General features: G+C 72.1%; 221 protein-coding genes (1 of these 221 running past the window's edge). 137 read left to right on the top strand and 84 right to left on the bottom strand.

Features of this window, described 5'->3' with window-relative positions; translation table 11 throughout:
• The 4 genes from EUA93_RS01350 to EUA93_RS01335 form a co-directional block, all read right to left on the bottom strand.
• On the bottom strand, window positions 1–1208 hold the 5' portion of the coding sequence (locus EUA93_RS01350) for an FAD-binding dehydrogenase (RefSeq protein ID WP_129398068.1). Its footprint begins 481 nt before the window's first position; the window shows 1208 of its 1689 coding nt (coding positions 1–1208); the start codon lies at window positions 1206–1208; its stop codon lies off the left edge, out of view.
• Window positions 1205–1849 (bottom strand): TetR/AcrR family transcriptional regulator, encoded by a 645-nt coding sequence (locus tag EUA93_RS01345; protein WP_165355016.1) that lies wholly within the window; start codon window positions 1847–1849, stop codon window positions 1205–1207. Before EUA93_RS01345 ends, EUA93_RS01350 begins: the two co-directional genes overlap by 4 nt.
• 71 nt (window positions 1850–1920) lie before the next feature.
• Window positions 1921–3705 carry an acetyl/propionyl/methylcrotonyl-CoA carboxylase subunit alpha gene (locus EUA93_RS01340; protein ID WP_242497195.1) on the bottom strand — a complete coding sequence of 595 codons (1785 nt, stop codon included), beginning with the start codon at window positions 3703–3705 and terminating at the stop codon, window positions 1921–1923.
• A gap of 181 nt (window positions 3706–3886) precedes the next feature.
• The gene (locus tag EUA93_RS01335) at window positions 3887–5614 is read right to left on the bottom strand and encodes an alkaline phosphatase (protein WP_207208577.1); all 1728 of its coding nucleotides are present in this window, start codon (window positions 5612–5614) and stop codon (window positions 3887–3889) included.
• Between the two features lie 161 nt (window positions 5615–5775).
• Here EUA93_RS01335 and EUA93_RS01330 point away from each other — a divergent pair, with 161 nt between their 5' ends.
• Window positions 5776–6975, top strand: coding sequence for an acyl-CoA dehydrogenase family protein (locus tag EUA93_RS01330; protein WP_129398064.1), 1200 nt, complete (start codon window positions 5776–5778; stop codon window positions 6973–6975).
• Between the two features lie 25 nt (window positions 6976–7000).
• On the opposite strand, the gene EUA93_RS01325 is transcribed toward EUA93_RS01330, so the two are convergent.
• From EUA93_RS01325 to EUA93_RS01315, 3 genes are all read right to left on the bottom strand, one after another.
• Window positions 7001–7336 carry a YnfA family protein gene (locus EUA93_RS01325; RefSeq protein WP_129398062.1) on the bottom strand — a complete coding sequence of 112 codons (336 nt, stop codon included), beginning with the start codon at window positions 7334–7336 and terminating at the stop codon, window positions 7001–7003.
• A gap of 34 nt (window positions 7337–7370) precedes the next feature.
• Complete coding sequence (locus tag EUA93_RS01320; RefSeq protein ID WP_129398061.1) at window positions 7371–8732, bottom strand: HNH endonuclease; 1362 nt, start codon at window positions 8730–8732, stop codon at window positions 7371–7373.
• A 112-nt stretch (window positions 8733–8844) separates the two neighbouring features.
• Window positions 8845–9348 carry a nucleoside kinase gene (locus EUA93_RS01315; RefSeq protein WP_129398059.1) on the bottom strand — a complete coding sequence of 168 codons (504 nt, stop codon included), beginning with the start codon at window positions 9346–9348 and terminating at the stop codon, window positions 8845–8847.
• 62 nt (window positions 9349–9410) lie between these two features.
• On the opposite strand from EUA93_RS01315, the gene EUA93_RS01310 reads away from it, so the two are divergent.
• From EUA93_RS01310 to EUA93_RS01295, 4 genes are all read left to right on the top strand, one after another.
• Entirely contained in the window at window positions 9411–10733 is a 1323-nt protein-coding gene (locus EUA93_RS01310) for a sensor histidine kinase (protein WP_129398057.1), read from the top strand.
• Window positions 10730–11398, top strand: coding sequence for a response regulator (locus EUA93_RS01305; RefSeq protein WP_129398055.1), 669 nt, complete (start codon window positions 10730–10732; stop codon window positions 11396–11398). The genes EUA93_RS01310 and EUA93_RS01305 overlap by 4 nt, the downstream gene beginning before the upstream one ends.
• An 81-nt stretch (window positions 11399–11479) precedes the next feature.
• The gene (locus EUA93_RS01300; RefSeq protein WP_129398053.1) at window positions 11480–12361 is read left to right on the top strand and encodes an ABC transporter ATP-binding protein; all 882 of its coding nucleotides are present in this window, start codon (window positions 11480–11482) and stop codon (window positions 12359–12361) included.
• On the top strand, window positions 12358–13569 hold the full coding sequence (locus EUA93_RS01295) for an ABC transporter permease (RefSeq protein ID WP_129398051.1): 1212 nt from the start codon (window positions 12358–12360) through the stop codon (window positions 13567–13569). Before EUA93_RS01300 ends, EUA93_RS01295 begins: the two co-directional genes overlap by 4 nt.
• A gap of 76 nt (window positions 13570–13645) precedes the next feature.
• On the opposite strand, the gene EUA93_RS01290 is transcribed toward EUA93_RS01295, so the two are convergent.
• From EUA93_RS01290 to EUA93_RS01265, 6 genes are read right to left on the bottom strand one after another with little or no spacing between them, the layout of a single operon-like run.
• Window positions 13646–14110, bottom strand: a complete 465-nt coding sequence (locus tag EUA93_RS01290; protein WP_129398049.1) for a VTT domain-containing protein — start codon at window positions 14108–14110, stop codon at window positions 13646–13648.
• Window positions 14110–14724: a CDP-alcohol phosphatidyltransferase family protein gene (locus tag EUA93_RS01285; protein WP_129398048.1), complete on the bottom strand. Its 615-nt coding sequence runs from the start codon at window positions 14722–14724 to the stop codon at window positions 14110–14112. Before EUA93_RS01285 ends, EUA93_RS01290 begins: the two co-directional genes overlap by 1 nt.
• 55 nt (window positions 14725–14779) lie before the next feature.
• Window positions 14780–15376 (bottom strand): Maf family protein, encoded by a 597-nt coding sequence (locus EUA93_RS01280; protein ID WP_129398046.1) that lies wholly within the window; start codon window positions 15374–15376, stop codon window positions 14780–14782.
• The gene (locus EUA93_RS01275; protein ID WP_129398044.1) at window positions 15373–17079 is read right to left on the bottom strand and encodes a DUF885 domain-containing protein; all 1707 of its coding nucleotides are present in this window, start codon (window positions 17077–17079) and stop codon (window positions 15373–15375) included. The genes EUA93_RS01280 and EUA93_RS01275 overlap by 4 nt, the downstream gene beginning before the upstream one ends.
• Window positions 17080–17112: 33 nt before the next feature.
• Window positions 17113–17343, bottom strand: a complete 231-nt coding sequence (locus EUA93_RS01270; protein ID WP_129398042.1) for an acyl-CoA carboxylase subunit epsilon — start codon at window positions 17341–17343, stop codon at window positions 17113–17115.
• The gene (locus EUA93_RS01265; RefSeq protein WP_242497194.1) at window positions 17343–18971 is read right to left on the bottom strand and encodes an acyl-CoA carboxylase subunit beta; all 1629 of its coding nucleotides are present in this window, start codon (window positions 18969–18971) and stop codon (window positions 17343–17345) included. The genes EUA93_RS01270 and EUA93_RS01265 overlap by 1 nt, the downstream gene beginning before the upstream one ends.
• A 67-nt stretch (window positions 18972–19038) precedes the next feature.
• On the opposite strand from EUA93_RS01265, the gene EUA93_RS01260 reads away from it, so the two are divergent.
• The 7 genes from EUA93_RS01260 (at window position 19039) to purE (ending at window position 25192) form a co-directional block, all read left to right on the top strand.
• Entirely contained in the window at window positions 19039–19836 is a 798-nt protein-coding gene (locus EUA93_RS01260; RefSeq protein WP_129398038.1) for a biotin--[acetyl-CoA-carboxylase] ligase, read from the top strand.
• Between the two features lie 15 nt (window positions 19837–19851).
• Window positions 19852–20361: a PH domain-containing protein gene (locus tag EUA93_RS01255; RefSeq protein ID WP_129398036.1), complete on the top strand. Its 510-nt coding sequence runs from the start codon at window positions 19852–19854 to the stop codon at window positions 20359–20361.
• Entirely contained in the window at window positions 20351–21364 is a 1014-nt protein-coding gene (locus tag EUA93_RS01250; RefSeq protein ID WP_129398034.1) for an adenylate/guanylate cyclase domain-containing protein, read from the top strand. Before EUA93_RS01255 ends, EUA93_RS01250 begins: the two co-directional genes overlap by 11 nt.
• 139 nt (window positions 21365–21503) lie before the next feature.
• Window positions 21504–21821, top strand: coding sequence for a winged helix-turn-helix domain-containing protein (locus EUA93_RS01245; protein ID WP_129398032.1), 318 nt, complete (start codon window positions 21504–21506; stop codon window positions 21819–21821).
• Window positions 21822–21937: 116 nt separating this feature from the next.
• Window positions 21938–23425, top strand: a complete 1488-nt coding sequence (locus tag EUA93_RS01240) for a serine hydrolase domain-containing protein (RefSeq protein WP_129398030.1) — start codon at window positions 21938–21940, stop codon at window positions 23423–23425.
• A 42-nt stretch (window positions 23426–23467) separates the two neighbouring features.
• Window positions 23468–24637, top strand: coding sequence for a 5-(carboxyamino)imidazole ribonucleotide synthase (locus tag EUA93_RS01235; protein ID WP_129398028.1), 1170 nt, complete (start codon window positions 23468–23470; stop codon window positions 24635–24637).
• A gap of 18 nt (window positions 24638–24655) precedes the next feature.
• Window positions 24656–25192, top strand: coding sequence for a 5-(carboxyamino)imidazole ribonucleotide mutase (purE, locus tag EUA93_RS01230; RefSeq protein ID WP_129398027.1), 537 nt, complete (start codon window positions 24656–24658; stop codon window positions 25190–25192).
• A 4-nt stretch (window positions 25193–25196) separates the two neighbouring features.
• Here purE and arfB read toward each other — a convergent pair whose 3' ends face one another.
• The gene (arfB, locus tag EUA93_RS01225) at window positions 25197–25628 is read right to left on the bottom strand and encodes an alternative ribosome rescue aminoacyl-tRNA hydrolase ArfB (protein WP_129398025.1); all 432 of its coding nucleotides are present in this window, start codon (window positions 25626–25628) and stop codon (window positions 25197–25199) included.
• A gap of 79 nt (window positions 25629–25707) precedes the next feature.
• Here arfB and lhgO point away from each other — a divergent pair, with 79 nt between their 5' ends.
• Window positions 25708–26913 carry an L-2-hydroxyglutarate oxidase gene (gene lhgO, locus EUA93_RS01220; protein WP_129398023.1) on the top strand — a complete coding sequence of 402 codons (1206 nt, stop codon included), beginning with the start codon at window positions 25708–25710 and terminating at the stop codon, window positions 26911–26913.
• A 25-nt stretch (window positions 26914–26938) separates the two neighbouring features.
• A complete protein-coding gene (locus tag EUA93_RS01215; RefSeq protein ID WP_129398021.1) occupies window positions 26939–27934 on the top strand; it encodes a Gfo/Idh/MocA family protein in 996 nt (331 codons plus the stop codon).
• Window positions 27935–27965: 31 nt separating this feature from the next.
• Here the strand turns inward: EUA93_RS01215 and EUA93_RS01210 are convergent, their stop codons facing one another.
• Window positions 27966–28394: a CoA-binding protein gene (locus EUA93_RS01210; RefSeq protein ID WP_242497193.1), complete on the bottom strand. Its 429-nt coding sequence runs from the start codon at window positions 28392–28394 to the stop codon at window positions 27966–27968.
• Window positions 28391–29071, bottom strand: a complete 681-nt coding sequence (locus EUA93_RS01205; RefSeq protein ID WP_129398019.1) for a TetR family transcriptional regulator — start codon at window positions 29069–29071, stop codon at window positions 28391–28393. The genes EUA93_RS01210 and EUA93_RS01205 overlap by 4 nt, the downstream gene beginning before the upstream one ends.
• A gap of 44 nt (window positions 29072–29115) precedes the next feature.
• Between EUA93_RS01205 and EUA93_RS01200 the strand changes: the two genes are divergently transcribed.
• The 3 genes from EUA93_RS01200 to EUA93_RS01190 all read left to right on the top strand — a co-directional run bounded on the left by EUA93_RS01200 (window position 29116) and on the right by EUA93_RS01190 (window position 32124).
• Window positions 29116–29970, top strand: a complete 855-nt coding sequence (locus EUA93_RS01200) for a 3-hydroxybutyryl-CoA dehydrogenase (RefSeq protein WP_129398017.1) — start codon at window positions 29116–29118, stop codon at window positions 29968–29970.
• 19 nt (window positions 29971–29989) lie between these two features.
• The gene (locus EUA93_RS01195) at window positions 29990–31162 is read left to right on the top strand and encodes an acyl-CoA dehydrogenase family protein (protein WP_129398015.1); all 1173 of its coding nucleotides are present in this window, start codon (window positions 29990–29992) and stop codon (window positions 31160–31162) included.
• Window positions 31163–31257: 95 nt separating this feature from the next.
• Window positions 31258–32124, top strand: a complete 867-nt coding sequence (locus EUA93_RS01190; protein ID WP_129398012.1) for an HAD-IIB family hydrolase — start codon at window positions 31258–31260, stop codon at window positions 32122–32124.
• A gap of 8 nt (window positions 32125–32132) precedes the next feature.
• Here EUA93_RS01190 and EUA93_RS01185 read toward each other — a convergent pair whose 3' ends face one another.
• A complete protein-coding gene (locus EUA93_RS01185) occupies window positions 32133–32693 on the bottom strand; it encodes a DUF6636 domain-containing protein (RefSeq protein WP_129398010.1) in 561 nt (186 codons plus the stop codon).
• Window positions 32694–32774: 81 nt separating this feature from the next.
• Here EUA93_RS01185 and EUA93_RS01180 point away from each other — a divergent pair, with 81 nt between their 5' ends.
• The gene (locus tag EUA93_RS01180) at window positions 32775–33467 is read left to right on the top strand and encodes an NADPH-dependent F420 reductase (protein ID WP_129398008.1); all 693 of its coding nucleotides are present in this window, start codon (window positions 32775–32777) and stop codon (window positions 33465–33467) included.
• 15 nt (window positions 33468–33482) lie between these two features.
• Here EUA93_RS01180 and EUA93_RS01175 read toward each other — a convergent pair whose 3' ends face one another.
• Window positions 33483–34115: a cysteine hydrolase family protein gene (locus tag EUA93_RS01175; protein ID WP_207208574.1), complete on the bottom strand. Its 633-nt coding sequence runs from the start codon at window positions 34113–34115 to the stop codon at window positions 33483–33485.
• 136 nt (window positions 34116–34251) lie between these two features.
• Here EUA93_RS01175 and EUA93_RS01170 point away from each other — a divergent pair, with 136 nt between their 5' ends.
• Window positions 34252–34995: a dienelactone hydrolase family protein gene (locus EUA93_RS01170; RefSeq protein ID WP_242497192.1), complete on the top strand. Its 744-nt coding sequence runs from the start codon at window positions 34252–34254 to the stop codon at window positions 34993–34995.
• A gap of 8 nt (window positions 34996–35003) precedes the next feature.
• Here EUA93_RS01170 and EUA93_RS01165 read toward each other — a convergent pair whose 3' ends face one another.
• Window positions 35004–35423: a hypothetical protein gene (locus EUA93_RS01165; protein ID WP_129398005.1), complete on the bottom strand. Its 420-nt coding sequence runs from the start codon at window positions 35421–35423 to the stop codon at window positions 35004–35006.
• Between the two features lie 181 nt (window positions 35424–35604).
• Entirely contained in the window at window positions 35605–36645 is a 1041-nt protein-coding gene (locus EUA93_RS01160) for a YeiH family protein (RefSeq protein ID WP_129398003.1), read from the bottom strand.
• Window positions 36646–36716: 71 nt separating this feature from the next.
• Here EUA93_RS01160 and EUA93_RS01155 point away from each other — a divergent pair, with 71 nt between their 5' ends.
• Window positions 36717–37628: a LysR family transcriptional regulator gene (locus EUA93_RS01155; RefSeq protein ID WP_129398001.1), complete on the top strand. Its 912-nt coding sequence runs from the start codon at window positions 36717–36719 to the stop codon at window positions 37626–37628.
• 82 nt (window positions 37629–37710) lie between these two features.
• Here the strand turns inward: EUA93_RS01155 and EUA93_RS01150 are convergent, their stop codons facing one another.
• From EUA93_RS01150 to EUA93_RS01130, 5 genes are all read right to left on the bottom strand, one after another.
• Complete coding sequence (locus tag EUA93_RS01150) at window positions 37711–39132, bottom strand: FAD-binding oxidoreductase (protein WP_129397999.1); 1422 nt, start codon at window positions 39130–39132, stop codon at window positions 37711–37713.
• A gap of 91 nt (window positions 39133–39223) precedes the next feature.
• Window positions 39224–40351 carry an ABC transporter substrate-binding protein gene (locus EUA93_RS01145; RefSeq protein WP_129397997.1) on the bottom strand — a complete coding sequence of 376 codons (1128 nt, stop codon included), beginning with the start codon at window positions 40349–40351 and terminating at the stop codon, window positions 39224–39226.
• A gap of 173 nt (window positions 40352–40524) precedes the next feature.
• Window positions 40525–41388 carry an ABC transporter permease gene (locus EUA93_RS01140; protein WP_129397996.1) on the bottom strand — a complete coding sequence of 288 codons (864 nt, stop codon included), beginning with the start codon at window positions 41386–41388 and terminating at the stop codon, window positions 40525–40527.
• Window positions 41385–42218 (bottom strand): ABC transporter ATP-binding protein, encoded by an 834-nt coding sequence (locus tag EUA93_RS01135; RefSeq protein ID WP_129397994.1) that lies wholly within the window; start codon window positions 42216–42218, stop codon window positions 41385–41387. The genes EUA93_RS01140 and EUA93_RS01135 overlap by 4 nt, the downstream gene beginning before the upstream one ends.
• Before the next feature lie 138 nt (window positions 42219–42356).
• On the bottom strand, window positions 42357–43964 hold the full coding sequence (locus tag EUA93_RS01130) for a thiamine pyrophosphate-binding protein (protein WP_129397992.1): 1608 nt from the start codon (window positions 43962–43964) through the stop codon (window positions 42357–42359).
• 274 nt (window positions 43965–44238) lie between these two features.
• Here EUA93_RS01130 and EUA93_RS01125 point away from each other — a divergent pair, with 274 nt between their 5' ends.
• From EUA93_RS01125 to EUA93_RS01045, 17 genes are all read left to right on the top strand, one after another.
• Window positions 44239–45006, top strand: coding sequence for an SDR family NAD(P)-dependent oxidoreductase (locus EUA93_RS01125; RefSeq protein ID WP_129397990.1), 768 nt, complete (start codon window positions 44239–44241; stop codon window positions 45004–45006).
• Between the two features lie 107 nt (window positions 45007–45113).
• Window positions 45114–46367, top strand: coding sequence for an acetyl-CoA C-acetyltransferase (locus EUA93_RS01120; protein ID WP_129397988.1), 1254 nt, complete (start codon window positions 45114–45116; stop codon window positions 46365–46367).
• Window positions 46368–46409: 42 nt separating this feature from the next.
• A complete protein-coding gene (locus EUA93_RS01115; RefSeq protein WP_242497191.1) occupies window positions 46410–48404 on the top strand; it encodes an acetoacetate--CoA ligase in 1995 nt (664 codons plus the stop codon).
• A gap of 35 nt (window positions 48405–48439) precedes the next feature.
• The gene (locus EUA93_RS01110) at window positions 48440–48955 is read left to right on the top strand and encodes a MaoC family dehydratase (RefSeq protein ID WP_129397986.1); all 516 of its coding nucleotides are present in this window, start codon (window positions 48440–48442) and stop codon (window positions 48953–48955) included.
• 7 nt (window positions 48956–48962) lie between these two features.
• Entirely contained in the window at window positions 48963–50120 is a 1158-nt protein-coding gene (locus EUA93_RS01105; RefSeq protein WP_129397984.1) for a thiolase family protein, read from the top strand.
• Window positions 50117–50560: a Zn-ribbon domain-containing OB-fold protein gene (locus EUA93_RS01100; RefSeq protein WP_207208573.1), complete on the top strand. Its 444-nt coding sequence runs from the start codon at window positions 50117–50119 to the stop codon at window positions 50558–50560. The genes EUA93_RS01105 and EUA93_RS01100 overlap by 4 nt, the downstream gene beginning before the upstream one ends.
• Before the next feature lie 31 nt (window positions 50561–50591).
• Window positions 50592–51386, top strand: coding sequence for an MBL fold metallo-hydrolase (locus tag EUA93_RS01095; protein ID WP_129397983.1), 795 nt, complete (start codon window positions 50592–50594; stop codon window positions 51384–51386).
• A gap of 166 nt (window positions 51387–51552) precedes the next feature.
• Window positions 51553–52077 (top strand): acetyl-CoA carboxylase biotin carboxyl carrier protein, encoded by a 525-nt coding sequence (gene accB / locus EUA93_RS01090; protein WP_129397981.1) that lies wholly within the window; start codon window positions 51553–51555, stop codon window positions 52075–52077.
• Window positions 52074–53555, top strand: a complete 1482-nt coding sequence (locus EUA93_RS01085) for a hypothetical protein (RefSeq protein ID WP_129397980.1) — start codon at window positions 52074–52076, stop codon at window positions 53553–53555. The genes accB and EUA93_RS01085 overlap by 4 nt, the downstream gene beginning before the upstream one ends.
• A 44-nt stretch (window positions 53556–53599) precedes the next feature.
• A complete protein-coding gene (locus EUA93_RS01080; RefSeq protein WP_165355015.1) occupies window positions 53600–54802 on the top strand; it encodes a CaiB/BaiF CoA transferase family protein in 1203 nt (400 codons plus the stop codon).
• 14 nt (window positions 54803–54816) lie between these two features.
• Window positions 54817–55191, top strand: a complete 375-nt coding sequence (locus tag EUA93_RS01075) for a Zn-ribbon domain-containing OB-fold protein (RefSeq protein WP_165355014.1) — start codon at window positions 54817–54819, stop codon at window positions 55189–55191.
• Between the two features lie 3 nt (window positions 55192–55194).
• Window positions 55195–56349 (top strand): thiolase family protein, encoded by a 1155-nt coding sequence (locus EUA93_RS01070; RefSeq protein WP_129397978.1) that lies wholly within the window; start codon window positions 55195–55197, stop codon window positions 56347–56349.
• The gene (locus tag EUA93_RS01065; protein ID WP_129397977.1) at window positions 56346–57740 is read left to right on the top strand and encodes an acetyl-CoA carboxylase biotin carboxylase subunit; all 1395 of its coding nucleotides are present in this window, start codon (window positions 56346–56348) and stop codon (window positions 57738–57740) included. The genes EUA93_RS01070 and EUA93_RS01065 overlap by 4 nt, the downstream gene beginning before the upstream one ends.
• Window positions 57737–58882, top strand: a complete 1146-nt coding sequence (locus EUA93_RS01060; RefSeq protein WP_129397976.1) for an acyl-CoA dehydrogenase family protein — start codon at window positions 57737–57739, stop codon at window positions 58880–58882. The genes EUA93_RS01065 and EUA93_RS01060 overlap by 4 nt, the downstream gene beginning before the upstream one ends.
• A complete protein-coding gene (locus tag EUA93_RS01055) occupies window positions 58879–59691 on the top strand; it encodes an SDR family NAD(P)-dependent oxidoreductase (protein WP_129397975.1) in 813 nt (270 codons plus the stop codon). Before EUA93_RS01060 ends, EUA93_RS01055 begins: the two co-directional genes overlap by 4 nt.
• Before the next feature lie 90 nt (window positions 59692–59781).
• Window positions 59782–60384, top strand: coding sequence for a TetR/AcrR family transcriptional regulator (locus EUA93_RS01050; RefSeq protein ID WP_165355013.1), 603 nt, complete (start codon window positions 59782–59784; stop codon window positions 60382–60384).
• Between the two features lie 70 nt (window positions 60385–60454).
• A complete protein-coding gene (locus tag EUA93_RS01045; RefSeq protein ID WP_129397973.1) occupies window positions 60455–61291 on the top strand; it encodes a hypothetical protein in 837 nt (278 codons plus the stop codon).
• On the opposite strand, the gene EUA93_RS01040 is transcribed toward EUA93_RS01045, so the two are convergent.
• From EUA93_RS01040 to EUA93_RS01020, 6 genes are all read right to left on the bottom strand, one after another.
• Window positions 61269–62960 carry a copper resistance CopC/CopD family protein gene (locus EUA93_RS01040; RefSeq protein ID WP_165355012.1) on the bottom strand — a complete coding sequence of 564 codons (1692 nt, stop codon included), beginning with the start codon at window positions 62958–62960 and terminating at the stop codon, window positions 61269–61271. The genes EUA93_RS01045 and EUA93_RS01040 overlap by 23 nt on opposite strands.
• Window positions 62961–62967: 7 nt before the next feature.
• The gene (locus tag EUA93_RS21450; protein ID WP_165355011.1) at window positions 62968–63735 is read right to left on the bottom strand and encodes a YcnI family copper-binding membrane protein; all 768 of its coding nucleotides are present in this window, start codon (window positions 63733–63735) and stop codon (window positions 62968–62970) included.
• 62 nt (window positions 63736–63797) lie between these two features.
• Window positions 63798–64376, bottom strand: a complete 579-nt coding sequence (locus EUA93_RS21445) for a hypothetical protein (protein ID WP_165355010.1) — start codon at window positions 64374–64376, stop codon at window positions 63798–63800.
• A 47-nt stretch (window positions 64377–64423) separates the two neighbouring features.
• The gene (locus EUA93_RS01030; RefSeq protein WP_129397970.1) at window positions 64424–64867 is read right to left on the bottom strand and encodes a DUF1707 SHOCT-like domain-containing protein; all 444 of its coding nucleotides are present in this window, start codon (window positions 64865–64867) and stop codon (window positions 64424–64426) included.
• Window positions 64864–65604 carry a PadR family transcriptional regulator gene (locus EUA93_RS01025; RefSeq protein ID WP_129397969.1) on the bottom strand — a complete coding sequence of 247 codons (741 nt, stop codon included), beginning with the start codon at window positions 65602–65604 and terminating at the stop codon, window positions 64864–64866. The genes EUA93_RS01030 and EUA93_RS01025 overlap by 4 nt, the downstream gene beginning before the upstream one ends.
• Window positions 65605–65813: 209 nt before the next feature.
• Window positions 65814–66746, bottom strand: coding sequence for an LCP family protein (locus EUA93_RS01020; protein ID WP_165355009.1), 933 nt, complete (start codon window positions 66744–66746; stop codon window positions 65814–65816).
• Here EUA93_RS01020 and EUA93_RS21440 point away from each other — a divergent pair.
• The 11 genes from EUA93_RS21440 (at window position 66745) to EUA93_RS00970 (ending at window position 79715) form a co-directional block, all read left to right on the top strand.
• Complete coding sequence (locus EUA93_RS21440; RefSeq protein ID WP_165355008.1) at window positions 66745–66987, top strand: hypothetical protein; 243 nt, start codon at window positions 66745–66747, stop codon at window positions 66985–66987. The genes EUA93_RS01020 and EUA93_RS21440 overlap by 2 nt on opposite strands.
• An 87-nt stretch (window positions 66988–67074) precedes the next feature.
• Window positions 67075–67572: an acyl-CoA thioesterase gene (locus EUA93_RS01015; RefSeq protein WP_129397967.1), complete on the top strand. Its 498-nt coding sequence runs from the start codon at window positions 67075–67077 to the stop codon at window positions 67570–67572.
• An 8-nt stretch (window positions 67573–67580) separates the two neighbouring features.
• Entirely contained in the window at window positions 67581–68183 is a 603-nt protein-coding gene (locus EUA93_RS01010) for a GNAT family N-acetyltransferase (protein ID WP_129397966.1), read from the top strand.
• Window positions 68184–68265: 82 nt separating this feature from the next.
• Entirely contained in the window at window positions 68266–69813 is a 1548-nt protein-coding gene (locus tag EUA93_RS01005) for an LCP family protein (RefSeq protein ID WP_129397965.1), read from the top strand.
• A 31-nt stretch (window positions 69814–69844) separates the two neighbouring features.
• Window positions 69845–70774 (top strand): glycosyltransferase family 2 protein, encoded by a 930-nt coding sequence (locus tag EUA93_RS01000; RefSeq protein WP_242497190.1) that lies wholly within the window; start codon window positions 69845–69847, stop codon window positions 70772–70774.
• A complete protein-coding gene (locus EUA93_RS00995; RefSeq protein ID WP_129397964.1) occupies window positions 70771–71691 on the top strand; it encodes a glycosyltransferase family 2 protein in 921 nt (306 codons plus the stop codon). The genes EUA93_RS01000 and EUA93_RS00995 overlap by 4 nt, the downstream gene beginning before the upstream one ends.
• 49 nt (window positions 71692–71740) lie before the next feature.
• Window positions 71741–72949, top strand: a complete 1209-nt coding sequence (gene glf / locus EUA93_RS00990; protein ID WP_129397963.1) for a UDP-galactopyranose mutase — start codon at window positions 71741–71743, stop codon at window positions 72947–72949.
• The gene (locus EUA93_RS00985) at window positions 72946–74952 is read left to right on the top strand and encodes a glycosyltransferase (protein ID WP_129397962.1); all 2007 of its coding nucleotides are present in this window, start codon (window positions 72946–72948) and stop codon (window positions 74950–74952) included. Before glf ends, EUA93_RS00985 begins: the two co-directional genes overlap by 4 nt.
• Window positions 74949–75917, top strand: coding sequence for an ABC transporter permease (locus tag EUA93_RS00980; RefSeq protein ID WP_242497189.1), 969 nt, complete (start codon window positions 74949–74951; stop codon window positions 75915–75917). Before EUA93_RS00985 ends, EUA93_RS00980 begins: the two co-directional genes overlap by 4 nt.
• Complete coding sequence (locus EUA93_RS00975) at window positions 75917–76723, top strand: ABC transporter ATP-binding protein (protein ID WP_129397961.1); 807 nt, start codon at window positions 75917–75919, stop codon at window positions 76721–76723. The genes EUA93_RS00980 and EUA93_RS00975 overlap by 1 nt, the downstream gene beginning before the upstream one ends.
• Window positions 76724–76985: 262 nt before the next feature.
• Window positions 76986–79715 carry an FG-GAP-like repeat-containing protein gene (locus EUA93_RS00970; protein WP_129397960.1) on the top strand — a complete coding sequence of 910 codons (2730 nt, stop codon included), beginning with the start codon at window positions 76986–76988 and terminating at the stop codon, window positions 79713–79715.
• A 15-nt stretch (window positions 79716–79730) separates the two neighbouring features.
• Here the strand turns inward: EUA93_RS00970 and EUA93_RS00965 are convergent, their stop codons facing one another.
• The 4 genes from EUA93_RS00965 to cofD all read right to left on the bottom strand — a co-directional run bounded on the left by EUA93_RS00965 (window position 79731) and on the right by cofD (window position 83231).
• Window positions 79731–80462, bottom strand: coding sequence for a TIGR03089 family protein (locus EUA93_RS00965; RefSeq protein WP_129397959.1), 732 nt, complete (start codon window positions 80460–80462; stop codon window positions 79731–79733).
• A 19-nt stretch (window positions 80463–80481) separates the two neighbouring features.
• On the bottom strand, window positions 80482–81222 hold the full coding sequence (locus tag EUA93_RS00960; protein WP_129397958.1) for a DUF3105 domain-containing protein: 741 nt from the start codon (window positions 81220–81222) through the stop codon (window positions 80482–80484).
• Window positions 81223–81303: 81 nt separating this feature from the next.
• On the bottom strand, window positions 81304–82212 hold the full coding sequence (cofE, locus tag EUA93_RS00955) for a coenzyme F420-0:L-glutamate ligase (RefSeq protein ID WP_129397957.1): 909 nt from the start codon (window positions 82210–82212) through the stop codon (window positions 81304–81306).
• Window positions 82209–83231, bottom strand: a complete 1023-nt coding sequence (gene cofD, locus EUA93_RS00950) for a 2-phospho-L-lactate transferase (RefSeq protein ID WP_129397956.1) — start codon at window positions 83229–83231, stop codon at window positions 82209–82211. The genes cofE and cofD overlap by 4 nt, the downstream gene beginning before the upstream one ends.
• Window positions 83232–83390: 159 nt before the next feature.
• Between cofD and EUA93_RS00945 the strand changes: the two genes are divergently transcribed.
• Genes EUA93_RS00945 through EUA93_RS00935 form a run of 3 tightly spaced genes read left to right on the top strand, consistent with a single transcriptional unit; the run spans window position 83391 to window position 88040 of the window.
• Window positions 83391–83651, top strand: coding sequence for a WhiB family transcriptional regulator (locus EUA93_RS00945; RefSeq protein ID WP_129397955.1), 261 nt, complete (start codon window positions 83391–83393; stop codon window positions 83649–83651).
• Window positions 83652–83698: 47 nt separating this feature from the next.
• Window positions 83699–86650: a glycosyltransferase family 2 protein gene (locus EUA93_RS00940; protein ID WP_129397954.1), complete on the top strand. Its 2952-nt coding sequence runs from the start codon at window positions 83699–83701 to the stop codon at window positions 86648–86650.
• Window positions 86643–88040, top strand: coding sequence for a DUF5719 family protein (locus EUA93_RS00935; protein WP_129397953.1), 1398 nt, complete (start codon window positions 86643–86645; stop codon window positions 88038–88040). Before EUA93_RS00940 ends, EUA93_RS00935 begins: the two co-directional genes overlap by 8 nt.
• Before the next feature lie 6 nt (window positions 88041–88046).
• Here the strand turns inward: EUA93_RS00935 and EUA93_RS00930 are convergent, their stop codons facing one another.
• The gene (locus EUA93_RS00930; protein WP_242497188.1) at window positions 88047–88472 is read right to left on the bottom strand and encodes a metallopeptidase family protein; all 426 of its coding nucleotides are present in this window, start codon (window positions 88470–88472) and stop codon (window positions 88047–88049) included.
• A 49-nt stretch (window positions 88473–88521) separates the two neighbouring features.
• Between EUA93_RS00930 and EUA93_RS00925 the strand changes: the two genes are divergently transcribed.
• From EUA93_RS00925 to EUA93_RS00910, 4 genes are all read left to right on the top strand, one after another.
• Window positions 88522–88884 (top strand): DUF3499 domain-containing protein, encoded by a 363-nt coding sequence (locus EUA93_RS00925; protein WP_129397952.1) that lies wholly within the window; start codon window positions 88522–88524, stop codon window positions 88882–88884.
• Window positions 88885–88905: 21 nt separating this feature from the next.
• Window positions 88906–89076 (top strand): Trm112 family protein, encoded by a 171-nt coding sequence (locus EUA93_RS00920; protein WP_129397951.1) that lies wholly within the window; start codon window positions 88906–88908, stop codon window positions 89074–89076.
• 31 nt (window positions 89077–89107) lie between these two features.
• On the top strand, window positions 89108–90139 hold the full coding sequence (locus EUA93_RS00915) for an SIS domain-containing protein (protein ID WP_129397950.1): 1032 nt from the start codon (window positions 89108–89110) through the stop codon (window positions 90137–90139).
• Between the two features lie 98 nt (window positions 90140–90237).
• The gene (locus EUA93_RS00910) at window positions 90238–90837 is read left to right on the top strand and encodes a hypothetical protein (protein ID WP_129397949.1); all 600 of its coding nucleotides are present in this window, start codon (window positions 90238–90240) and stop codon (window positions 90835–90837) included.
• A 12-nt stretch (window positions 90838–90849) separates the two neighbouring features.
• On the opposite strand, the gene EUA93_RS00905 is transcribed toward EUA93_RS00910, so the two are convergent.
• From EUA93_RS00905 to EUA93_RS00880, 6 genes are all read right to left on the bottom strand, one after another.
• A complete protein-coding gene (locus tag EUA93_RS00905) occupies window positions 90850–91356 on the bottom strand; it encodes a GNAT family N-acetyltransferase (RefSeq protein WP_129397948.1) in 507 nt (168 codons plus the stop codon).
• A gap of 4 nt (window positions 91357–91360) precedes the next feature.
• Entirely contained in the window at window positions 91361–91732 is a 372-nt protein-coding gene (locus tag EUA93_RS00900) for a nuclear transport factor 2 family protein (protein ID WP_129397947.1), read from the bottom strand.
• Between the two features lie 41 nt (window positions 91733–91773).
• Complete coding sequence (locus tag EUA93_RS00895) at window positions 91774–92115, bottom strand: VOC family protein (protein WP_129397946.1); 342 nt, start codon at window positions 92113–92115, stop codon at window positions 91774–91776.
• On the bottom strand, window positions 92112–92825 hold the full coding sequence (gene uppS / locus EUA93_RS00890; RefSeq protein ID WP_165355007.1) for a polyprenyl diphosphate synthase: 714 nt from the start codon (window positions 92823–92825) through the stop codon (window positions 92112–92114). Before uppS ends, EUA93_RS00895 begins: the two co-directional genes overlap by 4 nt.
• A 577-nt stretch (window positions 92826–93402) precedes the next feature.
• Window positions 93403–94788 carry an HNH endonuclease signature motif containing protein gene (locus EUA93_RS00885; RefSeq protein WP_165355006.1) on the bottom strand — a complete coding sequence of 462 codons (1386 nt, stop codon included), beginning with the start codon at window positions 94786–94788 and terminating at the stop codon, window positions 93403–93405.
• Between the two features lie 209 nt (window positions 94789–94997).
• Entirely contained in the window at window positions 94998–95657 is a 660-nt protein-coding gene (locus EUA93_RS00880) for a cysteine hydrolase family protein (protein WP_129397943.1), read from the bottom strand.
• A 53-nt stretch (window positions 95658–95710) separates the two neighbouring features.
• Between EUA93_RS00880 and EUA93_RS00875 the strand changes: the two genes are divergently transcribed.
• The 11 genes from EUA93_RS00875 to secA all read left to right on the top strand — a co-directional run bounded on the left by EUA93_RS00875 (window position 95711) and on the right by secA (window position 109820).
• On the top strand, window positions 95711–96298 hold the full coding sequence (locus tag EUA93_RS00875; RefSeq protein WP_129397942.1) for a GNAT family N-acetyltransferase: 588 nt from the start codon (window positions 95711–95713) through the stop codon (window positions 96296–96298).
• Window positions 96299–96337: 39 nt separating this feature from the next.
• Entirely contained in the window at window positions 96338–97396 is a 1059-nt protein-coding gene (locus EUA93_RS00870; RefSeq protein ID WP_129397941.1) for a DUF808 domain-containing protein, read from the top strand.
• A 93-nt stretch (window positions 97397–97489) separates the two neighbouring features.
• Entirely contained in the window at window positions 97490–98941 is a 1452-nt protein-coding gene (ahcY, locus tag EUA93_RS00865) for an adenosylhomocysteinase (protein ID WP_129397940.1), read from the top strand.
• Between the two features lie 71 nt (window positions 98942–99012).
• Window positions 99013–99711: an MtrAB system response regulator MtrA gene (gene mtrA, locus EUA93_RS00860; RefSeq protein WP_129397939.1), complete on the top strand. Its 699-nt coding sequence runs from the start codon at window positions 99013–99015 to the stop codon at window positions 99709–99711.
• 27 nt (window positions 99712–99738) lie between these two features.
• Window positions 99739–101406 carry an MtrAB system histidine kinase MtrB gene (gene mtrB, locus EUA93_RS00855; RefSeq protein WP_129397938.1) on the top strand — a complete coding sequence of 556 codons (1668 nt, stop codon included), beginning with the start codon at window positions 99739–99741 and terminating at the stop codon, window positions 101404–101406.
• Entirely contained in the window at window positions 101403–103139 is a 1737-nt protein-coding gene (locus EUA93_RS00850) for an LpqB family beta-propeller domain-containing protein (protein WP_129397937.1), read from the top strand. The genes mtrB and EUA93_RS00850 overlap by 4 nt, the downstream gene beginning before the upstream one ends.
• Before the next feature lie 57 nt (window positions 103140–103196).
• On the top strand, window positions 103197–103931 hold the full coding sequence (locus EUA93_RS00845; RefSeq protein ID WP_242497187.1) for a ComF family protein: 735 nt from the start codon (window positions 103197–103199) through the stop codon (window positions 103929–103931).
• A gap of 394 nt (window positions 103932–104325) precedes the next feature.
• Window positions 104326–104940, top strand: a complete 615-nt coding sequence (hpf, locus tag EUA93_RS00840) for a ribosome hibernation-promoting factor, HPF/YfiA family (protein ID WP_129397936.1) — start codon at window positions 104326–104328, stop codon at window positions 104938–104940.
• A gap of 50 nt (window positions 104941–104990) precedes the next feature.
• Complete coding sequence (locus EUA93_RS00835; RefSeq protein ID WP_242497186.1) at window positions 104991–105665, top strand: response regulator; 675 nt, start codon at window positions 104991–104993, stop codon at window positions 105663–105665.
• Window positions 105666–105716: 51 nt separating this feature from the next.
• Window positions 105717–106943 (top strand): winged helix-turn-helix domain-containing protein, encoded by a 1227-nt coding sequence (locus EUA93_RS00830; RefSeq protein WP_129397935.1) that lies wholly within the window; start codon window positions 105717–105719, stop codon window positions 106941–106943.
• A gap of 15 nt (window positions 106944–106958) precedes the next feature.
• On the top strand, window positions 106959–109820 hold the full coding sequence (secA, locus tag EUA93_RS00825; protein WP_129397934.1) for a preprotein translocase subunit SecA: 2862 nt from the start codon (window positions 106959–106961) through the stop codon (window positions 109818–109820).
• 19 nt (window positions 109821–109839) lie between these two features.
• Here secA and EUA93_RS00820 read toward each other — a convergent pair whose 3' ends face one another.
• The gene (locus EUA93_RS00820; RefSeq protein ID WP_129397933.1) at window positions 109840–110367 is read right to left on the bottom strand and encodes an Rv3235 family protein; all 528 of its coding nucleotides are present in this window, start codon (window positions 110365–110367) and stop codon (window positions 109840–109842) included.
• A complete protein-coding gene (locus tag EUA93_RS00815; RefSeq protein WP_165355005.1) occupies window positions 110364–111056 on the bottom strand; it encodes a LysM peptidoglycan-binding domain-containing protein in 693 nt (230 codons plus the stop codon). The genes EUA93_RS00820 and EUA93_RS00815 overlap by 4 nt, the downstream gene beginning before the upstream one ends.
• 99 nt (window positions 111057–111155) lie before the next feature.
• Between EUA93_RS00815 and EUA93_RS00810 the strand changes: the two genes are divergently transcribed.
• Window positions 111156–111692 (top strand): hypothetical protein, encoded by a 537-nt coding sequence (locus tag EUA93_RS00810; protein WP_129397931.1) that lies wholly within the window; start codon window positions 111156–111158, stop codon window positions 111690–111692.
• A gap of 23 nt (window positions 111693–111715) precedes the next feature.
• On the opposite strand, the gene EUA93_RS00805 is transcribed toward EUA93_RS00810, so the two are convergent.
• From EUA93_RS00805 to EUA93_RS00790, 4 genes are read right to left on the bottom strand one after another with little or no spacing between them, the layout of a single operon-like run.
• On the bottom strand, window positions 111716–112045 hold the full coding sequence (locus EUA93_RS00805) for a sec-independent translocase (RefSeq protein WP_129397930.1): 330 nt from the start codon (window positions 112043–112045) through the stop codon (window positions 111716–111718).
• A 17-nt stretch (window positions 112046–112062) separates the two neighbouring features.
• On the bottom strand, window positions 112063–113223 hold the full coding sequence (locus tag EUA93_RS00800; RefSeq protein ID WP_129397929.1) for an Mrp/NBP35 family ATP-binding protein: 1161 nt from the start codon (window positions 113221–113223) through the stop codon (window positions 112063–112065).
• A 31-nt stretch (window positions 113224–113254) separates the two neighbouring features.
• Entirely contained in the window at window positions 113255–113797 is a 543-nt protein-coding gene (locus EUA93_RS00795) for a DUF1003 domain-containing protein (RefSeq protein WP_129397928.1), read from the bottom strand.
• Window positions 113794–115089 (bottom strand): magnesium transporter MgtE N-terminal domain-containing protein, encoded by a 1296-nt coding sequence (locus tag EUA93_RS00790; RefSeq protein WP_129397927.1) that lies wholly within the window; start codon window positions 115087–115089, stop codon window positions 113794–113796. Before EUA93_RS00790 ends, EUA93_RS00795 begins: the two co-directional genes overlap by 4 nt.
• A gap of 198 nt (window positions 115090–115287) precedes the next feature.
• Between EUA93_RS00790 and EUA93_RS00785 the strand changes: the two genes are divergently transcribed.
• From EUA93_RS00785 to EUA93_RS00740, 10 genes are all read left to right on the top strand, one after another.
• Entirely contained in the window at window positions 115288–116439 is a 1152-nt protein-coding gene (locus EUA93_RS00785) for an exonuclease/endonuclease/phosphatase family protein (protein WP_129397926.1), read from the top strand.
• Window positions 116436–116888, top strand: a complete 453-nt coding sequence (locus EUA93_RS00780; protein WP_129397925.1) for a hypothetical protein — start codon at window positions 116436–116438, stop codon at window positions 116886–116888. Before EUA93_RS00785 ends, EUA93_RS00780 begins: the two co-directional genes overlap by 4 nt.
• Window positions 116889–117100: 212 nt before the next feature.
• Window positions 117101–118507, top strand: coding sequence for a phospholipase D-like domain-containing protein (locus EUA93_RS00775; RefSeq protein ID WP_242497404.1), 1407 nt, complete (start codon window positions 117101–117103; stop codon window positions 118505–118507).
• 1 nt (window position 118508) lies between these two features.
• Window positions 118509–121556, top strand: a complete 3048-nt coding sequence (locus EUA93_RS00770; RefSeq protein WP_129397923.1) for a cutinase family protein — start codon at window positions 118509–118511, stop codon at window positions 121554–121556.
• Between the two features lie 68 nt (window positions 121557–121624).
• The gene (locus EUA93_RS00765) at window positions 121625–123214 is read left to right on the top strand and encodes a class I SAM-dependent methyltransferase (protein ID WP_129397922.1); all 1590 of its coding nucleotides are present in this window, start codon (window positions 121625–121627) and stop codon (window positions 123212–123214) included.
• The gene (locus tag EUA93_RS21890; protein WP_129397921.1) at window positions 123211–124515 is read left to right on the top strand and encodes a DUF6752 domain-containing protein; all 1305 of its coding nucleotides are present in this window, start codon (window positions 123211–123213) and stop codon (window positions 124513–124515) included. Before EUA93_RS00765 ends, EUA93_RS21890 begins: the two co-directional genes overlap by 4 nt.
• Complete coding sequence (locus EUA93_RS00755) at window positions 124512–124748, top strand: hypothetical protein (RefSeq protein WP_129397920.1); 237 nt, start codon at window positions 124512–124514, stop codon at window positions 124746–124748. Before EUA93_RS21890 ends, EUA93_RS00755 begins: the two co-directional genes overlap by 4 nt.
• Window positions 124745–125764, top strand: a complete 1020-nt coding sequence (locus EUA93_RS00750; protein ID WP_207208571.1) for a glycosyltransferase family 2 protein — start codon at window positions 124745–124747, stop codon at window positions 125762–125764. The genes EUA93_RS00755 and EUA93_RS00750 overlap by 4 nt, the downstream gene beginning before the upstream one ends.
• Window positions 125761–128118: a YfhO family protein gene (locus tag EUA93_RS00745; RefSeq protein ID WP_129397919.1), complete on the top strand. Its 2358-nt coding sequence runs from the start codon at window positions 125761–125763 to the stop codon at window positions 128116–128118. Before EUA93_RS00750 ends, EUA93_RS00745 begins: the two co-directional genes overlap by 4 nt.
• A gap of 14 nt (window positions 128119–128132) precedes the next feature.
• Window positions 128133–129329 carry an acyl-CoA dehydrogenase family protein gene (locus tag EUA93_RS00740; protein WP_129397918.1) on the top strand — a complete coding sequence of 399 codons (1197 nt, stop codon included), beginning with the start codon at window positions 128133–128135 and terminating at the stop codon, window positions 129327–129329.
• A 166-nt stretch (window positions 129330–129495) separates the two neighbouring features.
• Here the strand turns inward: EUA93_RS00740 and EUA93_RS00735 are convergent, their stop codons facing one another.
• Window positions 129496–130686 (bottom strand): ROK family transcriptional regulator, encoded by a 1191-nt coding sequence (locus tag EUA93_RS00735; protein ID WP_242497185.1) that lies wholly within the window; start codon window positions 130684–130686, stop codon window positions 129496–129498.
• Window positions 130687–130781: 95 nt separating this feature from the next.
• On the opposite strand from EUA93_RS00735, the gene EUA93_RS00730 reads away from it, so the two are divergent.
• The 9 genes from EUA93_RS00730 to EUA93_RS00690 all read left to right on the top strand — a co-directional run bounded on the left by EUA93_RS00730 (window position 130782) and on the right by EUA93_RS00690 (window position 140881).
• Window positions 130782–132305, top strand: a complete 1524-nt coding sequence (locus tag EUA93_RS00730) for a sugar ABC transporter ATP-binding protein (RefSeq protein WP_207208570.1) — start codon at window positions 130782–130784, stop codon at window positions 132303–132305.
• A complete protein-coding gene (locus EUA93_RS00725; protein WP_129397916.1) occupies window positions 132302–133396 on the top strand; it encodes an ABC transporter permease in 1095 nt (364 codons plus the stop codon). Before EUA93_RS00730 ends, EUA93_RS00725 begins: the two co-directional genes overlap by 4 nt.
• Entirely contained in the window at window positions 133393–134505 is a 1113-nt protein-coding gene (locus tag EUA93_RS00720) for an ABC transporter permease (RefSeq protein ID WP_129397915.1), read from the top strand. The genes EUA93_RS00725 and EUA93_RS00720 overlap by 4 nt, the downstream gene beginning before the upstream one ends.
• Window positions 134505–135758, top strand: a complete 1254-nt coding sequence (locus tag EUA93_RS00715; RefSeq protein ID WP_129397914.1) for a substrate-binding domain-containing protein — start codon at window positions 134505–134507, stop codon at window positions 135756–135758. Before EUA93_RS00720 ends, EUA93_RS00715 begins: the two co-directional genes overlap by 1 nt.
• Window positions 135759–135875: 117 nt before the next feature.
• A complete protein-coding gene (locus tag EUA93_RS00710) occupies window positions 135876–136733 on the top strand; it encodes a sugar phosphate isomerase/epimerase family protein (protein WP_129397913.1) in 858 nt (285 codons plus the stop codon).
• Window positions 136730–137881 carry a Gfo/Idh/MocA family protein gene (locus EUA93_RS00705; protein WP_129397912.1) on the top strand — a complete coding sequence of 384 codons (1152 nt, stop codon included), beginning with the start codon at window positions 136730–136732 and terminating at the stop codon, window positions 137879–137881. The genes EUA93_RS00710 and EUA93_RS00705 overlap by 4 nt, the downstream gene beginning before the upstream one ends.
• A complete protein-coding gene (locus tag EUA93_RS00700; RefSeq protein ID WP_129397911.1) occupies window positions 137881–138891 on the top strand; it encodes a sugar phosphate isomerase/epimerase family protein in 1011 nt (336 codons plus the stop codon). The genes EUA93_RS00705 and EUA93_RS00700 overlap by 1 nt, the downstream gene beginning before the upstream one ends.
• 33 nt (window positions 138892–138924) lie before the next feature.
• Window positions 138925–139797: a DUF1707 SHOCT-like domain-containing protein gene (locus tag EUA93_RS00695; protein WP_129397910.1), complete on the top strand. Its 873-nt coding sequence runs from the start codon at window positions 138925–138927 to the stop codon at window positions 139795–139797.
• 52 nt (window positions 139798–139849) lie between these two features.
• Window positions 139850–140881 carry a MaoC family dehydratase gene (locus EUA93_RS00690; protein WP_242497184.1) on the top strand — a complete coding sequence of 344 codons (1032 nt, stop codon included), beginning with the start codon at window positions 139850–139852 and terminating at the stop codon, window positions 140879–140881.
• Between the two features lie 55 nt (window positions 140882–140936).
• Here the strand turns inward: EUA93_RS00690 and EUA93_RS00685 are convergent, their stop codons facing one another.
• Both EUA93_RS00685 and EUA93_RS00680 read right to left on the bottom strand, forming a co-directional pair.
• The gene (locus tag EUA93_RS00685; protein WP_129397908.1) at window positions 140937–142064 is read right to left on the bottom strand and encodes a hypothetical protein; all 1128 of its coding nucleotides are present in this window, start codon (window positions 142062–142064) and stop codon (window positions 140937–140939) included.
• Window positions 142064–143077, bottom strand: coding sequence for a hypothetical protein (locus EUA93_RS00680; RefSeq protein ID WP_129397907.1), 1014 nt, complete (start codon window positions 143075–143077; stop codon window positions 142064–142066). The genes EUA93_RS00685 and EUA93_RS00680 overlap by 1 nt, the downstream gene beginning before the upstream one ends.
• Before the next feature lie 33 nt (window positions 143078–143110).
• Between EUA93_RS00680 and EUA93_RS00675 the strand changes: the two genes are divergently transcribed.
• Both EUA93_RS00675 and EUA93_RS00670 read left to right on the top strand, forming a co-directional pair.
• On the top strand, window positions 143111–143923 hold the full coding sequence (locus tag EUA93_RS00675; RefSeq protein WP_129397906.1) for a class I SAM-dependent methyltransferase: 813 nt from the start codon (window positions 143111–143113) through the stop codon (window positions 143921–143923).
• Between the two features lie 79 nt (window positions 143924–144002).
• Window positions 144003–144188 (top strand): DUF5302 domain-containing protein, encoded by a 186-nt coding sequence (locus EUA93_RS00670; RefSeq protein WP_129397905.1) that lies wholly within the window; start codon window positions 144003–144005, stop codon window positions 144186–144188.
• Between the two features lie 27 nt (window positions 144189–144215).
• Here EUA93_RS00670 and EUA93_RS00665 read toward each other — a convergent pair whose 3' ends face one another.
• On the bottom strand, window positions 144216–145391 hold the full coding sequence (locus EUA93_RS00665; protein ID WP_129397904.1) for an MFS transporter: 1176 nt from the start codon (window positions 145389–145391) through the stop codon (window positions 144216–144218).
• A gap of 48 nt (window positions 145392–145439) precedes the next feature.
• Here EUA93_RS00665 and EUA93_RS00660 point away from each other — a divergent pair, with 48 nt between their 5' ends.
• From EUA93_RS00660 to EUA93_RS00650, 3 genes are read left to right on the top strand one after another with little or no spacing between them, the layout of a single operon-like run.
• Window positions 145440–146009, top strand: coding sequence for a histidine phosphatase family protein (locus tag EUA93_RS00660; protein ID WP_129397903.1), 570 nt, complete (start codon window positions 145440–145442; stop codon window positions 146007–146009).
• 1 nt (window position 146010) lies between these two features.
• Window positions 146011–146838, top strand: coding sequence for a PHP domain-containing protein (locus EUA93_RS00655; protein WP_129397902.1), 828 nt, complete (start codon window positions 146011–146013; stop codon window positions 146836–146838).
• Window positions 146835–147368, top strand: a complete 534-nt coding sequence (locus tag EUA93_RS00650) for a P-loop NTPase family protein (protein WP_129397901.1) — start codon at window positions 146835–146837, stop codon at window positions 147366–147368. The genes EUA93_RS00655 and EUA93_RS00650 overlap by 4 nt, the downstream gene beginning before the upstream one ends.
• 30 nt (window positions 147369–147398) lie before the next feature.
• Here EUA93_RS00650 and EUA93_RS00645 read toward each other — a convergent pair whose 3' ends face one another.
• A complete protein-coding gene (locus EUA93_RS00645; protein WP_129397900.1) occupies window positions 147399–148322 on the bottom strand; it encodes a methylenetetrahydrofolate reductase in 924 nt (307 codons plus the stop codon).
• 23 nt (window positions 148323–148345) lie between these two features.
• The gene (locus EUA93_RS00640; RefSeq protein WP_129397899.1) at window positions 148346–149098 is read right to left on the bottom strand and encodes an SDR family NAD(P)-dependent oxidoreductase; all 753 of its coding nucleotides are present in this window, start codon (window positions 149096–149098) and stop codon (window positions 148346–148348) included.
• 60 nt (window positions 149099–149158) lie between these two features.
• Between EUA93_RS00640 and EUA93_RS00635 the strand changes: the two genes are divergently transcribed.
• On the top strand, window positions 149159–149995 hold the full coding sequence (locus tag EUA93_RS00635; RefSeq protein WP_129397898.1) for a ParA family protein: 837 nt from the start codon (window positions 149159–149161) through the stop codon (window positions 149993–149995).
• A gap of 115 nt (window positions 149996–150110) precedes the next feature.
• Here EUA93_RS00635 and EUA93_RS00630 read toward each other — a convergent pair whose 3' ends face one another.
• Complete coding sequence (locus tag EUA93_RS00630; RefSeq protein WP_165355175.1) at window positions 150111–151502, bottom strand: DEAD/DEAH box helicase; 1392 nt, start codon at window positions 151500–151502, stop codon at window positions 150111–150113.
• Between the two features lie 181 nt (window positions 151503–151683).
• Between EUA93_RS00630 and EUA93_RS00625 the strand changes: the two genes are divergently transcribed.
• On the top strand, window positions 151684–152370 hold the full coding sequence (locus tag EUA93_RS00625) for a ferritin-like fold-containing protein (protein ID WP_129397897.1): 687 nt from the start codon (window positions 151684–151686) through the stop codon (window positions 152368–152370).
• Window positions 152371–152418: 48 nt separating this feature from the next.
• Here EUA93_RS00625 and EUA93_RS00620 read toward each other — a convergent pair whose 3' ends face one another.
• The 3 genes from EUA93_RS00620 to EUA93_RS00610 all read right to left on the bottom strand — a co-directional run bounded on the left by EUA93_RS00620 (window position 152419) and on the right by EUA93_RS00610 (window position 153635).
• Window positions 152419–152733, bottom strand: coding sequence for a GlsB/YeaQ/YmgE family stress response membrane protein (locus tag EUA93_RS00620; protein ID WP_129397896.1), 315 nt, complete (start codon window positions 152731–152733; stop codon window positions 152419–152421).
• 31 nt (window positions 152734–152764) lie between these two features.
• A complete protein-coding gene (locus tag EUA93_RS00615; protein WP_129397895.1) occupies window positions 152765–152983 on the bottom strand; it encodes a DUF3107 domain-containing protein in 219 nt (72 codons plus the stop codon).
• A gap of 64 nt (window positions 152984–153047) precedes the next feature.
• Window positions 153048–153635 (bottom strand): TetR/AcrR family transcriptional regulator, encoded by a 588-nt coding sequence (locus tag EUA93_RS00610; RefSeq protein WP_129401010.1) that lies wholly within the window; start codon window positions 153633–153635, stop codon window positions 153048–153050.
• Between the two features lie 210 nt (window positions 153636–153845).
• On the opposite strand from EUA93_RS00610, the gene moeZ reads away from it, so the two are divergent.
• The 9 genes from moeZ to EUA93_RS00565 all read left to right on the top strand — a co-directional run bounded on the left by moeZ (window position 153846) and on the right by EUA93_RS00565 (window position 161289).
• Window positions 153846–155045 (top strand): adenylyltransferase/sulfurtransferase MoeZ, encoded by a 1200-nt coding sequence (gene moeZ / locus EUA93_RS00605; RefSeq protein WP_129397894.1) that lies wholly within the window; start codon window positions 153846–153848, stop codon window positions 155043–155045.
• Between the two features lie 281 nt (window positions 155046–155326).
• Window positions 155327–156193: a trypsin-like peptidase domain-containing protein gene (locus EUA93_RS00600; RefSeq protein ID WP_129397893.1), complete on the top strand. Its 867-nt coding sequence runs from the start codon at window positions 155327–155329 to the stop codon at window positions 156191–156193.
• Between the two features lie 118 nt (window positions 156194–156311).
• Window positions 156312–157109, top strand: coding sequence for a DUF4129 domain-containing protein (locus EUA93_RS00595; RefSeq protein WP_129397892.1), 798 nt, complete (start codon window positions 156312–156314; stop codon window positions 157107–157109).
• Window positions 157106–157549, top strand: a complete 444-nt coding sequence (locus tag EUA93_RS00590) for a hypothetical protein (RefSeq protein ID WP_129397891.1) — start codon at window positions 157106–157108, stop codon at window positions 157547–157549. The genes EUA93_RS00595 and EUA93_RS00590 overlap by 4 nt, the downstream gene beginning before the upstream one ends.
• Entirely contained in the window at window positions 157536–158522 is a 987-nt protein-coding gene (locus tag EUA93_RS00585) for an AAA family ATPase (RefSeq protein WP_129397890.1), read from the top strand. The genes EUA93_RS00590 and EUA93_RS00585 overlap by 14 nt, the downstream gene beginning before the upstream one ends.
• Window positions 158519–159790, top strand: coding sequence for a DUF58 domain-containing protein (locus EUA93_RS00580; protein WP_129397889.1), 1272 nt, complete (start codon window positions 158519–158521; stop codon window positions 159788–159790). The genes EUA93_RS00585 and EUA93_RS00580 overlap by 4 nt, the downstream gene beginning before the upstream one ends.
• Window positions 159790–160275 carry a hypothetical protein gene (locus tag EUA93_RS00575; RefSeq protein ID WP_129397888.1) on the top strand — a complete coding sequence of 162 codons (486 nt, stop codon included), beginning with the start codon at window positions 159790–159792 and terminating at the stop codon, window positions 160273–160275. Before EUA93_RS00580 ends, EUA93_RS00575 begins: the two co-directional genes overlap by 1 nt.
• A 7-nt stretch (window positions 160276–160282) precedes the next feature.
• Window positions 160283–160615: an MGMT family protein gene (locus EUA93_RS00570; protein WP_129397887.1), complete on the top strand. Its 333-nt coding sequence runs from the start codon at window positions 160283–160285 to the stop codon at window positions 160613–160615.
• Window positions 160616–160620: 5 nt separating this feature from the next.
• A complete protein-coding gene (locus tag EUA93_RS00565; RefSeq protein WP_129397886.1) occupies window positions 160621–161289 on the top strand; it encodes a lysophospholipid acyltransferase family protein in 669 nt (222 codons plus the stop codon).
• Window positions 161290–161434: 145 nt separating this feature from the next.
• On the opposite strand, the gene EUA93_RS00560 is transcribed toward EUA93_RS00565, so the two are convergent.
• The 3 genes from EUA93_RS00560 to EUA93_RS00550 all read right to left on the bottom strand — a co-directional run bounded on the left by EUA93_RS00560 (window position 161435) and on the right by EUA93_RS00550 (window position 165115).
• Window positions 161435–162820 (bottom strand): YlbE family protein, encoded by a 1386-nt coding sequence (locus EUA93_RS00560; RefSeq protein ID WP_129397885.1) that lies wholly within the window; start codon window positions 162818–162820, stop codon window positions 161435–161437.
• A complete protein-coding gene (locus EUA93_RS00555) occupies window positions 162817–164301 on the bottom strand; it encodes an FdrA family protein (RefSeq protein WP_129397884.1) in 1485 nt (494 codons plus the stop codon). Before EUA93_RS00555 ends, EUA93_RS00560 begins: the two co-directional genes overlap by 4 nt.
• Window positions 164302–164362: 61 nt before the next feature.
• Window positions 164363–165115, bottom strand: a complete 753-nt coding sequence (locus EUA93_RS00550; RefSeq protein WP_165355004.1) for an oxamate carbamoyltransferase subunit AllH family protein — start codon at window positions 165113–165115, stop codon at window positions 164363–164365.
• A 77-nt stretch (window positions 165116–165192) separates the two neighbouring features.
• Between EUA93_RS00550 and EUA93_RS00545 the strand changes: the two genes are divergently transcribed.
• Genes EUA93_RS00545 through EUA93_RS00535 form a run of 3 tightly spaced genes read left to right on the top strand, consistent with a single transcriptional unit; the run spans window position 165193 to window position 168418 of the window.
• Window positions 165193–166452 carry a PucR family transcriptional regulator gene (locus tag EUA93_RS00545; protein WP_129397882.1) on the top strand — a complete coding sequence of 420 codons (1260 nt, stop codon included), beginning with the start codon at window positions 165193–165195 and terminating at the stop codon, window positions 166450–166452.
• A gap of 41 nt (window positions 166453–166493) precedes the next feature.
• On the top strand, window positions 166494–167951 hold the full coding sequence (locus EUA93_RS00540; RefSeq protein WP_129397881.1) for a hypothetical protein: 1458 nt from the start codon (window positions 166494–166496) through the stop codon (window positions 167949–167951).
• A complete protein-coding gene (locus EUA93_RS00535) occupies window positions 167948–168418 on the top strand; it encodes a GNAT family N-acetyltransferase (protein ID WP_129397880.1) in 471 nt (156 codons plus the stop codon). The genes EUA93_RS00540 and EUA93_RS00535 overlap by 4 nt, the downstream gene beginning before the upstream one ends.
• 3 nt (window positions 168419–168421) lie before the next feature.
• Here EUA93_RS00535 and EUA93_RS00530 read toward each other — a convergent pair whose 3' ends face one another.
• The gene (locus EUA93_RS00530) at window positions 168422–168886 is read right to left on the bottom strand and encodes an acyl-CoA thioesterase (RefSeq protein WP_165355003.1); all 465 of its coding nucleotides are present in this window, start codon (window positions 168884–168886) and stop codon (window positions 168422–168424) included.
• Window positions 168887–169029: 143 nt separating this feature from the next.
• Here EUA93_RS00530 and EUA93_RS00525 point away from each other — a divergent pair, with 143 nt between their 5' ends.
• Entirely contained in the window at window positions 169030–169329 is a 300-nt protein-coding gene (locus EUA93_RS00525) for a hypothetical protein (RefSeq protein WP_129397878.1), read from the top strand.
• Here EUA93_RS00525 and EUA93_RS00520 read toward each other — a convergent pair.
• The gene (locus tag EUA93_RS00520) at window positions 169326–169793 is read right to left on the bottom strand and encodes a GNAT family N-acetyltransferase (protein WP_129397877.1); all 468 of its coding nucleotides are present in this window, start codon (window positions 169791–169793) and stop codon (window positions 169326–169328) included. The genes EUA93_RS00525 and EUA93_RS00520 overlap by 4 nt on opposite strands.
• Window positions 169794–169944: 151 nt before the next feature.
• Between EUA93_RS00520 and EUA93_RS00515 the strand changes: the two genes are divergently transcribed.
• Genes EUA93_RS00515 through EUA93_RS00490 form a run of 6 tightly spaced genes read left to right on the top strand, consistent with a single transcriptional unit; the run spans window position 169945 to window position 177217 of the window.
• On the top strand, window positions 169945–171342 hold the full coding sequence (locus tag EUA93_RS00515) for a uracil-xanthine permease family protein (RefSeq protein WP_207208568.1): 1398 nt from the start codon (window positions 169945–169947) through the stop codon (window positions 171340–171342).
• A 4-nt stretch (window positions 171343–171346) separates the two neighbouring features.
• Entirely contained in the window at window positions 171347–172201 is an 855-nt protein-coding gene (locus EUA93_RS00510; protein WP_129397876.1) for an FAD binding domain-containing protein, read from the top strand.
• Window positions 172198–172731: a (2Fe-2S)-binding protein gene (locus EUA93_RS00505; protein WP_129397875.1), complete on the top strand. Its 534-nt coding sequence runs from the start codon at window positions 172198–172200 to the stop codon at window positions 172729–172731. The genes EUA93_RS00510 and EUA93_RS00505 overlap by 4 nt, the downstream gene beginning before the upstream one ends.
• Window positions 172728–175124 (top strand): aerobic carbon-monoxide dehydrogenase large subunit, encoded by a 2397-nt coding sequence (gene cutA, locus EUA93_RS00500; protein ID WP_129397874.1) that lies wholly within the window; start codon window positions 172728–172730, stop codon window positions 175122–175124. The genes EUA93_RS00505 and cutA overlap by 4 nt, the downstream gene beginning before the upstream one ends.
• A 48-nt stretch (window positions 175125–175172) precedes the next feature.
• Window positions 175173–175820: an SRPBCC family protein gene (locus tag EUA93_RS00495; RefSeq protein WP_129397873.1), complete on the top strand. Its 648-nt coding sequence runs from the start codon at window positions 175173–175175 to the stop codon at window positions 175818–175820.
• A complete protein-coding gene (locus tag EUA93_RS00490) occupies window positions 175817–177217 on the top strand; it encodes an amidase (protein WP_129397872.1) in 1401 nt (466 codons plus the stop codon). Before EUA93_RS00495 ends, EUA93_RS00490 begins: the two co-directional genes overlap by 4 nt.
• Here the strand turns inward: EUA93_RS00490 and EUA93_RS00485 are convergent, their stop codons facing one another.
• Window positions 177218–177934, bottom strand: coding sequence for an SDR family oxidoreductase (locus tag EUA93_RS00485; RefSeq protein ID WP_129397871.1), 717 nt, complete (start codon window positions 177932–177934; stop codon window positions 177218–177220).
• 85 nt (window positions 177935–178019) lie between these two features.
• On the opposite strand from EUA93_RS00485, the gene EUA93_RS00480 reads away from it, so the two are divergent.
• Complete coding sequence (locus EUA93_RS00480) at window positions 178020–178571, top strand: TetR/AcrR family transcriptional regulator (RefSeq protein WP_129397870.1); 552 nt, start codon at window positions 178020–178022, stop codon at window positions 178569–178571.
• 26 nt (window positions 178572–178597) lie between these two features.
• Window positions 178598–179470: a DUF2262 domain-containing protein gene (locus tag EUA93_RS00475; protein WP_129397869.1), complete on the top strand. Its 873-nt coding sequence runs from the start codon at window positions 178598–178600 to the stop codon at window positions 179468–179470.
• Window positions 179471–179882: 412 nt separating this feature from the next.
• Here EUA93_RS00475 and EUA93_RS00470 read toward each other — a convergent pair whose 3' ends face one another.
• Window positions 179883–181181: a FlgD immunoglobulin-like domain containing protein gene (locus EUA93_RS00470; RefSeq protein ID WP_165355001.1), complete on the bottom strand. Its 1299-nt coding sequence runs from the start codon at window positions 181179–181181 to the stop codon at window positions 179883–179885.
• Window positions 181182–181300: 119 nt separating this feature from the next.
• Between EUA93_RS00470 and EUA93_RS00465 the strand changes: the two genes are divergently transcribed.
• From EUA93_RS00465 to EUA93_RS00455, 3 genes are read left to right on the top strand one after another with little or no spacing between them, the layout of a single operon-like run.
• Window positions 181301–183385: a hydantoinase/oxoprolinase family protein gene (locus EUA93_RS00465; protein WP_129397867.1), complete on the top strand. Its 2085-nt coding sequence runs from the start codon at window positions 181301–181303 to the stop codon at window positions 183383–183385.
• Window positions 183385–185382: a hydantoinase B/oxoprolinase family protein gene (locus tag EUA93_RS00460; protein ID WP_129397866.1), complete on the top strand. Its 1998-nt coding sequence runs from the start codon at window positions 183385–183387 to the stop codon at window positions 185380–185382. The genes EUA93_RS00465 and EUA93_RS00460 overlap by 1 nt, the downstream gene beginning before the upstream one ends.
• Window positions 185382–186056, top strand: a complete 675-nt coding sequence (locus tag EUA93_RS00455) for an SDR family oxidoreductase (RefSeq protein WP_129397865.1) — start codon at window positions 185382–185384, stop codon at window positions 186054–186056. The genes EUA93_RS00460 and EUA93_RS00455 overlap by 1 nt, the downstream gene beginning before the upstream one ends.
• 38 nt (window positions 186057–186094) lie before the next feature.
• Here EUA93_RS00455 and EUA93_RS00450 read toward each other — a convergent pair whose 3' ends face one another.
• From EUA93_RS00450 to EUA93_RS00440, 3 genes are all read right to left on the bottom strand, one after another.
• Window positions 186095–186424: a hypothetical protein gene (locus EUA93_RS00450; protein ID WP_207208567.1), complete on the bottom strand. Its 330-nt coding sequence runs from the start codon at window positions 186422–186424 to the stop codon at window positions 186095–186097.
• A 208-nt stretch (window positions 186425–186632) separates the two neighbouring features.
• Window positions 186633–187277, bottom strand: a complete 645-nt coding sequence (locus tag EUA93_RS00445; protein WP_129397864.1) for a response regulator — start codon at window positions 187275–187277, stop codon at window positions 186633–186635.
• Window positions 187274–188230 carry a sensor histidine kinase gene (locus tag EUA93_RS00440; protein ID WP_129397863.1) on the bottom strand — a complete coding sequence of 319 codons (957 nt, stop codon included), beginning with the start codon at window positions 188228–188230 and terminating at the stop codon, window positions 187274–187276. The genes EUA93_RS00445 and EUA93_RS00440 overlap by 4 nt, the downstream gene beginning before the upstream one ends.
• Before the next feature lie 97 nt (window positions 188231–188327).
• Here EUA93_RS00440 and EUA93_RS00435 point away from each other — a divergent pair, with 97 nt between their 5' ends.
• The 7 genes from EUA93_RS00435 to EUA93_RS00405 all read left to right on the top strand — a co-directional run bounded on the left by EUA93_RS00435 (window position 188328) and on the right by EUA93_RS00405 (window position 199359).
• Entirely contained in the window at window positions 188328–188876 is a 549-nt protein-coding gene (locus tag EUA93_RS00435; protein ID WP_129397862.1) for a hypothetical protein, read from the top strand.
• Entirely contained in the window at window positions 188873–189370 is a 498-nt protein-coding gene (locus EUA93_RS00430) for a TrkA C-terminal domain-containing protein (RefSeq protein ID WP_129397861.1), read from the top strand. Before EUA93_RS00435 ends, EUA93_RS00430 begins: the two co-directional genes overlap by 4 nt.
• Complete coding sequence (locus tag EUA93_RS00425) at window positions 189367–190659, top strand: ArsB/NhaD family transporter (RefSeq protein ID WP_338036336.1); 1293 nt, start codon at window positions 189367–189369, stop codon at window positions 190657–190659. The genes EUA93_RS00430 and EUA93_RS00425 overlap by 4 nt, the downstream gene beginning before the upstream one ends.
• 101 nt (window positions 190660–190760) lie before the next feature.
• A complete protein-coding gene (locus EUA93_RS00420; protein WP_129397860.1) occupies window positions 190761–191696 on the top strand; it encodes a carbamate kinase in 936 nt (311 codons plus the stop codon).
• A 19-nt stretch (window positions 191697–191715) separates the two neighbouring features.
• Window positions 191716–192822, top strand: coding sequence for a barbiturase (gene bar, locus EUA93_RS00415; RefSeq protein ID WP_129397859.1), 1107 nt, complete (start codon window positions 191716–191718; stop codon window positions 192820–192822).
• A gap of 82 nt (window positions 192823–192904) precedes the next feature.
• Window positions 192905–196126: an ATP-dependent helicase gene (locus EUA93_RS00410; protein WP_129397858.1), complete on the top strand. Its 3222-nt coding sequence runs from the start codon at window positions 192905–192907 to the stop codon at window positions 196124–196126.
• Window positions 196123–199359, top strand: a complete 3237-nt coding sequence (locus EUA93_RS00405; RefSeq protein ID WP_242497183.1) for an ATP-dependent DNA helicase — start codon at window positions 196123–196125, stop codon at window positions 199357–199359. The genes EUA93_RS00410 and EUA93_RS00405 overlap by 4 nt, the downstream gene beginning before the upstream one ends.
• A gap of 224 nt (window positions 199360–199583) precedes the next feature.
• Here EUA93_RS00405 and deoD read toward each other — a convergent pair whose 3' ends face one another.
• Window positions 199584–200294: a purine-nucleoside phosphorylase gene (deoD, locus tag EUA93_RS00400; protein WP_129397857.1), complete on the bottom strand. Its 711-nt coding sequence runs from the start codon at window positions 200292–200294 to the stop codon at window positions 199584–199586.
• A 40-nt stretch (window positions 200295–200334) separates the two neighbouring features.
• Window positions 200335–201618, bottom strand: a complete 1284-nt coding sequence (gene aztD, locus EUA93_RS00395; protein WP_129397856.1) for a zinc metallochaperone AztD — start codon at window positions 201616–201618, stop codon at window positions 200335–200337.
• A gap of 63 nt (window positions 201619–201681) precedes the next feature.
• Here aztD and nudC point away from each other — a divergent pair, with 63 nt between their 5' ends.
• The gene (gene nudC, locus EUA93_RS00390) at window positions 201682–202605 is read left to right on the top strand and encodes an NAD(+) diphosphatase (RefSeq protein WP_242497182.1); all 924 of its coding nucleotides are present in this window, start codon (window positions 201682–201684) and stop codon (window positions 202603–202605) included.
• A 7-nt stretch (window positions 202606–202612) separates the two neighbouring features.
• Here nudC and EUA93_RS00385 read toward each other — a convergent pair whose 3' ends face one another.
• Complete coding sequence (locus tag EUA93_RS00385) at window positions 202613–203080, bottom strand: ScoMcrA-related endonuclease (protein ID WP_129397855.1); 468 nt, start codon at window positions 203078–203080, stop codon at window positions 202613–202615.
• A gap of 32 nt (window positions 203081–203112) precedes the next feature.
• A complete protein-coding gene (locus tag EUA93_RS00380; protein WP_129397854.1) occupies window positions 203113–203355 on the bottom strand; it encodes a mycoredoxin in 243 nt (80 codons plus the stop codon).
• Between the two features lie 85 nt (window positions 203356–203440).
• On the opposite strand from EUA93_RS00380, the gene EUA93_RS00375 reads away from it, so the two are divergent.
• The 5 genes from EUA93_RS00375 to EUA93_RS21435 all read left to right on the top strand — a co-directional run bounded on the left by EUA93_RS00375 (window position 203441) and on the right by EUA93_RS21435 (window position 206929).
• Window positions 203441–205492: an ATP-dependent DNA helicase UvrD2 gene (locus EUA93_RS00375; protein ID WP_129397853.1), complete on the top strand. Its 2052-nt coding sequence runs from the start codon at window positions 203441–203443 to the stop codon at window positions 205490–205492.
• Between the two features lie 168 nt (window positions 205493–205660).
• The gene (locus EUA93_RS00370; RefSeq protein ID WP_129397852.1) at window positions 205661–205846 is read left to right on the top strand and encodes a hypothetical protein; all 186 of its coding nucleotides are present in this window, start codon (window positions 205661–205663) and stop codon (window positions 205844–205846) included.
• A gap of 127 nt (window positions 205847–205973) precedes the next feature.
• A complete protein-coding gene (locus EUA93_RS00365) occupies window positions 205974–206318 on the top strand; it encodes a WhiB family transcriptional regulator (RefSeq protein ID WP_129397851.1) in 345 nt (114 codons plus the stop codon).
• Between the two features lie 81 nt (window positions 206319–206399).
• Complete coding sequence (locus tag EUA93_RS00360; RefSeq protein ID WP_129397850.1) at window positions 206400–206594, top strand: hypothetical protein; 195 nt, start codon at window positions 206400–206402, stop codon at window positions 206592–206594.
• Window positions 206595–206761: 167 nt separating this feature from the next.
• The gene (locus tag EUA93_RS21435; protein ID WP_165354996.1) at window positions 206762–206929 is read left to right on the top strand and encodes a hypothetical protein; all 168 of its coding nucleotides are present in this window, start codon (window positions 206762–206764) and stop codon (window positions 206927–206929) included.
• A gap of 10 nt (window positions 206930–206939) precedes the next feature.
• Here EUA93_RS21435 and EUA93_RS00355 read toward each other — a convergent pair whose 3' ends face one another.
• The 9 genes from EUA93_RS00355 to EUA93_RS00315 form a co-directional block, all read right to left on the bottom strand.
• Window positions 206940–207455, bottom strand: a complete 516-nt coding sequence (locus tag EUA93_RS00355) for a hypothetical protein (RefSeq protein ID WP_129397849.1) — start codon at window positions 207453–207455, stop codon at window positions 206940–206942.
• Window positions 207456–207523: 68 nt separating this feature from the next.
• Window positions 207524–207973, bottom strand: coding sequence for a thioesterase family protein (locus tag EUA93_RS00350; protein ID WP_129397848.1), 450 nt, complete (start codon window positions 207971–207973; stop codon window positions 207524–207526).
• 7 nt (window positions 207974–207980) lie between these two features.
• Window positions 207981–208931, bottom strand: a complete 951-nt coding sequence (locus EUA93_RS00345) for a 3-hydroxyacyl-CoA dehydrogenase NAD-binding domain-containing protein (RefSeq protein WP_129397847.1) — start codon at window positions 208929–208931, stop codon at window positions 207981–207983.
• Between the two features lies 1 nt (window position 208932).
• Window positions 208933–209820, bottom strand: a complete 888-nt coding sequence (locus EUA93_RS00340) for a beta-keto acid cleavage family enzyme (protein WP_129397846.1) — start codon at window positions 209818–209820, stop codon at window positions 208933–208935.
• Window positions 209817–210977, bottom strand: a complete 1161-nt coding sequence (locus EUA93_RS00335; protein WP_165355000.1) for a serine hydrolase domain-containing protein — start codon at window positions 210975–210977, stop codon at window positions 209817–209819. The genes EUA93_RS00340 and EUA93_RS00335 overlap by 4 nt, the downstream gene beginning before the upstream one ends.
• A 15-nt stretch (window positions 210978–210992) precedes the next feature.
• Window positions 210993–212795 (bottom strand): ABC transporter ATP-binding protein, encoded by a 1803-nt coding sequence (locus EUA93_RS00330; protein ID WP_129397844.1) that lies wholly within the window; start codon window positions 212793–212795, stop codon window positions 210993–210995.
• A gap of 1 nt (window position 212796) precedes the next feature.
• Window positions 212797–213672, bottom strand: a complete 876-nt coding sequence (locus EUA93_RS00325; protein ID WP_129397843.1) for an ABC transporter permease — start codon at window positions 213670–213672, stop codon at window positions 212797–212799.
• Window positions 213669–214703 carry an ABC transporter permease gene (locus tag EUA93_RS00320; protein ID WP_129397842.1) on the bottom strand — a complete coding sequence of 345 codons (1035 nt, stop codon included), beginning with the start codon at window positions 214701–214703 and terminating at the stop codon, window positions 213669–213671. Before EUA93_RS00320 ends, EUA93_RS00325 begins: the two co-directional genes overlap by 4 nt.
• Window position 214704: 1 nt before the next feature.
• On the bottom strand, window positions 214705–216249 hold the full coding sequence (locus EUA93_RS00315) for an ABC transporter substrate-binding protein (RefSeq protein WP_129397841.1): 1545 nt from the start codon (window positions 216247–216249) through the stop codon (window positions 214705–214707).
• A 146-nt stretch (window positions 216250–216395) separates the two neighbouring features.
• Here EUA93_RS00315 and EUA93_RS00310 point away from each other — a divergent pair, with 146 nt between their 5' ends.
• Genes EUA93_RS00310 through EUA93_RS00300 form a run of 3 tightly spaced genes read left to right on the top strand, consistent with a single transcriptional unit; the run spans window position 216396 to window position 220514 of the window.
• A complete protein-coding gene (locus EUA93_RS00310; protein WP_129397840.1) occupies window positions 216396–217301 on the top strand; it encodes an IclR family transcriptional regulator in 906 nt (301 codons plus the stop codon).
• A complete protein-coding gene (locus EUA93_RS00305) occupies window positions 217294–219615 on the top strand; it encodes a sulfatase-like hydrolase/transferase (RefSeq protein WP_129397839.1) in 2322 nt (773 codons plus the stop codon). The genes EUA93_RS00310 and EUA93_RS00305 overlap by 8 nt, the downstream gene beginning before the upstream one ends.
• The gene (locus EUA93_RS00300) at window positions 219612–220514 is read left to right on the top strand and encodes a formylglycine-generating enzyme family protein (protein ID WP_129397838.1); all 903 of its coding nucleotides are present in this window, start codon (window positions 219612–219614) and stop codon (window positions 220512–220514) included. Before EUA93_RS00305 ends, EUA93_RS00300 begins: the two co-directional genes overlap by 4 nt.
• Window positions 220515–220626: 112 nt before the next feature.
• Here EUA93_RS00300 and EUA93_RS21430 read toward each other — a convergent pair whose 3' ends face one another.
• Window positions 220627–220785 carry a DUF5679 domain-containing protein gene (locus EUA93_RS21430; RefSeq protein ID WP_090969683.1) on the bottom strand — a complete coding sequence of 53 codons (159 nt, stop codon included), beginning with the start codon at window positions 220783–220785 and terminating at the stop codon, window positions 220627–220629.
• Between the two features lie 193 nt (window positions 220786–220978).
• Between EUA93_RS21430 and EUA93_RS00295 the strand changes: the two genes are divergently transcribed.
• The 3 genes from EUA93_RS00295 (at window position 220979) to EUA93_RS00285 (ending at window position 223822) form a co-directional block, all read left to right on the top strand.
• Window positions 220979–221821 carry an enoyl-CoA hydratase/isomerase family protein gene (locus tag EUA93_RS00295; RefSeq protein ID WP_129397837.1) on the top strand — a complete coding sequence of 281 codons (843 nt, stop codon included), beginning with the start codon at window positions 220979–220981 and terminating at the stop codon, window positions 221819–221821.
• 301 nt (window positions 221822–222122) lie between these two features.
• Window positions 222123–223157 (top strand): PHP domain-containing protein, encoded by a 1035-nt coding sequence (locus tag EUA93_RS00290; protein WP_242497181.1) that lies wholly within the window; start codon window positions 222123–222125, stop codon window positions 223155–223157.
• A 101-nt stretch (window positions 223158–223258) separates the two neighbouring features.
• On the top strand, window positions 223259–223822 hold the full coding sequence (locus EUA93_RS00285; protein ID WP_129397835.1) for a M48 metallopeptidase family protein: 564 nt from the start codon (window positions 223259–223261) through the stop codon (window positions 223820–223822).
• Here the strand turns inward: EUA93_RS00285 and EUA93_RS00280 are convergent.
• Window positions 223771–224406 (bottom strand): NUDIX hydrolase, encoded by a 636-nt coding sequence (locus EUA93_RS00280; RefSeq protein ID WP_242497180.1) that lies wholly within the window; start codon window positions 224404–224406, stop codon window positions 223771–223773. The genes EUA93_RS00285 and EUA93_RS00280 overlap by 52 nt on opposite strands.
• Entirely contained in the window at window positions 224403–225746 is a 1344-nt protein-coding gene (locus tag EUA93_RS00275) for a zinc-dependent metalloprotease (RefSeq protein ID WP_129397834.1), read from the bottom strand. Before EUA93_RS00275 ends, EUA93_RS00280 begins: the two co-directional genes overlap by 4 nt.
• Before the next feature lie 49 nt (window positions 225747–225795).
• Here EUA93_RS00275 and EUA93_RS00270 point away from each other — a divergent pair, with 49 nt between their 5' ends.
• Window positions 225796–226233, top strand: coding sequence for a molybdenum cofactor biosynthesis protein MoaE (locus tag EUA93_RS00270; protein ID WP_242497179.1), 438 nt, complete (start codon window positions 225796–225798; stop codon window positions 226231–226233).
• Window positions 226234–226271 lie beyond the last annotated feature (38 nt).

The following is a 226271-nucleotide window of genomic DNA, read 5'->3' as shown; positions in this document are numbered from 1 at the left end:
TGCTCCTTGAAGGCCTCGACCGGGCCGGGCGCGCCCTTGGCGAGCCGGCTCTGGGCGAGGAACTTGAGGTCCTTGCCGGTGATGTCGGGGTTCTGCTCGGAGCCGGAGAGGGCGAACTCCTTCTCGATCATCGACTGGGTGAGGACGAACCACGAGTAGTCGTGGCCGGCCGCCAGGATCTGCTTCATCGCGCCGATCGAGTCGGCGCCGGGGACGCCGGACATGCCCTCGAGCCGCCTGCCGGTCGCGTCGAACCACATCGACGACGGCCCGGGCAGGATCCGGATCGCGTGGTCGGGCCAGACCGGGTCCCAGTTGTGGATGCCCTCGACGTAGGCCCACATCCGGTCCTTGTTGACCATCGTGGCGCCGGCGGTCTCGGCGATGCCCTGCATCCGCCCGTCGACGTGGGCGGGGACGCCCGAGATCATGTGCTCGGGAGCCGCGCCCACGCGCTCGGTCGGCCAGTTGCGGCGCATCAGCTCGTGGTTGTGCCCGATGCCGCCGCTCGTCACCGCGACGGCCGCGGCGCGCAGCTCGAAGGCGCCCGCCGTGTCGCGGCTCGACCTCACGCCGCGGGCGCTGTCGTCGTCGGCCAGGATCGTCCCACGCACGCCGACGACCGCGCCGTCCTCGACGACCAGCTCGTCGACCTGGTGGCGGAACGCGAAGCGTACGAGCCCGGCTGCCTCTGCCCGCTCGACCGGCTCGGCGAAGATCCGGACGACCTCCGGGCCGGTGCCCCAGGTGAGGTGGAAGCGCGGCACGGAGTTGCCGTGGCCCAGGGCCCGGCCGTCGCCGCGCTCGGCCCAGCCGACGAACGGCAGCGACTTGAGGCCGAGGGCGTGGAGGTAGTCGCGCTTCTCGCGGTGCGCGAAGTCGACGTACGCCCTGGCCCACTGCTGCGGCCAGAAGTCCTCCCCGCGACCCGGACCGTCGGTGCCGTCGCCGAGCCGGTCGAACTGCGCGGAGCCCTGCCAGTCCTGCCAGGCGAGCTCGGGGGAGTCGATGATGCCCATCCGGCGCTGCTCGGGGCTGTCGACGAAGAGGAGGCCGCCGAGCGACCACCAGGCCTGGCCGCCGAGGTTGGCGCGGTTCTCCTGGTCGAGGACGAGCACCTTCTTGCCCGCTAGGGCCAGCTCGTGGGTCGCGACGAGGCCGGCGAGGCCGGCGCCGACGACGATGACGTCGGGGTGGAAGGTGCTCATGCGTGCTGCTCCATCGGGGCGGGGTCGGGGTAGAGGCGGACGATCATCTCGGCGAGCAGGCGCAGCGCCCGCTCGACGGTGCGGCCGGGCGGGGCCGTCGGGTCGGGGTCGAGGGCGGAGAACGCCAGCCCGTCGAGCATGTTGACGACGATGCTCAGCACGGCCGCGAGGTCGTCGGGTGCCAGGCGGCCGTCCCACAGGTCCGCCGCGGCGGCGAGCATCTGCCCCTGCAGCGACTCGCGTGCGGGGCGGAGCGCCTCGCGGAGGTCGGCGTCCGCGCGGGCGGCGACGAGGAGCTCGCGCCAGGTCTGGTTCGTGGGGGAGAGGACCGCGCGGCGCAGGTGGCCGAGCACGGCGGCGACGTCGTCGGCGGTCGCGACGGGTGCGCCTCCGACCGTCGTGCGGAAGGCCTCGACGTTGCGGGTGGCGACGTGCTCCGCGGTCGCGACCAGCAGCGCCTGCCGGGTCGGGAAGTAGCGGAAGAGCGCGCCCTGGCTCACGCCCGCCGCCGCGCAGACCGCGGCGGTCGAGGTGGCGGCGTACCCCCGCTCGGTCAGGCACGCCACCGTCGCGTCGAGGAGGGCGGTGGTCGTGCCCTCGCGGCGCTCGGCCTGAGTGCGCCGTTCGCGAGTCGTGGTCACGCGGCAAGTGTCACATAAAAAGTGAGCACTTGCTATCTATCGCACGCGATCGGGCGCCAGCTGAGGCGCCCTCAGTCCTTGATCTCGCAGATCACGGCGCCGTTGGTGACCGTGGCGCCGACCTCCGCGGCGAGGCCGGTGACGGTGCCGGCCTTGTGGGCCTTGAGGGGCTGCTCCATCTTCATCGCCTCCATCACGACGATGACGTCGCCCTCGGCGACCGTCTGGCCGTCGGTGACGGAGACCTTCACGATGGTGCCCTGCATGGGCGAGGTGACGGCGTCGCCGGACGCCGCGGCGCCGGCCTTCTTGGCGGTGCGCTTGGTCTTCTTCGACCCTCCTGCGCCGCCGGCCGACCCTCCTGCCGACAGCCCGCCGAGCCCGGCCGGGAGGACGACCTCGAGGCGCTTGCCGCCGACCTCGACGGTGACCTTCTGCCGCTCGCCGGCCTCCTCGGCCTCGGCCGTGTCACCGGCGTACGCCTCGATCTGGTTGTCGAACTCGGTCTCGATCCACTGCGTGTAGACGGTGAACTCGCCCTCGCCCGACGGCGTCGACGGACCGACGTAGGCCGGGTCGGAGACGACCGCGCGGTGGAACGGGATGACGGTCGGCATGCCGTCGACGACGAACTCGTCGAGGGCGCGGCGCGAGCGCTCGAGGGCCTGGGTGCGCGTCGTACCGGTGACGATGAGCTTGGCGATGAGGGAGTCGAACGAGCCCGGGATGGTCTCGCCGTTCTCGTAGCCCCCGTCGAGTCGTACGCCGGGACCCGACGGCGGTGCCCAGGCGGACAGGGTGCCGGGGGCGGGCATGAAGTTGCGGCCGCCGTCCTCGGCGTTGATGCGGAACTCGATGGAGTGGCCGCGGATCTCGGGGTCGCCGTAGCCGAGCTCCTCTCCGGCGGCGATGCGGAACATCTCGCGGACCAGGTCGATGCCGGTGACCTCCTCCGAGACGCAGTGCTCGACCTGGAGGCGGGTGTTGACCTCGAGGAAGGAGATCGTGCCGTCCTGGGCGACGAGGAACTCGCACGTGCCGGCGCCGTAGTAGCCGGCCTCGGTGAGGATCCGCTTCGACGACTCGTAGAGCTCGTCGAGCTGCTCCTGCGACAGGAACGGCGCGGGGGCCTCCTCGACGAGCTTCTGGTTGCGGCGCTGCAGCGAGCAGTCGCGGGTGGAGACCACGACGACGTTGCCGTGCTGGTCGGCCAGGCACTGGGTCTCGACGTGGCGCGGCTTGTCGAGGAACTTCTCGACCAGGCACTCGCCGCGGCCGAAGGCGGTGACGGCCTCGCGGACGGCGGACTCGTAGGCGTCGGGGATCTCCTCGAGCGTGCGGGCGACCTTGAGGCCGCGTCCGCCGCCGCCGAAGACGGCCTTGATCGCGACCGGGAGGCCGTTGGCCCTCGCGAACTCGACGACCTCGTCGGCGTCCTTCACGGGGTCCTTGGTGCCGGGGGCGAGCGGGGCGTTGGCACGGTCGGCGATGTGCTTGGCCTTGGCCTTGTCGCCGAGGGCCTCGATCGCAGCCGGCGGGGGGCCGATCCAGATCAGCCCGGCGTCGATCACGGCCTGGGCGAAGTCGGCGTTCTCGGCGAGGAAGCCGTAGCCGGGGTGGACCGAGTCGGCGCCGGTGTCGGCGGCGACCTTGATGATCTTGGCGATGTCGAGGTACGACTCGGCCGGGGTCGCGCCGCCGAGGGAGTGGGCCTCGTCGGCGAGCCGGACGAACAGCGCGTCGCGGTCCGGGTCGGCGTACACCGCCACCGAGCCGATGCCGGCGTCCTTGCAGGCGCGGATGACGCGGACGGCGATCTCGCCGCGGTTGGCGATGAGGACCTTCTTCAAGCTCACGCGAGAACTCCTGACGGTGACACGGGGGCTGTGACGTGCGGCGGCCGCGAGGCGTGCCGCTCGGCAGGTTACCGCGCTCGGGCGGCGGCGCCACCGGTGCCCGTTGTGACGGACAACACCCTGTCGAGGCAACTGCGGCCGCGACTCCCCGGGAGGGGTCGCGGCCGCAGCAGTGGTCGGGTCAGCGGACCGTGATGGTGCGCTTCTCCTGGGTGCGCCCGCCCTCGCCGACCGCGATGACCTTGATCTGGGCGGGGCCGCGGTCGAGCCTGGGCAGCTTCAGCGAGCCGCCCTTCCTCGACAGCTCGCGGACGACGACGCCCTTGCCCTGCTTGACCTTGACCTTCACCGAGGTCGCGCCGTCGACGGTCACCGAGATCCAGGTCTCGGACCCACGGGCGACCTTCTTCGGCGACGCCAGCCAGATCGTCGGCTCCTCGGCCGGGGTGCTCGTCGGCGTGCCGGTCGGGGCCGGGGTGGTCGGCGACGGCGTGGCGGTGACCGTCGTGGTGGTGGTCGCGGTGGGCTGCGTCGGCAGCGTGCTCGGCGTACGACCCATCATCGTGTTGAACAGGTCGGTCTGGTCGATCACGCCGGTGACGTTGGCTGCCTGCGGTCCGATCGCCGCGACGCGGATCTGCGAGCCGGTGTGCGTGGCCTGCTGCGGCGGCGTGCCGGCGTACGACGACGAGTACGCGACCGTCATGGGGTCGCCGTCGACGGTGGTGACCGTGGCCGTCGCGCTGCCACCGAAGTTGTCCATCACGATCTGCGTCGAGTGGGCGTGGTCGCCGGTGACGATGACGAGGGTGTCGGGGTGCGCCTTCTGGTAGTCCAGGGCGGTCTTCACGGCCTGGTCGAGCTCCTCGAGCTCGCCGATGGCACCGCAGATGTCGCGCTCGTGCTCGGCCTTGTCGACGCTCGCGCCCTCGACCTGGAGGAAGAAGCCGTCGGGGTTGTCGAGCAGCGTGATGGCCTTGGAGGTCATCGCGGCCAGCGTGGGCTGCGTGCCACGGCTCTGCTCGACGCACGGACCGGTGTCGGTCGTGCCGCCGTTCACCGCGAGGCGCGGGGCGTACTTGCGGGTCATGTTGCCCGGGCTGAAGAGGCCGATGACCGGGCCGCCGGCGAGGCTGGACACGTTGCCCAGCTCGGCGGCTGTGGTGACGGAGCGGTAGCCCTTCTTGGTCTGCGCGTAGCCCAGGACCGTCTCCGAGCCGTTCTCGAGGGTCTTGGCGTAGCGGTTCTGGCCGCCGCCGAGGAGGACGTCGACCTTGTTGTCGACGAGCTGCTCGGCGATCGAGCCGAGGCCGCCGTTCGACTTCAGCGCGGCCGGGCAGCCGGCCATCGCGCTCGGATCCTGGCAGGCGCGCAAGTTGATGTGCGAGGCCGCAGCGGCCGGCGTGGCGTCGGTGATCTCGGCGGTGGAGACGTCGCCGGTGCGCTTGCCCATCGCCTTGAACTTCTCGAGCACGGTCTGGTAGTTCTCACCCGGCACGGTGTCCGCGGTCGAGGGGCCCTGCGAGATGCGGCCGTCGACGGTCTTCTTGCCGGTCGACCAGCCGCTGGCGGTCGGGGCGGAGTCGGAGACGTAGGCGATCGGGTAGTCGTTCGCCGGGCCGACCTTGAGGCCGTACGTCGTCATCGCGCCCGTGAAGGGGAGCTCGTCGAGCACGAGGCGGCCGGAGGCGCCCTTGGAGTAGTTGCGGGCTGCGGTGATCATCGAGTCGTCCATGCCGTCACCGATGAGCAGGATCACGCTCTTGGGCTTGGCGGGGTTGATCTGCTGGGCAAGGTCCGCGGAGCGGTCCTGGGTGAATCCCATGGGTACCGCGCTGGCGGCGGCGATGCCGAGGGCGACGACAGCAGCGGTGCCGGCGGCGATGGCGGGAACGGAAAGACGCTTCACGTCCGGGTGTCCTTTCGGGGTGGTCAACGACCCGACACTGGTGGTCCGCGGCGACCGTGGGGCGGCCTTCCGGTGACGGGCGGGTGGCCGTCGTACGTCGCGCGTGCGACCCTCGTGCGCAGGGTTAGCGATCGTTAACCTTTCGGGCTAAGGTGCCGGGCATGACCTTCGAGCTGTCCCCCGAGCACGAGCAGTTCCGTCGCAGCGTCCGCGACTTCGCCGAGGCCGAGATCGCGCCGCACGCAGCGCAGTGGGACCGCGACCACCACTTCCCGACCGACGTCGTGCAGAAGATGGGCGCGCTCGGGCTGATGGGGCTGACCGCGCCCGAGGAGTTCGGCGGCGCGGGGATGGCGGGGGAGGACGGCGGCTTCACCTCGCTGTGCCTGGCGATCGAGGAGATCGGCCGCGTCGACCAGTCGATGGGCATCACCCTCGAGGCCGCGGTCGGCCTCGGCATCAACCCGATCCTGACCTACGGCACGCAGGCGCAGAAGCAGGAGTGGCTTCCGACCCTCGTGGCCGGGGAGCAGGTCGCGGGATTCGGTCTGACCGAGCCCGGCGCCGGCTCCGACGCCGGCGCGACCAGGACGAAGGCCGTCCTCGACGGCGGCGAGTGGGTCGTCAACGGCGCCAAGCAGTTCATCACCAACTCCGGCTCGTCGATCACGTCGCTGGTGACCGTCACCGCGCGGACCGGTGACCGGGGGGACGGCCGTCCGGAGATCTCGACCATCGTGGTCCCGTCCGGCACTCCTGGCTTCGTCGCCGAGAAGGCGTACGACAAGCTCGGCTGGCACGCGTCCGACACCCACCCGCTCTCCTTCGCGGACGCCCGCGTGCCCGAGGCAAACCTCCTCGGCGAGCGAGGTCGGGGTTACGCGCAGTTCCTCGCCACCCTCGACGACGGCCGCGTCGCGATCGCCGCGCTCGCGGTCGGCTGCATCCAGGCGTGCCTCGACATGTCGCTGCAGTACGCCGGTGAGCGGCAGACCTTCGGCGGGCCGATTGGCCGCAAGCAGGGGGTCGCGTTCCAGGTCTCCGACCTCCAGGTGATGCTCGACGCCTCGCGCCTGCTGACCTACAAGGCGGCTGCGATGAAGGACGCGATGGACGCCGGCTCGAGCTCGGTGTCCACGGCCGCGTTCAAGCAGGCCGCCGCGGTCGCCAAGCTCTACGCCACCGAGTCCGCGGTCACCGCGACCCGGATCGCGACGCAGGTCTTCGGCGGCTACGGCTTCATGGAGGAGTACCCGGTGGTGCGGTTCTACCGTGACGCCAAGGTGCTCGAGATCGGCGAGGGGACCTCCGAGGTCCAGCGCATGCTGATCGCGCGGGGTCTCGGCCTGCCGGTCGAGTGACCCAGGAGGGTCGTGCCAGACCCTCCTACGCCGACCGCGGGCCGTACATGATGACGGCGACGCCGACGAGGCAGATCAGTGCGCCGGTGACGTCGTACCTGTCCGGGCGGAAGCCGTCGACAGCCATGCCCCAGGCAAGCGAACCCGCGACGAACACGCCGCCGTAGGCCGCAAGGATCCGGCCGAAGTTCGCGTCCGGCTGGAGCGTCGCGACCAGTCCGTAGACCCCGAGCGCCACGAAGCCGGCACCGATCCACACCCAGCCGCGGTGCTCGCGCACGCCTTGCCACACGAGCCACGCTCCGCCGATCTCCGCGACCGCGGCGAGGGCGAAGAGGATGAGCGACTTGGCGATCGTCATGGCGGAAGTGTCTCAGCGCTCGCGTGGCCGCCGATCAGCCCGTCAGGATGTAGTCGATGACCAGCGGGGGCAGTCGTCGGCGCGTGATCGTCGCGACCGGTGGTGGTCGCGAGCTGGTCGTGTGCCCGGTCGGGAGGGTCGTCGTCACGCTGCCGTCTCGCTCGGCCCGGGCTCGCCAGCGGAGTGCGGTCTTGGCGTAGTTGCAGGCCTCGCACAGGCCCGCGCCGTTGGCAGCGGAGGTCGTGCCGCCGCCGGCGTGGTCCTCGACGTGGTCGATGTGACGCACCGGCGCATCGCACCAGGGTGTGCGGCAGGTGCGGTCCCGCAAGCGGATGAAACGCGCAAGGCTTCCTCGGAAGGTTCTCCTGCGCGAGTCCATCGACATCAGCTCGCCCGTCGTCGGCGAGGCGTAGAGGCGCCGGATGCTCAGCTCCTCCTCGTCGGTCAGCGCACCACAGACGATCTCGCGCGCCAGCTCAGCCGGGATGGGTCCGAAGCCTTCGAGGTGTGCGTCGTCATCGGCGCCGCCGAAGAGAGCAGCGTCCGACATCACCAGGCCGAGCTCGACCGGTTGGCGGGGCACCGTCGGCGGGTCACCGCCGGTTTCGTCGGCGTACTCCCGGTGCTCGCGCGCGGGACGCTCCCGAACGGCCGCCACGAGCCCGTCCGCCATCACCTGGCCGCGGGTGCGCGAGTCTCCAGCCGCACGCGAGATGTCGGCCTCCTTGGTGAGGGTGGCGTAGACCGCGACGCCGTCCTTGACCGGCAGCAGTGCCGTCAGCCACGTCATCGAGTCCGGCGCCGGCCGTAGCGTGACGCGCCGCTCTCCCTCAGCGAGACGGCGACGTGCCACGCACGCTGCCGGGTCCAGCCGCTCCGCCTCCGAACGCAGGCGGGCGAGCAGCTGTCGCGGGCTCAGCCGCTCGAGCGCCTCGGGGTCCTCGGCGACCGCCTCGTCCACGGCACGGCGGTGCTCGAGGGGCAGGCAGGCGGTCTCGCGGGCGATGACGGTCGCTGTCCACTCGTCGACGCGCCCGCCCTGCCAGGCCGCCCACGTGTGCGGGAGCTCGGTCGGGACGATCCGCGCGAGGCCGAGGTGGCGACGACCGCGGTGCGGGGACTCGCGCCGAGCAGCGGCGACGACGTTGCCGATGCCGCGGCCGATCTCCTCGGGTCGGGCGCCGGCGGCGGCCTGTTGTTCCGCCAGCAGCTCGGCGAGCCGTGAGGTCAGCGCTGCCTGCGCCGCGCTCACCATGCGCCCGAGCGTCTCCAGCTCGCTGATCGCGTCGACCAGCGCTGCATCGTCGTACGCATCGATCGCGCCCGTGGCTGCCTGCAGCTCCGCGCGCAGCGCCGCGACGGCGGGTGCGAGGGGAGGCGGAGCACTGGTGGGCATGCGGTCACCGAAGCACGGGGCACCCTCGTCGACACACCTCGTCGAACCGCGGCTGTGGACAAGTCGCCGTTCCGGGTGCCTGTGGATGGTTGGTGGCCCGGTGCCAGCGGGTTCAGCGCCGATCCGCGAAGGCCTTCGCCGCCGTCAGGAGCTCGTCCACGACCGTCTCGAGCGGCGCGGTCGCGTCGATCGCCATGCCGGGAGGTACGTCGTCGCCGGTCGCGTGGAGGCGCAGCACCAGGTCGCGCTGCTCCGGCGTCGATCCCCAGTCGTCGTCAGCCCGGGCGTCGAGCCGGCGCAGGAGGGTCGCGCGGTCGATCTCCAGCACGAACACCGCGTCGAACACGTCGAGGAAGCTCGCCGAGTTGCGGGAGCCGCCGCAGAAGAACGTGAACCGCGCGGCCCGGTCGGCGGCGAGCGATCGCACGAGGGTCGCATCCCAGCCGTGGTTGCCGTGCACGTCCTCGGCCGAGGTGGGCACGAGCCCGGGGGAGAGGCGGATCGCGAGGTCGGTGTCGCCGTTGACGGCGTCGTACCCGCGCCGACGCAGCTCGTGGCACACCGACGTCTTGCCCGTGCCGGTCACGCCTTCGACGAGGAAGTTCAGCGCACCCATGCCTGCATGATCTCCCCCTCCCGACGGATCCGCGGTCGGGCGGGGCGATCTAGTCTCGGCCCATGCCCCGCCCGACCACGCGCCTGCTCGACTGGTTCGGCGTGGACGACGCCTTCGAGCGTCCTCGGCCCGCGATCGGCCGGAGCGACGTCGTGCTCGCCGCGGTCGTCGGGGCGGTGAGCCTGCTGGCGCTCGAGCTGGTCAGGAGCGCCGGAGGGTTCTCGCACACCGACGTCCCGGTCTGGCTGCAGTGGCTCGCCGTGTCGAGCGGTGCGGTCCTGCTGCTCGGACGCCGCCGCTGGCCGCTGACGGTCGCGCTCGTGGCCTCGCTCCACATGTTCGTCGCCGGCGTCACGATGCCCGAGGTGATGGGCCAGATGTCGCTGCAGATCATCTACTTCACCGCCATCCTCAGCGGCGTCGCGTGGGCCCGCGACCGGCGCGCGATGGTCCTCGTGATGGGCCTGATCGTGCTGTTCATGTTCGCCTGGATCACCTGGCAGTTCGCCCTCGGCTCGTCCGTGCAGGACTGGCTCGACGACGAGGAGCTCTCGGAGCACATCGGCCTCTTCCCGCCGATCCCGGCGGCGATCGCGATCACCCTGCTCGTGAACATCATCTACTTCGGCGGCGCGATCATCGGCGGTGGCGTCTCCTGGCGGGCCGCCCGGCAGCGGGGCAGGCTCGAGGAGCAGGCCGCCACGATCACGGCGCAAGCCGGGCGGCTGCGCGACCAGGCCGTCGTCGACGAGCGCCTCCGCATCGCGCGCGACCTCCACGACGTCGTCGCGCACGGGGTCTCGGCCATGGGCATCCAGGCAGGAGCCGCGCGCCGGGTGCTCGACCGCGACCCCGACGCCGCGCGCACCGCCCTGTCCAACGTCGAGGACGCCTCGCGCGAGGCGGTCACCCAGATGCGCCACCTCCTCGGCACGCTGCGGGAGGGCACGGCGGAGCGCACCGAGCGGACGACCGACGCCGGCGTGCGCGACCTCCCCGACCTCGTCGCCGAGATCGGCGGGCAGGGCCTGGCGGTGAACCTCGACGTCGTCGAGGCTCAGCCCGATGCGGCGTGCCGGCTCTCGCGCGGGGTCGGGCTGGCGGTCTACCGCACGGTCCAGGAGGCGCTGACCAACGTCCGCCGGCACTCGACCGCCGACACCGTCTCGGTCGTCGTACGCATCGACGAGTCGCCGGCGGGGGCGTACGCCGAGGTGGAGGTCGTCGACAACGGTCGCCCGCGCCACGGCACCTCCGGCAGCGGGCTCGGCCAGCTCGGCATCCGGGAGCGTGCCGCGACGCACGGCGGCCAGGTCGACATCGGGCCGCGGGTGACGGGTGGCTACCGGGTACGCGTGCGCTACCCGCTGGTGGTGAACGCATGAGCGACGTGCTGAGGGTCCTCCTGGTCGACGACCACGCGATGGTCCGCTCGGGCTTCGCGATGGTGCTGTCCGTCGAGGACGACATCGAGGTCGTCGGCGAGGCCGCCGACGGGCTGGCGGCGATCGAGCAGGCCCGCGCGACGCGGCCCGACGTGGTGCTGATGGACGTCCAGATGCCGCGCATGGACGGCATCGAGGCCACCCGCCACCTCGTGGCCGACGACCTCGGGCACGTCGTGATCGTGACGACCTTCGACCGCGACGACTACCTTTTCGACGCGCTGCAGGCAGGTGCGAGCGGCTTCTTGCTGAAGAACGCCGGCCCGGAGCAGCTCCTCGACGCCGTACGCGCGGCCGGGCGCGGGCACGCGCTCCTGGCTCCGGAGGTCACCCGCCGGGTCATCGGACGGATGGCCGGCGAGGACGTCACGACGGACCGGCCCGAACCCGCCGAGCTGGCGCACCTGACCGCCCGCGAGCGAGAGGTGCTGGTGCTGCTCGCGCGCGGGCTGTCCAACGGCGAGATCGCCGCCGAGCTGGTCCTCGGCGAGGCGACCGTGAAGACCCACGTCTCCAACGTGCTCGCCAAGCTCCACCTGCGCGACCGGGTGCAGGCCGTGATCTACGCCTACGAGGCCGGACTCATCCTCCCGACGGAGGACTGACCCAGGAGGGTCGCACCTCCCCCCGGAGGTTCCGTCTCACGGGGGATCCCACGAGGGTCGCACCGGCCTAGCGTCGGAGCCATGTTGGAGATCCGAGAGCTGACCAGGCGGTTCGGCGAGAACACCGCCGTCGACCACGTGTCCTTCGAGGTGCCGTCGGGGCTGATGACGGGCTTCGTCGGCGGCAACGGTGCGGGCAAGACCACGACCATGCGGATGGTCATGGGCGTGCTCGGCATCGACGAGGGCGAGGTGCTGTGGCAGGGCCGGCCGATCACCCGGCTGGACCGTCGCTCGTTCGGCTACATGCCGGAGGAGCGGGGCCTGTACCCGAAGCAGCCGATCCTCGACCAGCTGGTGTACGTCGCCCAGCTCAAGGGCATGGGGCGCACCGAGGCACGGGCCGCGGTGCAGGAGCTGCTCGAGCGGTTCGGCCTCGGCGAGCGGACCAAGGACCACCTCGAGAAGCTGTCGCTGGGCAACCAGCAGCGGGTGCAGATCATCGCCTCCGTGCTGCCGAAGCCGGTCGCGCTGATCCTCGACGAGCCGTTCTCCGGCCTCGACCCGATCGCCGTCGACTCGATGGTCGACCTGCTGCGGGAGTACACCCGCGACGACGTCCCGGTCCTCTTCTCCAGCCACCAGCTCGACCTCGTCGAGCGACTGTGCGACCGCCTGGTCGTGCTGTCCCAGGGCCGCCGGGTCGCCGCCGGGTCGGTGTCGGAGCTGCGCGACGCGGGGGTGCCGCGCTTCCGACTCGTCCTCGGCGGCGACGCCGGTTGGGTCCGCGACCTGCGCGGGCTCGACGTGCTCGACCTCGACGGCACCACCGCCCTCGTCGAGGTGCAGGAGGACGGGGCCGAGCAGCACCTCATCGCCGAGGCCACCAGCCGCGGCGCAGTCCACGAGTTCGTCCGGGTGCGCCCGGCGCTCAGCGAGATCTACCGGGAGGCCACGGCATGAGCACCGCAGGCAACGACCACACCCAGCGCAGCGACCGACAGGGCGGCGAGCCCGGCTGGCTCCTCGTGACCCGCCGCGAGGTCGTCTCGCGGATCACCGACAAGTCGTTCCTCATCGGCACCGTGCTGATGGTGGTGATGCTCGTCGGGTTCATCGGCTTCACCGCCTGGCAGGACGGGCGCACCAGCGACTACGACCTGGCCGCCACGCCGGACGCCGTCGCGATGGCCACGCTCGTCGCCGACAACGCCTCGGCCGTCGACGACAAGGTCAACGTCACGCTCGTCGAGGTCGACGACGAGGACGCCGCGAAGGCCGCGCTGGGCGACGAGGACGTCGACGCCTGGCTGCACCCGACGGACGACGGCTGGCAGCTGACCTCCGACTCCAGCGAGCAGGGCTCGCTGACCACGGTCGTCGAGAGCGTCGTACGCCAGCAGGTGCTGGCCGACAACGCCTCCGCCGTCGGCTCGTCGGTCGAGGCGCTCGAGGAGGGCTCCACCGTCTCGACGGACTTCCTGCGCGGCGACGCCGAGAAGGCGAACGTGGCCGAGGCGGTCGGCTTCGTCTTCGTCTTCCTGTTCTACTTCGCCGCACTCATCTTCGGCATGCAGCTCGCGTCGTCGGTGATCGAGGAGAAGCAGAGCCGCATCGTCGAGATCATCGCCGCCGCCATCCCGCTGCGGCACCTGCTCGCCGGCAAGGTCCTCGGCAACACGGCTCTGGCCGTGGTGCAGCTCCTGGTCTACGTCGCGGTGGGTCTCATCGGGCTGACCTTCACGCCGTACAAGTCCTACGTCCCGGCCCTGTCGGGGCCGACCGTGTGGTTCATCGGGTTCTTCCTCGCCGGGTTCATCGCGCTGGCCTGCCTCTGGGCGGTCGCCGGGTCGCTCGCCTCGCGCACCGAGGACCTCCAGGCCACGTCCACGCCGTTGACCATGCTGATGCTGGCGATGTTCTTCGGTGGGCTCTCGCTCGACGGCCGCGGCCAGGTCATCGCCTCCTTCATCCCGCCGGTGTCGGCGGTCGTGATGCCCAAGCGGATCCTCGCCGGCGGCGTCGACTGGTGGGAGCCGCTGGTCGCGCTGGGCCTGCTGGCCGTCTTCGCCGCGGTCACGGTGATGGTCGGCGAGCGGCTCTACCGCCGCGCGCTGCTCCAGACCGGCGGCCGGGTCTCGCTGCGCCAGGCCTGGTCGAGCGCCGAGTAGCCAGGGCGGTCGCACCGACGCAGGACCCGACGCAGGACCCGACGCAGGACCGACGCAGGAGGGTCGGACCGGAGCCTCAGGAGAAGAGCCCCAGGATCGACGAGGCGCCGTAGACGACCACCCAGAACCGCAGCCCGCGTCCGAGGGTGCCGGTGACCAGGAAGATCCACATCGGCACCCGGAGGACGCCGGCGAGCACGGCGGTGACGGCGTACGGCGGGAAACCGCTGAACGCCGACGCGAAGAGGAGGCCGGCCGTGAACCACGGCCGGCCTTCGGCGCGCTCGTGCCACGTGTCGAGCGACGCCTTGGCCTTGGGCTTCTGCAGCTGCCGGTTGACCCAGGGGGCGCGCTCGACGTGCATGCCGCCCCAGTACCAGAGGACCTTGCCGAGCATCTGGCCCACGGTCGCGGCGACGACCAGGCCCCACGCGTGGCTGGGTGCCTGGCTGACGGCCACGGCGAGGATCGCCTCGATGTTGATGAGGGGGAGGAGGGCCGAGCCGATCGACGCGCCGAGCACGCTCCAGAACAGGACCATCAGGCGCGGTGTCCCGGCACCGGCAGCCCGATCCGCACCAGCCGGTGCAGCGAGACGCACTTCAGCACCAGGAGCGCAGTCGCGATCACCAGGCCGACCCACATCCAGCCGGTCACGAGCAGCAGCACCGCGAAGAGCGCGCTGTTGACCGCCTTGGCGGGCTTCGACCAGTTCCACAGCCAGATCGGGCGGTCGATGACGAAGAAGTAGTTGGGGCTGCGCACCGGCCAGGCCAGGAACGCGATCGACAGGAAGCAGTCGATCACCATGAACTCGGCGAGGTAGACGAAGATCGCCGGCGACAGGTCGGGCTGCAGCCAGGCGAGCCCGATGTAGAAGGCGGCGGCGTTGAGCCGGTCGCACATGATGTCGAGCACCGCGCCGATCCGGGTCTCGCAGTCGCGCACCCGCGCGTAGAACCCGTCGAGCATGTCGCCGACCCAGTAGACGCCGAGCGCGACCACCAGCAGGGTCAGGCTCTCCTGGTGGGCCGCGGTGGCCGCGAGGACGACCGAGGCGATCGTGCGGACCGCCGTGATGACGGTCGCGCCGGTCAGGAGCCGCTCGTCGCGAACGCCATAGCGGTCGTCGGGATCCGGGTCCGGCTGTGCCACGACCTGCTTCGACGCCACTCCCGACCCGCTCCCCACGGTCCGGAATGCTAGCCGGTCACGTCCACAGATCCGGCCACCCGTGCCCGAGTTCGACCACGAGCTCGCGGAGGAGGGGCAGGCTGACGCCGACGACGTTGTGGTGGTCGCCCTCGATCCCGCTGACGAACGCACCCCCGATCCCGTCGATCGTGAACGCTCCGGCGACCTCCAGCGGCTCGCCGGTGGCGACGTAGGCGTCGATCTCGTCGTCGGTCACGTCGGCGAAGTGCACGAGGGTCGAACCCGTCGCCGCGGCCACCCGCCCGGTCGCCACGTCGCGCAGGCAGTGCCCGCTGTGCAGCACCCCGGACCGACCCCGCATGGATCGCCAGCGACGCCTCGCCTCCTCGGGGTCGTGCGGCTTGCCGTGCGCCTCGCCGTCGAGCTCGAGCACCGAGTCGCAGCCGAGGACGAGGGCGTCGGACGGCAGGTCGTCACGCGCCGCGACCGCCGCGCACTTGAGCTCGGCGAGCTGGAGCGCGAGCTCGGCCGGGGGCAGGCCGGCCAGCTGGGACTCGTCGACCCCGCTCACGACGACGGTCGGCTCGATGCCGGCGCTGCGGAGGGTGGCGAGGCGCGCCGGCGAGGCCGACGCGAGGACCAGCACCGTCACAGGCGCTCCAGTGCCGCACGCAGCGGGTCGAGCCCGAGCGAGCCGAGGTCCAGCGCCTCGCGGTGGAAGGCCTTGAGGTCGAAGGCGTCGCCCTGGCGCTCCTGCACGCCGGCGCGCGCCTCGAGCCAGATCCGCTCGCCGACCTTGTAGGACGGCGCCTGACCAGGGAGGCCGAGATAGCGCTTGACCTCGAACTGGATGAACTCGTCGTCCATCCGGCAGTGCAGCCGCATGAACTCCAGGCCGAGCTCGGGCGTCCAGGTCTCGCCGGGGTGGAACGCGGTGCCGCCCGCACCGAGCCGGTTGTCCTCGGGGATGGTGAGCTCGAGGTGCATGCCGATGTCGACGATCACGCGGGCCGCGCGCAGCGACTGGCCGTCGAGCATGCCGAGCAGGTCGGCCGGGTCGTCGAGGAAGCCGAGCTCCTCCATCAGCCGCTCGGCGTAGAGCGCCCAGCCCTCGCCGTGGCCGCTGCACCAGCACATCAGCCGCTGCCAGCGGTTGAGCATGTCGGAGCGGTACGCCGTCTGCGCGACCTGCAGGTGGTGGCCGGGCACGCCCTCGTGGAAGACGGTCGTCACCTCGCGCCACGGGTGGAAGTCCTCGATGCCGTCGGGCACCGACCACCACATGCGGCCGGGGCGCTCGAAGTCCTCCGACGGACCGGTGTAGTAGATGCCGCCGTCGTTGGTCGGCGCGAGCATGCACTCGATCCGGCGGATCGGCTCGGGGATGTCGAAGTGCACGTCGGCCATCGCGGCGATCGTGCGGTCGGCCAGGGCCTGCATCCAGTCGCGGAACTCCTCGCGCCCGTGGACCACGCGGGTCGGGTCGGCGTCGAGGTGGGCGACGGCCCCGTCGACGTCGGCGCCGGCCTCGATCCGGTCGGCCGTGGCGTGCATCAGGTCGGAGAGCCGCTGGAGCTCGGTCCAGCCCCAGGCGTAGGTCTCGTCGAGGTCGACCTCGGCGCCGAGGAAGTAGCGGCTGGCCAGCGCGTAGACCTCGCGGCCGACGCCCTCCTTGTCCAGGCCCTGCGGCTCGAGCTCGTCGCTGAGGAAGAGCCCGAACGACGCTGTGGCCGCGCTCGCCGCACCCGCGAGCGCACGGAGCTCGGCCGGGTCGCGCTCTCCTGCGTCAGCGGGATCGAGCCGGTCGACCAGGCCGAGGTAGAAGTCGCCGGCCTCGCCGACCTGGCCGGTCCAGCGACGCACCTGCTCGGCCACCTCGGCGTACTGCCGCGAGGCGACGACGTTGCCCTTGCGCGCCTCGTCGGACAGCGTCACGCGCAGCCCCTCGAGCGCGGTGGGCACGAGCGCGAGGCGGGCGGCGATCGCGGCGACGGCCTCCTCGCCCTCGGTCGGCATCAGGTCGAAGACCCCGCGGACCTCGTGGAGCGGGCTCCACAGGACCGACATGCGCGAGCGGTTGACGCCCGCCTCCTCGAGCTCGATCTCCAGGCGGTTCCGCTCGAGGAAGGCGTCCCGGGCCGCGGCCTCGCGGTCGTCGACCGGGGTCGCCGCCTCGACGGCGGCCACGACCTGCCGGACGAGCGCCTCGCGCGCGTCGAACCCGGCGGGGGAGTAGTCGGTCATCTCGTGCTCGTGGCCGGCCACCCCGATCGAGGTGGCGGTCAGCGGGTCGAGCGCGCAGTAGTCGTCGACGAAGGCGTCGCACAGGGCATCGATCGTGCGGGTGTCAGTCACGCGACCGACCCTAGACCGGGCGGCCGACAGAGGTCAGCGGGGCAGGCCGCTGGCGCGCCAGCCGCCGGCGCCGCTGCGATGGGTACGCCGGACGCCGCGGGCCGGGTGGTTCCAGGAGGGTCGCGTCGGGCGGGGCGCCTCGCCCCCGCCGGACCCGAGCGCGGAGAAGACCGCCACCAGCGCGGCGACCTCCTCCGGCGTGGCGTCGGGGTTGACGACCCGCAGCAACGGGGCAGGCGTCTCCTGCTCGGGAGGGGTGGCCATCAGAGCGGGATGTTCCCGTGCTTCTTCGCGGGCAGGGTCTCGCGCTTGGAGCGGAGCAGGCGCAGCGAGCGGATGATCTCGATGCGGGTCTCGTGCGGTGCGATGACGGCGTCGACGTAGCCACGCTCGGCGGCGATGTAGGGGTTGGCGAGGGTGGTCTCGTACTCGTCGATGAGCTCGGCCCGCTTCGCCTCCACGTCGCCGCCCTCGTCCTCGACCGCCTTGAGGGTGCGGCGGTGCACGATGTTGGCGGCGCCCTGGGCACCCATCACGGCGATCTGGGCGGTGGGCCAGGCGACGTTGATGTCGGCGCCGAGGTGCTTGGAGCCCATCACGTCGTAGGCGCCGCCGTAGGCCTTGCGGGTGATGACGGTGATGAGGGGGACGGTGGCCTCGGCGTAGGCGTAGATCAGCTTCGCGCCGCGGCGGATGATGCCGTCCCACTCCTGGTCGGTGCCGGGCAGGAAGCCGGGCACGTCGACGAACGTCAGCACCGGGATGTTGAAGGCGTCGCAGAACCGGACGAACCGGGCGGCCTTCTCGGAGGCGTCGATGTCGAGGCAGCCGGCGAACTGCATCGGCTGGTTGGCCACGATGCCGACCGACTGGCCCTCGACCCGGCCGAAGCCGACGAGGATGTTGGGGGCGAACAGCTCCTGGACCTCGAGGAAGTCCTCGTCGTCGAGCACGGCGGTGATCACGTCGTGCATGTCGTAGGGCTGGTTCGCACCGTCCGGGATGATCGTGTCGAGCGCCCGGTCGAGGTCGGTGACCTCCATGTCGGGGACCTCGGCGAACGACGGGGACTCGTCGAGGTTGTTCTGCGGGAGGAACGACAGCATCGACTTGACGTACTCGATGGCGTCCTCCTCGTCAGTGGCCATGTAGTGGGCGTTGCCGGACTTGGTGTTGTGGGTCCGGGCGCCGCCGAGGTCCTCCATGGTGACGTCCTCGCCGGTGACGGTCTTGATGACGTCGGGCCCGGTGATGAACATCGCGGAGGTCTGGTCGACCATGATCGTGAAGTCGGTGACGGCGGGGGAGTAGACGTGCCCGCCGGCGCAGTTGCCCATGATCAGGCTGATCTGCGGGATCACGCCGGAGGCGTGGACGTTGCGGCGGAAGATCTCGCCGTAGAGGCCCAGCGAGACGACGCCCTCCTGGATGCGCGCGCCGGCGCCCTCGTTGATGCCGATGATCGGGCAGCCGGTCTTGATCGCGAGGTCCATGACCTTGGTGATCTTCTCGCCGTAGACCTCGCCGAGCGAGCCGCCGAAGACGGTGAAGTCCTGGCTGAACACGCACACCATCCGGCCGTTGACCTCGCCGTAGCCGGTGACGACGCCGTCGCCGTAGGGGCGGGTCTTCTCCAGGCCGAACGCGGTCGAGCGGTGCCGGGCGAGCTCGTCGAGCTCGACGAACGTGCCCTCGTCGAAGAGCATCTCGATGCGCTCGCGAGCGGTCTTGCGCCCCTTCGCGTGCTGCTTCTCGATCGCCTTGGCGGAGCCCGCGTGCACTGCCTCGTCGAGGCGCCGCTCCAGGTCGGCGAGCTTGCCCGCCGTCGTGTGGATGTCGATGTCCGTCTCCTGAGGGGGGAGGTCGGTGCCCTCACCCGGCTGTGCACTCACGCGATGGCCTCCTGGTCGCACTGGGTCTACTACCTGTTGTCCGAATCTCTCGGGCAATCTAGACCCCATGACGCACAGCCCTGCAGAGCGCCCACCCCTCGACCCCGCCCGGATCGTCGCGCCGTTCGGCTGGCGCGTGGAGGTGGAGGAGGCGACCCCGTCGACCAACGCGCTGGTCGCCGAGAGGGCCCGCGGCGGCGAGGAGCCCGGCCTCGTCGTGGTGACCGAGCACCAGACCGCGGGCCGCGGCCGGCTCGACCGCGTGTGGGAGACCCCGGCCCGGTCGTCCCTGACGTTCTCGGTGCTGCTGCGACCCGACGTACCCCCGACGTCGTGGTCCTGGCTGCCGCTGCTGACCGGGTACGCCGTCCAGGCCGCGCTCGCCGACCGGCTGCCCGACATCGCGTTGAAGTGGCCCAACGACGTGCTCGTCGACGCCGGCACGGGCGTCGGCCGCAAGGTCTGCGGCATCCTGGTCGAGCGGATCGAGACCGCGACCGGTCCGATGGCCGTCATCGGCTGCGGCATCAACGTCGACCAGACCCTCGAGGAGCTCCCGATCGCCCTCGCCACGTCGGTCGCGCTCGAGACCGGTGAGCCGGTCGAGCGCACCGGCCTGCTCAGCCAGGTCCTCGGCTCCCTGCACGGCCTGCAGGGGCTGCTCGACGACGTCGAGTCGCTGCGCCGCGCCTACGCCGACGTGTGCGTGACCCTCGGCAGGACGGTCGACGTGCACCTGCCCGGCGGAGAGGTACGCCGCGGCGAGGCGCTCGACATCGACGCGACGGGCGCGCTGGTGGTCGGGACCGACGAGGGCGCCTTCACGGTCGCTGCCGGCGATGTCGTGCACGTGCGGCCCGCCTAGTGACATGATCGCTGCGTGGCCTATCCCAGCAAGCTCCTCAACGAGGGTGAGCACGTCGTCGTCACCACCCGGACCCACGTCAAGGCCCTGATCTTCCCGGGCCTCGGGGTGCTCGTGGCGCTGGCCCTGGCGCTGTTCCTCAACGGCCTCGTCGACAACTCCGTCGTGCGCCTCGTGGTGTGGGTGCTGTTCCTGGCGGTCCTGCTGTGGTTCCTGGTCGGACCGTTCCTGAAGTGGCTGACCACGACCTACACCTTCACCAACCGACGCTTCATCAAGCGCTCCGGCTTCATCTCCAAGGAGGGCCGCACGATCCCGCTCAACCGGATCAGCGGCGTCGACTTCGAGATCGGCGTCATCGACCGGATCTTCGGCTGCGGGACGCTGGTCGTCTCCGACGCCAGCACCGACGGCAGCGTCGAGCTCTACGACATCCCCGACGTCGAGAAGGTCCAGCTCCAGGTCTCCGACGAGCTGCACCGCCTCTCGGGTGGCGACGCGCACCGCCGGGACGATGGCACCTGACCCCAGCGAGCAGCCCGAGCAGCCGGGCTCGACGAAGCGTGCGGGCGAGCGCCTGGACGAGGCGATCCTGCGCAGCAAGCCACGCTTCAACGCCCTCGAGGTGGCCGCCGAGTCCGGCGTGACGATCGAGGAGACGCGCCGGTTGTGGCGTGCCCTCGGCTTCCCGGAGTTCAGCGGGGAGAAGGCCTACACCGCGGCCGACGTCGAGGCGGTCTCCACCCTGATGAGCTTCGTCGACGCCGGCGCCGTCGACTTCGACACGGCCGTCAACCTCACCCGCGGCGTCGGCCAGACCATGGCCCGGCTCGCCGACTGGGAGGTCTCCACCCTGGTCACCCGGGTCGAGGAGATGGCCGCCGGCGACGAGGCCAACAGCTCGCGCGTCCACAGCGCGCTGCAGCTGATCAACGAGGTCAACCCGCCGTTCGAGCGGCTGGTCGTCTACGCCTGGCGGCGCCACCTCGCCGCCGCCGTCGGACGCATCGAGGCGATGGGCGCCAAGGACGAGGACCTCCACACGATCGACGTGACCGTGGGCTTCGCCGACCTGGTCTCGTTCACCGCCCTGTCCAACACGCTCGACCGCAACGAGATCGGCGACCTCGTCGAGGTCTTCGAGGCCCGCTGCCAGGACGTGGTGGCCCGCTTCGGCGGCCGGATCATCAAGAGCCTCGGCGACTCGGTCCTCTTCGTCACCAACACCGCCGAGGAGTCGGTCGGCGTGGCCGAGGGCATCATCAACGTCATCGGGCGCGACGCGAAGATGCCCGACGTCCGCCTCGGACTGGCCAGCGGACCCGTGATCCTGCGCCTCGGCGACATCTTCGGGCCGCCGGTCAACATGGCCGCCCGGCTCACCCAGGTGGCGCGCCGCAACCGCCTCATCGTCGACCAGAACACCGCCGACCTGCTGCCGGTGGAGGAGTGGGAGCACCGCCGCCTCCCGGCCCGCCCGGTCCGCGGCTTCGGGCTCGTGGAGCCGGTGGCCGTACGCCGTCGCTGAGCGCCTCGCCGACCACCGCGCCGACCACCGCGCCGGCCCGAGGACCCGTCAGGGACGGCCTGTCAACGGTCTGGACCACTCGTCCACAAGTCACCCAAAAGGGCTGCTTCCCCGGCCCGGGATCCCTACGTTCGGCCTCGTGTTGGCTGTGCAAGACGTGCGACTGGACCCGACCACCCGGCAGGTGTGGCGTGGCGAGCGCGAGATCAGGCTCTCGCGCAAGGAGTTCCAGCTCCTCCATGCCCTGATGGCGCGACCCGGTCGCATCGTGACCCGGAGCGAGCTGATGGCGGACGTGTGGCAGACCTCGTTCTACACGAACTCCAAGACCATCGACGTGCACCTGGGCTGGCTGCGCCGCAAGCTCGACGACGACCCGCGCAACCCCACCCTGATCACCACGCACCGCGGTCGCGGCCTCCGGTTCGAGACCGACGCCGACACCGTCGCGAGCTAGGTCCGGCCGGGCTCACGCCGCGGCGCTGGGTCCCGGGGTCGCCTCGTGGTGTTCCCCCATCCGTCAAGGGCTGTTCCCGATGTCGGAGGACACGGTCGGGCTCCTAGCGTCGCACCATGCCCACCTCGACGAGACGATCGCGCCTCCACGCCCTGGTCGCAGCCGCCGGTCTGGCCCTGCTCTCCGTCGTCGTCCTGGGTCGCCCCGACGGTGCCGCGGCGGCGGCACCCGGCGACCCGGCCTTCGACGATCGCGGCGCCCAGTCGTTCGTCGACGACTACATCGGCCGTCACGGCCTGCCCGGCGCGGCGTACGTCGTGGTGAAGGACGGGAGGACCGTGGCCGAGGGCGCGGCGGGGGACGTCGAGGCCAGCACCCCGATGTCCGTGGGGTCGCTGGCCAAGGGCTTCACCGCCTTCGCCGTGCTCCAGCTGGTGGACGAGGACCTGGTCGAGCTGGACGCTCCCGTCACGACCTACCTCCAGGGCTTCTCCGTGGGTGGCGCCGATCCCAGCGACATCACGGTCCGTCGGCTGCTCAGCCACACCTCGGGCCTTCCCGACCCGCTGCTGCTCCCGACCACCGGCGACCTCGCCGAGGACGTCGCCCACATCTCCGAGCTCGACGTGGTCGCGGCGCCGGGAACGGGTTACGCGTACAGCAACCTGAACTACCGCACCCTGGCCCGCCTCGTGGAGGTCGTCTCGGGTGAGTCGTTCGCCGACTACCTCGAGGAGCACGTGTTCGCACCCCTGGGCATGCACGACACCCGTGCGGTCGTCACGGTCACCGACACCGCAGGCCTCGACGCCGGCCACGTCACCGCCTACGGCGCGTCGTTGCCGCTTCCTGAGCTGCGCGCGGACGTCGGTGGTGCAGGAGGCGTGATCAGCACGGCTCACGACATGGGCGCGTGGCTGGCGATGCAGCAACGCGGTGGCGTGTCCGGAGACGGTTCCCGGCTGCTGTCCGAGGCGCTGGTCGCCGAGTCGCACACGGCCCAGCCCGGTGCCGGCACGTACGGCATGGGCTGGCAGCACACCAGGACCGCGTCGCCGGCGCGGATCGGGCATGACGGCTCCCTCACGCGCTACAGCTCCCGGATGGACCTGGTCCCGTCGAGCGGGTACGGAACAGCGGTCCTGCTCGACAGCTACACGCCGACCTTCCAGCACCCGTTCTCGATCAGCACCGGGCTGATCGAGATCAGCGAGGGCCGCACGCCCGAGGTGGGCTTCCCGGTCGCGACCGCCCTCGACCTGGCGCTGGCCGGGCTCACCCTCCTGGTCGCGGGGCTGGGGGCGCGTGGAGTCGTGCGGTCGCGGCGCTGGGCGGAGAGGCGTCGGCGGTACCGGGCCTGGAGGCTCGTCCTTCGCCATCTGCCCCATCTGGTGCTGCCCGCCGTCTCCGGGTTCCTCCTGTTCGGACTGACCTCCGGAACCCGGAACCCGGCCACCCCCCTCGACGCCTACGGCCTGTGGCCGGCTGCGACCGGACTCGTGCTGGTGGGTGGTGTCGTCGGGATCGTCCTGGTGTCGGTCCGGTCGCTCGCGTGGCGCCGGGTGCGTGCGGCCCGCGTGGACGCCGGCCCCGCTGTTCCCTGAGCCGGGCGCCCGGAGCGACGGAGGCTTCTCTAGACTCCGGACGTGTCCTCGACCGGTTCCCACCGCGCGCCCACGCTCGCCGTCATCGGGGGCGGCCAGCTCGCCCGGATGATGGCCCAGCCCGCGATCGCGCTCGGCCTCCCGCTGCGCCTGCTGGCCGAGGCCGAGGGCGTCTCCGCCGCCCAGGTCATCCCCGACCAGCTCGTCGGCGACCACACCGACCTCGACGCCCTCCGTGCCGTCACCGAGGGCGCCAGCGTCGTGACCTTCGACCACGAGCACGTGCCCACCGCGCACCTGCACGCGCTCGTGGCGGACGGGATCGCCGTACGCCCCGGGCCGGACGCGCTCGTCCACGCCCAGGACAAGGCCATGATGCGTCGCCGGCTCGCCGAGCTCGACGTGCCGTGCCCCCGCAACGCCGTCGTCACCACGACCGCCGAGGTCGAGGAGTTCGGCCTGCCGTGCGTCCTCAAGACCACCCGGGGCGGCTACGACGGCAAGGGCGTCTGGGTCGTCCGCGCGATCGACGAGGCCCAGGCCGCCTTCGACGCGGCCGCGGCCGCCGGTGTCGAGGTGCTCGCCGAGGAGCTCGTCGACTTCCGCCGCGAGCTGTCGGCGCTGGTCGCCCGCTCGCCCAGCGGCCAGGCGGCGGCGTACCCGGTCGTCGCCTCCACCCAGCTCGACGGCATCTGCCACGAGGTCATCGCCCCCGCGCCGGACCTCGCGCCCGCTCTCGCCGGTCAGGCGCAGGAGATCGCCCTGCGGATCGCCGGTGCGCTCGACGTCACGGGCATCCTCGCCGTCGAGCTCTTCGAGACGACCGACGGCCGGATCCTGGTCAACGAGCTGGCCATGCGTCCCCACAACACCGGCCACTGGTCCCAGGACGGCGCCGTGACGTCCCAGTTCGAGAACCACCTCCGCGCCGTCATGGACCTCCCGCTGGGCTCGCCGGCCCCGCGTGCGCGCTGGACCGTGATGGTCAACATCCTCGGTGGACCCACCGACACCGGCCGGTTGTACGACGGCCTCCCGCACGCGATGGCCCGCGACCCGCGGCTGCGCGTGCACTTCTACGGCAAGGACCTGCGGCCCGGTCGCAAGGTCGGCCACGTCAACGCCTACGGCGACGACCTCGAGGACTGCCTCGAGCGCGCCCGGCACGCCGCCGCGTGGTTCCGCGGCGACCTGGGCAACGTCAGTGCTTGATCAGGGGGAGAGTGAACGATGAGTGAGACGCAGCAGCAGGCCGTCAAGGTCGCGATCGTGATGGGCTCCGACTCCGACTGGCCGGTCATGCAGGCCGCCGGTGAGGTGCTCACCGAGCTCGGCGTCGCGTGGGAGGCCGACGTGGTCTCCGCGCACCGGATGCCGACCGAGATGGTCGCGTGGGGCCAGGCGGCGCACACCCGCGGACTCTCGGTCGTCATCGCCGGGGCCGGCGGAGCGGCCCACCTGCCGGGGATGCTCGCGAGCCTCACGCCGCTGCCCGTCATCGGCGTACCCGTCCCGCTGAAGTACCTCGACGGCATGGACTCGCTGCTCTCGATCGTGCAGATGCCCGGCGGGATCCCGGTCGCCACCGTCGCGATCGGCAACGCCAAGAACGCCGGCATCCTCGCCGCGCGGATCCTCGGCACGAGCGACCCCGAGCTCCAGCAGCGCCTCGTCGACTACCAGGCCTCGCTAGCCGAGAGCGCCCACGCCAAGGGCGACGTCGTACGCCAGGCGGCGACCGGCGGCGCCCGCAAGGTCGGCTTCTAGCGACTCAGGAGTCGCGCACCCGACCGCGCAGGGCCTTGGTCGAGGCGCGCTCCTTCTTCGCCTTGAGGCGACGCTCCTTCGCGCCGCGCGAGGGCTTCGTCGGCCGGCGCGGCGGCGGTGGCGGAGCGAGCGCCGAGCGGAGCTGCTCGGCCAGGCGCTCCCGGGCGGCCACCCGGTTGCGGTGCTGCGATCGGTGCTCGGACGCGGCGATGCTGATCGTGCCCGACGGCCAGCGGCGCAGGGCCCGCGCGCGCTGGGTGTCGGTGAGGGCCGTCGAGGCCGCGACGTCGTAGTCCAGCTCCACGCGCGAGTCGGACGTGTTGACCGACTGGCCGCCCGGCCCCGGCGACCTGGAGAACCTCTCGACCAGCTCGCCGGCAGGCACGACCAGGCCCTCGGGCAGGCCGGGGCCGGCGGGGACGTGGAGGTCGCGCATACCCCCATTGTGGGAGGTCGGGCGGTCTGGCTTGACGCGGCCCGCGGCACGCACCACCGTCCTCCCTGTGGGGAGCGCGGTGGGGGAGCAGACGGTCGGCGTGGTCGGCGGAGGCATCCTCGGTGCCGCGATCGCCCGCGAGGTCGTGCGCCGACGCCCCGGCACGCACGTCGTGGTCCTCGAGAAGGAGGACCACCTCGCCGCGCACCAGACCGGGCACAACTCCGGCGTCGTGCACGCCGGCATCTACTACAAGCCGGGCAGCCTGAAGGCCGAGCTCTGCACCCGCGGCCGCGGGCTGCTGCGTGACTTCTGCGCCGAGCACGCGATCGCGTACGACGCCTGCGGCAAGCTCGTCGTCGCCGTCGACCGGGCCGAGATGGGGCGCTTCGACGCCCTGGAGCGGACGGCGACCGACAACAAGGTGCCCGGGTTGCGCCGCCTGTCGCCGTCCGAGATCCGCGAGGTCGAGCCGCACGCCGTCGGCCTCGCCGCGCTGCACTCGCCGGAGACCGCGATCACCGACTACCCCGCGATCACCCGCGCGCTGGCCGACGAGGTCGTCGCCGCCGGGGGCGAGGTGCGGCTCGGCGCGCGCGTGGTCGACATCCGGCGTCAGGCGGGCGGGGTGTCGGTCCGGGTCGAGGGCGACCCGCAGTCGCTGGTGCTCGACCACGTCGTCGTCGCCGCGGGCCTCTTCGCCGACCGGGTCTCCGCGCTCGTGGACGGCGAGCGGGCCCCGGCGATCCTGCCCTTCCGCGGGGAGTACCTCGGCGTCAGTGCGGCCAAGCAGGACATGGTCCGCGGCATGGTCTACCCGGTGCCCGACCCGCAGTACCCGTTCCTCGGCGTGCACTTCACCCGCCGGGTCGACGGGACGCTCGAGGTCGGGCCCAACGCGGTGCTCGCCACCAAGCGCGAGGGCTACCGCCTGCGCGACGTCTCCGCCGCCGACCTGCGCGAGGTGCTCGCGTGGCCCGGTTTCTGGCCCCTCGCCCGCGCCCACTGGCGCACCGGCATCGACGAGGTGATCGGCTCGGCGTCGCAGCGTGCCTTCATGAGGCGGGCCTCGGCCTACGTCCCGGACATCGGGGTCGCCGACGTGCGGCGGGCGGGCAGCGGCGTACGCGCCCAGGCCGTGGACCGTGACGGCAGCCTCGTCGACGACTTCCGGATCACCAGCGCCGACGGGGTCACCTGCGTGCGCAACGCCCCCTCGCCCGGGGCGACGTCGAGCCTGGCGATCGCGGAGCACGTGCTCGACCAGGCGTGGGGCCCCGCCTGACGCGACCGGTCACTAGGGTCGTCCCATGACGACTCGCTGGGGAATCGCCGCCACCGGGGCCATGGCGCAGGTCTTCGCCACCGACCTCGCCCTCGTGCCCGACGCCGAGCTCGCCTTCGTCGGCAGCCGGTCGGTCGAGTCGGCGGACGACTTCGCGGGGCAGTTCGGGGCCGGCGGTGCGGGGACCTACCGGGAGCTGGTCGAGGCGGGCCGGTCCGGGGACGTCGACGTCATCTACGTCGCCACCCCGCACCCGCAGCACCGCGACCTCGCGCTCGCCGCGATCGAGGCCGGCACCCCGCTGCTGGTCGAGAAGGCCTTCGCCGCCACGGTCGCCGGCGCGCAGGAGGTCGTCGACGCGGCCAGGTCGGCCGGGGTGTTCTGCATGGAGGCGATGTGGACCCGCTTCCAGCCCGCGATCGTGCAGGCGCGCGAGCTCGTCGCCTCGGGCGCGATCGGCGACCTCGTGCTCGTGCAGGCCGACTTCGGCGCCTACCGCGCCTACGACCCCGAGAGCCGTCTCTTCGACCTCGCGCTCGGCGGCGGGTCCCTGCTCGACCTCGGCGTCTACCCGATCTCGCTCGCCCAGCACTTCCTCGGCCGGCCCGACCGGATCACCACCACCGGCACGCGGTACCCGAACGGTGCCGACGCCTCCGCCGCGATCCAGCTGTCGTACGACGACGGGCGGGCCGCCGCGCTCACCTGCTCGCTCGCCAGCCAGACGCCGGGCCGCGCGATCATCAGCGGTACCGGCGGGACCATCGAGCTCGAGCCGCCGTTCCACCACCCCAGCCGCATCGTCGTACGACTCAACGGGCAGGAGCCGGAGACGGTCGAGCGCCCGCCGACCGGGCGCGGCTACACCCACCAGGTCGAGGAGGTGCAGGCGTGCCTCGCGGCCGGCCTCACCGAGAGCCCCGTGATGCCGCTGGCCGACACGCTCGACGTCCAGTGGGTGCTGGGGGAGTGCCTCGCGCAGCTCGGCATCGACATCCCCGAGGGGTCCGTGCAGCTCTGAGTGGAGACCTGAGTGGAGACCTGAGGGCGGTCTAGCGCCCGCGCTTGCGCCACTCGATCGCGGGGCAGGTGTTCATCACCATCGGGACGCCTGCGGCGATCGTGCGCTCGAAGGCCTCGGGGTCGACCACGCCGAGCTGGAACCACACCCCGCCCGCACCGATCTCCACGGCCTGGTCGGCGAACCGGCCGGCCTCCGACGAGCGCCGGAAGACGTCGACGACGTCGATCGGGAAGGGCACCTCGGCGAGGGTGGCGTACCCCTGCTCGCCGTGTACGGTGGGCGCGTCCGGGTGGATCGGCACGATGCGCTTGCCACGCTCCTGGAGCAGCCTGGCGATCGACCACGCGGTGCGCTGCGGGTTGTCGGCGAGCCCGACGACGGCCCAGGTCTGCGCCTCGTCGAGCATCCGCTCGACGGTCGCGGGGTCCTGCCAGCTGAGCCGCTCCGAGGTGGTCACGCCTCATCGTAGGACGGCGACGCGTTCGCGACGACCTCCCGCAGGGCGGGCAGCAGGCCCTCCACCGGCACGTCGCTGCGGAGCACGACCACCGCCGTCGCAGCCTCGCGTGAGGAGGTCCGGAAGACCTCCTCCATCGCCACGCCGAACTCGGCCTCGGCCTCGTCGGCCGTGATCGTGCCGCGCAGCCAACGCCGCAGGACGTGGTTGTGCGCGGTCACGACGGCGTTGGCGAGCAGCTCGGCGCGCAGGTCGCCCCGGTCGCCGGCGCCCATCCACTGGTCGAGGAAGGTGCGGAACAGCCGCTGGTACTGCAGCAGCCCCGCCGTCTCGCGGCTGCGCAGCGCCGGCACGTTGCGCGCCAGGCGGTAGCGCTGCTGCGCACGCGGCCCCTCGGCGACGTAGTGCTCGAGGACCAGGTGCGCCGCCTCGGTCACCGCGACCTCGACGGTCGCGGCGGTGGCGGTCGCCAGCCGTGCCGAGACCGCGCCGAGCATGGCGTCGTGGTCGGGGAAGATCACGTCCTCCTTGGAGCGGAAGGCCCGGAAGAACGTGGTGCGCCCGACCTCCGCCCGCGCCGCGACGTCGTCGACGGTCGTCTCGTCGAAGCCGCGCTCCTCGAAGAGCGCGAAGGCGGCGTCGATGAGCCGGTCGCGGGTGCTGGTCACGGGGGGCATGCAGACGATGGTACTCAGTACCGCATCACGTACACTCAGTATCTATGAGCGCTGGAGTGCAGTACGTCGGTGTGGTCGGGTGCGGCCTGATGGGTGCGGGCATCGCGGAGGTGACGGCGCGCGCCGGCCTCGACGTGGTGGTCGCCGAGTCCTCGGACGCGGCCGCAGCGGCCGGCCTGGCGCGGCTCGAGCAGTCGCTCGCCCGGGCCGAGGCCAAGGGCAAGATCGAGTCCGCGGCCGCCGTGCTCGAGCGGATCCGCGTCGTCACCGACCTCGACGAGCTGGCCGACCGCGAGCTCGTGGTCGAGGCGATCGTCGAGGACGAGTCGGCCAAGACCGAGCTCTTCGCGCGTCTCGACACGATCGTCACCTCGCCCGACGCGATCCTCGCCTCCAACACCTCCTCGATCCCGATCATGAAGCTGGGCGTGGTCACCTCCCGCCCGGCCCAGGTCATCGGCGTCCACTTCTTCAACCCCGTGCCGGTGCTGCCGCTCGTCGAGCTGGTGCCGAGCCTGCTGACCTCCGCGGACACCACCGCCCGCGCCCGCGACTTCGTCGAGACCGCGCTCGGCAAGCAGGCGATCGACAGCCAGGACCGCGCCGGGTTCGTCGTCAACGCGCTGCTCATCCCGTTCGTGCTGTCGGCGATCCGGATGCTCGAGTCGGGCTTCGCCACCGCGGAGGACATCGACCGTGGCCTCGTGCTCGGCGCGGCCCACCCGCAGGGCCCGCTCGCGCTCGCCGACCTGATCGGCCTCGACACGACCAAGGCCGTCGCGGAGTCGCTCTACGAGGAGTTCAAGGAGCCGCTCTACGCCGCCCCGCCGCTGCTCAACCGGATGGTCGACGCCGGCCTGCTCGGCCGCAAGACCGGTCGCGGCTTCTACACCTACTGACCCACCACAGGACGTCACGATGAACGAGTTCCCGATGTACGCGCTCTCCGAGGAGCACCAGGCCATCCGCGAGGCGGTCCGTGCGGTCGCCGACGCCAAGATCGCCCCCTTCGCCGCCGCCGTCGACGAGGAGGCGCGCTACCCGCACGAGGCAGCCGCGGCTCTGGTGGCCTCGGACTTCCACGCACCCCACGTGCCGGAGCAGTACGGCGGCGCCGGTGCCGACGCGCTCGCCACGGTGCTCGTGATCGAGGAGGTCGCCCGCGCGTGCGTGTCGTCGTCGCTGATCCCCGCGGTCAACAAGCTCGGCTCGCTCCCGGTGCAGATCGCCGGGTCCGAGGAGCTCAAGCAGAAGTACCTCGGCGCGCTGGCTCGCGGCGAGGGCGGCTTCTCGTACTGCCTCTCCGAGCCCGACGCGGGCTCCGACGCGGGCGGCATGAAGACCCGCGCGGTCCGCGACGGCGACCACTGGGTGCTCGACGGCGTGAAGCGCTGGATCACCAACGCGGGGGAGTCGGAGTTCTACACGGTGATGGCCGTGACCGACGACGCGAGGAAGACGCGCGGTGGCGTGTCCGCCTTCGTCGTCGAGAAGTCCGACGAGGGCGTCTCCTTCGGCGCGCCGGAGAAGAAGCTCGGCATCAAGGGCTCGCCCACCCGGGAGGTCTACCTCGACCGGGTCCGCATCCCCGCGGACCGGATGATCGGCGAGGAGGGCACCGGGTTCACCACGGCGATGAAGACCCTCGACCACACCCGCGTCACCATCGCCGCCCAGGCCGTCGGGGTGGCCCAGGGTGCGCTCGACTACGCGCTCGGCTACGCCAAGGAGCGGACCCAGTTCGGCAGGTCGATCGCCGACTTCCAAGGCCTGCAGTTCCTCCTCGCCGACATGGGCATGAAGGTCGAGGCCGCACGCCAGATGACCTACGCCGCCGCCGGCCGCTCCGAGCGCGGCGACGACGACCTCACCTTCTTCGGCGCGGCGGCGAAGTGCTTCGCCTCCGACGTCGCGATGGAGGTCACGGTCAACGCCGTGCAGGTCCTCGGCGGCTACGGCTACACCCGCGACTACCCGGTCGAGCGGATGATGCGCGACGCCAAGATCACCCAGATCTACGAGGGCACCAACCAGGTCCAGCGGATCGTGATGGCTCGCCAGCTCCTCGCCGGGGTGCAGTCCGAGCTCTGAGCCACTTGATGCGCGCGTGAGACGTGCGCCTCACCGGGAGCCGCTGGCCGGCGCCCGTCGAGCGAGCCGACGCGGCCGCTGGCTAGCGTCGTACCGTGTCCTCCTCACCTGTCACCGCCGCGTCCGTGCTCGACGACCTCGCGCGAGGCGCGCTCGCCGGCGTGAAGCTCGTGGTCTCCGACCTCGACGGGACGCTCCTCGCCCCCGACCGGACGCTCCCGGCCAGCACGGGCGGGCTCGTGGCCGAGCTGGTCGCGGCAGGACTCACGTTCGTCCCGGCGAGCGGGCGGGCGCACGCCTCGCAGGCCGAGCTCTTCGCCGACGTCCCGGTCATCGACACCTACATCGCCGACAACGGCGCCGTGCTCGTCGAGCACGGTGAGGCCCGCGCCACCGCGACGCTCGACCACGCCTTCGTGCACGAGCTCGTCGACGCCGTACGCCACCACGCGCAGGCCGAGGGCCGCCGGTCCACCGCGGTGGTGTGCGGGACCGAGGAGGCGTGGGTCGAGGTCGACGGCGAGCTGTGGGACGAAGCGCTCAACTACCACCCGCACCTGACGCGCGTGTCCCGGCTCGAGGACGTCACCGACGACGTCATCAAGGTCGCCATCGTCGACCTCGACAGCACCGAGGCGATCGACCGCGACGTGCTGGTGCACTTCGCGGAGCGCGCGCAGGTCACCCGGTCGGGCACCCACTGGGCCGACGTCACCGCGCTCGGCGTGACCAAGGGCCAGGCGCTCCGTGACCTCCAGGCCCGCCTCGGCGTCGGACCGGACGAGACGGTCGTCTTCGGCGACCACATGAACGACCTCGAGATGTTCGGCGAGGCCACCCACTCGTTCGCGGTGGCCCACGCGCAGCCCGCGATCCTCGACGTCGCCCGCCACCGGCTGCCCGACGTGGTCGAGCCCGTGCAGGCCGTCATCCGTCGGATCCTCGAGGACGTCTCCGCCTGACCTCCCGGCTAGAAGAGCCGGTAGTCGTTGCGCGAGACCCGGAAGCCGTGCCCGGAGCCGGTGTTCCAGCAGGTCATCGCGGTCTCCGTGCTCTGGCAGGCGCGGTCCGCGACGACGGAGGTGGTGCCGTACGCCAGCTCGGGCGGCTGGCTGGTGAAGGTCACGTCGCCGCGGCAGATGCCGCGGGCGCCGGTGCTGTCGTTGACCCAGAACTGGTTCTCGGCCCAGTCGAGCTGGCAGTCGGCGGGCTTGCGGAGCGGGCCGTAGGAGCTCTCCCGCACCTCGCACTCGATGCCGAGCTCCAGCGAGCACCAGATGTTGCCGCTCGGCGAGCTCAGCTGGTCCTGCTCCACCACGGCCCCGTCGATGTCGGGCGCGCCGGCCGCCTCGGAGGCCGACTCGTCGGGTGACTCGCTGGGTGAGGCGGTCTCGGTCACCGTCTGCGTCACGGTCGGTGCGGTCGACTCGTCGGCGCTCGCGCCGCCGCCACCACCACCCGAGCATCCGGACAGCGCGAGCACGACCACCACCGCGGCGTACGTCGTGCGCCGCCCCGCCCCCGTCAGCATGCGTCGATGCTCGGAGCGCGGACGGATGCCTGTCAACCGCCGGTCCGGAATGCCCGCCTCCGCGCGTCGGTTGGGACGGACATGACGACCATCGGACTCATCGGAAGCGGACACATCGGCAGCACCGTCGCTCGCCTCGCCCTCGCCGGCGGCCACGACGTGGTGCTCTCCAACAGCAGGGGTCCCGAGACCCTCGCCGACCTCGTCGCGGAGCTCGGCGACGGAGCCCGCGCCGCCACGGCGGCGGAGGCGGCCGAGGCCGGGGACATCGTCGTCGTGACGGTCCCGCTCAAGGCCTACCGTGACGTGCCCGTGGAGCCCCTGCGGGGCAAGACCGTCATCGACACCGACAACTACTACCCCGACCGCGACGGCCGGATCGCCGAGCTCGACGACGAGTCGACCACGACCTCCGAGCTGCTCCAGGCGCACCTGCCCGGGTCGCACGTCGTGAAGACGTTCAACAACATCTTCTTCGCACACCTGGCCACGCTCGCCCGCCCGCACGGAGACCCCGGGCGTTCCGCGCTCGCGATCGCAGGCGACGACGCGGAGGCCAAGGCGGAGGTGACGCGGTTCCTCGACTCGATCGGCTACGACGCCCACGACGTCGGCCCGCTCGCCGAGGGCTGGCGCTACCAGCGGGACACCGCGGCGTACGTCGCCCCCTACGCGCAGCCCGACGCCGAGGACTTCGCCACCGGCACCCGGCAGGCGACCGCCGAGGACCTCGCGACCCTCCTGGGACAGGCCGTCCGCTACCGCGACATGTGAGCCGGCGCCCCGGACTCAGCCTGCGAAGACGGAGCGCCCCGCGGTGGCGGAGGTGCCGAGGTCGCTCTTGGGCAGCGGGTCGCCGGCGCTCGCGGCGGTGATCCACGCGTCGGTGGTGGCGACGGCTGCGAAGTTGGAGTGCAGCAGCACCATCAGCACGTCGTGGAGCTGCTCGGCCGAGACCTTGCCGGCCTCGTTGGCGAGGTGGATGGCGCCGGTCGCGTCGGAGAGGACCTCCGCCTCCAGGCCGAGCTCCTCGGCCGAGACGGCCGTGGCGATGTCGCAGTTGTTGGTCATGTAGCCCACGAGCGAGATGGTGTCGACGCCCTGCTCCGCGAGCCACGCGGCGAGGTCGGTGCCGGCGAAGACGCTCGAGCTCTCCTTCGTGACCCGCTTCCACGCCTCGGTCGCGCGCGACTCGACGTCGGGGTGGACGGTCCAGCTGTGCGAGCCGGCGGCGAAGATCGGTGCGCCCTCGGGCAGCTCGTGCTGCACCAGCACGACCGGGATGCCCTGGTCGTCGGCGACGTCGATGGCACGCACGACGTTCGCCAAGGTCTCGTCGCGGTCGGGGTGCTGGATCTGCAGCACGCCGTCGAAGTACTCGTTCTGGACGTCGACGACGATGAGCGCACGCTTGCTGGGCACGGATCTTCTCCTGGTGGGGGTGTGGGGGTGGGGCGTGGGGGTCGGGCCTCCAGCATGTCCGCTCCTGCCCGAGCACGCATCCCAGGTCGTCGTGGTGACCCTCCTGCACCTCGCGCCTCCGGCTAGCCTCGGGCGCGTGCCCACACTGACGCTGACCATGCCCGACGGCGAGGCCGAGGCCTACCTCGCCACCGCCCCCGACGGGGCCCCGGCTCCGGGGGTGCTGTTCGTGATCGACGCGATCGGCCTGCGCCCGCGGATCGAGGAGATGGTAGACCGGATCGCGTCGTGGGGCTACACCGTGCTCGCGCCCAACGTCTTCTACCGCGACGGCCGCGCCGTCGACGTCGCCCCGAGGGCCGACCTGCGCGAGCCCGGCAACCGCGAGGCGTTCATGGGTGAGGCGATGCAGCGGGTCCGCGGGCTGACGCCCGACCTCCTGGCGCGGGACATCCCGGCCTACCTCGCCGCCCTCCGGGCCCGCCCGGAGGTGTCGGGGGAGGAGGTCGGCACCACCGGCTACTGCATGGGGGCGCGCATCGCGATCCGTGCCGCCGGGGCCGACCCGGACGTCGTCGCCGTCGGCGGCTGGCACGGCGGTGGCCTCGTCACCGACGGGCCCGACAGCCCGCACCTGGCCGTCGCGGGTGCCCGCGCCTCCTTCGCCTTCGGCCACGCCTCCGACGACGGGTCGATGCCGCCCGAGGCCGTGACCGCGCTCGGCGAGGCGATCGACGCGGCCGGGCTGACGGTCGTCAACGAGGTCTTCCCCGGCCCGCACGGCTACTCGATGTCGGACACGTCGATGTACGACGAGGAGTCGGCCGAGCGGCACTTCGACAGCCTGCGGCAGTTGCTCGACTCCACGCTGCGGCGCTGAGCCCCGGCTCAGTCGAGGTCGGGGAGGCTCGCGACGCCCTTGTCGACCAGCAGGAAGGGCGTGTCGATGTCGGGCGTGCCCTCGCCGATGACGGCGGGCTCGAAGCCGCCGAGGTCGTTCTGCACGAGGTAGCGGTTCCGGGTGGTGCGGATCGTCCACGTCGGCTTGCCGTTGCTGGGTGACGCCGACCGGAACGAGAACTGCTGGTGCCGCCTCCCGGCGTCGCACGCCGTGACCACGACGGCCCGCTTGCCGAGCTGCAGGCACAGGGGCTCGCCGCCGCTGCGGAGCGTCGCGGTCCTCACCAGGAAGCGGTCGCCCGTCGGCACGAGCACGAACTGGTTGCGCGGCCCCTGGCCCTCGGCGTACGTCGCCCGCAGGTCGCGGTCGACGCCGAGGATCCCTTCGCTGTTCTTCGGCGCGAGCACGATCCTGCGCTCACCGCTGAACGGATCGGGGCGGCGGCGCCGGCCGGCGAGGCCAGGGCCGCGGTGGAGAGGGTCGCGGTGGTGAGGGTGGCGGCGGCCAGGGCGGCCGCGGTCAGGATCTTCATGGTGGGTGGACGTCCGTGCGCCCCGCGAGGTTGCTCCCGACCGACCGGGGTTCTCCTCAGACGAGCAGCGTGACGAGCGCGAGGGCGACGGTGCCGGCGACGAGGGTGGAGATCGTCGCGAGGAGGAGGGCGCGGACCGGGACGGGCCAGAGGTGTCGGGCCACGATCCCGGTGCCGAGGCCGAACATCGCCGCACTGAGGAGCAGCGTGGTGAGCGAGGCGGCGAGGTCGAGGGCGCCCTGCGGGAGCACGCCGGTGGTCCGGACCGCGACGGCGGCGAGGAAGCCGATGAGGAAGAGCGGGACGAGCGGACCCCGGCGGGTGGCGTCCTCGGAGCGGCAGATGCGCGCGGAGACGATCTGCACGGGGGCGAGGAGGGTGACGCGGGCGAGCTTGACGGTCGTGGCGGTGGCCAGTGCGGTCGCCCCGCCGGCACCGATCAGCGACGCGGCGGCGATCACCTGGGCGACCTCGTGGATGCTGGCGCCCGCCCAGATCGCGGTCTGCTCGTCGGTCAGGCCGAAGGCGCTGCCGAGGGCAGGGACGGCGCCGATCATGATCGTGCCGAAGACGGTGACCAGCGCGACGGCGAGCGCGACGTCGCGGGGCTTCGCCCGGATCGAGGACTCGACAGCGGCGACCGCGGCCGCGCCGCAGATCGAGAAGCCGGCGGCGATCAGGGTGACCAGGTCGCGCTCGAGGCCGAGCAGCCGGCCGGCGAGCTGCGTCGCGGCGTACGTCGTCACGACCGTCGCCAGCACCACGACGATGCCGGAGGTTCCGAGGGCGAGGACGTCGGTGATCGCGATCTTGAGGCCGAGCAGCACGATGCCCGAGCGCAGGAGGAGCTTGTCGAGCCGCGGCGCGGTGCCGACGACGTACCGGCTCACGCCCGGGGTGTTGGCGGCCACGACGCCGATGACCAGCGCGACCAGCAACGGACCCATGAGGGGAGCGACGGTGCTGACGGCCAGAGCGAGGCCCGCGACGGCGAAGGCCACGACCGCTCGGCGGAGGTAGCTGGCGCGCCGCGACGAGGTCCGCTCCTCGACCGGAGGCGGCGACTCGACGACAGCAGGGGAGGGGAGGACGACCACGCGTCAAGGATCTTTCGCGCGACAGGGTGTCGACTAGACGCTGACCCGGGGGCGGGTCATAATCACTGCTTATGAGCAAGGAGCTGGACCTCCAGGCGCTGCGCCTCCTGGTGCTCCTGGAGGAGGAGGGCAGCCTCGGCGCGGCCGGGCGCCGCCTCGGCATCACCCAGCCCGCGGCGAGCATCTCCCTGCGGGCCTTCGAGACGCGCTGGCAGCTGCGCGTCGCCGAGCGCACCCCTCGCGGGACCAGGCTCACCCCCGACGGCGTGACCGTCGCGGCGTGGGCGCGCGACGTCCTCCACCAGATCGACACCGTGCGGGGCGGCCTGCAGGCGCTGAGCGCCCGGCGCTCGCAGGGCGGGTCCGATCTCGGCGTGGCGGCGAGCCTGACCGTCGCCGAGTTCGTGCTGCCACGCTGGATCGGCGAGCTGCGCGCCTCGTTGCCCGAGGTCCACCTGCGCCTGCAGGTCCAGAACTCCGACCGCGTCGACGACCTCGTGCACTCCGGCGAGTGCGCGATCGGCTTCGTGGAGTCCACCCGGGTCTCGGAGGACCTCGCCAGGAGGGTCGTCGGCACGGACCGGCTGGTCATCGTCGTCCCGGCCGCGCACCCGTGGGCGCGCCGCAGCACGCCGCTCTCGCGCGACCAGCTGCTCGCCACCGAGTTCGTCGTCCGTGAGGAGGGGAGCGGCACCCGCAGCACCTTCGAGCGCGCCCTGGCCGCCCAGCCCCGCATCGCGATGGTCGCCACGTCGACGACGGCGATGGTCGGTGCCGCGCTCGCCGGCGTCGGACCTGCCGTCGTGACGCCGTACGCCGTCCGTGCCGGGCTCGACACCGGCGAGCTCGTCGAGGTGCGCCACGACCTCGACCTCGAGCGGCCGCTCACCGCCATCTGGCGTCGCGACCGTCCCCTCGACGGCCCCGCCGCCGCGCTGCTGCGGATCGCCTGCCGCGCCGCCGGCGGGACGCGCCCCGTCTGAATAGGGGCGGGGGCTCAGGTCCGGTCGTCGCCTGGTGTCGGGTGCGGGAGGGTGCGTCCCGGCCGGGCCTGGCCGGGTCCGCTCATCCCTGCTCGCCCGCGTGCTCGAGGGGCTCGCGCGCGGTGAGGAGCGCGCCGGGGTTGAGCAGGCCGAACGGGTCGAGGGTCGCCTTGATCGCGCGTGACACCTCCATCACGTCGGGACCGACCTGGGCGAGGAGTCCGCGGGTCTTGGTGCGACCGACGCCGTGCTCGCCCGTGACCGTGCCGCCGTAGGCGGTGGCGAGCGCCATCAGCTCGTCGAAGGCCAGCCATGCGCGGTCGCGGGCGGCGGCGTCGCCGGGCGGGTAGATGATGCCGGGGTGGAGGTTGCCGTCGCCGGCGTGCGCGACGACGGGGATCTCGAGGTCGTGGCGCACGGCCAGGGCGGTGATCTCGGCGAGCACCTCGGGCAGCCGGTCGACCGGCACGCAGATGTCCTCCGCGAGGAGGGTCCCGCGGGCCTCGGTGGCCTCGCCGGCGCTGCGTCGCGCGTCGACGAACATCAGCCCCTCCTCGGCGACGTCGGTGGTGGCCACCTCGGTGGCGCCGGCCTCCTCGCAGAGCGCCTCGACGGTCGCGATCTCGTCGGCACGGGCGGCCCCGGGTGCGTCGGACTGGACGAGCAGCAGGGCGCCCGCCTCGCGGTCGAGGCCGCGGGGCGAGTGGTCCTCGACCGCGTTGATGGACACCTGGTCCATCAGCTCCAGCATCGCGGGGCGGACGGTGCGTCCGATGCGGGTGACGGCGACGCCGGCGGAGACCAGGTCGGGGAAGGTGGCGACGAGGGTGGAGACCTCGCCCTGCTGGGGGACCAGGCGCAGCACGGCGCTGGTCACGACGCCGAGCGTCCCCTCGCTGCCGACGAAGAGCTGGCGGAGGTTGAGCCCGGCGACGTCCTTCATGGTCTCGCCCCCGAGGCGCAGCAGCCGGCCGTCGGCGAGGACGACCTCGAGGCCGAGGACGTAGTCGGCGGTGACGCCGTACTTCACGCAGCACAGGCCGCCGGCGTTCGTGGCGATGTTGCCGCCGATGGTGGAGATCCGGTAGGAGCCGGGGTCGGGCGGGTACCAGAGCCCGTGCACCGCGGCGGCCTCCTTGACCGAGATGTTGAGGGCGCCGGGCTCGACGTGCGCGACCCGGCGGTCGGCGTCGACCCGGACGCCGGTCATCCGCTCGAGGGTCAGCACCAGGCAGCCGTCGACGGCGGTCGCGCCGCCGGACAGAGAGGTGCCGGCGCCTCGGGGCACGACGGGGACGCGGTGCTGGGTGGCCCAGCGCAGCGCGGCCTGGACCTGCTCCGTGCCCTCGGCCCGGACGACGGCGCACGGCACGCCGGCGGGCAGGTCCTCGAAGCGGTCATGGCGGTACTTCTCGACGCGCTCGGCGTCGGTGACGACGACGCCGTCGGGGAGGGAGGCGACCAAGGCGTCGACCGCGGACCGGGCGGTGGCGGTGACGGACATGCGGTCTCTCCTGCTCTCGTGACGGGGTCGGGACGTGCGGTGCCGCCGCGGCGGCGGGTGGAGGTGCACCCGCCGCCGCGGGGAGCCGGTGTCAGCCCTGGGTCGGGTTCTCCGCGAGGTAGTCCTTCGACCACGCGGTGAGGTCGAGGTCCTTCATCGCCTCCTCGGTGACCGAGGTGTCGACGATGGAGGCGAAGTCGACGTCGTCCTCGAGGATGTTGTACTTCCGCAGCCAGTCGTAGGACTCCTTCACCTCCGACTCCGACAGCACACCGGCCATCCCGCTCTCGCTGCCCGGCTCGGCGCAGATCGAGAAGAAGTTCTGGTTCCAGTCGGCCTGGTCGGCGAGCTGCTCGTCGTACTTGTCGGCGGGCGGGGCGACGTTGGAGAACTTCTCCCAGTGGTCGGCCACCACGCGCTGCGGGTCGTCGGCGCCGAGCTGGCAGGACTTGTAGAAGTTGCGCATGTAGTCGACGAGGAGGTCGTGCTTGGTGTCGAGCACCTCCTGCGTCGTGGTCTGCAGCATCATCCCGGGCAGGTCGGACATGGCCGCCTCGACCGGGGCGAGGGGCTCGTCGGTGAGCGCCGAGATGCTCTGCCACATGCCCTCCCAGCCGGCGATCGCGTCGACGGTGCCGGAGTTGAGGGCCTCGGCCATGGGCGCGCCCACGCCGATGGGGAGGATCTTGACGTCCTTGTCGGGGTCGAGGCCGACCTCCTGGAGCGAGCCGCGCACCATCATGTCGGAGGCGGAGCCGAGCGCGAGGACGCCGATCTTCTTGCCCTCGAGGTCGGCGGCGGTCGCGATGCCGCTGCCCTCCGGGGCCACCATCAGGTAGGCGGGGCCGTTCAGGAAGCCGATGATGCGCAGGTCGGGGTCGAGCTTGGCCGCCGCGTAGGCCGTCGGCGCGGAGCCCTGGGAGATGTCCACCTTGCCGGCGCTCAGCAGCTGCAGCCCTGCGGCGGCGCTCTGGGCGACGTCCCACTTGAGCGTGTAGCCGTCGGCCTTGTCCCAGCCCTCCTCGATCTGCACGGAGCCGAACGGGGCGCCGGAGGGACCGTTGGACGGGTCGCCGTTGACACCGGAGAGGGAGGCGGTGCCGTCGGCGTTGGCCTCGTCGCCGCCACCGCCACAGGCAGCGAGGGACAGGCTGGCGATCGAGAACACGAGTGCCGTCGCCAGGCCGCGGCGCGCGCGGCGGTGGGTGGAGAAGTTCATCTGCTTCTGCTTTCTCTGGTGCGGGTGGGGGTGGTGCCTGTTGTCCCGGGAGGCCCGGGACGACCCGAGGGAGCGCCCGCGTGCGGGCAGGGGTGACCGGGGCGACGTCGCACGTGGTGGTGGGAGTGGCGTACGACGCCGCGATCGGCTTCTTGCTGGTGGTCCGGCCCCGCTTACTTGGGCACGATGGACCGGGGCATCACCTTGTGGAGGATGCTGACGGCCAGGTGGAGGATCGCTCCCGCCACGGCCAGGACGATCAGGACGGCGTAGACCGCGGCCGAGTCGCCGTAGGCGGCACGCTCGGTGATCACGCGGCCGAGGCCGTACTCGGTGCCGACGATCTCGGCGGTGATGACGCCCAGCAGGGCGCCGACCACGGCGATGTCGAGGGCCGGGAAGACGTACGACATCGCGCGGGGCAGGCGCAGGTGCCGCAGCTCCTGCCGCTTGCTGGCACCGATCGAGCGCATCAGGTTGTGCTCGTCGGGGTCGACGTCGAGCAGGCCTGCCATGGTCGCGCTGATGACGGGGAAGAAGGCGAGCGAGGTTCCGATGATGATCTTCGGCGCGTCGCCGTAGCCGAGCCAGACCACGAAGAGCGGGGCGACCGCGATCTTCGGGAAGGCCTGGAAGGCGAGGATGTAGGGGTAGACGGCCGTCTTGACCGAGGCGATGAACGCCATGATCGAGCCGCCGACGATGCCGAGCACGAGTCCGATCACGAAGCTCCACAGCGTGCCGCGGGCGCTGGACATGATGTCCTCGTTCCACACGCCGCCGAGGAGGTAGCTGTCGAGCGCGTTCCACACGTCGCCGGGTGCCGGCACGATGAGGGGGGACACCATGTCCTGGGAGGTGGTGTACCACCAGGCCAGCAGCACGACGGCGGGGACGATCAGGCGTAGTCCGAGGTTCTTGGCGAAGATGCCGGCGCGGCTGGGGGTGGGCAGCACGTCGGGCTGGTCCTTGCGGTTGCGTCCCCTGGACTTCTCGGTCTCGTCGAGGGTGGACGTGGGCTCTGCGGTCACGGTCATGCGGACTCACCTCCGAGGGCGCCGGCCTTGCTGAAGTGGGAGCGGATGGTCGAGACCATCTCGAAGAACTGCGGGTCGGTGCGCAGCGCCGACGTGCGCGGACGGGGCAGGTCGATGTCGACCACGGCCTCGATGCGCCCCGGTCGCGGGGCCATCACGGCGACGCGGTCGGAGAGGTAGACCGCCTCGCTGATGTTGTGGGTCACGAAGATGACGGTCTTCGGGTGGCTGGTCCAGAGCCGCAGGAGCTCGTCGTGCAGCACCTCACGGGTGAACTCGTCGAGCGCGGAGAACGGCTCGTCCATGAGCAACACCTTCGGCTCGCCGGCCAGGGCGCGCGCGATCGAGACGCGCTGCTGCATGCCGCCGGACAGCTCGCTGGGGTAGCGGTCCTTGAAGTCGGCCAGGCCGATGAACTCCAGCAGCTCCGCGGCCCGGTTGCGGGTCTCCTTGGTGAGGGTGCCGGCGATCTTCGCCGGCAGCAGGACGTTCTGCTCGACGGTGTACCACTTGAGCAGGGCGGCCTTCTGGAAGACCACGGAGACCTGCGGGTCGGGCTTCCTCACGGTGCGATCACCGACGACGATGCGACCACCGGTGGCGTGGTCGAGACCGGCGACGAGCTTCAGCAGGGTGGTCTTGCCGCAGCCGCTGGGGCCGACGAGGCTGACGAACTCACCCGGCTCGACGACCAGCTCGGTGGGGCGCAGTGCCTCCACCGGGGAGGCGCCACGGCGCAGGTAGGTCTTGGCCGCTGAGTCGATCGCGATCTGCTCGGCGCCGCCCACGTGCGGGTGGGCGACGAGCTTCTCGGGTGGTGCAGAGACCATGAGGACTCCGTTTCATCGAGGGTGTGACCGGGTGGCGGTGCGGAGGTGTGATCGCGATCACAACCCGGTTCGGGCAACATCTTGTTGGGTGAGTCGGCAACATGTCAATGGATCAAGCGGGGTGTTTTGCGACCGCTGTCACACGAACGATCCCGGCACGTCGTAGGGGTCGATCTGCACGTCGAGGAGGACCGGGCGGTCGCGCTCGGTGAGCCCGGTCAAGGCGGCCTCGAGGTCCTCGAGCGAGCGCACGGTGATGCCGCGCGCGCCCAGGGAATCGGCCACCGGCGCGAAGTCGGGCCAGTCGAAGGTGGAGATGGTCGGGTCGATGCCCTTCGCGACCAGCTGCACGTGCTCGGCGCCGTAGGCCTTGTCGTTGACCACGACGAGCACGAGGTCGGTGCCGGCCCGGACGGCGGTGTTGAGCTCGTTGAGGCCGGCGCTCATGAAGCCGCCGTCGCCGACCACGGCGAGCACGGGCCGCTCGGGAGCGCCGGCGTGGGCGCCGATGGCGTTTCCCAGGCCCAGGCCGATGGACGCGAAGCTGCACGTGTGGACGTACGCCGACGGGTGCGGGACACCGAGCTCGGCGTAGGCGGTGAGGATGAAGCGGCCGTCGTCGATGACCAGGGTGCGGTCGGCGGGGAAGGCCTCGTCGATGCGCCGGAGCACGGCGACCACGTCGAGGCCACCGGTCCGCGTCGGCCGCAGGGCTGGGCGCGGGTTCTTGAGTGCGAGCGCCAGCGCGTCGTCGGCGAAGCCGGTGGGGGAGTGCTCGACCTCGTCGAGCAGCTCCACGAGGGCCTCCGCCACGGCGCCGGCGTCGCCGACGATGCCGACGTCGGCCGAGGACCACGTGTCCGGGCGCCCGGGGTCGGAGTCGACGTGGATGACGCGCTTGCCCCGGAGCAGCGAGCCCTCGGCGGTCGTGAAGTCGTTGAGCGCGGCTCCGAAGGCGACCACGCAGTCGGCGCGGTCCAGGGTGGCGAGCGCGGTCTCGTGGGAGAGGGTGCCGCAGATGCCGAGGTCGTGCTGGTGCCCGGAGAACAGGCCCTTGCCGCGCAGGGACGTCGCCACCGGCGCACCGATCCGCTCGGCCAGGGTGACGAGCTGGTCGCGGGAGTGGCGGGCGCCGCGTCCGCCCAGGACCACCGGGCGTCGGGCCGAGGCGAGGATGCCGGCGGCGTCCTCGAGCGCATCCTGGTCGGGCCGCGTCCGGCGGTGGCGCACCGACGCCCGCGGCACCGGGACGTAGTCGACCTCGGTCCACTGGAAGGTGATCGGGATGTTGAGCACGACCGGGCGTGACTCGGCCACGGCCCGACGCAGTGCCCGGGCGAGGTCGGCGGCGACGTCCTGGGGCGTGGTCGCCGGCTCCCAGCCGGCCCCGCTCACCTGGACCACGCTGTGCTGGTCGATGCTCTGCAGGTGGCCACGGACCTCGGGGTTGGTGTCGCCGGCGATGACCAGGACCGGCATCCGGGCGCGGGTCGCGTCGACCAGCGCGGTGAGCGCGTTGGTGAGGGCGGGGCCGTGGGTCACGGTGGCGACGCCGACCGTGTCCGCGGTGGAGGCGTAACCGGTGGCTGCGAGGACGCCGGCGCCCTCGTGGGCCACCGCGACGTAGTGCCCGCCGGCGCTCTCCCACGCTTGCATGAAGTAGAGGTTGGCGTCGCCGAGGACGCCGAAGACGTCGGTGATGCCCTGGTCGGCCATCGCCCGGGCCAGTGCCTGGTGGTAGTACATCGCGGTCCTTCCGGCGGCAGCTGCATCTGTGGTAGAAGTGATGCTCGCCACACACAACAGGCTGTTGTGCGATTCGTCAAGGTGTCATTCGAAAATCGGATACCCCCCTCCGACGGGGACATGGGTCGTCCGGACGCCCGGCCACCGCACGGGCCCGAGATGGAGAACGAGAGCCACATGCGCACCGCCCCACCTGACCAGGACGCCGTCCCGTACGCCCATGTCCACGTCGACGCCCTGGTCCGCTGACACCGATCCCTGAAGGAGCCCTCGCATGACCGACCGACTGAAGAACAGGACCGTCCTGGTGACCGGAGCCCTCGGCGGCATCGGCTCGGCGACCGTCGACCTCGCCGCCCGCGAGGGTGTCGGCACCGTGGTGCTGGCCGACCTCGACGAGTCCCGCGTCGAGGATGCCGCCGCAGCCCTGCGCGACCGGGGTGTGCGTGCCGTCGGTGCTGCCCTCGACGTGGCCTCGGAGGGGTCCTGGCAGGAGCTCGTCTCCCGCCTCGAGGCCGAGGTCGGTGGGGTCGACGTGCTCGTGAACAACGCCGGCATCACCAACCGCTTCGGCATCCTCGAGACCGCGGTCGAGGACTGGGACCGGGTCATCGGGGTCAACCTCACCGGCGTCTTCCTCGGCATGAAGCACGCCGGCCGCTCGATGGTGGGGAACCGCGGGGGCAGCATCGTCAACATCGCCTCGTTCGCGTCCCACACCGGCTACCGCGCAGCGTCGTACGCCGCCTCGAAGTGGGCCGTGCGCGGCCTGACCCAGACCGCAGCCGACGAGCTCGGTCCGCGCGGGGTCCGGGTCAACTCGGTGTCGCCGGGCTTCGTGCCCACGCCGCTCACCGAGAACGCACCGAACCTGGTGCGGTCGTTCAGCGACGCCACGCCGCTCGGTCGCACCTGCGAGCCGGCGGACATCGCCTCGGCGGTGGTCTACCTCGCCAGCGACGACTCGTCCTACGTCTGCGGGCACGACCTCCTGGTCGACGGGGGCTTCTTGTCCAACACCATCCGGGACGTGAGGGCCTAGGTCGTTGACACATCGCCGAGTCACTCGTCACTATGTTGTCCGAACTGCGTGACGCCAGTCACAACCATCAGCAGCTCGACCAGCACGTCCATCGGTGAGGAGAGCTCATGTCGGACCGGGCCGTGATCGTGGCAGCCGCCCGATCGCCCATGGGCCGCGCCTACCGGGGAGCCTTCGCCGGGACCCGGCCGGAGGACCTCGGCCGCCAGGTCATCGAGGCGGCCCTGGCGCAGGTGCCCGAGCTCGACCCGCACACGATCGACGACATCGTGCTCGGCTGTGGCCAGCCGGGCGGCGAGCACGGCAGCAACATCAGCCGGGTCATCGCCGTCCAGCTCGGCCTCGACACCGTCCCGGCCATGACGATGACCCGCTACTGCTCGGCGTCCATCCAGGCGTTGCGCACGGCGCACCACGCGATCGTGGCGGGGGAGGGCGACGCCTTCGTCACCGGCGGCCTCGAGCTCGAGAGCCGGCACCGCCGGGGCACCAGCGACCACCTCCCGGCCGACGCGCAGGCGCTCGTCGGCGGGACCTGGCAGCACCACGGGTACGACGAGGCGAACGCGCGGGCGCTGGCCCGCGAGCAGGGCGGCGACCTGTGGTCCGACCCGCGAGAGCGCGGTGAGCTGCCCTACGTCTACATGGAGATGGGCCGCACCGCGGAGAACGTCGCCGGACTCAAGGGCGTCTCGCGCCGCGCCCAGGACGAGTTCGCCCTCCGCAGCCAGCAGAAGGCGGAGGCTGCCATCGCGGCCGGCTTCTTCACGACCGACATCACCCCGGTCCGCAACGCGGCCGGCGACTGGGTGAGCGAGGACGAGTCGCCCCGTGTCGGCTCGACGATCGAGAAGCTCGCCGCCCTCCAGCCGGTGTTCCGCACGGCCGAGGAGGGAGGCACCGTCACCGCCGGCAACGCCTGCCCGCTCAACGACGGGGCCGCCTCGATCATCGTGATGCGCGAGTCCCGCGCCCTCGAGCTCGGCATCCGGCCGCGGGCACGCATCGTCGCCAGCGGCGTCAGCGCCCTCTCGCCGGAGATCATGGGCCTCGCCCCGATCGAGGCGTCCCGGCAGGCGATGCGCAGGGCCGGTATGACGATCGACGACATCGACCTCGTCGAGCTCAACGAGGCCTTCGCGGCGCAGGCGATCCCGTGCGTCGACGAGCTCGGCGTGCCCGACGACAGGCTCAACGTCCACGGCGGCTCCATCGCGATCGGGCACCCGTTCGCGATGACCGGCACCCGCCTGGTCACCACGCTCCTCCACTCGCTCGAGGCGCGCGACCAGCAGACCGGCCTCGCCACCATGTGCGTCGCCGGCGGCCAGGGCATGGCCATCGTCATCGAGCGCGTCTGACCACGCCGCGCTCCCCACCCACCTCCCGATCCAGGAGCCCCGTTGACCCTCACCGCCGCACCCGACCTGCACCAGGCACCCTCCGAGGTCCTGTGGACGCCGGCCGACGGCCGCCGCAGCACGTCGCTCGACGGCTTCCTCGCCTGGCTCGCCGAGGGCCACGGCCTCTCCTTCGACGACTACGACGCGTTCCTGGCGTGGTCGATCGATCGGCACGACACGTTCTGGTCGCTGCTGTGGGACTGGGGCGGCCTGCCCGGCTCGGGCCACGTCGCGCTGCGTCCCGAGCAGCGCGACCAGGTCTTCAAGCCCGCGTGGTTCCCCGGCGCCGAGCTCAGCTACGCCGAGTGGATGCTCGCGATGCCGGGCCGCGCCGACGACGACCTCGCGCTGCTGGGCTACTCCGACAGCCGCCCCGACTCGACGCTGACCGTCGCCGGGCTCCGCGACCTGGTCGGCCGGATCCAGGAAGGGCTCCGCGCCGCCGGCGTCGGTCGCGGCGACCGCGTGGCGGCCTACGTCCCGAACATCCCCGAGACGGTCGCGCTGCTCGTGGCCACCGCCGGCCTGGGTGCGGTCTTCACCTCGTGCGCGCCGGAGTTCGGCGTGCAGAGCGTGATCGACCGCTGGCGCCAGGTCGAGCCCAAGGTCGTCGTCGCCATCGACGGCTACCGGTACGGCACCAAGGACGTCTCCCGCCACGAGGAGGTCGCCTCGATCGTCGCCTCGCTCCCGACGGTCGAGCAGCTCGTCGTGCTTCCCTACCTCGCCGGTGCGCCGGCGATCGAGGGGGCGAGCGGGACGTGGGCCGAGCTCACGGCCACGCCTGCCGCACCGACGATCGAGCGGGTGCCGTTCGACCACCCGCTCTACATCCTCTTCTCGTCGGGCACCACCGGACTGCCCAAGGCGATCGTGCACGGCCACGGAGGGATCACGCTCGAGCACCTCAAGTCGCTCGCGTTCGCCCACGACGTCCAGCCCGGCGACCGGATCTTCTGGCAGACCACCACCGGCTGGATGATGTGGAACCTCGTCGTCTCGGGCCTGGGCCTCGGCGCTGCCGTCGTCACCACCGACATCAACCCGACCTCGCCCGACGTGGGCGCGTTGTGGCGGATCGCCGACCACGCCGGCATCACCCACTTCGGCACCTCGCCGGGGTTCCTCCAGCTCTGCCGCCGGGCCGGCTTCGTCCCGCGCGACGAGGTCGACACCTCCGCGATCCTCCAGCTCGGCGTCACCGGCACCGCGTGCCCCGGCGACCTCGCCGCGTGGGGGTGCGCCTCGATCTCCGACGACGTACGCCTGATGTCCGGGTCGGGCGGCACCGACATCTGCTCGGGCTTCGTCGGCGACTCCCCGAGCCAGGACGTCCGCACCGGTCGGATGGCCTCGGCCTACCCCGGGGTCGCGGTGGCGGCGTACGCCGCCGACGGCACGCCGCTCGTGGGCGAGCAGGGCGAGCTCGTCATCACCAGGCCGATGCCGTCGATGCCGATCGGCTTCTGGGGCGACGTCGACGACGCGCGCTACCGGGCGGCCTACTTCGAGGACTTCCCGGGCGTGTGGCGCCACGGCGACTGGATCACCTTCTGGGAGGACGGCTCCTGCGCGATCTACGGTCGGTCCGACGCCACGCTCAACCGGGACGGCGTACGGCTCGGGACGGCGGAGTTCTACGAGCTGCTCGACACGATGCCCGGGGTCGACGACGCCCTCGTGGTGCACGCCGAGCCCAGCCCCGGCGAGGGCGGCAAGCTCCTGCTCTTCCTGGTGCTCGGGGACGGCCAGGCGCTCGACGACGACCTGCTCGGGCGCATCCGCGGCGCCATCAAGTCCCAGCTGTCCCCACGCCACCTGCCCGACGAGGTGCTCGCGATCCGCGACGTGCCGCGCAACCTCACCGGCAAGCGGCTCGAGGTGCCGGTCAAGAAGATCCTCGAGGGGGCGGCCGTCGCCGACGTCGCCACCCCCGGTGCCATGCAGAACCCCGACTCCCTGGACCAGTTCACCGCCTTCGCGGTCAGGTCCTGAGTCCACCAGCCCCCTACAAGAGGAGAAGCACACCCATGTCCGACGCCACCCCTGCTCCCACCCACGACGAGTCCAGCTCCGTGTGGAACACCACCTTCCTCGGCCGTCCCCTGGTGGTCGGCGAGACCGCGGAGCGCACCCGCACGATCACCCAGGACGACGTCGACGCCTTCGCCAAGGCCAGCGGTGACTACAACCCGCTCCACTTCGACGACGACTTCATCGACGACTCGACGATGTTCGAGGGCCGGATCTCCCACGGCGGCCTGATCATCGGCGCCATCAGCGAGGTCGGCGCCCAGGACATCCCCGGCCCCGGCAGCGTGTTCCTCTCGGTCAGCTGGCGCTTCGTCGCCCCGGTCTACATCCCCGACGAGGTCGTCTCGCGCGTCGAGGTGCTCGAGGTGCGCCACGACAAGCCGATCGCCAGGCTGAAGCAGACCGTCACCCGCTCCGACGGCCAGGTCGTGCTCGACGGCGAGGTGCTGACCTACATGTCGCCGCGCAAGTCGCTGCTCGCGGCCACCGAGGCCGCGAAGAACGACGCCTGAGCCTGCCGTGAGAGCACCCCTCGCCACGATCGTCGGCATCGGCGAGCTGACCCCCCGGCGGTCCACCGACGGTGAGAGCTCCCTCGGCCTGATGGCCGAGGCGGCCGCGCTGGCGGTGGCCGACGCAGGCCTCGGCCCCGGCGACGTCGACGGCCTCCTCGTCGGCCAGCAGTACGGCGAGATACCGATGCACGTGCCCGCCTCGGTCGCCGAGTACCTCGGGCTGCACCCGACGATGGCCAACGTCGTCGACCTCGGGGGCGCGAGCGCCGCCGGCATGGTGTGGCGGGCCGCGGCGGCCATCCGGGCCGGCATGTGCGAGGTGGTGCTCTGCGTCGGTGGTGCCGCGCGGCCGGCGACCGGCTTCCCGAGGTCGAGCTACCGCGCCCCGATCCGGGAGTACGACGTCCCGTTCGGTGCCAGCGGCGCCAACACGACGTACGCCATGATCGCGCAGGCGCACATCGACACCTACGGCACGACGCCCGAGGAGCTCGCGGAGATCGCCGTCCGGGCGCGCGCCAACGCCCAGCTCAACCCGGCGGCGATCTTCCACGGCACGCCGATCACCGTCGACGACGTGCTGGCCTCACCGATGATCAGCACGCCGATCCACCTGCTCGAGGCGGTCATGGAGGCTGCCGGAGCGAGCGCCCTCGTGGTGGTCTCGCCCGAGCGCGCGGCGTCGCTCGGGCGTGCCGGCGCGCACCTGCTCGGCGCGGGGGAGAAGGTCACCCACCGGGCGCTCTCGGGCGCCCCGGCGATCACCACCGGGCCGCTCAAGGACGCGATGGCCCAGGCACTGGTGCAGGCCGGGGTCGGCCTCGCCGACCTCGGCAACTACCAGCTCTACGACTGCTACACGATCGTCGTGGGGGTCACGATCGAGGACCTCGGCCTCGTCGCGCCCGGGAAGTTCGGCCCGTGGCTGGCCGACCACGACTTCTCGCCGTCGGGCGACTTCCCGATGAACACCCACGGCGGCCAGCTCGGCTTCAGCCAGTGCGGCCTCGCCGGCCCGATGTCGCACGTCGTCGAAGCCGTGCGCCAGCTCCGCGGCGAGGCGGGGGAACGGCAGGTCCCGGACCCGCGACTGAGCCTGGTCACCGGCAACGGGGCGACCCTCAGCGAGGCTGCTGCCCTCGTGCTGGGAGGCACCTCGTGACCGGTCTCGTGATCGACGAGTCGTACGCCGACCTCTCCGTCGCGCCGCCGACGCCCACCGCCGAGTCGCAGCCGTGGTGGGACGCGCTGCGCGAGGGCCGGTTCACGATCCAGTCGTGCGCGTCCTGCGGCGCGGCCCAGGGCTATCCCCGCACCCGCTGCGTCGCCTGCTGGTCGGGTGACCTGTCGTTCGTCACGGCCTCGGGCCGCGGCCGGGTCGTCACCCACTCCGAGGTGCACCGTCCGGGCCAGGCGTCGTGGGCTGCGATCGCGCCCTATCGCGTCGGGCTCGTGCGTCTCGAGGAGGGCGCCACCCTGCTGACCCACCTGCTCGCCGACCTGCTGCCCGACGGCCGTCCGCCCCGCGTCGGCGACCGCTGCGACGTCGTACCCACCCGGGTCGGCGAGTGGGTGCTCCCGTTCTTCCGCGTATCGCCCTAGTTTCGGACCCGACGACTGAAAGGCAGTGACGATGGCTGACTCCGTGAAGCTCTACACCCTCGGCGTGGGGGACGCGTTCACCACGCGCCACTTCAACACCCACGTGCTGATGGACGTCGACGGGCGTGAGGTCTTCCTCGACTGCCCGCCCTACCTGCCGAAGATGCTCGCGACCAACAACCGCGAGGGCGCCCGCCGGGTCGAGCACACGCAGTACAAGGAGATCTTCATCACCCACATGCACGCCGACCACGTGAACGGGCTCGAGGAGCTGGCCTACCTGCAGTACTACGTGACCGAGGACCCGATCAAGCTCTACGCCCCGCAGTGGCTGCTGAGCGACATCTGGTCGAGCCTGCGGCCCTCGCTGGAGGAGTCCGCACGCGGCGACGGCGGACTGGCGAACTTCGACTGGTTCTTCGACGCCCAGCCGATCGAGCCCGGGATGGACCTCGGCGGGTTCACCGTCGACTTCACCGAGACCCGGCACCACCCGCGCTGCCTTCAGTACAAGTTCGACTTCGGTGGCGTGAAGTTCGGCTACGCGCCCGACGCCGGCGTCGACCGCGAGAAGTGGGCCTGGTTCGACGACTGCGACCTGGTGATGCACGACGCCTGGTTCGGCCCCACCGACGCCCTCGGCGCCGACATCCGCAACCTGCACTCGCCCATCGAGGACCTGCTCTCGATGCCGCAGGACTTCCAGGAGAAGACCCTGATGGTCCACTACGCCGACGGTGCCTACGACGACGACCCGGACCGGCCGAGCGAGGACATCGGGCACTACCGGCTCGCGCGGCAGTTCCACACCTACGACCTGAAGTAGCCACGCCCCACCCGGGGACCAGCGCAGCGAGGCCGCCTCCCTGCGCCGGATCGCCGTACCCACGACAGACGACACTATGTCTCTTGACACGACACTATGTTGACTCATAACGTGACAGCCGTCACTCGTCGGTCGGTCCGACGGTGCTGAGAAGGAGAACAAGACGATGGCCAAGACGTCCGGCAAGGCTTCCCACGGGCTCACCTTCGACACCGTCGTCGAGCTGCTGACCATGCTCGACGGCTCCGACCTGCCGACCCGCGTGGTCTACAAGGACGGCCCGCTCCGCCTCGAGGTCGAGCGCGGCACCACCCGGTCCGCCGCGCCCGCAGCCGTCGCCGTCCCTGCGCCGGCACCTGCCGCGGCCGCACCTGCCCCGGTCGCCGTGGCCGCCGCTCCTGTCGCTCCCGCCGAGCCCGCCCCCGTGCCTGCCGCACCCACCTCCGAGGGGCGCGGCGACCCCGTCGCCGCGCCGATCGCCGGCGTCTTCTACCGGGCGCCCAGCCCCGACGCGCCGCCCTTCGTCGAGGTCGGCCAGCAGGTCGCGGCCGACGACGTCATCGGCATCGTCGAGGTGATGAAGCTGATGAACACCGTCCGCGCCGGCGTCGCCGGCACGGTCGTCGAGGTCTGCGTGGCCGACGCCGAGCTCGTCGAGTTCGAGCAGGTGCTCGTGCGGATCGAGGCATGATCGTGCCTGACCAGCCCACGGGGACGAGCGAGCAGCTCACCCTCCAGGTCGCGGACGAGACGTTCCGCGACGGTCCGCAGTCACTGTGGGCCAACCGGCTCCGCACCCGGGACATGCTCCCCGCGGCGTCGCACGCAGCCGGCGCCGGCTTCACCCGGAGCAACCTGCTCAGCGGCGTCGGCTTCGAGGTCGCGGTGTCGTTCCTCGAGGAGAACCCGCTGACGCGGTTCCGGCTGCTGCGCGAGCTGATGGGGGAGACCCCCAGCACGATCCTCGTCCGCAGCCGCAACCTCTTCGGCTGGACCCGCTACTCCGACGACGTCGTCACCTTCTTCCTCGAGCACCTCGCGGGCCTCGGCCTCGACGAGTTCGAGGTCTTCGACGCCCTCAACGACACCCGCAACGTCGAGCACCACATCCGCGAGGGACGCCGCCTCGGCATGCACACCTCGGCCTGCCTGACCTTCTCCGAGTCGCCGGTCCACACCGATGAGTACTTCGCGACCAAGGCCAAGGAGTACGCGTCGTACGGCGCCTCCGGGATCCTGCTCTACGACGCCTGCGGCGTGCTGCGTCCCGAGCGCGTCGCGCCGCTGGTGACCGCGATCCGCAACGCGGCGCCCGGCATTCCCGTCGAGATGAACGTGCACGACCAGACCGGGCTGGCGCTCGCGTGCTACCGCGAGGCACTGCGCAACGGCGTGACCGCGCTCTCCAGCGCCGCGCGCTCCGTCGCGGGCAGCAACTCGGTCCCGGCCACCGCCGACCTCATCGCCCTCGCCAGGGAGGAGGGCGTCCGCGTCGATCTCGACGAGGACGAGGTCGCCTGGATGGACTCCTACTTCCGCTACGTCGCCTACGACTACGGCAAGGACCTCGCGCCGCACGTCGACCACGACGAGGACACCTACCGGTCCTACGTCGGTCACCAGATCCCCGGCGGGATGATGTCGCACTACGTCGGCCAGCTCGAGGGCCTCGGCCTGATCGACCGGCTGCCCGAGGTGCTCGAGGAGGCCGCGCGCGTGCGCGTCGACCTCGGCTGCCCGGGCATGGTGACGCCGTTCAGCCAGCTCGTCGGTGTCCAGGCGATGCTCAACGTCCTCGACGGCAAGCGGTTCCACACCGTGCCCGCCGACCTCCGCACCTACGCCGCCGGCCACTACGGCGAGCCGCCCGGTCCGATCCACCCCGACGTCCTCGACAAGATCCTCGGCGACGAGCCGGTGGTCGACCCGATGGCGGCCTACGCCGATCCGATGCTGCCCGCGATCCGCGCCGGCCTGCCGGCCGACGCCAGCGACGACGACGTGTTCTTCGCCCTCTTCTGCCAGCCCGCGCAGGTCGAGGCCATGCAGCGGCGCCCGGCCGACGAGCTGCCCGTGCGCGAGCTCAGCCCGCTCGGCGCACTGGTCGGCCACCTCGCCGGCCGCGACGACATCTCGCGGCTCGACGTCCGCGTCGACGCCGGCCGCTGACCACCGTTCCCGTTCCACCCCCGAACCCGAGAAGGAGGACCACCGTGTCCCGACTGCCCCTCGAAGGCGTCCGCGTGGTCGCGCTCGAGCAGTACATCTCCGGCCCCTACTGCACGATGTGGCTGGCCGACGCCGGCGCCGAGGTGATCAAGGTCGAGCGCCCCGACGGCGGCGACCCGCGTCGCGAGTTCATGCCGCAGCTCACGGGCGAGGACGGCGCCGCGGTGTCCGGAGGCTTCTTCTCCTTCAACCGGAACAAGCGGAGCGTCACCCTCGACCTCGCGAGCGTGGAGGGCCGCGACGCCTACCGCGCGCTCGTCGCGACCGCCGACGTGGTGGTCGAGAACCTCCGTCCCGGCGCCACCGACAAGCTCGGCATCGGCTACGCCGACCTCAGCGCGATCAACCCCGGCCTCATCTACGCGGCGGTCTCCGGCTACGGCCGCAGCGAAGGGCCGTACGCCGGTCGTCCCGCGTTCGACGCCGCGATCCTCGGCATGGCCGGCATCACCCACATGACCGGCCGGAGCGGTGACCTGCCTCCCGAGCTGCCGATGTACGGCCTGGCCGACATGACCACCGCGATCCTCACCGGCTACCAGATCCTCATGTCGCTCTACGACCGCACCCGCACGGGCACGGGCCGCCTGATCGACGTGTCGATGTACGACACGATGGTCGCGCTCAACGAGCGCCCCCTCATGCAGCACGCCTTCACCGGCGACGTCATCACCCGCGGCCCCGACCGGTTCCAGGCGCCGATGGGTGCCTACGAGTGTGGGGACGGCTTCATCTCCCTCGTCGTCCCCAACGACCTGATGTGGCGCCGGGTGGCGGCGATCATCGGCCGCCCCGAGCTGGCGACCGACCCCGCCACGGCCACCGGTGCCGCGCGTGCCGCGAACCCCGACGCCTACCTCCCGGCGATGCTCGCCTGGATGAAGGCGCGCACCCGCGCCGACGTGGTGGCCGAGTTCGAGAAGGGCGGCGTGCCGGCGGGCATCGTGCAGGACTCCGCCGACATCTCCGACTGCCCCCACCTCGAGGCGCGGGGCATGTTCGTCCGCGTGCAGGACCCGGACGTCGGCGAGATCAAGATGCCCCACGCCCCGTTCAGCATGAGCGACATGGGCCCCGTGCCCGCCGGGACCGTGCCCCGCCTCGGCGCCGACAACGACGCCGTCCTCGGCGCCCTCGGCCTCGACACCGAGCAGCTCGCCCGCGCCACCGGCGCCGTCCCCGTCTGAGCCTGGAGAGAATGATGACCGACACCCTGGACCTCGCAGTGGCCCCGCTCACGGGCACCCACTGCGCCACCTGCGGGCGCACCTTCTACCCCGCTCGCGACCTGTGCCCCACCTGCTGGGCCACCGACCTCCCCGCCCACGACCTGACGCCGACCGGCACGGTCGCGACCTGGACCGTCGTCCGGATGGGCAAGCTCTTCGAGGTGCCCTACGCGCTGTGCTACGCCGACTTCGCGGGCGACGTGCGCGTCCTCGGAAGGGTCGTGAACTGGGTGGAGGACCAGCCCCTCGCCCCCGGCATGACCGTGACCACCCACGCCGACGCCGAGACCGGCGACCACGTCTTCACCGTGGACCACGCGTCCGCGCCGACCGAGCAGGAGGCCTGACCCATGGCTGGAGCCGCTGTCACCACCCCCCGCATCGTGGGCGCGGCCACGACGCCGTTCGGCAAGTTCCGCGAGCGCACCCTGGAGTCCCTCGCCGTCGAGGCGGGCATCGCCGCGGTGCGCGACGCCGGGCTCCAGCGCACCGACATCGAGGCCCTGTTCTCCGGCAACGCCTACGCCGGCTCGCTCGTCGGCCAGCGCATCGGCAAGGAGATGGGCCTGGACGGCCTGCCCTGCTACAACTTCGAGAACGCGTGCGCCAGCGGCGCCAGTGCCCTCGCCCAGGCCTACCGGGCGGTGCGCAACGGCGAGTTCACCACCGTCCTGGTGATCGGGGTCGAGCAGCTCAGCGCCCTCGGCGGCGGCCTGCTGCCGATCGGCCCGGGCGACCCCGAGATCAAGGCCGGCCTCACGATGCCGGCGGCCTACGCGATGCGCACCGAGTCGTGGCTCTCCCGCTTCGGCGGCAAGCCCGAGGACATCGCGCAGGTGTCGGTGAAGAGCCGTGACGCCGCCTCCCGCAACCCGAACGCGCAGTACCGGACTCCGGTCACCATCGACGAGGTGATGGAGTCGCGACTGGTGGCCGACCCCATCACGCTGCTCCAGATGTGCCCGAACGCCGATGGCGCCGCCGCCGTCGTCGTGACCCGCGACCCGGCCGCGACCGGGGACGCCCGGTCGGTCGAGGTGCTCTCCTCGGCCGTGCTGAGCGGGCAGTTCTTCCAGGGCTGGCGCGACATGGCCTGGCCCGACATCACCCTCCGCGCGGTGGAGCAGGCCTACGGCCAGGCCGGCATCACGGCCCGCGACGTCGACGTGGCCGAGGTGCACGACGCGGCCGCGATCGGCGAGGTCATGTACTACGAGGCCCTCGGCCTCTGCGAGCGCGGCGAGGGTGCGAGCTTCGTGCTCTCGGGCCGGTCGGCGCTCGCCGGGAGGACCGCGGTCAACACCGGCGGCGGGCTGCTCTCGCGAGGCCACCCGCTCGGCGCCACCGGCATCGTCCAGGTCGTCGAGATCGTCGCCCAGCTGCGCGGCGAGACCGGCGCTAACCAGGTCGAGGGTGCGCAGGTCGGTGTCGCCCACTGCACCGGCGGCGGCATCTGGGGCGTCGACAACGGCGCAGCCGCAGTTCACGTGCTGGCCCGCCGATGAGCACCACACCTGCTCCGGTCGGCCGCGCCGGCGGTCGCTACCGCGTCCTGGTCGCCAACCGCGGCGAGATCGCCGTCCGCATCGTCCGGGCCTGCCAGGAGCTGGGCTTCGAGACGGTCGTCGTGCACAGCACCGTCGACCGGGACGGCCTCGCCGTGCGGCTCGCCGACCGGGCCGTGTGCATCGGTCCGGCCGACGTCACGAAGAGCTACCGCTCGATCGAGACCATCGTGACGGTCGCCCAGGCGGCCGGCTGCGACGCGATCCACCCCGGCTACGGCTTCCTCGCCGAGAACGCCGCCTTCGCCCGCGCGATCGCCGAGGCCGGGCTCACCTTCGTCGGCCCCAGCGCCGAGGCGATCGACACGATGGGCGACAAGATCGCCGCCCGGGAGGCCGCCGAGAAGCTCCAGGTGCCGGTCGTGCCCGGCGCCACGCTGACCGACGCGACGCCGGAGCAGGCCCTCGCCGCCGCGTCCGCCGTCGGGTTCCCGGTGCTGCTCAAGGCGGCCGCCGGTGGCGGCGGCAAGGGCATCCGTCCGGTGCTGCGCAGCGAGGAGTTCGTCGACCAGTACGCCGAGGCGAGTGCCGAGGCGCTCGCCGTCTTCGGCTCCGGCGAGATGTACGTCGAGCGCTACGTGCAGGCTGCCCGCCACGTCGAGGTGCAGGTCTTCGGCGACGGCGCCGGGGGAGTGGTGGTGCTCGGCGAGCGCGACTGCTCGGTCCAGCGCCGCCACCAGAAGCTCGTCGAGGAGTCCCCCTCCCCGGTGCTGTCGCCCGAGACTCGCACGGCGCTCACCGAGGCTGCCCGCGCGCTGACCGCGGGCATCGACTACTCGGGCGCCGGCACCGTCGAGTTCCTCTACGACATGGACTCGCGCGAGTTCTTCTTCATCGAGATGAACACCCGCATCCAGGTCGAGCACCCGGTCACCGAGGTCGTCCACGGGGTCGACCTGGTCGCTGCCCAGCTGTGGTTCGCCGCGACCGGTGAGGTCCCGCTCGCCGAACCCGCCTCGCAGCTGCCGGCCGTGCACGCCGTCGAGTGCCGGATCAACGCCGAGGACCCGCGCACCTTCATGCCCCGACCCGGCACGATCACGGCGCTCGACCTCCCCGGCGGCATCGGCGTACGCATCGACACGCACTGCACCGCAGGCTGCACGATCTCGCCCTACTACGACTCGATGATCGCCAAGGTCATCGCCTGGGGACCGACCCGTGAGGTCGCGATCGCGCGGATGACCCGGGCGCTCGAGGAGCTGCGCATCGACGGCCCGACCACGACCGCGCCACTGCACCTCGGCGTGCTGGCCCACCCCGACTTCGCCGGCTCGCGGCACACCACGACCTGGCTCGAGACCACCGACCTCGTAGGAGAACCCCGATGACCGTCCCTGCCCCCACCGCCGCGCAGGTCGACCTGCAGGCCCGCGCACGCGAGCTCGCCGAGGTCTTCAAGGAGCGCGCCACCGAGGTGGACCGCACCGAGGACTACCCGGTGCAGAACGCCAAGGAGCTCGCAGCCGCGGGCTTCATGGGGATGACCATCCCGCAGGAGCACGGCGGCCCCGGCCTGTCGCTGTACGACGTGGTGCTGGTCGTCGAGGAGATCGCCAAGGGCTGCGGCGTCTCGGGCCGCATCGTGGTCGACGGCAACCTCGGCGCGCTCAGCATCATCATGAAGGCGGGCTCGGAGGAGCTGAAGAAGCACGTCGCCGAGCTCGTGCTGGGCGGCGACAAGCCGGTCATCCAGATCACCGAGCCGGCCGGCGGCACCGACGTCAACGCGATGACGACCACCGCCGAGGTCCGCGGCGACACCGTCGTGCTCAACGGCACCAAGACCTGGATCACCGGTGCCAAGGACTCCATCGTCAACGTCGTCGTCGCGAAGCTCGTCGAGGACGGCGAGGACAAGGGCCTCTGCGCGGTCTACTGCGAGCGCGACGACGAGGGCTTCGACCTCGGCAAGCGCAACTACATGATGGGCCTGCGCGGCATCCCCGAGATGGACGTGCACTTCAACGACCTGGTCGTCCCGCGCTCCCACGTCCTCATGTTCGGGCTCAAGGACATCATGGGTCGCTACAACAACCAGCGCGTGGGCGCAGCCACGGTCGCGCTCGGCCTGGCCCAGGCTGCCTACGAGGACGCGCTGCACTACACGACGCAGCGCCAGCAGTTCGGACGCCCGATCTCCGACTTCCAGGGCCTGCGCTGGAAGCTCGTCGACATGCGCCTCGCGCTCGACGCCTCGCGCCTGCTGATCCACCGCGCTGCCGCCTCGGCGTCGCTCTCGAAGTCGGGCCTGCCCGACCCCGAGCTCGCCGCGCTCGCCAAGCTGCACGCGGCGGAGAACGCGATCACCGTCAGCTCGACCGCGCTGCAGCTGCACGGCGCACTGGGCTACTCGCGCAACATCCGCGTGGAGCGGCTCTACCGCGACGCGCGCATGTTCACCCTGGGCGGAGGCACCACGGAGGCCCTGCGCAACCTGATCGGGTCGCAGATCCTGAAGGGCCTCGTGTGACGCCGGGCCGGGGGTCGTGGCCGGCCGACCTCCTCGCCGGCCAGGTCGCCGTGGTCACCGGAGGCGCCTCCGGGCTCGGCCGCGCCACCGCCCTGCGGCTGGCCTCGGCCGGCGTCTCCGCCGTGGTCGTCGCCGACCTGCGCGAGGAGCCCCGCGAGGGCGGCGACCCGACGACGCAGGCGCTCGCCGACCTGGGCGTCTCTTCGGTCTTCGTGCCGTGCGACGTCACCTCGCCGGCCTCGATCGAGGAGGCGGTGACCGCGGCCGACGCGTTCGGCGGCGTCACGATCATGGTCCCGGCCGCCGGCATCCTGCGGATGGAGGACGTGCTCGAGGTCAGCGAGGCCGACTACGACGCGATGATGGACGTCAACGTCAAGGGCACCTTCTTCTCCTGCCAGGCGGCCGCCCGGTCGATGGTCGCCGGCGACCGGGAGGGCGCGATCGTCACGATCTCGTCGGTCGGCGGCGTGCTCGGATCGGCGTCGATGCCGACCTACAACATTTCCAAGGGCGCCGTCCGGATGCTCACCTACTCGCTGGCCGCCTCGCTCGGCCCGCGCGGGATCCGGGTCAACGCGGTGCACCCCGGCGTGATCGAGACCGCGATGACCCGGCAGGACACCCGTCTCGCCGACGAGCCCGGTACGTCGGTGCCGCTCGGCCGGCTGGGTGTGCCGAACGACGTCGCGGACGCCATCGTCTACCTGGCCAGCCCGCTGGCGGCCTACACCACCGGCACGTCGCTGTTCGTCGACGGCGGCTCGCACTCCTCCAAGGCGGGCCGGGACTTCACGGCCGGGGGATGAATCGGTCCGCCTGTCCGAACGCTCCAGCCACTCCCTGTCGAAAGAGGCAACATCTTGTTGAGTGAACGGCGTACCGCCTACAGTGCGCGTGTGACGACTGGCACGGGGTCCCTCAGGGAGGCGCAGAAGGCGCTGACGCGTTCGCGCATCATCGACGCCGCGCGGGTGGTGTTCGAGCAGCAGGGCTACGCCGGTGCCTCGATCGGCCTCATCACGACCGAGGCCGCGATCAACCGCGCCACGTTCTACCTGCACTTCCCCGACAAGGCCGCGGTCTTCCGCGAGGTCGTCGCGCTCGACCGGATGCACACCGACGAGTACTGGCGCGAGCTCAACACCGCCCTGATGGCCGGCACTCGCGAGGCGATGTCGCGCTGGATCCTGCGCCTGACCCACTGGGCCCGCGACAACGCCAGCCTGATGCCGTCCAAGCACGAGGCGATGGCCAGTGACCCGGAGTTCGCCAAGGAGTTCCAGCCGCGCTACGACCGGCTCTCCGAGGAGATCGCCCAGTTCCTCCTGACGGTCCCGGCCGACGACCGCCCGGACATGAAGGTCCGTGTGCAGATGCTCGTGGTCATGCTCGACCAGATGTTCTTCCACGCCCTGGTCCAGGGCGTCTGGACCGGTGGTGAGGACCAGCTCCTCCGCGTGGCCACCGACGTGTGCTGCAAGGCTCTCGACATCGAGTGACGCGGCCGCTCAGCGTCCCTCGGCCCGGCTGGCGGACGCCTCGCTGGGGCGGTGGGGGAGGATCGTCGCCGTGAAGGTCGTCCTCCCGCTCGCGCTCGTCGCCCTGCTCGCCACGGGCTGCAGCTCCGGCTCGGACCAGGACGGCCGGGTCGAGGCCGGCCACACCCACGCGCCGGGGCAGGGCCACACCTCGCTGCCGGTCGGCGACGGCACCCGGGTGAGCGAGGTCGGCTACTCGCTCGACGGGCTCCAGGTCCGCGAGCGAGCCGACGGCATCGGTGAGCTCCGCTTCCGCATCGACGACTACGAGGGCGAGCCCGTCACCGACTACGTCGAGGAGCTCACCAAGGACCTCCACCTCTACGTCGTCAACGACGACCTCACCGTCTTCCGCCACCTGCACCCGACGCTCGACGACGAGGGCACCTGGTCCGCGCCCTTCGACGTGCCCGACGCCGGTGGCTACCGCGTCGTCACGGAGTTCACCGCGGTCGACGAGGGCGGCAACGGCGACCACGTCATCCTCGGTCGCCCGCTCGCGCTGCCGCCCGGCGACCCCGGCGACACCCTGGCCGACGACGCGATCGTCGGCGTGACGGTCTCGGAGTCGCCGACCACCGGGCCCGACGGCGAGCTCCGGCTCGTCGTCCGCGACGCCGACGGCCAGCCGGTCAACCTCGGCACCTACCTCGGTGCCTACAGCCACGTGACGGGCTTCAACACCGAGACCGGGGCGATGGTGCACCTCCACCCGCTCGACGCCCCCGAGATCACCGAGGCCGGCTCGGAGCTGACGTTCCACGCCGAGATCGAGCAGGCCGGCGACTACCGGCTCTTCGTGCAGGTGCGCGTCGACGGCTTCCTGCACACCGTGCCGGTCGAGCTCACGGTCGCACGCTCAGCCTGACCGTCGTCACCGGGTTGTCGAAGCGGCTGAGCGGGATGCTGACCTGCACCTCCCACTCGCCGGCGCGGGGGATCACGACCTTGCCGCGCCACGTGCCCGCGGCGACCGGCGTGACCGCGACCGCGCCGAGGTCCAGGCCGTCGGTGCGCAGCTCCACGACCGGGTTCGACGGCGGGTCGTAGGGCTCGCCGCTCGCGTCCTGCACCTGCACCAGCAGGGTGTTGGAGCCGGTACGCCGGGGGTCGAGGACCGCGAGCACGCGGAGGTCGCCGGCGGTGCTGGCGCCGACCCCGGTCGTGCCGGACGCCGCCGTGACCGGTGCCGGGCGCGGGGACTGGTTGACCAGGAATCCCGTCACGCCGAGCAGCACGACCAGCAGTGCGGCCTCGACGCGGACGGCCCGCGTCACCAGCCCGGCCGCGCGTCCCCGGTCCGCGAAGCCGGTCGCCGCCCGGACCGCCGGCAGGGTGCGCCACCGGTTCCACCCGCCGATCGCCGCCACCAGCACCGCGATGCCGATCTTGACCAGCAGCAGCCGTCCGTAGGTCGTCTCGACGAACCCCGCCCACGAGCCGAGGATCCGCCAGGTCAGGAACGCCCCAGCGCCCGCGACCACGAGCAGGGCGACGGCCGCGAAGGTCGAGAAGCGCGCGAGCACCTGGGCGGCGAGCAGCTCGCGCCCGGCGAGCGCGCGCAGCGTGAGCACGAGGCCGACCAGCCCGCCGAGCCAGACGGCACCGGCCGTGACGTGGAGGACGTCGTAGAAGACCAGGACCGGCGACGGCGCGAAGGCCCGCGTGTGTCCCACCATCGACGGCCCGGCGAGCGCCAGCAGCGAGCCGGCGCCGAGCACCCGGGCCGCGGTCGCTCCCGGGGCGGCGTCGGTCATCGTGCGCACCACGACGCCCAGTCCGACCACGACCAGTGCGGCACTGACCAGCTCGTTGGTGACCAGGCCGACGTCGAACGCGGTGACGACGTCGGTGAGCTCGAGGCCCTGGCCGTAGACCGCGGCGACCGGCACCTGCAGGACCGCGCCGGCAGCGCCCGCCCCGGCGGCGTACGACGTCAGGCGGCGCAGCCGCGACCGCACCTCGCCGCCTGCCCACGCGCGCGGGAGCACGAACGCCACGAAGAACGCGAGCCCGGCGGCGAGGAGCAGCCCGACGACCGTCACGACGGTCACCACGTCGCGCAGCACGGTCACCACGGCCGAGGAGGTCGCGGGCTCCGGTGGCGCCACGACCGAGGCGCTGGGGGAGCCGACGGAGAAGGTGAGGGCGCCCGCGATGGGGTGGCCGTCGTCGGAGAGCACGTTCCACGACACGACGTAGGTGCCGTCGGCGAGGTCGGCCGCTCCCGGGAGGGTGACCGTCACGACGGTGCCGTTGGCGCCGGCGGAGGCGTCGACCGGCTCGCCGTCGGCGTCGTAGACCGCCACCTCCTGCGAGGTCAGGCGGACCGGTTCGTTGAAGGTCAGGCTGACCGACGCGGGTGCCGCGTCGACGACCGCACCCTCCGCGGGATCGGTGCTGACCAGCTCGGCGTGGGCCGAGGCCGGCGCGCTGCCGAGCAGCACGCAGGCACACGCGACCAGCGCGGCGAGGACCGGACCCACCCCTGTGCGGAGGGCCCGGCGCCACCGCACCGGTCGCGCGTACGTCGTCACGCCCGGGTCACGCGAGCTTGCGGGTGCGCGCCAGGGCGAGGCCGCCGAGGACGGCGCCGACGAGGCCGAGCCCGAGGCCCGCCCACCCGAGGGCGGAGGAGCCCTCGTCGGAGTCGGACGCCTCGGTGGTGCCGTCGGCCCCGTCGGCCCCGCCGCCGGTCGTGCTGGTCTGCTCGGCGGACTCCTCCGCCGAGTCGGCCGAGTCGTCCGAGTCGTCGTGGTGGTCTCCCTCGGCGCTCGCCGCGGTGATCTCGAAGGCCGGCGCCGGGCTCTCCAGCGCGTCGGCGTCCTGGCCCTCGGCCGGGACCTCGACCCAGCGGGTCTCACCCTTCTCACAGGTCTGGATGGTCGGGAAGGACAGCGTCTCGCCCTCGGTGTCCGGCAGCTGGAGCGACAGCTCGAACCAGTCGCGCTGGCCGTCGGGGAGCGGCGTGGTCGCGGTGTAGGCGATCGAGGCGACGCGCTCGGTCACCTCGTTGCCGTGGGAGTCGGTGAGGGGCTCGGCGAGCTGCTCCATCTTCTTCTCGACGTCGTAGAACGGGTTCCGGCTCGGGGTCACGGCGAGCACGGACTCGGGGACCTGGATCTCGATGCCGGTCGTCGGTGAGCCCTCGCAGCCGTGGCCGACGCTGAAGGTGACGACCGTGTAGGCGCCGGCGGCGCTGCTCGACGGGGTGGCGGTGACGTGGGCGCTTGCCGGGGCGACGAGCGAGAGGGCGATGGCCGACGTGGCGGCCGTGAGCACGCCGAGGCGCGCGAGGGTACGGGTGGACAAGGGGTTCTCCTGAGGTCGTGGTGCGGGTCGGGTGCGTGCGTGTCCACCCGGGCCGCGACGGCTCAGGTGGGACGGACGACCAGCGGTGGACCGCGCCCGGGTGGGACCAGGAGGTGGACGAGCTGGGGACGCGTGCGTGCCTCGGCGGGCGCGGGCTGCGGTCGGCCCGCGACGGGGAGGGTGGCGTGCTGGCGCACCACGACGGCGTACGACGTCGCGCGGCGGCCGAGCCACCACAGCAGGGCGGTGGCCAGGGTGACGGAGCCGTGGGCGAGCACCATCTGCCAGGTCCAGCCCGGGTCGGCCATGCCGGGCATCTCCGTCATGGTCGACATCGCCGTCATGGTCGACACGGTCGCGTGGTCGTGGCCGGCCACCAGGCCGAAGGTCTCGTGGAGGCCGAGCTGCGCGAGGGCGACGGCCGGGAGCACCGCCCAGAGCGGCACGTTGCGCGTGAAGAGGAGGAGACCGCCGGCCAGCACGACCGCGGACACGAGCGCCAGGCCGGGGCCCGTCGGAACGGTGCCGCCCGCCCAGGTGTGGGCCGACGACGCCCCGGTGACCACGAGGGCGGTGGCAGCCAGCGCGCGACCCAGCGCGTGCGGCGCACGCGCCTGCACCACCTCGGCCTCGAACCTCACGCGCACATGGTCCCAGACCGGGACCACGTGCGCGCGGGGCGTCCGGGCTACCAGCCGCGCGAGCGCCTGGGCCGGCGGTACTCGACCGGGCCGTGACCCGTGTGGGCCATCTGGCCCATCTGGCCTGCGCCGCACGCCATCCGGCGTCGACCGGCGAAGAACATCAGCGGGAAGACGAGGAGCCAGAACGGCGCGTGGGCCAGGACGCTCAGCACGATCAGCAGGGCGAGCACCGGCAGCAGCGGGAGCCGGAACCCCCGGCCCCGGGGCCGCTGCACCGCGCGGGCAGGAGGCTGCTGGGGCTCGGGACGCGGCATGTCGCTGAAGAGCACGGCCAGGTCGGCGCGGGTCCGCGCGGTCCAGATCGCGTCGAGGCGCTCGTCGTACTCCTCGTGGTCGAGCCGACCGTCGGCGTAGTGGCCGGCGAGGTCGGCCATCGCGCGCTCGCGGTCGGCGTCCGAGATCCGCAGGCGGGGGTCCGGCTGGCTCATCGCTCGACCTCGGTGTCTCCGTCGCGGCCGTCGGCGAGGATGCCGTAGAGCCGGCGGCGGGTCTCCACGAGGACGTCGAGGGCGGCCCGCTTCTGCTGCTCCGAGCCCTGGGTCGCCAGCTGCCACACGGCGCTGCCGACCTGGGCGATCTCGCTCTTGATGTCGGCCTGGCCGGACGGCTGGTCGCTCGGCACCTCGGTGCGGGCGAAGGGCGCCCACACCGACGCGAGCTCGGCGGTGTTGTCCTCGGCCCAGGCGACACCGGTGTCGGTGAGCCGGATGGTGCGGCGGCCCCGCTCGTCGTCGGACTCGACCATGCCCTCGTCCTGCAGCTGCTGGATCGTCGGGTAGACCGAGCCGGGGGAGGGGCGCCACTCGCCGTTGCTGAGCTCGGCGATCTCCTGGATCACCTGGTAGCCGTTGATCGGCTCCTCGGCGCGGCGGGCGCGGTGCAGCACGTCGATGATCGCGGTGCGCACGTCGCCCCGGCGGACCTTGGGCCCGCGCGGCTGCGGACGCTGCGGGGCGAAGGTGCTGCCGAAGATCTCGCCCAGCCACGGCGGCGGGCCGCTCTGCCGACCGCGGCGGGAGTGGCCGCCCGGACCGCCGAAGCCGTGGCTCCAGCTGCCGCCCCAGCCGCCGGTCCAGTCGTTGCCTCCGCTGCGCCGGGACCGGTCGCGGGTCTCGTCGTCGTCGTTGCTCTCGGGCCAGTCGGACCCGGGCCACTGCTGTCCCATGTCGTGCTCCTCGGTATGCGGGTAGATGAGAGAAGTTCGTGATGTATCGCAGAACTATCGGTGACCTATCGCGATATATCGTGAGCGTACGTCGACGGAGGTGGTCGTTCAAGAGCCGGTCCGAAATTGTCTGAGCGGTGAGTGAGCCACATTCCAGATGCGTGGAATGTGGCTCACTCACCGCTCAGGCGATGGACCAGACGTGGCGTTCAGTTGATGACGCGGCCCGTCGGGGTGCAGGCCGACCTCGGCACCTTCGAGTCGTCGATGATCGCGTTGAACAGCGCGGGCGCCCGGTCGGGGTCGGCGATGATCCGGTTGGGGTCGCTCGGTGCGTTGAGGTTGGGCATCGTGCACGTCTGGCTCTTGCCGGTCATCGCGAGCGCGAAGCGGCCGAGGTCGAGCGGGTTCATGCCCTCGTCGATGAGGATGGCGCCGGTCGCGGCGTCGTTGATCTGCCAGTAGCGCAGCGGGTTGACGAACGTCCACGGCGACAGCGCCTCGTCGCCGATCGCGCTGATCACCTCGCGCTGGCGGGCCACGCGGTCGAGGTCGCTGAGAGCGGTGACGTGCCGGGAGCGGGAGTAGGCCAGCGCGGTGATGCCGTCGACCTCCTGGCAGCCCTTCTTGATGTCGAGACGCGCCATCGGGTCCTTCATGTCCTGCTTCGGGCAGATCTCCACCCCACCGAAGGCGTCGACCGTGTTGATGACGCTGCCGAAGCCGAGCTCGACGTAGTGGTCGATGTGGATGCCGGTCAGCGCCTCGACGCGCTGCACCAGCAGCGGTGCCCCGCCGCTCGCGAAGGCCGCGTTGATCATCTGGGTGCCGCCGCCGGGCACGTCGACGAGCGTGTCGCGCGGGATCGACATCATCGTGCGGCCACCGGACCCGGTGTGCAGCACGATGATGGTGTCGGTGTTGGTCCCGCCCCGCTCGGGGGTGTCGAGCGCCTCGCGCTGCGCGTCGGTGAGGTCGTCGGCCTTGTCCGAGCCGACGATCAGGAAGTTGGTGCCGGGCTGGTCGCCGGGCCGGTCGCCGGTCGGCGCCGCGTCGACCTTCTCGATCTTCGTCCAGTGGTAGAGCGGCACGCCGAGGAGGTAGACGAGGACCAGCAGCAGCACCAGCGGGACGAGCCGCATGCGCGGACGCCACCGCCGCTTCCTCGGCCGCTGGCTCCCGGCCGGGGTGGGCGCGGGGGTCGGCGTACGACCGCTGCCGCCGGGCGGCGTGCCTCCGGCCGCGCGCTCCTCGCGACGTGCCACCGGCATCACCCTGGTCTCGTCGGGGCGGGGGGCCGCCGGGCCCCTGCCGGTCGCGGGCCCGGATGCGGGCATCCGTTGGGTGGCATCGCCCGAGGGTCCCGACGACTGGGACCCGTAGAGCCAGTCGTACTCCGGTGTCCCCTTCTCGGGCATCCCGGAGCCCTGTGGTCGATCAGCCATGGGAAGTGACGCTACCGTGCGGCACATGAGCGAGGCCCGCACCACGTCGTACAGCCGGGTGAGCCTCGGGATCCTCGCCTCGGGCACCGAGGCCAACCTGCTCGGCAACGTGCACGGCGGCGACATCATGAAGCTCGCCGACTCGACCGCGGGCGCGGTGGCCCACCGGCACAGCGGCGGTCCGGCGGTGACCGCGGCGATGGACGAGATGACCTTCCTCGAGCCCGTGCACGTCGGCGACATCATCAAGACCTACGCCCAGGTCAACTGGGCCGGCACCTCGTCGATGGAGATCGGCGTCCGCGTCGAGGCGCAGCCGTGGGGCGACGCCGCCGACGCGCCGCTCCACGTCGCGAGCGCCTACTTCGTCTTCGTCGCGATCGACGACGACGGCCACCCGCGCCCCGTCCCGCCGCTGGAGACCGAGACCCCGGACGACGTACGACGTCAGCGCGAGGCCGAGATCCGCCGCGCGCACCGGCTGGCGAGGAAGGCCGAGATCGACCGGGGCCGGGAGGAGTGACGCGAGGGGTGGGCGACTGGCGCCACGTCCGCACCCCGCGGCTGTGGCTCGACGAGCCGGTCGACACCGACGCCGCGGCGCTCTTCGCGATCCACAGCGACCCGGCCTCGTGGGTGCACCTCCCGTCCGGGGTCCTGACCGATCCTGCGGCGGGGGAGGTGATGGTCGGCGCGAGCCGTCGTCGCTTCGAGCGCGACGGGCTGGCGTACTGGTCGGTGCGCGACGCCGAGGGTGGACCCGTGGTCGGTCGCGGCGGCTGCCTCGGGCCGGACGACGCAGCCGACGGGCGCGGCTGGTGGAACCTCTACTACCGCTTCGACCAGCGGGTCGTCGGTCGCGGCTACGCCACGGAGATGGGCGCCGTCGCGGTCGAGGCGGCGCACGCGGTCGCGCCGGACCGGCCGGTCCTGGCCTACCTCCTCGAGCACAACGTCGGGTCCCGCCGGACGGCCGAGAGGCTCGGCCTCCGGCTGGTGTGGCGGGGGCCCGACGCGGGCAACCCCGACCCCGACGCCGTACGCCTCGTCTTCCTCGACCGCGAGCCCGACGACCTCCTCGTCGCCGCACTGGGTCAGGCCGCCATGCCGGAGTCGGGACTGGTCCGCCCCTGACGGCGCGTCGCGGCCCGGTGGGACGGGTGTGACTGGTGATACTGGGCGGGCTGACTTCCCCCAGCGCAGAAGAGGTACCCCGATGTCGCCCGTCCCGCCCTCCGGGTCGCAGTCGCGTCCGACCGCGCTCGACCGTGCGCAGCGCGTGCGGTTCCGCCGCGCGGTGACGCTGATGCTGATGACCCTCGTCCTCCCGGGCTCGGCCCAGCTCGTGATGGGCAAGCGCCGGATCGGCGTGGTCGCGATGCGCACCTTCCTCGCGGTGGTCGTGCTCGCGCTGGGCACCGCGGTGGCGTCGTACCTCTGGCACGGGATCGCCTTCTGGGCCGGCACCAACACCTGGATCCTGCAGGTCGTGCGGCTGGGCCTGATGGCCCTCGCGGTCGGCTGGGCCTGGCTGTTCGTCGACGCCTGGCGCCTCGGCCAGCCCCTGACCCTCCAGCGCCAGCACCGGCTCGCGATCGTCGGGGTCAACGGCTTCCTCTGCTTCAGCGTCGCCGGCGCCCTGCTCTTCGGCGCCCACATGGTCGGCGTGCAGCGCCAGTTCATGATCACGATGTTCGGCGACGGCGACGCGGTGGGCGCGAGCCACGGCCGCTACAACGTGCTGCTGATGGGCGGCGACTCCGGTGCCGGGCGCTGGGGCCTGCGACCCGACTCGATGACGGTCGCCAGTATCGACGCCGAGACCGGCAAGACCGTGCTGGTCTCGCTGCCGCGCAACATGCAGAACTTCCCCTTCCCGGCCGGCTCGGAGATGGCCGAGCAGTTCCCCGACGGGTTCGACGAGGAGGGGATGTACCTCAACGGCCTGGCCACCTGGGCGCTCGACCACCCCGAGGTGTTCCCGGACTCGAAGAGCCCTGGCATCGACGCGACCATCCAGGGCGTGGAGGGCATCACCGGCCTGGACGTGAACTACTGGGCGATGGTCAACCTGGAGGGCTTCAAGGACCTGGTCGACGCCGTGGGCGGTGTCGAGCTCAACGTCCGCCAGAAGATCCCGGTCGGCCTGCCCAGCGACTCCTACTTCCACTACATCGAGCCCGGCACGCGCACCCTCAGCGGCGTCGACACCCTCTGGTTCGCCCGCGCCCGCTACGACTCCGACGACTACTCCCGCATGGCGCGCCAGAAGTGCGTGATGGGCGCGATGCTCGAGCAGGTCAGCCCGCAGACGGCCCTCACCAACTTCCAGAAGATCGCGAAGGCGAGCTCGGCGATGGTCTCCACCGACATCCCGCGCAGCGAGGTGGACCGCTTCGTCTCCCTGGCGCTCAAGGCGAAGGGGCAGAAGATCGCCACGCTGTCCCTCGTGCCGCCGATGATCAACACCGCGAACCCCGACATCGCGCTGGTCCAGCAGAAGGTCCAGGCCGCGATCGACAGGGCCGAGGGCCAGAAGCCCGCGACCGAGACCGCCGAGGCGGCGCCCGCCAGCACCGACACGTCGACGGGCACCCCCAGCAGCACGACCGGCAGCACCCCTGACAGCACGACGGGCACCACGCCCGGTTCGACCCCGGAGGCCCAGCCCACCAACCCGCCGTCGGTCACCGGCGGCTCGGTCGGGTCGCTCAAGGAGGGCTACGCGGCCAACGAGTCGGAGGACCTCGGCGCAGTTTGCTGAGCGCGACGGGCTCGCCCCTAGTGTGTACGCCGTGACCACCGGACCGCTGCCCCGCATCATCGCGGTCGTGGTCACCTTCAACCGCCTCGGCCTCCTCGAGAAGCTGGTCGACCGGCTCGGCGAGATCGAGGGCCTCGCCGCCGTGATGGTGATCGACAACGCCTCGTCCGACGGCACGGGGGAGTGGCTCGCCGCGCGCGGCCACGCCGGTGAGGTGTTGCTCCTCTCGCGCACGCTCTCCACCAACCGCGGCGGCGCCGGCGGCTTCCACGACGGCCTGGCCTGGGCGATCGACCAGGAGGCCGACCTGGTCTGGCTGATGGACGACGACGGCCTGCCCGACGTCGACTGCCTCGACCAGCTGCTGCTCGAGACCGACCACCTCGACTTCTGGGGCCCGCTCGTCGTCGACGAGGCCGACCCGGACCGGCTGGTGTTCCCGATCCGGCTGCCCGGAGGCACCCGCGTGGTGCACGCGGTGGACGACGTACGCCGTGCCGCCCGACGCGACCGCATCGACGGGATCGTCATCCCCTTCAACGGCGTGCTCGTGACCAAGGAGCTCGTGGACCGGATCGGGCTGCCCCGCGAGGAGTTCTTCATCTGGGGCGACGACCACGAGTACCGGCTCCGCGCCGAGGAGGCCGGTGCGCGCGTCGCCACCGTCGTCACCGCCACGGTCCGACACCCGAGCGTCGGCAACCTCGGCACCCCGATGATGTTCGGCCGCACGACCTACAACGACTCGCCCAGCGACCTCAAGCACTACTGCATGGCGCGCAACAACCTGGTCAACCTCCGTGACTACCGCGGCCCGCTGCACGCGATCGCCTTCGTGGTGAAGACCGCGTGGTTCTACACCTTCACCCGGCCGAGCCTCTCGCGCCTGCGCCTGTCGGCCGGTGCGATGCGCGCCGGCCTCGCTGGTGACTTCGACGGCCACCGGAGGTTCCTGTCGTGACGACCCCCGGACAGGTCGAGACCGTCGCCGTCGTCGTGGTCACCCACAACCGCGCCGGGCTGCTCGTCGGGATGCTCGACGGCCTGGCCGCCCAGACCCGGCGCCCCGACGCGATCATCGTGGTCGACAACGTCAGCACCGACCACACGCGCGAGGTCCTCGACGCGCGGACCGACCTGCCGCTCCACGTGACCACGACCGAGGCCAACCTCGGCGGCGCGGGCGGCTTCCACCTCGGCGTGCGGGCGGCGTACGACGGCGGCTACGACCGGGTCTGGCTGATGGACGACGACGTGGTGCCCGCCCCCGACTGCCTCGCGACGCTGATGGCGGTCGACGAGGACTGCCTGATCGCCGTGCGCGAGGACCTCTCCGGTGCCCTGGTCGAGAAGGCCGCGATCGACTTCGACCTGCGCAACCCGCTCGCCGTCAAGCCCAAGCGCGCCTCGGTCGACTCGACGTACGCCGACCGCGCGTCGATGCCGGAACGGGTCGAGGTGCACAACGTCGCCTTCGAGGGCTTCATGTGCCGGCGCCGGGTGATCGAGGAGATCGGCTTCCCCGACCCCTCGTTCTTCATCTTCTACGACGACGCCGACTACGCCATCCGCGCCCGCGAGGCCGGCCACCACATCTGGGCGGTGCGCGACGCCGTCCTGGTGCGCCAGCTCGACTTCAACCAGCAGCACGACCTCGCCGGGTGGAAGGGCTACTACATGTACCGCAACCTCTTCGTGGTGCACCTGCGCCACGGGGAGAACGCGCTGGTCAGGCTCAAGCCGTGGTTCATCACCCTCGCCGTCGTGCTGCTCAGCCCGGTGCGCGGAGGACGGGCCGAGGCGCGCAACGTGATCCGGGCCATGGCCTCGGCGCGGGGCATGCGGCGCCTCACCGATCCGGCACTGCCCCCTCGCTAGACTCGAGCAGCCTCTCACCGGGCGCCTTCCAACCACAGGAGTTCCTCCCTTGTCCCAGGGCACCACCCCTCTCCCGGACCTCGTCATCGTCGGCGCCGGCCTCTTCGGTCTCACGATCGCCGAGCGCTGCGCCGAGGAGCTCGGCCTGCGCGTGCTGATCCTCGAGCGCCGCCACCACCTCGGCGGCAACGCCTACAGCGAGCGCGACCCGGAGACCAACGTCGAGGTGCACAAGTACGGCGCCCACCTCTTCCACACCTCCAACGAGCGGGTGTGGGAGTACGCCAACCGGTTCACCTCGTTCACCGACTACCGGCACAAGGTGTTCGGCAAGTACCAGGGGCAGGTCTACTCGCTGCCGCTCAACCTCGCGCTGATCAACCAGTTCTTCGGCAAGTCCCACACCCCCGACGAGGCCCGCGCGCTCATCGCCGAGCAGGCCTCCGAGTTCGACACCGCGTCGGCGTCGAACCTGGAGGAGAAGGCGATCAGCCTGATCGGCCGCCCGCTCTACGAGGCCTTCATCAAGGGCTACACCGGCAAGCAGTGGCAGACCGACCCCACCGAGCTGAGCGCGGACATCATCACCCGCCTCCCGGTGCGCTACACCTTCCAGAACGGCTGGTTCAGCGACACCTACGAGGGCCTGCCGACCGAGGGCTACACCGCGTGGCTCTCGAAGATGGCCGACCACCCGAACATCGAGGTCCGCCTCGAGACCGACTTCCTGGACCCGGCCACCGGGGTCGCCGACGAGTTCAAGGGCAAGGTCCCGATCGTCTACACCGGCCCGGTCGACGAGTACTTCGGCAACTCCGAGGGGCGCCTGTCGTGGCGCACCGTCGACCTCGAGGAGAGCGTCGTCGACACCGACGACTTCCAGGGCACCGGCGTCGTCAACTACAACGACGGCGACGTCCCCTACACGCGGATCATCGAGTTCAAGCACTTCCACCCCGAGCGGGAGAAGACCCACCTGCCCGGCAAGAGCGTGATCGTCCACGAGTACAGCCGCTTCGCGGAGGAGGGCGACGAGCCCTACTACCCGGTGAACACCGCCGAGGACCGTGCCAAGCTGCTGAAGTACCGCGACCTCGCCGCGGCCGAGCCGATGGTCCTGTTCGGCGGCCGGCTCGGCACCTACAAGTACCTCGACATGCACATGGCGATCGGTGCCGCGCTGTCGATGTACGACAACAAGCTCAAGCCCCACTTCGCCGAGGGTGCCGAGCTCAAGTCCGGAGGCATCGACGCATGACCACCACCCGTCTGCTCCAGCGGCAGATCCTGCCGATCGACCGCGACACCGACGTCTTCCCGCTCTACGTCGACCTCGAGGAGGCCAAGCTCGACACCGACCGTGACGCGGTCGGCGGCGACAAGGCCGCCAAGGACCTCAACAACGCCGCGATCCGCCAGTCGACCTCGACCGGCCGCAAGCTGCACCCCGACCAGATCCGCTCGCGCACCGCGCTGCGGCTCGAGCCGTCGCAGCTGCTGTCGTTCGGCACCTACTTCAACGCCTTCCCGGCGTCCTACTGGCGCCGTCACACGATCGTCGACGAGGTGCAGCTGACCGTCTCGGTCACCGGGGACGGCTCGGTCGTCACCGTCTACAAGTCGATGGCGCGCGGGCACTCCCAGCGCGTCGACATCGCCGTGGTGGAGGGCGACGGCGGCACCTTCACCTTCGACCTCACCCTCAAGCCGTTCGTCGACGGCGGGTGGTACTGGTACGACGTCGTCGCCGGCGACGACGGTGCCATCGTCGAGGAGGCCGAGTGGACCGCGGAGGTCCCGGCCGACCGCGTCGAGCACGGCACCGTCGACGTCTGCATCACCACGATGCTGCCCGACATGAGCGCCCAGCTGCTGACCCAGCTCGGTGACACCGCCGAGCTCCAGCCCTACCTCGACACCGTGATGGTGATGGACCAGGGCAAGGACAAGGTCACCGACAGCGAGTACTTCCCCGCCGCGAGGAAGGGCCTCGGCGACAAGCTCCGGGTCATCGTGCAGGGCAACCTCGGTGGCTCCGGCGGCTATGCCCGCGGCCAGCTCGAGAGCGTGCGCAAGGGCACCGCGACGTACGCCATGATGATGGACGACGACGTCGTCTGCGAGCCCGAGGGCATCATCCGCGCGGTCACCTTCGGCGACCTGGCCAAGCGCCCGACGATCGTCGGCGGCCACATGTTCAACCTCTACAGCCGCGCCGAGCTGCACTCCTTCGGCGAGATCGTCCAGCCGTGGCGCTTCTGGTGGCAGACCCGGCTCGACGGCTACTCCCAGTGGGACTTCGGCGCCCGCAACCTGCGCTCGTCGCGCTGGCTGCACAAGCGGGCCGACGTCGACTTCAACGGCTGGTTCATGTGCCTGATCCCGCGGGTGGTCCTCGAGGAGATCGGCCTCTCGCTGCCGGTCTTCATCAAGTGGGACGACTCCGAGTTCGGCCTCCGCGCCAAGCAGGCCGGCTACCCGACCGTGTCGTTCCCCGGAGCCGCGGTCTGGCACGTGCCGTGGACCGACAAGAACGACGGCCTCGACTGGCAGTCGTACTTCCACCACCGCAACCGCATCATCGCGGCGCTGCTGCACTCGCCCTACGAGCGGGGCGGCCGCATGGTGCGCGAGAGCTTCAACCACCAGATCAAGCACCTCGCGTCGCTGCAGTACTCCACCGCCGAGCTGCGCCACCTCGCGATGGAGGACGTCCTGCGCGGCCCGCACGCGCTGCACGGAGAGCTGGCGACCAAGCTCGCCGACATCAACGCCTTCCGCAAGCAGTGGTCCGACGCGCAGCTCCTGCTCGACCGGGACGACCTGCCCCCGGTCCGACGCAAGAAGCCGCCGAAGAAGGGCAAGTCCGACATCGAGATCCCGGGCCGCAAGTCGACCCTCATCGCGGCCGCCCTCGCCCCGATCCGCCAGCTCCGTCCCGTGCGCGAGACGGCGGGGGTGTACCCCGAGACCGAGCTCACCGCCATGGACGCCAAGTGGTGGAACCTCGTGAAGTACGACTCGGCCGTGGTCTCCATGAACGACGGCAGCTCGGTCGCCCTCTACAAGCGCGACCCCGAGCACTACCGCGACCTGCTCAAGCGCACCATCGACATCCACCGCCGGTTCAACCGCGAGTGGCCGCAGCTGGCCCAGCAGTACCGCGACGCACTCGGCGAGATCACCTCGCCCGAGTCGTGGGAGAAGACCTTCGCGCCCTGGACCGACGCCCCGGACCCGACCGAGGGCGAGGGTGCGTGAGCCAGGCGAGCACTGACGCGCGCACGGTCGAGGAGCGCCACGACCTCGCGCACGTCCCGCTGGCACCGCCCTCGCGCACGTCGGGGGTGCTGGAGGTCTTCCGGCGCCGCTTCCTGCTGCGGCTCCTGGTGCGCCGCGAGATCCAGGCGCGCTACGCCGGTACGGCGTTCGGGTTGCTGTGGTCCTACATCAACCCGTTCACCCGCTTCGTCACGTTCTACGTGGTCTTCGGGCTGCTGCTGGGCCGCGGGCTCGGCATCCAGAACTTCGCGATCCACCTGTTCGCGGGCATGGTCCTGGTCAACTACTTCACCGAGTCGGTCACCGCGGGCACGCGGTCGCTGCTCTCCAACCGTGGCGTCATCACCAAGATGGCCATGCCGCGCGAGATGTTCCCGGTCGCGTCGATGCTGGTGTCGCTGTGGCACGCGATCCCGCAGCTGATCATCCTCGTCGTCGCCTGCGTCGCGACCGGGATCTGGGGCGGCGGACCGCTCTGGGTCCCCGACGTCGTCGGGATGGCTGCGGCCCTGCTCGGCTTCGTCCTGGTGATGGTCTACGGCACGGCGTTCGGACTGATGTTCTCGTGCATCAACGTGCTCTTCCGCGACTTCCAGCGCATCGTGCAGACCTTCATCAACATGATCCCGTTCAGCGTGCCGATGATGTACCCCTACTGGATCAGCTACGACCGGTTCGGCGGCGGGATCTGGCACGAGATCTACATCTCCAACCCGGTCGCCGAAGCGGTCCAGCTCATCCAGCGCGGCTTCTGGTACCCCACCTGCGACGGCCCCTGCGCGATGATGCCCAACGAGGCCGGCACCGGCTCGGTCCCCGCGCCGGAGTTCGCCGACCACCTCTACACCCGCGGGTTCGTCATGCTGGCCGTGGGCCTGGTCCTGCTGGTCGTCGGGCAGTGGGTCTTCGCCCGGCTCGAGAAGTCGATCACGGAGCGCCTCTGATGACGACCTCGATCGTGGTGGACAACGTCACCAAGTCCTTCCGCTACCAGTACCAGCGGACCCTCAAGCAGATGCTGCGCCCGGACCGCCGCAAGCGTGCCGCCGCCTCCGACGCCCCGTCGTCCACGGGCACCTTCAAGGCCCTCGACGGCGTCTCCTTCGAGGTCAAGCAGGGCGAGTCGATCGGCCTGATGGGTCTCAACGGCTCCGGGAAGTCGACGCTGCTCAAGCTCGTCAGCGGCGTGATGGTGCCCGACGAGGGCCAGGTGCTGACCCGCGGCCGGATCTCCGGACTGATCGCCACCGGTGCGGGCTTCCACAACGAGCTCACCGGCCGCGACAATATCTACATGAACGCCGCGATGCTCGGGATGACGAAGGAGGAGATCGACTCCAAGTTCGACGACATCGCCGCCTTCGCCGACGTCGGCCTCCAGCTCGACATGCCGGTCGGCAACTACTCCTCGGGCCAGTTCGCCCGCCTCGGCTTCGCCGTGGCCGTCCACGTCGACTGCGACATCTTCATCGCCGACGAGGTCCTGGCGGTGGGGGACCGGCCCTTCAAGCGCAAGTGCCTCAAGCGCATGAAGGAGATCCGCGAGTCCGGGATCACGATGTTCTACGTCAGCCACTCCGCGGGCTCGGTGAAGAAGATGTGCGACCGCGCGATCGTCCTCGACAAGGGCAAGGTCGGCTTCGACGGCGACGTCGACGAGGCCATCAAGTTCCTCCACTACGACGGTGACGAGGACGACGAGGGCGACGACGTCGACGAGCGCGACGAGGCCCTCGCCTCCGACATCTGACCGGCCAGCAGTCGCCGCTCGGCGTCAGGTCGTGCCGACGCGCGCCGTCGGTGCGTGAGCCACTTCGTCGCGCCCGAAAATGTGGCTCACTCACCGCTCAGCAGCCAGATCTGCCAGAATCGATGAGAATGACACCGATGTAACGGCGTGTCGGCTGGAAATTACAGCGTTGTAGTTACTCAGAAACTCTTCCGTGACTGGTGTGACTGGTGTGAACTTCTGCCTTGTGTGACCTTCCCCCACACAGGAACAGAGATTCTTCATGCGACCTCTCCAGACCCGTCTCGTCACCCTCTGCCAGCAGGTGCTGGCGCTCGGTGTCGTCCTCGTCGTGCTGACGCCCGCCTCCGGCGTGGTCTCGCTCGACATCGTCGGTGAGCACCCCGGCCAGCAGTCCTCGGGTGCCGGCAGGCCGGCTCCGGCCGAGCTGATGTCGGCGACCGTGCCGCTCAAGGCCGTGACGCCGACCGTGACCGAGGTGCCGCTGACCGGCGCTGGAGGCGGGTTCGCCGGCCTGACGGGTCGCACCGTCGCCGGCGGCGCCACCGAGGCGCGCGTGGTCAGCAAGCCGCAGGCCGTCACCGGCTTCTCCGCCATCGGCGTCACCTGGCAGCACGGGGAGGACCTCGAGGAGGACCAGATCACGCTGCGCGTCCGCACCCGCGAGGGCGACGAGTGGAGTGCCTGGGAGGACCTGGAGTACCACGACGAGCACGGCCCCGACCCGGGCAGCGCCGAGGACGCGACGGCGCGTCCGGGCACCGAGCCCACCTTCGTCGGCGAGGTCGACGACGTGCAGGTCGAGGCGAGGACCGCCGGGGGCGCCACGCTCCCCGACGACCTGTCCCTCGCCCTCGTCGACCCGGGCTCGGCCGCGGGCAGCGAGACCGAGGCCCCGGCCGACCAGCCCGGGTCCGCCGAGGAGCAGTACGCCGAGCAGGGCTCGCTGATGGGCGGTTCCGAGGACCGGTCCGACGGCCTCAGCCTCCGCGCCGCGACCACCAACGCGAAGGCGAAGACCGCCGCGCAGCCCACGATCTTCTCCCGGGCCCAGTGGGGTGCCGACGAGAGCATCCGCAACAAGGGCTCGCTGCGCTACGGCACGATCAACGGCGGCTTCGTCCACCACACGGTCAACGCCAACGACTACACCGAGGACCAGGTGCCGGCGATCATCCGCAGCATCTACGCCTACCACGTGAAGTCCCGCGGCTGGAGCGACATCGGCTACAACTTCCTCGTCGACCGCTTCGGCCGGATCTGGGAGGGCCGCTACGGCGGCATCGACAAGCCGGTCGTCGGCGCGCACACGCTCAACTACAACCAGTACTCCTTCGCGATGTCGGCCATCGGCAACTACGACGTCGTCCAGCCGAGTGACGCGATGCTGCGCGCCTACGGCCAGCTCTTCGCGTGGAAGCTCTCGCTGAGCGGTGTGGACCCGGCGTCCATGTCGCAGAAGATCGGCAGCAAGACCTTCGCGGCGATCAACGGCCACCGCGACGCCGGCTCCACCGCCTGCCCCGGCAAGTACCTCTACGCGCAGATCCCGCTGATCCGCACGTACGCCAGCCAGGCCGCGCCGGTCGTCACCACACCCACGCCGGTGGCCATCTCCGCGCCCGACCCGCAGAACAACCTCGACGCGTCGCCGTACCCCGACCTCGTCGTCCGCCGCGCCTCCGACGGCCGTGGCCTGGTCATCCCGACCGGTGGCCTGACGTCCTTCCAGAAGCGCACGGTCGTGGGCCAGAAGGGCTGGGACAAGACCGCCGACGTGCTGGTCTCGCCCGACCTCACCGGCGACGGCGTCGCCGACCTGGTCACCGTGGACCGGGCGGGCGTCGTCCGGATCCGCGAGGGTCGCGGCAACGGCAAGTTCGGCAAGACCGTCCGCAAGCTGAAGCTGCGCGGCTACTCGCTCGTGACCGCCGTCGGCGACATCAACGGCGACGGCCGCAACGACCTGGTCGCCCGCTTCAAGGGCCGGCTCGTCGTCCTCACCGGGACCGGCAAGGGCGGCTTCGCCCGCAAGGTCACCCGCAAGGGCTACGGCGACCACAAGCAGATCATCGGTGCCGGCGACGTCAACGGCGACGGCCGTGCCGACCTGCTGCTGCGGACGAAGAACCGGCTCTACCTCCAGACCGGCTACGGCACCGGGCGCTTCGCGGCGCCGCGACGGGTCGCCGGCAGCTGGAGCAAGGTCAACCGCGTCGTCGCCGCCGACTTCAACGGCGACGGTCGTCCCGACCTGGTGGTGCGCAACAGCTCCGGCAACATGCTCCTGATGCCCGGCAACGGCGACGGCACCTTCGGCGCCGCCCGTGGGCCGGCGTCCAACCTCAAGACGATGCGCGGCATCACCGCCGCCAACCTCGTCGACGGCCCCGGTGCGGACCTCATCGGCATCGCCGGCAAGCAGCTCGTCGTCGTCGCCAACCGCGACACCTACGAGCTCGGCGCCCCGGTGGACACCGGCGTCTCGTTCGCCGGGATGGACGTCCTGCTCAACGCCGGCGACGTCAATCGTGACGGCTTCGGCGACGTGCTCGGCCGCAACACGGCTGGCCAGCTCTTCCTCTACGCCGGGCGGGGCGACGGCACGCTCGCACAGCCGACGCTGCTCGGCGACGGCTGGGGCGTCGTGTCCGGCCTCACCGCGGTCGGCGACGTCACCGGTGACGGCATCCCCGACCTGGTCGGCACGCCCACCGGCGGCTCGCTGTCGGTCTGGACCGGAACCGGGGCGGGCTTCGCCGCGCCGGCCGTGGTCAAGGGCGGCAAGCTGCCGACGCCCGCCGGGCTCCCCTCCGACCTGTCCGCCTTCGACTGGGTGTTCGGGGTGCAGCCGATGACCCTCAAGGGCACGCTCGACTACATCGTCCGCGACCGCGCGACCGGGACGGCGTACGTCTTCTCGGGCCGCAGGTCGGGCGTCTCCAGCCCGCGCCTGCTCGGTGGACTGGAGGGCTACGACCTGGCCGGCTAGGCGCAGGGGCCGCGATCAGGCCCGGGCAGTCGCCCGTTCGGCGTCGTACACGCCGTCGAGGCGAGCCGGGTCGGGATGGCGGACGAGGACCAGCGAGCCACCTCTCACGAGGGGCTCGGTGAAGGTGGCGGTTCCTGGTGGGGAAGCCGGGTCCGTCACCGACAGAAGACGGCCGCCGTCGGTGAGAGAGCTCCCGACGGCGGCCGTCAGGTCGTTCGTGGAGTGCCGCGCCGGGTCCAGGAGCTCGCGCTGGGTGAGGTCGTCGGTGGCGAGGTCGTCCTCGCCGGGCGGGTCCCACGCGGCGAACCCGTCGGGCTGCGCCCAGATCTCCACGCCGACGTCGAGGACCCCGCTCGGCAGCGGCTCGGCGAAGCGGGTGCCGAGGGGTCGCAGGCTGCACGCCAGCACCGGGATGTCACCGGTGCGGGCCGACCACGTGTCGAGGCCCTCGGGCCCGCACACGACCGCGTCGGGCCCAGCGGACGTCGTCACGCGCAGCCCGATCGTCCAGGCGGCACCGAGGAACACCGTCGAGAGCCAGTGCGGGGGCAGGTCCACGCGCAGCGTCATCCCGCGCTCGAGGTCGGCCACGTCGGTCAGCAGCCCGGACGCCTTGGCCACCCAGTTGGCGTACGTCGTCACGGACAGCTCGACGCGCTCGTCGGTGGCGTGGTCGTAGAAGGTGACCAGCGGACGCCCGGGATCCCGCCGCAGCTGGGCGGCGAGGACCTCGGCGAAGGTGCTCATGGGGGGAGAGGCCTCGGCCTCAGACGACCGTGGGCTCCGGGGAGTCCATGTAGGGGTAGTCGGTCATGAAGGTGTCGAGGGCGGCACCGCTGAGGTCCGAGCAGTACTGCCACACGCCGACCTGCTTGGAGGCATCGGTCTCGCCGACGCCGCCGACCGACCAGTGCGTGAAGGCGACGTGCTGGCCCTTGGGGAACGCCTTGCCGTCCTTGGACTCCCACGGCACGGCCTTGAACTTGTCGCGCAGGTTGGTCGTGCCCTGGAGCTTGGAGGCGATGCCGCGCAGGACGTCCATCTTGCTGGAGCTGTCCTGGATCGTCTTGTCGTACCAGAGGATCGTGTAGCCGTGCTCGAGGTTGTGGACGAGCTCACCGAGCTCGGGACGGTCGGAGACCGTGTAGAGCTTGCGGTCCATCGTGTCCCACATGTTCCAGTGCTGGCCGAAGGCCGGCGGGGCGTCGGGGTAGGTCATCGGCGTGCCGACCTCGACGTGGTCCTGGTTGCCCTCGGCCGCCTTGGTGGTGACCTTCTGGCACACCGAGGCCTTGGCGCCGATGTCGCTCAGGGAGTCCGAGGCGTAGGAGCGCAGGTCGTACCAGTCCTTGACGGGCTTGAACGCGGCCGCGCCGATGATCACGACCGCGACCGTGACGCACACGCCGACGATCGCCAGGCCGCGGCGGTTCTCCCGCTTCGACTGCTGGGAGCGGATGGAGTCGATGACCGCCTGACGGTCGGTCTTTGCTGCCTTCTTGGCCACGGTGCTCGGAGTCTCTCGGTCGCTGGATCGTCGCTGGACGGCGCGGAACAGACGGGTACGCCGGTGCTGCGCTGGCAGAGTCTACGTAGTGGTCGGTGATCCGTCGCAGTCGCTGTCCCCCCGCGCGTCCGCGGGCAGCCACCCGTGGGCGAAGCGGACCGCCGCGACGGCGGTGGGGTCGTTCGGGTCCGGCAGCCGCACGAGGGCCGCGGCGAGCTCCTCGGGCGAGGACCTCGCGCCGAACGGGACGCGGTCGTCGTCGTCCCCGGCCAGGGCACGTACGACGGCCTCGCGGGCGCCCCAGCCGAACAGGTCCGCGCCCTCGGGGCGGACGAGGGAGGTGGCGCCGGGGCCGTCCTCGCCGGGCGGCAGGACGAGGTCGCGCCGACCGCGGACCACCGCGACGGGACGGCCACCGAGCTTGCCCTGGACGAGCTCGGCCGCTCCCGCCAGCTCGTCGGCGACGGCGGGGAGGGTGACGGCGAGCTGGTTGCCGTAGCCGTCGGTGCGCCCGGCGAAGTCCTCGGCGACCCGGAGCCCGGCGGCCCCGATCGCGATGTCGGTCTGGCCCTCACGCCACGCACGGCCCGCCGTGTCGGTGACGACCACGGCCACGTTGACCCCACCTCGGGCCAGCAGCTCGCGTCGCAGGGACCGCGCCGAGGCGTCGGGGTCGAGCGGGAGCAGCACGATCGTGCCGGGATCGACGTTGGAGGCGTCGACGCCGGCCGCCGCCATCGTCAGGCCGAGCCGGTGCCGCACGATCCGGGTCGGGCCGCGGCGCGCGAGGACCCGCAGGCTCTCCTCGTCGATCGCCTCCTCGCGGTCGCCCCCGCGCGTGCGGCCCTCGGCCTTGCTGACCACCTTGCTGGTGACCGACACGACGTCACCGTCGCGCAGGTCGCACGCACCGAGCACCAGCCCGGCGAGGTCGTCGCCCGGGCGGACCTCGGGGAGCCCGTCGGGCGCCCAGACCTCGAGGTGGCTCACTGCGGCGCCACGAGCGAGACGGCGGCGGCAGCCATCGCCGCGGTCGCGTCGGGCCCGGACATCATCAGCGGCACCGCGCGCGCCCGGAGCCCGGCCTCCTCGAGGGCGGCGACCTCGGCGGCGTCACCTTCGTCGACGAGCCAGCCGTCGAGGACGCCCCCGTGCGAGCGGGCGCCGTAGTGGGTGCCGACGCCGGCGGCGCTGACCTCGACGCCGACGCTGGTGAGCATCTGGCGGGCCATGCCGTGCACGTGGGTGCCGCCGACGATGGGGGAGACCCCCACCACGGGAGCGGGCGTGCCGCGGACCGCGTCGCGGATGCCGGGCACGCCGAGGATGGTGCCCACCGAGACGACCGGGTTCGACGGGGGCAGCACGACGAGGTCGGTGTCGGTGATCGCCTCGAGCACGCCGGGTGCCGGGGTGGCGGCGTCCTGGCCGACGACGAGCACGGCCTCGGCCGGGACCTCGGCGTGCAGCCGTACCCAGTACTCCTGGAAGTGGATGACCTTGCGCCCGCTCGGGCTGTCGGGGTCGGCCACGGCGATGTGCGTCTCGACGCGGTCGTCGCTCATCGGCAGCAGCCGCACGCCCGGCTGCCAGCGGCGGCACAGCGCCTCGGTGACCTGGGAGAGGGTGTAGCCGGCCTCGAGCATCTGGGTGCGGACGAGGTGGGTGGCGATGTCGCGGTCGCCGAGGCCGAACCACGTCGGCTCCACGCCGTAGGCCTCCAGCTCGGTCTTCGCGCTCCAGGTCTCCTCGCGCCGCCCCCAGCCGCGCTCGACGTCGATGCCGTCGCCGAGGGTGTACATCACGGTGTCGAGGTCGGGGCAGACCTTGAGGCCGTGGATCCACCAGTCGTCGGCGGTGTTGGCGACGACGGTGACCTCGGTGTCGGCGGAGCCGCCCGGCACCGCGCCGGTGCGGAGGCCGTGGAGGAGTCCCTGGAGGAACCGGGCCCCGCCGACACCGCCGGACAGGACGGTGATACGGCTGAGCGTGGATGCGGATGATGACATAGGACAAGCCTGCCCGAAGCGGAATGGCCATATCAGATCCGGGCTTGACTTGCGGTGCACGACAGGCATGTAATTCCCACAGTGTCGTTCAGTTCTGAGACGCCTTCGGGACGACGACGCGGGTCGCAGCATCACTAGGGTCGAAAAGAGGCGAAGGTCATGAGGACAGAGCTGTTTCTCCTCGAGCCCGAGGGGGAGGACCTCGGTTGGCAGGACCGCGCACTGTGCGCGCAGACGGACCCCGAGGCGTTCTTCCCCGAGAAGGGCGGCTCCACCAGGGAGGCCAAGAAGGTCTGCCTGACGTGCGAGGTCCGCGACGACTGCCTCGAGTCCGCACTGATGAACGACGAGCGCTTCGGCATCTGGGGCGGCCTGTCCGAGCGCGAGCGCCGCAAGCTCAAGAAGAGCGCCGTCGGCTGAGCCGATCGACTTTTTGAGGGCGTGGGGGCCCTCGCTAAGGTGCTCCGGTGTCCGTCACCGCGCTTCTCGTCAGTCATGACGGAGCGCGATGGCTCCCCGCAGTCCTCGCCGGTCTGAGCGGGCAGACCCTCCCGCCCGACCGCGTCGTCGCCGTCGACACGACGAGCCGTGACGACAGCGTCGCCCTGGTCCGCGACCACCTCGCCGGCGCCGGGTTCACCGGTGACCGACTCGTCGTCGACGTGGTCCCCGGCTCCACCAGCTATCCGGCGGCCGTGCGCCGTGGCCTCGAGATCGCGCCTGCGCTGGCTCCCGATCCCGAGGCCCCCGACGAGCCCGAGTGGGTCTGGCTGCTCCACGACGACAGCAACCCCGACCCCGACGCGCTGCTCGAGCTCCTCGCTGCCGCGGAGGGCGATCCGGACGCGGCGATCCTCGGACCGAAGCTCCGGGAGTGGCCGTCGTTGCGACGCCTGCTCGAGGTCGGCCTGACGATCAGCGGCACCGGTCGGCGCGAGACCGGTCTCGAGCGCGGCGAGTACGACCAGGGCCAGCACGACGCCGTACGCCAGGTCCTCGCGGTCAACACCGCGGGCATGCTCGTCAAGCGCCAGGTCCTCGAGTCGCTCGGCGGGCTGGACGAGGAGCTGCCGATCTTCGGCAACGACATCGACTTCGGCTGGCGCGCCGCCCTCGCCGGCCACCGCACGATGGTGGTGCCGAAGTCGGTCGTCTTCCACGCCGAGGCCGCGCACCGCGGGATCCGTCGTACGCCCCTCACCGGGCGCCACACGCACTACCAGGAGCGGCGCGCGGCCCTGTTCACCTCGCTGGCCAACGTGTCCGCGCGGGGCTTCGCGTGGCACTACGTCCGGCTCTTCCTCGGCTCGCTCCTGCGGGTGCTCGGCTTCCTCGCCGTGCGCGCCGTGGGCGAGGCCCTCGACGAGCTCGCGGCCACGCTGTCGGTGCACGGCCGGCCGCGCCAGCTGCTGGCCGCCCGCCGCGAGCGTGCCCGTCGCCGTGCCGGCGAGGCGCCCCGGCAGGACGTCGCCCGCCGGCTGCTGGCGCCGACATGGCTGCCCTACCGCCACGGCCTCGACTTCGTCACCGACCTCGCGTCCGCGGCCACCAGCCAGGCCGCCGACGTCGCCGAGCGGCGGCGGCTGGCCAAGGCGCCGGAGGGCGCTCCCGCGGGTCGGGACGACCGACGCGGGTCGTCGACGGCCGGCTCCGGCGAGGACGACGAGGAGGCCTACCTCACCGACACCGGCCTCGTCGCACGGTTCTTCACCAACCCCGTGGCCGTCGTGCTCGTGCTCTTCGGGATCCTCGCGCTCGTGGCCGGCCGCGAGGCCTTCGGTGCGATCACCGGCGGCGCGCTGTCCCCGGTCCCGGCCGCAGCCGGGGACTGGTGGCGCCTGCACGTCGCGACCTGGCACCCGCTCGGCACCGGCACCGACGTGCCCGCCCCGGCCTACGTGCTGCCCTTCGCCCTCGCCGCGACGCTCCTGCTCGGCCACACCGGCGCCGTGGTGTCGGGCCTGATGCTGCTCGCCGTCCCGATCGCGGCCTGGGGCGCCTGGCGGCTGCTCAAGGTCGTCGGCCGGTTCGTCGACCCGCTCGGGCTGCCGCGCTGGCTCGTGGTGTGGGGAGCCTCGACCTACGCGCTCGTCCCGATCACCTCCGGCGCCTGGGCCGAGGGCCGGTTCGGCACCGTCGCCGTCGCCAGCCTCCTGCCGTGGGCGGCCCATGCGGCGCTCGGGTTCGTCGACCCCGAGCGCGACCGGCGGTGGCGCGCCGCATGGCGTACGGCACTGCTCGTCGCGCTGGGTGCGGCCTTCGTGCCCGGGTTCTGGCTGTTCGCCCTGCTCGCGACGGCCGTCGTGCTCGGCGGCGCCGCCGTCATCGCACCGCGGCTGCTGAGGGAGCGCGACAGCTGGGGCCCGCCCGTGCTCGCGGTGGCGGCCACCCCGGTGCTGCTCGCGCCCTGGCTGGTCCCGCTCGTCACCACGGGATCCGCGTCCGGCCTCCTGCTCGAGGCCGGTCGGCTCACCGTCGACCGGGTGACCTTCGACGGCCTGGTCACCGGACGGCTCAACGACCTCGGCGCACCGTGGTGGCTCGGGGTCGTGCTCGGCGTGCTCGCCGTCGCGGCGCTGCTCCCACGCCGTACGCGCGTGCCGGTCGTCATCTGCTGGCTGGTCGCGCTGGCGGCCGCCGTCGTCTCCGGCGTCCTGTCCCACGTGACCCTCGACCTGCCCGCGGTCACCACGCGCCCGAGCCTGGGCCTCTTCGTCGTCATCCTCCAGGGCACCGCGGTGGTGGCGGTCGTGCTCGGCGCCGACGCCTACCTCCGCCGTCTCGACGAGCACCACCCCGCATGGCAGCGAGCGCTCGCCGCCGCACTCGCGGTCGCGGCTGCGGTCGTACCCCTCGGCGGGCTGGGCTGGTGGCTCGCCACGCCCGACAACGCGCTCGCGCGCGACGCCGATCAGCAGGTCCCCGCCTACATGGAGCAGAGCTCGCTGCTCGGCCAGGAGCACGGCGTGCTGGTCCTGGCCGGCTCCGTCGACGACGGCATCAGCTACCGGATCCGCCGCGACGACGGGACCACCCTCGGCGAGGACGAGATCCTCACGCTCGCCGACGAGGACACCGAGCTCACCTCCGAGGTGCGCACCCTGGTCTCCTCGCCGACCCCGGGTGTCGTCGCGGCCCTCGGGTCGCGTGGCATCGAGTACGTCGTGCTGAGCTCGCCCGCCGACGGCGAGATCTCCTCGCTCCTCGACGCCACCGCCGGCCTCGAGCAGGCCAGCGCCGAGGACCGCACCACCCGGGCGTGGCGGGTCGACCGTCCGCTGGACGCGTCCGCACTGGACGGCCGCACGTCGTGGTGGCGCACGGCGCTGCTCGTCGTGCAGGGCATCGCGATCCTGCTCGCCCTCGTGCTGGCCGCGCCCACGATCCGGACCCGGAGGGAGGAGCGCGCCGATGACTGAGCCCACCCCGAACCCGCCCGCCGAGGGCCGTCGGCGGATCGCCGCTGCCACCGGCAGGCGACCGTCCGCGCTCACGGTGCTGGCCGTCCTGATCCCGCTCCTCACCATCGCTGCGCTCGCCGTCGTGCGGCCCGCCACCGAGCAACCGACGACCTACGACCCGACCGGTGCGCCCCTCGACCGGACCACCGCGGTCTGCCCGCCCCAGCTCGCCGCTGCCGCTGAGGTCCGCTTCGGCAGCACCGGGCTCGGGTCGGGCGACCTCGCCCTGCGGGTCGGCCGCGACGACGACACCGAGTCGCTCGTCGACGGCGTCGCCGCGCGCGAGGAGCGCTCGACGGTCGTGGTCGGCGGCACCGGCGAGCTCGCTCCCGGCCTGGTCGTCTCACGCTCCGGTGGCGGTTCGGCCACCGGCTGCGACCAGCCCGCCCCCGAGCGGTGGTTCACCGGCCTGGGCGCCTCGGCGGAGCACGCGTCCACGCTGACGCTGGTCAACCCCGACAAGGGTCCCGCGGTGGCCGACGTGTCCGTCTGGGACGGCAGCGGCCTCGTCGACGCGCCCGCCCTGCGGGGCGTCCGCGTGCCCGGAGGCCGCTCGGTCACGTTCGACCTCTCCGACGTCACCCCCAACCGCGACGCGCTCGCCGCGCAGGTGCTCGTCTCGCGCGGCCGGCTCGCTGCGAGCGTGGTCGACACGATCGACCCGCTCGGGCGTGACAAGCCGGTCCGCGAGTGGCTGCCGGGGCAGGCTGCGCCCGCCACGACGTCGTACGTCGTCGGCGTGGGGAGCACGCGCGCCGACCGCGTCCTGACGCTGGCCAACCCCGGCGACAGCGAGGAGCGGGTCACGATCAAGCTGGTGAGCGGGGAGAGCGAGTTCGCGCCGTCGGGCCTCGAGGAGGTCACGCTGGCGCCCGCCTCGGTCACCGAGGTCGACCTCGGCGGCGTGCTGCGCGGGCGCACCCTCGCCGGCGTGCAGGCCCTCCGCCTCGACGCGACGGGACCCGTGACGGCGAGCCTGCGCACGCAGACCGCCGGCGACCTCGCCCTCGCGAGCGCCGGTGCGACGGTCACCTCCGAGACGGCCGCGGCACTCCCGGCGGGCACGAAGAAGCTCGTCGTCGCCGGAGCCACCGCGCCCGGCGTGCTGGTGCTGCGGGCGTGGGACGCCGAGGGCGCGGAGGTCGTCCGCGAGCGCCGGATCGAGATCGACGCCGGCACCGCGGCGCGGGTCAACCTGCCCGACGACGCCGTGCTGGCGCTCGTGCGGCTCGAGCGCTCGGGCGCCGTCGTGTCGCTGGAGGTCGCCGACGGCGGGCTGTCGTTCCTGCCGCTCAGCCAGCTCGGGACGACCAGCCAGGTGCCGGACGTGCGCCCGGCCCAGCGCTAGGCGTCGTCAGTCCTCGTAGCGCTCGTCCACCTGGCCCGGCGTGAGGTTGAGCAGCTCGGCGATCTGCTCGACCACGACGGTGTGCACCATCGCCTCGAGCTCGTCGCGGCTGGTCGCCCGGTGCTCGATCGGGCGGCGGAACAGCACCAGCCGGGTCGGCGCCTGGCCCTTGCCGCGCACCAGCGAGGAGAGCGGGACGGTGTCGTCGCCCCAGTCGTCGGGCAGCATCGGCGCGTCCTCGACGGCGTACTCGACGAGCCCGAGGTGGCGCTGCCAGCGCTCGTCGAGCGGGGTGACGACGTCGAGCACCAGCTGGTCGAACTTCTGGCGCGGGGTGCGCAGGGCCGGGGTGCCGGGTCGGTCGGGCACGACGCCCGGCCCCCGCATGCCGCGGCCCCGGCGGTCGCGGGTGCGGCGCACGTCATCACTCACGCCGCGAGCCTAAGCGTCGGGTGCGGGTGCGGCGGGTAGCGTCGGCGCCGTGAGTCTTGCCCGTCGGTGTTCGCGCACGGCCTGCGGTCGTTCCGCGGTCAACACGCTGACCTATGTCTACGCCGACCAGACCGCCGTCCTGGGCCCGCTCGCCACCTACGCGGAGCCGCACGCCTACGACCTCTGCGACGTGCACAGCGAGCGGCTGTCCGCGCCGCGCGGGTGGGAGGTGATCCGGCTCGCGTCCGACCGGCAGGCCCCCGGCCCGAGCAGCGACGACCTGCTCGCCCTTGCCGACGCGGTCCGCGAGGCGGCCCGTCCGGCACCGGTCGCGGCGCCGCTGCACTCCACCGACGACCCGACGCGCGGCGCCAAGCGAGGGCACCTGCGGGTGCTCACCCAGACCGACTGACGTCCCTCTAGGATCAACGGCGTGAACATCGACGCGCAGCTGCTGAGCATCATCGTCTGCCCGGCCTGCCACGGCGAGCTGGTGGCCGACAGCGCTGCGGAGGAGCTGGTCTGCCAGGGGTGCGGCAACGCCTACCCCGTCCGCGAAGACATCCCGGTGCTGCTGGTCGACGAGGCCCGCAAGCCCGCCTGACGACTGCTGATCCAGATCGAGGAGGCCCGGCGTGGCGACGTGGTTCGACGAGGCGCGGCTCGACGACGCCGGGGTGCTCGACACGGTGGACCTGCGGCTGCGCACGCTCGCCGAGAGCGGTGCCCGCGTACGCCGTGAGGCGCACGAGGCCGCCACCGCGACCGCCGAGCTGATCGCCGCCGGCCGCGACGGGGAGCGACCGCGTGCGGTGATCGCCGCCGGTCCCGACTCGCGCCTGCTGCGCGCGGTGCTCGAGCCGTGGTGCCCGGTGCCGTTCGTGGCGTGGCCCAACCCCGGGCTGCCCGGCTGGGCGGGGTCGCTGGACCTCGTCGTGATGCTGGCCCCCGAGGGCAACGACCACGGGTCCGCGTCGGCCGTCGCCGAGGCCGTACGCCGCGGGGCACAGGTCGTCGTCGCGTGCCCGCAGCGCTCGCTGGTGGGGGAGCACGCCTCCGGTCGCCACGTCACCGTGCTGCCGACCGTCACCGGCGACCAGCTCGCGACCGCCGTCGTGATGCTCGACTACCTCGCCCACGTGCACCTCGGCCCCCAGGCCGACGCCGCTTCCGTGGCGGCCTCCCTCGACGACGTGGCCACCGAGTGCTCCCCGCACCGCGACCTGGCGGTCAACCCGGCGAAGATGCTGGCGATCGCGATGGCCGACACCAACCCGCTCGTGTGGGGCGGCTCCGTGCTGGCCGCGCGCGCCGCACGCCGGCTGGCCGAGTCGCTGCGGCGCACCAGCGGCCGGTCCGCGATCGCGGGCGACGCCGAGCACCTCCTGCCCGTCATCGAGGCGACGAAGCCGCAGGACGTCTTCGCCGACCCGTTCGCCGAGGAGCCGGCGGACCTCCGGCCGCTGCTGCTCATCCTGGACGACCGCTCCGACGACCCGGCCGTGCGGGAGCAGACCGGCACGCTCAACGCCGCGGCGGCACGCCACGGCGTACGCGTCGAGACGCTCGAGACCGACGCCGACGCCGAGGTGGCGCGCTACGCCTCGCTGCTGCTCACCGGCACCTACGCCGCGGAGTACCTCCGCGTCGGACTCGTCGAGGACTGACAGGGGGTTCCGACCTCCCCGTTTCCGGGGAGCGTGGGCCGTGCGGGGAATGGGTAGGAACGGGGGAGTCGCATCCCCCACACGATCCAGGAGATCCCATGAAGCGCACCTCGCTGTCCCTCGCCGGTGGCCTCGCCACCGCGCTGCTGCTCGCGTCCGCCCCGACCGCGCACGCCGCGGTGTCGGCCAAGGACGCCCCGAGCAAGGGTGACATCGTCAAGGCGTTCCCCGAGCTGGCCGACGGCCAGTTCACCACCGAGAAGACCAAGGCGATCAGCGTGCCCGGCAAGGAGTGCGGCGTGCCGTCGACGGAGAAGGCCAAGTCGGGCACCAGCACCACGGGCGTCTCGGCTGCCGGCTTCCCGGTCGTGGTGGCCGGTGCCGCCGAGGTGAAGAACGACGCGAAGGCGAAGTCCTACCTCAAGGCCTACAAGGCCTACGTCAAGAAGTGCGCCACCTTCACCGAGCCCACCACCGGCGCGACGATCACCGCAAGCCTGGGCACGTCGTTCAAGCTCGGGGACGAGTCGCTCACCGTCGTGCAGGAGACCACGTTCTCCGGCATCACGAGCTACTCGACCAGCGTGCTGATCCGCGACGGCAAGCGCATCGCCAGCATCGCCGCGATCGACGACGCCGCGATCTCGACGTCGTCGGTCAAGAAGCTCGCGAAGGTCGCTGCCAAGAAGCTGAAGTGACCCGCGCCCTCGTCACTCTCGCGGCGTGAGCCGCATCCCGAACACCAGGGCGTCCGCGCCGTGGACGTGTGCCGTCCGCTCGACCTCCATGCCGAGGCCGCGGGCGACGCCCTGGGACGGGGTGTTCCCGGGACGGATGAGGGCGACGAGGTGTCCGATGCCGTGCGCGGCTGCACAGTCGCGCACGGCACGGGCAGCCTCGACGGCGTGACCGCGCCGGCGCATCGCCGGCACCACGTGGTAGCCGACCTCGACATGCGGCGTGCCCTCGACGTCCTGCACCGTCAGGCCGCAGTCCCCGACGAACTCGCCGGCGTGGGTCTCGACGACCCACAGCCCGAAGTCGTGCTCGGTGTAGTTCCGCGCCTGCCACTCGATCCACCGGACCGCGTCGTCCCGGGTGCGCGCCGGCCGGTCGAACACCACGGGGTCGGGTGCCTCCAGCACTGCTGTGATGTCGTCGAGGTCGGACATCTCCATCCGGCGGAAGCGCAGGCGCTCGGTCGGCTCGGGCAGCATGGCGTCACGCTAGTCGCGTGCCGTCCGGGGCCTCCTGGCCGACGTCGGCCCAGACCTCGGTGAGGTCGACGACGAGGTCGTCGCGCACGGTCGCGAAGCTGGCGACCGCGAAGACCAGCTCCTCGCCCTCGTCGCCTCGCCCGACGACCCGCGCCCGCACCACGCCACGGTCGCCGGCGGCGACGAGGTCCTCGACGTGCATCCGCTCGAACCCGGGGTAGTCGGCGTTGAACCGCACCCAGGCGTCCTTGTCGAACTCCTCGCCGGTGTGCACCAGGCGGCAGGTGAAGTCGTCGTGGAGGAGGGCGGGCAGACCCTCCCAGTCGTGGGCGTCGATGACCTCGGCGAGTCGGGTGAGCACCGCTCCTGCGTCCATGCGCCCAGTCTGGCGCGCGGGTCCGACAGTGTCGTCGGTCCTCAGGTCTCCAGGCAGAACTCGTTGCCCTCGGGATCGGCCATGACGACGAGGCCCCGGTGCTCCTCGACGAGCACGGACGCGCCGAGCCGGACCAGCCGGTCGCGCTCGGTGCCGAGGTCGCCCATCACCCGGAGATCGAAGTGCTGGCGGTTCTTCACCACCTTCTCCTCGGGCACCCGCTGGAACCACAGGGTGGGTCCACCCCACCCCGACGGCTCGACCCAGGCGCGCTCCTCGGTGCTGTCCTCGTCGACGTTGGACCCGAGCGCGGCCGCCCAGAACACCGCGACCTCGAGCGGAGCTGCGCAGTCGAAGGTCACGGACTTCACGAACGACGTCATGCCGCTCCTGCTGCTGATGCGCGAGCGGCGTACTGGGCCAGGGCGAGGTCGAGGTCGGTCTCGTCGAAGTCCGGCCAGAGCTTCGGACTGACGTGCACCTCGGCGTGGGCTGCCTGCCACGGGACGAACCCCGACAGCCGCTGCTCGCCGCTGGTCCGGATCACCAGGTCGATCTCCTTGACCGGGCCACCGGGGAGGTGGTCGGTGATGGCACCCGGGTCGAGCCCGGTGGCCGGATCGAGGGCGCCGGCCAGGATCGCCGCGCGCACGCCGGCGACGATGTCCGCGCGGCCGTCGTACGCGATCGCGAGCGTCACGTGTGCGTCCCGGCCGTCCGTGCTGCGCTCGGCGCGCGCGAGCGCCTCGGCCACCCGCGGCGGGAGCAGGCTGGTGTCCCCGCTGACGTGCAGCGCCCAGCGGTTCGACCGGTCCACGATGCCCGGCAGCACCTCGCCGATGAGCTCGAAGAGGAAGCCGACCTCGTCGCTGGAGCGCTTGCGGATGTTGTCGGCGGAGAGGACGTAGATCGTCAGGTGGTCGACGGCCCGCGCCTCGCACCAGCCGAGCAGGTCCTCGACGTGGTCGGCGCCTCGCCGGTGGCCCTCGCTGGCGCTCGGCAGCCCGGCTCGCCTCGCCCAGCGGCGGTTGCCGTCCATCACGACGCCGACGTGGGTCGGCAGGATCCTCGGGGTGGTGCGGAGGGTGCTCACGCCGACATCCTGTCCGAATGACCGCGCCAGCACCCGCCCTGCTCGTGATCGGGGCGATGGGCACCGGCACGACCACAGCCCTCGCACGTCGGCGCGTCGCGGGTCCATACTCGACGGATGACCTGGGCCAAGGCCGCGGTGGCGGGTGACTGCTCGTGGTCCTCGCTGGCTTCGCCATCGGTACTGACTACCGGGCGTCCACGTCCGTCATGGGTCTGACCCAGGACTGTGGCCCCTCGATCTCGACCTCCTGGCTGCTGTCGGGGACGCCAGACCAGATGCATCCTGGTCAGACGGCCAATGACGACGAGCGACGCGCGGCAGCTGCCTGTGGTCCCGTGGTCCGCGAGTCCCGGGTGCTGGTCGTGACCCTCATGGGTCTGGGGTGCCTGGTCGCGCTCGTCGGAGGAGCGGCAATTCCCGAGCAAGCGGAGGGCGCGCAGAAGCCACGCTCCTCGGCCCGCTCGTAGACGACGCGCGGCTCGGTGTCCGGAAGAGCCGGCCGTCCGCCCTCATGTCGTTCGGACGTGCCTGTGGCCCCGCCGTGGCGGTGACTGGCGGGGTGTGTGGGTCGGGGTCATGGTCGTTCGGGCTCGATCCGGGTGGTGCCCGACCTGTCGCGGCGGAAGTGGTGGCCGTGGGGGCTGGTCCACTCGAAGACCCCGGGTCCGGCCGTCTGGTAGCGCCAGGCGGTGTGGGTCTTGAGGCGGTGGTGGGACCTGCAGAGGCAGGCGAGGTTGTCGGTCTGTGTCGGACCTGGCTGTGGTCGGCCGTCTGCTTCGGCGTGATGGTCGAACGCGATGACGTGGTCGAGGTCGCATCCGCGGGCTGGTCGGGTGCAGTGGGGGAAGACGCAGGTCTTGTCGCGGAGGATGACTTGTTCGCGGATGCGGTCGGGGATGTCGTAGCCGGGTGCGGTGAGGTTCGCGCTGAGGTCGACGACGGGCTTGATGGTCACCTTCGTCCGGGAGTCACCGCACCAGGACCGGATCTGCTCCAGGAGGAGGAGCTTGTGCCGGTTCTCCATCCGTCCGGTCGGACCGAACACCGTCCCCACGTTCGTGAGGGTGCCGTCGAAGTGGGCGTGGAGCACGAGCTCCCGCGCGGCGGGCAGCCCGTCGGCATTTTCCTGCGAGGTGGCGCCTTGGGTGTGGAACAGGTCGAGGGCGGTCTGGGTGCGGGCGAGGTTGCCGAGGGCCTTGGCGCGTCTGACGTCGAGGGTCTCGGTGGACCCGAGGGCTTTCTGGGCGGCTGCGTCGTGGGCCAGGGCGTGGTCCAGGTCGAGGGCGTCGGCGAGGTCGAGCTCGGCTTCGACGTGGATGGTGCCGGCGTAGTGGACGTCCTGGTCGTGGACGGTGACGTGTCGGGGGTCGACGTGGAGGTAGCCGTCCTCGGGATCCGATGCGGGATCGGGTGAGGCGAGGTCGAACCGTTTGATGGTCTCCGCGACGAGCCTGTCGAGCTGCGCGGTCGCGACGCGTCCGGCGACAGCGGCGACCTGGTCGTCGACCCACCCGGCAGGCTCGCGCGTCAGCGTGGGCGCCGCGTGGATGGTGGCTTCCGCCACGAGGCGGGCGCGCCACGCCGGCACTGTCCCGGACTGCACCTGCGCCCAGAGGCGGGGGAGGCGGTGGCGGAGCTCGAGGGCGTGCCCGATGAGCTTCTTGGCTGCAGTGGTCGAGATGCCGAGGACGGCGCCGAGCTCGGCGACGCAGAACTCCGCCACCAGCGGACAGCCCTCGCCCGCGATCGGCTCCTCGTGCTCGGTCCCGGGGACGGTGAACGCCGCGGCGAGGTGGATCGACTCCGGCGGGTGGAGGTCGGCCCACCTGGCGGCGAGATCGAGCTGGTCGGCCGCGGCGCGGTCCTCGACGGCCTTGCGATTGCGCAGGGCAGCGAGCAGGGCCGAGGCGGTGAGGTCGTCAACCCCCGCCTCGCGTGCCATCGAAAGTGCTTCGCTCATGTGTTCGATTATAGGTGGAAGGTCTGACAGTGACGACGGTCGGAGATGCGAGGTTCGGTCAAGAGAGGGTCTGGTCTCGTGACGGGCGCGGGGCGCCCTCCTCGACCAACGGTGGAGGGATGGTGGTGAGCCCTGGTTCGACACGGGCGCGGGGCGCCCTGCCCAACCAGCGACCATGGGGCGCCCTGCTCAACCAGCGGGCGGACTGCTCAACCGGCGGCGTCGATCAGCCCGAGCACCTCGGCCGTCGGGCGGACGTCGCCGTAGGACCGGTAGACGGTGTGGAGGGTGGCGTTGTGGGCCTGGTCGGTGGTCGCGGCGCAGGCGTCGGCGACGAGGATGACGCGGAGCCCGGCGGCACTCGCGTCGCGGGCGGTGTGCTCGACGCACACGTTGGTGACGGTGCCGGTGACGACGATCGTGTCGACCTCGAGGTCGGCCAGGAGCTGCGGCAGCTCGGACGAACCAGGGGTCCACGCACTGCGCCCCGTCTTCTCGACGACGAGGTCACCCGCTGCGACCGACAGGGACGGGTCGAGCCCGTCGGCGCCCGAGGACGCGTAGAGCGCAGCCACCTCGTCTCCGAAGAACTCCCGGTCCGTGGCGCTGGGCTCGGCGGGTCCGGGCGCCACCCACGCCACGATGCCGCCCGCGCCGCGCAGGGCGGAGGCCAGCTCGTTGACGCGCGGCACGATCCCGCGGACGTACGCCGACTCCCTCACGAAGAACGGCACCAGGTCGACGACGACGAGCGCGGTGCGTCGAGGGTCGAGGTGCTCGAAGGCGTGCCGGCGCCCGCGGCGGGCCTCGTGCCGGGCGTACTCGCGCTCGGCGATGGACCACTGGTGGTGGAGCACTGGGTCGGGCACGGGGCGAGGCTACTGCCCCGGAATCGTCCGCAACCGGCGCTAGCGTGCGGGGCATGACGGCGTACACCGCCCGGCTCCTCACGCCCGCGACGTGGGACGACTTCGCCGCGCTGGTCGAGGCGAACAACGGGGTGTGGGGCGGGTGCTGGTGCATCGGCTTCCACCCGGAGGGCCTGGCGGGCAGGGCGCCTGAGCACCGGGCGGCGAAGGAGAGGCACACGCGCGAGGGAACCGTGCGCCAGGTGCTGGTGTACGACGGTGACGCGGCGGTCGGCTGGTGCCAGTTCGGCACGCCCGACGAGCTGCCGAACATCAAGAACATGAAGGTCTACGAGAAGGGCCTCGTCGACCTGCCGACGTGGCGGATCGGGTGCATCTTCACCGGCAGCAGGCACCGGGGGAGGGGCGTCGCGCGGGCGGCCGTCACCGCCGTCCTCGAGGAGATCCGGCAGGCGGGAGGTGGAGTCGTCGAGGCCTATCCGGAGCAGGTGGTCGACCGGAGGCCCCAGCGCGGTGCGTACCTCCACACCGGTCCCGAGACGCTCTACGAGGACCTCGGGTTCGTGCGCGACCGGCAGATCGCCAAGTGGCGCTGGGTGATGCGACTCGAGGTGGACGCCGTCAGCACCGGGCGCGGATAGGCTTCGTCCCGACCCGACCCACCACCCGAAGGATCGACCATGGCCGGCGGACTGTTCGCCCTCCTCGACGACGTCGCCGCTCTCGCCCGCATCGCCGCAGCCAGCGTGGACGACGTCGGCGCCGCCGCGGCCCGCGCGAGCGCCAAGGCTGCGGGCGTGGTGGTCGACGACACCGCCGTCACCCCGCAGTACCTCCACGGCTCCGCCGCCGAGCGCGAGCTGCCGATCATCAAGAAGATCGCGATCGGCTCGCTGCGCAACAAGCTGGTCTTCATCCTGCCGGCGGCGGTGCTGCTCGGTCAGTTCCTGCCCTGGCTGCTGCCGGTCATCCTCATCTTCGGTGGTGGGTTCCTGGCCTACGAGGGCGCCCACAAGGTCCACGAGAAGTACGCCGGCCACGCCACGGAGGCCGAGGAGGCGGTCACCGAGCAGGGCGAGTTCACCCCCGAGCACGAGGCGCGGACCATCGCCCAGGCGGTCCGGACGGACTTCATCCTCAGCGCCGAGATCATGGTCATCGCGCTCAAGGAGGTCGTCAGCTCCGACGCCGACGCGAGCATCTGGATGCGCGCGATCGTCCTGGCCGTGGTCGCGGTCCTCATCACCGTCCTCGTCTACGGCGTCGTCGCGCTGATCGTGAAGATGGACGACGTCGGCCTCCACCTCGCGGAGAAGCCGTCGAAGGCGTCGCAGCGGATCGGACTCGCCCTCGTGTCGGCCATGCCGAAGCTGCTGGCCGCGATCGCCGCCATCGGCACGCTCGCGATGCTCTGGGTGGGCGGCCACATCTTCCTCGTCAGCCTCTACGAGATCGGTGGCCACGACGGTCTGCTCGAGGGCACCGGCTTCGGCGACGCGCTGCACTGGCCCTACGAGACGCTGCACCACTGGGAGGTCGAGGTCCACGACGCCGTCGGCGGACCCGTCGGCGGGCTGGTCGGCTGGCTGCTCAACACGCTCGTCTCCGCGGTGGTCGGGCTCGTCGTGGGCGCGATCGTGCTGGTCGTGCTGAAGGCCTTCGGGGTCGGCGGCGGGCACGGTGCGGGCCACGGCGAGGAGCACGCGGGGGAGCCCGCCGAGGATTCCTCGAATCGCTGAGGGCGGTCATACGCTCTTCTGGTCCGCGCGGGAGATCCCGACGATGCACAGATGTGCGGCGCAGACGTACCTCCTCTACTCCAGGAGAAACTGATGGACTTCAACGTCGCCGACCTCGGCCTCGCCGCCTACGGCCGCAAGGAGATCGAGCTCGCCGAGCACGAGATGCCCGGCCTGATGGCCATGCGCGAGCGCTACGGCAAGGAGCAGCCCCTCGCGGGCGCCCGCATCGCCGGCTCCCTGCACATGACGATCCAGACCGCCGTGCTGATCGAGACCCTCGCGGCCCTCGGCGCGGACATCCGCTGGGCCACCTGCAACATCTTCTCGACCCAGGACCACGCGGCCGCTGCCGTCGTCGTCGGCCCCCCGGCCAACGGCGGCACCGCCGAGGACCCGAAGGGCGTCCCGGTCTTCGCCTGGAAGGGCGAGTCGCTCGCCGAGTACTGGGACGAGGCGGAGAAGGTCTTCGACTTCACCGACGAGCACGGCGCCGAGAGCGGCCCGAACATGCTCCTCGACGACGGCGGCGACATCACCATGCTGCTGCACCTCGGTGTCGAGTTCGAGGCCGCGGGCGCCGTCCCGTCGCAGGACTCCACCGACAACGAGGAGTTCAAGGAGGTGCTGCGCGTCCTGGCCCGCTCGCTGGAGACCGACCCGCAGCGCTGGACCAGGCGCGCGCCGCTCGTCAAGGGCGTCTCGGAGGAGACCACCACCGGTGTGCTCCGCCTCTACGAGCGCTTCAAGGAGGGCACGCTGCTCTTCCCGGCGATCAACGTCAACGACTCGGTCACCAAGTCGAAGTTCGACAACAAGTACGGCTGCCGCCACTCGCTCGTCGACGGCATCAACCGCGCCACCGACGTCATGATCGGCGGCAAGGTCGCGGTCGTGTGCGGCTACGGCGACGTCGGCAAGGGCTCCGCGGAGTCCCTGCGCGGCCAGGGTGCCCGCGTCATCGTGACCGAGATCGACCCCATCTGCGCGCTGCAGGCCGCGATGGACGGCTACGAGGTACGACGCCTCGAGTCCGTGGTCGAGACCGCCGACATCTTCATCACCACGACCGGCAACTTCGACATCATCACGGTCGAGCACTTCCACAAGATGAAGCACCAGGCGATCGTCGGGAACATCGGCCACTTCGACAACGAGATCAACATGGCCGGCCTGGCCAAGATCCCCGGCATCGTCAAGGACGAGATCAAGCCGCAGGTCCACCAGTGGATCTTCGACGACGGCAAGAAGATCATCGTGCTGTCCGAGGGTCGCCTGCTCAACCTGGGCAACGCCACCGGCCACCCGTCGTTCGTCATGTCGAACTCCTTCACCAACCAGGTGCTGGCCCAGATCGAGCTCTTCGCGAAGGCCGACGACTACGAGCTCGGCGTCCACGTGCTGCCCAAGCACCTCGACGAGGAGGTCGCCCGGCTGCACCTCGACGCCCTCGGCGTCGAGCTGACCGAGCTCACCAAGGAGCAGGCCGCCTACCTCGGCGTCCCGGTCGAGGGCCCCTACAAGTCCGACCACTACCGCTACTGAGCGGTAGCGGTCACCGGTACGGTCGCGGCGCCGGTCCGGGGTCGGACACAGGTCCTCCCTAGACTGGCGCCATGACCGAACTCCCGGAGCCCGCGCGCGGCAGCGTGCTCGTCGTCGACGACGACGCCTCGCTGGCCGAGATGCTCTCCATCGTCCTGCGCCAGGAGGGGTTCGACAGCCGGATCGTGGGTCGAGGTGACATCGCCCTCGACGCGTTCCGGGACTACAAGCCCGACCTCGTGCTGCTCGACCTGATGCTGCCCGGCAAGGACGGCATCGACGTCTGCAAGGAGATCCGCGCCGAGTCCGGCGTGCCGATCGTGATGCTGACGGCGAAGGGCGACACCGTCGACGTCGTCGTCGGCCTCGAGTCCGGGGCCGACGACTACATCGTCAAGCCGTTCAAGCCCAAGGAGCTCATCGCCCGCGTCCGCGCGCGCGTGCGCCGCAACGACGTCACGCCCGACGAGGGCCTCGTCATCGGCGACATCAGCATCGACGTCGCCGGCCACTCGGTCACCCGCAGCGGTACGCCGATCAACCTGACGCCGCTCGAGTTCGACCTGCTGGTCTGCCTGGCCCGCAAGCCGTGGCAGGTCTTCACCCGCGAGGTGCTGCTCGAGCAGGTCTGGGGCTACCGCCACAGCGCGGACACCCGGCTGGTCAACGTGCACGTCCAGCGGCTGCGCTCCAAGGTCGAGCACGACCCGGAGAACCCCGAGGTCGTGCTGACCGTGCGTGGGGTGGGCTACAAGGCCGGCAAGTCCTAGGCCCAGGACCGATCCCATGTCCACCTCATGACGACCTCACTGGGCTCGCTCGGACCGGCCGGCGGGTCCCCGGCCCGCCCGCCGGGTGCGCTCCGGCGGCTGGTCGACCGGCTGCCGGCGGTCGTGCGCCACGGACCGGGCTTCTGGCGGCGCTCGGTGCAGGCGCGGGTGGTGCTGAGCACGCTCGTCCTGTCGGCACTCGTCGTCGGCGTCGTCGGCTGGTTCCTCATCCAGCAGACCCGCGACGGGCTGCTCGACCACCGCGTCGATGCGGTCGTGCAGGAGGCCGAGGCCGAGACCGAGGCGGCCAAGGCCACCCTCACCGCCCAGCTCGGCGTCGACACGAACGAGTCGGCCCAGCAGGAGTCGCTCCTGCAGCCGCTGCGCGCCCGCGGTGCGACGCGCGGCTTCGCCGTCGTGCTGTCCTCGCCGATCAGCGAGGGGCTGCGGCTGGCCGACGGTGGGGCCAAGTTCACCGAGGGCCTCGACCTGTCCAGCGTCCCCGAGACGCTCGAGGCGCGCTTCGACTCCGTCTCGCCGACCGCCTGGACCTACACCGACATCAAGACCGCCCGCGACATCCCGGGCCTGCCGGAGGGCCCGGGGATCGTCGTCGGCAGCCAGGTGCGGCTGCCGGCCGACGACAACGTCTACACGCTCTACTACCTCTACCCGCTCGCCGAGCAGCAGGAGACCCTCGCCCTCGTCTCGCGCGCGATGCTGGTCGCCGGCGTACCGCTGCTGCTGCTCGTCGCGTTGCTGACCTGGCTGGTGACCCGGCAGGTGGTGACGCCGATCCGGATGGCACGTCGCGTCGCGGAGCGCCTCGCGGCCGGTCAGCTGCAGGAGCGGCTGCGGGTGCGCGGCGAGGACGACCTGGCCCGCCTGGCGACGTCGTTCAACCAGATGGCCTCGAACCTCCAGAAGCAGATCCGCCAGCTCGAGGAGCTCAGCCGCCTCCAGCGCCGCTTCGTCTCCGACGTCTCCCACGAGCTCCGCACGCCGATCACGACCGTGCGGATGGCCAGCGACGTCATCCACGACGCCAAGCCCCACCTCGACCCGGTCACCGGCCGCGCCGCCGAGCTCCTCCAGAAGGAGCTCGACCGCTTCGAGACCCTGCTCGCCGACCTGCTCGAGATCAGCCGCTTCGACGCGGGCGCCGCGGTGCTCGAGGCCGAGGACGTCGACCTCGTCGACGTCGCCCGCCGCGTCGTCGACATGACCTCGGCCCTCGCCGCGCAGCGCGACATCCGCGTGGTGCTGCACGACCCCGGCACGCGCTGCTACGCCGAGGCCGACGTGCGCCGCGTCGAGCGGATCGTGCGCAACCTGGTCACCAACGCGATCGACCACGCCGAGTCGCGCGACGTCGAGGTCTTCGTCGGCACCGACCTCCAGTCGTCCGCGATCGCGGTGCGCGACCACGGCATCGGGCTGGGCCCGGGGGAGTCGGCGATGGTGTTCAACCGGTTCTGGCGCGCCGACCCCGCGCGCGCCCGCACCAGCGGGGGCACCGGCCTGGGGCTGTCCATCTCGCTCGAGGACACCCACCTCCACGGGGGCTGGCTCCAGGCCTGGGGACGTCCCGGCGAGGGAGCGCAGTTCCGGCTCACGCTGCCCCGCCACCTCGGCGTACAGCTGCGCCACTCGCCGCTCCCGCTGGTGCCCGACGACGCCCGGGAGACCGCATGAGGACCACGCTGGTGCGCGCCGTCGTCGCGGCGGCGGCGGCCACCCTGCTCGCGGGCTGCGTGCAGATGCCCACCTCCGGCCCGGTCGTCGAGCCACAGGTCACCTCCGCCGCCGAGGACCCGCCCGGCATCTCCTTCGACCCGCGCCCGCCCCAGGCCGGCGAGTCCCCGACGGAGATCGTCGACGGCTTCCTCGAGGCGATGAAGGCCACCCCGATCCGGACGAGGGTCGCCCGGCAGTTCCTGTCCGGGGAGGCGGCCGACGCCTGGGCGCCGGAGCAGCAGATCCTGACCTACGGCGACCTCGGCGACGCGGCCGGCGAGGTGTCGGTCCAGGTGCCGCTGAGCGACATCAACCTGTACGACGTGCGCGGCGCCTGGGAGGGCAGCCGCGGCTCCAGCGAGCTCGACCTCGGCCTGGTCCAGGAGGACGGGGAGTGGCGCATCGACGAGGTGCCCGACGCCCTCATCGTGCCGGAGTCGTGGTTCGACGACTGGTACCAGCGCGTCTCGCTCTACTACTTCGACCCCACCTCCGAGGTGCTGGTCGCCGAGCCGGTCTTCGCCCCGCGCGGCGACCAGTTCGCCTCCTCGCTCGTCAGGGGCCTGGTCTCCCCGCTCGACGACGACGCGCAGGACGTGGTCCGCACCTACTTCCCGCCGCTCAGCACCAGCGGCCTGTCGGTGCCGGTGCGGTCGGGCATCGCGACGGTGTCGATGTCCGGCGACCCCGACGCGATCGACGACGACACCGCCCAGCGCATGCTGGCGCAGCTCGTCTGGACGCTGCGCCAGGACGACGACATCCAGGCGGTCGAGTTCAGCATCGGCGGTCGCGTCCTGTCGACCGGGCCCGGCGGGTCGACGCAGGTCAACTTCGACGTGGGCAGCGCCTACGACCCCAACGGCCTGCGCTCCGACACCGACCTCTACGCCCTCGACGACGGGCTCGTCGTCTCCGGCTCGCTGTCCGGCTTCGAGGACACCCTCGGACCGCTCGGCATGGACGGCTACGACGTGCGCTCGATCGGCGTCAGCGTCGACGGCGCCCACGTCGCCGCCGTGTCGGCCGACGGCACCGGGCTCTACCTCGCGCCGACCGAGGCGCCCGACGGCGAGGTCACCGAACCCGTCGTGGGCGCGGTCGACCTCGCCCGGCCGCACTGGGACCACCGCGACCGGATCTGGGCGCTCGACCGCGCGGGCGGTCGGTCACGCATCATCCTCGTGGTCGACGGGACGGCCACCGAGGTCGAGGTGCCCGGCCTCACCGGCAAGGACGTCACCCGCCTGCTCGTGTCCCGCGACGGCAGCCGGATCGTCGCGGTGCTGCGCGGGCCGAAGGCCGACCGGGTCGTGTCCGCGCGGATCCGGCACGACTCCGCTGGTGCCGTCATCGGGTTCACCCCCTTCGGCACGCTCCCGCTCGCCGTCGAGGGGACGGGCCGCATCCGGGACATCGGCTGGCGCTCGCCGACGGCCGTGTCGGTGCTGAGCGACATCACCGACGGCTCCTCCCAGGTCCGCACGACCTCGGTCGACGGGGCGCCCGGCGAGATCACGACTGCCGGCACCACCAGGACCCGCGACATCAACACGGTGCTCGTCGCCAGCCCGGTCGAGGGGTCCGACACCTACGCGCTCGCCGGTCGCTCCGTGTCGAACCTGACCCGTCCCGAGCGCCCGGTGCCAGACCTGCCGCGCGGCCTGACCTCGCTCACCTACGTCGGCTGATCCACAGGCACCGGCCTGCCGGTTGCCCGGCGTCCCCGGTCCTGCTGGCATGGACGCGTGCTCGACGAGGCCCTCGACCTGTTCCTCGGCAGCCGGTGCGTCGGCTGCGAGCGGCCGGGCCGGATGCTGTGCGCAGCGTGTCGTGGGCTGATGTCGCACCGCGCCGCGGTCGCGTGGCCCTCGCCGGTCCCCGACGGCCTCGTCGTGCCGTGGGCGACGGAGTCGTACGACGGTGCCGTGCGCGCGCTGGTCGTCGGCCACAAGGACCGCGGCCAGTGGAGCCACCGCCGCGTGCTCGGCGCGCTGCTGGCCGAGGCGGTCCGCGCCGCGACGGCGTACGACGACGACGACCCGGACCCGCGGTCGACACCTCTCCTCCTCGTGCCCGTGCCGTCCCGCCCGGGGGCCGGGCGCCAGCGCGGCTACGACGCGACCGAGGCCCTCGTGCGGGCTGCGGCGCGCTCGCTGCGTGGGGAGAGACGGACGGCCGTCGCGCCGCTCGTGGTGTCGCGCGGCGCGGCCGACCAGGCCGGTCTCGACGCGGGTGGCCGGGCCGCCAACGTGCGCCACTCGATGCACTGCCCGTCGGGCGCGCTGGCCCGCGCGGCCCGCCGGTGGCCACGGGCGCACGTGGTCGTCTGCGACGACGTGGTGACCACCGGGGCGAGCGCACGGGAGGCCCAGCGGGCGCTCGAGGCCGTCGGGCTGCGGCCGGTCGCGATCGCGGCCGTGGCCGCAACCCGGCGTCGCCACGGGGACGCGGCGGCCGGGCCTGCCCGAGGCGTGGCCTGACAGTTGGTTCGCAGCCCCCGAAGGGCTAGCGTCTCTTCATGGAGTCCGCCCGGGTCCGTGGTTGCGCTACGGAGAGGGCTGCGCGCGAGCGCAGGTCCTGCCCGTGGCTAGCCGATGCCAGTCGCAGGCGAAACGGTCCACGTAAGTCCACGGGGCTCGCCCCGCTCGGACGATCACGGTGCGGCTTAGAAGTAAGTCCTGCCTCGTCCCCGTCGTCAGATGCGCCGGGTGCCGGGAGAAGGCCAGTAGTGACGGAGAAGTTGCGAACGCTTCAGCAGGCGATTGTGGGGTCGAAGACCAGGTCGGCCGGGCGGACTCCATCCCACCCTGCCCCGGCGCACGGTGCCGCGGCCCATGGAAGGGTGCGGTCCGCTCGCTAGTTGAGGAGGTTCACATGGAGGTTGTGGTCACGGGACGGCACTGCGAGGTGTCGGATCGATTCCGCGAACACGTCTCGGAGAAGCTCACCCGTCTGGAGAAGCACGACCACCGCATCATGCGGGTCCAGGTGGAGGTGGAGCTCGAGAAGAACCCTCGCCAGCACGATCGCGCGACGAAGGTCGAGCTCACGGCGTTCTCCAAGGGTCCGGTGATCCGGGCCGAGGCGGCAGCCGAGGACAAGATGGGCGCGCTGGACCTCGCCCTCGACAAGATGCAGTCGCAGATGCGCCGGGCGGCCGACCGCCGCCGGGTGCACAAGGGGCGCAACCAGCACACCGGGGTCGGGGAGGCGCTCGCCGGCCTGCCCGAGGTGGAGGACGCGGTCGAGGAGGACGGCGTCACCGAGCGCCAGGTCGGTCCGATCACCGTGACCGGTGACGGTCCCCTGGTGGTGCGCGAGAAGTCGCACCAGGCAGCACCGATGACCCTCGACCAGGCCCTCTACGAGATGGAGCTCGTCGGCCACGACTTCTACCTGTTCGTCGACAAGGAGCACGAGCGTCCGGCGGTCGTCTACCGACGCCGCGGCTACGACTACGGAGTGATCTCGCTCGACGTGGGAGACTGAGCCTCTGGTTTGTGTCAACCTCGGTCGCGCGCGCGTGCAATGATGCGCGCGTGACCGAGGCAGCTGGGACCGAACCCGTTCGTGTGCTCGTGGTCGACGACCAGGAGCTCTTCCGCCGAGGGCTGATCATGCTGCTCGGGGGAGACGACGACATCGAGGTCGTCGGCGAGGCCGCCGACGGGGTGACCGCCACCGAGCTCGCCGTGAAGACCGCGCCGGACGTGATCCTGCTCGACGTCCGCATGCCGCGCCGCACGGGTGTGGAGGCCTGCCGGGCCATCAAGGAGGCCGTGCCGAGCGCCAAGATCATCATGCTGACGGTCTCCGACGAGGAGGCCGACCTCTACGAGTCGGTCAAGAACGGCGCCGCCGGCTACCTGCTCAAGGACTCCTCGATCGAGGAGGTCGCGCAGGCCGTCCGCGTGGTCAACGAGGGCCAGTCGCTGATCAGCCCGTCGATGGCGGTCAAGCTCATCGACGAGTTCAAGCAGATGTCGAAGCCCGAGCGCGAGCAGGGTCCCGCGCTGCGGCTGACCGACCGGGAGCTCGAGGTGCTGCGGCTGGTGGCCAAGGGCCTCAACAACCGCGAGGTCGCCAAGGAGCTGTTCATCTCCGAGAACACGGTGAAGAACCACGTCCGCAACATCCTGGAGAAGCTGCAGCTCCACTCGCGCATGGAGGCCGTCATGTACGCCATGCGGGAGAAGCTGCTCGACCTGCCCTAGGCGACGGTCGGCCGAGCCACGCTGTCGTACGACTCTGGTTGAGTGCGTGACGTGGACCAGCTGACCCAGCTCCAGGCCCGCCGGATCGCGCTGGCCGCGCAGGGCTTCACCGACCGCGCCCACGCGGACCCGTCGATGAGGACGTTCGAGCGCACCCTCGAGCGCACCGGCGTTCTCCAGGTCGACTCGGTCAACGTGCTCCAGCGCGCCCACTACATGCCGCTCTACTCGCGGATGGGTCCCTACGACACCGACCTGCTGCGCCGTGCCGCGCAGCCACCGGGCAGCAGGCCGCGACGCGTGGTGGAGTACTGGGCGCACGTGCAGGCGCTGATGCCGGTCGACCTCTGGCCCGTCATGCAGCACCGGATGGACCACTACCGCTCCGAGCGCGGCAAGTGGGGGTTCACCGCCGACGCCGGCCTCGAGCCGCGCGTCCTCGACGCCGTCCGCGACCGCGGCCCCGTCACCGCGCGCGACCTGGAGGACGAGCTCAGCACCGGACCGCGCACCAGGGAGCACTGGGGCTGGAACTGGTCCGAGGCGCGCAAGGTCCTCGACTACCTCTACCTCGTCGGGGACGTCGCCATCGCCGGGCGCACGAGCCAGTTCGAGGTCCTCTACGACCTGCCCGAGCGGGTGCTGCCGGCCGCCGTGCTCGCGGCGCCGACGCCGACACCTCAGGAGGCGGTCACCGAGCTCGTACGCCGTGCCGCCCGCTCCCACGGCGTCGGGAGCGGGCCCGACCTCGCCGACTACTACCGGCTCCGCCTGCAGCCCGCCCCGGGGAGGGCGAGCGCCAAGGTGGCGATCGAGGAGCTGGTCGAGGCCGGCGAGCTGGTGCCGGTCACGGTGCAGGGGTGGAAGCGCCAGGCGTACCTGCACCGCGACGCCCGCCTGCCGCGCCGGGTCGGCGCACGCACCCTGCTCAGCCCGTTCGACCCGGTCGTGTGGGAGCGCGCCCGGGCCGAGGCGCTGTTCGACTTCTTCTACCGCATCGAGATCTACGTCCCGGCCGAGAAGCGCCTCCACGGCTACTACGTGCTGCCGTTCCTGCTCGGCGACCGGCTCGTCGCCCGGGTCGACCTCAAGGCCGACCGCGCCCGCGGCGTGCTGCTCGTGCCGGGCGCCTTCGTCGAGGCGGGAGCGCCCCCGGAGACCGCCGAGGAGCTCGCCGCCGAGCTGTGGCGACTGGCGGGCTGGCTCGGCCTGGACGACGTCGTCGTGGGCGCGCACGGCGATCTGGTGCAGGCATTGGGTCAGGCGTTGGGGCGGTAGGTACAGTTACCACTCGTGCCTGCCATCATCGACAAGCTGCTCCGCATCGGCGAGGGCAAGATCCTGCGTGAGCTCGACGCCATCTCCAAGGCCGTGAACGCCATCGAGGACGACTTCGTCAAGATGAGCGACGACGAGCTCCGCGCGATGACCGACGAGTTCCGCGAGCGGCTCGCCGCGGGGGAGACCCTCGACGACATCATGCCGGAGGCCTTCGCCACCGTCCGCGAGGCGAGCAAGCGCGTGCTCGGCATGCGCCCCTTCGACGTCCAGGTCATGGGCGGCGCCTCGCTCCACCTCGGCAACATCGCCGAGATGAAGACCGGTGAGGGCAAGACCCTCGTCGCGGTGCTGCCGGCCTACCTCAACGCCCTCGAGGGCAAGGGCGTGCACGTCGTCACCGTCAACGACTACCTCGCGAAGTTCCAGTCCGAGCAGATGGGCCGCGTGCACCACTTCCTCGGCCTCACCACCGGCGTGATCCTGCCGTCGATGCGCCCGGCCGAGCGCCGCGAGGCCTACGCCTGCGACATCACCTACGGCACCAACAACGAGCTCGGCTTCGACTACCTCCGCGACAACATGGCCGACTCCGTCGAGGAGTGCGTGCAGCGCGGCCACAACTTCGCCATCGTCGACGAGGTCGACTCGATCCTCATCGACGAGGCCCGGACCCCGCTGATCATCAGCGGTCCGACGCAGGACGAGGTCAAGTGGTACGCCGAGTTCGCGAAGCTGACCAAGAAGCTCGTGAAGGACACCGACTACGAGGTCGACGAGAAGAAGCGCACCATCTCGGTGCTCGAGCCCGGCATCACCAAGGTCGAGGACCACCTCGGGATCGACAACCTCTACGACTCGGTCAACACCCCGCTCATCTCGTTCCTGAACAACTCCATCAAGGCCAAGGAGCTGTTCCGCAACGACAAGGAGTACGTCGTCATGGACGGCGAGGTGCTCATCGTCGACGAGCACACCGGCCGCATCCTCGCCGGGCGCCGCTACAACGACGGCCTGCACCAGGCCATCGAGGCCAAGGAGAACGTGACGGTCCGCGAGGAGTACCAGACCCTCGCCACGATCACGCTGCAGAACTACTTCCGCCTCTACGACAAGCTCTCCGGCATGACCGGTACGGCCATGACCGAGGCCTCGGAGTTCGACAAGATCTACAAGCTCGGCGTGACGCCGATCCCGACGAACCGCCCGATGCAGCGCGTCGACAACGTCGACCTCGTCTACCGCACCGAGGAGGCGAAGTACGAGGCCGTCGCCGACGACATCGCCGAGCGTCACGAGAAGGGCCAGCCGGTCCTGATCGGCACCGTGTCGGTCGAGAAGTCCGAGTACCTCGCCAACCTGCTCAAGAAGCGCGGCATCCCGCACACGGTCCTCAACGCCAAGCAGCACGCCGACGAGGCCAAGGTCGTCGCGCTGGCCGGCCACAAGGGCTCGGTCACCGTCGCCACCAACATGGCCGGTCGAGGCACCGACATCATGCTCGGCGGCTCGGTCGACTTCCTCGCCGACCAGGAGCTGCGCAAGCAGGGCCTCGACCCCGTCGAGGAGCCCGAGGCCTATGACGAGGCGTGGCCCGCGATGGTCGAGCGGATCAAGGCCCAGGTCGCCAGCGAGCACGACGAGGTGCGCGAGCTCGGCGGTCTCTACGTCGTCGGCACCGAGCGCCACGAGTCGCGCCGCATCGACAACCAGCTGCGCGGTCGCTCCGGGCGCCAGGGAGACCCGGGCGAGTCCCGGTTCTACCTCTCGCTCGAGGACGAGATGATGCGGCTGTTCAAGTCCGAGTGGGTCGACCGGATCCTGACGGTCCTCAAGGTCCCCGACGACGTGCCGATCGACGCCAAGCGCGTCAGCAACGCCATCGCCGGCGCCCAGGCCAACATCGAGTCGCAGAACTTCGAGTCCCGCAAGAACGTCCTCAAGTACGACGACGTGATGAGCCGCCAGCGCGAGGTCATCTACGCCGAGCGCCGTCGCGTGCTCGAGGGTGCCGACCTCGGCGAGCAGATCCGCGGCTTCATCGACGACGTGATCACCGGCTACGTCACCGGCGCGACCGAGGGCTACGCGGAGGACTGGGACCTCGACGGCCTCTTCACCGGCCTCGGCCAGCTCTACCCGGTCGGCCTGACCAAGGACGGCGTCCTCAAGGCCGCCGGCGGGGTCGACGGCCTCACCCGCGAGGCCCTCATCGAGGACCTCCAGAAGGACATCCAGGCCGCCTACGACCGCCGCGAGGACGAGATGGGCGACGAGGTCCAGCGCGAGCTCGAGCGCCGCGTGGTCCTGTCGGTCCTCGACCGCAAGTGGCGCGAGCACCTCTACGAGATGGACTACCTCCGCGAGGGCATCTACCTGCGCGCCTACTCCCAGCGCGACCCGCTCGTGGAGTACCAGCGCGAGGGCTTCGACATGTTCGCCGCCATGATGGACGGCATCAAGGAGGAGTCGGTCGGCTTCCTGTTCAACCTCCAGGTGGAGGTGGACGAGGAGGAGCAGGCTCCCGCGCCGACCATCTCGGTGGCCACGCCGCAGATCGACTTCGCCCAGGCAGCCGCGCACGCACCGGGCGCCACCAACGGCGCGAATGGTGCCGACGGTTCGGCCGAGCAGCAGCCGCACACGCCGACGATCCGTGCCAAGGGCCTCGACAAGCCCAAGCGCCCGCAGAACCTCTCCTACAGTGCGCCGTCCGAGGACGGCGACGCCGAGGTGACGGCGGCGGCGGCCGGCGAGGACGACGAGTTCGCCGGAGTCGGTCGCAACTCGCTGTGCCCCTGCGGCTCGGGCCAGAAGTTCAAGCGCTGCCACGGCGCCCCCGGCGGGGCCACCGGCCGCGCCACCATGGGCGGCTGACCGACCTCGGGCGTCGCGTTCACCCGAACGCGATCGCGACGCACTGCCAGCGGTCCCGCACGACCTCGAAGCGTGCGGCGACCGCTCGCGAGCGACGGCCGTAGCGCACGTGGGCGCTGGCCTCGGCCGCGTCGTCGCGGATCAGGGCGGTGCGCACGCTGAGGATCACCGGGCGCGCCGGGTTCGGGCCGCCTCCCGGCCCGCCGGGCGCCGACGGGGCCCCGGCCGCCGCCCGCACCGTGCGGGCGCGCCGGGCGAGGTCGTCGTACACCTCCGGCACGGAGTGGCGCAGCACCTGGCTCACCGGTCGGTCGCCGGCGGCGATCTCGACGACGGCGGCGAGGTAGCGCGCGATGATCGCGTCGACCTGTCGGCGGTCGGCTCCGCCGGTGACCACCAGGTCGTTGGTGTGCGCGAGTCGCGGGCGGGGGCGCGGGGGTGACGTGCGCGGGGTGAGGTCGAGGGCCAGGGAGCCCTGGACGCTCGCCACCGGCGTCTGCGGCCTCAGGAGGACGACCTCCGCGGGTGACCTGTGGGCTGTCGTCATCGTCGCGCTCCGTCCGTGTCGTCGTGGTCGTCGGTGTGGTCGTCGGTGTGGTCGTCGGTGTGGGCCGGTCCGGGCAGGCGCAGGGCCTGGCCGGGGAGGATGAGGTCGGGGTCGTCACCGACGACGTCGCGGTTGGCCCGCCAGATCTCGCGCCACCTCCGGTCGGTGTCGGAGCCGCCCCCGGGATGCGCCTGCGCGACCGTCCAGAGGGAGTCCCCCGGGCGGACGACGTAGCGCTCGGCCACGAGGCCGGCCGGTCGCGCCGCCGCGGGTGCCGGGTCGCGCCGGGGGCGGTCGGCGCGGGCGACCGCCCGCTCGGGCAGCGGCAGGCCGGCGAGCAGCTCGGACCCGGCGGTGTCACCGCCGGCGGCGACGGCCGGGACGCTCGTGCCGGCGACCACGGCGGCACCGCACGCCGCCAGCACCAGCCGGCGGGTCGCGCCGCCGTCGCGCCGCACCCGTCCGGCGAGCAGCTCGACGACGGTGACCGTCGTGACCAGCCACAGCCAGCCCAGCGCACCCGTGAGAGCCGTGGCGCACGCGGCGACGACGAGGTCGGCCACGGTCGTGGACGAGGAGGCGGCGGCGTCCCAGGCGCCAGGCGTGACCGCCGCCGCGCCAAGGAGCGCGCTCGTGGCGGAGAGCCAGACCGCGAGCGGTCGCCAGATGTCGATGCAGCCCCGAGACACGTGCCGAACCTTTCGTTTGCGTGTGTTTGCATCATTCAACGAACGTTCGGAATCGTTGTCAAAGGTCTCTCCACAGCCGCGACCGCCTAGGGTCGTCGCATGTCCTGGGAGCACGAGCTGTTCGCGCTGTTCGACGACCTCGAGGGTCAGGCGTCGGCCGCCTGGGAGGAGGAGCGCGAGGCCGAGCTCGCCGACCGGGCGCGCTCGGAGTACGCCGCGATCACCCTCGCGAGCCGGCTGATGGCGTCACGGGGTGCGAGCGTCGTGGTCGACCTGCCGCACGTGGGTCGGCTGGAGGGCCGGCTCGCACGCGTCGGCGAGGGGTGGTTCCTGCTCAGCGGCCGGGGGCAGGACTGGGTGGTGCCGCTGCGGGCCGTGGCCGGGGTGCGCGGCGTGAGCGAGCGCTCGGTCCCCGACGTCGCGTGGTCACCCGTCGACCGCCTGGGCCTGCGCTCGGCGCTGCGGCGGATCGCCGACGCCGGGGACCGGTGCCTGGTGCACCTGCTCGACGGTGCGCGCCACGAGGCGTACGTCGTCCGGGTCGGGGCCGACTTCGCGGAGTGCCGTGACGCTGCGGGCGCCGCCTTCCTGGTGCCGTACGACGCCCTCGTGGCGGTGCAGCGGCGCGACGCCTAGCCGCGCGACCGGGTGGCGCAGGCTCAGGTGGCCTCGACGTCGTAGGGCGGGAGCTGTCCCTCGGGGAGTCGCTCCTTCTCGGCCTTCTCCGCCTGCTCGCGGTCGACCTCGGCCATCGCCTCGGTGATGTGCTTGCGCACGATGGTGCGCGGGTCGAGGTCGCGGAGCTGGAGGTCGGAGTACTCCGGGCCGAGCTCGCTGCGCAGCTCGTCACGGGCGTTGTGGGCCAGGCCCCGCGCGCGGTGGAGCAGCTGGGCCGCCTGGCGCGCCAGGTCGGGCAGCTTGTCGGGGCCGAGCACGACGATCGCGACGAGCGCGACCACCGCGATCTCCATGAACCCGATGTCGAACATGCGTCAGAACCTACTGGCTAGAACTTGTTCGAGGGCGTCAGGCCCAGCTGCATGCCGGCGAGTCCTCGGCCGCGTCCGGACAGGGTCGTCGCGATCCTGGTGAGCTCGCGGGCCGCAGGCGCGGTCGGGTCGGCCTCGACGATGGGCTTGCCGACGTCGCCGCCCTCGCGCATCGAGATGTCGAGGGGCACCCGCGCCAGCACCGGGACGTCGTACCCGAACCGCTCGGAGAGCGTCTGCGCCACGCGCGTGCCGCCGCCGCTGCCGAACACCTCGAGGCGGTGGTCGTCCTCCGGCGGGCAGTGGGGGCAGGGGAGGTAGCTCATGTTCTCGACGACGCCGATGACGCGCTGGTGCATCATCGAGGCCATCGTGCCGGCACGCTCGGCGACCTCGGCGGCCGCCTCCTGCGGCGTGGTCACCACGATGACCTCAGCGCTGGGCAGGTGCTGGCCGAGCGAGATCGCGACGTCGCCGGTGCCCGGCGGGAGGTCGAGCAGGAGGGCGTCGAGGTCGCCCCAGTAGACGTCGGCGAGCATCTGCACGAGCGCCCGGTCGAGCATCGGCCCGCGCCACGCGACCACCTGGTCGCGGCGGGGCTTGAGCATCCCGATGGAGATCACCGACACGCCGCTGGGCGTCGGGACCGGCATGATCAGGTCGTCGACCTGGGTCGGTCGGGTGTCGGCGATGCCGAGCATCGCGGGGACCGAGTGGCCGTAGATGTCGGCGTCGACGATGCCGACCCGGAGGCCCTGCTTGGCCAGGGACAGGGCGAGGTTGACCGTCACCGACGACTTGCCCACACCTCCCTTGCCACTGGCGATCGCGTAGACCTTGGTGAGCGAGCCGGGCTGGGCGAAGGGGATCTCGCGCTGGGCGCGGCCGTCGCTGAGGATCTCCTTGAGCCCCGCGCGCTGCTCGGCGCTCATCACGCCGAGGGACAGGTCGACCGAGGCCACGCCGGGGACCTTCGTCACGGCGGCCGTGACGTCACGGTTGATCGTGTCCTTGAGCGGGCAACCGGCCACCGTGAGCAGCACGTGGACCGCGACGCTCCCGTCGTCGGCGACCTCGACCGAGTCGACCATCCCCAGCTCCGTGATCGGACGCTTGATCTCCGGGTCGTTGACGGTCGCCAGTGCGTCCATCACCTGCTGCTGCGTGGGGGTGCTCATGATGCCCGAGTCTACGAGCCGACCCGCGACGTCAGGTCCCCGGCCGAGAAACCTGGTCCGGCAGCTCCTGGCCGTCGTCGGGTGGCGTCGGCCGCGAGAGGTCCTCGATGTCGCCGAGCAGGCCGCGCAGCTCGGAGCGGAGGAAGTCACGGGTGGCGACCTCGCCGACGGCCATCCGCAGGGAGGCGACCTCCCGGGCGAGGAACTCCATGTCGGCGTGGGCCCGGGCGTTGGCCTGCCGGTCCTGCTCGGCGACGACCTTGTCGCGCTGCTCCTGCCGGTTCTGCGCGAGCAGGATCAGCGGGGCGGCGTACGACGCCTGGAGGCTCAGCATCAGCGTGAGGAAGATGAAGGGGAACTCGTCGAAGCGCAGGCTCGACGGGGCGAGCACGTTCCACACGATCCACGCCGCGACGAACGCCGTCATCCAGAGGAGGAACTTCGCGGTGCCCATGTAGCGGGCGAACGACTCGGCGAAGACGCCGAACGTGTCGGCGTCGACCGCCGGCCTTCGGACGATCTGGCGACGGGTCTCGCGCGGGGTGTCGAGGCGCGTGCGGCGGGTGTCGCTCATCCGGCCCTCCCCGCGGTCGGGCCGCCGTTGATCCGCCCCGGGCGGGGCGCGCGGTCACGCCAGCCCTCGGGCAGCATGTGGTCGAGCAGGTCGTCGACGGTCACCGCCCCGAGCAGCCGCCCCTCGTCGTCCACGACGGGCGCGGCGACCAGGTTGTAGGTCGCCAGGTGCGCGGCGACCTCGTCCATCGTGGCGTCCGGGCGCAGGGGGTCCATCGAGTCGTCGAGCGCTGCGGCGACCAGGGTCGAGGGCGGCTCACGCAGCAGCCGCTGGATGTGCGCTGCCCCGAGGAGGCGACCGGTGGGCGTCTCCAGGGGCTGGCGGCAGACGTAGACGAGCGCCGCGAGCGACGGCGTGAGCTCGGGGTTGCGCACGTGGGCGAGCGCGTCGGCGATGGTGGCGTCGGGGGAGAGGATCACCGGCTCGGGCGTCATCATCGCGCCCGCGGTGTTGTCCTCGTAGGACATCAGGCGCCGGACGTCCTCGGCCTCGTCGGGCTCCATCAGCCCGAGCAGCGTCGCGGCGGTCTCGGGGTTGAGGTCGGCGATGAGGTCGGCGGCGTCGTCGGCCGACATCTCCTCCAGCACGTCGGCGGCGCGCTCGGAGTCGAGGTGCTCGAGGATCTCGACCTGGTCCTCCTCGGGCAGCTCCTCCAGCACGTCGGCGAGCCGCTCGTCGTCGAGGGCCGCCACCACGGCCGTACGCCGCTCGGGCGGGAGCTCGTGGATCATGTTGGCCGCGTCGGCGGGGCGCATGTCGTGGAGGGCGGCGATCAGGTGGGTCGCGCCCTGTGCGGGCTCGGCCGCGGTGAGGCCGGTGACGTCGCGCCACTCGGCGACGTGGGTCTGCCCGCGTCGCCGGAACCCCTTGCTCGGCTCCTGCACGGCGACGCGCGAGATCACCCAGTCGCGGTTGCGGGCCTGCTCCATCGCGACGTCGAAGACCAGGCCGGTGATGCCGGCGTCCTTGGCGGAGTCCTTGATGGTGACCGTGCGGTCGAGCATCTGGCCCATCACCAGCGTCTCGGTGCCGCGCTGCTGGAACCGGCGCATGTTGAGCAGCCCGGTCGTGTGGACCTGCCCGCTGTCGATCGCGGTGATCCGGGTCATCGGGACGAAGATCCGCCTGCGCCCGAAGACCTCGGCGACCATGCCGAGGACACGCGGCTGGCTCGTCTCGGTGCGGATCGCGACCACGAGGTCGCGGACCTTGGCCACCTGGTCGCCCTGGGGGTCGAAGATCGGCAGCCCGACGAGCCGGGCCACGAAGACGCGGGTCGGGGTGGTGCTCACCCGCGCAACGGTAGCGGTCCGTGCTCCGGTCCCACCGGGGGCTCCCCGGGCGGCTGCCGGTGGATTCCGGGGCGTCTGCGCGAAGAGGTGAGCGCGGCGAGCAGATGAGTTACCCTCGATCGGCCCCCACCTCGCCCCCTCGCGCCCCGTCTCGCCCGGACGGTGACTCGCGCCCGACGTCGAAGGATCCCATTCCCCGTGCCCTCGCACCGCGCCCCCAGCCGACGGGCGGACAGTCCCGCCCGGTCGTCCCGGACCGCGTGGTCGTCGTGGCGGTTGCTGCTGCCGGCGTGCGTGGTGACGGCCGTGATGGTGGTCTCGATGGTCCTGCTGCCCGGCGACGACCAGTCCGGCACGGTCGACCAGCCGACGAGCGCCGCCGCGCAGGAGGTCGCCGCGACGCACACGCCGGGCGTCTCGCGCAGCGACCGACGTGACGCCGGTCGCGGCCTGAAGGCCCGCAAGGCGCGGCCCCTGGACAACTCCGCGGCACGGCACGGGGTCGCGGTCGTGCAGGAGCGGCACCGCCAGGCCAGGATCGCCGCACGCAAGGCCAAGGAGAAGGCCAAGCGCATGCGCCGCCTGGCCCGCATCGCCGCGATGGAGAAGACCTCCAGCTTCCGGGTGGGCGCCCTCAACATCCTCGGCAGCCAGCACACCGCGGGCCCCGGTGGCTACGGACCCGGCACCGACCGGGCGGCGATGGCGGCCGGCCTGGTGATGAGCCGCGGCATCGACGTGATCACGATGTCCGAGGTCCAGGACGACCAGCTCGCGGTGCTCAACAGCCGGCTGGCCGGATACTCCATCTGGCCCCAGCAGTCGCTCGGCAGCAACGGCCAGCGCCTCCAGATCGCCTGGCGCGCCTCGCAGTTCGAGATGGTCGACGGCGGCTCGGTCACCTTCACCTTCGCCAGCCAGGCCATCCCGATGCCCTGGGTGCGGCTCAAGGACCTCGGCACCGGCGCGGAGTTCTACGTCATCTCGATCCACACCTCGGCCGGCCGGCTCCAGGGCGAGCGCGACGCCGGCACCGCGATCGCGATCAACCTGATGAAGAGCCTGATGGCCCAGACCGGCGACCCGGTGATCATCGGCGGCGACGTCAACGAGCACACCAAGTTCTTCTACAACGTCTGCAACGCCACCGGTTTCCTCGCCGCCAACGGCGGCGGTGCCGGGTGCACCCTCCCGCCCCCGCCCCTGCGGGTGGACTGGATCATGGGCGGCGGCGGCAACGGCGTCAGCTTCTCCGGCTACGTCCAGGACGGGGCTACTCTGGCGAGGATCAGCGACCACTACATGATCCACGCAGACGTCAGCGTCACGAGCCCGGGGGACACGCCATGACACGCACGATCTCGAGGAACCAGTGGGCCGCCGCGGCCCTGACGCTCGTCGCGGGCCTCGGCCTCGCGGCGTGCGGGTCGGACGACAGCGGCTCCGCCGACGACCCGTCCGCGGGGGAGACCAGCTCGACCCCGACGGAGTCGTCCACCGAGTCGCCCACCGAGTCGCCCACCGACGAGCCGAGCGAGACCCCGACGGAGCCGGCCGGGCCGGCCTGCGCGGAGGTGTGGGTCGCCGGCGCCACGCTCCCGGCGAACTACAACGGCTGCCAGGACGCCGACAAGGACAAGTGGGTCCAGGCGATGGTCTACCACTGCTCGTCGGGCCAGCGCCTGGTCACCTACCAGCGCAACTTCTACGCCGCCAAGGGTGAAGTGATCACCGAGTCACGGGTCCCCCTCGCGCGCGACAGGAAGTTCCAGCAGATCCTGACAACCTGCGGTGCCTGACCCGCGTCACACACCCGGGCCAGCACGTCGTCACCACCACGACCGCAGTCGCTCCGCACCGCCGTACCACTGGTGCTGATGTGACTGATGTGAAAATTGAGATAGAGTCAGCAATCGTTCGTCACGGGGATCGATGTCGCGTGCGCGCAAGTGGCCGCACGTCGCTCTCCTGGGGACTCACACGAATCAGTGGGGAAACAGCTGTGCGCAAGATGATCATCCTCGTCGCCACCGCCCTGGTCGCGGTGACGCTCGTCGGGGCGCCTGCCCAGGCGAAGCCGAAGCGCGGGACGCCCGAGAAGTACGTCCCGAAGGCCGGCCCGGCCTTCAACAACCCCTACGGCAGCCAGGACGCAGTGCGCCGGCTGATCATGCAGGTGAACAAGACGGTCGACTCGGTCCCGCGCGGCGGCAAGATCCGCATCTCGGCGTGGAACGTGCGCAGTGCCGCGATCACGAACTCCCTCATCCGTGCGCACCAGCGCAAGGTGAGCGTGCAGGTCGTCATGGACCGCGCCAACTGGAACCCCAACAACCCGAACCGGGACGCCGCGCGCCTCGCCGCCGCCCTCAAGGTCGGCAACAAGGCCCGCTCGAAGACCCAGAAGAGCTTCCTGCGCCGCTGCATCGGCTCCTGCCGCGGCAAGCACGGCATCCCGCACTCGAAGTTCTTCCTCTTCAACAAGGTGAAGGTCAAGAAGGGCAAGGGCAAGGACGCCGTCGTCAAGACCGTCCCCTTCGTCACGATGTTCGGCTCCTACAACGCAACCGAGCTCGGCGCCACCATCCAGTGGAACGACCTGTTCACCATCAAGAACGACGAGCCGCGCTACAAGGCCTTCCTCGACGTCTTCCAGGAGATGACGCAGGACAAGCCGATCAAGAACGCCTACGTCGGCTACGACGACGGCGTGATCTTCAACGGCTTCTACCCCTACGTCGGCAAGAACGTCCCCGTGGCGGACCCGATCATGGACGCGCTCAACCAGGTCTCGTGCAAGGGCGCCACGACCAACGCCAGCGGCACCACCCGGATCCGCATCGCGCAGACGTCGATGTACGGCGACCGCGGCCTGGCCCTGGCGCGCAAGATCGCCCAGCTGCAGCGGCAGGGCTGCAACATCCGCCTCGTCTACGCGATGTTCGGCGGTGAGGTCCTGCGGATCATGCGCGCCGCCAAGGTCCCGCTGACCCACCTGGCCTACGACGCGGACGAGGACGGTCTCTACGACCGCTACGTCCACATGAAGACCATGGCCATCAGCGGCAACTTCGGGGGAGACCCGGCCGCCAAGATCACCTTCAACGGCTCGGCCAACTGGACGTCGGTGGCCCTGGCCAGCGACGAGGTGGTCGGCACCGTCCGCAAGAAGTGGGTCACGAACCGCTACATGCAGTGGATCGACTACATGTTCACCCACCGCCCGACCATCTGGGGACCCGAGCACCCCGGCAACAACGGCCAGTCCCCGACGGGCCGGGTCGTGCCCGGGTCGTTCGGGCCGCTCGACACCTACGCGGCCCGCGTCGCGGCGACCGACCAGTACGACGACCTGGTGAAGGCGCGCGCGAAGAAGCGCGGCGTCGACCCCTACGCCCTCATCAAGGAGGAGAACTGACATGACCCCCCTGCGAGCCCTGACCCGCAGAATCCGCAAGGAGTCTCCCGTCACCGGGTTCGCACCGAGGGTCGCTCAGATCGCGACGGTCGGCCTGGTGGCCGGTCTCCTCCTCGCCGGCAACGCGCCGGCGCAGGCGGAGCCCGCCCCGGCCGCCTCCTCACCGACCGCGTCGAAGAAGGCCACGGCGTGCGCCAACCTGCTCGTCGTGGCCGTCGACGGCAACGGCCAGGGCAAGAAGGACACCCCGGGCCAGGCGGTCGCGGCGATCACCAACAAGCTCCAGTCCGCGGCGAAGAAGCAGGGCCGCTCGGTCACCGTCAAGCGGGTCCGGCTCTCCACCCCGGGCGCGGTCGTCACCCTGCGCACCAAGCGTGGCGCCGGCGCCTCGGCCGTCTCGAAGGCCGGCCTGCAGCGCTGGAAGAAGCCGATCCGCTCCGGCGTGAAGGCCACCCGCAAGCTGGTCAACGCCCAGCTCGACGCGTGCCCCGACCAGCAGGTCATGCTCGTCGGCTACGCCCAGGGTGCCGCGGTCGTCCACCAGGTCCTCCAGGACCTCGGCAAGAAGGACGCGCTCGGCAAGGTCGTCGGTGCGGTCACCGTGTCCGACCCCGCGCGCGTGCGGAAGTCGTCGGCCGGTCGCCCGCTCGGCAACCCGGGCGCGGCGAAGAACTCCGAGGGCATCCTGACCCGCTTCACGAAGTCCCGCGGCGACGTCCCGTCGGCCACCGGCACCTTCGGCGTGGTCTCGGTGTGCCACAAGGGCGACCTCATCTGCAACCCGAGCAAGGTCGCGGCGGCCAAGGCGCTCAAGCTGTCGCTGTCCTACGGCTCGAAGTACTCCCGTTCCGCCATGCGTACGGCGGCCGGGCAGGCGTTCGCGCGCGCCGCGCTCTGGCCGGTGCCGACCACGCAGCAGGTCGTCGCCGGCGTCAAGACGCCGATCAGCTCCCAGGTCGCCGTCGCGGGCGGCTCGACGACGCCCCCCGCGGCACGCTTCACCCCGGTCAGCGTCCCCGTCGGGCTCAGCATGAGCGAGAGCGGTGTGCTTACCGGCCAGCTCGACACCCCGGGCAGCTACCCCCTCACCTACACGCTCTCCGGCGTCTCGCCGGCCACTACCCCGACCTCCCACGTGCTGACCGTGCTGGTCCGCGAGCCCTCCAGCGGCGCCGCGGCCGGCGGCCAGTCCTCGTGCGCCGTACGTCCTGACGGCACCGCCTGGTGCCAGGGCCGCAACGACTTCGGCCAGCTCGGCGACGGCACGACCACCCTGCGGGTGAGCCCCGTGCAGGTCGTCGGCACCGGCTGGGCCCGGATCTCCACCGGCGGCAGCTTCACCTGCGGCGTCAAGCTCGACGGCACGCTGTGGTGCTGGGGCCTCAACAACTTCGGCCAGCTCGGCGCCGCGGACAAGGCCACCAGCCTCCTCCCGCGCCAGGTCGGCGCCGGCACCACCTGGAGCGACGTCTCGGCCACGTGGCAGCACGCCTGCGCCACCATGTCCGACGGCTCCGCGTGGTGCTGGGGCCAGAACGAGCGCGGCCAGCTCGGCGGCGGCACGAACAGTGCCCGCAGCACCGGTCCGGTCCGCGTCGCGGGCGACCAGGTGTGGACGTCGGTCACGGCCGGCGGCTGGACCTCCTGCGGCACCACCTCGAGCGGTACGGCGTACTGCTGGGGCGAGAACTCGATGGGATCCGTCGGCGACGGCACCATCACCAACCGCAACCGCCCGACCGTGGTCACCGGCGGCCTCCAGTTCTCCCAGCTGTCGGCGACGTGGGGCCGCACCTGCGGCGTCACGCCGTCGGGCCAGGTCTGGTGCTGGGGCGAGAACTCCAACGGCGAGCTCGGCGACGGCACGCGCACCAACTCCGCCAAGCCGGTCCAGGTCGGTGCCAGCGGCTCCTTCACCTCCGTCGGCACGGCCGTGACCGCCTCGTGCGCGGTGCGCACCGACGGCCAGGTCCTGTGCTGGGGCGACAACCGCTACGGCCAGCTCGGCCCCGCCGCCAGCGGCGGCGGCTCGGCCACGCCCGTCGCGGCCGGCCTGGTCGCCTCCGGCAAGATCACCGGCGGCTGGCTGCACCTGTGCGCCGAGGGCGCCGGCTGCTGGGGCGCCAACGACGTCGGCCAGCTCGGCAACGGCACCATCACCCAGTCCTCGATGCCGGCCGCGGCCGCCACCTGGGGCCCGGCTCCCGCAGTCAGCACGCAGCAGATGAAGAAGTGGGGCCCGAGCAAGGTCGTGAAGAAGGCGATCGCGACCCGCCCGAACGTCTCCGCGAAGGCCAGGAGCGGCTCCAGGCGCGGCGCCATGGCCGTCGAGGTGATGACCTTCAACCTGCTCGGCAGCCAGCACACGGCTCCGGGCGGTGCCCGCCCCAACTTCGCACCCGGCCGGGTCCGCGCCGAGTGGGCCAAGAACCTGATCAACCAGCGCGGCTCGACCCTCGTCGGCCTCTCGGAGCCGCAGCCCGACCAGATCACCTCGCTCGACGTGGCCACCAACGGTGACTTCACGCTCTACCCGGGGATCTCGATGGGCTACGACGCGGCGCCGCAGTCGGTGATGTGGAAGGACTCCGAGTGGTCCTACGTCTGGGGCACCACCGTCCAGATGCCGTTCATGAAGTCCTCGCGCCCGCAGGCGCTGGTGCGGCTCAAGAACCGCTCGACAGGCCGCGAGGTCTACTGGGTCAACGCCCACCTCTCGCCCGGCAAGATGCAGGACGACCGCGACAAGGGCATGGAGACGATCAAGCAGGTCGTCAAGCAGCTCGGCGGCGACGGCCTGCCGATCCTGGTGACCGGCGACCTCAACGAGCACGTGAAGGCGTTCCGCCGCATCGCGTGCCCGACGCAGATGAACGCCGCGGTCGGCGGCCAGACGGGCGGCAACAAGTGCCAGCCGCCCAAGGCCATGCGCGTGGACTGGATCTTCGGCAAGGGCGGGACCTTCGACAACACCGAGGTCAACCAGGGCGCGCAGGTGCGGCGCACGACCGACCACGCGGTGGTCTCCTCGCGCTTCACCGTGCAGTAGTGTCCCGGCTGCCCGCACTCCGCACCACCGGGGCGGGCAGCTGGGCAGGGCGGTAGCAGGGAGGAGTCGTGGTGAAGGCGAGCGTGCAGCGCGTCGACGACGACGGACTCCACCTCGAGCGCGGTTTCGACGGCTCCCTCGACGTCCACTTCGACGGCTGGCGCGGCTGGTCGGTCGCGGTGGAGGACGGCCCCGAGCCGGTCTCGGTGCCGTGGCCCAAGCGGCTCCAGGCACGCCTCGACGGCGTGTCGCTGATCAGTGTCACCGTCGACGACACCGAGGTCTTCCGCCAGGAGGTGACCTTCGGCTCCGGCGAGGGTCGCGTCGAGCTGGTCGACCGCTTCGGCAACCCGGTCATCATCGACAAGTGGGGCCTGACCCAGCGGATCTTCGAGACCCGCCGCGAAGGGGGAGCGGTCGAGGCGATGACCGCCATGGCCGAGCGCGTGCTCGCCGTCATGCGCGACTCGTGCGGGCTGGAGGGGTGGATCTCCTTCGGCACGCTGCTGGGCGCCGCCCGCTCCGGCAAGGTGATCGGCCACGACAGCGACATCGACCTCTGCTTCCTCTCCGAGAAGGAGACCCCCGCCGAGATGGCGGTCGAGATCTGGGACGTCGCCCGGGCCCTGGTCGACGCGGGGATCTCGGTCAAGCACAAGACGGCGAGCTTCATCACCGTCGTCTACGACGCCCCCGACGGGGGCGAGGACGGCATCGACATCTACACCTGCTTCTACGTCGGCGACCTGCTCCACGAGACCGCCACCGTGCGCGAGCGGGTGCCCCGGTCGGCGATCCTGCCGCTGCGTGCGCTCGAGTTCGAGGGCCGTGAGATGCCCGCGCCGGCCGACCCCGACCGGATGCTCACGGTGTCGTACGGCCCGAGCTGGAAGGTGCCCGACCCGTCCTTCCGCCACCTGCCGTCGCGCGAGGTCCTCGACCGGTTCGACGGCTGGTTCAGCTCGGTCATGACCAACCGGCGCGACTGGACCCAGTTCAACGGCCAGGTCGGCGCCGCCGGCGCGCGGCCGAGCCCCTTCGCCCACTGGGTCGTCGACCGGCTGGCGGCCGACGGCGGGATCGACGAGGACCTGCGCGTCCTCGACGTCGGGTCCGGCTCCTCGGCCGACCTGCGGCTCTACCACCGCTCCGGCGCCAAGGCGATCGGCTACGACTACGCCCACCCCGGCAAGCACGCGCTCGGCGGCAAGGAGATCGGCCTGCCGCCCGAGGTCGGCCGCCGGGTGGTCAACCTGCTCGACGAGCGCGACGTGCTCACCGTGGGCGCGCTCGCCGCCCGGCAGAAGGGCCGCAAGGTGCTCACCGTGCGCCGCGTGCTAGAGGCGGTGCCGCCGCGCTCGCGTGCACTGGTGTGGCGCTTCGCCGCGATGGCGCTCGCCGAGGGCGGCCGGGTCTACGTCGAGGGGATGAGCCGTACGCCGCAGGAGTGCCGCGCCGCGCAGGAGCGCACCGGGTCGCCGCGCCTGTGGCCGGTCGACCCCCACGACGTGGCCGCGGACGTCGTCGCGAGCGGTGGTCGCGTGGTGCACCGCGAGGGGCTGGCCGCGGCCTCACGGGCCAGCCGGTCGGGCAGCCCGGCGCGCTGGCGGATGATGGTGGAGTATCCCGGGAAGACGGAGGGTCGGACGCAGCGATGACGCAGGTCGTGTATCTCCACGTGGGTGGGCCCAAGTCGGGCACCACCTTCATCCAGCAGGTGCTGGACCACAACCAGGCCGCGCTGGCGAAGGCGGGCGTGCTGGTGGTCGGCCCGCGCCTGGAGCTCATCCACGCCGCCATGGCGGTGCGCGGCGACCAGCGGCTGGCCGACCTCCCCGCCGCCGCGGCCGACGCCTGGGACCGCGTCACCGAGCAGGTGCGCGAGTGGCAGGGCGACACCGCGATCATGAGCTACGAGCTGTTCGCCAACGCCTCGGCTGAGCAGGTGCGCACCGCGCTCGGGCGGCTCGACGGGATCGAGGTGCACGTCGTCGTCTCCGCGCGCGACCTCGGCAAGGCCATCGCCTCCTCGTGGCAGGAACAGCTGAAGTTCGGGATCACCCGGACGCTCGACGCCTGGTCGCCGCCGCAGGAGTCCTCCGTGGACAGCGAGTGGGGCTGGCGCACCATGCAGCCGGCCAACGTCGCCGCCCGCTGGGGCGCCGACCTGCCCGCCTCGCAGGCGCACGTCGTGACCGTCCCGGCGCGGTCCGCCGGGGCCGACGAGCTGTGGCACCGCTTCGCGAGCGCGACCGGGCTGTCCGACGTCGACGACCTCGACCTCGGCGTCGACCGGGCCAACGAGTCCCTCGGCGTCGTCGAGGCCGAGCTGCTGCGCCGGGTCAACGGCTCCATCGACGGCCGGATCAAGGGCGGTCGCCAGAAGTCGCTGTGGATGCGCGACCTGCTCGCGCACACCGTCCTCGCCCCGATCGGCCGCGAGCCGATCGGTCTCACGCCCGCCCAGGCCGACGAGGCTGCCGCGCAGGCCGATGCCGCGATCGCCGCGATCCACGAGGCGGGCTACCAGGTCCACGGTGACCTCGAGGACCTCCGTCCCGCTCCTGCCGGGGGCCGGCTTCCCAGCGAGGTGACCGACGGCGAGGTCGCCGAGTCGGCCGCGCTGGCCCTCGCCGACCTGCTGGTGTGGGCCCGCGAGGCGGGCGCCGACGTACGCACGCCTGCCCCGTCCGGGGGTGCCGACGAGCCGGCCAACCCGGTCAAGGTCGCCGTCCGGGGCTCGCTGTCCCGGCTGGCCTCGCCGGTGCGCGACCGCCGTGTCGCCCGGCTCGAGAAGCGGATCGCCGAGCTCGAGGCGGAGGTGGAGGCCTCCCGCGCGCTGCACCTGCGCGTCGCGACGCTGTCCGACGTCGTCGCGCAGCTGCTGCTGCCTGCCGCGCAGCAGGACGAGGAGATCACCATGTCGGCCCTGCGGACCTACCGGAGCCGGTCGCTGTGAGCCGTTCGGAGCGCCGCCTCGAGCGGCTCGGCAGCGGCGTACGCCGACGGGTGCAGGGCAAGGTCGCCACCGCCACCGGCCTGGACGAGCTGGCCGGTCTCGAGGAGTCGGTCGACTCCCTCGAGGTCGCGGTCCGTGAAAATAGTGCGCTCCAGGTGCCGCTGGCCCGTCTCGTCGACGCGCTCGAGCGTGACGTCGCCGGCGTGCTGGACCGTCAGGGGATGGGAGCATGACGGCCATGCCGATCGAGCTGTCCGTCGTGGTGCCCTGCTTCAACGAGGAGGAGTCGCTGCCGCGCCTGGTGGAGGTCCTCACCGAGGAGCTCTCCGCGCTGACGCCGCACTTCGAGGTGATCCTCGTCGACGACGGCAGCCGAGACCGCACGCTGCCGATGCTGCGCGAGGTGCACGCCGCGCACCCGCGCTTCCGCTACCTCTCGCTGAGCCGCAACTTCGGCAAGGAGTCGGCGATGCTGGCCGGGCTCAGCCACGCCCGCGGCGACAAGGTCGCGATCATGGACGCCGACCTCCAGCACCCGCCGACCCTGCTGGCGCAGATGCTGCCGCTGCTGGAGACCGGCGAGTACTCCCAGGTCGTGGCCCGCCGCACCCGCACCGACGACCCGGTCGTGCGCACGGCCCTGTCGCGGCTCTACTACAAGATGATGAACCGGCTCGTCGAGGTCGAGCTCGAGGACGGCGTCGGCGACTTCCGGGTGCTCGACCGACGCGCGGTCCGCGCGCTGCTGACCCTGGGGGAGACCAACCGGTTCTCCAAGGGCCTCTTCGCCTGGATCGGCTTCCCCACCGCGGTCGTCGACTACGAGAACGTCTCCCGCGAGGCCGGCGCCACCAAGTGGAGCCTGCGCAGCCTGTTCAACTACGGCATCGACGGGGTGGTGTCGTTCAACTACCGGCCCCTGCGGATGTCGATCTGGCTCGGCATCGTCGTCACCATGATCGCCGTCGGCTACGCCCTGTGGGTGCTCGTCGACGCGATCGTCAACGGCAACAGCGTGCCCGGCTACGTCACCACGATCTGTGCGGTCACCGCCCTCGGCGGCGTCCAGCTGATCGTCCTCGGCGTGATCGGGGAGTACCTCGGGCGCATCTACGCCGAGACCAAGCAACGGCCGCTGTTCCTGCTCAAGGAGAGCAGCGACCTCGACGCCCCGGTGACCAGCGTCCTCGGGCGCGAGCACGAGGCGCTCGAGGAAGGGCGCGCGACCGAACGGAGCGAGCAGGCGTGAGCGAGACCACCACGACCCCGGAGCCGACCGCCACCCGCGGCGGCGGGCGGCGCCGTGCTCCCGTGGCCCCGGACGAGCAGGCGGCACCCCGCAACGGGTGGATCTGGCCCGTCCTCGTCATCGTGGTGACGGCCGTCTACACCGCCATCCCCTACGTCATCACCGGCTGGTTCTACCAGCGCGGCGACACCGCGGCACAGTTCGCCCCGACGTGGTGGCACTTCGGCGAGATGGTCCGCGGTGGCCAGTGGCCACTGTGGCTCGACCCCCAGTCGTGGGCCGGCGGCAACTACGTCGCCGAGGCGCTGTTCGGCACCTACAACCCGCTCAACGTGCTGGTCTGGCTGGGCGTCTCGTTCGGCCCCGACCTCGCCGTGTCGACGTACGCCGTCAAGGCCGTCGTCATGGTGCTGCTCGCCCTCGGCACCTACCTCCTCGCCCGCGAGTACGACGGCGCTCCCGCCCCGTCCGCGGCCGTCGCGATCGCGCTGCCGTTCTCGGGCTTCACGCTCTTCTGGGACGCCGGCTCCTGGCCGTCGGGCCTGATGGCGTTCGCCTACGCACCCTGGGTGTGGCTGACCTTCCGCCGCGCGCTGCGTGGGGCCGGCAGCCCGTTCTGGGCCTTCGTCGCGGGCCTCCTCGCGGTCCTCAACGGCAACCCCTACGGCACGCTCGCCGTGATCACCATCGGCGCCGCGCTCGTCATCGAGGGCCTGGTCGTGCGCGCCTGGGGCGGCGTGGTCCGACTGGCCCTGGTGGGCATCGCCGTCGCGGCCTTCCTCCCGCTCGTCTACCTGCCGCTGCTGGAATCGTCCGACCTCGCCGTCCGCGCCACCGGCGCCCTGTTCGAGAACAGCGGCAAGCTGCGTCCCACCGCCGGCGACCTGCTGGCCGCGAGCTCGCCGCTGCACACGCCTCCGATCCGCGCGATCACCGGTCCGATGATGGTGCCGGCGACGTTCCTGGCGTGGTTCGTGCTGCCGCTGCTGCCGTGGCTGCGCTACGACGTGCTCAGGCGTCGCGCGCGAGAGCTCACCGGCCTCGGCCTGATCACCCTCGTCTACCTCGCGATGACGCTCGGCCCGAGCAAGCTCTGGCTCTTCCGCTGGCCGCTGCGGGTCATCGAGTACTTCTACCTCGGCGTGATGGTCGTCCTCGCCGTCCTGATCAGCCAGGGCCTCGCGCGCTCCACCATGCGGCCGCGCCTCGTCGGCACCGGGCTCATCGTGGTGGCGCTCGGCTGGCTGACGTGGTCGCAGGACCCCTCCGCCCTGCGCCGCGCGGCACTCGGCACCGCAGTGGTGGCCGCGCTGACCGTCGTCGCGCTCGCCGCGCACCTCGTCGTACGCCGCACCGCCCTCGTCTCCCTCGTCGCGATCGGCGGTGTCGGGGTCGTGCTCGCGATGCAGGTCGGCGTCTTCGGCGAGAACGCCAGCTCGCGCGTGTGGCACGTGCCGAGCGACGTGGCCGCGCTCCAGAAGACCTTCGCCGACCGCGAGGGCCGGGTGATGCAGTTCGCCGACCTCAAGCCCCTCCAGAACAAGGGCCAGGTCGCCAAGCTCGAGAAGCAGTGGGACACGTTCCTGCCCGGCAGCATGTACCACCCCGCCGGCGTCGAGGCGGTCAACAACTACACCGGCATGGGCTTCGTGCCGTTCACCCGCACCTTCTGCATGGAGTACGACGGCCTCACCCAGGCGTGCGGCTACCGCAACCTCTGGAAGGTCGGCGGCTCCGGCCAGCCGTCCCTCGCCGACCTGATGAAGCTCGACACCATCGTCGTGCAGACCCGGCTGGCCGAGGGCGTCACGCCGGCCGACGGCTGGACCGAGGAGTCGCGCGACCAGGACGCGATCGTGCTGCGCCACGAGGGCGAGCAGCCCTGGGCCGGCTCCGAGCTGTCCTGGGTCTCCGACGGCGTGGAGGTCGCGAGCGCCGACTCCCGTACGACGCTGCACGAGCGCGTCGAGGTCACCTCGGCCGACGAGGGCGGCGAGCTGGTCTTCTCGATGCTCGCCTGGCCCGGGTGGTCGGCCGACCTCGACGGCAAGCCGCTGAGCGTCACCCGCACCGACGTCGGCCTCCTGGTCGTCACGCTCCCGGCCGGGGCGAGCGGCACCGTCGACCTGACCTACCGTCCTCCGGGGCTGGCGCTCGGCCTGCTCGGTGCCGGCGTCGGCACCCTCATCGGGCTCGGCCTGGCGCTGGCGAGCTGGCGCTCCAGCCGCCGTCGCAAGCGCGACGAGCGCCCGTGGACGACAGCGCAGGACAAGCCGCTCGAGCCTCGCGACGACGGGCCGGGCGGTGTGACATCAGTCTCGAGAACTGACCCTGCCCAGGTGAACGGTCAGTAACTACACTCCCCGGCATGCCCCGTCTCTGCCAGACCGATGGCCTCTCCGAGGACCAGACCGAGATCCTGAAGGCCGTGCGCCAGTTCGTGGACGAGCAGATCATCCCGGTGGCCCAGGAGCTCGAGCACGCCGACGAGTACCCCACCGAGATCATCGAGGGGCTCAAGGAGCTCGGCGTCTTCGGCCTGACGATCCCCGAGGAGTTCGGCGGGCTGGGGGAGTCGCTGCTGACCTACGCGCTGGTGGTCGAGGAGATCGCACGCGGCTGGATGAGCGTCTCCGGCGTGATCAACACCCACTTCATCGTGGCCTACATGCTGATCCAGCACGGCACCGAGGAGCAGAAGCAGAAGTACCTCCCGAGGATGGCCGCGGGTGAGGTGCGCGGGGCGTTCTCGATGTCGGAGCCCGGTCTCGGCTCGGACGTCTCGGCGGTCGCGACGAAGGCGACCCTGGCCGACGACGGGTCGTACTCGATCACCGGGCAGAAGATGTGGCTGACCAACGGCGCCACCTCGACGCTGGTCGCGGTGCTCACCAAGACCGACGAGGGTGCCGACTCGGTCTACAAGAACATGACGACCTTCCTGGTGGAGAAGGAGGCCGGGTTCGGCGAGACCGCCCAGGGCATCACCGTCCCGGGCAAGATCGAGAAGATGGGCTACAAGGGCGTCGAGACGACCGAGCTCATCCTCGAGGGCCACCAGATCGCGGCTGACCAGATCCTCGGCGGCGAGCCGGGCAAGGGCTTCTTCCAGATGATGGACGGCGTCGAGGTCGGCCGCGTCAACGTCGCCGCCCGCGCGTGCGGCCTGGCGTGGCGCGGCTTCGAGCTCGGCATCGCCTACGCCCAGCAGCGCAAGACCTTCGGCAAGGCCATCGCCGAGCACCAGGCCGTGCTGTTCCGCCTCGCGGAGATGGCCACCAAGGTCGAGGTCTCGCACACCATGATGGTCAAGGCCGCGCGGCTCAAGGACACCGGCAAGCGGATGGACGTCGAGGCCGGCATGGCCAAGATGGTGGCCTCGGAGTACGCCAACGAGGTCGTCGAGGACTCCTTCCGGATCCACGGCGGCTACGGCTACTCCAAGGAGTACGAGATCGAGCGGCTCATGCGCGAGGTCAAGTTCATGCTCATCGGCGAGGGCACCTCCGACATCCAGAAGATGATCATCGGCCGCAGCCTGCTCAAGGACTACCAGCTGCGCTGACGCGCGAGCGGCCTCCACCGGCGCGGCGGAACCACCGGCCCGCCCGGTCCTGAGGCCCTGCGTGCCTGGAGCGGGCGACGCTCGCTGGTGCCGGTGTGCGTCGTCATGGCCCTCAGTGCGTGGTCATTCCACCGGCGCGACGTGCCGTGAGCCGGGGCCCGGGCCGCTAGGTGCCCGTCGCCTCCGCCTCGGCGTCGGCCGCCGCCAGCGCCTCGCTGGCGGCCTCCACGACGCCGGGGGAGAGGACGTGCTCGATCGCGAGCGCCGACGCGCCGAGCACGGCGGCCTCGCCGCCGGCGCGCGAGGTCACGATGCGCAGGTGCTCGGTGGCGAGGGGGAGCGAGCGCTGGTAGACCGACTCGCGGATCCCGGCCAGCAGGTGCTCGCCGGCGCCGGCGACCTGGCCGCCGATCACCACGACGGACGGGTTGATCAGGTTGACCATGGTCGCCACGACCTCGCCGATGTCACGGCCGGCCTGCCGCACGACGGCCATCGCGGCCTGGCTGCCGGCGCGGACCAGCTCGACGACGTCGCCGCCGGTCTCCGCCTGCTCGCCCTGTGCGCGGACGGCAGCGGCGAGCGCCGGACCGGCCGCCACCGCCTCGAGGCAGCCAGAGTTCCCGCAGCGGCACGGTACGTCGTCCGCGCCCGGCACCCGGACGTGCCCGAGGTCGCCTGCGGTTCCCTGGGCGCCGCGCTGGAGCACGCCACCGGACACGATGCCCGCGCCGATGCCGGTGGCGACCTTGATCAGCACCAGGTCCTCGACGTCGCGCAGGTGCCGGCGCCGCTCACCGAGCGCCATGATGTTCACGTCGTTGTCGACCAGGACCGGCACCGGGTAGTGCTTCTGCAGGTGGCCGGGGACGTCGTAGCGGTCCCAGCCGGGCATGATCGGCGGGTTGATCGGCCGACCGGTCGAGTGCTCGACCGGGCCGGGCAGGCCGATGCCGATGGCGGCGAGGTCCTCGTCGGGGCGACCCGCCTGCGCGAGGAGGGCGCCGACGGACTCCACGACCCACGCGAGCACGGGCTCGGGGCCGTCGGCCACCGCGATCCGGGCGTCCACCTCGCCGAGGATCGAGCCGTTGAGGTCGGTGAGGGCGGCGCTGGCGTGCGTGGCGCCGACGTCGACACCCACGACGAGCCGGGCGGTCGGGTTGAGCGCGAAGAGGGCCGGGGGCCGACCGCCGGTGGAGCGGGCGCCGCCGAACGGGGCGACCAGGCCCAGTCGCATGAGCGTGTCGATGCGCGCCGTCACCGTCGACCGGGCCAGTCCCGTGGCCTCCGCCAGCTGGGCCCGCGTCCAGGGCCTTCCGTCGCGGAGGAGGTCGAACAGCTCACCGGTGCGCACGGCCGGAGTCAAGCACATGCACGACTTTGCACGCTAGACCTAACACTTTTGAAAGGTGCTCGACAAAAGCCAGTGACGCGTGCCACAGTGACGCCGTGACCGTCACCACGCCCCACGAGCACGACGACCCCGCACTGGTCGCCAGCGGCATGACGAAGAGCTTCTTCGGCAACACCGTCCTCGCCGACCTCGACCTCACCCTGCGCCGGGGCGAGGTCCACGGCCTGGTCGGGGAGAACGGAGCCGGCAAGTCGACGCTGATGAAGATGCTCGCCGGCGTCCACACGCCCGACAGCGGCACGATCGTCGTCGGCGGGGAGCAGGTGTCGTTCAGCCACCCGGTCCAGGCGCAGCGCGCCGGCGTCGCCACGGTGTTCCAGGAGTTCAACCTCCTCCTCGAGCGCACGATCGCCGAGAACATCTGGCTCGGCCGCGAGCCGCGTCGCCTCGGCAGGGTCGGCCCGGTCGACACCGCCCGCATGCGCCGCGACACCGACGAGCTGCTCGCCGGCCTCGGCGTCTCCGGCCTCAAGGCCTCGGCACCGGTCCGCAACCTCTCGGTCGCCGAGCAGCAGATCGTCGAGATCGCGAAGGCCGTCAGCTTCGACGCCACCGTGATCCAGATGGACGAGCCGACCGCGGCGCTCGCCGACCACGAGGTCGAGCTGCTCTACGGGATCATCCAGCGACTCACCGACCGCGGGGTCGCGATCCTCTACGTCTCCCACCGGCTCAAGGAGGTCTTCCACCTCTGCCAGACGATCACCGTCCTCAAGGACGGGCGCCACGTCGCCACCCGGCCGGTCGGTGAGCTCACCGAGGCCGAGCTCGTGCGCCTCATGGTCGGCCGCCCGCTGACGACGTACTTCCCGGACAAGCCGGTCGACGTCGAGGTCGGTGACGTGCGGCTCGCGCTCGACGGCGTCGGCAACGGGTACGTCGACGACGTCTCGCTCGAGGTCCGCGCGGGCGAGATCGTCGGCCTCGCCGGCCTCCAGGGCTCCGGTCGCACCGAGCTGCTCGAGACGGTGTTCGGCGTCCACAGCGTCGCGCGCGGCACGGTGAGCCTCGACGGCAGGGCGCTCAGCGTCACGAGCCCGCGCCAGGGCGTCCGTGCCCGCCTCGCCTTCATCACCGAGGACCGCAAGGCCAAGGGCCTGGCCCTCAACCAGTCGATCCTCGACAACACCCTGGGCGTGGTCCGCTCGGTCTTCCCGCGTCGCACGGCGCAGGCCCGCCGCGACATGCCGGGCGTGCTGTCCAACCTCGACGTCGCGGCCGCGAGCCTGGGCCAGGAGGTCCAGTTCCTCTCCGGCGGCAACCAGCAGAAGGTCGTGCTCGCCCGCTGGCTGAGCATCGACCCGCTCGTCGTGCTGATGGACGAGCCGACCCGCGGCATCGACGTCGGCGCCAAGCACCGGGTCTACGAGCTGATGCGCGAGCTCACCCGCCAGGGCGTCGCCGTCCTGATGGTCTCCAGCGAGCTGCCCGAGGTGATCGGGATGTCCGACCGGATCCTCGTGATGCGCGACGGCCGGCTGGCGGGCGAGCTGCCCGCCGGGTCGTCCGAGGAGTCCGTGCTCGCGATGGCCACCGGTGCGGCGGAGGACGCCGCATGAGCGCCGCGACCGACCGCACGCCCGAGGCCCCCGTGGAGCCCACCGAGTCCGTGCGCCGTCGACGCGCCGCCCGGCCGAAGGGAGCCCGCCGGCGCCTCGACTCGACCCAGCTGATCTACCTCGTGCTGGTCGGCGTCGTCGCGGTGTCGATCGCGCTGACCGCCAACGAGGGCCGCAACTTCTTCAGCCAGGGCAACATCTGGGCGATCCTCACCGCGATGAGCGTGCTGGGGCTGATCGCCATCGGGCAGACGCTCGTGATCCTGGTCGGCAGCCTCGACCTGTCGGTGCCCTACGTCGTCAGCCTCGCCACGCTCGTCGCGGCGGGTGGGATGAAGGGCCTCGACTCCAACTTCGCGCCCGCCGTCTTCAACACCCTCGTCGTCGTGGCGCTCATCGGCCTGGTGATGGGTGTCCTGGTCAGCGTCTTCGACGTGCACGGCTTCATCGCCAGCCTCGGCGTCGGCCTGGTCGTCAGCGGCTACCTCGCGACCAACTACCAGGGCAGCCACGGCGCCGCGGCCCCGCAGCTGCGGCTGCTCGGCCGCAGCGGCATCGCGGCGACGATCCCGACGTCGTTCATCATCCTGGTCGTCGCGGCCGTCCTGGTGACCCTGCTGCTGCGCTACACCCGGCTCGGACACCACCTCTACGCGATCGGTGGCAACCGGGCGGTGGCGCGGATGTCCGGCGTCCGCACCGCGCTCCCGGTCATCGCCGCCCACGTCCTCTGCTCGGTGCTCGCCGGCGTGGCCGGGCTGCTGCTCCTCTCGCGCACGGGCGTCGGCCTCCCGACGATCGGCTCGCAGGGCCGCTACGACCTGCTCTCCATCGCCGCGGTCGTGCTCGGCGGCACGCTCCTGGCCGGCGGCAAGGGCAGCGTCGTCGGCACGATCGGCGGCGTCGCGATCTTCGCGGTCCTCGACAACGTCATGGGCGTCATGCAGGTCAACCCGTTCCTCAAGGACTTCGTCCGCGGCCTGGTGATCGTGCTCGCCGTCGCGGTCTACGCCCGCCGCAGCGTCGTACGCCGTCCTCCCCGGTTCGGGGCCGACCGGACCGCCGCACCGACGAAGGGGGAGACGGCATGAGCGCCGACGCCACCACCAGCCCGTCATCGACCGCCGGTCGCGCCCTCCTGCTCACCGAGGGCACGTTCGTCCAGCGCGTGCTGCGCGGGGCCGTGACGCCGGGCGGGGCGGTGTTCATCCTCGCCGCCGTGCTGTTCGTCGCCGTGATCGTGGTCAACCCCTACTTCGGCGAGCCGCCGCAGCTGATCCGCTTCGTCGGCCGCACCGCGCCGATCGCCATCGCCGCGATGGGCCAGTACTACGTGATCGTCTCCGGCGAGTTCGACCTGTCGATGGGCGCGGTCATCGCGACCCAGGTCGTCATCGCGGGCAACTACATCGGCGACGACGAGAGCCGGGTGCTCCCCGCGCTCGTGCTGATGCTCGTCGTCGGCGCCGCGATCGGGGTCGTCAACGGGCTGGCCACGACGCTGCTGCGGGTGCCGAGCTTCATCGTCACGCTCGGCACGATGCTCGCGCTCGGCGGCCTCGTGCGCTACCTGACCGGTGGCGCCGCCACCGGCAACCCGGTCGACAGCTTCCGCCAGATCGGCCGCGGCGGCATCGAGGACGTGCCCGTCCTCGACATCATCCCGTACCCCGTCATCATCCTGGCCGCGGTCGCCGTGGCCTCGGTCCTGCTGATGCGGTCGCCCTTCGGTCGCACGCTCATCGCGACCGGTGACAACCCCGACGCCGCCGGCCTCGCCGGAGCGCACGTGTGGTGGGTCAAGACCCGCGCCTTCATGCTCTCCTCGCTCTCCGCGACGATCGCCGGGATCCTGCTCGTCGGGTACGCCGGCGTGCACCCGTCGGTCGGCTCCGGCTACGAGTTCCAGGCGATCACCGCCGTGGTCCTCGGCGGTGTCGTCCTCGGTGGCGGCCGCGGCTGGGTGCTCTCCGCCGCCGCAGGAGCCTTCGCGCTCGAGCTGCTCTTCTCGTTCCTGAACTTCCAGGAGGTCGAGTCCACCTGGAGGAACACCGTCCAGGGACTGATCATCATCCTCGCCGTCGCCCTGGCCGCCCGCGCCTGGTCGTTCGGCCGCCGTCCCACCCGAGCCACATCGAACCAGTCAGCAGCACCATCACCCACCCCTGCCCGCCCGGGCACCGAACCAGGAGAAAACTGATGCGCCGATTGACCCACCGCGCGCCGATGGCCATCGCCTCGGCACTGTTGCTGGGGGTGTTCGCCACCTCCTGCAGCACCGAGGACCCGACGTCCGGGACCGGGACCGACGACACCTCGGAGTCGGCCGGGACCGAGGAGTCCCCGGCCGCCGAGGAGAGCCCCACCGAGGAGGTGGAGTGGTTCGACCAGGCCGTCTACGACGAGCAGTTCGACCAGCGCTCGGCCACCTTCGAGGGCGACCCCGAGGAGCCGTACCTGCAGTACATCGACGGCGAGATGACCGACACCTCGGAGTACAAGTCCACCGGTGAGAAGAAGGCGTGCTTCGCCAACGCCTCGATCTCGAACCCGTGGCGCCAGACCGGCTGGATCACCATGAACCAGCAGCTCGAGGCACTCCAGGACGAGGGCGTCATCTCCGAGATGGAGACCCGCGACGCCGGCGACGACGACAACACCCAGATCGCCGACATCGACTACTTCATCTCCGAGGGCAACTGCGACGCCTTCATCATCTCGCCGAACTCCACCGCCGCCATGACGGACGCGGTCGAGCGGGCGTGCGAGACCGGCAAGCCCGTCGTGGTCTTCGACCGCGGCGTGCAGACCGACTGCGCCACCTCGTTCATCCACCCGATCGGTGGCTTCGCGTGGGGCATCGACACCGCCGAGTTCCTCATCGACAACCTCGAGGAGGGCGACAAGGTCGTCGCGCTGCGCATCCTGCCCGGCGTCGACGTGCTCGAGCAGCGCTGGGCCGGCGCCGAGAAGCTCTTCGACGAGGCGGGCATCGAGGCGGTCGACTACTTCACCGGGGCCGACCCGACCGAGATCAAGAAGATCATCACCGACGAGCTCGCCAAGGGCGAGGTCCAGGGCGTCTGGATGGACGCCGGTGACGGTGCCGTCGCCGCCATCGAGGCGTTCGAGGACGCCGGCGCCGACTACCCGGTCATGACCGGTGAGGACGAGATGACCTTCCTGCGCAAGTGGGAGGAGACCGGACTGACCGGCCTCGCGCCCGTCTACTCGAACTTCCAGTGGCGCACCCCGCTCCTCGCGCTCCAGAAGATCTTCGCCGGCGAGGAGGTCCCGAAGGAGTGGGTCCTGCCGCAGGTGCCGATCACCGAGGACGAGCGGGCCGACTACCTCGAGGCCAACGAGGGCATGCCCGACGGCCACTACGCCAAGTTCGGTGGGGAGAACCTGCCGGGCTACCCCGAGGCCTGGCAGGACCGCCAGATCCCCTGATCCGGCACTGAGGCACCGTCGGTGGGCCGGGTCCCGAGCCCGGCCCACCGACATCCCTCGCCCCACCCCTCGTCCCACACACGCCTCCCGGCCCCACCCAGGAAGGACGGCCACCGCATGCGCGAGCTCGGCGTCAACACGTGGGTCTGGACCTCGCCCCTCACCGACGCGAGCGCTCCAGACCTGCTGCGACGGATCGCCGGCATGGGCTTCGACGCCGTCGAGCTGCCGCTGGAGGACCCCGGTGACCTGAGCGTCCCGGTGCTCTCCGAGTCGCTCGCGGCCACCGGCCTGGTGCCGTACGTCGTCGGCGCGATGGCGCCGGGTCGCGACCTCGTCGACGAGAGCTGCGTCGGCGACACCCAGGACTACCTGCGGGCCTGCATCGACCTCGCCGCAGGCATCGGCGCCCGCTCGGTCTGCGGGCCGTTCTACGCCGCCACCGGTCGGGTCTGGCGGATGGACGCGCGGGAGCGGGAGGCGGCGTACGACACGCTGCGCACGCACCTCGCGCCTGTCGTCGACCACGCGGTCGCCCGCGGCGTGCGGCTCGGCGTCGAGCCGCTCAACCGCTACGAGACCTCCCTGGTCAACACCGTCGACCAGGCCCTGACCGCGCTCGGTCCGCTGCTCGGCGAGGGCCTCGGGCTCGCGCTGGACACCTACCACCTCAACATCGAGGAGCGCTCGAGCGCCGACGCGGTCCGCGCCGCCGGCGAGCACCTGGTCCACGTCCAGGTCTGCGGCAGCGACCGCGGTGCGCCGGGTGGCGACCAGACCGACTGGCCGGCCCTCGTGGCAGCGCTCGACGAGGTGGGCTACGGCGGCCCCCTCGTGATCGAGAGCTTCACCGCCGACAACGCCTCCATCGCCACCGCCGCCTCCATCTGGCGGCCGCTGGCGCCCACACAGGACGACCTGGCCCGTGACGGCCTGGCCTTCCTCCGCTCGCTCCCAGCAAGGAGAACGACGTGACCACACAGGCCAACCCGAGTGCCAGCCGTGAGCTGGGCGTCGCCGTCATCGGCTACGCCTTCATGGGCAAGGCCCACTCCCACGCCTGGCGCAACGTCGCTGCCCTGCACCCCGGCGCACCCGGCGTACGCCAGCAGGTGCTGGTCGGTCGGGACCCGGACGCGGTCACGGTGGCGGCCGCGCAGTACGGCTGGGCCGAGTCGGCCACCGACTGGCACGCCGTGCTCGAGCGTGACGACATCGACGTCGTCGACGTCTGCGTCCCCGGGCACCTCCACGCCGAGGTCGCGATCGCGGCGCTCGAGGCGGGCAAGCACGTGATCGCCGAGAAGCCGCTGGCCAACACGATGGCCGAGGCGGAGAAGATGGTCGCCACCGCGCAGGCCGCCCGCGAGCGCGGCGTGCACTCGATGGTCGGCTTCAACTACCGGCGCGTGCCCGCGCTGGCGGCGGCCCGCCAGCACGTCGCGGCCGGCCGCATCGGCGACGTGCGCCAGGTGCGCATCGCCTACCTCCAGGACTGGCTCGCCGACGAGGCCGCGCCGATGACGTGGCGGCTGCGGCGCGAGCTCGCGGGGTCGGGTGCGCTGGGCGACCTCGCCTCGCACGCGGTCGACCAGGTGCGGTTCCTGCTCGGCCAGGAGATCACCGGGGTCAACGCGCTGACCGAGACGTTCGTGACCCAGCGCGCCGGGGCGTCGGGTCCCGAGGAGGTGACCGTCGACGACGCCGCCTGGACGACGATGCGGACGTCCGGAGGAGCCGTGGTCAGCCTCGAGGTCACCCGGATGGCGACCTCGCGCAAGAACGCGCTGGGCATCGAGGTCTACGGCAGCACCGGCGCGATCCGCTTCGACCTCGAGCGGCTCAACCACCTCGACGTGTGCCTCGACGGGGCCGACGCGTTCAGCCGCGTGCTCGTCACCGAGCCGGGCGATCCCTACATCGACGGCTGGTGGCCGCCGGGACACGTGCTGGGCTGGGACGCTACGTTCACCCACCAGGCGTCCGACTTCCTCGCCGCGCTGGCCGCGGGGCAGGAGCCGACGCCGTCGTTCGAGGACGGGCTCGCCGTGCAGCGGGTGCTCGCCGCGATCGAGGCCAGCGCCGCGCAGGACGGCGCCCGCGTAGGAGTGGAGCAGATCTGATGGCACGCCCGTTCACCCTCTTCACGGGCCAGTGGACCGACCTGACCCTCGACGAGGTCGCCGGGCTGGCGGCCGGATGGGGCTACGACGGCCTGGAGGTCGCCGTCTCCGGCGAGCACCTCGACGCGTGGCGCTGGGACGACGACGACTACGTCGCCGAGCGGCTCGGCATCCTCGAGAGGCACGGGCTCCAGCTCCACGCGATCTCCAACCACCTCACCGGCCAGGCGATCTGCGACGACCCGATCGACTTCCGCCACCAGGCGATCGTGCGCGAGCGGGTGTGGGGCGACGGTGACCCCGAGGGCGTGCGCCAGCGGGCCGCGGAAGAGATGAAGCTGACCGCGCGGCTCGCGCAGCGGCTCGGCGTGAAGACGGTCGTCGGCTTCACCGGGTCGTCGATCTGGCAGTACGTCGCGATGTTCCCGCCGGTGCCCGCCGAGCGGGTCGAGGCGGGCTACCAGGACTTCGCCGACCGGTGGAACCCGATCCTCGACGTCTTCGACGAGTGCGGTGTCAGGTTCGCCCACGAGGTGCACCCGTCCGAGATCGCCTACGACTACTGGACGACGCGCCGCACGCTCGACGCGATCGGCAACCGTCCGGCGTTCGGCATCAACTGGGACCCGAGCCACATGCTGTGGCAGGGCATCGACCCGGTCGCCTTCATCACCGACTTCGCCGACCGGATCTACCACGTCGACTGCAAGGACACCCGGATGCGGATGGGCGGGGGCCGCAACGGCATCCTCTCCTCCCACCTGCCGTGGGACGACCCGCGCCGCGGCTGGACGTTCGTGTCGACCGGGCACGGCGACATCGCGTGGGAGGACTGCTTCCGCACCCTCACCGCGATCGGCTACGACGGCCCGATCTCGGTCGAGTGGGAGGACGCCGGGATGGACCGGCTGCGTGGCGCGCCGGAGGCGCTGGCCCACCTGCGCTCACTCGACTTCGACCCGCCGGCCGTGTCGTTCGACGCGAACTTCAGCAAGCAGTCCGACGCCTGATCCCGGACCCGTCGTGGCCCTAGACTCCCGGCCATGAGGGGGTTCCGGGCCAAGGACTCAGACCGCGAGCGCTACGTCGACCTGATCGAGGCGGCCTACGCCGACGGCCAGCTCGGCGACGCCGATCGCGAGCTGCGCGTCGGTCGCGCGCTCTCGGCCGAGACCCTCGACGAGCTCGAGACGCTGACCCGCGACCTCCAGCGGCCCCCCGGTGCGCCCGCCCCGGCCGTGCACCAGGTCGTGGGGCCGGCACGGCAGACCCGGACCCGCTGGGTGGGCGGGGTGGCAGTCGGGCTGGTCGCCTTCGTCGCCCTGGTCGTCGCCGGGGTGACAGCAGTGGTCGCGCTCGCGATGTTCGCCGTCAGCGGCGAGACCGGGGTGGACTCGTCGCGAGCGATCGACTCGCCCGTCGTGGTCGAGACGGAGACCGGGACGGAGACCGGGACCGGGACCGGGACCACGCCGCCGTTCCGACTGTCCGCCGGCTCGGTGCGGTCCTTCGTGAAGGCCTACCAGGAGGAGTTCGGCACGCTCGAGGCCTACGAGGTCGGCTTCTTCGCCCAGCGGGTGGGCGTGCAGGTGCCCGTGCGCGGCTCGCGGCCCCGGATGGAGCGGTGGTCGTGGGACGGCGCCTGGCGCCAGGACACGCAGGCGTCGGCCGTGATCGGCCCGAACCAGCGCGTCGACCTCGGCGCGGTCGACGTACGCCGCCTCTTCGCCAACATCGCCACCGCGCGCACGACGCTCGACGTCGAGAAGGGCCGGTTCACCCACGCCCTGCTGATCCGCTGGGGCGACGAGCCGACCGAGCTCAACATCTACGTCGGCAACGATTTCGACGAGACCGGCTACCTCAGCACCACGCCCGCGGGCGAGATCACCCGGCGCCATCCGTACGCCCCGTGACACTTTTCACGCGGCGACCGCGACCGGTCCGGGGTGCGGCACCATGTCGGGCATGAAGACCAACGCCGGCAACTTCTTCGAGGACTTCACCGTCGGGCAGGTGATCGAGCACGCGACGCCGCGCACGGTCACCGAGGGCGACCGGGCCCTCTACGGGGCGATCTACCCGACGCGCTTCGCGGTCCCGTCGTCCGCGGAGTTCGCCGCCTCCGTCGGTCTGGCGCCGCACCCGGTCGAGGAGCTGATCGGCTTCCACATCGCCTTCGGCAAGACCGTCCCCGACGTCTCGCTCAACGCCGTGGCCAACCTCGGCTACGCCGAGTGCCGCTTCCACCTGCCCGTCGTCCCGGGCGACACGCTGCGGACCCGGTCGGAGGTCATCGGTCTCAAGCAGAACTCCCACGGGAGGACGGGCGTGGTGTGGGTCCGCTCGACCGCGACCAACCAGCGTGGCGAGGTCGCGATCGACTGGGCGCGGTGGGTGATGGTGCACAAGCGGGACGCCTCCTCGCCGGCTCCGGAGACCGTGGTCCCCGCGCTGGCCGACGCGGTCGCACCCGCCGATCTCGTGGTGCCCGCCGGCCTCGACCTCACGTCGTACGACACCGCGGCCGCCGGCTCCCCGCACACCTTCGACGACTACGAGGTGGGGGAGCGGATCGACCACGTCGACGGCGTGACGCTCACCGACGCCGAGCACATGATGGCCACCCGGCTGTGGCAGAACACCGCGAAGGTGCACTTCTCCACCGAGGCGCGACCCGACGGCCACCGGCTCGTCTACGGCGGCCACGTCATCTCGCTGGCCCGCGCTCTGTCCTTCAACGGCCTGGCCAACGCCCAGCTCGTCGCGGCGATCAACGCCGGCGCGCACGTGGCCCCCGCGTTCGCCGGCGACACGGTCTACGCGTGGTCCGAGGTGCTCGACAAGGCCACCGTCGACGCGCCCGGCGTCGGCGCCCTCCGGCTCCGGCTGGTCGCGACAAAGGGCCGCGACGAGTCGATGACCCTGCGTGGCGACGATGAGAAGTACGCCCCCGGCGTGCTGCTCGACCTCGATTACTGGGCGTTCGTGCCGCGCTGAGCCGCCGGTGGGGCGGTGAGTGAGCCACATTTCCGGCGGCCGGAAGGTGGCTGGGTCACCGCCCACCGGTGAGTCGTCGCAGGACACGCCCGAGGGCGGTGCGTGAACCACCTTCGGGCGGCTCGGAATGTGGCTCACTCACCGCTCCGCCGTCCGCAGGCTGCGCCCGCGCCAGCAGCTCGGCCGCCAGGAAGTCCTGGGCGACGGCGAGGACCTCGGAGTCGGGTACGGCGTCGGGATCCACGCCGTCGCTGGGGGCGGGGTCGGGCCGGAGGTCCTCGAGGTCTCCGACGACGTGCCAGGGCGCGGCGGCGAGCTCGTCGACCATCCGGTTGCCGCGCTCGACCAGCCACGCGTGCATGCCGGGCGCGAGCGCGATGCGGTGACCGATCCGATGACCGGGCGCGCTGCCGAGCCGCGGCTCCATGAACGCCTTCACCCTCCGTGACAGCGCGACGTCGAGGTGGGCGTTGCGGAAGTGCGCGTTGACCGCGCGGTGGAAGGCGATCTCGGCGGGCGCGAGCGTCTCGTTGGCGACGGGCGCGTCGAGCGAGAGGCCGGTGTCGTCGATCCCGAGCAGCTCGCACGTACGCCGCCACAGCAGGTCGCGGTCGGCGCCGGGGCGCGGCAGCGGGACGACGTGCACGCGCTCGGCCGGGATCCCGGCGCTCCACCGCGCCAGGATCCGAGGCACGTCCTGGTGGTGCCAGAAGTTGAAGTCGGGGTCGTCCTTCGCGACGCGGGTGAAGAACTTCCGCAGCGTGGTCGCCGACCCGTGCTTGACCCGCTGCTGCCACGCGCTCGGCACCTGCCGCACGAGGTCGCGGACGGTGATCACGACGTGCACCTCGTCGGCGACGTCGCCCAGGCGGGAGAGGGCCGCGGCCGCCGACGCCCCGGAGGCCTCGACCAGCTGCTCCTGGCTGACCAGCGCGTCTCCGTCCCAGGCGGCGACCTCGTCGACCACGCGGTCCCAGGCGGCGAGCTGGAGAGGGCCCATGGTGGCGAGCACGTCGGCGTTGTCGCGGACCACGGCGGAGGCCTGGAACTGCACGTCGGCCGACCCGCCCGGCAGCAGCAGGCCCTGGTCGGCCAGGGCGGCGGCGTTGTGCCACCACAGGCTCTGGAGGAAGGTCGTGCCGGACTTCGGGGTGCCGATGTGCACCAGCGCGCGCCGCGCCATCAGCGCTCCTGCTCGATCATCCGGGCCACGACGGTCGTGGCGACCGCGAGCAGCTCGCCGTCGGAGGCCTGGTCGGGGGTGCGGCCCGACCGCGGGCTGGCGGGCAGCAGGTCGTCGAGGTCGCCCACGACGTCGTACTGCCCCTCCCGGAGCGCGGCCACCATCTGCTCGGAGCGCTCGCGCACCCAGCCCGCGTGCTTCGCGGGGAGGACGAACGGCTCCTTCGGCGCGCTGCCGGCGAGCAGGTCGCGCGCGAAGGCGCCCTTGGTCAGGCGGGTCAGCGCGACCGAGCGGCGCTCGCGCGGGATGACGGTGTTGACCCGGCGCAGCAGCTCGGCCTCCACGATCGAGAGCGAGTCGTTGGGCAGCCGCGGCTCGGTGTCGAGGCCGGAGACGTCGACGCCCAGCACCGAGGCCGTGCGCAGCCAGAGCTCGTCGCGCGCCGACCCGGGGGGAGGTACGACGACGAGGTGCACGCGGGCACCCGGCAGTCCCGCCGCCCAGCGGTCGAGGACGCCGACGACGTCCTGGTAGCGCCAGAACTTCTGCTCGTCGTCGCCGCGGCGGACCGTCGCGAGGAACCTCCGGTAGGGCTGGCGGGCGCCCTGCTTGACCCGCTGCTGCCACGCCGAGGGCAGCACCCGGCCGAGGTCGCGCACGGTGACGACCAGGTGCACCTCGTCGGCCGCCGTGGCGAGGTCGGCCAGGGCGGTGGCGGCCGCCTCGGCGGAGGAGTCGGAGAAGTGCTCGTGGCTGATGAGGGCGTCGCGGTCCCACGCGCGGGTCTCGGCGACCAGCCGCTGCCAGACCTCGCGGTCGGTCGCGTCGAGGTCGTCGACGATGACGTCCATGCCCTTGACCAGCGCCGCCGCGTGGAAGTGGTCGCGCAGCGCCTCGCCCGGCAGCAGCAGCCCGCGCTCGCGCAGCGCGTCGCGGTGGTGCCACCACAGGTCCTGCAGGTAGGTGGTCCCGGACTTGGCGGTCCCGCAGTGGAGGAACACGCGGCGAGCCATGTCCTGATCCTAGGGAACCGGCAGACTCCTCCCATGGCCTGGGACCGCGAGTTCTTCTACGACACCTATCCGCGCATCGAGGAGGCGTTCGGCGCCCGCCTCGACGAGAGCCTCGCGCCGCGGGACCCGTCGGTCCTGCTGCAGGTGGTGCGCGAGCTCGACCTCCGACCCGACAGCCGTGCCGTCGACGTCGGCTGCGGCGAAGGGGCGTACGCCTTCCGGCTCGCGACCCACTTCGGCCTCCGGGTGCTCGGCATCGATCCCGTCCAGCGCCACCTCGACCTCGCGCGCGAGGCGCGTCGCGAGCTCACCTCGGACATCGCCTCGCGCGTCTCCTTCGAGCGCGGCTCCGCGACGCAGGTCCCCGCCCACGACTCCTCGCTCGACCTGGTCTGGTGCCGCGACGTGATGGTGCACGTCGCCCACCCCGTCGACGCGTTCGCCGAGTTCGCCCGCGTGCTGCGCCCGGGCGGGTACGTCGTCGCCTACCAGGTCGTCGGCACCGACCTGCTGGGTGCCGAGGAGGCCCTCGACCTCTTCGACGTGATGGGCGTGGTGCCCACCTCGGCCGACCCGGTCGTGATCGACGAGGCGATCGCGGACTCCGGCCTGCGGGTCGTCGAGTCGATCGACCTGGCCGACGAGTGGGGCGAGGCCGCGCAGGAGGCCGAGGGCAGCGCCGGCCGGGCGCTGCTCCACCTGGCGCGGCTGCTGCGCGACCCCGAGCGCTACCGCGGCGAGTTCGGCGACGCGGCGTACGACGTCATGGTCGGCGACTGCCGCTGGCACGTCTACAAGATGGCGGGCAAGCTCGCCGGGCGCGTGGACGTGCTCCAGAAGCGGTAAGTCGTTGGCCCTCGTTGGAGGACTTTGGCAAGGTGGCAGTCCGACCGTCTCGAGTCCACACCCACCCCAGGAGGACCCCATGGCTGATCAGGACCCCAACGCCGACATCAAGGCGAAGATGCGGGAGGCCCTCGATCGCAAGAAGGGCCACCACCACCCCGACGACAGCGCCGGCTCGCACGAGAAGGCCCACGGCTCGGAGGTCAACGACAAGAACGTCGCCAAGCCGATGCACCGACGCAAGGCCGGTGGCGGCGGGTCCTGACCCGTCGTCGTGCCCGGCGGGCGGTCCTCAGACCGAGGGGTCGTCCGCCGGTGCGAAGGCCCTCGCGAGCCAGAACAGGGCCACGACCAGCACGAGGGGCACGGCGAAGCCGACCCGCAGCGAGCTCGACCCGACCGCGCCGGTCATCACCGCACCGAGCAGCGCGCCGGCGTAGTTGAACTGGTTGAAGCGCGCCACGACCGCGTCCACGCGGGCCTGGCGGGTGGCCGGGTCGGCGTCGCGCCCCGCGAGCGCAGCGGCGGCGGAGAAGCTCAGCGGCGCGACCACCGCGACGCCGCAGCCGAGCAGGGTGAAGCCGAGCACGGCCACCGGCCACGTCGGGGCGGCGACGATGACCGCCAGCGACACGAGAGCGATCGCGGCCCCGACGCGCAGCAGCCGCACCGCGCCGACCTGCTCGGTCAGCCGGTCGCCGACCAGCCGCACCAGGCCGCTGGCCACGAGGTAGGGGAGCGTGGCCAGCGCGACCAGCTCCTCGGGTGCGCGGAAGACGTCGTCGAGGTAGACCGGTCCCCACGTCGACGCCGCCGTGTCGACGGTGTAGAAGACGACGAGCGCCAGGCCGATCATCACGATCGCCCGCCACGGCACGTCGGTGTCGGTCGAGGTGGCGGCCTCGCCGGAGTCGCGGGCGAGGTACGGCGCCGCTGCTGCCGCCAGCGGCAGCAGCGCGAGCGCGGCGAGGGCCGACCACGGCACGTCCGTCGTGGCCAGGGTCAGCACGGCACCGATGACGCCCCCGAGGGTCCAGGCGCCGTGGCACGACGGGAGGACGACCCGGCCCAGCCGGTGCTCGAGGGCGACCGCCTGCATGTTGCCCGTCGCGTCGACGATGCCGAGCCCGACGCCGTAAGCCGCCAGGCCGAGGACGAAGACAGCGGTCACGGGTGCGAGGACCAGCACCGCGACCGACACCGCGATCACGACCAGCCCGGCGCGGAGCACGACGGCGCTGTCGAGGCGGGGTGCGAGCTTCTCGGCGACGAGCGAGCCGACGCCGGCCAGCAGCACCATCATCAGCAGCACGCCGGACAGGGCGAGCTCGTCGAGGTCCCACCGGTCCTGGATGCGCGGCAACCGCGTCGTGAGGCTGATGAAGACGAGCCCCTGCGTGAGGAAGGCCGCGGCGATCGCGAGGCGTGCGCGCCGGAGGTCCGCGCCGGTGCCCGTCGCTGTCGCCATGGTGAGCATCGTGGCAGCACGCCGTCCCGCGCGTGGGAGACTCGCGGCATGTCATCGGTTGCTGGCCCCGAGCTCTGGATCGTCCGGCACGGCGAGACCGAGTGGAGTCGCGACGGCCGGCACACCTCGACCACCGACCTCCCGCTGACCTCCGACGGCGAGGAGGCCGCGATCCTGCTCGGCCCGCGGCTCTACGACGTCGACTTCGACCTCGTGCTGACCAGCCCGCGCCAGCGCGCGCGTCGTACGGCCGAGCTGGCGGGCCACGCCGACGCCGAGGTCGACGAGGACCTCGCCGAGTGGGCCTACGGCGACTACGAGGGCATCACGACCGACCAGATCCGCGAGACCGACCCCGGCTGGACCGTCTGGAGCCACCCGACCCCCGGTGGCGAGACCGCCGCCGAGGTGTCCGCGCGCCTCGACCGCGTCGTCGCCCGGGCGCTCGAGCACGACCGCACGCTCGTCTTCGCCCACGGCCACTCCCTGCGCGTCCTCACCGCGCGCTGGATCCAGCAGCCCGCGGAGGAGGGCCGGTTCTTCCGGCTCGACACCTCCACGGTCTCCGTGCTCGGGTTCGAGCGGGAGACCCCCGTGCTGCTGAAGTGGAACAGCTGACGTGCGGATCGACCTCCACACGCACTCGGCGGCGAGCGACGGCACCGACTCCCCGGGTGACCTCGTCCGCAAGGCCGCGGCTTCCGGGCTCGACGTGGTCGCCCTGACCGACCACGACGCGATGTCCGGGTGGGCCGAGGCGCAGCGCGCCGCCGACGAGGTGGGCATCACGCTAGTGCCGGGCCTCGAGATCAGCACTGCGTTCCGCCACCGCGGCGTGCACCTGCTCGCCTACCTGCCGGACCCGGCGTACCCGCCCCTGGTCGCCGCGCTCGACCGCATCCTCGCCGGTCGCACCGAGCGCACGCCCGCGATGGTCGACGCGCTGCGCCAGCACGGGATCGACATCACCGAGGAGGACGTGCGCCGCGAGGCCGGGAGCTCGGTGGCCGCCGGCCGCCCGCACGTGGCGGACGCGCTGGTGCGCCTCGGCGTGGTGGGGGACCGGACGGAGGCGTTCGAGACGCTGCTCAACCCGGGGCGGCCGGGCTACCGCAACCGGTACGCCGCCGATCTGGAGGACATGGTCCCGCTGCTCGTCGCCGCCGGCGGAGTGCCGGTGATCGCGCACCCGTGGGGGCGTGGTGGCACGGTGCTCTCCGCCGATGCGTTGGCCGGTCTCAAGGAGCTGGGGCTCGCGGGGATCGAGGTCGACCACCAGGACCACCCGCCCGAGGTGCGTGAGCGGCTCCGGGCCATCGGGCACGACCTCGACCTGGTGATGACGGGCTCGAGCGACTACCACGGCCTCGGCAAGGTCGACCACGAGCTCGGGGTCAACACGACCGACCCCGAGCAGTACGAGCGGCTGCTCTCGCTCGCGCGATGACCGAGCTCCCCGACCGGGTCCTGCTCTACGGCGTCACCGGCAGCGGCAAGTCGACGGCGGGGCTCGCGATCGGTGCGCGCACCGGGCACCCGGTGACCCTCGTCGACGAGCTCACGTGGCAGCCCGGCTGGGTGCCGGTGGAGGAGGACCGCCAGCGCGAGCTCATCGGCGAGGTCGTGGCCGGGGACCGGTGGCTCCTCGACTCGGCCTACGGCCAGTGGCGCGACCTCGTCGAGCCGCGGGTCCAGCTGGTCGTCGGGCTCGACTACCCGCGCTGGCTCTCCCTGTCGCGCCTGGTCCGCCGCACGGTGCGCGGCGCGATCACCAAGGAGCCGCGCTGCAACGGCAACGTCGAGTCCTTCGCCAAGATCTTCGACCGGTCCTCGATCATCCGGTGGCACTTCCAGTCCTTCGTCCGCAAGCGAGACCGGATGCGTGCCTGGGCGGCCGACCCGTCGGCTCCCGAGACGCTGCTCTTCACCCGCCCCCGCGACCTCGAGGCCTGGATCCGGACGCTCGCTGGGCCGTGAGTCTCCAGGAGACTCACGTGCCAGTGCGCCTCAGGCGAGGCGCACGAGCGGCGTCACCCGGGCCGCGAGCGCGACCGAGGCCTCGATCTCCTCGCGCCGGATCGACACGCTCTCCACGTTGAGCCCGAAGGGCACACCGAGCTGTCGGCAGAAGTCGGCGATCTCCGCGGCCGTGCTGGCGGCCTGCTCGAGGGAGGCGCGGAGCGGGTTGGCCGCGTGGCGCAGGTCGTTCTCGATCCAGCGGGGCACGTCGACGCCGAGCCAGCGCAGGAACTCGAGGGTCTTCATCGAGCCGCAGACCGAGAAGGTGAACACGATCGGGACCGGCGTCACGCCCTGCGCCTCGCACTCGTAGCGGTAGTCCGAGACGAGGTTCTTCGTCGCGTTGACGTCGTACACGACCTGGCTGACGAAGAACCGGCAGCCAGCCTCCTGCTTGGCGATCATCCGCAGGTGCTCGTCCTCGCGGCGGCTGTGGCGCTCGGGGATGGCGACGCCGCCGAGGAGCAGGTCGGGGTTCACCTCGGCAAGCATCGCCTGCGCGTCGGCGAGGGAGACCGGCGTGCTGCTGTCGCGCGACGACGCGCCCACCATCACGGTCAGCGTCCGGGCGGGGTCCTGCGCGGCGAGCCACGACCGCAGGTCGTCGCGCTGGTGCTTGCCCACGGCGCGGTAGACCACCGCCGGCGTCCGCCACGAGCGCAGGTGCTCGGTGCGGTAGTCGGACGGGTCGACCGTCGGGCTGAACGGGAACGGGCGCTCGGCCGGGTTGCGGTCGCTCTCGTCGTCGATGTCGTAGAGGACCAGCCCGTCGAGGTCGAGGCGGTCCAGGCGCTCGACGGTCGCGCGGGCGATCTCCGGGAGCCGCTCGGGGGCCGTCGACTGCCGCGGCGGCGTGACCGCGAAGAGGACGAAGTCGCCCTGCCCTGACCTGATCCGTGTCGCGACGTCCACGCGTCGAGGCTATCGGCGGGTCGTCAGCGACGACCCATCGACTGGGTCAGCCGGAGTGCGCGGTTCGGGATGGCCCTGGTGAGCGCGATGATCGCCTTGTACTGCGCGCCGGGGATCGAGTAGGCGCGACCCTTCTCGAAGTCCTCGAGCGACCTGCGGACCAGGAAGTCGGCGTCGAGCCACATGAAGCCGTCGCCGCGCGTGACCTCCATCCGCTGGTGGAACTCGGTCTTCGTGAAGCCCGGGCACAGCGCCATCACCTTCACCCCGCGCGACCTGTATTCCAGGTGTGCCCACTCGCTGAACTGGTTCACCCAGGCCTTGGCCGCGGAGTAGGTGCCGCGGGGGAGGAAGGCGGCGACGCTGGAGACGTTGATGATCCCCCCGTGGCCGCGCTCGGCCATCGGCCCGAGGGCGGCGTGGCTGAGCCGCAGGACCGAGGTCACCAGGACCTCCAGCATCAGGGTCTCGTCGTCCGCGGAGTTGTCGAGGAAGCGCTGCTTCAGCCCGAAGCCGGCGTTGTTGACCAGCAGGTCGACCGGGCGGTCGCGGTCGGCGAGCCGCGCCTCGACGCGGGCCAGGGCCTCGCGGTCGGTGAGGTCGGCGGGCAGCACCTCGACCTCGACCCGGTGGGCGCGCCGCAGCTCCTCGGCCACCTCCTCCAGCCGCGCGGCGTCGCGCGCCACCAGGACGAGGTCGTCGCCGCGGGCGGCGAGCTGGACGGCGTACTCGTGGCCGATGCCGGCGGTCGCGCCGGTGATGAGGGAGGTCGTCATGGGCCCAGCATTTCAGGCGACCTGTGGGGAGTGCCATCCCGTCCGGCATGATGGCCGGCAATGAGCCCGAAGAAGCCTGCCGGCCCGATCACCCTGGCCGTCGCCAACCAGAAGGGCGGGGTCGCCAAGACCACGTCCGTCGCCTCGATCGGCGCAGCCCTGGCCGAGCTGGGCCACCGCGTGCTGCTCGTCGACCTCGACCCGCAGGCATGCCTGACCTTCTCCCTCGGCATCGACCCCGAGGACCTCGAGACCTCGGTGCATCACGTCCTGACCCAGGGCGTGGACCCGGCCGAGATCATCATCGCGACCGAGGACGGCGTCGACGTCCTGCCGGCCACGATCGAGCTGGCCCGCGCCGAGGCCGACCTGCTCACCCGCACCGGGCGCGAGCACGTCATCAAGAGCGCGCTGGAGGGCCTCGCCGACGACCTGGCGGACACCGAGGAGGGGCCCTACGACTGGGTGCTGCTCGACTGCCCGCCCTCGCTCGGGGTGCTGACGGTCGCCGCGCTCACCGCCGCGGACGGCGTGCTGGTGCCGCTGCAGTGCGAGACGCTGTCGCACCGGGGCGTGGGACAGCTGCTCGACACCGTCCACGACGTACGCCGCTTCACCAACCGCGGCCTCGAGGTGTGGGGCGTCCTGCCGACGCTCTACGACGGCCGCACCAACCACGCCCGCACGGTCCTGGAGACGATCAGCGAGACCTACGACCTCGAGGTCGTGGAGCCGCCGATCCCGAAGACGATCAAGTTCGCCGAGGCCCCGGCCGCCGGACGCTCGATCCTGGCGACCAGCCGCTCCAGCAAGGGCGCGCAGGCCTACCGCGAGGTGGCCCAGAACCTGGTGGCCCGGGCCAGCCGCCCGAAGGCGAAGAAGCCCCGCAAGCGCTGACACCTGGGCCTGGGTGGCCCCCAGCCTGGATGGCCCCAACCTGGATATCTAGGGACGATCTCGTAGGTGAACCGGTCGCCCGGCCCACCAGATCGTCCCTAGATATCGAGCGTGGTCAGGAGTTGGGCGTCTCGACCGCGGAGCCACCGCGCGTACGGCGACGGTTGCGGTTGCGGCGACGCGGAGCGTCACCGGACTTCTCCGCCGACCCCGCGCCGGACTCGGAGCCCGAGCCGCGGGAGGAGCCGCCGGAGCGGCTGCCGCCACGCGAGCCCTCGCGCGGCGTGCGCTCGGCCTTGGGCGCAGGCGGGGCGGGCGGGACGATGCGGCCCTTGGTGCCGGCCGGGATGCCCTGGTCGTGGAAGAGGTGCTCGGAGGTCGAGTACGTCTCCTGCGGCTCGTCGAAGGGCAGGTCGAGCGTCTTGTTGATCATCTTCCAGCGGTGCACGTCGGCCCAGTCCACGAAGGTGATCGCGGTGCCCGTGGCTCCCGCGCGCCCGGTGCGGCCGATGCGGTGGACGTAGGTCTTGTCGTCCTCGGGGCAGGTGTAGTTGATGACGTGGGACACGCCGCGGACGTCGATGCCGCGGGCCGCGACGTCGGTGCAGACGAGGACCTGGACCTTGTCCTCGCGGAAGCGGGCCAGCGCCTTCTCGCGGGCGACCTGCGCCATGTCACCGTGCAGGGGGGAGGCCTTGAAGCCGCGCTCGGCGAGGTCCTCGGCGATCCGCTGGGCCTGGCGCTTGGTGCGGGTGAAGACGATCATCTTGTCGGCGTCCTCGGCCTGGAGCACGCGCCCGATGATCTCGGGCTTGTCGAGGTCGTGGGCCAGGTAGATGAACTGCGCGGTCGCCGGGACGGTCGCGTTCTCGTAGGACGACTCGGCGCGGATGTTCATCGGGTGGCGCATGTGGGTGCGGGCCAGCGCCACGATCGCGGCGGGCATGGTCGCGGAGAACAGCATCGTCTGGCGGGTCTCGGGGGTCTTCGAGAGCAGCGTGATGACGTCGGGCAGGAAGCCGAGGTCGAGCATCTCGTCGGCCTCGTCGAGGACGAGCGCGTGGACGTGGGAGAGGTCGAGCGCGCGGCGGTTGGCGAGGTCGATGAGGCGTCCGGGCGTGCCGACGACGATGTCGACGCCGGCGTCGAGGGCCTCGAGCTGCGGCTCGTAGCCGACGCCGCCGTAGACGGTGAGGACCCGCAGGCCCATGTCCGCGCTGGCCAGGGCGAGGTCGCCGGAGACCTGGAGCGCGAGCTCACGGGTCGGCGCGACGATCAGCGCCTGCGGCTTGCCCTGCGGCAGGTCGGCGTAGGCCGGGTCGGACGGCGCCACGGAGCGCTGCAGCACCGGGATGCCGAACGCCAGCGTCTTGCCGGTGCCCGTGCGGGCCTGGCCGATGAGGTCGGTGCCGAGCAGGGCGACCGAGAGGGTCATCTCCTGGATGGCGAAGGGGGTGGTGATGCCGGCGCGCTCGAGCGCGTCGCAGATCTGGGCGTGCACGCCCATGTCACGGAAGGTGGTCACGGTGTCGCTTTCAAGAGTCGGGAGGTCCCACACGGATGCGGTCAGTGACTCGGAAAGGATCTGCGAGGGCCCTGCGAAGGGCTACCGACCGCGCACATACAGGCGGCCACCGGCACAGTCGTCGGCGGCTCGGTTGTCCCGATCCTATCGCTAGGCTGCGCGCATGAGCGCATCGGCTGAGGGATCGCCCGACGAGGACTACCGCCTGGCCGCGATCGACCTCCTCGGTGCGATCGCCTACGGCGAGCTCTCGGCCTTCGAGCGGCTGGTCGAGGACGCCAAGATGGCGCCGGGCATCGACGACAAGATCGCCATCGGCGCGATGGCCACCGCGGAGTTCGGGCACCTGCAGAAGCTGGTCGCCCGGATCGCCGAGCTCGGCGCCGATCCGGCCGAGGCGATGCAGGAGTTCCGGGCGAGCTTCGAGGCCTTCCACGCCCACACCGCGCCGGCGGACTACTTCGAGGGCCTGATCAAGGCCTACGTCGGCGACGGCCTCGCCGCGGACTTCTACCGCGAGATCGCGGCCTACCTCGACGCCGAGACCCGCGAGGTCATCATCGCCTCGCTGGAGGACTCCGGGCAGACCGCCTTCATCGTCGACCGGGTGCGCGCGGGCATCGCCGAGGACCACCGGCTCGGCGGCCGCCTCGCGCTGTGGGGTCGCCGGCTGATGGGCGAGGCGCTGACGCAGGCGCAGCGGGTCGCGGGGGACCGCGACGCGCTGACCGCGCTGCTGGCCGGGGGAGTGGACCGGCCAGGGCTCGACCTGGCCGCGCTCGGGCGGATGTTCACCCGGCTCACCGAGCTCCACACGGCCCGGATGGCCGAGCTCGGGCTCGAGGCCTGACGACCGATCTGCCGACCGACCTGACGACCGAACTGACGACCGGCCTGGTCAGGCGTCGCGGTCGTGGCGCCCGGTGATGGTCGCGGCGACCACGACGAGCACGGCCGCCGACCCGACCTGCCACACGTGGCGCCACCAGTCCATGCCGCGGCTGGTGTCGTACATGTCGCCGCCGGGGTTGTTGCCGGACACCCCGAACACGGCGTAGTAGAGGTAGCTGCCGACGAAGGCGCCGACCACGCCGCACACGACCGTCAGCCACAGCGGGATGTTGTCGCGCGACCCCGGCGCCACGGCCTTGCCGAGGAAGCCGATGACGAGGCCGAGGACGACCGTGACGACGACCGTCCAGATCAGCCCCATGGCGCCCCGGCCCCTGCGTGTGCGGGTCGGCTCAGCGGAAGCCGACCGTCGCCGCGGACGGCGAGCCGAGCTCGACGTAGGCGATCTTGTCGGCCGGCACGACGACCGCGCGGCCCTTGGTGTCCTTCAGGTGCAGGACGCCGTTGCCGGCGAGTGCCTCGCCGAGCTGCTTCTCGATGTCCTCGGGCGTGCTGTCGGTGTCGAGCACGAGCTCGCGCTGGGCGTGCTGCACGCCGATCTTGACCTCCACGGGATTTGCTCCTCAGCTCAGGGGGTGGTGCGTTGTACCAGCAGTTCTACAGGGGTGGTGCGGATCAGTGGTCGTCGGTCATCGGGTAACCCCGGATCCCGCGCCACGCCAGGCCCGCGATGAGGGCCGCGGCGTCGTCCTGGGTGATCTCTCCGCCACCCGCGAGCCAGAACCTCGCGGACACCTGCGCCATTCCCACCAGCGACACCGCGAGCAGCTCGGAGGCCTCGTCGGGAAGGCCGGTGTCGCTGCGGATCACGTCGGCGATCAGTGACGCGCACTCGATGGTGACCCGGTCGACCCGCTCGCGCACGTCGGGCTCACTGGTGAGGTCGGACTCGAAGACCAGCCGGAACGCGCCCTCCTCGGAGGCGACGTAGCTGTAGAAGACCTTCATCGTCGCCGCGACCCGGTCCTTGTTGTCCGAGGTGGAGGTGAGGGCCTCGCGGCAGTTCTCGATGATCGTGTCGCACGAGGCGTCGAGCAGCGCGAGGTAGAGGTCGAGCTTGCCCGGGAAGTGCTGGTAGAGCACCGGCTTGGACACGCCCGCCCGCTCGGCGATGTCGTCCATCGCGGCGGCGTGGTAGCCCTGCGCGACGAACACCTCGAGGGCCGACTCCAGCAGCTGGACACGACGCTCGCGTCGAGGCATCCGCCCGCCGCGCGGTCGGGGTGCTTCCTGGTCCAGATGGCCTGCAGTCACGTCGTACTCCTGGGTAGTGCGGTCCGGGTGAGCCTAGCCGCCCGGAGTCCCCCTGCCGGCGTCCGCATCGCGGGACGTCGTCCGGCGCGCCTTGGCGGCGCGGGGAACATGGAGCGCGTCGGTGCTGTTGCACCGGCACCCGATCCGAGGAGAGAAGACGTGTCGTTCGCTGCACTGGTCGAGCCCGCCGCCGACCTCACCATCGACGAGGTACGGCGCTACAGCCGGCACCTGATCATCCCCGACGTCGGGATGACCGGGCAGAAGCGGCTGAAGAACGCGAAGGTGCTGGTCATCGGCGCCGGTGGCCTGGGCTCGCCCGCGCTGCTCTACCTGGCTGCCGCGGGTGTCGGCACGCTCGGCATCTGCGAGTTCGACACGGTCGACGAGTCGAACCTCCAGCGCCAGGTCATCCACGGCGTCAGCGACATCGACAAGCCCAAGGGCCTCTCGGCCAAGGAGTCGATCGCCGAGATCAACCCCTACGTCGAGGTCGTGCTCCACGAGGAGCGCCTCGACAACGACAACGTCTTCGACGTCTTCCGCGGCTACGACCTGATCGTCGACGGCACGGACAACTTCGCCACCCGCTACATGGTCAACGACGCGGCGTACTTCCTCGGGATCCCCTACGTCTGGGGCTCGATCTACCGCTTCGACGGCCAGGCATCGGTGTTCGCGCCGATGCTCGGCGAGGACCTGCCGTGCTACCGCTGCCTCTACCCCGAGCCGCCGCCGCCGGGCATGGTCCCGAGCTGCGCCGAGGGCGGCGTGCTGGGCGTGCTGTGCGCGTCCATCGGCTCGATCCAGGTCAACGAGGCCATCAAGCTGCTGACGGGCATCGGTGAGCCGATCGCCGGCAAGCTGATGATCTACGACGCTCTCGAGATGGAGTACCGCAAGCTCAAGGTCCGCAAGGACCCCAACTGCGCGCTGTGCGGCGAGAACGCCACCGTCACCGAGCTCATCGACTACGACGCCTTCTGCGGTGCGGTCTCCGACGAGGCGGCCGAGGCCGCCGTCGGCTCGACGATCTCGGTCGTCCAGCTCGAGCACATGCTCAAGGAGCGCGAGAACGGCGAGCGCGACTTCGTCCTCGTCGACGTCCGCGAGCCCAACGAGGCCGAGATCAACCACATCCCGGGCTCGGTCCTGATCCCGAAGGGCGAGTTCCTCAACGGCAACGCGCTCACCCAGCTGCCCAGCGACAAGCAGATCGTCATGCACTGCAAGTCGGGCGTGCGCTCGGCCGAGACGCTGGCGATCGTCAAGGGAGCCGGGTACGCCGACGCGGTCCACGTGGGCGGCGGCGTGGTCGCCTGGGTCAGCCAGATCGACCCCAGCCAGCCGACGTACTGACAACTCACGACCGAAGGCCCCCGACCGTGATGGTCGGGGGCCTTCGTCGTGCTCGGGTCAGCCGCGCGTGACCGTGACGGTGCGTGCCTTGATGCCCGTGCCGGTGATCGCGACCTTCAGCCTCGCGGTCGGCGAGGGCCTGGGGGAGAGGGTGACCTTGCCGGAGACAAGGCCGAACTCTTTACCGTCCGAGGACGACCACGGGTGCCTGCCCCACCGTCACGTGGTCACATCTGACTACTCGTGCGTAACCCGTTCGAGCCATCCCTCGTTGGGTGTACATGCGTACCTCCCCGAAGCTCCTCGCCTCCGCCGCGGGCCTCGCCCTCGCCGGAGGGCTAGCCTCGGTCGCGGGCCCGGCGTCCGCGGCACCGACCTGGGCACCTGCCGGCTCGGCCGCCATCACTCCCGGTGTCCAGACGAACACCGAGGGGTCGGGCCAGTGCACGGCCAACTTCGTGCTCACCGACGCTGCCGGCTCGGTCTACGTCGGCCAGGCTGCGCACTGCTCCGGCCTGGGCGAGGCGACCGACACCGACGGCTGCGACGCCGGCACCCTCCCCCTCGGCACGCGGGTGACGTTCAACCGCAACGGCAGCGTCCTGACGCCCGGCACCCAGGTCGGCGCCGGCACGCTGGCCTACAGCTCGTGGAACACGATGCAGTCGCGCGGTGAGACCGACGCGAGCACCTGCGCCTACAACGACTTCGCCCTGGTCAAGGTCGACGCGGCCGACACCGGCAAGGTCAACCCGTCGATCCCGTTCTGGGGCGGACCGGTCGGCATCGACACGACGGGGACCGCCACCGGCGACCGGGTCTACAGCTTCGGCAACTCCGGCCTGCGCGGCGGCGTCGAGCAGCTCTCGCCCAAGACCGGCATCAGCCTCGGGCAGGACGCGGCCGACAACGGCTGGACGCATCCGCTCTACACCGTGACGCCCGGCATCCCCGGTGACTCCGGCAGTGCCTTCCTCGACGCCGACGGCCAGGCGGTCGGCACGCTCTCCACGCTCGGCCTGGCGCCGCTGCCGGCGTCGAACAACATCGGCGACTTCTCCCGCGAGCTCGCCTACGCCCAGCAGCACTCGGGCATCGCGGGCCTGCAGCTCGCCCTCGGGACGGAGCCCTTCACGCCCGTCCTCTGACCTCCCCCACCGCGCGGCGACTCCTTCCCGAAGGGCATCTCGGAGCCCTTCGGCAACGATCCAGCACCATTGCCGCGCCCCGCTCGCATGGCGCGACCCACTCACCTAGGGTCGCGCCATGCGTGTGCTCCCGGCCCTCCCGCCCGGCGTACGCGCCGTGCTGGTGGTCGCCGCGACGACCCTGTTCATGGTGCTCGTCGCGTGGGCGACGCTGATCGGACCGGACGAGGTCTTCACCGGTCCGGGCCCGCAGCCGGCCAGCGTGACGACCGGGACGCAGACCTGCATCCCGCTCCCGGTCACGACCAACCCCGACGGCTCGACCACCGTGCAGACTCCCGACGACGCGGCCGATCGCCCCTACTGCCAGCCGCCCGACACCACGCTGCAGGACGCCCGCGACATGGCCGCCCGGGCGGAGCCGCCCGTCTGGGTGAAGGTCGTCGTCTGGACCTTGGAGGTGCTGCTCCTGGCCGCCGTGCTCGGGCTGCTGGGCTTCCTGGCGTTCGTCGCGGTGCGCTCGATCCGGTTCCGGAGGGGCGAGGAGGCGCGGTCCGCCGTCGCCTTCGACGTGCTCTCCGAGCCGGTCCGCGTGGTCGAGGAGATGGTCGCCGACGCCGAGGCGCAGGACGCCCTGCTGCGCGACGGCGAGCCGCGCAACGCGATCGTGTCGGCCTGGCACCGTTTCGAGGTGCAGGGCGAGCGGGCCGGCGTGCCTCGTCGCGCGTCGGAGACCTCGTCGGAGTACGCCATCCGCGTCCTCGACCTCGTCGCCGCCGACGGCGGGTCGGTGAACCGGCTGGCCGAGCTCTACCGCGAGGCCCGGTTCTCCGACCACCCCATCACCGAGGAGCACCGCGCGATCGCGCTCGACGCGCTGGCCGTGATCCGCCACGGCCTGGGGGTGCGCGCATGAGGCGGCCGCACCTCGAGCGGCAGTGGCGCGCGCGCCTCGTCGGCGCGGCCGCCCTGGGTGCGATCGGCTTCGCGGGCGCGCAGTGGCTCGACTTCGAGCCGCAACCGGTGGCGTACGTCGTGATGGTCGTCGTCGTGTGCGCGCTGGCCTACCTCGTCATCGACACCGTCGACGTCCCCGCCGCCGAGTGGCACCACGGCTTCCCGACCTCGACCGACCGCGTGGACGAGCCCACGTCCGACCTGCGGGTCCTGTCGTCCCACCAGCAGGCCGACCACCCCTCCGACGCCCTGGGCCGTCGGCTCGTGGCCCTGGCGCGCGAGCGCGACCCGGGCCTCGCCGAGGAGGTCCGGCGCGAGCTGGACGGCGTACGTCGCATCCCGCCCGCCGACATCGACCGCATCCTGACCCGAATCGAGGCACTCCGTGACCGCACCTGACCCGCACGCCACCGTCGCCGACTTCGCCGAGCGCGTGCTCGACGAGGTGGGACGCGCCGTCGTCGGCAAGCGCGAGGTGCTCTCACTCGTGCTCGCCGGGATCCTGGCCAAGGGACACGTCCTCCTCGAGGACTTCCCCGGGCTCGGCAAGACGCTCGCCGCCCGCTCGTTCGCCGGCGCGCTCGGCCTGGAGTTCGCGCGGGCCCAGTTCACGCCCGACCTGCTGCCCGCCGACCTCACCGGCTCCTACGTCTACGACCAGCGTCGCGCCGAGTTCGACTTCCGGCCCGGCCCGATCTTCACCGGGCTGCTGCTGGCCGACGAGATCAACCGCACGCCGCCCAAGACGCAGGCCGCGCTGCTCGAGGCGATGCAGGAGGGTCAGGTCACCGTCGAGGGCCAGACCCACCGGCTCACCAGCCCGTTCCACGTCCTCGCGACCGCCAACCCGGTGGAGTACGAGGGCACCTACCCGCTGCCCGAGGCGCAGCTCGACCGCTTCCTGCTGCGCGTGGCCTTCGGGTACCCCAGCGCGGGGGAGGAGTACGACGTCCTGCGCCGGCGGCTCGACCGGCAGCGCGAGGAGGTCGAGATCCACCAGGTGAGCGACGCCGCCGGGCTCGCCGCCGTCCAGGCCGCCGTCGAGCAGGTCGCCGTCGACGAGTCGGTCGCGCGCTACTGCGTCGACCTGGTCGCCGCGACCCGCAGCCACCCCGACGTGCTGACCGGCGCCTCGCCGCGCGGCAGCCTCGGCCTGGTGCTCACCGCGCGTGCCTGGGCGGCGATCCGGGGGCGCGACTACGTCGTGCCCGAGGACGTCAAGGTCGTTGCGCGGGCGGTGCTCGCGCACCGGATCACCGTGAAGCCCGACCTCTGGATGACCCAGGCCTCGGGCGCCCGCGTGGTCGACTCCGTCCTGGGCTCGGTGGAGACGCCGCGCACCCTCGAGTCGCAACCCGGGTCGCACCCGTGACCTCGTGGACGCCGACCCCGTCGTTCGTCCGCGCGAGCGTGCTCGGGCTCGGCGGGCTGGTCGGCGGGGTGGTGCTCGGCCAGGAGGCGCTGGTGGTGCTGGCCGCACCCTTCGTGCCGCTCGCGGCGCTCGGCCTGCTGGGCCGTCCGCGGAGCGCGCCCGGGATCGACGCCCGCCTCGACCACCACCGGCTGCACGAGGGGCAGGGCACGACGTCGCGGCTCGTGGTCGACGACCTCGACGGCGTCGAGCACGTCACCCGGGTCGCCTCCCGCACGCCGCACGTGGCGACGTCGCCGGTCGCCGGCGCGGCCGGGGCCCTGATCGCCGACGGCCTGCCGTCGGTCGGCTTCAGCCCGCGGCGCTGGGGCCGGCGGGCGGTCGGCGCGGAGCGGGTCGCCCTGACCAGCGCCTGGGCCGGGTGGCGGTGGGGACCGGTCGACCTGCCCGAGCACGGCCTCACCGTGCTGCCGCAGACGACGCCGTACGACAGTCGCGCGGAGGTGCCGCAGCCCGACGGGCTCGTCGGCCGGCACCGCTCGCGACGCCTCGGCGGGGGCACCGAGTTCGAGGGCATCCGGCTCTTCGCGTCGGGCGACCGCCTCAAGCGGATCAACTGGCCGGTGTCGCTGCGCACCGGTGACCTGCACGTCATCACCACCCGGGCCGAGCAGGACGCCGGCGTGTGGCTCGTGGTCGACGGGCTGCGCGACATCGGCGTCTCCGGCGGCATCGACGGCGCCGCCAGCAGCCTCGACCTGACCGTGCGGGCCGCGACCGCCCTCGCCGAGCACCACGTCCGCACCGGCGACCGGGTCGGCCTGCTGGTCGTTGCCGCCGACGGCACCCGGGTGCGGCTCGGCTCGGGACCGCGGCACTTCCACCGGATCCAGGGCACCCTCGCCCGGGTGCGCACCGAGGTCCGGGCCGTCGCGCCCGAGCGGCTCGACCTCGGGGCGGGGGCGGGCAGCGTGGTCTACGTCCTCTCGCCGATGCTGGTCACGCCGCTGGTCACCGCGACCGCCAGCCTGCAGCGCAGCGGCGCGTCCGTGGTCGTCATCGACACCCTCGGCGACCGCACGACGGGCGGCGACCGCCTCGCCCTGCCCAGCCTCGCCACCCGGATGCAGGTGATCGAGCGCGACGACCGGCTCCGGAGGCTGGCCGAGCTCGGCACGCCCGTCGTGCCGTGGCGCGGCCCGGGCACCCTCGACACGGTGCTGCAGCAGCTCGCCCGGCGTACCCGCGTGCCGAAGGTCCGTGCCTGATGCCGCGCCACGTCCTCGTGATGCGGGCGCTGCTGTTCGTGCTCCCGGTCGGTGCCCTCGCCCTGGCGCTGCCGGAGGTCCCGCACTGGTTCGTCGTCGGCGGGGTGCTGGTCGCCGCGGCGCAGTGGGCGCGCTCGCCCGACCACGTCGCCGGCGCGGTCGCGCTCGTGCTGGTCGCCTGCTGGTGGGCCGCGCACGGGGTCGTCGACTGGCGGGTCCTCGCGGTCGGGGTGCTGCTCGTGGCCGCGCACGTCGTCTCGACGGTGCTCGCCCTCGGCCCGTCGAGCCTGCCCGTCGACCGTCACGTCGCGCGGCTCTGGGGCGGGCGCGCACTGCTCGTGCTGGTGCCGCTGCCCGTCACCTGGCTCGCGGTCCGCGGGCTCGACCCGGCCCTGGCGCCCTCGTGGGTGTGGCTCGCCGCAGGCGTGCTGACCGTGGCCATGCTCGTCACCACCTCCCGGCTCACGCAGTCGCGGCCCGGGTGAGGCCGTCGTGACGACCCCGGAGGAGCGCGAGCTCTACGTCGAGCTGGTGCTGCAGTGTGCCGAGTCGGTGCCACGCGGACGGGTGACGACCTACGGCGCCATCGCCGACGTCGTCGGCGAGCGGCTCGGCCGCGGCGGTCCCCGCCTCGTCGGCAACGTGATGGCGACCCACGGCGCGGCGGTGCCGTGGTGGCGGGTGGTCCGCGCCGACGGGTCGCTGCCGCCCTCGCACGACGAGGAGGCGCGGCAGGCCTACCTCGAGGAGGCCACGCCGCTCCGGCCGTCCGGGTCCGTGGATCTGGGCCTCGCCTTCTGGCAGCCAGAGCTCAGGGCACAATGACCGACATGCTCTACACGGTGCTGCACAGCGTCGTACCTCCCTTGGCGCGAGCCGTGTGGCGGCCGACGGTCGAGGGCCTGCACCACGTGCCCGACTCCGGCCCGGTGATCGTGGCGAGCAACCACCTCTCCTTCGTGGACAGCGTGGTCATCCCGTGCATCGTGCCGCGCAAGGTCGTCTTCCTGGCGAAGTCCGACTACTTCACCGGCAGTGGCCTGAGGGGCTCCGCGCAGCGCGCCTGGTTCGAGGGACTCGGCATGCTGCCGGTCGACCGCGACGACACCAAGGCCGCGCTGGCCAGCCTCGACACCGCGCTCGAGGTGCTCGGGCGCGGCGAGGCGTTCGGCATCTACCCCGAGGGCACCCGCTCACGCGACGGCCGGATCTACCGCGGCCGCACCGGCGTCGCGCACCTCGCGCTCACCGCCGGCTGCCCGGTCGTCCCGGTCGGCCTGACCGGCACCCCGGACATCCAGCCGATCGGCTCCAACGTGCCGAGGCTCGCCAAGGTGTCCGTGCGCTTCGGCGAGCCGATCCGCGTCGCGGGCGAGTACGACGGCGTACCCACCGGCCGCGCCCGGCGTGACCTCACCGACCGGATCATGGCCGCCATCGGCGGGCTCACCGGCCAGGAGCCCGCCGGCGTCTACAACGAGCGCCCGGTCGACGCCTGAGTCCACTCGTGGGCGGTGAGTGAGCCACATTCCAGGGCGATGGAATGTCGCTGGGCCACCGCTCCCTCGGCGCGTCGGTCACGACACGCCGGTGGGCGGTGAGTGAGCCACCTCCCGCACCCGTCGAATGTGGCTCACTCACCGCTCAAGCAGGTACCTGGGCGGCGAGGGCCGCGAGCGCCTTCGGGAAGATCTCCGCGGGCGGGGTGACGAGCCCGGCGCCGACCTGACCGACACCGGCGACGGCGCCGGCCATGCCGGTGTTGATCTGCGGCAGGATCCCGGTGCGGACGACCTTCGTGACGTCGATGCCTGTGGGCGTGCCCTGGAACTCGAGGACCGGGACCGTCCAGCGGGGGTTCTCCGCGAGGGTGATCTCGTGCATCCGGCGGGTGGTGGCGAGCGCGTCGGGGACGCTGCCCCCGACGAGCCGGACGATCGCGGGGGCGGTCGCCATCGCGAAGCCGCCGATGCCGGCGGTCTCGGTGATCGCGGAGTCGCCGATGTCGGGGTTGGCGTCGTCGGGGCCGTAGTCGCCGAGGAAGAGGCCCTCGGCCACCTGGGCCGGGCCGGTGAACCACTCGTCGCCCGTGCCCGAGACCTGGATGCCGAAGTCGGTGCCGTTGCGGGCCATCGCGACCACCATCGTCGAGCCGGGCACGTCGCGACCGGCGTCGAGCGCGAGCTTGCAGGCGGGCATCGCGAGGTTGAGGAAGAAGTGGTCGTTGCCACCGACGAAGCGGAGCGAGTCCGCGACGTCGGAGCTGTCGAAGCCGGCGTCGACCATCGCGGGGGAGAGGTCGCGCAGCAGCATCAGCGTGCCGGCGCGGTTGCGGTTGTGGGCCTCGTCGCCCATCTGGAGCATCTGGGTGAGGATGCCGGTGACGTCGGTGGCCTCCTCGGTGCCGCGCACCGCAGCCTGCAGCAGGGGGCCGAGCACGTCGCCCATCCAGCGCAGCCGGGTGAGCACCTCGTCGTTGTAGGCGCCGTAGCGCAGCACCTTGCCGAGGCCCTCGTTGAGCGAGCAGTACGTCCGCCGGCCGGTGCTGCGGTCCTCGAGGACCCACATCCACATCGACGGCGTGACGACTCCCGCCATCGGGCCGACGGCGCTGCGGTGGTGGCACGGCTCGAGGCTGACGCTGCTGCCGGACTCGAAGAGCGCGACCGCGTCCTCGGCGTCGTCGACGAGCCCCTCGAGCACGGCGCCGCCCATGAGGGCGCCGCGGAGCGGTCCGGACGCGCGCTCCCACTCGATCGGCGGTCCGGCGTGGAGGAACTGACCCTTCTCCAGACCGAGCACCTCGGACGCCGGGGCGACGTCGACCAGGTGCGCGGTGACGCCGAGCATGGCCTCGACGGCCCTCCGGTTGGCCTCGGTGCGGCGCGGGTCGGTCGCGACCTTCGCGAGGTCGGCCTCGGTCCCGGGCATCGGCGGGCGCCAGTCGACGCGCTCGACGTCGACGGCCTGGCCCTCGACGGCCTCGGCGAACATGTCGGCGCCGACGGTGACGATGGTCGTGTCGCTCATGCGCGTGCTCCGATCAGGTCGAGGGCGCGGCGGGTCGCGGCCGCGTTGGAGAGGTGCACCTCGGCGCCGGCTGCGACGAGCGCGTCGCGCTGGGCGGCGAGGCCCTGGGGGTCGAGCTCGGTGCCGACGAGGCTGACGATGACCGGGATCCGCCGCTCCGCGCGAGCCGCCTCGATGGCGGGTGCCAGCAGCGAGGCGGGGTCGGGCTCGGCGCCGTGGCCGAGGACCAGGTCGAGCAGGATCACGCCGGTCGCCGGGTCGGCGGCCGCACGCGCGAGCTGCTCGTTGCGCAGCGTCGGGTCGATCATCGGGTGGGCGCGGCCCTGGGTGAGGGCGTCGTCGCCGAAGTCGACGAACGTGTGGTCGTCGACGAGGAGCTCGTCGGTGAGCGCGAGGTCGTCGGAGAGCGGGATGTTGCTGCGCACCGGGCCGAGGGCCTCGGTCGCCATCAGCATGGACTCGTCGCAGAGCGTGCCGCCGACGAACAGTCCCCGCAGCAGCGGGCCGCTGGCGGGGCCGGTGCCGTCCGAGCCGTACGACGGCCACGCGGGGGCAGCGTGCCCGAGCCGCGCGAGCACCGACTCGGCGACGGCGGTGAGGTCGCGCTGACCGCGGCCGAGCAGACCGAGCTCGACCGGCGTGCCCAGCCCGTCGGCGTACTCCTGCAGGGATGCGGCGACCTCGGGGGCAGGTGGCTTGGAGACCACCACGACGAGGTCGACGTCGGGGTCCTCGTCGAGGCGGCGCAGGGCCTCGCGGGTGGAGAGACCGCCGACCGCAGAGGAGAGGTCGCGCCCGCCGACGCCGAGCGCGTGGCGCACGCCGACGCCCGGCAGGCTCGTGCCCGCGTGGTCGAGCAGCGCGAGCAGCTGCTGGCAGCCGGTGCCGGACGCGGCGACGATGCCGATCCGGCCGGGACGCACGGTGTTCGCGAAGCCGAGGCCGACGCCGTCGATGACCGCGGTGCCGCAGTCGGGTCCCATCACGAGCGCGCCGCGGGAGGTGGCGTACTGCTTGAGGGCGACCTCCTCGGCGACCGGGACGTTGTCGCTGAAGACCATCACGTCGTGGCCGGCCTCGAGGGCGTCCATCGCCTCGACCGTGGCGCTGGCGCCGGGGACAGAGACGAGTGCGACGGCGCCGGAGCCGGTGCGCCGGAGGGCGGAGCCGGTGGTGCGCGGCGGGGCGACCGTGGTGTCGCCCGAGCCTGGACGCGTGGGCACGAGCGCGGTGTCGACGGCGGCGAGCGCGGCGGCGAGGTCGGCGTCGTCGTCGAGGCGGAGGGCCACGACCATGTCGTTGGGGGAGGAGTCGGGCACGTCGAAGCCCATGCCGGTGAGCACCTCGAGGTTGAGTCCGGTGGCCATCGCCACCTGGGCGGCCGCCACCCCCGGCGCGGCCTGCACTGCGCGGCTCACCTGGAGCAGGGTCACCGAGTCGGCGTACGCGCCGCTCCGGAGCTCGACGTGGTCCGTGCTCACGGGGTCCCCGCGGCGTTGCTCGGAGGAGCGAAGCGGGGGAGTGGAACGTCGTGGGGTGTGGTCATGCAGCCCTCCCGGACTTCTCTTCGAGTGAGGTGAGCGCGAGCTCCGCGCCGGCCATCAGGCCCGCGCCGGAGGTGGCGCCGACGGCGAGCAGCGCCTGCTCGGTCGTCGCGGTGGGGTGGGCGAGCCAGGCCGCCAGCTGGGGCAGCGCCTCGCCCCGGATCGCGCAGTCCAGCAGGGTCGCGGACAGGAGCGTGGTCGCGCCCAGGCGGCGTCGGACGCCGTCGGTGATCGCCTCGTCGTCGCGGCCGAGCGCCGCGCGGGTGGCCAGCCAGCCCGCGACGACGTCGTCGCCGAGCGGGGTGAGGCCGGGGCCGCGGCCGATCAGCCGGTCGAGGTCGGGCTCGGTCAGGCGTCCCTCGGCCGGCAGCTCGAGGCCGTCCAGCCGGGACGTCACGGCGTCCGAGTGCTTGGCCGAGCACGTGTCATGACGTCCGACCCGGGTGATGCGCGGGTCCACCAGGCGCGCGACCCGGACCTCGCAGTCGCCGACCACGAGCGTCCCGTCGCTGACGACCACGGGACGACCGGCCAGCGGCGTGAGGTCGTCGAGCGTCGACCAGAGGGCGCAGGGCACGCGGGTCGCCGATGCCGAGACCAGCCCGAGGCACCAGCCGTCGAGGTCGACGTACAACGCCGTGGCGCTCGCGTGGAGCACGTCGCGCGGCCCGTCGACCGCCTCGGCCAGTCGCTCCGCGACGCGCGTGGGGGCGGCGGCCCCGATCGAGCGGGGGACGTGGCGGGGGATCACCTCGCCGACGCTATCGGGCCATGACACACTCGCCGATGTGAGTTCCTGACAAGCAAGGGGCAGAAGTGGGCCAAGACTTGATAAGCGACCCGGACGCCGTCGCGGCGCTCGAGCGCGCCGATGCACTGCACACGGCGCTGTCGCACATCGTGCTGGAAGGCGGAGACCTGGCCGCGATCGCCGAGGCGGTCGGCGACGCCCTGGGGTGCGGGGTCGTGTTCACCTCGACCGACGGCCGCGAGCGTGCAGCCCACCTCGACGAGGCCCAGCGGGAGTCCCTGTCCGCTGCCGACCTGTGGGATCAGACGGGCCGGCTGCGCGTCGAGCGGATCGACCCCGACGGCACGGCGGTCGGGGGCGGGGAAGCACTGGTACGCCGGGTGGTGGCCGCCGGCGTCGACCTCGCGCGGCTGGTGGCCCTGCGCCCCGACGGCCGGATCCACGCCTCCGACGTGCACGCCCTCGAGCGCGCGGCGATCGTCGCGGCGCTGCTGGTGACGCGGGTCGAGGCGATCACCGCGGTGGAGAACAAGTACCGCGGCGACTTCCTGCGCGACGTCTTCCTCGGCCGGGCCGGCGAGGACGACTACGTCGCCGAGCACGCCCAGGCCTTCGGCTGGCAGCTCGGCCGGCCCGTGGTTGTGGTGGTCGCGACGCTCGACCCCGACGCGATCGCAGCCCTGCGCCCCGGGCCGGAGGAGCGCCGCGCGTGGCAGGACCGCTTCGCCCACGCGTGGCGGCAGGTGGCTGCCGCAGCCGACGACAGCATCGCCTCGGTCGCGTTCAGCCGCGAGGTCGTCACCCTGGTGCCGCTGGCCCCGGGCTCCGACGTCGGCGCCGGTCACGCCGCGGTCGACCGGATCGTCGAGGCCGTGCGCGGTGACCGCGGGGGTGGCCGGATCGCGTTCTCGGCCGGCGTGAGCCGGGTCGCCGAGGGCCTCGGCGAGCTGCCCGAGGCCTTCCGCCAGGCCCAGCGCGCGGTCGAGATCGGTCGCCGCGTCCACGGCGGTGGGTCGGTGACCCGCTTCGACCAGCTCGGCCTGCACCGCCTGCTCGCGCTGGTGCCGGACGGCGCCGAGCTGACGGCGTTCGCCGCCGACGTGCTCGGACCGCTCGCCGAGCGCACCCCCGAGGCGGCCGACCTCCGCGAGACCCTGCAGGTGCTGCTCGACACCAACTTCAACGTCGCCGAGGCCGCTCGCGCCCAGTTCTTCCACTACAACACGATGCGCTACCGCGTCGGCAAGCTGCAGCGGATCCTCGGGCCCGTGGCGACCGACCCGCACCTGCGCCTCGACGTCGCCGTCGCGCTGCGTGCGTTGGAGATCGTCGGCTGAGGCAGGCGTAGGGTCGGGAACCACCTGTCCGGGAGGTCCTGGTGCGCATGCTCCGTCACCGCCTGCTGCCCGCGCTCGTTGTCGTGGCGGTGGGCGTCCCGCTCGCCGCGTCGGGTGCGCAGCCTGCCGAGCCGTCCCCGGACCGCGTCGTCGCACAGCTCCGCGCGGGCGCTCCCGGGCAGTGGAGCCCCCTGCACGCGGCGAGCGACGGCAGCCTCGCGATCGCGCTCGCCGACGGCAGCACCGCGCTGGTCAGCGTCGGTGGCGACCACGACGCGACGGTCTTCGACCAGCGCCTGGCCGCTGACGGCTCGCTCGGTCCCCGGGCGGAGGTGACGAGCCTCGACGACGTCGAGGACTGTCGCGTCGTCGACGCGGCGACGGCCGTCTCGAACCTCGCGGTCGCCGTGGAGTGCGCGGTGAAGACCGGTGTCGAGGAACCCCCGACCCGCCTGCTGCAGCTGGTGTGGAGGGGTGACGACGGCTGGGTGTGGAAGGTGCGGCCCGAGGGCGAGATCGGGTCGGTGGACTACTCGCCGCAGGGCCAGTACGCCCTGTTCACCAGCAACAGCGGCTACGGGCGGCCGCACCACCTGACGAGCTACCACCCCGACCTCGGCTGGCGCGACCTGGCCCGACCGGAGCTCCCCCTCAACACGGGCGAGGACATGATCGCCGCGATCAACGACACCGGGAGCCTGCTCACCGTGCGCAGCGGTGGCTACGAGGAGGAGCCCGGGTCCTGGTACGGCGGGCTCCTCCGGATCGACGGCTACAACGCGAGCACCGAGGAGTGGACGACCAAGCACACCCGTCGCCGGCCGTCCGGCGGGTTCACCGCCCGAGCCGTGGACGTCGCGGGAGGCCGCTTCGTGGCGACCGTCTCGCAGAACCGCTCGACCGGCGAGCTCTACGGCCGTGACTCCCGCGTCCTGGTGCTGTCGGGGAAGCCGTCCCACCCGCGCTCCTGGACATCGCGCTGGACGTACGGCGTGGCCGCCGGCCGCGCGGCGATCACCGACTCCGGCGTGGGCGTCGTCGCCTGGCAGGCGGCCGGCAAGCCGGATCCCACGGACCTGCCGCTGGGAGCCTCGCCCGTGAGCCAGCTGCGCAGCTGGGTCGCGACGTGGGCCCCCTCGCGCGGCCGCCCCACCGCCGAGCGCCTCGCCGGGAGCACCACGGAGGGCAACGTCTCGTGGTACGACCGCTCCCTCGACCTGTCGGTCGACGGCGACGGGCGCGGGGTCGTGGCGCACGTGCGGCACGAGCGCGACGCGACCGACTGGGCGGTGACGGCTCGGTCGTTCACGGTCGGCCCCCGCGGTCGCATGCGTGGGGCGATCGAGCAGACCTGGCGGCTGCCGGCGGATCCGACCCTCGACGTGGTCGCCAGCCGCGGGAACACCAGCATCACGCTGGGCTCGCTGGTGGGGCCGGAGCACCCGGCGCCCGACGTGCAGTACGCCGTCCGGGCACCCGACGCCACCCCGCGCAGGTGAGCGGCCTCGCCATCGCGCCCCTGTCGCGCGAGCACGCGCTCGACATCTGCGCGTGGCGCTACGACCCGCCGTACTCCTCCTACGACATGACCGGCGCCGACCCGGACTGGCTGCTCGACCCCGCGTCCGGCTTCCACGCGGTGCTCTCGGGCGACGAGCTCGTCGGGTTCCGCTCCTACGGCGAGGACGGCCGCGTCCCCGGGTGGGAGTACGACGACCGCGCACTCGACACCGGCGGCGGGCTCCGGCCGTCGCTCACCGGACGGGGCCTCGGTCCGGTCGCCGTCGCGGTCGGTCTGGCCCACGGGCGGGCCGCCTTCGCGCCGCCGGCGTTCAGGGTGACCGTCGCGTCGTTCAACGCCCGCGCCCTGCGGGTCGTCGAGGGCCTCGGCTTCTCCCGCGTCGGGCGGTTCGCGTCGACCCACGACGGGCAGGACTTCGAGGTGCTGGTGCGACCGGAGCCGTGATGCTCAGCGGCGCATGGACACCGGATCGCCGAGGTAGCGCTCGAGGTCGGCCCGCACCGCGTCGCTGAGCCGCCACGCCGTCTGGGCGCGGTGGTCCCACAGCACGTTGACGCACTCCCACGCCACGGCCGGGGCGCCGCCCTCCTCGACCCGGATCTCGGCGCCGACGGTGAACGACGAGCTCCCGATCCGGGTGACCCACAAGGTGGCGAGGAACGGCTGGTAGGGCACGAAGCGCATCTCGGCGTGGTACTCGATCGCCTGCGACGCCACGAGCTCGGAGACCCCGTCGTCGACGGCGTGCAGCAGCCCGGTCTGTCCTGTGGGAAGGCCGGGCAGCGGGGCGAAGCGGAAGAACTCGAGCCGCGCCTCGTCGAGCACCCGGACGGCCTCGACGTTGTCCACGTGGCCGGCGAGGTTGATGTCGCGGTAGCGCGCCTGGATCCGGGTGGTGAAGGTGTCGCCCATGGCGGCAGTCTCCCGGTGGCGCGGCTCGGCCCGATCGACCGGGTGGCCCCGGGCCCGGCCGGGGCTCCATGTCGCTCCGCCATGTTCCATCGCAGAATGACAATATTCGATCAAGTGCTCGATGAGCGGATAACCTGATCTACGTGGCGGGCGGGATGGGCAGGAGGGACGACGAGCGGGAGACGCTGGCCCAGCGCGTCGCCAACACCCGCGCCCGGCAGGCAGGTCAGCAGTCCGCGCCGGCCCGTGAGGTGGAGCCGTCGCCGCCGCCGGTCAAGCACGCCTGGTACGACGGGCCGCGCGGGCGCCAGGCGGTCCTGCTGCTGGCGTGGCGCAACATCCAGGGCAGGTACGACGGCCGCATCTGCGTCGCGGTGCCCGACGAGGGCGGCTGGGCGATCGTCGAGATGTGGGTGGACGGAGCGATGCTGTCGCCGGCCTAGAGGTGCTTGGCCAAGAACACCCGGGTGAGCCCGCGCTCGGTGGCGCGGTGGGTCTCGACGTAGCCGAGTCGCGCGTAGAGCTGCTGGTTCTCGACCATCGTCACGTGGGTGTAGAGCCGGATCCGGGCGAGCCCGAGGGCCTGCGCCCGGAGCTCGGCGTGGGACAGCAGCAGGCGCCCGGTCCCTCGGCCGTGGTGCGAGGGGCGGACGGCGACGTTGTCGAGCAGGAGGCCGTCCTCCTCGGGCACCAGCAGGAGGAAGCCGACGACCGCCGCGTCGGCCACCGCGACCCAGGCCTCGACGTCGCCCGAGGACAGGGCCGAGGCGTAGTCGGTGTCCATCGGGCCCGGGCGGAGGCCGCCCATCCGCTCGAGGTAGGGGAAGTACGCCGCCTCCGCGATGTCGGCGACCGCGGCCGCGTCGGCGGGGGTGGCGCGCCGCAGCGAGGTGGCAGGCAGACCCATGCACCCAATCTAGTGACGACCGTAACGCGCGGGAGAACTTGTCATCGAACCCGGCGTTCCTTCGGCAAGTGTCGCCAGTGAGGGTGTGAGATGGGCCGCACTAGTTTGTGGCATCTCGGGTAACTCACCCCTGCGAATCTGGAGGCCTGACATGTCGATGTTCAAGTGGGACGTGGTCGATCCCGCTCCGGGCGAGGTGGTGCTCCCGCACCAGCGCCTCCCGTGGGGCAAGACCCTCGGTCTCGGTGCCCAGCACGTGGTCGCGATGTTCGGTGCGACCTTCGTCTTCCCGCTGGTGATGGGGCTCGACGCCAACCTCGCCATCATGTTCTCGGGCCTCTGCACGATCCTGTTCCTGCTCATCGTCCAGAACCGGGTGCCCAGCTACCTCGGCACGAGCGCGTCGTTCGTCGCGTCGGTCGCGGCGATCCGCCTGCTCGACGAGGGCAACGACTCGTCCTACGTCACCGGCGCGATCCTGGTCGGCGGCCTCGTGCTCGCCGCCGTCGGCGTGCTCGTGCACTTCGCCGGGGCCGAGCTGATCCACAAGATCCTGCCGCCGGCCGTCACCGGCGCCGTGGTCATGCTCATCGGCTTCAACCTCGCGCCGGTCGTCGCAGGCGTCTACTGGCCCCAGGACCAGTGGATCGCGCTGCTCACCGCCGCGTTCATGGTCTTCGCGGCCGTGATGCTGCCGGGCTTCTGGTCGCGCATCGCGGTCTTCCTCGCGCTCATCTTCGGCTACGTCCTGTCGTGGGTCGCCGACCTCGTCCTCGGCCCCATCACGTCGGTCCTCGGCGGTGCCACCGAGGCGACCGAGCACGACCGCGTCTCCTGGGCGGGCGTGCAGGCCGCCGACTGGATCGGCCTGCCGAGCGGCACGCTCGCCGACGGCGTCTCCGTCGTGCACGGCCCGTCGTTCTCGCTCACCGCGATCCTCCTCGTCCTGCCCGGCGTCATCGCGCTCGTCGCCGAGAACACCGGCCACGTCAAGGCGGTCGCCGAGATGACGGGTGAGAACCTCGACCCCTACATGGGCCGCGCGATCGGTGCCGACGGCATCGCGACCGCCTTCGCCAGCGCCTTCGGCGGCTCGCCGACCACGACGTACGCCGAGAACATCGGCGTCATGGGTGCCACGCGGGTCTACTCGAGCGCGGCCTACTACGTCGCCGCGGGCGTCGCCATCCTGCTCGGCCTGTGCCCCAAGTTCGGCGCCATCGTGAGTGCGACCCCGGGCGGTGTGCTCGGCGGCATCACGGTTGTCCTCTACGGGATGATCGGTCTCGTGGGCGCGAAGATCTGGGTCGAGAACAAGGTCGACTTCGGCAACCCGGTCAACATGGTCGGTCTCGCCGCAGGCATCATCGTCGGCATCGGCGGCGTCACCCTGACCTTCGGTGACGACTTCCAGCTCGGCGGCATCTCGCTCGGCACGATCCTGGTCATCGCCTTCTTCCACATGGTCAAGGGCCGCACCGGTGACGGTGCCGGCGGCGTCACCCAGAACCTCAGCCACCCCGAGTCCGCAGACGGCGAGGCCAAGTAACCCCGTGAAGCCCGCACCCTTCGCCTACCTGCGTCCGACCACCCTCGAGGAAGCCCTCGCGGCGCTCGCGGAGGACCAGGGGGCGAAGGTGCTGGCCGGCGGCCAGTCCCTGGTCCCGCTGCTGTCCATGCGCCTGGCGGCGCCCTCGAGGCTCGTCGACATCAACGCCCTGCCCGACCTGGGACTGGTCGAGGCCGACGGGTCCGGGGTCCGGATCGGCGCCCTCGCCCGTCACGCCGAGGTCCTCGCCTCGGCGGACGCGGCCGAGGTCCAGCCGCTGCTCGCGATGGCGCTGTCCCACGTCGCCCACCCCACGATCCGCAACAGGGGCACGACGGTGGGCTCGCTCGTGCACGCCGACGCCGCGGCCGAGATGCCGATGGTGCTGCGACTGCTGGAGGGATCGGTGGACGTCGCGTCGGTGCGCGGTCGTCGTACGATCCCGGCCGCCGAGCTGTTCGCCGGCCCGCTCGAGTCGACGCTGGCCCACGACGAGCTCGCGGTCGGCGCATCCTTCCCGGCCCTCGCGCCCGGCGGGGGCGTGGCGTTCCAGGAGATCGCCCGGCGCCACGGCGACTACGCCCTCGTCGGCGTCGCCGCCCTCGTGCAGCTGGGGACGGGCCCGGACGCCGACACCGTCACCAGCGCCCGGCTCGGCTTCGTCTCGGTCAGCGACGTCCCGACCGTCGTCGACGTCACCGACGCCCTCGACGCGCCGGCCGAGAAGGCCCTGGCCGGTCTCGACCCCGCCGACGACATCCACGCGACCGCCGCCTACCGCGCCCACCTCGTCAAGGTGCTGGTGCCAAAGGTCCTGGCGGCCGCGACCGACCACGCGCACACCAGGAGGGCCCGATGAGCATCCAGCCCAGCCCGTCAGGGGAGGAGCTCCACGACGTCCGGTTGCACGTCAACGGGACCGTCCACGAGGTGCGGGTCCCGGCTCGGCGCCTGCTCTCCGACGCCCTGCGCCACGACCTCGGCCTCACCGGCACCCACGTCGGCTGCGAGCACGGCGTCTGCGGCGCCTGCACGATCCTCGTCGACGGCCGGCCGATGCGGTCCTGCCTGATGTTCGCGGTCTCGGCCGTCGACTCCGAGATCACGACCGTCGAGGGGCTCACCGAGCCGGACGGCACCGCCCAGGGGCGGCTGAGCCCCGTGCAGCAGGGCTTCCAGGACTGCCACGGCCTCCAGTGCGGCTTCTGCACGCCGGGCTTCCTCACCACGATCACGGCCGGGCTGCGCGACAACCCCGACCCCACCGAGGACGAGGCGCGGGAGATGATCGCGGGCAACCTGTGCCGCTGCACCGGCTACCAGAACATCGTGAAGTCGGTGCTCCGTGCCAGCGAGATCCAGCGGGAGACCGGCGAGGAGCGCGAGTGACCACCAAGCTGTTCGGCACCAAGGTCCCGCGGGTCGAGGACCAGCGCTTCCTGCGCGGCCAGGGCCGCTACGTCGACGACCTGCTCACCGACGACCCGCGGCTGCTGCACTCCGCGGTCCTCCGCTCGCCCCACGCGCACGCGCGCATCGTCGACATCGACGTCTCCGACCTGCTCGACATCGAGGGCGTGCTGGCCGTGTGGACGTGGGACGACCTCACCGGCCCGATGGCCGAGCCGCTGCCCCTGCTGATCCCGCACCCGACGCTGACCCACGGCCGCACGCAGTACGCCCTGGCGAAGGACGAGGTCAACTACGTCGGCGAGGCGATCGCCTTCGTCGTCGCGGTCGACCGCTACGTCGCCGAGGACGCCGTGTCGCGGATCCGCGTCGACTACGAGCAGCTGAAGCCGGTCGTCGGCATCGCCGCGGCCCGCGCGGCCGCCAACGCCGTCCACGACGACGTGCCCGACAACATCGGTGCGCGGATGACGCAGGAGAACGGCGACGCCCGCGCCGCTATCGAGGACGCACCCCACGTGCTGACCCTCGAGCTCGACATCGAGCGCTCGGCCTGTACGCCGATGGAGGGCCGCGGCACCGTCGCACGGTGGGACCCCGACACGTCCCGCCTGACGGTGTGGAGCTCGACCCAGACGAGCACCGGTGTGCGGGGCTGCGTGGCCGCCAAGCTCGGGCTCGACCTGGCCAAGGTCGACGTGATCACGCCCGACGTGGGCGGTGGCTTCGGCGTGAAGATCAACCACCCCTGGCCCGAGGAGCTGCTGGTCCCGCTGGCGGCGATGACGCTGGGTCGGCCGGTGAAGTTCACCGAGGACCGGCGCGAGCACTTCATCTCCTCGGCCCACGAGCGCGCGCAGCAGCACCACGTCGAGGTCGGCTTCGACGACGACGGTCGCGTGCTCGGCCTGCACGTGCAGTTCTGGCACGACCACGGCGCCTACACGCCCTACGGCCTGATCGTCCCGATCATCACCTCGACGCAGCTGCTCGGCCCCTACAAGCCGGACAACTACCGGGTCACCTTCGAGTCGCTCTACACCAACACGGTGATCGTCACGCCCTACCGCGGCGCCGGTCGCCCGCAGGGCTGCTTCGTGATGGAGCGGACGATGGACGCGATCGCCGGCTACCTCGGCAAGGACCGCACCGAGGTCCGCTCGACCAACTTCATCCAGCCCGACGAGTTCCCCTACGAGCACGGCCTGGTCTTCCAGGACGGCCGCCCGCTGACCTATGACTCCGGTGACTACCCCGCCTCGCTCGCCAAGCTCAAGGAGCTCGTCGGCTGGGACGAGTTCGAGGACTTCCGCGCCGAGATGGCCGCCCAGGGGCGACGGGTCGGCATCGGCCTGGCCTGCTACGTCGAGGGCACCGGCGTCGGCCCCTACGAGGGCGCGCACGTGCACATCGAGACGTCCGGCAAGGTCAAGGTCGCGACCGGCCTCACCACCCAGGGCCAGGGCCACCAGACCGCGTTCGCGCAGATCGTCGCCGACACCCTCGGCGTGCGCTTCGAGGACGTCGAGATCACCACCGGCGACACCCGCAAGATGCCCTACGCCGTCGGCACGTTCGCCTCCCGCGCGGCCGTGATGAGCGGCTCGGCGATCCACCTCGCGGCGCTGCGGGCCAGGGAGAAGGCGCTGCGGATCGCCGCCGAGGCGCTCGAGGCCGCCGAGGACGACCTCGAGATCGCCGACGGCGTGGTCTCCGTGCGGGGGACCGACGCGTCGATCGACCTCGGCACCGTCGCCGTGCTGTCCAACCCCCTGCGCTACGCCTTCGACGAGGCGTCCAAGGCCGCCACCCAGTTCTCCGTCGGCGACCCCGGCAAGCCGCCGGTCGCCGAGGACGACGAGCCGGGCCTGGAGGGCAAGGACTTCTACTCGCCCGAGCGCTCCACCTTCGCCAACGGCATGCACGCCGTGATCGTCGAGACCGACCCCGACACGGCCGAGATCACGATCCTCAAGTACGCCGTCGTCCACGACTGCGGCCACCTGATCAACCCGATGATCGTCGAGGGCCAGATCCACGGCGGGGTCGCGCAGGGCGTCGGCGGTGCGCTCTACGAGCGGATGGAGTACGACGAGTCGGGGCAGCTGCTCAACGCCTCGTTCATGGACTTCCTGATGCCCTACGTCACGGAGGTCCCCACGACCATCGACATCGACCACCTCGAGACCCCGTCGCCGCTCAACCCGCTCGGCATCAAGGGCGCCGGCGAGGCGGGAGTGATCCCGTCGGCCGCCGTCTTCGCCGCCGCCATCGAGGACGCGGAGGGCTTCGCCATCACGGCGATGCCCATCTCGCCGTCCGAGCTCTTCGACCTGCGGCTCGCGCACGACAACCCCTCGATCGCTGGTTGAGGAGGGCGCCCCGCGCCCGTCCCGAAACCCACTCAAGGAGCAGAGAAGATGAAGTTCACCGGTGAGAACACCATCGCCGCGCCCGTCGAGCAGGCGTGGGACGCGCTGCTCGACCCGTCCGTCCTGGTCCGCACCATCCCGGGCTGCGAGAAGCTCGAGGCGACCGGCGAGAACGCCTACGCCATGACGGTGACCGCCGGCGTCGCCTCCATCAAGGGCACCTACGCCGGCTCGTGCGTGATGAGCGACCTCGTCGAGCACGAGTCGCTCGTGATGAAGCTCGACGGTGCCGGTGCGCCCGGCACGATCGGCGCGACCGTGCACGTCCGCTTCACGCCCGAGGGCTCCTCGACGCGGGTGTCGTACGACGCCGACGCGGTCGTCGGCGGGATGATCGGCGGGGTCGGGCAGCGCATGCTCACCTCGGTCTCGCGCCGGATGGCGGGGGAGTTCTTCGGCAACGTCGACTCCGCGGTCGCGGGTGGACCGGTCGTGGTGCCGGGTCCCGCGGCGGGTGCCGGCGCGCCCTCCTCGAGCGGTGGGGCCGTCCCCGCTGCGTCCGGCCAGGTCTTCACCGCGCCCGCGAAGGCGCCCGCTGCCGGGAGCAGGCAGGAGTTCCTCACCGGCGTCGCCGTGGGTGCCGGACTCGTCGTGCTCGGCGTCGTGGTCGGCGGCCTCTTCGGTCGCCGCCGATGACCTACCTCACGGTCGACTCCACCGCACGCGAGCAGGCAGCGGCCGTCCGCGACGGATCGATCTCGGCGAGCGAGCTGCTCGAGCTGCACCTCGACCGGATCGAGGAGCGCAACCCCGAGCTCAACGCGATCGTCTCGCTCGACGCCGAGCGGGCGCGCGCGTGGGCGGCGGTCGCCGACCAGGCGCAGGCCTCGGGCGAGGAGACCGGACCGCTCCACGGGCTGCCGTTCGCGGTGAAGGACACCCACGCCCTCAAGGGCTGGCCGCACACCTTCGGCTCACCCGTCTACGCCGACCACGTCGCCGACCACGACGAGCTGCTCGTGGAGCGCCTCCGCGCCGCCGGCGTGGTCTTCGTGGGCAAGACCAACGTCCCGGAGTTCGCCTCGGGCTCGCACACCTTCAACCCGGTCTTCGGCGTCACCCGCAACCCGGTCGACCCGACCCGCTCGGCCGGCGGGTCCAGCGGGGGAGCGGCGTGCGCGCTCGCCTCCGGCATGGTGCCCCTGGCCGACGGCTCCGACATGGGCGGCTCGCTCCGCAACCCGGCATCGTTCTGCGGCGTCGTCGGCATGCGCCCGTCCCTCGGGCGGGTGCCGGAGTGGCCCCTCTACAACCAGTGGGAGACCACCTCGGTCGGTGGTCCGATGGCGCGCAACGTCGGCGACGTCGCCCTCCTGCTGTCCGTGCTCGCCGGCCCGGACCCGCGTGCGCCGCACGCCCTCGGCGACGCGGGTGCCACGTTCGCGCCGCCGCTCGCCCCGGCCCCGCTCGCCGGGCTCAGGGTCGCCACGAGCATCGACCTCGGCGGGTCCTTCGAGGTCGACCACCGGGTCGCGGACGTCGTACGCGCCACGGCTGCGCGGCTCTCCGACGCCGGTGCCTCGGTGAGCCAGGCGCACCCCGACCTGTCGCTGGCCGACGACACCTTCCGCACCCTCCGCGCGTGGCACTTCCAGGCCAAGCTGGGTGCGCTGCTCGCCGAGCACCCCACGTCGTTCAAGCCGTCGCTGGAGGCCAACATCCGCGCCGGCGAGCCGCTCACCGGCGCCGACGTCGCCCGTGGCTACGCCCAGCGCACCTCGCTCTCGGAGACGATGCGGCTCTTCTTCGGCGAGCACGACGTGCTGCTGCTCCCGACGTCGCAGGTGCCGCCGTTCCCGGTGGAGCACGAGTTCCCCGAGACCATCAACGGCAACGAGATGCCCGACTACCTCGCCTGGATGCGGTCGGCGTACTTCATCTCCGTCACCGGCTGTCCCGCGATCTCGGTCCCGGCCGGCACCACGCCCGAGGGCCTGCCCGTCGGCGTCCAGCTCGTCGCGCGCCACGGCGCCGACCGGCAGCTGCTCGAGGTGGCCGCCGCCGTCGAGGAGCTGCTGGCCGACCGGGCGTGATCAGGCGCCCAGTGCGCCGAAGATCTGCTCGTAGCGCTCCTGCGGGTCGAGGCCCAGGCCCGACTTCACGAAGCGCGCCCAGTCGTCGCCCAGCACCTCCTGGCGGCCGGACTCGACGGCGTCGAGGCCCGCACTCGCCAGGTCGGCCGGGCTGATCTTGGGCGCGTCCATGCCCTGCGCCATGTCGGTGTCCACCAGGCCCATGTGCACCGCGACGACGTGGGTGCCCTGGGGCGCGAGCTCGAGGCGGGTCGAGTCGCTCAGCATCCAGGCGGCGGCCTTCGAGGCGGAGTAGGCGCCGGCCCCGGGGACGGTGAACCACGACAGGGCCGAGACGACGTTGAGGATCGCTCCACCGCCGTTCGCTGCCAGCACGGGCGCGAAGGCCCGGGTCATCAGGAGCGGGCCGTAGAAGTTGGTGTCCATCTCGCGCCGGATCGTTGCCTCGTCACCGGTCACGAGCGCCGTGCCGGTGGAGATGCCGGCGTTGTTGACGAGCAGCTGGACGTCGCTCGCCGCCGCGGCCGCCTCGGCGACCTGGGAGGGGTCGGTGACGTCGAGCGCGATCGCGTGGATGCCCTCCGCCCGGAGGGTGCTCGCGTCGCGCGCCGCGGCGTAGACCTTGCGCACCCCGCGCTTCTTCAGCTGCTCGACGAACTCCGCGCCGATGCCGCGGTTCGCTCCGGTGACGAGTGCCACCGCGCCGTTGAGGTCCATGGGACATCCATTCTGTAGTGATCGCTAATGATTCGACGACGACGGTAGCAGGTTCTGTAGCGATCGATACGTTAGGGTGGGCCACATGGTGGGCCGGCCGCGCAGCTTCGACCGCGACGCAGCACTGGCTGCGGCGGTGGAGCTGTTCTGGCGCACGGGCTACGAGGCGACCTCGATCGCGATGCTGACCTCGGCCATGGGCATCACGCCACCGAGCCTCTACGCGGCCTTCGGCGACAAGCGACGCCTCTTCGAGGAGGCGTCGGCGTCCTACTTCGACCGCACCTGCGACGGGCTGGGGCGCGCGCTCGCGCTGCCGACCGCACGGGAGGCCGTGGTCCGGATGCTCCGCGACACGGCGCGCGCGCACGCGGACGTGGCGACCCCTCCGGGCTGCCTGATGCTGACCGAGCCGTTGCTCGACGAGCAGCGCGAGGTGCTGGGCCGGCTCGTGCGGGACCGGCTCGACCAAGGTGTCGAGGAGGGGGACCTGCCGGCCTCGGTCGCCACGGGCCAGCTGGCCGCCTTCCTGGTGGCCGTCATGCGGGGCATGTCCGGTTGTGCGCGCGACGGCGGGACGGCCGAGGACCTCGCCGGCATCGTCGACACCGCGATGGCGGCCTGGCCCGCCGCCTGACTGTCCGCGCCTCCTACGCTGTGGGCATGGGGGAGCAGCAGGAGCGCGAGGCGTTCGACCGGCGGCACGCGGACGAGGTCATCGAGATCACCGTCCTCACGGGCACCACGGTCGGGGGTGCGGGCAAGGCGGGCGACGCGGTCCTGTGGACCCCATCAGCCGACGTGATCGCCCACGTCGACGAGGAGGGCGCTGTCGTCACCGGTGACGGCCGGCTCAGCTGGCTCGCCACCGACGAGCAGCGCGCCACGTGGATCCACGACCTGCAGGCACACACGCAGTACGTCGTCCGCGTCCGCGCGGCCGACCCGGACCCCGCCGAGTACGCGCGGTACGGCCAGCCGTTCCCCGACCTGTCCGGGCACTTCGCCCTCGATGAGGTCGTCCGGCGCGACGTGCACGTGCCCGCGCTCGACGAGCGGCTCGCGGCCTACCTCCGGCCTGTCGTCGTGACGTCCGACCTCGGCGACTTCACCCTCGAACGCGCCTACGGGCACTTCTCCGGCGAGGTCGACTGGGCGGGCACGTCCGTCCACGTGCTGCTCGACGTCGACGACACGTCGGTCGAGGGAGCCGAGACCTGCGACGCCGCGCTGGCCCGGCTGACGACGTACGCCGCTGACGCCGCGGGCACCGACGCGCGCTGGCGGGCCTTCGCGGCCAGCACCCTGGTCGAGCTCGCCCGCGACTGGCAGCAGCAGGACGCGGAGGGCGGGGGCGAGGTCGAGGAGGTGACCCCGGAGTCCTTCGTGCGGCGGATCCGGCTCAGTGAGCTCGCGATCACCGCCGACGGCTCAGCGACGCCGTACTACGACGACGGCGACCTCTTCCTCGGCCACGTCATCCTGGTCGAGGTGGAGCCAGACGGCTCGACGACCGACGCCTACATCGCCGGCTGAGCTGCCGAGCCGGGCTCCCGGTCTGGACCGGACCCTGTGCACGAACCTGTGCAGAGGGGTGTGGAGAACCCGCCCGGGCTGGGGACGGAACCGGCCTTTCGGTGGACGACGCGCCGGAACCCGAGGTATGTGAGAACTGCTCGTCGCAACCCCTTGCGCAGCCGGGTCGCGGAGGCATAGAACTCTTCCTACGCAGCCCCGCAAGGGGAGGCGGGATGGCTCCGGAAGGAGGGTCCGCACGGCGCAGAACCAGTCCGCTGGGGAAGCACCGCAGGCACCGGGTGATGAGGTGGCTGGGACCGGACACAAGGAGCGATCGATCGGGACATCACCGAGACCGGTCACACCGAAGGGCCCTTGACGCTCATACCGCCAAGGGCCCTTCACCTATTTCGGTGCTGGTGCCCGGCGGTCAGGCCGCGGGTGCGTAGTGGACGACGGTGACGTCGAAGGACGCGAGGTCGTAGTCGGTGTCGCCCAGCAGGCCGCCGCTGAACTGCCACCCGATGCGTGTGCTCGACCCGCCTCCGGAGCGCTGCGACCACGGCGCTGGCCCGAGGATCGTCAGCGCAGCTCCCGGTGTCGTGGAGGCGGACGGAGGGGTGCCGGTGAACAGGTACAGGGTGCCCTGTCCGGTGCCGCCGACCGGCACCTCGGCGCCGGTGGAGGTGAGGCTCACCCGGTCCATCGGGTCCAGTGCGAACGGCGCCGTGACGGCGAACTCGCCGCGGCTGTCGGTGCAGTCGGTGTCGATGCGCGCGCGGCTCGAGGCGGGGGAGAGCACGGTGAGGCCCCCGGGCAGGCGTGGGCTCGCCTGGGGCGGGCAGTTGACGACGCAGTCGTAGGGGCACATGGTGGTGATGTCGGGCTCGGTCAGGGCCGCAGCGGCTCCGACCGACGTGGTCCACGTCCGCTGCTCGACCAACGGCACGTCGGAGACGGCCATCGGGAGCCGGAGCCGGCGCGGGTTGCCGTAGTAGTCCCGGATCGTCGCGACGAGGGTGTAGCCGCCGGCCGGAAGCCGCGTGCCGTCGCTCCGGAGCCCGGTCAGCTCCCGCGGGTCGGACTCGGGGGCGGTCCGGTCGCCGAACCGGTTGACGACACGGCCGGCGGCGTTGCGCAGCTCGAGCGCGGCGCGGACCAGGGAGGAGCTGCTGCCCCCGAAGCGGAACCGGGTGCTCCAGTAGGACGCGCGGACCAGGACGGTGTCGGTGAAGGCCGTGGTGGTGGGGTGGAGCGTGTCGCGCGTGACGTCGAAGCTGGTGGGCCGCACCGAGTGGCCGGTGGGCTCGACGTACGTGGTGCGCAGGCCGACCCCGGTGCTCCGTACCTGTCGGTGCCCGCGGGCGGTGGCCACCACCCGGACCCGGAAGTCGCCGTCCCCGACCCGGCGGCCGCGATCGTCCCGCCCGTTCCACCACCAGGTGTGGACCTCGGCCCGCAGTCGGCCGAGCTCGACGTGCCGGACGGCACGCCCCGAGCGTGACCGCACGACGACGAGCGTCACCACGGCCGGCTGGTCGAGATCGAAACCGACCTGCACACGGTCCTGCACGCCGTCGCCGTCGGGGGAGAAGTAGCGGGTGCCCCCGACGTAGCCGACGAGGGGGTCGGGTGCCGCCGTCGCGGGCGGCTGGAGGCCGAGGACGGAGAGCACGAGGACGAGGAAGGCGAGCGCCGGGACGGCGGTCGTCGAGCGGGTGGTGTTCACAGCACATGGGACGCGTTCGGGTGGCCGAAGGTTGCGACACCATGTTGTGCCGATGGATCACTGTTTCATCGGCAATCTCTGCCGTGGTCGCAGTCGCGCCGCCTGAGTTGAATCGGACCATGAGCAACCGGCGGATCAGGATCGGCATCGACACCGGAGGCACGTTCACCGACGTGGTCGCCTTCGACGAGGACTCGGGTGAGCTGGTCACGACCAAGACCCCCAGCACACCGGGCAACCCGGCCGACGGCTTCATCGCCGGCATCGAGAAGATCCTGGGGATCGTCGACGCCGAGGGCAGCGACATCTCCGCCGTCTCCCACGGGACGACGGTCGCGACCAACAAGCTGCTCGAGGGCAAGGTCGAGGCGCTCGGCTTCATCACCACCGAGGGCTACGAGTTCATGCTCGAGATCGCCCGCCAGTCCGTGCCCGACGGCTACGGCAACTCCTACTTCTGGGTGAAGCCCGACCGGATCGTGCCGGCCGACCGCGTCCGCACGGTCGGGGGTCGCCTCGACTTCACCGGCGCCGAGATCCGGCCTTTCGACGAGGAGGCCGCGGTCGCGGCCGCCCGGTGGTTCCGCGACCAGGGCATCACCACCCTCGGCGTGTGCCTGCTCCACGCCTATGCCAACGACGAGCACGAGCTGCGGATGCGCGACATCCTGCGCCGCGAGCACCCGGACGCCGTCGTGTCCATCTCGAGCGAGGTGCTGCGGGAGTACCGCGAGTACGAGCGCTCGATGACCACCCTCGTCGACGCCGCGGTGAAGCCCAACGTGAGCCGCTACGTCACCAACATCTCCGAGCGGCTGATCACCTTCACCGGCAGCGAGATCCCGTTCTACGTGATGAAGTCGAACGGCGGCGTGCTCTCCGCCGACGAGGTCGTGCACCAGCCGATCACCACCGTGCTCTCCGGCCCTGCCGCCGGCGCGCTGGGAGCTGCGCTGATCGCCAAGGTCGCGGGCTTCCCGAGGATCCTCACCTGCGACGGGGGAGGTACGTCGACCGACGTGTCCGTCGTCCTCGACGGCGAGCCGACCCTCACCACCGAGGGCACGGTCGGCGCCTACCCGAGCAAGATCCCGATGATCGACGTCGTCACCGTCGGTGCGGGTGGCGGCTCGATCGCCTGGCTCTCGCCCGAGGGCACGCTCAAGGTCGGCCCGCACTCGGCGGGCGCCGACCCCGGTCCGCTCTGCTACGCCAAGGGCGGCACCCAGCCGACCATCACCGACGCCCACGTCACCCTCGGCCGGATCCCCCCGCACCTGCTCGGCGGCGAGATCCCGCTCGACGTGGAGGCCGCCCGCGCGGGCATCGCCGACCTCGCCGAGCAGCTCGGTCTCGACTTCGAGCGCTGCGCCACCGGCATCCTCGAGATCTCCGCGTGGAACCAGGCCAACGCGCTGCGCCAGGTCTCGGTCAAGCGCGGGCTCGACGTGCGCGACTTCATGCTCACCACCTTCGGTGGCTCCGGCTCGCTCCTGGCCTGCCGGCTCGTCGACATCCTCGACCTGGCGGGAGTCGTCGTACCCCCCAACCCGGGCAACGTCAGCGCCTTCGGCCTGCTGACCGTCGACGTGAAGAACGACTACGTCCAGACCCACGTCGCCAAGGAGTCGGTGCTCGACCACGCGGCCGTCCAGACGATCCTCGACGACCTCACCGGGCGTGCCCGCGAGGCGCTCGCCAAGGAGGGCTTCACCCCCGAGCAGCACCGCTTCCAGCGCACGATCGACGTGCGCTACGTCGGGCAGGCCTTCGAGGTGCGGGTCCACGCGCCGGAGGGCACCGTCGACGCGGCCTACGTCGAGCAGGTGGCAGAGACCTTCCACGCCGAGCACCGGCAGCTCTACGGCTACGACTTCCGCGGCGACCGCGACCAGCAGGTCGAGTGGGTGAACCTCCGCGTCACCGGCATCGGGCCGATCACGCGCCCGGAGATCCCGACGCTGGACAAGGCCGACGGCGACGCCCTCGACCGGGCCGTGCGCGGCCGGCGCGACGTGTGCTTCGACCCCGAGGTCGGCTACATCGACACCCCCGTCGTCTGGCGCACCGACCTCGGCGCCGGCGACACCTTCAGCGGTCCCGCGATCGTCGAGGAGTTCGGCTCGACGATCCCCGTCCACCCCGGCTTCGAGGTCGTCGTCGACGACTGGGCCAACCTCGTGATCCGAAAGGTGGTCAGCTGATGGCCGCAGTCGACCCGGCGTACGTCACCGCGAAGCCGGTCAACCCGGCCGGCCTGCCGACGGCCTACGAGCACGGCGGCCGCCTCACCGCCGAGGGCACGAGCGTCGACCCGATCCTCGTCGAGATCGTCCAGGGCACCCTGGCGAGCGTCGAGATGGAGGTCGAGACCGCGATCGGGCGCACATCGCGCAGCCCGATGATCCGCGACGCCCATGACTTCCGTGCCGGCATCCACGACCGCCAGCTGCGCAAGCTCACCGGCCGCTCCTACAGCGCGCTCGTGCACCCGATCGTGCGCGACTTCCCGATCGAGGAGATGCGCGAGGGTGACGTCTTCTTCCACAACGACGTCTACGAGTCGGAGGGCGGCATCGGCCACCTGCCCGACCTCTGCGTCACGGTCCCGGTCTTCCACGACGCCGGCGACGGTGTGAAGAGCGTCGTGGCGTTCGTGCAGGCCTTCGGCCACCACGACGACATCGGTGGCGCGGTCCCGGGCTCCATGCCCAGCAACGCGACCACCGTCTACGAGGAGGGGCTGGCCGTCCCGCCGATCAAGCTGTGGGACGCCGGCGTGCCCAACCGGTCCGCGCTGCGGATCATGACCCGCAACTCGCGGATGCCCGACAGCCTGGCCGCCGACCTCGACGCCGAGTGCTCGGCCTGCCTGATGGGCGCGCGACGGCTCGGCGAGCTCTTCGAGCGCTACGGCCGCGAGGCGATCGAGGCGTCCTTCGACGCGATCCTCGACGCGACGACGGAGACCTACCGCCGCGAGATCCTCTCGAAGATCCCCGACGGCACCTACGTCTGGGAGGACTACGCCGAGCACGACGGTGTCGACGAGCCGCAGCTGCACACCCAGCGGATCACGCTGACCAAGGTGAGCGACGCCCCGGCCGACCCGGAGAACGGGCGCCCGGCCGGACCACGGCTGATCATCGACTTCACCGGCACCAGCGCCCAGGCGAAGGGCCCGATCAACCACTGCGGCGACTACGTCGGCGGCAACTTCCTCAAGAAGTGGCTGGCACCGATCCTGCGCAACCTCGCCGACACCCCGGAGCGGATGGCTGAGCTCGACGTCAACGAGGGCATCGTGCCGCTGATCGAGATGCGCTTCCCGGAGAAGGGCACGCTGCTCACGCCGATCCACCCCGGCCCGACCAACGCCCGCACGTTCGTCATCCTGCGGCTGCTCGGCGTGCTCGCCGGTGTCGTCGCCAAGGCCGTCGACGGCAAGATGCCGGCCGACCAGGAGACCATCCGCTACACCGGCGTCTACGGCAAGGACCTCGACGGCAACGACTACCTCATGCGCGAGGTGCTCGGCGGCGGCTCGGGCGGTCGCTACTACGCCGACGGCGAGGACACGATCCACGTCGTGCCCGACTCGCGGAACCTGCCGACCGAGTTCACCGAGTCGCGCTTCCCGTTCATCGTCGAGCGCCTGGGCCTGGCCCAGGACTCCGGCGGGGCGGGGGAGTACCGCGGCGGCCTCGGCTACGAGAAGCAGATCCGGATGCTCAAGGACGCGCACTTCATGTCGATCGCCGACCGGTCGATCCTGGCCTGCTGGGGCGTGCGCGGCGGCAAGGCCGGCATGCCGTTCCAGGTCGTCATCGACCCGGGCGGCCCCGACGAGCGCGAGGTCGACGCGCTCGCCGACGCCGAGGTGGTCAAGGCCGGCCAGCTCGTCCGCATCCGTACGACGGGTGGCGGCGGGTGGGGCGACCCGCTGGCCCGCGACCCCGAGCTCGTCGTCCGCGACGTGGTCTGGCGCAAGGTGTCCGCCGAGGCCGCGCTGCGCGACTACGGCGTCGTGCTGACCGGCTCGATCGATGGCGGCGACCTCGGCTTCGACGGCCCGCGGACCGCCTCGGAGCGGGCCGGCCGGGCGGCCTGGAGCAAGGACGACGACGCGTTCTTCGACCGCGGGCCGGGCTACTCCTCGCTCGCCGACGGTGCTGCCTTCGCCGAGGTGGACCGCATCTGATGGCGGCCAGGCGCGTCGCCGTGGTCGGCGGTCACGGCAAGACCGGCCGCGCGGTGTGCGACGCGCTGGCCGCCGGGGACGTGGCGGCGCTGCCGCTGGGCCGGGGCGACTGGCCGGACCTGGTGGCCGCGGCCGCCGGCTGCGAGGCGGCGTACGTCATCGCGCCGAACCTGCACCCCGACGAGCCGGCCTACGTCGGCGAGGTGCTGACGGCGCTCATCGAGGCCGGCATCCGGCGGGTGGTCTACCACTCCGTCGCGTCTCCCCACGCGCCGTCGATGCCGCACCACCTCGGCAAGGCGGCCAGCGAGGACCTGGTCCGCCGGTCGAACCTCGACTGGACGATCCTCCAGCCCGGCGCCTACCTGCAGAACCTCGACCTCACCGGCCCGATCGACCTCCCCTACTCGCCCGACGTGCCCTTCGGGTTCCTCGACCTCGCCGACCTCGGCCGCGTCGCGGCGGTCGTGCTGACCCAGCCCGGCCACGTTGGCGCGACGTACGAGCTCGCGACCCGCGTCGCCACCGTGCGCGAGCTGGCGGCGGAGGCCGGCGTCGAGGTGCGGCACGTCCCCGACCCGAAGACGCACCCGTGGCTGTCCGCGATGTTCGAGTACTACGACGACCACGGGCTGCTCGTGGGCACGCGGACGCTTGCGGCCCTGCTCGGCTGACGCGTCACCGACCCGGGTGGACGAGGCGGGCAGCGGCTTCAGCGCGAGAGCGCCGCGAGGTCGAGATCGACTCCGACCACCTCGAAGTGGTCGGCGTGCAGATCCTTCTCGGCCAGCAGGTCGTCGTCCCCGGGGTAGAACTTCGCAACCTCGGGGTCTTCGCCGGCGAATGCCTTCACGGCGTCCATCGACTCCCAGAGCGAGACCGTGGTGACCTCGACGAGGTCGCCGGTCGTGCGCCGCAGGACGAGCACGCCCAGGTTTCCAGTCGTCTCGCGGTACTCGCGGACTCCCGTGTCGCCCTGGTGCTCGAGGTAGCGGTCGGCGTCCTCCGCGCGTACGGCGCCGCGCCAGGTCCGCATGATCATGGATCCTCCTGGTGATCGGGGTGCTCCTGATTCTGCGCACAGCCATCGAACACCGGCAACGCTGACCAGCGGACCGCTTGGGTGGGGAACCGTCGGGCAGCGGAACGGCCTCGATCGGGACCGGTCGGTTCCCCACAGCCCGGAAATCCCCTACTCGAGCGGACACAGGGCCACCTGAGCGGACACAGGTCCGCTTGGGTCCGGGTCGTCAGGGCTCGATGAGCCCGGCCCGGATGGCGTAGCGCGTCAGCTCGACCCGGTCGCGCATGCCGAGCTTGCCGAGGATGTTGGCGCGGTGGCCCTCGACGGTCTTGAGCGCGATGTGCAGCTCCTTGGCGATCTCACGCGACGAGCGGCCCTCGGCGATCAGCTTGATCACCTGGTCCTCGCGCGCGGTCAGCACCGACGTCGGCACCCGCTCGCCGCGGCGGAGGCGGTCGAGGTAGTCGCGCACGAGCGTGCTCTCGGCGCCGGGGTAGAGGAAGGTCTCGCCGCGCATCGCGGAGCGGCAGGCGCCGACGAGGTCCTCGTCGGCCACCGACTTGAGGACGTACCCGCTGGCGCCGGCCTTGAGGGCGCCGAAGAAGTACTGCTCGTTGTCGTGCATCGACAGCATCAGGATCTTCGGCGGGTCGCGGCGCGCGGCGATCTCGGCGGCCGCCTGGAGGCCGGTCATCCGGGGCATCGCGATGTCGAGCACGACGAGGTCGACCTCGGTGTCGCGCACCCGCTCGACGGCCTCCGCGCCGTCGGCGGCCTCGGCGACGACCGTGAGGTCGGGCTCCTGCTCGAGGATGAGTCGGACGCCGCGGCGCACGAGGGTGTGGTCGTCGGCCAGCAGGATGCGGATCATGCGACCGGCACCTTCAGGCGGACCGTCGTGCCCCGTCGCGGCTGGCTGATCACCGACAGCTCGGCGCGCACGAGCGCGGCCCGCTCGCGCATCCCCATCAGCCCGGATCCCTCGGTGAGCCCGCTGAACCCGCGGCCGTCGTCACGCACCTCCAGCACGACCGACTCGCCGAGCCTCTGGAGGGACAGCTCGACCTCGTGGGCGTCGGCGTGCCGGGCGGCGTTGGTGAGCGCTTCCTGGGCGACGCGGTAGACGACGACCTCGGCCTCCGGGCTCAGCGTCGGCAGGCCGGGTGCGAACGACCGCCGCACCGGCGCGGGGCTGTGGTCGGCGAAGTCGGTGGCCAGCGCGGCTAGGGCGCTGGTGAGCCCGAGGTCCTCGAGCACGCCCGGTCGCAGCCGTCGCGCCACCCGTCGTACGTCGTCGAGCCCGGCGCGGGTGCTCTCCCGCAGCGCGTGCAGCTCCTCGACCAGGTCGGCGGGCGCGCGCTGCTCGACCTGCTTGAGCCCGAGCAGCACGACGGTCAGGCCCTGGCCGACCTCGTCGTGCAGCTCCTGGGCGATCCGGTGGCGCTCGGCCTCCTGCGCGGCCAGCGCGCGAGCGTCGCCGTCGCGGCGCTCCTCGGCGAGCCGGGCGAGCAACCCGTTGACGCTCGTCGTGATGCCGCGGATCGGTCCGGAGCCCTCCTCCGGCAGCCGCGTCGGCTCGAGGTGCTCGATGCCGCCGAGCCGCTGGATCAACCGGTGCAGCGGGGCGAGCGCCCAGCGGATCAGCAGCGCGTTCGTGAGGAGCATGACCGCGAGTCCGACGCCGACCACGACCAGCTCCGAGGGCACCGGGTCGGCCGACACGCTCGCGGGCGACAGCACCAGGAGCAGGGCGCCGACCACGAACACCACGCCGTTGATCAGACAGATCGTCCAGAACAGCGGGAGGTGGCTGGGCAGGCGCATGCCTCCAGCCTCCCATCCGTGGCCTCCACCCCGGGCCAGGACCAGATGGGGTCCGCGCCCCATGTGCTCGGTCCGCCGTGGCACGAAGGATGGCTGCATGCCGCCGCCGGACGAGAACACCACCGTCGACCCGACCGGGACGGCCTGGGTCGTCTGGCTCGTCATCGTCGGGCCCGGGCTGCTGGTCGCGGCCTTCGCGTGCGTACGACGCGTCGGTCCCGGCGAGCTGGTCCTCGTGGTCCGCGGGGGCACCGTCGTCCGCTCCCGCCGCTTCGGGCTGGTGCCGCGCACGCCCGTCCTCGAGTCCTTCGAGTCGGTGCCGACCGGCGCCCGGGTGCTGCCGCTCGTCGTCCGGGCCCGCACGTGCGACGACGTCGACGTGATCGCGCTGGCCGACCTGACCCTGGAGGTCCGCGAGGTGGAGTCCGGTGAGCCCTGGGTGCCGACCGCGGACGTCGTACGACGCGCGGAGGAGGTGGTCGGTCGCCAGGTCGGGCTGCTCGAGGTCCGCGCGCTCGTCGACGACCTCGAGGCGCTGGAGGAGCGCTGGCCCGTCGAGATCGACCGGGAGCTGCCGAGCGGCACGCACGCCGTCGCCCTCGACGTCACCGAGGTCGAGGCGCGGCTGACCGGGGGCGGGGCATGAGCGAGACGCCCTACCTCGTCGAGGTCGCCGTCTCGGTCGCCCTGCTCGCCTCGGCGATCGGCTTCGCGATCGGCCTGGCCATCGGCCGCGGCCGCCAGCCCCGCTGGCAGGAGAAGGGCAGCTTCGTGCACAAGGTGTCGATCGGCTTCGCCGACCTCGACCGGCTCGACGCGGTCATGCTGCGCTTCGAGGTCGAGACCGGCTCGCGCCTGCAGGGAGTGGAGATCGGCGAGCTGCGCCTGCCCGAGGGCTCCGGCGTCGCGATCGTCACCCGTGGCAAGCACGTCTTCGTCCCCGACGACCGCAGCGTGCTGCGCACCGGCGACCAGGTGCTCGTCGTCGCCGCGCTCGGCCAGGTCAGCGCGGTGGAGGAGCGGCTGCGCTCGGTGAGCCGCTACGGCCGCCTCGCCACGTGGGCCGAGGACATGGACGACTACTCCGGGTCGGTGCGGACGTTCGGCGTCCGGCGGCGCGGGAAGGTCGGCGTCGCGTGATCCTCACCTCGGCCGCCCTGGCGGTCTTCATCGTCGCGTACGCCCTCATCGCGACCGAGCGCGTCCACCGCGTCGCGGCCGCGCTCGGCGGCGTCGCCGGCATGGTCGTCCTCGGACTCGTCGACGCCGAGACGGCGTTCTTCCACGAGCACACCGGCGTCGACTGGAACGTCATCTTCCTGCTCTTCGGGATGATGATCATCGTCGGCGTCCTCAAGCAGACCGGGCTCTTCGAGTTCCTCGCCCTGTGGGCCGCGCAGAGGTCGGGCGGCGAGCCCTACAAGCTGCTCGTCCTGCTGGTGCTGATCACGGCCGCGGTCTCGCCGATCCTCGACAACGTCACGTGCGTGCTGCTGGTCGCCCCGGTCACGCTGTCGGTCACCCGGCGGCTCGGCCTGCCCCCGGCGCCGTACCTCATCTCCTTGATCCTGGCCTCCAACATCGGCGGCATGTCCACGCTGATCGGCGACCCGCCCAACATCATCATCGGCAGCCGCGCGGGGCTCAGCTTCACCGACTTCCTGGTCCACGCACTGCCGCTGACCGTCATCTTGCTGGTGCTCTTCGTGGTGATGGCGAAGTGGCTCTTCCGCAAGGACCTCGACCACGTGGCCGACGTCCGCGGCCTCGACGACCTCAGCCCCGGCGACGCCATCACCAACGTCCGGATGCTGCGCAAGTGCCTGGTCGTGCTCTTCCTGGTGATGATCGCCTTCGGCCTGCACACCGTGCTCCACCTCGACCCGTCCGTGGTGGCGATGATGGGTGCCGGCGCGATGGTGCTGGTCTCGCGCACCGAGCCCGAGGAGTTCCTCGAGGAGGTCGAGTGGGACACCCTCGCCTTCTTCATGGCGCTCTTCGTGCTGGTCGGCGCACTCGTGCAGGTCGGCGTCATCGGCGCGATCAGCGAGTGGGCGGCCGAGGCGATGGGCGGTCGCGAGCTGCTCGGCGCGACCGCGCTGCTCTTCGGGTCCGGCATCGTCGGTGCCTTCGTCGACAACATCCCCTACACCACCGCGACGGTCCCGGTCGTCGAGGAGATGGTCGCCAGCACCTCCGCGTCGGGTGCGGACAGCCCGCTGTGGTGGGCCTTCGTGTTCGGCGCCGACCTCGGCGGCAACGCGACCGCGGTCGCCGCCGGTGCCAACGTCGTGGTGCTCGGCATCGCGGCGAAGGCGGGGGAGCCGATCAGCTTCTGGGGCTTCACCAAGTACGGCGTCGTGGTGACCGCGATGACCCTCGTCGTGGCCTGGGGCTGGGTCTACCTCCGCTACTTCGCCTTCGTGTGACCGCCCGCGGCACAGAGCGGGCAACTCTTGCCATCGGATGGCCCGCTTGTTGGCCGAAAGTGCCGTGGGGAGGCCTCGGTCACCGTCACTAGGGTCGACCCATGAGGGTCCTGCTCGCGCTCGGCGGAAACGCCATGACGAACGCCGACGGACGGGCGCGTCCGGAGGACCAGATCGCGGCCGCCCGGGTCGCCATGGCCGCGGTCGCCGGCCTCCTGGAGCACGACCACGAGGTCGTCGTGACCCACGGCAACGGCCCCCAGGTCGGCAACCTCCTGGTCAAGAACGAGCTGGCCGCCTCCGTCGTGCCCCCGGTCCCGCTGGACTGGTGCGGCGCGCAGACGCAGGCCACCCTCGGGTTCGTCCTGATGGACGCGCTCGACCACGAGCTCGCGGCGCGCTCGGTCGAGCGGCGCAGCGCTGCCGTCGTCACGCGCACGCTCGTGGACGCCGACGACCCCGGCTTCACCACCCCCACCAAGCCGATCGGCCGGCACCTGCCCGAGGCCGAGGCGCGGGTGCTCGTCGAGCACGGCGAGACCTGGGAGGACCGGGGGGACAAGGGCTGGCGCCGCGTCGTCGCCTCGCCCGAGCCGCTCGAGATCCTCGACGCGCCCGCCGTCCTCGCGCTCATCGAGGCCGGCTTCGTCGTCGTCGCCAACGGCGGTGGCGGCATCCCGCACGTCCGCCTCCCCGACGGCTCGCTCGGCGGTGTCGAGGCGGTCATCGACAAGGACCTCGGTGCGGCTCTGCTGGCCGGTACGACGAGGGCCGACGTCATGGTGATCGCCACCGACGTGCCCAACGCCGTCATCGGCTGGGGCACCCCCGACGCCCGCCCCCTCGGCACCGTGAGCGTCGAGGAGCTGCGCGCGCACGCCGCCGACGGCCACTTCGCGTCCGGCTCGATGGGACCGAAGGTGGACGCCGTCTGCCGCTTCGTGGAGGCCACCGGCCAGCGGGGCGTCATCACCAGCCTCGACCAGATCACCGCCGCCGTCGCAGGCAACGCCGGCACCGTCGTCGTACCCGAGTAACCCCGCCGAAAGGAAACCCATGCCCAGCGCCATCGAAGTACGCAAGGTCCCGATCCACTCCGTCGCCGACGCCTCGGAGCTCACCAGGCTCGTCGACGAGGGCGTGATCGCCGCCGACCGCGTCTTCGCCATCATCGGCAAGACCGAGGGCAACGGTGGCGTCAACGACTACACCCGGATCATCGCCGACCGGGCCTTCCGCGAGGCGCTCGTCGCCAAGGGCGCCGACCCCGAGCAGGTCAAGGGCATCCCGATCGTGTGGTCGGGCGGCACCGACGGCGTGATCAGCCCCCACGCCACGATCTTCGCGACCACCGACGTGCCCGAGGACGACCCGTCGCGCGACGAGCTGCGGCTCACCGCCGGCTTCGCGATGAGCGAGCCGCTCCTGCCCGAGGAGATCGGCTACACCGCGATGATCGAGAAGGTCGCCGCGGGCGTGAAGGTCGCGATGGAGCGCGCCGGGATCACCGACCCGGCCGACGTGCACTACGTGCAGACCAAGACCCCGCTGCTGACCATCCACACCATCCGCGACGCCAAGTCGCGCGGCAAGACGGTGTGGACCGAGCACACGCACGAGTCCATGGACCTCTCCAACGGCGCCACCGGCCTCGGCATCGCCGTCGCGCTCGGCGAGATCGAGATGCCCACCGACGCCGACGTGATGCACAACCGCGAGCTCTACTCCTCGGTCGCCTCGTGCTCCTCGGGCGTCGAGCTCGACCAGGCCCAGATCGTGGTCGTCGGCAACGCCACCGGCGTCGGCGGGAAGTACCGCATCGGCCACTCGGTGATGGACGACGCGCTCGACGCCGACGGCATCTGGGACGCCATCCGCTCCGCAGGCCTCGACCTGCCCGAGCGCCCGCGCACCAGCGACCTCGACGGCCGCCTGGTCAACGTGTTCCTCAAGTGCGAGGCCAGCCTCGACGGCATGGTCCGCGGCCGCCGCAACGCCATGCTCGACGACTCCGACGTGCACTGGCACCGCCAGATCAAGGCCACCGTCGGCGGCGTCACCGCTGCCGTCACCGGCGACCCGGCGGTCTTCGTCTCGGTCTCCGCGGCCCACCAGGGTCCCGAGGGCGGCGGCCCGGTCGCCGCCATCGTCGACCTCTCCTGACGTCGCGAGCGAGCCACCGGCACCGCCTCGTCCCGAGGGACGTACGACGCGCGGTGTCGGTGGTTCGTGATGAGGTTGGGCCATGACGACGTACCGGCTGGTCCGCCCCGAGCGCGAGGTCGTCGTGCCCACGCTCGACGAGCACCAGCAGCGCGTGGTCGACCACGACGGCGGCCCGCTGCTCGTGCTGGCCGGTCCCGGCACCGGCAAGACCACGACGCTCGTCGAGGCCATCGTCGACCGCATCGAGCACCGCGGTGCCTCGCCCGACTCGGTGCTCGCGCTGACCTTCTCCCGCAAGGCCGCCGAGCAGCTGCGTGACCGCGTCACGGCACGGGTCGCGCGCACGACCGCGACCGCTGCCTGCTCGACCTTCCACTCCTTCGCCTACGCGCTCGTCCGGAAGTACGCACCCGCCGAGCTCTACGAGGGCGCGATCCGCCTGCTGTCGGCACCCGAGGCCGACGTCGTCCTGCGCGAGCTGCTGCGCGACAATCCCGAGTCCGTGGTCTGGCCCGACGCACTGCGTCGCGCCGTGGGCACGCGCGGGTTCGTCCGCGAGGTGCAGGCGGTGCTCGCCCGGGCCCGCGAGAAGGGGCTCGACCCCGCGGGGCTGCGGGCGCTCGGCATCGAGCACGACCTGCCCGAGATGATCGCCGCCGGCCTCTTCCTCGAGCAGTACCTCACCGTCCTCGACAACCTCGGCGCCACCGACTACTCCGACCTCATCCGGCGCGCGGTCATCGAGGCCGAGGCCCACCGCGGCGAGCTCCGGGCGCGCTACGCGCACGTCTTCGTGGACGAGTACCAGGACACCGACCCCGGCCAGGTCGCGCTGCTCCGGGCGCTCGCCGGTGACGGCCGCGACCTCACGGTCGTCGGCGACCCGCACCAGTCGATCTACGGCTTCCGCGGCGCCGACGTGCGCGGCATCCTCGACTTCCCGGCGGCGTTCCCGACCTCGTCCGGCGCGCCGGCACCTGTCGTGGTCCTGCGGCGCACGCGTCGGTTCGGCCCCCGGATCCTGCTCGGGGCCGGCCGGGTCGCGAGCCGGCTGACGCTCACCGGCAGCATCGGCTCCGAGGCGCGCGAGGCGTTCCTCTCGCCCGAGGCGATCCCCGGCCCGCACGGGGACGGCCGCGTCGAGGTGATGACCTACGACACCGAGCGCGCCGAGGCCGAGCGGCTCGCCGACCTGCTGCGCCGGGCCCACCTCGAGGACGGCATCGCGTGGGACCGGATGGCCGTGCTCGTGCGCTCGGGACGCACCAGCATCCCGCCGCTGCGCCGCGCGCTGGCGGCCGCCGGTGTGCCCGTCGAGGTCGCCACCGACGACCTGCCGCTCGTCCACGACCCTGCCGTCGTGCCGCTGCTCGACGGCCTGCGTGCGGTGGTCAACCTCGACAACGACGACCCCGACTCGCCCGGCTTCCTGGACCCGGGACGCATCGAGTCGCTCCTGCTCTCGCCGCTCGGTGGGCTCGACGCGTCCGACCTGCGCGCCCTGGTCCGCCGCCTCCGCACGCGCGAGAAGGAGCTGTCCGACGCCACTGCGCGGCGCACCAGCCGCGAGCTGCTCCGGCTCGCGCTCGTCGAAGACGGGTTCCTCGACGGGATCGAGGGCCCGGACGTGGAGCGGGCCACCGCGCTGGCCGCCCTGCTGCGCTCGGGCGCCCGGATGCTCGAGGAGAGGGCCGGCGCCGAGGACCTGCTGTGGCACCTCTGGTCCAGCACGTCGTGGCCCGAGCGGCTCCGGAGGCAGGTCGACCTCGGCGGAGCCGCCACCCGACGCGCGCACCGCGACCTCGACGCCGTCGTCGCCCTCTTCGAGCTCGCCTCGCGCGTGGTCGACCAGCGGGACCACACCGGGGTCGGGGCGTTCTTCGCCAACCTCGTCGAGCAGCAGCTGCCCGCCGACACGCTCGCCGAGCGCGGCGTGCGGGGCAAGGCCGTCCGGCTCCTCACCGCGCACCGCTCCAAGGGACTCGAGTGGGACCTCGTCGTGGTCGCCCACGTCCAGCAGGAGGGCTGGCCCGACCTGCGTCGTCGTACGACGCTCCTCGGCGCCGACCGCATCGGTGTCGACTCCTCGGGCCACCCCGACCTGGTGCCGCCGCTGACGTCCCGCGCGCTCCTGATGGAGGAGCGCCGCCTGTTCTACGTCGCCTGCACCCGCGCTCGGCGCCGTCTCGTGGTCAGCGCCGTGCGGTCGCCCGACGACGACGGCGAGCAGCCCTCCCGCTTCCTCGAGGAGCTCGGCGTCACCATCGAGCACCAGGACGGCCGTCCTCCTCGCCCGCTGTCGCTGGGCGGGCTCGTGGCCGAGCTGCGGCGCAACGCCGCCGACCCGTCCGTCTCGCCCGCCCTGCGCGAGGCGGCGGCCCGCCGCCTCGCAGCCCTGGCGGTCGAGGAGGTCGACGGGCGCCGGCTGGTGCCCTCGGCCGACCCGTCGACGTGGTGGGGCACGCGCAGCGCCACCCGCTCGGTCGAGCCGATCCGTGACCCCGAGCGGCCGGTCCCGGTCTCGGCCAGCATGCTCGACTCGATCCTGCTCTGCCCGGCGCAGTGGTTCTTCGAGCGTGAGGCTGGTGGTGTCTCGGCCGTGCACCAGTCGGCCAACCTCGGCCAGGTGCTCCACGCCCTCGCCGAGCGGGTGGCCGTCGGCGAGCTCCCTGCCGAGGTCGGCCCGCTCATGGCGGAGGTCGAGGCGATCTGGGACCGCCTGGCCTTCCGCACGCCGTGGTCGCGACAGCGCGAGCTCGCCCGCATCCGCAAGGCGGTCGCGCGGTTCGTGCAGTGGCACCTCGACAACCCGCGCGAGGTGCTCGGCGCCGAGCAGCGGTTCCAGGGCGTCGTCGACGTCGACGGCCGTCCGGTGATGCTGACCGGCTTCGCCGACCGGCTCGAGATCGACGACGCCGGTCGCGTGGTGGTCGTCGACTTCAAGAGCGCCCGCGCCGCGCCGTCCGGCCCCGCGGTCGCCGGCAACCTCCAGCTCGCCCTCTACCAGTACGCCGTCGACGCGGGCGCCCTCGACGAGGTGGCCGGTCGGGTGATGACGTCGGGCGGGGCGGAGCTGGTGCAGCTCGGCATCGACGACGACTCCTCCAGCGCCAAGGTCCAGGGGCAGCCGGCCCACTCCGCCGACGGCCCCGAGCGCACCGCGCTGCGCGACGGGCTCGCCCGGGCGGCCGCGCTGGTCCGTGCCGAGAACTTCCCGGCCACCGCCGGGCCGCACTGCCGCGACTGCCCGTTCGTCGCCATCTGCCCGGCCAAGGGCGCAGGGAGCGTGACCGTCCAGTGACCGAGCAGTCCCGTCCCGACGAGACCTTCACCCCGGTCCGGCTCGACTCCCCGGAGGAGCTGCGGGACCTGATGAAGGCCACGCACACCGCGAGCGACGAGCAGTGGGCCGCCATCACGGCACCACTGCGCCCGACCGTCGTCGTCGCCGGTGCCGGCAGCGGCAAGACCACCCTCATGGCGCAGCGCGTCGTGTGGCTCGTCGCCACCGGCCGGGTCAGGCCGGAGGAGGTGCTCGGGCTCACCTTCACCACCAAGGCCGCGGCCGAGCTGCGCCAGCGCGTCACCAAGGCCCTCGGCGACGCCGGGCTCCTCGACCGCTCGGTCGTCGTCGAGGGCGAGGACGTCCTCGAGCCGACGGTCGCGACCTACCACGCCTACGCCGCCAACCTGCTCACCGACCACGGCCTCCGCATCGGCCACGAGCCCGACACCCGGGTCGTCTCCGACGCCTCCCGCTACCAGCTCGGGGCTCGCGTCATCGAGCGCTTCACCGGGCACATCGAGCTGTTGACCGACCACCCCGCGACCGCGATCCAGAACCTCCTCGCCCTCGACGGCGCGATGAGCGAGCACCTCGTCGACGCCGATGCCGTACGCCGGATCGACGCCGAGGCCCGTCGCGGGTTCGAGCGGGCGATCGAGGAGGAGCAGGCAGGGAAGGGCCGCAAGACCTACCTCGAGCCCCCGGCGAAGGCGATCAACGCCATCGACCGGCGCGCCGAGCTCCTGCAGCTCGTCGCCGGCTACCGCCAGCTCAAGGCCGACCTCGGCCTGATGGACTTCGGCGACCAGATCGCCCTCGCAGCCCGGCTGGTCGATGACCAGCCCGAGGTGGGCGAGATCGAGCGCGGACGCTTCAAGGTCGTCCTCCTCGACGAGTACCAGGACACCTCGGTCGCGCAGGCCACGATGCTCGCCCGGCTCTTCTCCGGGCCCGACGACGACCACGGTCTCGGTCACCCGGTGATGGCGGTCGGCGACCCCAACCAGGCGATCTACGGGTGGCGCGGCGCCTCGGTGTCCAACATCCTCAACTTCGCCGAGACGTTCCCGGCGGCCGACGGTGAGCCCGGCCGGTTGCCGCTGACGGTCAATCGGCGCTCGGACCGGCGCATCCTCGACGTCGCCAACCGGCTCGCCCAGCCGTTGCTCGAGGCCTACGGCGACAAGGTCGCCCGCCTGCGCGCGGCCGAGATCGCCGAGCAGGGCCGGGTGGAGACCCACGTGTTCGAGAGGGCCGTCGACGAGCTGGGGTGGCTGGCCGCAGAGGTGCGTCGGGTCCACGAGTCTGGCACCGGCTGGTCGGACATCGGCGTGCTCAGCCGCGACAACGCCCAGGGCGAGGAGGTCTACGACGCCCTCACCTCGGCCGGGATCCCGGTCGAGATCGTCGGGCTCTCCGGGCTCGTCCGGCTGCCCGAGGTCGCCGAGGTCGTCGCGACGCTGACGTTGATGCACGACGTCACCGCCAACACCTCGATGCTGACCCTGCTCACCGGACCGCGGTGGGCGATCGGCCCGCGCGACCTGCGCCTGCTGGCACTCCGGGCCGCGGAGATCGCCGGCGTCCGCGGTCGCAAGGCGGCTGCGAGCGTCGCCGACCAGCTCCTCCAGATCGCCGACGGCATCGACGCCTCCGAGCTGCCCGCCCTCAGCGACGCGGTCGAGGCCCCGGGCGAGGCGGCGTACTCGTCCGAGGCGCTCGACCGTTTCGGCCTGCTCGCCGCCGAGCTGCGCCGGCTCCGCAGCCACGTCGGCGACCCGCTGCTCGACGTCGTGCGGCGGATCATCGACATCACCGGCGTCGACGTCGAGCTCGCCTCGGCGACGTCACCGGCCGCCGCCGCACGACGCGACAACCTCGACCTCTTCGTGAAGGCGGTCGCGGAGTTCCAGTCGGTCGACGGTGACGTGACCCTGCCGGCGCTGCTGGCCTACCTCACCGCGGAGGACGACCAGGGCAACGGCCTCGACGTCGCCACGCCCACCGCCGCCGACTCCGTGAAGCTGCTGACCGTCCACCGCGCCAAGGGCCTGGAGTGGTCGTCGGTGTTCTGCGTCGGGGTGGGGGAGACCCGGTTCCCCAGCAACCGCTCGCGCACCCTCTGGACCTCCTCGCCCGCGGTCCTGCCGGCCCCGCTGCGCGGCGACCGTGCCGACCAGCCCCAGCTCGTCGGCCACGACAAGGCCGCGCTCGACGCCTACCGCACCGCGACCCGCGCGCACGACGCCGAGGAGGAGCTGCGCCTGGGCTACGTCGCCTACACGCGCGCGGCCCACCACCTCTCCGTCACGTCCTACGTCTGGGGCCAGCGCTCCACCCCGTTCGGCCCGTCGAGCTACCAGGCCGTGGTGCGCGAGCAGCTCGAGGAGTGGGGCGAGCCGGTCGACGACTGGATCGAGAAGCCTGCCCCGAAGTCGCCCAACCCCAACGACGACGTCGACCCGTCCCGGCCGTGGCCGGTGCCGGGCCCGGGGGAGGAGGCCGCACGGCGGCTGGCGGCCGCCGCGCTCGTGCGCTCGGTCGACCCCACCGCTCCCGACGAGGACCTCGACATGGTCGAGGCAGCCCTGGTCGCCGACTGGGACGACGACCTCACCCAGCTCGTCGCCGAGGCGCGCGCCGAGCGGGCCACCGCCGTCGACCTGCCGCTGCCCAGCAGCCTGTCGGCCACCTCGATCGCCCGGCTGCGCGACGACCCCGACGGCTTCGCCCGCGAGCTCGCCCGCCCGATGCCGCGCCCGCCGGCGCCGGCGGCCCGCTTCGGTACGGCGTTCCACGCCTGGGTCGAGGACCGGTTCGGCCAGCAGGCGCTCATCGAGCCCGACGAGCTGCCCGGCCGCGCCGACGCCGGCATCGACGACGAGGCCGACCTCGGCGAGGTCGTCAAGCGCTTCGAGGACGGGCCCTTCGGCGACCGTGCGCCCCACGCGGTCGAGGCGCCCTTCGCGCTGGTCCTCGCCGGTCAGGTCGTGCGTGGACGGATCGACGCGGTCTACGCCGAGCCGGCCGGCTCGGATGCCGACTACCTCGTCGTCGACTGGAAGACCAGCCGCCACGAGACCGCCGACCCGCTCCAGCTCGCCCTCTACCGGCTCGCGTGGTCCGAGCTCACGGGCACGCCCCTCGACCGCGTACGGGCGGCGTTCCACTACGTCCGCTCCGGCCGCACGGTGGAGCCCAAGGACCTCCCCGACCGCGCCGGTCTCGAGCAGCTGCTCGACCTCTGACGCCCGCCTGCGCGCGTCGTCGTACACCGGCCCAGCGGTGAGCCAGCCACATTCCACAGCCGCGGAATGTGGCTCACGCACCGCGGGATGGCGGGTCGTCGTACGGCGCGCGGGCCAGCGGTGAGCCAGCCACATTCTGCTGCCGTCGAATGTGGCTCACGCACCGCCCGGCCAGCCCAGCGGCGGGTGGGACGTCTCCCGAGCGGCAGGAGAGCGGGTGGAGATCAGCCGAGAGCGGCGGTCAGGGCGATCTCGACCATCTCGCCGAAGGTCTGCTCGCGTTCCTGCGAGGTCGTCTCCTCGCCGGTGACGATGTGGTCGGAGACCGTGCAGATCGCGAGGGCACGGCGGTGGTGCTTGGCAGCGAGCGTGTAGAGCGCGCTGGCCTCCATCTCGACGGCGAGGACGCCGTACTTCACCATCTCGCCGAGCAGCTCGGGGCGGGAGGCGTAGAACGAGTCGCTGGAGAAGATCAGCCCGACGTGGAACGGCGAGCCACCGTCGCGGGCCTCGGCGGCCTCGACCGCCCCGCGGAGCAGGCCGAAGTCGGCGACCGGGGCGTAGTCGAGGCCGTGGAAGGTGATCCGGTTCATCGAGGAGTCGGTGCAGGCGCCGGAGGCGATGATGACGTCACGCACCGCCACGTCGTCGGTCACCGCTCCGCACGAGCCGACGCGGATGATCGACTGCACGTCGTAGTCGGTGAAGAGCTCGTTGACGTAGATCGACATCGACGGCTGCCCCATGCCGGACCCCTGGACGGAGACCGGCTGGCCGCGCCACGTGCCGGTGTAGCCGTACATCCCGCGCACCTCGCTGTAGCAGCGGGCGTCGTCGAGGAAGCTCTCCGCGATCCACCTCGCGCGGAGCGGGTCGCCGGGAAGCAGGACGGTGGGGGCGATGTCGCCGGGCTGGGCGCCGATGTGCGTGCTCACGGCGCCCAGCCTAGGCAGTCGACCGGACCGGACGGGGGACTCAGCCCGCGTTGGCGACGATCTCGTTGGGCGTGTGCGGCAGGTCGAGGGTCGAGGTCACCTTCGCCCGTCCGAGGTCGACCACGTGCACCTGGTCGCGGCGGGGGTCGGTGACGTACGCCGTCTCGCCCACGACGTGGAGCGCCGGGCGGGGCTGCTGCCAGTCGAGCGGCTCGCGCCAGCGGTCGACGACCTCGATCGTGTCCGTCGTGCGACCGGACTCGGCGTCGATCACGTGCAGCGCGCCGTCGGTGCCGAGCACGAGCGCCTCGCCGTCAGGGCCGCGGCCGAGCGAGCGGAAGGTGTAGCTGGTGCCGAGGTCGACGAGCTCCAGCGAGGCGTCCCGCGTGTCGATGAGCGCGATGCGGGTGGGCCGCTCCAGCTCGGCGTCGGCGTCGGTCTTGTAGTCGCCGAGCAGGATCGGCGACACCTCGGAGCCGGCCTGGTTGCCGATCCGGCCGTAGCCGTCGGGGCTGGTGACCTTGGTGAACGACCGCCCGTCGAGGACCACGGCGCCGTCCTCGCAGCCGAAGACGGCAGTGTCCTCGGCGAACGCCTCGCCGTGGACGCCGGGGCACTCGTCGGTCTCCGCCATCACCGCGCCCGACGGTCCGACCAGGCGGACCCCGGAGCGCGACTCCTCGTCGCCGACGGTCATCAGCAGGTTGCGGTCGGCCAGCTGCACGGCGACGCCGTGGTGCGCCTCGTCGGCAGCGGTGGTCGTCACCTCCGGAGCACCCTCGCCGAGGTCGGCCGGGTCGAAGACCGTGATCGTGCCCGTCCCGTCGTCGAAGAGCGTGGTGATCTCGTCGTGCACGACGACGTGGCCCGGCTCGACGGCCTCGAAGGCCACCCCGGTCAGGCCGGGGACGTCACCGGTGTAGTGGTGCGCGTGGTCGCCGTGCTCGTGGCTCCACGTGCCGAGGTCGAGGGCCTGCCAGCCGCCGGCGCCGCTGATCAGGACGTGGCGGCCGTCTCCCGCGGCGGACGCGCGGACGAAGCCCTCCATCGGCTCGTCGACGACGACCTCGCCGCTGGTGGCGTCGACCACCAGCACCCCACCGTCGTAGGTCACCGCGAGGCGCGGGGTGGCCGACGCGGCCTCGGTGCCGGACCCGGCGGCCGCTTCGGAGGCGGTGTCGGAGGACGTGTCGGGGGAGGCTGCGGGAGCCGGGGACCCGGCCCCGCTGCTGGTCGATCGGGAGGTCGAGGAGTCGGTGCCGCAGGCGGAGGCGCCGAGGACGACGAGGGTGGGCAGGAGCACGTGGAGGCTTCGACGATTCATGAGAACGATTCTCAACTCAAATGAGAATGATTGTCAAAAGGGATGCCTCGCTAGCCTGACGACGTGACCTCCGACCGCCTCCTCCCGCACGTCGCGCTCTCCGCCCACGCCCACAACCGGATGGGCCTGCGGCGCACCGACGACGCGTGGCTCACCCAGCGGATGGCCGACCCGGGGACGCAGGTGCTCGTCGTCGCCGGCAACCGGCTGCGGCCCGTCGACGGGGCGGTCCAGTGGCTGCCGGGTGACCAGGCTCCCGAGGGGACCCTCGTGCTGCTCGGCGACGCCGACGACGTGGTCCACGTCGCGGTGGTCGTCGACCCGGAGGACGCACCCGGCGAGCCGGACGAGTGGGTCCCGCTGCGGTCCGTGCTCACCGCCGTCGCGGACCGGGCACCCGACCAGGCGCCGCTCCTGATGCACGCGATCGGGCTCGCGGAGTGGCACCACGCGACGAAGTTCTGCCCGCGCTGCGGAGGCACGCTCGTCAGCCGTGCGGCCGGTCACGAGCTGCGCTGCACGCAGTGCGACCGGGCCCAGTTCCCGCGCACGGACCCGGCCGTGATCATGGCGATCACCCACGGCGAGGGCGACGACGAGGCGATCCTGCTCGGCCGCAACGCCGCGTGGCCCGAGGGCCGCTGGTCGACGCTCGCCGGCTTCTGCGAGCCGGGGGAGACGCTCGAGGACGCGGTGCGCCGCGAGGTCGACGAGGAGGTCGGCGTCCGGGTCGGGGAGGTGACCTACTTCGGCAGCCAGCCCTGGCCGCTGCCCGCGAGCCTCATGCTGGGCTTCACCGGCAAGGCGGTCAGCACCGAGATCGACGTCGACGGCGCCGAGATCGCCGAGGCGCGCTGGTGGACACGCGCCGAGTTCGAGGCCGCCGGCCGGTCGGGCGAGCTCGCCGTGCCACGAGGCATCTCGATCTCGTCGTCGCTCATCGAGTCGTGGTTCGGCCGCCCGCTCGACGGCCCCGGCTGGGACTAGCGACCCCTCAGTCGCAGGTGTCGCAGATGCCCGTCGCGGGCAGGGCGATGTAGCAGCGCGGGCACAGGTTAACCGGCCTGTCGGTCGCCGCGACGCGGGACGTGCGCGGGGTGCCGGTGCTGCGGACGCCCGAGGCGCGCGGCGTCGAGGACGGCGTACGCGGGGTGCGGGCGCGGGTGCCCGGCACCCGCTCGCTCGGCGGCGAGTCGTCGCGGACCTGGAAGCCGAGGCGCGTCAACGCCTTGGTGGCGCCCGCGCCGCCGCCGGGGATGTCGGCAGGGGTCAGCGTGCGTCCGGTCGCGAGGCCGTGGGCGATGCCCATGATGGCCGCGGCGTCGTACTCACGACCTCCGTGCAGCAGCACGTGCGTCGAGACGCCCCCGCGGACCAGCATGTAGTTGGCGCCGCCGGCCTTGTCCCACGTCTCGATCGCGGTGAGGACGTGGGGACGGTCGATCGAGTTCAGCAGTGACACGACGTCAGGCTATCCCCGGATCCTGTCGACCCTCACGCGAGGGCGGCCAGCTTGGCCTTGACCTGCGCCACCGACGGGTTGGTGAGCGTGCTGCCGTCGGTGAACAGCAGCGTCGGCACGGTCTGGTTGCCGCCGTTGGCCTGCTCGACGGTCAACGCGTGCTCCGGCTCGGCCTCGATGTCGACCATCGTGAACTCGATGCCCTCGCGGTCGAGCTGGCTCTTGAGGCGGTGGCAGTAGCCGCACCACGGGGTGCTGAACATGGTGAAGGTCATGGGAGTGAGTGTCCCCTCCGGCGTCTAGTGTGAAGAACAAGGGTCAGGCACCCACCTCAACCACCACCACGCAGGAGTTGTTCCGTTGCTCGAAGCGCTCGATCCCGAGCAGCGCCAGGTCGCCGAGGCGCTCCGAGGGCCGGTGCGGGTGCTGGCGGGCGCGGGCACCGGCAAGACCCGCGCCGTCACCCACCGCATCGCCCACGGCGTCGCCGAGGGGGTGTACGCGCCGACCGAGGTGCTGGCCCTGTCGTTCACCACGCGTGCAGCAGGCGAGATGCGCGAGCGGCTGCGGGCGCTCGGCGCCCCCGGCGTCCAGGCGCGGACGTTCCACTCGGCCGCGCTGCGCCAGCTGCGGTTCTTCTGGCCGCGGGTGCACAACCGCGAGCTCCCCGAGCTGACCGACTCCAAGCTCGGCATGGTGGCTCTGGCAGCCCGGCGCCAGCGCCTCGGCGTCGACCAGGCCACGCTCCGTGACCTCGCCAGCGAGATCGAGTGGGCGAAGGTCTCCAACGTCAGCCCCGAGACGTACGCCGCCATCGCGCGGCAGCGCGGCCGGCACGTCTCCGGGATGGATCCCGAGGTGGTCGCGCGCGCCTTCGACGGCTACGAGGAGGTCAAGCGGGGCCAGGGTCGGATGGACATGGAGGACGTGCTCCTCTTCGGCGCCGGTCTGCTGGCCGACAACGAGGCGGTCGCCGCGCAGGTGCGCCGGCAGTACAAGTGGTTCGTCGTCGACGAGTTCCAGGACGTCTCGCCGCTCCAGCACGCGCTCCTCGACCTCTGGCTCGGCGGCCGCGACGAGCTCTGCGTCGTCGGCGACCCGGCCCAGACGATCTACTCCTTCGCCGGTGCCGACGCGCGCTACCTCCGCGAGTTCACCCAGCGCCACCCGTCCGCGACGAGCGTGGAGCTGGTCCGCAACTACCGCTCCACGCCCGAGGTCGTCGCGGCCGCCAACGTCCTGCTCGCCGGCACGTCCAGCAAGGGCGTCGACCTGGTGGCCCAGCGTCCGTCGGGGGCCCGCATCACCTACCGCGAGGCGGCCGACGAGGTCGCCGAGGCCGACGCCGTCGCCGACCGGGTGGCCGCCCTGCGCGCCGACGGCACGCCCGCCAGCCGGATGGCGGTGCTGCTGCGCATCAACGCGCAGTCGGAGCGGTTCGAGGAGGCCCTCGCCGCACGCGGCCTGCCCTACGTCGTGCGCGGCGCCGCCCGCTTCTTCGACCGCGCCGAGGTGCGGCAGGCGATCACCCTCGTCCGGGGCGCCGCCCGCGGCGGCGAGGCGGCGGGCCCGGTCGCCGAGTCCGTCGTGGCCGTCCTGTCCCAGATGGGCCACTCGACCGATCCGCCCGAGGGCAGGGGAGAGGTCCGCAACCGCTGGGAGTCGCTGCAGGCGCTGGTCGACCTCGCCGCCGACTTCGGCCGCGAGCGGCCCGAGGCGAGCGTGGGCGACTTCGTCGACGACCTCGACCGACGGGCCAGCGAGCAGCACGCGCCGGTGGCCGACGCCGTCACGCTGGCGACCATCCACTCCGCCAAGGGCCTCGAGTGGGACGCCGTGTTCGTGGCGGGCATGCACGAGAAGATGATGCCGATCTCGCAGGCGCAGACGCCCGCCGAGATCGAGGAGGAGCGGCGCCTGCTCTACGTCGCGATGACCCGCGCCCGCGACGAGCTCACCGTCTCGTGGGCCACCGCGCGCGAGCCCGGCGGTCGCTCCAACCGCGGGAGCTCGCCCTTCCTGGCCACGCTCCTCGACGGTGCGCCCGGCGTCTCGGCGAGCCACAAGGAGCGCAGCAAGCGCAACCGGGCCGCGATGCACTGCCGCGAGTGCGGCAAGCCCCTGTCGAACTCGCGCGAGAAGAAGACCGGCCGCTGCGCCGACTGCCCCGCGTCCTACGACGAGGCGCTGTTCGAGAAGCTCCGGGAGTGGCGACTGGCCCGTGCCGCCGACGACAGCGTGCCGGCCTTCGTGATCTTCACCGACGCCACGCTCCAGCTCATCGCCGAGCACGTCCCCTCCGACGAGCGCGGGCTCCGCGCGATCAGCGGCGTGGGTCCGAGCAAGATCGCCAAGTACGGCGACGAGGTGCTCGCCCTGGTCGCGGCCGAGGCGTCCAGCAAGGCGTCCTGAGCGCTCCCCGGGCATGGCCGGGAACTTTCTCGAAAGAAAATCCATGTAATACCCATAAAATCGTTTGCCCCTGACGCGAGTCCGGGTCTAACGTTCCTCTCACAACCGCACGCGCACTCAGATCGCTGACGACGATCCGCGCCCTACGCCCCGAAGGAGGTGGCCAGCATGGAGAACACCACGATGACGATGACGGCTTGGACGCCGTCCTTCGGCATGTCCATCCTCGGCCACACCTGCGCGCGCCTGCGCGCCTTCGGTGCCGGCGTGGTGGCTGCCCAGGGCGCCACCGCCGCCATTGTCCGCGTCAAGGGCGATTTCCCGGGTTCACCTGCCTGGAGTCCGTCGAGCTAGGTCCACACCAGCATCGGCAGCCTCCAGGCCGCGGAACCCGAACCCCGGGATCCGCGGCCTTTCTGTTTGTCCAACGGTGCATCCCGCACCGCACCCGCGATCAGGTCAACGAGTAGGAGGTGAACACATGACCATCAGCGTTCTCGACCGCAAGCGAGCTGCCGACCAGCTGGACCCCCAGGCACCCCTGGGCGCCCTGCACGACGCAGCTGCCGAAGTGGATGAGGAGTTGCTGCCCTGCCGCGTCAACGACGCAGAGCTGTGGTTTGCCGAGTCCCCCGCGGACGTGGAGCACGCCAAGGCGCTCTGCATCGACTGCCCGGTGCGCGCGCTGTGCCTCGACGGAGCCCTCGAGCGGCGTGAGCCGTGGGGCGTCTGGGGAGGCGAGCTCTTCCTCCAGGGCGTGGTGATCCCGCGCAAGCGGCCGCGAGGCCGGCCCCGCAAGTCCGAGCAGACCGTCCAGGTCGCCTAGGTCGGACGACAGCACGACGGGGTCGCCGAGCCGGTGACACCGCACACCCATCCCACTGAGGAATCACAGGAAACAACACCCATGAAGACCTACCGAAACGGAAGCAACGACATGAATCTCATGCATGAAGAACTCGCACGCGCGCAAATGTCCGCGCGCCTGGGAGAGGCGCACGAGCTGCGACGGGGCCACCAGCTGGCGATCGCCCGTCGGATGAGCCGCAAGGCCGAGCAGGCTGCGGCGCAGGCGCGCCTCGCACTCGCCCGAGCGCTCTGATCCTCTCGGCCGTCCACGGGGCGGCAGGGGAGCTCTCGCCCTGATCGCGGGTGAGCACGCAACGAGCCGGTACGTCGTCACGGTGACGACGTACCGGCTCGTTCCCGTTCCCGTTCCCGTTCCCTGCCGTGCCGCGCCGGTCCGGGGACGGGGCTAGGGTCGGGGGCGTGAGCGAGCTCGTGACCTGCGACTTCTGCGGCACCCAGGCGCCGGAGGCGGAGACCCTGACCTGGACGACCGCGGTCGAGCGCGGTCGCCAGCAGGTCTTCTGCGACACCTGCTCGCGCACCCACCTGCGCGCGATGGAGAGCAAGCTCGACAGCGAGTGGTGGTGAGGGCGGCCGGTCAGGCCGTCTCGAACCAGGCACACCCGCAGTAGGGGTGTCGCTGCCACCGGCGCGCCTTGGGCACCGGCTCGTGGTCGAAGCGCCACGAGGTGAGCCACGTGTGCGGTGGCTCGCCGCGGGCCCACGAGCCCAGCTCGCGAGCCGCCGCCCCGGCAGCGAGCGCCAGGAGCGGCGCCGACGCCTGACCGGCGAGTGCCTCCGACCCCTCGTCGAGGACCGCGGCCGCCACGCAGCGGGCGCAGGGACCGACCCCCGGCGCGGCCCACGGACCGACGTCGACCGCCCACGGCCAGACCGCGACCAGCAGGTGCGGCAGGGAGGAGACGGTCCAGTCGTCGACCGTCGCCGACACCAGTCGACCGGACGAGACGCCGATCCCCACCGGCGCCCCGGGGTCGACCACGACGCCCGCCGCCGCGAGCGCGGCCGTGACCGGTCGGTGCCACACGTCGGGGCAGTCGAGCTGGGCGCGGAGCAGGGACCGGGCGGCCGGGCGCGGTTGCTGTGCGGGCATGGCGACACGCTGCCACCGCGACGGCGTACGTGGACCGTTGTCCACAGCCCTTCGTCGCAGGACGGCCGTCAGGGCCGGCGCAGCGGACGGATCCGGCCGCTCGCCTCCTCGGGCGGCTCGACGAGCAGGGCGAGGGCCTTCTCGGCGACGTCGTCGGGGAACGGTGCCGAGCCGCGGCCGACCACGTGCACGCCGAGGACCTCCTCGGTGGCCCGCAACCGGCCGTCGACCCACATCTCGTGCCAGATCCACAGCAGCTTGCCCGTCGCCCCGACCACCGACGACCGCACCTCGAGGTCGGCCCCGGCGGAGACCTCGTCGAGGTAGCGCACGTGCGCCTCGACCGTGTAGAGCGAGGAGTCGTGGGCGGCGCGGTGGTCGGGCCCGAGGCCGACCGCGTCCATCACGTTGTCGGTGGCGTGCCCGAAGACCAGGACGTAGTAGGGCTCGGAGAGGTGGCCGTTGTAGTCGATCCAGGCCTCCTGCACGGGCTCGCGCCAGACGAGAGGGTCGGTCATGGGGTCCTCATGCCCGGCCCAGCGCGCGCAGCACCGCCACGACACCGCGGTCGCGCTCGGCGACCAGGTCGTCGATGCTGCGGCCGTCGGCCTCGCGGTCGCACCCGTCGACGACGGCGTCGCGCAGCTCGGGCGTGAGCTCCGCCGCGACCAGGCGCGTCCAGGGCGAGAGCAGCGAGGGTCCGAAGTGGTCGAGCATGTGGGCCATGCCGCCCTGCCCGCCGGCGAGGTGGAAGGTCAGCATCGGTCCGAAGACCGGCCAGCGCAGGCCCGGCCCGTCGGTGATCGACAGGTCGATCTGCTCGACGGTCGCCTCACCGGCGGCCACCATGTGCAGCGCCTCGCGCCACAGCGCCTCCTGCAGGCGGTTGGCGATGAACCCGGGGACCTCGCGGTCCATGGTGATCACCGACTTGCCGGCCAGCGTGAAGAACTCCGAGGTCCACGCCACCACGTCGGGCGCGGTGCTCGTGCCGCCGACGACCTCGACGAGCGGGATCAGGTAGGGCGGGTTGAACGGGTGCCCCACGACCGTCCGGTCGGGGTGGGCGCACTTGTCCTGCATCTCGCTCATCCCGTAGCCCGACGTGGACGAGGAGATGACCACGCCCTCGGGGGTCGCGGCGTCGATGTCGGCCAGCAGCGTGCGCTTGAGCTCGAGGTCCTCAGGCGCGCTCTCCTGGACGAAGTCGGCCTGGGCACAGGCCTTCGCGAGGTCGGGCTCGAAGGTGAGGTTGTCGATGCTGGCGCCCTCGGCGAGGCCGAGCTCGGTCAGTGCGGGCCACGCCGCGCCGACGAGGTGGCGCAGCCGCTCCTCGCCGTCGGGCGCCGGGTCCCAGGCCACGACCCGGAAGCCGTGGGCCAGGAAGTACGCGACCCAGCCGCCGCCGATGACCCCGGCGCCGACGCAGACGACGGTGCGGACGTCGGCAGGTGCGGGCCGAGCTGAGGTGCCCACGTCAGGACCGCGCCTTCAGCTGGAGGATCTCGCGTCCCTCGTCGGGGGTGGCGACCTTGGCGCCCATCGACTCCACGATGGTGCGGGCCCGCTCGACGAGCTGGGCGTTGGTGGCCTTGACGCCCTTGGCGAGGTAGAGGTTGTCCTCGAGGCCGACGCGCACGTGGCCGCCGAGCAGCACCGACTGCGCGACCCACGGCATCTGCATCGGGCCGAGCGCGAAGGAGGCCCACACGGCGTCCTCGGGCAGCTGCTGGACCATCGACATCAGCGTCATCGGATCGGCGGGAGCGCCGTAGGGGATGCCCATGCACAGCTGGTACATCGCCGGGGCGTCGATCAGGCCCTCCTCGACGAGCGTCCTGGCGAACCACAGGTGCCCGGTGTCGAAGATCTCCATCTCGCAGCGGACGCCGAGCTCCTGGATCTTCTTCGCGCCCTCGCGGAGCATGTCGGGCGTGCTGACGTAGACGAGGCTGCCCTCGCCGAAGTTGAGGCTGCCGCAGTCGAGGGTGCAGATGTCCGGCAGCAGCTCCTCGACGTGGGGGAGCCGGTCGACGCCGCGGACGAGGTCGGTGCCCTCGAGGAACGTCGTCGGGTCCGTCGGGTCGAGCACGAGGTCGCCGCCCATGCCCGCGGTGGTGTTGATGATGACGTCGACGTCGGAGGCGCGGATCCGCTCGACGACCTCGCGGTAGAGCGCCACGTCGCGCGAGCCGACGCCGGTCTCGGGGTCGCGCACGTGGATGTGGACGATGGTCGCGCCGGCGCGGGCGGCGGCGATGCCGGACTCGGCGATCTGCTCCGGTGTCACCGGCACGTGCTCGGACCTGCCGACGGTGTCGCCGGCTCCGGTGAGTGCACAGGTGATCATCACGTTGCGGTTCACGGGTGGTGCTCCTTCAGGTGGGTTTCGGTGGGTGCGAGGAGGTCGAGCAGGGCGTGGAGCCCGAGGTAGCTGAGGTCGCGGGCCTGGCGGTCGACGAGGAAGTCGTCGTAGGGCCACAGCGAGGTCTTCACCACGACGGCCCCCGTATGTCGGTCGGCGGCGGCGAACTGGCCGCGACTGCCGTCGGCGGTGAGGCGGACGCCCTCGTCGTCGAGCGGCCACCAGTGCAGGCCGAACCCGGCGAGCGTGGTGATCGAGCTGGGCAGCCGACCCACCCCCGTGAAGCCGTACGACGACCGCGCGGCGGCTGCCACCCAGCCGGGGTCCAGCAACCGGGTGCCGTCGTCGGTGGTGCCGTCGACGGCCAAGAGGGCGATCCGCGCCCAGTCCCGCGCGGTCGCCGCCAGGCCACCGCCGGCGAGCGCGGTGCCGGTCCGGTCGACGGCGACGACGGCCGCGCTGGTGCAGCCCAGGTCGCGCCACAGCCGGGCGACGTCGTCGGCGTACACCCGGCCGGTGGCGCGCTCGCGCACCCAGTCGAGCACCTGCGAGTCGGCGGTGTTGTAGACCCAGCGCGTCCCCGGCGCGACGCCGGGCCGCACCTCACGCAGCAGCGCGCGCGAGTCGCCGTCGGGGAAGCAGCCGAGCAGCCGGGACGCGAGGCTCCCGGGGTCGCGGTGGTCCTCGACCCAGTCGACGCCGCTGGTCATGGTCAGCACGTCGCGCACGGTCGTGCCGTCGTAGCCGGAGCCGGTGAGCTCGGGGACGTACCGGGTCACCGGGTCGTCGAGGCCCAGGCCGCCGTCGGTGACGGCGCGTCCGACGAGGTGCGCGAGCACGGACTTGGTCATCGACGCCCCGAGGAAGAGGGTCTGCGGGCCCACCCCGGCGGCACCGTCCCGATCGGAGTACTCCTCGTGCACGACCGTCCCGCGCTCGAGCACCAGCAGGGAGGTGGTCCAGGTCGCGTCGTTCCACTCGGGCAGCGTGTGCCGCCGCCCGGCCCCGGCCACCGACACCTCGCACGCGCGCGGGGCCGAGGCGAGCGGTCGCGGGTCGGCGGCCGGCACCACGACGTGGCGCCACCCCGGCTCGTGCTGGGGGTCGGTGAACCTCAGGGTCGAGAGCCGCGACCCCGCCTTCGACGTGGTCGGCACGTGGATCAGTCCGACCTAGTCGATCCTCGGACTGTTGCTCAGCAGCTTGCGGGTGTAGTCCTCGCGGGGCGTGTCCATGACCGTGACGACCGAGCCCGCCTCGACGACCTCGCCCGCCTGGAGGATCTCCACGCGCGCCGCGATGGAGCGCACCAGCGCGAGGTTGTGGGTCACGAACAGCATGCTGATCCCGCGCTCGATCCGCAGGCCCTCGAGCAGCTCGACGATCGAGCCCTGCACCGAGACGTCGAGCGCGGAGGTGATCTCGTCGCAGATCATCACGTCCGGCTCGGCCGCCAGGGCGCGGGCGATGGCGACGCGCTGGCGCTCACCGCCGGAGAGCCTGCTCGCCTGGTAGTGCAGCATCTGCGGGCCGAGGGCGACCTGACCCATCAGCTCGACCACCTTCTCGGTGGCGTCCTTGCCCTTGGCCAGCCCGAAGAGCTCCATCGGCCGTCGGATGATCTGCTCGATCGTCAGCCGCGGGTTCAGCGACAGGTAGGGGTTCTGGAAGATGTACTGCATCCGGCGGCGGTCCTCGGCGCTGCGCTTGCGCGCGCTCGTGGCCAGCTCGCGGCCCTCGAAGGTGATCGAGCCGGTCCAGTCCTTGTGGAGGCCGCCGACCGATCGCGAGATCGTCGTCTTGCCGGAGCCCGACTCGCCGACCAGGGCCACGACCTCGCCCTTGGCCACGTCGAAGGTGACGTCGTGGACGACGTGCTTGCGGCCGTAGAAGACGTCGAGCCCCTGGATCGAGAGGATGACGTCGCGGTCCTTGTCGGGGTCGGCGTCGGGCACGGTGCCGATGTTGATGTCCCACGTGCCGATCTCGCCGACCCGGTGGCACCGCACCTCGTGCTCGGGGGCGATGATGCGCAGCTGCGGCACCTCGGCCCGGCACACGTCGATGGCGAAGGTGCAGCGGTCGTTGAAGCGGCAGCCGTCGGGACGACGGCCGGGCGACGGCGTACGCCCCGGGATGCCCTTGAGCGCGCGGGCCTGGCTCAGGTGCGGGATCGAGTCGAGCAGCGCCCGGGTGTAGGGGTGCGAGGGGTTGGCGAAGATCGCGTCCCTCGGCCCGAGCTCGGCGATCTGGCCGGCGTACATCACCGCGACGCGGTCGGCGATGTTGGCGACCACGGCGAGGTCGTGGGTGACGTAGAGCGCGGAGACGCCGTAGGTCCGGCACAGCTCGGCCATCGTGTCGAGCACCATCTTCTGCGTGGTGACGTCGAGGCCGGTGGTGGGCTCGTCGAGGACGAGCACCTTGGGCTTGGGCAGGAACGCCATCGCGAGCGCGACACGCTGCACCTGCCCGCCGGAGAGCTGGTGGGCGTAGCGCTTGAGGAACTCGTCGTCGCTGGGCAGCCCGACCTCCTCCAGGCCGGCGCGGGCCGCGGCGAGCCGGGACTCGCTGGTGCCGATGCCGCGCAGCTGCTGGAGCTCGACGAGCTGCTTGCCGATGCGGATGCTCGGGTTGAGCGCGGAGGCCGGGTCCTGCGGGACGTAGGCGATCTCCTCGCCGCGCAGCTTGCGGACCTCCTTCCACGGCAGCTGGAGGACGTCGCGGTCCTCGAGCAGCACCTTGCCCGAGGAGATGTACGCCCCGGCGCGGGAGTAGTTGAGCAGCGAGGTCCCGACGGTGGTCTTGCCGGAGCCGGACTCGCCGACCAGGCCGACGACCTCGCCGGGCTTGAGCACCAGGTCGATGTCGTCGACGACGTCGACGTCCTTGCCGGTCAGGCTGACGCCGAGGTCCTCGATGACGATGCCGCCGGTCTTGCGGACCGCATGGCCGGAGTCGGTGGTGGCTGTCATGTCACTCGCCCTTCTGGGCGGCCTGGGCGAGCCCGTCGGCCATGAGGTTGGTCGCGATGGTGAAGATCGCGATGACGAGGACCGGGGCCATCACGGCCCAGGGCTGGGTCTGGAGGCCGAGCCGGTTCTCGTTCATCATCTGGCCCCAGTTGGCCGCACCGGGGTCGGCGGCGAAGCCGAGGAAGCCGAGCGCGGCGACGATGCCGATGGAGTACGTCAGCCGCAGGCCGGCCTCGGCCAGCAGGGGACCGGTCATGTTCGGCAGCACCTCGGCCACGATCACGCGGGAGCGCTTCTCGCCGAGGGCCTCGGCGGCGACCACGAAGTCGCGCGAGACGATCCCGAGGGCGACACCGCGGGCGACGCGGGCCACGCGGGGGGCGTGGCCGGCGGCGACGAGCACGATGATCACCCACGCCGACGGGTTCTGCAGCGCGGTCAGCACGACGAGGGAGAGCAGGATCTGGGGAAACGCCAGCAGGACGTCGTTGAGCCGCATGATGATCTCGTCCCACCAGCCGCCGGCGTAGGCCGCGACGACACCGATGAGGATGCCGCCGACCATGCCGAGCACCGTGGCGAGCACGGAGATGGTCAGCACCTCCTGGCCGCCGTGCATGACGCGGCTCAGGACGTCCTGGCCGATGTAGTCGGTGCCGAACAGGCCGTCCTTGGAGTAGGGCGGACCCGCGGTCTCCTTCTCGCCGTAGGGCGCGAAGAACGGCGCGAGGATCGCGAACAGGACCACCAGGAGCGTGCCGGCGAAGCCGAACACGAAGCGCTTCTGGTGCAGCGCGCGTCGGAAGAAGCCGGCCGGGGCCGGGGCGGTCGCCTCGGGGGAGGAGGCGCCGGGTGCAGCGGAGGAGGTCGTGCTCATGAGGAGATCGCCGTCCTTGCTCGGGGAGTCAGCAGGATGGACAGGACGTCGGCCACAAGGTTCACCACGATGTAGACGCCCGCGATGATCATGCTGAGCGCCTGCACCATCGCGACGTCGTGGTTGCGCACCGAGTCGACGAGCTGGCGCCCGACGCCGGGGTACTGGAAGAGGGTCTCGACGAGCACCACGCCACCGGCGAGCCAGGCGAGCTGGAGCGAGACGACCTGGATGCCGGGCACGATCGCGTTGAGCAGCGCGTGCTTGCGCATCACCACCGGCTCGGGGATGCCCTTGAGCCGGGCCAGCTCGACGTAGTCGCTGTCGAGCACCTCGAGCAGCGTGGCGCGCACGATGCGGGAGACGTAGGGCGTGACGGCGATGACGAGGGTGAGGACCGGCAGCACCATGCTCTTGGGCTCGTCCCACGGGCTCCCGCCCGGGGCCACGAGGGTGACGGCCGGGAAGATCTTGAACACCGTGGTGGAGAAGACCGACACGAGCAGGATGCCGGTGACGAACTCCGGCACGCCGGCCAGCGCCAGCAGGATGGTCTGGATGACGGTGTCGGGACGGCGGCGCCGGAAGTGCGAGGAGATCATCGCGATGCCGAAGGCCAGCGGGATCATCACCAGGGCGGACAGGAGCACCAGGACCAGCGAGTTGGTGACGCTGCTGGAGATCTGGCCCCAGACCGGCTGCTGGTTGGCCAGCGAGGTGCCGAAGTCGCCGGTGAGCAGCCCGCCGAGCCAGTCGAAGTAGCGGGTGACGATCGAGTCGCCGATGCCGAGCTGGGCCTCGAGCTGCTCACGGCGGGCCACGTTGGTGCCGTAGTCACGTCCGAGGATGGCGCGGACGGGGTCGCCGAGGGCCGCGGTGGCGAGGAACACCACGATCGACACCAGCCACAGCGTCAGGAGTGCCAGGCCGAGGCGGCGTGCGAGCCAGATGCCCCACGCCGCCCCGCCGGAGCGTCCACGAGGAGGGGCGACCTCCGCGAGCGGATCAGGGAGAGTCGCTTCCTGTGTCATGTCAGAGGGACGCCTTGCGGAAGCAGTAGTTGCCGAGCGGCAGGTACTTGCTCGGCTCCAGTCCCTGCACGGTCGAGCCGTAGGCGTCCACCTGCTGGCGGAAGCCCCAGATGATGTAGCCGCCCTCGTCGTACTCGATCTCCTGGGCGTCGTGCAGCAGCGTCGCCCGCTTGGTCTCGTCGACCTCCTTGGCCGCGGCGTTGACCAGGTCGCGGTGGTCGGCGTTGTCCCAGTGCGTCTCGTTGTAGGTGCCGCCCTGGTTGGGCGGGAACGTGCCGACGACGGCCTGGGGGATGTAGTTGCGGGTGTTCCAGAAGTCCTGGGCGAACGTGTAGGACAGGTAGTCGTCGTCGTAGAACGGCGTCTTCTTGGTGACCTTCACGTCGACACCGGCCGCCTTGGCCTGCTCGGCGAACAGGTTGGCCGCGGGCACCGCGACCGAGCCGATGTCGTCGCCGGTGAACAGCTCGACCTGCAGGCCGTCCGCGCCGGCCGAGGCCAGGAGGGACATGGCCTGGTCGATGTCCTGCTCGCGCTGGGGCAGGTCGCTGGCGTAGGCCACGTCGAGCGGGGCGTACATGTCGTTGCCGAGCGAGCCGTAGCCGCTGAGCGTCTGGTCGATCATCGCCTGGCGGTCGACGATCAGGCGCATCGCCTGGCGGACCTTCGGGTCGTTGAAGGGAGCCTGGTCCACACGCATCGTGAACGGGACCCACTGGCCGCCCTCCGCGGTGAGCACGCCGGCGCCCGCACCCTTGATCGTGTCGACCAGGTTGTAGGGCAGGTTGTCGAGCGTCTGGATCTGGCCGGCCTGCAGTGCGTTGACCTTGGCGTTGTCGTCGGCGAAGTCCTGGATGATGAGCTCGTCGAGGAACGCGGCGTCGCCCCAGTAGTCGGTGTACTTGGTGAAGGTGCTGGTCTTGCCCGCCTCGAAGGACTTGTAGGCGAACGCGGCCGTCCCGACCGGGTTGGCCGGGTCGAACTCGCCGCCCGGGATGATCCCGAGCGTGTACTCGGCGAGCAGCGAGTCGAGGATCGCGTAGGGCGTGTTGAGCACGATCTTGAGCGTCGTGTCGTCGACGACCTTGGAGGACTCGAAGTCGATGATCTGCGAGAGCTGGCCGCCCGCGGACAGCGGCGCCTTCGGGTCTGCCACGCGGCGGATGCTCAGCCAGGCGTCCTCGGCCGTGACGGGCGCGCCGTTGTGGAAGGTGGCGCCGGCGCGCATCTTCACCGTCCAGGTGATGGCGTCCTTCGACGACTCCACGGACTCGGCGAGGGCCGGCTGGAGCTCGTAGTTGTTGTCCCAGATGAGCAGCGGCTCGTAGAGGTTGAGGCACCGGGCGATGTCGGCCGCGGTCACCGGCTGGTGCGGGTCGAGGGTGTCCTTCGCGCCACCGCCGGTGGCGCCGTGGATGAGCTGGCCACCCGAGCTCTGCGGTCCGCCGCCACCACCTCCGCCGCCTCCGTCGTCACCGCCGCCGCATCCCGCCAGGAAGCTGCTGCCTCCGATGGCTACCGCACTGACTCCGGAGTAGCGGAGCATCTGACGGCGAGAGATCTTCCAGTTGCCTGCTTGGTTCTGGTTCACTTCGTGAGCTCCCTGTTGCGCAATGCGAACGGCAGTAGTGGTAGACGCAACATAGGCCGCTGGCAAGGAGCGGTCAATGAACTTGAGGGAAATGAGAAGGGATGTCCGGTCAGGGTCGTCCCGGTGCCAACCGGGTGCAGTCGGTCGAGCGGGCCGCGGCACTGCTCCGCGCCGTCGCGGCGGCCACCGGCCAGGACGGCACGGCCGCGGCCCTGGCCGAGGCCGTCGGGCTCAACCGCACCACGACCTGGCGCATCCTGGCCACGCTCGAGCAGCAGCGCCTCGTCTCCCGCGACGACGCCAGCGGCATCTACTCCCTCGGGTTCGGCCTGATCGACCTCGCGAGCCAGGCCGGCGGAGCCGCGCTGGCCCGGTCGGCGCAGGCGGTGCTCCAGCGGCTCGCCGCGACCGTGGGCGAGACGGCCGCGCTCGCCGTCGTGCGCGACGGGGTGCTGACCTACGTCGCCGAGGCGACCGGAGGCGCGGTGGTCGCGGCGGGCTGGCGCGACCGTCCGGTGTCGATGCACGCCACCTCGACCGGCAAGGTGCTGCTGGCCTTCTCCGAGCCCGAGCTCCTCCGGACGCTCCTGCAGCTGCCGCGCGGCGACCGGCTGACCCGCCACACCGACACCACGACCACCTCGCTCGCCGCGCTCGAGGAGGAGCTCGCGCTGACGCGCGGTCGGGGGTACGCCGTGTGCCGCGGCGAGTTCGAGACCACCGCCTGGGGCGTCTCGGCCCCCGTCCTCGACGTGTCCGGCCGTCCCGTGGCGGTGGTCAGCCTGTGGGGTCCGGGGGAGAGGCTGACAGAGTCACGCTTCGAGCCCCTCGGCCGGCTCGCGGTCGCCGCCGCCGACGAGATCGCCGGACGTCGCACCGACCTGCAGGGCAGCCGCACCGACACCCGACCGAGCCCCCCACCCACCTCCCGACCCACCTCCCGACCCACCTCCCGACCCACCTCCCGACCGGACCCACGACAGAAAGAGGCCTCCACCGGTGACTGACGACGCGACCAGCAGCCAGCCCGACCGCACCCGACTCCCCCTCGACGTCGACACCACGGCACGGCCCATCCGGCCGGTCGAGGCACCGCCGAGGTCACCCAACGTCGTGGTGGTGCTCATCGACGACATGGGGTTCGGCGCGTCGTCGCCCTACGGCGGCCCGTGCGAGATGCCGACGGCCCAGCGGCTGGCCGACGAGGGCCTGCGCTACAGCAGGTTCCACGTGACGTCGCTGTGCTCGCCGACGCGCCAGGCGCTGATGACCGGTCGCAACCACCACTCGGTGGGCATGGGCGTGACGTCGGAGATGTCGACGCCGGAGCCGGGTTACCACGGCTACCGCCCGGCCAGTGCCGCCACGATCGCGCAGATCCTCAGCGGCAACGGCTACTGCACCGCCGCGGTCGGCAAGTGGCACCAGACCCCGCCGGTCGAGGTCAGCCCGTCGGGCCCGTTCCCGCGGTGGCCGATGGGGGAGGGCTTCGACTACTTCTACGGCTTCATGGGCGCGGAGATGAACCACTGGTACCCGCAGCTCTACCAGGGCCGGTACGCCGTCGAGCCCGACCGGCTGCCCGAGGACGGCTACCACCTGTCGGAGGACCTCGTCGAGAAGGCGATCTCCTGGATCGAGAACCAGCAGGCGATCACGCCGGACCGGCCGTTCTTCACCTACGTCGCCTTCGGCGCCACGCACGCGCCCTTCCACGTGGCACCGGAGTGGCGCGACAAGTACGCCGGGAAGTTCGACGCCGGCTGGGACGTGCAGCGCGAGGAGACCCTGGCCCGCCAGAAGGAGCTCGGGATCGTGCCGGAGTCGACCGACCTCGCGCCGTGGGCGGCGGGCGTGCCGCGCTGGGACGAGCTCGACGAGACCGAGAAGCGCGTCGCGGCGCGCTTCATGGAGACCTACGCCGGCTTCGCCGAGCACACCGACGCGCAGGTCGGGCGCCTCGTCGAGGCGCTCGAGGACATGGACGTCCTCGACGACACCCTCATCGTCTTCATGCTCGGCGACAACGGTGCCTCCGGCGAGGGCGGCCCGCGCGGCACCTTCCGCGAGCACCTCGTCGGCCACGGCATCCAGGACGAGACCGCCGACATGGCGGCCCGCCTCGACACGCTCGGGGACGCCACGACGTACGCCATCTACCCGGTCGGGTGGGCGCTCGCGATGAACACGCCCTACCCGTGGACCAAGCAGCTCGCCCACCTCGGCGGGACCCGCGATGGGATGATCGTGCGCTGGGGCAACGGCATCAAGGCGCGCGGGGAGATCCGCCACCAGTGGCACCACGTCATCGACGTCCTGCCGACGATCCTCGAGGCCGCCGGCGTCCCCGCCCCGGACGTCTTCGGCGGGGTCGAGCAGCAGCCGATCGAGGGCACCAGCCTGGCCTACTCCTTCGACGACGCCGACGCGCCCGAGCGCCGCAGCACGCAGTACTTCGAGATGATCGGCAACCGCGGCATCTTCCACGAGGGCTGGACCGCCGTCACCCAGCACAGCATCCCGTGGGAGATGGTCGGCGACGACAAGCCGCCGTTCGACGAGGACGTCTGGGAGCTCTACGACCACACCAGCGGCGACTGGAGCCAGGCGCACGACGTGGCGGCCGAGCACCCCGCCAAGCTGCGCGAGCTCCAGGAGCTCTTCATCCAGGAGGCCGCGCGCTACCACGTGCTGCCGCTCGACGACCGGGTCACCGAGCGCGAGAACCCCGACGTCGCCGGCCGGCTCGACCTCCACCTCGGCCGCTCGTCGCTGTCGTTCGGCCCGCGGGTCGGCCGGCTCACCGAGGAGGCCGCGCCCAACGTGAAGAACCGCTCGCACGTGATCACCGCCGACCTCGAGGTCATCACCGGCGCCAGCGGCGTCGTCGTGGCCCAGGGCGGGCGCTTCGGCGGGTGGTCGCTCTACGTCGTCAACGGCGTGCCGCACTACGCCTACAACTTCGTCGGCCGCGACCTCAACGTGGTGCGCGGCGGCAAGACGATGACCCCGGGTCGCCACGACCTCGTCGTCCGCTTCGAGTACGACGGCGGTCCCGTCGGCAGCGGTGCCAACGTGCTCCTCGAGGTCGACAACGTGGTGGTCGGCAGTGGCCGGATCCCGACCACCACCGCCTACTACTTCTCCTTCGACGAGACCTTCAACGTCGGCGTCGACCGCGGCACGCCGGTGGTCGACGACTACCTGCCCGTGCGCAACGCCTTCGAGGGGCTGATCCACCGGGTCCGGTTCGACCTCGACGAGGTCGTCGACCCGGGCACCGACGAGGGGCGCGAGCAGGGGGTGCTGGTCCACCAGTGAGCGGGTGCTGCTCCCCGTCGGCCGGGGATCGCGAGGGCCGGACCGGGGGCCGGGAGCCCGAGCCCGTCGTCGTACGACGTCCGGGCGGGCCGTCCGCGCTCCTCGACCTCCCCGGCGCGACCGCCCTCGTCGGCAGCGACGACCCCGACCACCCCGAGGAGTGGCCGGTGCGCGAGGTGGTCCTCGCGCCCTACCGGATCGCCGGCTGCACCGTGACCAACGCGGAGTTCGCCGGGTTCGTGTCGGCGACCGGGCACCGCACCGAGGCCGAGGCCTTCGGCTGGTCGTTCGTGTTCGGCGGGCTGCTGCCCGACGACTTCCCGCCCACGCGCGGGGTCGCGGCCGCGCCGTGGTGGCGCGAGGTCCACGGGGCCGACTGGGCCCACCCCGAGGGCCCGCAGTCCGGCGTCGACGACCGCGGCGACCACCCCGTGGTGCACGTGTCGCGCCGCGACGCGGAGGCGTACGCCGCCTGGGCGGGCGGCCGGCTGCCGACCGAGGACGAGTGGGAGCACGCCGCACGCGGGGGACTGGTCGGACAGCCGTTCCCCTGGGGCGAGGAGCTCGAGCCGGGTGGCGAGCACCGGATGAACGTCTGGCAGGGGACCTTCCCGACCCACGACACCGCCGAGGACGGCTGGCGCGGCACGGCACCCGTGCGCGCCTACCCGCCCAATGCGCTCGGCCTGCACGCCACGACCGGCAACGTGTGGGAGTGGTGCGCGGGCCCGTGGGCGCCGGGGGACGCCGGAGGCGTCAGCCGGGGCGGCTCCTACCTGTGCCACGCGTCGTACTGCCGCCGCTACCGGGTCTCGGCGCGGCAGTCGCACACGCCGGACTCGACCGCGGGCAACCTCGGCTTCCGGATCGCCGCCGACCGACCTGACCTGCCTGCCTGAGCTGCCTGCCTGACCTGCTTGCCTGGCCTGCCCGGACACGCAACAGCGGCGCCACCCAGGGGGTGACGCCGCTGTGATCAGCGCGGGTGCGCTCAGCTCCGAAGGGCTGAGGTCACGCCTTGCCGAGGATGCGGTTCAGGTTGGTACCGCAGACCGGGCAGACGCCCTTGGCCATCTTGGTGCCCTTGTCGTTGACCTTGATCTCGCCCTCCGCCTCGCGCTTCTCCTTGCACTTGACGCAGTAGAACTCACCGCTCCAGGTCTCCGCCATGACGGCCTCCTTGCTTCGTTACTTCTTGGTCGTCGCGACGGGGTTGTCGTAGGGGAAGCCCGCCGGGGAACCCTGGCGGTTGCCAGCGCTCCGACGAAGACCCTACGCCACGCGTGGGCCACGCTCACGCACCACACGCGCTGAGCGTGAAACCGGTTCTCCGCACGCTCAGCGCGATCAGTACCCTCGGGCCATGTCCGAGACCCCCTCCCGACCCGATCCCGGCCCCACCCACCTCCGCGCCCACCTCCCCACCCATCTCCGCGTCGAGCGCCCCTCCGAGGGCGTCGTGCTGCTCACCCTCGACAACCCCGACATGCGCAACGCGATGAGCGACGAGATGACGGCGTCGTGGTCGGCGGCCATCGACGAGCTCGCCGACGACACCTCCGTGCGCGCCGTCGTGGTGACCGGCGAGGGGAGTGCGTTCTGCTCCGGTGGCAACACGTCGTGGATCGCGAGCGAGCCCGACGCCAGCGTCGACCACCTGCGCCGGCGGATGCTGCCGTTCTACCGGGCGTGGCTGTCGATCCGGCGCCTCGAGGTCCCGACGATCGCCGCCGTCAACGGTCCGGCCATCGGCGCCGGCCTGTGCCTCGCGCTCGCCTGCGACATCCGCCACGCCGCGTCGGGCGCGAGGCTCGGGATGCCCTTCAACCGGCTCGGCATGCACGCGGGCATGGCCGGCACCTGGCTGCTGCCCAACGTCGTGGGCCCGGCCCTGGCGCGGGACCTGCTGCTCACCGGCCGGGTGGTCGAGGCCGACGAGGCGCTGCGCCTGGGCCTGGTCTCCCGCGTGCTGGAGCCGGACACCTTCCTCGACCAGGTGCTCGAGACCGCGGCCGGCATCGCCGCCACCGCGCCCATCGCGGCCCGCCTCACCAAGGTCGCGCTGGCCGACGGCGGCCACGCCGACTTCGAGTCCGCCCTGCAGTGGGAGGCCCTCGCCCAGCCCATGACGCTCGCCACCGCCGACCTCCAGGAGGGGATCCGCGCGGCGAAGGAGAAGAGGGCCCCGCACTTCGAGGGCCGCTGACCTGGCTCGACACAGGAATGTCGGGCCCCGCGACCCTGCGACGCCTGCCTTCCCCTGCTGACGTCGAGGGGCCGTGGGGCCCGACTGCTGCGCAACGCTAGGAGCGCGGTCGGCCGCGGTCAACGGTGGGGTCTCCACCCCTGTGGACAGACCTGTGGACGACGTGTTGAGGACTGCCCGCTCTCCGTGGAGCACGGCGCTCGACATGGGGAGCACCCTGTGGGCGACACGCCCGGGCGATCGTCGTACTGTGCCGGTGACCAGCCCAGACGCGCCGCACGGTGCTGTGGAGGGAGAAAAGTTGAGCGAGGTCCAGCGCGGTCCCGTGGCCACCCTGCGCCGCATCGCCTTCCTGATGGAGCGCCAGCGCGAGGAGAGCCGGAGGATCGAGGCCTTCCGCAAGGCGGCGCGCACGATCCTGCCGCTGCCCGAGGACGAGGTACGCCAGCGGGCCGAGGCAGGCACGCTCACCGACCTCGCCGGGATCGGGCCGAGCACGGCCGCGGTCATCACCGACGCGGTGAACGGCGTCGTCCCCGAGCGCCTGGCCAGGCTCGAGAAGACCGCCGGACCGCTGGCCACAGGCGGCGAGGAGCTGCGCGCGCGGCTGCGCGGCGACCTGCACTCGCACTCCGACTGGTCCGACGGCGGCTCGCCGCTGGAGGAGATGGCGATGACCGCGATGGAGCTCGGCCACGACTACCTCGTGCTGACCGACCACAGCCCCCGGCTGCGGGTGGCCAACGGCCTGAGTGCCGAGCGGCTGACCCGTCAGCTCGGCGTGGTCGACGCGGTCAACGAGCACCTCGGCGGCACGTTCACCCTGCTCAAGGGGATCGAGGTCGACATCCTCGACGACGGCTCGCTCGACCAGACCCCCGAGATGCTGGGACGCCTCGACGTGCGCGTCGCCTCCGTGCACTCCAAGCTCAGGATGGACGCGTCCGCCATGACCCGCCGGATGGTCGGCGCGGTCCGCAACCCGCACACCAACGTCCTCGGGCACTGCACCGGACGCCTGGTGACGGGCAACCGTGGCACCCGCCCGCAGAGCCAGTTCGACGCGACCGCGGTGTTCACCGCGTGCGCGGAGGAGGGCGTGGCCGTGGAGATCAACTCCCGGCCCGAGCGGCGCGACCCGCCGACCAGGCTCCTCGAGCTCGCCCGTGACCTCGGCTGCCTGTTCTCGATCGACTCCGACGCCCACGCGCCCGGTCAGCTCGACATGCTCGACTTCGGCGCGGCCCGGGCCACCGAGGCGGGCATCGACCCCGACCGCATCGTCACCACCTGGGAGCGCGACCGGCTGCTGGAGTGGGCCGCCCGCCGACTCTGAGCGGCCCGGGACCCGTCCGGGAGCCGACCCGAAACGTCACGAACCGGTCAGGAACCGCGTGGACGCGTGCCGCGGACGGCCCCGACGGCTAAATTCGCCGCATGAGCGCCCCGGCCGGCACGCCTGACGTCACGCCCGACGTCCCGCCTGCCGTGGAGGTACGCCGCTCGCGCCGGCGTCGTCGTACGGTCTCGGCCTACCGCGACGGCGACCGGATCGTGGTGTTGATCCCGGCCACGATGAGCAAGCGTGACGAGGCCACCTGGGTCGCCGACATGGTCGCCCGGATCCAGCGCCAGGAGCGGCGCAAGCTGCGCTCGGACGACGACCTCGTCACCCGCGCGGCCAAGCTCAACGACCTCTACTTCGGCGGGCTGGCCGTCCCCGCGTCGGTGCGGTGGGTGACCAACCAGAACGCCCGCTGGGGCTCGTGCACGCCGGGGGACCGGACGATCCGGCTCAGCGACCGGCTCCAGCAGGTGCCGGCGTGGGTCGTCGACTACGTCCTCGTGCACGAGCTCGCCCACCTGCTCGAGCCCGGGCACACCCCCGAGTTCTGGGCCTGGGTGGACCGCTACCCGAAGGCCGAGAAGGCCAAGGGCTACCTCGAGGGCTACTCCGCGGGGGCGCGGCTCGAGCCGCCGCCGGGCGTCGAGGACGACTGACGCGAGCGCACGCGCTCCAGCGCGACGTCGATGAGGGCGTACATGTCGGGGAACGTCTCCGGCAGCGCGTCGGTCGGCCACCACCGCACGTCGAGCGACTCCTCGCTGGTGGCGTGCGACCCGTCGGGGTCGGCGACGGCCACGAAGCGCACGTCGAGGTGGTGGACGGTGCCGCGGTCGGAGCAGAACTCCACGGCGTGGGCGTCGAGCGACAGGGGCTCGTCGTCGAAGTCGAACGAGGCGAGGCCGGACTCCTCGACGAGCTCGCGCCGCGCGCCGTCGGCCAACGAGGCGTCGCCGGGCTCGAGGTGTCCGCCGAACGCGAGCCACGCGCCGGCCTTGCGGTGGTGGTTGAGCAGCACCGCGTCGGCGCCCGGCGACACGACGATCGCGCCGGCCGTGAGGTGGTCGGGGAAGCATGCCTTGGCCAGGCCGTCCTGGTGCGCGGCGAGGTGGTCGAGGTAGCGCCGGCGCAGCGTGTCCTGCTCCTCCGTCGGCGCCGACCAGTCGGTCAGCGTGGCGACGGCGCTCGCGTGGAGGGCGGTCCCTGAGCAGGGCGCCCCGCGCCCGTGTCGGAGGATCACTCCTGCGGAGCGGCGCCGGAGTCGGAGCCGCCGTCGAGCAGGTTGCGCAGCTCGGCGTCGAACTCCTCCTCCGAGATCGCGTCGGGTGCCTCGGAGCCCTCGCGGAAGCCGAGCGGGTCGTCGAGGTCCGCGGCGGTCGGGAGCAGGTGCGGCGACATCCACACGCCGTCGCGGGCCTCGGCGCCCTGGCGGTTGCGCAGCGAGCCCCACAGCGTGGAGGCGTCGCGCAGCCGGCGCGGGCGCAGCTCGAGGCCGACGAGGGTCGCGAAGGTCTGCTCGGCGGGGCCGCCCGCGGCACGCCGGCGGCGTACGGTCTCCTGCAGCTTGGTGGCGGCGGGCATCCGCTCGGCGGTGGCCTGGCCGACGACCTCGTCGACCCAGCCCTCGACGAGCGCGAGGGTGACCTCGAGCTTCTCCAGCGCGGCCTTCTGCGCGGGCGACGGCTCGGGGTCGAAGAGCCCCCCGGCCAGCGCGTCCTGCATGGCCTGCGGGTTGGTCATGTCGATGTCGCGGAGCTTGGACTCCATGCCGGAGGTGTCGAAGTCCATGCCGGCGCCGTACTCCGCCACCGCGCCGATCAGGTGGTCGCGCAGCCACGGGACACCGGCGAACAGCCGCTGGTGCGCGGCCTCGCGGAGCGCGAGGTAGAGGAGCACGTCGTCGGCGGTGACGTCCGGCAGCTCGGCGGCGAAGGCGGCGACGTTGGTGGGCAGCAGGGCGGCCTTGCCGATCGGGCCGAGCGGCAGGCCGATGTCGGAGGCGCTCAGCACGTCACCGGCCAGCGCGCCCAGGCCGCTGCCGACCTGGGAGGCGACCATCGCACCGCTGGCCTTGCCGAGCATGGCCATGAGCGGGCCGGCGAGCTGGCGCATCTCCTCGGGCATCGCGTCGCCGAGGGCGGTGGTGGCGGAGCCGGCGATCGGCTCGACGAGCACCTTCCAGACGTCGATGGTCTCCACGATCCACTCCGCGCGCGACCAGGCGGCGGTGGTGGTCACCCCGGAGGAGAACCCTGTGGTGGTGTCGAGCCAGTGGTCGGCCAGTCGCACGGCGTCGGCGACCGCACCGGACTGCGCCGGGGTCACCGTCGGGTCGGGCTCCTGGGCCGCGGCCCTGCGCGCGAGGTCGGTGACGGTCTCCCAGTTCACGGGTCCGTCGTCCCCGCCGGGAGCGAAGAGGGACTGCATCTGCGACATGAGGGCGTTGAGGTCGGGCATCTGCCCGCCCGCACCGAAACCGCCCATCTGCGAGAAGATCTGCTCGAAGGGCGTGCCCTTGAAGGGGTTGTTCTCGTCGGGGTCCTGACCGGACGATCCGGGGCCACCGGGGGTGTCACTCATGCCGTCCACGGTACCCACCCGACCTACATGCCGCCCTACACTCACCGTCGTGAGCGATCCCGAGCCCGACCTGGTGCGCCTCGTCGCCATCCGCGACACGCCCCTCGACGTGGCCGAGGTGCTCGACGCGCTCGACGACGACGGCGCCGGCGGCCTCACGCTGTTCGTCGGCCGGGTGCGCGACCACGACGGCGGCAAGGGCGTCGTGGGTCTCGACTACTCCGCCCACCCGACCGCGCTGACGCGGCTCGAGGACGTGTGCCGACGCGTCGCCGACGAGCACGACGTCCGCGGTGTGGCCGCCGTCCACCGGGTCGGCGCGCTGCGCATCGGCGACCTCGCGGTGGTCGTCGCCACCACCGCGGCCCACCGGGGCGACGCCTTCGCCGCCTCGCGCGCGCTGATCGACACGCTCAAGGCCGAGGTGCCGATCTGGAAGCACCAGCTCTTCGACGACGAGACCGAGGAGTGGGTCGGCGCGCCGTAGCCGCTCCCAGCCGAGGGCTCGACCGGGACCTAGGCTCG

The organism is Nocardioides oleivorans (assembly GCF_004137255.1).
GTDB lineage: Bacteria > Actinomycetota > Actinomycetes > Propionibacteriales > Nocardioidaceae > Nocardioides > Nocardioides oleivorans.
Note: the sequence above shows the minus strand (reverse complement) of the source record. Positions and strands in the feature narration are given on the sequence as shown.

Excerpts from the sequence above, each read along its gene's own strand:
- EUA93_RS01125 (WP_129397990.1), top strand. The coding sequence starts at position 44,239 with ATGACCGACCGACTGAAGAACAGGACCGTCCTGGTGACCGGAGCCCTC.
- EUA93_RS00875 (WP_129397942.1), top strand. The coding sequence starts at position 95,711 with ATGACGGCGTACACCGCCCGGCTCCTCACGCCCGCGACGTGGGACGAC.
- EUA93_RS01300 (WP_129398053.1), top strand. The coding sequence starts at position 11,480 with ATGTTGGAGATCCGAGAGCTGACCAGGCGGTTCGGCGAGAACACCGCC.
- EUA93_RS00370 (WP_129397852.1), top strand. The coding sequence starts at position 205,661 with ATGGAGAACACCACGATGACGATGACGGCTTGGACGCCGTCCTTCGGC.
- EUA93_RS00275 (WP_129397834.1), bottom strand. The coding sequence starts at position 225,746 with ATGAGTGACACCCCCGGTGGCCCCGGATCGTCCGGTCAGGACCCCGAC.
- EUA93_RS00885 (WP_165355006.1), bottom strand. The coding sequence starts at position 94,788 with ATGAGCGAAGCACTTTCGATGGCACGCGAGGCGGGGGTTGACGACCTC.
- EUA93_RS00315 (WP_129397841.1), bottom strand. The coding sequence starts at position 216,249 with ATGCTCCGCTACTCCGGAGTCAGTGCGGTAGCCATCGGAGGCAGCAGC.
- EUA93_RS01135 (WP_129397994.1), bottom strand. The coding sequence starts at position 42,218 with ATGGTCTCTGCACCACCCGAGAAGCTCGTCGCCCACCCGCACGTGGGC.
- EUA93_RS00490 (WP_129397872.1), top strand. The coding sequence starts at position 175,817 with ATGACCTACCTCACGGTCGACTCCACCGCACGCGAGCAGGCAGCGGCC.
- EUA93_RS00715 (WP_129397914.1), top strand. The coding sequence starts at position 134,505 with ATGCGCCGATTGACCCACCGCGCGCCGATGGCCATCGCCTCGGCACTG.
- EUA93_RS01155 (WP_129398001.1), top strand. The coding sequence starts at position 36,717 with ATGAGCAAGGAGCTGGACCTCCAGGCGCTGCGCCTCCTGGTGCTCCTG.
- EUA93_RS00435 (WP_129397862.1), top strand. The coding sequence starts at position 188,328 with ATGCCGCCGCCGGACGAGAACACCACCGTCGACCCGACCGGGACGGCC.
- EUA93_RS00945 (WP_129397955.1), top strand. The coding sequence starts at position 83,391 with ATGAGGACAGAGCTGTTTCTCCTCGAGCCCGAGGGGGAGGACCTCGGT.
- EUA93_RS00710 (WP_129397913.1), top strand. The coding sequence starts at position 135,876 with ATGCGCGAGCTCGGCGTCAACACGTGGGTCTGGACCTCGCCCCTCACC.
- EUA93_RS01325 (WP_129398062.1), bottom strand. The coding sequence starts at position 7,336 with ATGACGATCGCCAAGTCGCTCATCCTCTTCGCCCTCGCCGCGGTCGCG.
- EUA93_RS00680 (WP_129397907.1), bottom strand. The coding sequence starts at position 143,077 with ATGGCTCGCCGCGTGTTCCTCCACTGCGGGACCGCCAAGTCCGGGACC.
- EUA93_RS01065 (WP_129397977.1), top strand. The coding sequence starts at position 56,346 with ATGAGCACCACACCTGCTCCGGTCGGCCGCGCCGGCGGTCGCTACCGC.
- EUA93_RS00325 (WP_129397843.1), bottom strand. The coding sequence starts at position 213,672 with ATGAGCACGACCTCCTCCGCTGCACCCGGCGCCTCCTCCCCCGAGGCG.
- EUA93_RS00445 (WP_129397864.1), bottom strand. The coding sequence starts at position 187,277 with ATGATCCGCATCCTGCTGGCCGACGACCACACCCTCGTGCGCCGCGGC.
- EUA93_RS01260 (WP_129398038.1), top strand. The coding sequence starts at position 19,039 with ATGACGCACAGCCCTGCAGAGCGCCCACCCCTCGACCCCGCCCGGATC.
- EUA93_RS01305 (WP_129398055.1), top strand. The coding sequence starts at position 10,730 with ATGAGCGACGTGCTGAGGGTCCTCCTGGTCGACGACCACGCGATGGTC.
- EUA93_RS01320 (WP_129398061.1), bottom strand. The coding sequence starts at position 8,732 with ATGCCCACCAGTGCTCCGCCTCCCCTCGCACCCGCCGTCGCGGCGCTG.
- EUA93_RS00330 (WP_129397844.1), bottom strand. The coding sequence starts at position 212,795 with ATGACAGCCACCACCGACTCCGGCCATGCGGTCCGCAAGACCGGCGGC.
- EUA93_RS00805 (WP_129397930.1), bottom strand. The coding sequence starts at position 112,045 with ATGTTCGACATCGGGTTCATGGAGATCGCGGTGGTCGCGCTCGTCGCG.
- EUA93_RS01180 (WP_129398008.1), top strand. The coding sequence starts at position 32,775 with ATGACGACCATCGGACTCATCGGAAGCGGACACATCGGCAGCACCGTC.
- EUA93_RS01200 (WP_129398017.1), top strand. The coding sequence starts at position 29,116 with ATGAGCGCTGGAGTGCAGTACGTCGGTGTGGTCGGGTGCGGCCTGATG.
- EUA93_RS01150 (WP_129397999.1), bottom strand. The coding sequence starts at position 39,132 with ATGTCCGTCACCGCCACCGCCCGGTCCGCGGTCGACGCCTTGGTCGCC.
- EUA93_RS01085 (WP_129397980.1), top strand. The coding sequence starts at position 52,074 with ATGATCGTGCCTGACCAGCCCACGGGGACGAGCGAGCAGCTCACCCTC.
- EUA93_RS00440 (WP_129397863.1), bottom strand. The coding sequence starts at position 188,230 with ATGCGCCTGCCCAGCCACCTCCCGCTGTTCTGGACGATCTGTCTGATC.
- EUA93_RS00285 (WP_129397835.1), top strand. The coding sequence starts at position 223,259 with ATGAGCGCCCCGGCCGGCACGCCTGACGTCACGCCCGACGTCCCGCCT.
- EUA93_RS00480 (WP_129397870.1), top strand. The coding sequence starts at position 178,020 with ATGGTGGGCCGGCCGCGCAGCTTCGACCGCGACGCAGCACTGGCTGCG.
- EUA93_RS00905 (WP_129397948.1), bottom strand. The coding sequence starts at position 91,356 with ATGCTGCCCGAGCCGACCGAGCGCCTGCGCTTCCGCCGGATGGAGATG.
- EUA93_RS01290 (WP_129398049.1), bottom strand. The coding sequence starts at position 14,110 with ATGGTCCTGTTCTGGAGCGTGCTCGGCGCGTCGATCGGCTCGGCCCTC.
- EUA93_RS01070 (WP_129397978.1), top strand. The coding sequence starts at position 55,195 with ATGGCTGGAGCCGCTGTCACCACCCCCCGCATCGTGGGCGCGGCCACG.
- EUA93_RS00495 (WP_129397873.1), top strand. The coding sequence starts at position 175,173 with ATGAAGTTCACCGGTGAGAACACCATCGCCGCGCCCGTCGAGCAGGCG.
- EUA93_RS00810 (WP_129397931.1), top strand. The coding sequence starts at position 111,156 with ATGTCCTGGGAGCACGAGCTGTTCGCGCTGTTCGACGACCTCGAGGGT.
- EUA93_RS00620 (WP_129397896.1), bottom strand. The coding sequence starts at position 152,733 with ATGGGGCTGATCTGGACGGTCGTCGTCACGGTCGTCCTCGGCCTCGTC.
- EUA93_RS01075 (WP_165355014.1), top strand. The coding sequence starts at position 54,817 with ATGACCGACACCCTGGACCTCGCAGTGGCCCCGCTCACGGGCACCCAC.
- EUA93_RS00635 (WP_129397898.1), top strand. The coding sequence starts at position 149,159 with ATGAGCCCGAAGAAGCCTGCCGGCCCGATCACCCTGGCCGTCGCCAAC.
- EUA93_RS21430 (WP_090969683.1), bottom strand. The coding sequence starts at position 220,785 with ATGGCGGAGACCTGGAGCGGTGAGTTCTACTGCGTCAAGTGCAAGGAG.
- EUA93_RS00590 (WP_129397891.1), top strand. The coding sequence starts at position 157,106 with ATGAGGCGGCCGCACCTCGAGCGGCAGTGGCGCGCGCGCCTCGTCGGC.
- EUA93_RS01215 (WP_129398021.1), top strand. The coding sequence starts at position 26,939 with ATGACGACTCGCTGGGGAATCGCCGCCACCGGGGCCATGGCGCAGGTC.
- EUA93_RS01095 (WP_129397983.1), top strand. The coding sequence starts at position 50,592 with ATGGCTGACTCCGTGAAGCTCTACACCCTCGGCGTGGGGGACGCGTTC.
- EUA93_RS00670 (WP_129397905.1), top strand. The coding sequence starts at position 144,003 with ATGGCTGATCAGGACCCCAACGCCGACATCAAGGCGAAGATGCGGGAG.
- EUA93_RS00975 (WP_129397961.1), top strand. The coding sequence starts at position 75,917 with ATGACGACCTCGATCGTGGTGGACAACGTCACCAAGTCCTTCCGCTAC.
- hpf (WP_129397936.1), top strand. The coding sequence starts at position 104,326 with ATGGAGGTTGTGGTCACGGGACGGCACTGCGAGGTGTCGGATCGATTC.
- arfB (WP_129398025.1), bottom strand. The coding sequence starts at position 25,628 with ATGCGCGACCTCCACGTCCCCGCCGGCCCCGGCCTGCCCGAGGGCCTG.
- EUA93_RS00970 (WP_129397960.1), top strand. The coding sequence starts at position 76,986 with ATGCGACCTCTCCAGACCCGTCTCGTCACCCTCTGCCAGCAGGTGCTG.
- EUA93_RS01060 (WP_129397976.1), top strand. The coding sequence starts at position 57,737 with ATGACCGTCCCTGCCCCCACCGCCGCGCAGGTCGACCTGCAGGCCCGC.
- mtrB (WP_129397938.1), top strand. The coding sequence starts at position 99,739 with ATGACGACCTCACTGGGCTCGCTCGGACCGGCCGGCGGGTCCCCGGCC.
- EUA93_RS00530 (WP_165355003.1), bottom strand. The coding sequence starts at position 168,886 with ATGGGCGACACCTTCACCACCCGGATCCAGGCGCGCTACCGCGACATC.
- EUA93_RS00800 (WP_129397929.1), bottom strand. The coding sequence starts at position 113,223 with ATGAGCACCCCCACGCAGCAGCAGGTGATGGACGCACTGGCGACCGTC.
- EUA93_RS00310 (WP_129397840.1), top strand. The coding sequence starts at position 216,396 with ATGTCCGGTCAGGGTCGTCCCGGTGCCAACCGGGTGCAGTCGGTCGAG.
- EUA93_RS00450 (WP_207208567.1), bottom strand. The coding sequence starts at position 186,424 with ATGATCATGCGGACCTGGCGCGGCGCCGTACGCGCGGAGGACGCCGAC.
- EUA93_RS00870 (WP_129397941.1), top strand. The coding sequence starts at position 96,338 with ATGGCCGGCGGACTGTTCGCCCTCCTCGACGACGTCGCCGCTCTCGCC.
- EUA93_RS00455 (WP_129397865.1), top strand. The coding sequence starts at position 185,382 with ATGGCGGCCAGGCGCGTCGCCGTGGTCGGCGGTCACGGCAAGACCGGC.
- EUA93_RS01295 (WP_129398051.1), top strand. The coding sequence starts at position 12,358 with ATGAGCACCGCAGGCAACGACCACACCCAGCGCAGCGACCGACAGGGC.
- EUA93_RS21890 (WP_129397921.1), top strand. The coding sequence starts at position 123,211 with ATGACGCAGGTCGTGTATCTCCACGTGGGTGGGCCCAAGTCGGGCACC.
- EUA93_RS00690 (WP_242497184.1), top strand. The coding sequence starts at position 139,850 with ATGAAGACCAACGCCGGCAACTTCTTCGAGGACTTCACCGTCGGGCAG.
- EUA93_RS00420 (WP_129397860.1), top strand. The coding sequence starts at position 190,761 with ATGAGGGTCCTGCTCGCGCTCGGCGGAAACGCCATGACGAACGCCGAC.
- EUA93_RS00295 (WP_129397837.1), top strand. The coding sequence starts at position 220,979 with ATGTCCGAGACCCCCTCCCGACCCGATCCCGGCCCCACCCACCTCCGC.
- EUA93_RS00410 (WP_129397858.1), top strand. The coding sequence starts at position 192,905 with ATGACGACGTACCGGCTGGTCCGCCCCGAGCGCGAGGTCGTCGTGCCC.
- EUA93_RS00560 (WP_129397885.1), bottom strand. The coding sequence starts at position 162,820 with ATGAGCGACACGACCATCGTCACCGTCGGCGCCGACATGTTCGCCGAG.
- EUA93_RS00360 (WP_129397850.1), top strand. The coding sequence starts at position 206,400 with ATGAAGACCTACCGAAACGGAAGCAACGACATGAATCTCATGCATGAA.
- aztD (WP_129397856.1), bottom strand. The coding sequence starts at position 201,618 with ATGAATCGTCGAAGCCTCCACGTGCTCCTGCCCACCCTCGTCGTCCTC.
- EUA93_RS01005 (WP_129397965.1), top strand. The coding sequence starts at position 68,266 with ATGTCGCCCGTCCCGCCCTCCGGGTCGCAGTCGCGTCCGACCGCGCTC.
- EUA93_RS01315 (WP_129398059.1), bottom strand. The coding sequence starts at position 9,348 with ATGGGTGCGCTGAACTTCCTCGTCGAAGGCGTGACCGGCACGGGCAAG.
- EUA93_RS00770 (WP_129397923.1), top strand. The coding sequence starts at position 118,509 with ATGACCCCCCTGCGAGCCCTGACCCGCAGAATCCGCAAGGAGTCTCCC.
- EUA93_RS01145 (WP_129397997.1), bottom strand. The coding sequence starts at position 40,351 with ATGAACTTCTCCACCCACCGCCGCGCGCGCCGCGGCCTGGCGACGGCA.
- EUA93_RS01330 (WP_129398064.1), top strand. The coding sequence starts at position 5,776 with ATGACCTTCGAGCTGTCCCCCGAGCACGAGCAGTTCCGTCGCAGCGTC.
- EUA93_RS00505 (WP_129397875.1), top strand. The coding sequence starts at position 172,198 with ATGAGCATCCAGCCCAGCCCGTCAGGGGAGGAGCTCCACGACGTCCGG.
- EUA93_RS00460 (WP_129397866.1), top strand. The coding sequence starts at position 183,385 with ATGGCCGCAGTCGACCCGGCGTACGTCACCGCGAAGCCGGTCAACCCG.
- EUA93_RS00695 (WP_129397910.1), top strand. The coding sequence starts at position 138,925 with ATGAGGGGGTTCCGGGCCAAGGACTCAGACCGCGAGCGCTACGTCGAC.
- EUA93_RS00895 (WP_129397946.1), bottom strand. The coding sequence starts at position 92,115 with ATGACGTCGTTCGTGAAGTCCGTGACCTTCGACTGCGCAGCTCCGCTC.
- EUA93_RS00625 (WP_129397897.1), top strand. The coding sequence starts at position 151,684 with ATGAGCGCATCGGCTGAGGGATCGCCCGACGAGGACTACCGCCTGGCC.
- EUA93_RS00640 (WP_129397899.1), bottom strand. The coding sequence starts at position 149,098 with ATGACGACCTCCCTCATCACCGGCGCGACCGCCGGCATCGGCCACGAG.
- EUA93_RS00935 (WP_129397953.1), top strand. The coding sequence starts at position 86,643 with ATGACTGAGCCCACCCCGAACCCGCCCGCCGAGGGCCGTCGGCGGATC.
- EUA93_RS00780 (WP_129397925.1), top strand. The coding sequence starts at position 116,436 with ATGACACGCACGATCTCGAGGAACCAGTGGGCCGCCGCGGCCCTGACG.
- EUA93_RS00380 (WP_129397854.1), bottom strand. The coding sequence starts at position 203,355 with ATGACCTTCACCATGTTCAGCACCCCGTGGTGCGGCTACTGCCACCGC.
- EUA93_RS00720 (WP_129397915.1), top strand. The coding sequence starts at position 133,393 with ATGAGCGCCGACGCCACCACCAGCCCGTCATCGACCGCCGGTCGCGCC.
- EUA93_RS01270 (WP_129398042.1), bottom strand. The coding sequence starts at position 17,343 with ATGGCCACCCCTCCCGAGCAGGAGACGCCTGCCCCGTTGCTGCGGGTC.
- EUA93_RS00350 (WP_129397848.1), bottom strand. The coding sequence starts at position 207,973 with ATGACCGACCCTCTCGTCTGGCGCGAGCCCGTGCAGGAGGCCTGGATC.
- EUA93_RS00610 (WP_129401010.1), bottom strand. The coding sequence starts at position 153,635 with ATGCCTCGACGCGAGCGTCGTGTCCAGCTGCTGGAGTCGGCCCTCGAG.
- EUA93_RS00595 (WP_129397892.1), top strand. The coding sequence starts at position 156,312 with ATGCGTGTGCTCCCGGCCCTCCCGCCCGGCGTACGCGCCGTGCTGGTG.
- EUA93_RS00725 (WP_129397916.1), top strand. The coding sequence starts at position 132,302 with ATGAGCGCCGCGACCGACCGCACGCCCGAGGCCCCCGTGGAGCCCACC.
- EUA93_RS01020 (WP_165355009.1), bottom strand. The coding sequence starts at position 66,746 with ATGCGGCTCGTCCCGCTGGTGCTGCTGCTGGTCCTCGTCTACCTCCTC.
- EUA93_RS00630 (WP_165355175.1), bottom strand. The coding sequence starts at position 151,502 with ATGGGCGTGCACGCCCAGATCTGCGACGCGCTCGAGCGCGCCGGCATC.
- EUA93_RS00600 (WP_129397893.1), top strand. The coding sequence starts at position 155,327 with ATGCGTACCTCCCCGAAGCTCCTCGCCTCCGCCGCGGGCCTCGCCCTC.
- EUA93_RS01205 (WP_129398019.1), bottom strand. The coding sequence starts at position 29,071 with ATGCCCCCCGTGACCAGCACCCGCGACCGGCTCATCGACGCCGCCTTC.
- cofD (WP_129397956.1), bottom strand. The coding sequence starts at position 83,231 with ATGTCATCATCCGCATCCACGCTCAGCCGTATCACCGTCCTGTCCGGC.
- mtrA (WP_129397939.1), top strand. The coding sequence starts at position 99,013 with ATGACCGAACTCCCGGAGCCCGCGCGCGGCAGCGTGCTCGTCGTCGAC.
- EUA93_RS00660 (WP_129397903.1), top strand. The coding sequence starts at position 145,440 with ATGTCATCGGTTGCTGGCCCCGAGCTCTGGATCGTCCGGCACGGCGAG.
- ahcY (WP_129397940.1), top strand. The coding sequence starts at position 97,490 with ATGGACTTCAACGTCGCCGACCTCGGCCTCGCCGCCTACGGCCGCAAG.
- EUA93_RS00700 (WP_129397911.1), top strand. The coding sequence starts at position 137,881 with ATGGCACGCCCGTTCACCCTCTTCACGGGCCAGTGGACCGACCTGACC.
- EUA93_RS01110 (WP_129397986.1), top strand. The coding sequence starts at position 48,440 with ATGTCCGACGCCACCCCTGCTCCCACCCACGACGAGTCCAGCTCCGTG.
- EUA93_RS00900 (WP_129397947.1), bottom strand. The coding sequence starts at position 91,732 with ATGGACGCAGGAGCGGTGCTCACCCGACTCGCCGAGGTCATCGACGCC.
- EUA93_RS00685 (WP_129397908.1), bottom strand. The coding sequence starts at position 142,064 with ATGGCGCGGCGCGCGCTGGTGCACATCGGCACCCCGAAGTCCGGCACG.
- EUA93_RS00520 (WP_129397877.1), bottom strand. The coding sequence starts at position 169,793 with ATGGGTCTGCCTGCCACCTCGCTGCGGCGCGCCACCCCCGCCGACGCG.
- EUA93_RS01140 (WP_129397996.1), bottom strand. The coding sequence starts at position 41,388 with ATGACCGTGACCGCAGAGCCCACGTCCACCCTCGACGAGACCGAGAAG.
- accB (WP_129397981.1), top strand. The coding sequence starts at position 51,553 with ATGGCCAAGACGTCCGGCAAGGCTTCCCACGGGCTCACCTTCGACACC.
- EUA93_RS01195 (WP_129398015.1), top strand. The coding sequence starts at position 29,990 with ATGAACGAGTTCCCGATGTACGCGCTCTCCGAGGAGCACCAGGCCATC.
- EUA93_RS00485 (WP_129397871.1), bottom strand. The coding sequence starts at position 177,934 with ATGGACCTCAACGGCGCGGTGGCACTCGTCACCGGAGCGAACCGCGGC.
- EUA93_RS00850 (WP_129397937.1), top strand. The coding sequence starts at position 101,403 with ATGAGGACCACGCTGGTGCGCGCCGTCGTCGCGGCGGCGGCGGCCACC.
- EUA93_RS00355 (WP_129397849.1), bottom strand. The coding sequence starts at position 207,455 with ATGCCCGCACAGCAACCGCGCCCGGCCGCCCGGTCCCTGCTCCGCGCC.
- EUA93_RS00575 (WP_129397888.1), top strand. The coding sequence starts at position 159,790 with ATGCCGCGCCACGTCCTCGTGATGCGGGCGCTGCTGTTCGTGCTCCCG.
- EUA93_RS00565 (WP_129397886.1), top strand. The coding sequence starts at position 160,621 with ATGCTCTACACGGTGCTGCACAGCGTCGTACCTCCCTTGGCGCGAGCC.
- EUA93_RS00910 (WP_129397949.1), top strand. The coding sequence starts at position 90,238 with ATGAAGCGCACCTCGCTGTCCCTCGCCGGTGGCCTCGCCACCGCGCTG.
- purE (WP_129398027.1), top strand. The coding sequence starts at position 24,656 with ATGAGTGAGACGCAGCAGCAGGCCGTCAAGGTCGCGATCGTGATGGGC.
- EUA93_RS00985 (WP_129397962.1), top strand. The coding sequence starts at position 72,946 with ATGACCACCACCCGTCTGCTCCAGCGGCAGATCCTGCCGATCGACCGC.
- EUA93_RS00365 (WP_129397851.1), top strand. The coding sequence starts at position 205,974 with ATGACCATCAGCGTTCTCGACCGCAAGCGAGCTGCCGACCAGCTGGAC.
- EUA93_RS00675 (WP_129397906.1), top strand. The coding sequence starts at position 143,111 with ATGGCCTGGGACCGCGAGTTCTTCTACGACACCTATCCGCGCATCGAG.
- EUA93_RS01025 (WP_129397969.1), bottom strand. The coding sequence starts at position 65,604 with ATGGGACAGCAGTGGCCCGGGTCCGACTGGCCCGAGAGCAACGACGAC.
- EUA93_RS00820 (WP_129397933.1), bottom strand. The coding sequence starts at position 110,367 with ATGACGACAGCCCACAGGTCACCCGCGGAGGTCGTCCTCCTGAGGCCG.
- bar (WP_129397859.1), top strand. The coding sequence starts at position 191,716 with ATGCCCAGCGCCATCGAAGTACGCAAGGTCCCGATCCACTCCGTCGCC.
- EUA93_RS01120 (WP_129397988.1), top strand. The coding sequence starts at position 45,114 with ATGTCGGACCGGGCCGTGATCGTGGCAGCCGCCCGATCGCCCATGGGC.
- EUA93_RS00465 (WP_129397867.1), top strand. The coding sequence starts at position 181,301 with ATGAGCAACCGGCGGATCAGGATCGGCATCGACACCGGAGGCACGTTC.
- EUA93_RS00775 (WP_242497404.1), top strand. The coding sequence starts at position 117,101 with ATGATCATCCTCGTCGCCACCGCCCTGGTCGCGGTGACGCTCGTCGGG.
- EUA93_RS01250 (WP_129398034.1), top strand. The coding sequence starts at position 20,351 with ATGGCACCTGACCCCAGCGAGCAGCCCGAGCAGCCGGGCTCGACGAAG.
- EUA93_RS01240 (WP_129398030.1), top strand. The coding sequence starts at position 21,938 with ATGCCCACCTCGACGAGACGATCGCGCCTCCACGCCCTGGTCGCAGCC.
- EUA93_RS01310 (WP_129398057.1), top strand. The coding sequence starts at position 9,411 with ATGCCCCGCCCGACCACGCGCCTGCTCGACTGGTTCGGCGTGGACGAC.
- EUA93_RS00965 (WP_129397959.1), bottom strand. The coding sequence starts at position 80,462 with ATGAGCACCTTCGCCGAGGTCCTCGCCGCCCAGCTGCGGCGGGATCCC.
- EUA93_RS00515 (WP_207208568.1), top strand. The coding sequence starts at position 169,945 with ATGTCGATGTTCAAGTGGGACGTGGTCGATCCCGCTCCGGGCGAGGTG.
- EUA93_RS00430 (WP_129397861.1), top strand. The coding sequence starts at position 188,873 with ATGAGCGAGACGCCCTACCTCGTCGAGGTCGCCGTCTCGGTCGCCCTG.
- EUA93_RS21440 (WP_165355008.1), top strand. The coding sequence starts at position 66,745 with ATGCGCGGACGCCACCGCCGCTTCCTCGGCCGCTGGCTCCCGGCCGGG.
- EUA93_RS00475 (WP_129397869.1), top strand. The coding sequence starts at position 178,598 with ATGGGGGAGCAGCAGGAGCGCGAGGCGTTCGACCGGCGGCACGCGGAC.
- EUA93_RS00320 (WP_129397842.1), bottom strand. The coding sequence starts at position 214,703 with ATGACACAGGAAGCGACTCTCCCTGATCCGCTCGCGGAGGTCGCCCCT.
- EUA93_RS01185 (WP_129398010.1), bottom strand. The coding sequence starts at position 32,693 with ATGCTGACGGGGGCGGGGCGGCGCACGACGTACGCCGCGGTGGTGGTC.
- EUA93_RS00740 (WP_129397918.1), top strand. The coding sequence starts at position 128,133 with ATGCCCCGTCTCTGCCAGACCGATGGCCTCTCCGAGGACCAGACCGAG.
- EUA93_RS00665 (WP_129397904.1), bottom strand. The coding sequence starts at position 145,391 with ATGGCGACAGCGACGGGCACCGGCGCGGACCTCCGGCGCGCACGCCTC.
- EUA93_RS00750 (WP_207208571.1), top strand. The coding sequence starts at position 124,745 with ATGACGGCCATGCCGATCGAGCTGTCCGTCGTGGTGCCCTGCTTCAAC.
- EUA93_RS01015 (WP_129397967.1), top strand. The coding sequence starts at position 67,075 with ATGAGCGAGGCCCGCACCACGTCGTACAGCCGGGTGAGCCTCGGGATC.
- EUA93_RS00795 (WP_129397928.1), bottom strand. The coding sequence starts at position 113,797 with ATGAGCGACACCCGCCGCACGCGCCTCGACACCCCGCGCGAGACCCGT.
- EUA93_RS01130 (WP_129397992.1), bottom strand. The coding sequence starts at position 43,964 with ATGTACTACCACCAGGCACTGGCCCGGGCGATGGCCGACCAGGGCATC.
- EUA93_RS01030 (WP_129397970.1), bottom strand. The coding sequence starts at position 64,867 with ATGAGCCAGCCGGACCCCCGCCTGCGGATCTCGGACGCCGACCGCGAG.
- EUA93_RS00650 (WP_129397901.1), top strand. The coding sequence starts at position 146,835 with ATGACCGAGCTCCCCGACCGGGTCCTGCTCTACGGCGTCACCGGCAGC.